This is a genomic window from Bacteroidota bacterium (assembly GCA_016706255.1).
GTDB lineage: Bacteria > Bacteroidota > Bacteroidia > Chitinophagales > BACL12 > UBA7236.
On record JADJJZ010000006.1, the window covers coordinates 1 to 230,686 of the forward strand.

The 230,686-nt window shown below is 35.1% G+C and carries 230 protein-coding genes, 1 tRNA gene and 6 pseudogenes (1 of these 237 cut by a window edge); 47 read left to right on the top strand and 190 right to left on the bottom strand.

What is annotated here, in order from left to right; translation table 11 throughout:
* The first annotated feature begins 161 nt into the window (after nucleotides 1-161).
* From IPI65_08500 to IPI65_08510, 3 genes are read left to right on the top strand one after another with little or no spacing between them, the layout of a single operon-like run.
* Complete coding sequence (locus IPI65_08500; protein MBK7441551.1) at nucleotides 162-1,031, top strand: TraR/DksA family transcriptional regulator; 870 nt, start codon at nucleotides 162-164, stop codon at nucleotides 1,029-1,031.
* A 4-nt stretch (nucleotides 1,032-1,035) separates the two neighbouring features.
* Nucleotides 1,036-1,728: a lipoprotein signal peptidase gene (locus IPI65_08505; GenBank protein ID MBK7441552.1), complete on the top strand. Its 693-nt coding sequence runs from the start codon at nucleotides 1,036-1,038 to the stop codon at nucleotides 1,726-1,728.
* Between the two features lie 56 nt (nucleotides 1,729-1,784).
* Nucleotides 1,785-2,738 carry a DUF3137 domain-containing protein gene (locus IPI65_08510; GenBank protein ID MBK7441553.1) on the top strand — a complete coding sequence of 318 codons (954 nt, stop codon included), beginning with the start codon at nucleotides 1,785-1,787 and terminating at the stop codon, nucleotides 2,736-2,738.
* A gap of 4 nt (nucleotides 2,739-2,742) precedes the next feature.
* On the opposite strand, the gene IPI65_08515 is transcribed toward IPI65_08510, so the two are convergent.
* A complete protein-coding gene (locus IPI65_08515) occupies nucleotides 2,743-3,645 on the bottom strand; it encodes a hypothetical protein (GenBank protein MBK7441554.1) in 903 nt (300 codons plus the stop codon).
* A 16-nt stretch (nucleotides 3,646-3,661) separates the two neighbouring features.
* On the bottom strand, nucleotides 3,662-4,171 hold the full coding sequence (locus IPI65_08520) for a DUF421 domain-containing protein (protein ID MBK7441555.1): 510 nt from the start codon (nucleotides 4,169-4,171) through the stop codon (nucleotides 3,662-3,664).
* Between the two features lie 97 nt (nucleotides 4,172-4,268).
* Here IPI65_08520 and IPI65_08525 point away from each other — a divergent pair, with 97 nt between their 5' ends.
* Nucleotides 4,269-6,296 carry a TraB/GumN family protein gene (locus IPI65_08525; GenBank protein ID MBK7441556.1) on the top strand — a complete coding sequence of 676 codons (2,028 nt, stop codon included), beginning with the start codon at nucleotides 4,269-4,271 and terminating at the stop codon, nucleotides 6,294-6,296.
* Between the two features lie 22 nt (nucleotides 6,297-6,318).
* Here the strand turns inward: IPI65_08525 and IPI65_08530 are convergent, their stop codons facing one another.
* Nucleotides 6,319-7,047 (bottom strand): 2-phosphosulfolactate phosphatase, encoded by a 729-nt coding sequence (locus tag IPI65_08530; protein ID MBK7441557.1) that lies wholly within the window; start codon nucleotides 7,045-7,047, stop codon nucleotides 6,319-6,321.
* 37 nt (nucleotides 7,048-7,084) lie between these two features.
* Nucleotides 7,085-8,176: a glycine cleavage system aminomethyltransferase GcvT gene (gene gcvT, locus IPI65_08535; protein ID MBK7441558.1), complete on the bottom strand. Its 1,092-nt coding sequence runs from the start codon at nucleotides 8,174-8,176 to the stop codon at nucleotides 7,085-7,087.
* A 163-nt stretch (nucleotides 8,177-8,339) separates the two neighbouring features.
* Between gcvT and IPI65_08540 the strand changes: the two genes are divergently transcribed.
* Nucleotides 8,340-9,287: a UDP-3-O-(3-hydroxymyristoyl)glucosamine N-acyltransferase gene (locus IPI65_08540; GenBank protein ID MBK7441559.1), complete on the top strand. Its 948-nt coding sequence runs from the start codon at nucleotides 8,340-8,342 to the stop codon at nucleotides 9,285-9,287.
* Nucleotide 9,288: 1 nt separating this feature from the next.
* The gene (locus IPI65_08545; protein MBK7441560.1) at nucleotides 9,289-9,672 is read left to right on the top strand and encodes a RidA family protein; all 384 of its coding nucleotides are present in this window, start codon (nucleotides 9,289-9,291) and stop codon (nucleotides 9,670-9,672) included.
* Nucleotides 9,673-9,686: 14 nt separating this feature from the next.
* Here IPI65_08545 and IPI65_08550 read toward each other — a convergent pair whose 3' ends face one another.
* From IPI65_08550 to IPI65_08565, 4 genes are read right to left on the bottom strand one after another with little or no spacing between them, the layout of a single operon-like run.
* On the bottom strand, nucleotides 9,687-10,493 hold the full coding sequence (locus IPI65_08550) for a penicillin acylase (GenBank protein MBK7441561.1): 807 nt from the start codon (nucleotides 10,491-10,493) through the stop codon (nucleotides 9,687-9,689).
* A gap of 45 nt (nucleotides 10,494-10,538) precedes the next feature.
* On the bottom strand, nucleotides 10,539-10,949 hold the full coding sequence (locus IPI65_08555) for a VOC family protein (protein ID MBK7441562.1): 411 nt from the start codon (nucleotides 10,947-10,949) through the stop codon (nucleotides 10,539-10,541).
* A 10-nt stretch (nucleotides 10,950-10,959) separates the two neighbouring features.
* On the bottom strand, nucleotides 10,960-11,367 hold the full coding sequence (locus IPI65_08560) for a VOC family protein (GenBank protein ID MBK7441563.1): 408 nt from the start codon (nucleotides 11,365-11,367) through the stop codon (nucleotides 10,960-10,962).
* Between the two features lie 19 nt (nucleotides 11,368-11,386).
* Entirely contained in the window at nucleotides 11,387-11,806 is a 420-nt protein-coding gene (locus tag IPI65_08565) for a transcriptional regulator (GenBank protein MBK7441564.1), read from the bottom strand.
* Between the two features lie 96 nt (nucleotides 11,807-11,902).
* Here IPI65_08565 and IPI65_08570 point away from each other — a divergent pair.
* The 9 genes and pseudogenes from IPI65_08570 (at nucleotide 11,903) to IPI65_08610 (ending at nucleotide 23,134) form a co-directional block, all read left to right on the top strand.
* A pseudogene (locus IPI65_08570) lies at nucleotides 11,903-12,869 on the top strand (helix-turn-helix domain-containing protein).
* A 109-nt stretch (nucleotides 12,870-12,978) separates the two neighbouring features.
* Nucleotides 12,979-13,052 (top strand) — tRNA-Ile (locus tag IPI65_08575).
* 166 nt (nucleotides 13,053-13,218) lie between these two features.
* Nucleotides 13,219-14,343: a dehypoxanthine futalosine cyclase gene (gene mqnC / locus IPI65_08580; GenBank protein ID MBK7441565.1), complete on the top strand. Its 1,125-nt coding sequence runs from the start codon at nucleotides 13,219-13,221 to the stop codon at nucleotides 14,341-14,343.
* A 101-nt stretch (nucleotides 14,344-14,444) separates the two neighbouring features.
* Complete coding sequence (locus IPI65_08585) at nucleotides 14,445-15,095, top strand: hypothetical protein (protein MBK7441566.1); 651 nt, start codon at nucleotides 14,445-14,447, stop codon at nucleotides 15,093-15,095.
* A gap of 92 nt (nucleotides 15,096-15,187) precedes the next feature.
* Nucleotides 15,188-16,363: an amidohydrolase family protein gene (locus IPI65_08590; protein ID MBK7441567.1), complete on the top strand. Its 1,176-nt coding sequence runs from the start codon at nucleotides 15,188-15,190 to the stop codon at nucleotides 16,361-16,363.
* Nucleotides 16,364-16,628: 265 nt separating this feature from the next.
* Complete coding sequence (locus IPI65_08595; GenBank protein MBK7441568.1) at nucleotides 16,629-17,243, top strand: TetR/AcrR family transcriptional regulator; 615 nt, start codon at nucleotides 16,629-16,631, stop codon at nucleotides 17,241-17,243.
* Nucleotides 17,233-18,549, top strand: coding sequence for a TolC family protein (locus IPI65_08600; protein ID MBK7441569.1), 1,317 nt, complete (start codon nucleotides 17,233-17,235; stop codon nucleotides 18,547-18,549). Before IPI65_08595 ends, IPI65_08600 begins: the two co-directional genes overlap by 11 nt.
* A 12-nt stretch (nucleotides 18,550-18,561) precedes the next feature.
* Complete coding sequence (locus IPI65_08605; protein MBK7441570.1) at nucleotides 18,562-19,677, top strand: efflux RND transporter periplasmic adaptor subunit; 1,116 nt, start codon at nucleotides 18,562-18,564, stop codon at nucleotides 19,675-19,677.
* Between the two features lie 61 nt (nucleotides 19,678-19,738).
* Complete coding sequence (locus IPI65_08610) at nucleotides 19,739-23,134, top strand: efflux RND transporter permease subunit (protein MBK7441571.1); 3,396 nt, start codon at nucleotides 19,739-19,741, stop codon at nucleotides 23,132-23,134.
* Between the two features lie 122 nt (nucleotides 23,135-23,256).
* Here IPI65_08610 and IPI65_08615 read toward each other — a convergent pair whose 3' ends face one another.
* Nucleotides 23,257-23,607, bottom strand: coding sequence for a hypothetical protein (locus IPI65_08615; GenBank protein ID MBK7441572.1), 351 nt, complete (start codon nucleotides 23,605-23,607; stop codon nucleotides 23,257-23,259).
* 456 nt (nucleotides 23,608-24,063) lie between these two features.
* On the opposite strand from IPI65_08615, the gene IPI65_08620 reads away from it, so the two are divergent.
* A complete protein-coding gene (locus IPI65_08620) occupies nucleotides 24,064-25,290 on the top strand; it encodes a T9SS type A sorting domain-containing protein (GenBank protein MBK7441573.1) in 1,227 nt (408 codons plus the stop codon).
* Here IPI65_08620 and IPI65_08625 read toward each other — a convergent pair.
* Nucleotides 25,287-25,715, bottom strand: a complete 429-nt coding sequence (locus IPI65_08625; GenBank protein MBK7441574.1) for a hypothetical protein — start codon at nucleotides 25,713-25,715, stop codon at nucleotides 25,287-25,289. The two genes, IPI65_08620 and IPI65_08625, sit on opposite strands and share 4 nt — an antisense overlap.
* Before the next feature lie 108 nt (nucleotides 25,716-25,823).
* On the opposite strand from IPI65_08625, the gene IPI65_08630 reads away from it, so the two are divergent.
* Together IPI65_08630 and IPI65_08635 are read left to right on the top strand one after the other, a co-directional pair.
* Entirely contained in the window at nucleotides 25,824-27,833 is a 2,010-nt protein-coding gene (locus IPI65_08630; protein MBK7441575.1) for a urocanate hydratase, read from the top strand.
* Between the two features lie 220 nt (nucleotides 27,834-28,053).
* On the top strand, nucleotides 28,054-29,649 hold the full coding sequence (locus tag IPI65_08635) for a T9SS type A sorting domain-containing protein (GenBank protein ID MBK7441576.1): 1,596 nt from the start codon (nucleotides 28,054-28,056) through the stop codon (nucleotides 29,647-29,649).
* Nucleotides 29,650-29,703: 54 nt separating this feature from the next.
* Here IPI65_08635 and IPI65_08640 read toward each other — a convergent pair whose 3' ends face one another.
* Nucleotides 29,704-31,188, bottom strand: coding sequence for a hypothetical protein (locus IPI65_08640; GenBank protein MBK7441577.1), 1,485 nt, complete (start codon nucleotides 31,186-31,188; stop codon nucleotides 29,704-29,706).
* A gap of 232 nt (nucleotides 31,189-31,420) precedes the next feature.
* On the opposite strand from IPI65_08640, the gene IPI65_08645 reads away from it, so the two are divergent.
* Nucleotides 31,421-32,050 (top strand): transposase, encoded by a 630-nt coding sequence (locus IPI65_08645; GenBank protein MBK7441578.1) that lies wholly within the window; start codon nucleotides 31,421-31,423, stop codon nucleotides 32,048-32,050.
* A gap of 169 nt (nucleotides 32,051-32,219) precedes the next feature.
* Here IPI65_08645 and IPI65_08650 read toward each other — a convergent pair whose 3' ends face one another.
* From IPI65_08650 to IPI65_08675, 6 genes are all read right to left on the bottom strand, one after another.
* Nucleotides 32,220-32,396: an Arc family DNA-binding protein gene (locus tag IPI65_08650; GenBank protein ID MBK7441579.1), complete on the bottom strand. Its 177-nt coding sequence runs from the start codon at nucleotides 32,394-32,396 to the stop codon at nucleotides 32,220-32,222.
* The gene (locus IPI65_08655) at nucleotides 32,396-32,608 is read right to left on the bottom strand and encodes a hypothetical protein (GenBank protein ID MBK7441580.1); all 213 of its coding nucleotides are present in this window, start codon (nucleotides 32,606-32,608) and stop codon (nucleotides 32,396-32,398) included. Before IPI65_08655 ends, IPI65_08650 begins: the two co-directional genes overlap by 1 nt.
* A gap of 352 nt (nucleotides 32,609-32,960) precedes the next feature.
* Nucleotides 32,961-33,815 carry an SPFH domain-containing protein gene (locus tag IPI65_08660; GenBank protein MBK7441581.1) on the bottom strand — a complete coding sequence of 285 codons (855 nt, stop codon included), beginning with the start codon at nucleotides 33,813-33,815 and terminating at the stop codon, nucleotides 32,961-32,963.
* A 102-nt stretch (nucleotides 33,816-33,917) separates the two neighbouring features.
* Complete coding sequence (locus tag IPI65_08665; protein MBK7441582.1) at nucleotides 33,918-34,715, bottom strand: amidohydrolase; 798 nt, start codon at nucleotides 34,713-34,715, stop codon at nucleotides 33,918-33,920.
* Entirely contained in the window at nucleotides 34,703-35,845 is a 1,143-nt protein-coding gene (locus tag IPI65_08670; protein MBK7441583.1) for a methionine aminotransferase, read from the bottom strand. Before IPI65_08670 ends, IPI65_08665 begins: the two co-directional genes overlap by 13 nt.
* 165 nt (nucleotides 35,846-36,010) lie before the next feature.
* On the bottom strand, nucleotides 36,011-37,090 hold the full coding sequence (locus IPI65_08675; GenBank protein MBK7441584.1) for an NTP transferase domain-containing protein: 1,080 nt from the start codon (nucleotides 37,088-37,090) through the stop codon (nucleotides 36,011-36,013).
* A gap of 164 nt (nucleotides 37,091-37,254) precedes the next feature.
* On the opposite strand from IPI65_08675, the gene recQ reads away from it, so the two are divergent.
* Nucleotides 37,255-39,453, top strand: a complete 2,199-nt coding sequence (gene recQ, locus IPI65_08680; GenBank protein MBK7441585.1) for a DNA helicase RecQ — start codon at nucleotides 37,255-37,257, stop codon at nucleotides 39,451-39,453.
* Nucleotides 39,454-39,490: 37 nt separating this feature from the next.
* The gene (locus IPI65_08685; protein MBK7441586.1) at nucleotides 39,491-40,243 is read left to right on the top strand and encodes a segregation/condensation protein A; all 753 of its coding nucleotides are present in this window, start codon (nucleotides 39,491-39,493) and stop codon (nucleotides 40,241-40,243) included.
* A gap of 64 nt (nucleotides 40,244-40,307) precedes the next feature.
* Here IPI65_08685 and IPI65_08690 read toward each other — a convergent pair whose 3' ends face one another.
* The 7 genes from IPI65_08690 to kbl all read right to left on the bottom strand — a co-directional run bounded on the left by IPI65_08690 (nucleotide 40,308) and on the right by kbl (nucleotide 47,736).
* Entirely contained in the window at nucleotides 40,308-40,739 is a 432-nt protein-coding gene (locus IPI65_08690) for a hypothetical protein (GenBank protein ID MBK7441587.1), read from the bottom strand.
* 1 nt (nucleotide 40,740) lies between these two features.
* On the bottom strand, nucleotides 40,741-41,952 hold the full coding sequence (locus IPI65_08695) for a TonB-dependent receptor (protein ID MBK7441588.1): 1,212 nt from the start codon (nucleotides 41,950-41,952) through the stop codon (nucleotides 40,741-40,743).
* Nucleotides 41,936-42,775, bottom strand: coding sequence for a TonB-dependent receptor plug domain-containing protein (locus tag IPI65_08700; protein MBK7441589.1), 840 nt, complete (start codon nucleotides 42,773-42,775; stop codon nucleotides 41,936-41,938). Before IPI65_08700 ends, IPI65_08695 begins: the two co-directional genes overlap by 17 nt.
* 51 nt (nucleotides 42,776-42,826) lie before the next feature.
* On the bottom strand, nucleotides 42,827-43,348 hold the full coding sequence (locus IPI65_08705) for a hypothetical protein (protein ID MBK7441590.1): 522 nt from the start codon (nucleotides 43,346-43,348) through the stop codon (nucleotides 42,827-42,829).
* Nucleotides 43,349-43,455: 107 nt separating this feature from the next.
* The gene (locus IPI65_08710) at nucleotides 43,456-44,829 is read right to left on the bottom strand and encodes a hypothetical protein (protein ID MBK7441591.1); all 1,374 of its coding nucleotides are present in this window, start codon (nucleotides 44,827-44,829) and stop codon (nucleotides 43,456-43,458) included.
* 46 nt (nucleotides 44,830-44,875) lie between these two features.
* Nucleotides 44,876-46,423 (bottom strand): T9SS type A sorting domain-containing protein, encoded by a 1,548-nt coding sequence (locus IPI65_08715; protein ID MBK7441592.1) that lies wholly within the window; start codon nucleotides 46,421-46,423, stop codon nucleotides 44,876-44,878.
* Between the two features lie 125 nt (nucleotides 46,424-46,548).
* On the bottom strand, nucleotides 46,549-47,736 hold the full coding sequence (gene kbl / locus IPI65_08720) for a glycine C-acetyltransferase (protein ID MBK7441593.1): 1,188 nt from the start codon (nucleotides 47,734-47,736) through the stop codon (nucleotides 46,549-46,551).
* A gap of 101 nt (nucleotides 47,737-47,837) precedes the next feature.
* On the opposite strand from kbl, the gene IPI65_08725 reads away from it, so the two are divergent.
* Entirely contained in the window at nucleotides 47,838-51,008 is a 3,171-nt protein-coding gene (locus IPI65_08725; GenBank protein MBK7441594.1) for a hypothetical protein, read from the top strand.
* A 64-nt stretch (nucleotides 51,009-51,072) separates the two neighbouring features.
* Here IPI65_08725 and IPI65_08730 read toward each other — a convergent pair whose 3' ends face one another.
* The 32 genes from IPI65_08730 to IPI65_08885 all read right to left on the bottom strand — a co-directional run bounded on the left by IPI65_08730 (nucleotide 51,073) and on the right by IPI65_08885 (nucleotide 88,771).
* Nucleotides 51,073-52,722, bottom strand: a complete 1,650-nt coding sequence (locus tag IPI65_08730) for a beta-lactamase family protein (GenBank protein MBK7441595.1) — start codon at nucleotides 52,720-52,722, stop codon at nucleotides 51,073-51,075.
* A 13-nt stretch (nucleotides 52,723-52,735) separates the two neighbouring features.
* On the bottom strand, nucleotides 52,736-54,472 hold the full coding sequence (locus IPI65_08735; protein ID MBK7441596.1) for a beta-lactamase family protein: 1,737 nt from the start codon (nucleotides 54,470-54,472) through the stop codon (nucleotides 52,736-52,738).
* Between the two features lie 185 nt (nucleotides 54,473-54,657).
* Nucleotides 54,658-56,280 carry a transglycosylase SLT domain-containing protein gene (locus IPI65_08740; protein MBK7441597.1) on the bottom strand — a complete coding sequence of 541 codons (1,623 nt, stop codon included), beginning with the start codon at nucleotides 56,278-56,280 and terminating at the stop codon, nucleotides 54,658-54,660.
* Nucleotides 56,281-56,404: 124 nt separating this feature from the next.
* The gene (gene gatA, locus IPI65_08745) at nucleotides 56,405-57,850 is read right to left on the bottom strand and encodes an Asp-tRNA(Asn)/Glu-tRNA(Gln) amidotransferase subunit GatA (protein MBK7441598.1); all 1,446 of its coding nucleotides are present in this window, start codon (nucleotides 57,848-57,850) and stop codon (nucleotides 56,405-56,407) included.
* A gap of 15 nt (nucleotides 57,851-57,865) precedes the next feature.
* Nucleotides 57,866-58,075: a twin-arginine translocase TatA/TatE family subunit gene (locus IPI65_08750; protein ID MBK7441599.1), complete on the bottom strand. Its 210-nt coding sequence runs from the start codon at nucleotides 58,073-58,075 to the stop codon at nucleotides 57,866-57,868.
* A 431-nt stretch (nucleotides 58,076-58,506) separates the two neighbouring features.
* The gene (locus IPI65_08755) at nucleotides 58,507-60,861 is read right to left on the bottom strand and encodes a hypothetical protein (GenBank protein MBK7441600.1); all 2,355 of its coding nucleotides are present in this window, start codon (nucleotides 60,859-60,861) and stop codon (nucleotides 58,507-58,509) included.
* 134 nt (nucleotides 60,862-60,995) lie between these two features.
* The gene (locus IPI65_08760) at nucleotides 60,996-61,379 is read right to left on the bottom strand and encodes a DUF1801 domain-containing protein (GenBank protein ID MBK7441601.1); all 384 of its coding nucleotides are present in this window, start codon (nucleotides 61,377-61,379) and stop codon (nucleotides 60,996-60,998) included.
* Nucleotides 61,380-61,435: 56 nt separating this feature from the next.
* Nucleotides 61,436-63,043: a hypothetical protein gene (locus tag IPI65_08765; protein ID MBK7441602.1), complete on the bottom strand. Its 1,608-nt coding sequence runs from the start codon at nucleotides 63,041-63,043 to the stop codon at nucleotides 61,436-61,438.
* 163 nt (nucleotides 63,044-63,206) lie between these two features.
* Entirely contained in the window at nucleotides 63,207-64,604 is a 1,398-nt protein-coding gene (locus IPI65_08770; GenBank protein ID MBK7441603.1) for a S41 family peptidase, read from the bottom strand.
* A gap of 2 nt (nucleotides 64,605-64,606) precedes the next feature.
* Complete coding sequence (locus tag IPI65_08775) at nucleotides 64,607-65,167, bottom strand: hypothetical protein (GenBank protein ID MBK7441604.1); 561 nt, start codon at nucleotides 65,165-65,167, stop codon at nucleotides 64,607-64,609.
* Nucleotides 65,168-65,192: 25 nt separating this feature from the next.
* Nucleotides 65,193-66,554, bottom strand: a complete 1,362-nt coding sequence (locus IPI65_08780) for a T9SS type A sorting domain-containing protein (protein ID MBK7441605.1) — start codon at nucleotides 66,552-66,554, stop codon at nucleotides 65,193-65,195.
* Nucleotides 66,555-66,589: 35 nt separating this feature from the next.
* Nucleotides 66,590-67,087, bottom strand: coding sequence for a hypothetical protein (locus tag IPI65_08785; GenBank protein ID MBK7441606.1), 498 nt, complete (start codon nucleotides 67,085-67,087; stop codon nucleotides 66,590-66,592).
* Complete coding sequence (locus IPI65_08790; protein MBK7441607.1) at nucleotides 67,088-67,951, bottom strand: T9SS type A sorting domain-containing protein; 864 nt, start codon at nucleotides 67,949-67,951, stop codon at nucleotides 67,088-67,090. It lies immediately after the preceding gene.
* Between the two features lie 54 nt (nucleotides 67,952-68,005).
* Nucleotides 68,006-69,850, bottom strand: coding sequence for a glycoside hydrolase family 127 protein (locus IPI65_08795; GenBank protein ID MBK7441608.1), 1,845 nt, complete (start codon nucleotides 69,848-69,850; stop codon nucleotides 68,006-68,008).
* Between the two features lie 84 nt (nucleotides 69,851-69,934).
* Entirely contained in the window at nucleotides 69,935-70,279 is a 345-nt protein-coding gene (locus IPI65_08800) for a TfoX/Sxy family protein (protein MBK7441609.1), read from the bottom strand.
* A 52-nt stretch (nucleotides 70,280-70,331) separates the two neighbouring features.
* Nucleotides 70,332-70,862, bottom strand: coding sequence for a cupin domain-containing protein (locus IPI65_08805; GenBank protein MBK7441610.1), 531 nt, complete (start codon nucleotides 70,860-70,862; stop codon nucleotides 70,332-70,334).
* Nucleotides 70,863-70,925: 63 nt separating this feature from the next.
* Nucleotides 70,926-71,519, bottom strand: coding sequence for a Crp/Fnr family transcriptional regulator (locus IPI65_08810; GenBank protein ID MBK7441611.1), 594 nt, complete (start codon nucleotides 71,517-71,519; stop codon nucleotides 70,926-70,928).
* A 49-nt stretch (nucleotides 71,520-71,568) separates the two neighbouring features.
* Nucleotides 71,569-72,648, bottom strand: coding sequence for a T9SS type A sorting domain-containing protein (locus tag IPI65_08815; protein MBK7441612.1), 1,080 nt, complete (start codon nucleotides 72,646-72,648; stop codon nucleotides 71,569-71,571).
* A 37-nt stretch (nucleotides 72,649-72,685) separates the two neighbouring features.
* Nucleotides 72,686-72,922, bottom strand: coding sequence for a hypothetical protein (locus IPI65_08820; GenBank protein MBK7441613.1), 237 nt, complete (start codon nucleotides 72,920-72,922; stop codon nucleotides 72,686-72,688).
* 15 nt (nucleotides 72,923-72,937) lie between these two features.
* Entirely contained in the window at nucleotides 72,938-75,586 is a 2,649-nt protein-coding gene (locus tag IPI65_08825) for a tail fiber domain-containing protein (protein ID MBK7441614.1), read from the bottom strand.
* Nucleotides 75,587-75,651: 65 nt separating this feature from the next.
* Entirely contained in the window at nucleotides 75,652-77,175 is a 1,524-nt protein-coding gene (locus IPI65_08830; GenBank protein ID MBK7441615.1) for a tail fiber domain-containing protein, read from the bottom strand.
* Between the two features lie 94 nt (nucleotides 77,176-77,269).
* On the bottom strand, nucleotides 77,270-77,908 hold the full coding sequence (locus IPI65_08835; GenBank protein ID MBK7441616.1) for a response regulator transcription factor: 639 nt from the start codon (nucleotides 77,906-77,908) through the stop codon (nucleotides 77,270-77,272).
* A gap of 41 nt (nucleotides 77,909-77,949) precedes the next feature.
* The gene (locus tag IPI65_08840) at nucleotides 77,950-80,544 is read right to left on the bottom strand and encodes a hypothetical protein (GenBank protein ID MBK7441617.1); all 2,595 of its coding nucleotides are present in this window, start codon (nucleotides 80,542-80,544) and stop codon (nucleotides 77,950-77,952) included.
* A 13-nt stretch (nucleotides 80,545-80,557) separates the two neighbouring features.
* Nucleotides 80,558-81,049 carry a hypothetical protein gene (locus IPI65_08845; protein MBK7441618.1) on the bottom strand — a complete coding sequence of 164 codons (492 nt, stop codon included), beginning with the start codon at nucleotides 81,047-81,049 and terminating at the stop codon, nucleotides 80,558-80,560.
* 91 nt (nucleotides 81,050-81,140) lie between these two features.
* A complete protein-coding gene (locus IPI65_08850; protein ID MBK7441619.1) occupies nucleotides 81,141-82,034 on the bottom strand; it encodes a cytochrome c3 family protein in 894 nt (297 codons plus the stop codon).
* 2 nt (nucleotides 82,035-82,036) lie between these two features.
* A complete protein-coding gene (locus IPI65_08855) occupies nucleotides 82,037-82,603 on the bottom strand; it encodes a hypothetical protein (protein MBK7441620.1) in 567 nt (188 codons plus the stop codon).
* 270 nt (nucleotides 82,604-82,873) lie between these two features.
* On the bottom strand, nucleotides 82,874-83,617 hold the full coding sequence (gene bla, locus IPI65_08860) for a BlaB/IND/MUS family subclass B1 metallo-beta-lactamase (protein ID MBK7441621.1): 744 nt from the start codon (nucleotides 83,615-83,617) through the stop codon (nucleotides 82,874-82,876).
* A gap of 40 nt (nucleotides 83,618-83,657) precedes the next feature.
* On the bottom strand, nucleotides 83,658-83,894 hold the full coding sequence (locus tag IPI65_08865) for a hypothetical protein (protein MBK7441622.1): 237 nt from the start codon (nucleotides 83,892-83,894) through the stop codon (nucleotides 83,658-83,660).
* Nucleotides 83,895-83,935: 41 nt separating this feature from the next.
* The gene (locus tag IPI65_08870) at nucleotides 83,936-85,060 is read right to left on the bottom strand and encodes a T9SS type A sorting domain-containing protein (protein ID MBK7441623.1); all 1,125 of its coding nucleotides are present in this window, start codon (nucleotides 85,058-85,060) and stop codon (nucleotides 83,936-83,938) included.
* Between the two features lie 34 nt (nucleotides 85,061-85,094).
* A complete protein-coding gene (locus tag IPI65_08875) occupies nucleotides 85,095-86,408 on the bottom strand; it encodes a T9SS type A sorting domain-containing protein (protein ID MBK7441624.1) in 1,314 nt (437 codons plus the stop codon).
* An 80-nt stretch (nucleotides 86,409-86,488) separates the two neighbouring features.
* Nucleotides 86,489-87,913 (bottom strand): MBL fold metallo-hydrolase, encoded by a 1,425-nt coding sequence (locus tag IPI65_08880; GenBank protein ID MBK7441625.1) that lies wholly within the window; start codon nucleotides 87,911-87,913, stop codon nucleotides 86,489-86,491.
* Between the two features lie 189 nt (nucleotides 87,914-88,102).
* Nucleotides 88,103-88,771, bottom strand: a complete 669-nt coding sequence (locus IPI65_08885; GenBank protein MBK7441626.1) for an acetyltransferase — start codon at nucleotides 88,769-88,771, stop codon at nucleotides 88,103-88,105.
* A 315-nt stretch (nucleotides 88,772-89,086) separates the two neighbouring features.
* Here IPI65_08885 and IPI65_08890 point away from each other — a divergent pair, with 315 nt between their 5' ends.
* Nucleotides 89,087-91,288: a gliding motility-associated C-terminal domain-containing protein gene (locus IPI65_08890; GenBank protein ID MBK7441627.1), complete on the top strand. Its 2,202-nt coding sequence runs from the start codon at nucleotides 89,087-89,089 to the stop codon at nucleotides 91,286-91,288.
* A 24-nt stretch (nucleotides 91,289-91,312) separates the two neighbouring features.
* Here the strand turns inward: IPI65_08890 and IPI65_08895 are convergent, their stop codons facing one another.
* The 16 genes from IPI65_08895 to IPI65_08970 all read right to left on the bottom strand — a co-directional run bounded on the left by IPI65_08895 (nucleotide 91,313) and on the right by IPI65_08970 (nucleotide 103,580).
* Nucleotides 91,313-91,720 carry an SRPBCC family protein gene (locus IPI65_08895; GenBank protein MBK7441628.1) on the bottom strand — a complete coding sequence of 136 codons (408 nt, stop codon included), beginning with the start codon at nucleotides 91,718-91,720 and terminating at the stop codon, nucleotides 91,313-91,315.
* Nucleotides 91,721-92,460: 740 nt separating this feature from the next.
* Nucleotides 92,461-93,543, bottom strand: coding sequence for a tetratricopeptide repeat protein (locus tag IPI65_08900; protein MBK7441629.1), 1,083 nt, complete (start codon nucleotides 93,541-93,543; stop codon nucleotides 92,461-92,463).
* Nucleotides 93,544-94,380: 837 nt separating this feature from the next.
* On the bottom strand, nucleotides 94,381-94,905 hold the full coding sequence (locus IPI65_08905) for a hypothetical protein (protein ID MBK7441630.1): 525 nt from the start codon (nucleotides 94,903-94,905) through the stop codon (nucleotides 94,381-94,383).
* 9 nt (nucleotides 94,906-94,914) lie between these two features.
* A complete protein-coding gene (locus IPI65_08910; protein MBK7441631.1) occupies nucleotides 94,915-95,370 on the bottom strand; it encodes a hypothetical protein in 456 nt (151 codons plus the stop codon).
* 94 nt (nucleotides 95,371-95,464) lie between these two features.
* Nucleotides 95,465-95,854: an STAS/SEC14 domain-containing protein gene (locus IPI65_08915; GenBank protein MBK7441632.1), complete on the bottom strand. Its 390-nt coding sequence runs from the start codon at nucleotides 95,852-95,854 to the stop codon at nucleotides 95,465-95,467.
* Between the two features lie 2 nt (nucleotides 95,855-95,856).
* Complete coding sequence (locus tag IPI65_08920; GenBank protein MBK7441633.1) at nucleotides 95,857-96,525, bottom strand: hypothetical protein; 669 nt, start codon at nucleotides 96,523-96,525, stop codon at nucleotides 95,857-95,859.
* A gap of 129 nt (nucleotides 96,526-96,654) precedes the next feature.
* Nucleotides 96,655-97,779: a hypothetical protein gene (locus IPI65_08925; protein MBK7441634.1), complete on the bottom strand. Its 1,125-nt coding sequence runs from the start codon at nucleotides 97,777-97,779 to the stop codon at nucleotides 96,655-96,657.
* Between the two features lie 188 nt (nucleotides 97,780-97,967).
* Nucleotides 97,968-98,189, bottom strand: coding sequence for a hypothetical protein (locus IPI65_08930; protein ID MBK7441635.1), 222 nt, complete (start codon nucleotides 98,187-98,189; stop codon nucleotides 97,968-97,970).
* Nucleotides 98,190-98,202: 13 nt separating this feature from the next.
* On the bottom strand, nucleotides 98,203-98,733 hold the full coding sequence (locus IPI65_08935) for an NAD(P)H-dependent oxidoreductase (protein MBK7441636.1): 531 nt from the start codon (nucleotides 98,731-98,733) through the stop codon (nucleotides 98,203-98,205).
* A gap of 5 nt (nucleotides 98,734-98,738) precedes the next feature.
* On the bottom strand, nucleotides 98,739-99,110 hold the full coding sequence (locus IPI65_08940) for a DUF1801 domain-containing protein (GenBank protein ID MBK7441637.1): 372 nt from the start codon (nucleotides 99,108-99,110) through the stop codon (nucleotides 98,739-98,741).
* Between the two features lie 34 nt (nucleotides 99,111-99,144).
* Nucleotides 99,145-99,873 (bottom strand): phosphodiester glycosidase family protein, encoded by a 729-nt coding sequence (locus tag IPI65_08945; protein ID MBK7441638.1) that lies wholly within the window; start codon nucleotides 99,871-99,873, stop codon nucleotides 99,145-99,147.
* Between the two features lie 104 nt (nucleotides 99,874-99,977).
* On the bottom strand, nucleotides 99,978-100,949 hold the full coding sequence (locus IPI65_08950) for an NAD(P)-dependent alcohol dehydrogenase (GenBank protein ID MBK7441639.1): 972 nt from the start codon (nucleotides 100,947-100,949) through the stop codon (nucleotides 99,978-99,980).
* 20 nt (nucleotides 100,950-100,969) lie between these two features.
* Complete coding sequence (locus IPI65_08955; GenBank protein MBK7441640.1) at nucleotides 100,970-101,986, bottom strand: OmpA family protein; 1,017 nt, start codon at nucleotides 101,984-101,986, stop codon at nucleotides 100,970-100,972.
* A 44-nt stretch (nucleotides 101,987-102,030) separates the two neighbouring features.
* Nucleotides 102,031-102,507, bottom strand: coding sequence for a hypothetical protein (locus IPI65_08960; protein ID MBK7441641.1), 477 nt, complete (start codon nucleotides 102,505-102,507; stop codon nucleotides 102,031-102,033).
* A gap of 1 nt (nucleotide 102,508) precedes the next feature.
* Nucleotides 102,509-103,105, bottom strand: a complete 597-nt coding sequence (locus IPI65_08965; protein MBK7441642.1) for a hypothetical protein — start codon at nucleotides 103,103-103,105, stop codon at nucleotides 102,509-102,511.
* Nucleotides 103,098-103,580, bottom strand: a complete 483-nt coding sequence (locus IPI65_08970; GenBank protein ID MBK7441643.1) for an SRPBCC domain-containing protein — start codon at nucleotides 103,578-103,580, stop codon at nucleotides 103,098-103,100. Before IPI65_08970 ends, IPI65_08965 begins: the two co-directional genes overlap by 8 nt.
* 125 nt (nucleotides 103,581-103,705) lie before the next feature.
* Here IPI65_08970 and IPI65_08975 point away from each other — a divergent pair, with 125 nt between their 5' ends.
* The gene (locus tag IPI65_08975) at nucleotides 103,706-105,121 is read left to right on the top strand and encodes a T9SS type A sorting domain-containing protein (GenBank protein ID MBK7441644.1); all 1,416 of its coding nucleotides are present in this window, start codon (nucleotides 103,706-103,708) and stop codon (nucleotides 105,119-105,121) included.
* Between the two features lie 10 nt (nucleotides 105,122-105,131).
* Here the strand turns inward: IPI65_08975 and IPI65_08980 are convergent, their stop codons facing one another.
* From IPI65_08980 to IPI65_09015, 8 genes and pseudogenes are all read right to left on the bottom strand, one after another.
* Complete coding sequence (locus IPI65_08980; protein MBK7441645.1) at nucleotides 105,132-105,599, bottom strand: GNAT family N-acetyltransferase; 468 nt, start codon at nucleotides 105,597-105,599, stop codon at nucleotides 105,132-105,134.
* Between the two features lie 16 nt (nucleotides 105,600-105,615).
* Entirely contained in the window at nucleotides 105,616-106,068 is a 453-nt protein-coding gene (locus IPI65_08985) for a DUF1572 domain-containing protein (protein MBK7441646.1), read from the bottom strand.
* Nucleotides 106,069-106,453: 385 nt separating this feature from the next.
* On the bottom strand, nucleotides 106,454-107,473 hold the full coding sequence (locus IPI65_08990; protein ID MBK7441647.1) for an LLM class flavin-dependent oxidoreductase: 1,020 nt from the start codon (nucleotides 107,471-107,473) through the stop codon (nucleotides 106,454-106,456).
* Between the two features lie 64 nt (nucleotides 107,474-107,537).
* Nucleotides 107,538-108,465, bottom strand: a pseudogene (locus IPI65_08995) (alpha/beta hydrolase).
* Nucleotides 108,466-108,468: 3 nt separating this feature from the next.
* The gene (locus IPI65_09000; protein MBK7441648.1) at nucleotides 108,469-108,999 is read right to left on the bottom strand and encodes a dihydrofolate reductase; all 531 of its coding nucleotides are present in this window, start codon (nucleotides 108,997-108,999) and stop codon (nucleotides 108,469-108,471) included.
* Between the two features lie 78 nt (nucleotides 109,000-109,077).
* Nucleotides 109,078-109,668, bottom strand: coding sequence for a hypothetical protein (locus IPI65_09005; GenBank protein ID MBK7441649.1), 591 nt, complete (start codon nucleotides 109,666-109,668; stop codon nucleotides 109,078-109,080).
* A 229-nt stretch (nucleotides 109,669-109,897) separates the two neighbouring features.
* A complete protein-coding gene (locus tag IPI65_09010) occupies nucleotides 109,898-110,338 on the bottom strand; it encodes an SRPBCC domain-containing protein (protein MBK7441650.1) in 441 nt (146 codons plus the stop codon).
* A gap of 26 nt (nucleotides 110,339-110,364) precedes the next feature.
* Nucleotides 110,365-110,853: an SRPBCC domain-containing protein gene (locus tag IPI65_09015; protein ID MBK7441651.1), complete on the bottom strand. Its 489-nt coding sequence runs from the start codon at nucleotides 110,851-110,853 to the stop codon at nucleotides 110,365-110,367.
* Nucleotides 110,854-110,971: 118 nt separating this feature from the next.
* Between IPI65_09015 and IPI65_09020 the strand changes: the two are divergent.
* Together IPI65_09020 and IPI65_09025 are read left to right on the top strand one after the other, a co-directional pair.
* Nucleotides 110,972-111,975, top strand: a pseudogene (locus tag IPI65_09020) (helix-turn-helix domain-containing protein).
* Between the two features lie 141 nt (nucleotides 111,976-112,116).
* Complete coding sequence (locus IPI65_09025) at nucleotides 112,117-112,485, top strand: cupin domain-containing protein (protein MBK7441652.1); 369 nt, start codon at nucleotides 112,117-112,119, stop codon at nucleotides 112,483-112,485.
* On the opposite strand, the gene IPI65_09030 is transcribed toward IPI65_09025, so the two are convergent.
* From IPI65_09030 to IPI65_09190, 33 genes and pseudogenes are all read right to left on the bottom strand, one after another.
* Nucleotides 112,486-112,875, bottom strand: a complete 390-nt coding sequence (locus IPI65_09030) for a DUF1801 domain-containing protein (GenBank protein MBK7441653.1) — start codon at nucleotides 112,873-112,875, stop codon at nucleotides 112,486-112,488.
* Nucleotides 112,876-112,890: 15 nt separating this feature from the next.
* Nucleotides 112,891-114,213, bottom strand: coding sequence for a T9SS type A sorting domain-containing protein (locus IPI65_09035; GenBank protein MBK7441654.1), 1,323 nt, complete (start codon nucleotides 114,211-114,213; stop codon nucleotides 112,891-112,893).
* A gap of 101 nt (nucleotides 114,214-114,314) precedes the next feature.
* Nucleotides 114,315-114,818, bottom strand: coding sequence for an SRPBCC family protein (locus IPI65_09040; GenBank protein MBK7441655.1), 504 nt, complete (start codon nucleotides 114,816-114,818; stop codon nucleotides 114,315-114,317).
* A 79-nt stretch (nucleotides 114,819-114,897) separates the two neighbouring features.
* Nucleotides 114,898-116,481 (bottom strand): T9SS type A sorting domain-containing protein, encoded by a 1,584-nt coding sequence (locus IPI65_09045; protein MBK7441656.1) that lies wholly within the window; start codon nucleotides 116,479-116,481, stop codon nucleotides 114,898-114,900.
* 42 nt (nucleotides 116,482-116,523) lie between these two features.
* Entirely contained in the window at nucleotides 116,524-117,042 is a 519-nt protein-coding gene (locus tag IPI65_09050) for a hypothetical protein (GenBank protein ID MBK7441657.1), read from the bottom strand.
* A 93-nt stretch (nucleotides 117,043-117,135) separates the two neighbouring features.
* On the bottom strand, nucleotides 117,136-117,693 hold the full coding sequence (locus IPI65_09055) for a DUF4256 domain-containing protein (protein ID MBK7441658.1): 558 nt from the start codon (nucleotides 117,691-117,693) through the stop codon (nucleotides 117,136-117,138).
* Between the two features lie 24 nt (nucleotides 117,694-117,717).
* A pseudogene (locus IPI65_09060) lies at nucleotides 117,718-118,294 on the bottom strand (YdeI/OmpD-associated family protein).
* A gap of 56 nt (nucleotides 118,295-118,350) precedes the next feature.
* Nucleotides 118,351-118,740, bottom strand: a complete 390-nt coding sequence (locus IPI65_09065) for a DoxX family protein (GenBank protein MBK7441659.1) — start codon at nucleotides 118,738-118,740, stop codon at nucleotides 118,351-118,353.
* 4 nt (nucleotides 118,741-118,744) lie between these two features.
* On the bottom strand, nucleotides 118,745-119,206 hold the full coding sequence (locus IPI65_09070; GenBank protein MBK7441660.1) for an SRPBCC domain-containing protein: 462 nt from the start codon (nucleotides 119,204-119,206) through the stop codon (nucleotides 118,745-118,747).
* Nucleotides 119,158-119,535, bottom strand: coding sequence for a winged helix-turn-helix transcriptional regulator (locus IPI65_09075; protein MBK7441661.1), 378 nt, complete (start codon nucleotides 119,533-119,535; stop codon nucleotides 119,158-119,160). Before IPI65_09075 ends, IPI65_09070 begins: the two co-directional genes overlap by 49 nt.
* 234 nt (nucleotides 119,536-119,769) lie before the next feature.
* Nucleotides 119,770-120,246 carry an SRPBCC domain-containing protein gene (locus IPI65_09080; protein ID MBK7441662.1) on the bottom strand — a complete coding sequence of 159 codons (477 nt, stop codon included), beginning with the start codon at nucleotides 120,244-120,246 and terminating at the stop codon, nucleotides 119,770-119,772.
* Between the two features lie 20 nt (nucleotides 120,247-120,266).
* Nucleotides 120,267-120,692 (bottom strand): VOC family protein, encoded by a 426-nt coding sequence (locus tag IPI65_09085; protein ID MBK7441663.1) that lies wholly within the window; start codon nucleotides 120,690-120,692, stop codon nucleotides 120,267-120,269.
* The gene (locus tag IPI65_09090; GenBank protein ID MBK7441664.1) at nucleotides 120,689-121,057 is read right to left on the bottom strand and encodes a winged helix-turn-helix transcriptional regulator; all 369 of its coding nucleotides are present in this window, start codon (nucleotides 121,055-121,057) and stop codon (nucleotides 120,689-120,691) included. The genes IPI65_09085 and IPI65_09090 overlap by 4 nt, the downstream gene beginning before the upstream one ends.
* A 98-nt stretch (nucleotides 121,058-121,155) precedes the next feature.
* A complete protein-coding gene (locus IPI65_09095; protein MBK7441665.1) occupies nucleotides 121,156-121,599 on the bottom strand; it encodes an SRPBCC domain-containing protein in 444 nt (147 codons plus the stop codon).
* A gap of 14 nt (nucleotides 121,600-121,613) precedes the next feature.
* A complete protein-coding gene (locus IPI65_09100) occupies nucleotides 121,614-121,997 on the bottom strand; it encodes a nuclear transport factor 2 family protein (protein MBK7441666.1) in 384 nt (127 codons plus the stop codon).
* A gap of 96 nt (nucleotides 121,998-122,093) precedes the next feature.
* On the bottom strand, nucleotides 122,094-122,519 hold the full coding sequence (locus IPI65_09105; GenBank protein MBK7441667.1) for a DUF1801 domain-containing protein: 426 nt from the start codon (nucleotides 122,517-122,519) through the stop codon (nucleotides 122,094-122,096).
* A 1-nt stretch (nucleotide 122,520) separates the two neighbouring features.
* On the bottom strand, nucleotides 122,521-122,865 hold the full coding sequence (locus IPI65_09110) for a hypothetical protein (GenBank protein ID MBK7441668.1): 345 nt from the start codon (nucleotides 122,863-122,865) through the stop codon (nucleotides 122,521-122,523).
* 84 nt (nucleotides 122,866-122,949) lie between these two features.
* Complete coding sequence (locus IPI65_09115) at nucleotides 122,950-123,369, bottom strand: alpha/beta hydrolase (GenBank protein ID MBK7441669.1); 420 nt, start codon at nucleotides 123,367-123,369, stop codon at nucleotides 122,950-122,952.
* Nucleotides 123,370-123,391: 22 nt separating this feature from the next.
* Complete coding sequence (locus IPI65_09120; GenBank protein ID MBK7441670.1) at nucleotides 123,392-123,973, bottom strand: hypothetical protein; 582 nt, start codon at nucleotides 123,971-123,973, stop codon at nucleotides 123,392-123,394.
* Nucleotides 123,974-124,073: 100 nt separating this feature from the next.
* Nucleotides 124,074-124,502 carry a VOC family protein gene (locus IPI65_09125; protein ID MBK7441671.1) on the bottom strand — a complete coding sequence of 143 codons (429 nt, stop codon included), beginning with the start codon at nucleotides 124,500-124,502 and terminating at the stop codon, nucleotides 124,074-124,076.
* Nucleotides 124,503-124,616: 114 nt separating this feature from the next.
* A complete protein-coding gene (locus IPI65_09130) occupies nucleotides 124,617-124,859 on the bottom strand; it encodes a hypothetical protein (protein ID MBK7441672.1) in 243 nt (80 codons plus the stop codon).
* A pseudogene (locus IPI65_09135) lies at nucleotides 124,856-124,966 on the bottom strand (pentapeptide repeat-containing protein). Before IPI65_09135 ends, IPI65_09130 begins: the two are co-directional and overlap by 4 nt.
* On the bottom strand, nucleotides 124,948-125,472 hold the full coding sequence (locus tag IPI65_09140; GenBank protein ID MBK7441673.1) for a helix-turn-helix domain-containing protein: 525 nt from the start codon (nucleotides 125,470-125,472) through the stop codon (nucleotides 124,948-124,950). The pseudogene IPI65_09135 and the gene IPI65_09140 overlap by 19 nt, the downstream one beginning before the upstream one ends.
* A 212-nt stretch (nucleotides 125,473-125,684) precedes the next feature.
* Nucleotides 125,685-126,050 carry a DUF2200 domain-containing protein gene (locus tag IPI65_09145; protein ID MBK7441674.1) on the bottom strand — a complete coding sequence of 122 codons (366 nt, stop codon included), beginning with the start codon at nucleotides 126,048-126,050 and terminating at the stop codon, nucleotides 125,685-125,687.
* Between the two features lie 42 nt (nucleotides 126,051-126,092).
* A complete protein-coding gene (locus tag IPI65_09150) occupies nucleotides 126,093-126,449 on the bottom strand; it encodes a nuclear transport factor 2 family protein (GenBank protein ID MBK7441675.1) in 357 nt (118 codons plus the stop codon).
* A 5-nt stretch (nucleotides 126,450-126,454) separates the two neighbouring features.
* Complete coding sequence (locus tag IPI65_09155; protein ID MBK7441676.1) at nucleotides 126,455-126,919, bottom strand: GNAT family N-acetyltransferase; 465 nt, start codon at nucleotides 126,917-126,919, stop codon at nucleotides 126,455-126,457.
* Between the two features lie 67 nt (nucleotides 126,920-126,986).
* Nucleotides 126,987-127,655 (bottom strand): hypothetical protein, encoded by a 669-nt coding sequence (locus IPI65_09160; protein MBK7441677.1) that lies wholly within the window; start codon nucleotides 127,653-127,655, stop codon nucleotides 126,987-126,989.
* 117 nt (nucleotides 127,656-127,772) lie between these two features.
* On the bottom strand, nucleotides 127,773-128,141 hold the full coding sequence (locus tag IPI65_09165; GenBank protein MBK7441678.1) for a nuclear transport factor 2 family protein: 369 nt from the start codon (nucleotides 128,139-128,141) through the stop codon (nucleotides 127,773-127,775).
* 95 nt (nucleotides 128,142-128,236) lie between these two features.
* On the bottom strand, nucleotides 128,237-128,761 hold the full coding sequence (locus IPI65_09170; GenBank protein ID MBK7441679.1) for a GNAT family N-acetyltransferase: 525 nt from the start codon (nucleotides 128,759-128,761) through the stop codon (nucleotides 128,237-128,239).
* Nucleotides 128,748-129,681 (bottom strand): annotated as a pseudogene (locus IPI65_09175) (polyketide cyclase). Before IPI65_09175 ends, IPI65_09170 begins: the two are co-directional and overlap by 14 nt.
* Nucleotides 129,682-129,796: 115 nt before the next feature.
* Complete coding sequence (locus tag IPI65_09180) at nucleotides 129,797-130,513, bottom strand: phytanoyl-CoA dioxygenase family protein (protein MBK7441680.1); 717 nt, start codon at nucleotides 130,511-130,513, stop codon at nucleotides 129,797-129,799.
* Between the two features lie 15 nt (nucleotides 130,514-130,528).
* Entirely contained in the window at nucleotides 130,529-131,272 is a 744-nt protein-coding gene (arr, locus tag IPI65_09185; protein ID MBK7441681.1) for an NAD(+)--rifampin ADP-ribosyltransferase, read from the bottom strand.
* A 39-nt stretch (nucleotides 131,273-131,311) separates the two neighbouring features.
* A complete protein-coding gene (locus tag IPI65_09190; protein ID MBK7441682.1) occupies nucleotides 131,312-131,902 on the bottom strand; it encodes a hypothetical protein in 591 nt (196 codons plus the stop codon).
* A 139-nt stretch (nucleotides 131,903-132,041) separates the two neighbouring features.
* Between IPI65_09190 and IPI65_09195 the strand changes: the two genes are divergently transcribed.
* Nucleotides 132,042-132,752 carry a DUF421 domain-containing protein gene (locus IPI65_09195; GenBank protein ID MBK7441683.1) on the top strand — a complete coding sequence of 237 codons (711 nt, stop codon included), beginning with the start codon at nucleotides 132,042-132,044 and terminating at the stop codon, nucleotides 132,750-132,752.
* 3 nt (nucleotides 132,753-132,755) lie between these two features.
* Here IPI65_09195 and IPI65_09200 read toward each other — a convergent pair whose 3' ends face one another.
* The 53 genes from IPI65_09200 to IPI65_09460 form a co-directional block, all read right to left on the bottom strand.
* A complete protein-coding gene (locus tag IPI65_09200) occupies nucleotides 132,756-133,046 on the bottom strand; it encodes a hypothetical protein (GenBank protein ID MBK7441684.1) in 291 nt (96 codons plus the stop codon).
* A gap of 23 nt (nucleotides 133,047-133,069) precedes the next feature.
* Nucleotides 133,070-133,690: a hypothetical protein gene (locus IPI65_09205; protein ID MBK7441685.1), complete on the bottom strand. Its 621-nt coding sequence runs from the start codon at nucleotides 133,688-133,690 to the stop codon at nucleotides 133,070-133,072.
* 331 nt (nucleotides 133,691-134,021) lie between these two features.
* A complete protein-coding gene (locus tag IPI65_09210) occupies nucleotides 134,022-134,594 on the bottom strand; it encodes a hypothetical protein (protein ID MBK7441686.1) in 573 nt (190 codons plus the stop codon).
* A 36-nt stretch (nucleotides 134,595-134,630) separates the two neighbouring features.
* A complete protein-coding gene (locus IPI65_09215; GenBank protein ID MBK7441687.1) occupies nucleotides 134,631-135,113 on the bottom strand; it encodes a YdeI/OmpD-associated family protein in 483 nt (160 codons plus the stop codon).
* A 33-nt stretch (nucleotides 135,114-135,146) separates the two neighbouring features.
* On the bottom strand, nucleotides 135,147-135,752 hold the full coding sequence (locus IPI65_09220; protein ID MBK7441688.1) for a hypothetical protein: 606 nt from the start codon (nucleotides 135,750-135,752) through the stop codon (nucleotides 135,147-135,149).
* 16 nt (nucleotides 135,753-135,768) lie between these two features.
* Complete coding sequence (locus IPI65_09225) at nucleotides 135,769-136,833, bottom strand: nucleotidyltransferase domain-containing protein (GenBank protein MBK7441689.1); 1,065 nt, start codon at nucleotides 136,831-136,833, stop codon at nucleotides 135,769-135,771.
* Entirely contained in the window at nucleotides 136,833-137,594 is a 762-nt protein-coding gene (locus IPI65_09230) for a nucleotidyltransferase domain-containing protein (GenBank protein ID MBK7441690.1), read from the bottom strand. Before IPI65_09230 ends, IPI65_09225 begins: the two co-directional genes overlap by 1 nt.
* Before the next feature lie 73 nt (nucleotides 137,595-137,667).
* Nucleotides 137,668-138,177, bottom strand: coding sequence for a hypothetical protein (locus IPI65_09235; GenBank protein ID MBK7441691.1), 510 nt, complete (start codon nucleotides 138,175-138,177; stop codon nucleotides 137,668-137,670).
* A 596-nt stretch (nucleotides 138,178-138,773) separates the two neighbouring features.
* A complete protein-coding gene (locus IPI65_09240; GenBank protein ID MBK7441692.1) occupies nucleotides 138,774-139,655 on the bottom strand; it encodes a hypothetical protein in 882 nt (293 codons plus the stop codon).
* 132 nt (nucleotides 139,656-139,787) lie between these two features.
* Nucleotides 139,788-140,813, bottom strand: coding sequence for a hypothetical protein (locus IPI65_09245; protein MBK7441693.1), 1,026 nt, complete (start codon nucleotides 140,811-140,813; stop codon nucleotides 139,788-139,790).
* A 145-nt stretch (nucleotides 140,814-140,958) separates the two neighbouring features.
* Complete coding sequence (locus IPI65_09250; protein ID MBK7441694.1) at nucleotides 140,959-141,525, bottom strand: hypothetical protein; 567 nt, start codon at nucleotides 141,523-141,525, stop codon at nucleotides 140,959-140,961.
* 103 nt (nucleotides 141,526-141,628) lie between these two features.
* Nucleotides 141,629-142,393, bottom strand: coding sequence for a hypothetical protein (locus IPI65_09255; protein ID MBK7441695.1), 765 nt, complete (start codon nucleotides 142,391-142,393; stop codon nucleotides 141,629-141,631).
* Nucleotides 142,394-142,450: 57 nt separating this feature from the next.
* On the bottom strand, nucleotides 142,451-143,026 hold the full coding sequence (locus tag IPI65_09260; protein MBK7441696.1) for a dihydrofolate reductase: 576 nt from the start codon (nucleotides 143,024-143,026) through the stop codon (nucleotides 142,451-142,453).
* Nucleotides 143,027-143,085: 59 nt separating this feature from the next.
* On the bottom strand, nucleotides 143,086-143,652 hold the full coding sequence (locus IPI65_09265; protein MBK7441697.1) for a Crp/Fnr family transcriptional regulator: 567 nt from the start codon (nucleotides 143,650-143,652) through the stop codon (nucleotides 143,086-143,088).
* 328 nt (nucleotides 143,653-143,980) lie between these two features.
* Nucleotides 143,981-144,667, bottom strand: coding sequence for a hypothetical protein (locus IPI65_09270; GenBank protein MBK7441698.1), 687 nt, complete (start codon nucleotides 144,665-144,667; stop codon nucleotides 143,981-143,983).
* A 48-nt stretch (nucleotides 144,668-144,715) separates the two neighbouring features.
* Nucleotides 144,716-144,964, bottom strand: coding sequence for a hypothetical protein (locus IPI65_09275; protein ID MBK7441699.1), 249 nt, complete (start codon nucleotides 144,962-144,964; stop codon nucleotides 144,716-144,718).
* Between the two features lie 246 nt (nucleotides 144,965-145,210).
* Nucleotides 145,211-145,654, bottom strand: a complete 444-nt coding sequence (locus IPI65_09280; GenBank protein MBK7441700.1) for a GNAT family N-acetyltransferase — start codon at nucleotides 145,652-145,654, stop codon at nucleotides 145,211-145,213.
* Between the two features lie 41 nt (nucleotides 145,655-145,695).
* Nucleotides 145,696-146,118 carry a DUF1801 domain-containing protein gene (locus IPI65_09285; protein ID MBK7441701.1) on the bottom strand — a complete coding sequence of 141 codons (423 nt, stop codon included), beginning with the start codon at nucleotides 146,116-146,118 and terminating at the stop codon, nucleotides 145,696-145,698.
* Between the two features lie 12 nt (nucleotides 146,119-146,130).
* A complete protein-coding gene (locus IPI65_09290) occupies nucleotides 146,131-146,622 on the bottom strand; it encodes a GNAT family N-acetyltransferase (GenBank protein ID MBK7441702.1) in 492 nt (163 codons plus the stop codon).
* 169 nt (nucleotides 146,623-146,791) lie between these two features.
* The gene (locus IPI65_09295; GenBank protein MBK7441703.1) at nucleotides 146,792-147,331 is read right to left on the bottom strand and encodes a hypothetical protein; all 540 of its coding nucleotides are present in this window, start codon (nucleotides 147,329-147,331) and stop codon (nucleotides 146,792-146,794) included.
* Between the two features lie 45 nt (nucleotides 147,332-147,376).
* Nucleotides 147,377-147,826: a VOC family protein gene (locus IPI65_09300; GenBank protein ID MBK7441704.1), complete on the bottom strand. Its 450-nt coding sequence runs from the start codon at nucleotides 147,824-147,826 to the stop codon at nucleotides 147,377-147,379.
* Between the two features lie 597 nt (nucleotides 147,827-148,423).
* Nucleotides 148,424-149,305 (bottom strand): hypothetical protein, encoded by an 882-nt coding sequence (locus IPI65_09305; GenBank protein MBK7441705.1) that lies wholly within the window; start codon nucleotides 149,303-149,305, stop codon nucleotides 148,424-148,426.
* A 27-nt stretch (nucleotides 149,306-149,332) separates the two neighbouring features.
* A complete protein-coding gene (locus tag IPI65_09310; GenBank protein MBK7441706.1) occupies nucleotides 149,333-150,046 on the bottom strand; it encodes a hypothetical protein in 714 nt (237 codons plus the stop codon).
* 23 nt (nucleotides 150,047-150,069) lie between these two features.
* Nucleotides 150,070-150,582: a DinB family protein gene (locus IPI65_09315; GenBank protein MBK7441707.1), complete on the bottom strand. Its 513-nt coding sequence runs from the start codon at nucleotides 150,580-150,582 to the stop codon at nucleotides 150,070-150,072.
* A gap of 92 nt (nucleotides 150,583-150,674) precedes the next feature.
* Nucleotides 150,675-151,307, bottom strand: a complete 633-nt coding sequence (locus IPI65_09320; protein ID MBK7441708.1) for a DUF4291 domain-containing protein — start codon at nucleotides 151,305-151,307, stop codon at nucleotides 150,675-150,677.
* A 122-nt stretch (nucleotides 151,308-151,429) separates the two neighbouring features.
* A complete protein-coding gene (locus IPI65_09325; protein MBK7441709.1) occupies nucleotides 151,430-152,176 on the bottom strand; it encodes a hypothetical protein in 747 nt (248 codons plus the stop codon).
* A gap of 174 nt (nucleotides 152,177-152,350) precedes the next feature.
* The gene (locus IPI65_09330; GenBank protein MBK7441710.1) at nucleotides 152,351-153,181 is read right to left on the bottom strand and encodes a hypothetical protein; all 831 of its coding nucleotides are present in this window, start codon (nucleotides 153,179-153,181) and stop codon (nucleotides 152,351-152,353) included.
* Nucleotides 153,182-153,247: 66 nt separating this feature from the next.
* Entirely contained in the window at nucleotides 153,248-153,853 is a 606-nt protein-coding gene (locus IPI65_09335; GenBank protein MBK7441711.1) for a hypothetical protein, read from the bottom strand.
* Nucleotides 153,854-153,979: 126 nt separating this feature from the next.
* Complete coding sequence (locus tag IPI65_09340) at nucleotides 153,980-154,372, bottom strand: hypothetical protein (GenBank protein ID MBK7441712.1); 393 nt, start codon at nucleotides 154,370-154,372, stop codon at nucleotides 153,980-153,982.
* Nucleotides 154,373-154,383: 11 nt separating this feature from the next.
* Nucleotides 154,384-155,310, bottom strand: a complete 927-nt coding sequence (locus IPI65_09345) for a hypothetical protein (GenBank protein MBK7441713.1) — start codon at nucleotides 155,308-155,310, stop codon at nucleotides 154,384-154,386.
* A 55-nt stretch (nucleotides 155,311-155,365) separates the two neighbouring features.
* Nucleotides 155,366-155,632: a zinc ribbon domain-containing protein gene (locus IPI65_09350; protein ID MBK7441714.1), complete on the bottom strand. Its 267-nt coding sequence runs from the start codon at nucleotides 155,630-155,632 to the stop codon at nucleotides 155,366-155,368.
* A gap of 77 nt (nucleotides 155,633-155,709) precedes the next feature.
* A complete protein-coding gene (locus IPI65_09355; GenBank protein ID MBK7441715.1) occupies nucleotides 155,710-155,898 on the bottom strand; it encodes a hypothetical protein in 189 nt (62 codons plus the stop codon).
* Between the two features lie 299 nt (nucleotides 155,899-156,197).
* Entirely contained in the window at nucleotides 156,198-156,488 is a 291-nt protein-coding gene (locus tag IPI65_09360; protein MBK7441716.1) for a hypothetical protein, read from the bottom strand.
* A gap of 235 nt (nucleotides 156,489-156,723) precedes the next feature.
* Nucleotides 156,724-157,074, bottom strand: a complete 351-nt coding sequence (locus IPI65_09365) for a hypothetical protein (GenBank protein MBK7441717.1) — start codon at nucleotides 157,072-157,074, stop codon at nucleotides 156,724-156,726.
* Between the two features lie 102 nt (nucleotides 157,075-157,176).
* Nucleotides 157,177-157,602, bottom strand: a complete 426-nt coding sequence (locus tag IPI65_09370) for a VOC family protein (GenBank protein ID MBK7441718.1) — start codon at nucleotides 157,600-157,602, stop codon at nucleotides 157,177-157,179.
* 72 nt (nucleotides 157,603-157,674) lie between these two features.
* Nucleotides 157,675-158,175 (bottom strand): SRPBCC domain-containing protein, encoded by a 501-nt coding sequence (locus tag IPI65_09375; GenBank protein ID MBK7441719.1) that lies wholly within the window; start codon nucleotides 158,173-158,175, stop codon nucleotides 157,675-157,677.
* 35 nt (nucleotides 158,176-158,210) lie between these two features.
* The gene (locus tag IPI65_09380) at nucleotides 158,211-158,540 is read right to left on the bottom strand and encodes a winged helix-turn-helix transcriptional regulator (protein ID MBK7441720.1); all 330 of its coding nucleotides are present in this window, start codon (nucleotides 158,538-158,540) and stop codon (nucleotides 158,211-158,213) included.
* A 106-nt stretch (nucleotides 158,541-158,646) separates the two neighbouring features.
* A complete protein-coding gene (locus IPI65_09385) occupies nucleotides 158,647-159,708 on the bottom strand; it encodes a hypothetical protein (GenBank protein MBK7441721.1) in 1,062 nt (353 codons plus the stop codon).
* Between the two features lie 126 nt (nucleotides 159,709-159,834).
* Nucleotides 159,835-160,344, bottom strand: coding sequence for a hypothetical protein (locus tag IPI65_09390; protein MBK7441722.1), 510 nt, complete (start codon nucleotides 160,342-160,344; stop codon nucleotides 159,835-159,837).
* A 571-nt stretch (nucleotides 160,345-160,915) separates the two neighbouring features.
* Nucleotides 160,916-161,404 (bottom strand): hypothetical protein, encoded by a 489-nt coding sequence (locus IPI65_09395; GenBank protein MBK7441723.1) that lies wholly within the window; start codon nucleotides 161,402-161,404, stop codon nucleotides 160,916-160,918.
* 53 nt (nucleotides 161,405-161,457) lie between these two features.
* Nucleotides 161,458-162,360: an AraC family transcriptional regulator gene (locus tag IPI65_09400; GenBank protein MBK7441724.1), complete on the bottom strand. Its 903-nt coding sequence runs from the start codon at nucleotides 162,358-162,360 to the stop codon at nucleotides 161,458-161,460.
* Between the two features lie 346 nt (nucleotides 162,361-162,706).
* Entirely contained in the window at nucleotides 162,707-163,048 is a 342-nt protein-coding gene (locus IPI65_09405) for a hypothetical protein (protein MBK7441725.1), read from the bottom strand.
* Between the two features lie 102 nt (nucleotides 163,049-163,150).
* The gene (locus IPI65_09410; protein ID MBK7441726.1) at nucleotides 163,151-163,945 is read right to left on the bottom strand and encodes a hypothetical protein; all 795 of its coding nucleotides are present in this window, start codon (nucleotides 163,943-163,945) and stop codon (nucleotides 163,151-163,153) included.
* A gap of 263 nt (nucleotides 163,946-164,208) precedes the next feature.
* Nucleotides 164,209-164,814 carry a hypothetical protein gene (locus tag IPI65_09415; GenBank protein ID MBK7441727.1) on the bottom strand — a complete coding sequence of 202 codons (606 nt, stop codon included), beginning with the start codon at nucleotides 164,812-164,814 and terminating at the stop codon, nucleotides 164,209-164,211.
* Nucleotides 164,815-165,060: 246 nt separating this feature from the next.
* Complete coding sequence (locus tag IPI65_09420) at nucleotides 165,061-165,588, bottom strand: 5'(3')-deoxyribonucleotidase (protein MBK7441728.1); 528 nt, start codon at nucleotides 165,586-165,588, stop codon at nucleotides 165,061-165,063.
* Nucleotides 165,589-165,686: 98 nt separating this feature from the next.
* A complete protein-coding gene (locus tag IPI65_09425) occupies nucleotides 165,687-166,112 on the bottom strand; it encodes a hypothetical protein (GenBank protein MBK7441729.1) in 426 nt (141 codons plus the stop codon).
* Nucleotides 166,113-166,762: 650 nt separating this feature from the next.
* A complete protein-coding gene (locus tag IPI65_09430; protein MBK7441730.1) occupies nucleotides 166,763-168,115 on the bottom strand; it encodes a peptidoglycan DD-metalloendopeptidase family protein in 1,353 nt (450 codons plus the stop codon).
* A gap of 19 nt (nucleotides 168,116-168,134) precedes the next feature.
* Nucleotides 168,135-168,887 carry a DUF4292 domain-containing protein gene (locus tag IPI65_09435; protein ID MBK7441731.1) on the bottom strand — a complete coding sequence of 251 codons (753 nt, stop codon included), beginning with the start codon at nucleotides 168,885-168,887 and terminating at the stop codon, nucleotides 168,135-168,137.
* Nucleotides 168,880-169,809, bottom strand: a complete 930-nt coding sequence (locus IPI65_09440; GenBank protein ID MBK7441732.1) for a tetratricopeptide repeat protein — start codon at nucleotides 169,807-169,809, stop codon at nucleotides 168,880-168,882. Before IPI65_09440 ends, IPI65_09435 begins: the two co-directional genes overlap by 8 nt.
* A complete protein-coding gene (locus IPI65_09445; GenBank protein ID MBK7441733.1) occupies nucleotides 169,791-170,645 on the bottom strand; it encodes a tetratricopeptide repeat protein in 855 nt (284 codons plus the stop codon). Before IPI65_09445 ends, IPI65_09440 begins: the two co-directional genes overlap by 19 nt.
* A complete protein-coding gene (locus IPI65_09450) occupies nucleotides 170,642-171,646 on the bottom strand; it encodes a nucleotidyltransferase (protein MBK7441734.1) in 1,005 nt (334 codons plus the stop codon). The genes IPI65_09445 and IPI65_09450 overlap by 4 nt, the downstream gene beginning before the upstream one ends.
* 441 nt (nucleotides 171,647-172,087) lie before the next feature.
* Nucleotides 172,088-172,516, bottom strand: coding sequence for a dUTP diphosphatase (gene dut, locus IPI65_09455; protein MBK7441735.1), 429 nt, complete (start codon nucleotides 172,514-172,516; stop codon nucleotides 172,088-172,090).
* 89 nt (nucleotides 172,517-172,605) lie between these two features.
* The gene (locus IPI65_09460; GenBank protein MBK7441736.1) at nucleotides 172,606-174,087 is read right to left on the bottom strand and encodes a polysaccharide biosynthesis C-terminal domain-containing protein; all 1,482 of its coding nucleotides are present in this window, start codon (nucleotides 174,085-174,087) and stop codon (nucleotides 172,606-172,608) included.
* A gap of 152 nt (nucleotides 174,088-174,239) precedes the next feature.
* Between IPI65_09460 and IPI65_09465 the strand changes: the two genes are divergently transcribed.
* Together IPI65_09465 and IPI65_09470 are read left to right on the top strand one after the other, a co-directional pair.
* Nucleotides 174,240-177,161, top strand: coding sequence for a gliding motility-associated C-terminal domain-containing protein (locus IPI65_09465; protein ID MBK7441737.1), 2,922 nt, complete (start codon nucleotides 174,240-174,242; stop codon nucleotides 177,159-177,161).
* A gap of 75 nt (nucleotides 177,162-177,236) precedes the next feature.
* A complete protein-coding gene (locus IPI65_09470) occupies nucleotides 177,237-179,708 on the top strand; it encodes a gliding motility-associated C-terminal domain-containing protein (GenBank protein ID MBK7441738.1) in 2,472 nt (823 codons plus the stop codon).
* A 5-nt stretch (nucleotides 179,709-179,713) separates the two neighbouring features.
* Here the strand turns inward: IPI65_09470 and IPI65_09475 are convergent, their stop codons facing one another.
* Both IPI65_09475 and IPI65_09480 read right to left on the bottom strand, forming a co-directional pair.
* A complete protein-coding gene (locus IPI65_09475; GenBank protein MBK7441739.1) occupies nucleotides 179,714-180,463 on the bottom strand; it encodes a response regulator transcription factor in 750 nt (249 codons plus the stop codon).
* Complete coding sequence (locus IPI65_09480; protein ID MBK7441740.1) at nucleotides 180,460-181,548, bottom strand: histidine kinase; 1,089 nt, start codon at nucleotides 181,546-181,548, stop codon at nucleotides 180,460-180,462. Before IPI65_09480 ends, IPI65_09475 begins: the two co-directional genes overlap by 4 nt.
* Before the next feature lie 64 nt (nucleotides 181,549-181,612).
* Between IPI65_09480 and IPI65_09485 the strand changes: the two genes are divergently transcribed.
* The 4 genes from IPI65_09485 to IPI65_09500 are packed head-to-tail and all read left to right on the top strand — an operon-like array spanning nucleotide 181,613 to nucleotide 185,215.
* Nucleotides 181,613-182,014, top strand: coding sequence for a DUF1761 domain-containing protein (locus IPI65_09485; GenBank protein ID MBK7441741.1), 402 nt, complete (start codon nucleotides 181,613-181,615; stop codon nucleotides 182,012-182,014).
* A gap of 9 nt (nucleotides 182,015-182,023) precedes the next feature.
* Nucleotides 182,024-182,404, top strand: a complete 381-nt coding sequence (locus IPI65_09490) for a hypothetical protein (GenBank protein MBK7441742.1) — start codon at nucleotides 182,024-182,026, stop codon at nucleotides 182,402-182,404.
* A complete protein-coding gene (locus IPI65_09495) occupies nucleotides 182,404-184,428 on the top strand; it encodes a PD40 domain-containing protein (GenBank protein ID MBK7441743.1) in 2,025 nt (674 codons plus the stop codon). Before IPI65_09490 ends, IPI65_09495 begins: the two co-directional genes overlap by 1 nt.
* Before the next feature lie 46 nt (nucleotides 184,429-184,474).
* Nucleotides 184,475-185,215, top strand: coding sequence for a nitroreductase family protein (locus tag IPI65_09500; protein ID MBK7441744.1), 741 nt, complete (start codon nucleotides 184,475-184,477; stop codon nucleotides 185,213-185,215).
* A 6-nt stretch (nucleotides 185,216-185,221) separates the two neighbouring features.
* Here the strand turns inward: IPI65_09500 and IPI65_09505 are convergent, their stop codons facing one another.
* The 7 genes from IPI65_09505 to IPI65_09535 form a co-directional block, all read right to left on the bottom strand.
* A complete protein-coding gene (locus IPI65_09505) occupies nucleotides 185,222-186,175 on the bottom strand; it encodes a hypothetical protein (protein MBK7441745.1) in 954 nt (317 codons plus the stop codon).
* Nucleotides 186,156-187,184: a PorP/SprF family type IX secretion system membrane protein gene (locus IPI65_09510; protein ID MBK7441746.1), complete on the bottom strand. Its 1,029-nt coding sequence runs from the start codon at nucleotides 187,182-187,184 to the stop codon at nucleotides 186,156-186,158. The genes IPI65_09505 and IPI65_09510 overlap by 20 nt, the downstream gene beginning before the upstream one ends.
* A 172-nt stretch (nucleotides 187,185-187,356) precedes the next feature.
* A complete protein-coding gene (locus IPI65_09515; GenBank protein MBK7441747.1) occupies nucleotides 187,357-189,879 on the bottom strand; it encodes a sulfatase-like hydrolase/transferase in 2,523 nt (840 codons plus the stop codon).
* A 99-nt stretch (nucleotides 189,880-189,978) separates the two neighbouring features.
* Nucleotides 189,979-192,522 (bottom strand): sulfatase-like hydrolase/transferase, encoded by a 2,544-nt coding sequence (locus tag IPI65_09520; protein ID MBK7441748.1) that lies wholly within the window; start codon nucleotides 192,520-192,522, stop codon nucleotides 189,979-189,981.
* Nucleotides 192,523-192,546: 24 nt separating this feature from the next.
* Nucleotides 192,547-195,084, bottom strand: a complete 2,538-nt coding sequence (locus tag IPI65_09525; GenBank protein MBK7441749.1) for a sulfatase-like hydrolase/transferase — start codon at nucleotides 195,082-195,084, stop codon at nucleotides 192,547-192,549.
* A gap of 1 nt (nucleotide 195,085) precedes the next feature.
* Complete coding sequence (locus tag IPI65_09530) at nucleotides 195,086-197,602, bottom strand: sulfatase-like hydrolase/transferase (GenBank protein ID MBK7441750.1); 2,517 nt, start codon at nucleotides 197,600-197,602, stop codon at nucleotides 195,086-195,088.
* A 6-nt stretch (nucleotides 197,603-197,608) separates the two neighbouring features.
* Complete coding sequence (locus tag IPI65_09535) at nucleotides 197,609-200,110, bottom strand: sulfatase-like hydrolase/transferase (GenBank protein MBK7441751.1); 2,502 nt, start codon at nucleotides 200,108-200,110, stop codon at nucleotides 197,609-197,611.
* A gap of 216 nt (nucleotides 200,111-200,326) precedes the next feature.
* Here IPI65_09535 and xth point away from each other — a divergent pair, with 216 nt between their 5' ends.
* Nucleotides 200,327-201,091 (top strand): exodeoxyribonuclease III, encoded by a 765-nt coding sequence (gene xth, locus IPI65_09540; protein MBK7441752.1) that lies wholly within the window; start codon nucleotides 200,327-200,329, stop codon nucleotides 201,089-201,091.
* A 1-nt stretch (nucleotide 201,092) separates the two neighbouring features.
* On the opposite strand, the gene IPI65_09545 is transcribed toward xth, so the two are convergent.
* Genes IPI65_09545 through IPI65_09565 form a run of 5 tightly spaced genes read right to left on the bottom strand, consistent with a single transcriptional unit; the run spans nucleotide 201,093 to nucleotide 205,493 of the window.
* The gene (locus IPI65_09545; GenBank protein ID MBK7441753.1) at nucleotides 201,093-201,893 is read right to left on the bottom strand and encodes an alpha/beta hydrolase; all 801 of its coding nucleotides are present in this window, start codon (nucleotides 201,891-201,893) and stop codon (nucleotides 201,093-201,095) included.
* Between the two features lie 18 nt (nucleotides 201,894-201,911).
* Nucleotides 201,912-202,391 (bottom strand): gliding motility lipoprotein GldH, encoded by a 480-nt coding sequence (locus IPI65_09550; GenBank protein ID MBK7441754.1) that lies wholly within the window; start codon nucleotides 202,389-202,391, stop codon nucleotides 201,912-201,914.
* Between the two features lie 5 nt (nucleotides 202,392-202,396).
* Complete coding sequence (locus IPI65_09555; GenBank protein MBK7441755.1) at nucleotides 202,397-203,788, bottom strand: hypothetical protein; 1,392 nt, start codon at nucleotides 203,786-203,788, stop codon at nucleotides 202,397-202,399.
* 12 nt (nucleotides 203,789-203,800) lie between these two features.
* Nucleotides 203,801-204,982, bottom strand: coding sequence for a hypothetical protein (locus tag IPI65_09560; GenBank protein MBK7441756.1), 1,182 nt, complete (start codon nucleotides 204,980-204,982; stop codon nucleotides 203,801-203,803).
* Between the two features lie 22 nt (nucleotides 204,983-205,004).
* Nucleotides 205,005-205,493 carry a glutathione peroxidase gene (locus tag IPI65_09565; protein ID MBK7441757.1) on the bottom strand — a complete coding sequence of 163 codons (489 nt, stop codon included), beginning with the start codon at nucleotides 205,491-205,493 and terminating at the stop codon, nucleotides 205,005-205,007.
* A gap of 65 nt (nucleotides 205,494-205,558) precedes the next feature.
* Between IPI65_09565 and IPI65_09570 the strand changes: the two genes are divergently transcribed.
* Nucleotides 205,559-205,966 carry a 6-carboxytetrahydropterin synthase gene (locus IPI65_09570; protein ID MBK7441758.1) on the top strand — a complete coding sequence of 136 codons (408 nt, stop codon included), beginning with the start codon at nucleotides 205,559-205,561 and terminating at the stop codon, nucleotides 205,964-205,966.
* An 8-nt stretch (nucleotides 205,967-205,974) separates the two neighbouring features.
* On the opposite strand, the gene IPI65_09575 is transcribed toward IPI65_09570, so the two are convergent.
* The 4 genes from IPI65_09575 to IPI65_09590 all read right to left on the bottom strand — a co-directional run bounded on the left by IPI65_09575 (nucleotide 205,975) and on the right by IPI65_09590 (nucleotide 208,761).
* On the bottom strand, nucleotides 205,975-206,514 hold the full coding sequence (locus tag IPI65_09575) for an SRPBCC family protein (GenBank protein ID MBK7441759.1): 540 nt from the start codon (nucleotides 206,512-206,514) through the stop codon (nucleotides 205,975-205,977).
* A gap of 211 nt (nucleotides 206,515-206,725) precedes the next feature.
* Nucleotides 206,726-207,100 (bottom strand): group III truncated hemoglobin, encoded by a 375-nt coding sequence (locus tag IPI65_09580; protein MBK7441760.1) that lies wholly within the window; start codon nucleotides 207,098-207,100, stop codon nucleotides 206,726-206,728.
* Between the two features lie 168 nt (nucleotides 207,101-207,268).
* Nucleotides 207,269-208,165, bottom strand: a complete 897-nt coding sequence (locus IPI65_09585) for a T9SS type A sorting domain-containing protein (GenBank protein ID MBK7441761.1) — start codon at nucleotides 208,163-208,165, stop codon at nucleotides 207,269-207,271.
* Nucleotides 208,165-208,761, bottom strand: a complete 597-nt coding sequence (locus IPI65_09590) for a T9SS type A sorting domain-containing protein (GenBank protein ID MBK7441762.1) — start codon at nucleotides 208,759-208,761, stop codon at nucleotides 208,165-208,167. Before IPI65_09590 ends, IPI65_09585 begins: the two co-directional genes overlap by 1 nt.
* Nucleotides 208,762-209,499: 738 nt before the next feature.
* Here IPI65_09590 and IPI65_09595 point away from each other — a divergent pair.
* The 8 genes from IPI65_09595 to IPI65_09630 all read left to right on the top strand — a co-directional run bounded on the left by IPI65_09595 (nucleotide 209,500) and on the right by IPI65_09630 (nucleotide 217,764).
* Nucleotides 209,500-210,501 (top strand): MoxR family ATPase, encoded by a 1,002-nt coding sequence (locus IPI65_09595; GenBank protein ID MBK7441763.1) that lies wholly within the window; start codon nucleotides 209,500-209,502, stop codon nucleotides 210,499-210,501.
* A 70-nt stretch (nucleotides 210,502-210,571) separates the two neighbouring features.
* The gene (locus IPI65_09600) at nucleotides 210,572-211,447 is read left to right on the top strand and encodes a DUF58 domain-containing protein (GenBank protein MBK7441764.1); all 876 of its coding nucleotides are present in this window, start codon (nucleotides 210,572-210,574) and stop codon (nucleotides 211,445-211,447) included.
* Nucleotides 211,448-211,499: 52 nt separating this feature from the next.
* The gene (locus IPI65_09605) at nucleotides 211,500-212,381 is read left to right on the top strand and encodes a hypothetical protein (protein MBK7441765.1); all 882 of its coding nucleotides are present in this window, start codon (nucleotides 211,500-211,502) and stop codon (nucleotides 212,379-212,381) included.
* Nucleotides 212,378-213,388 carry a VWA domain-containing protein gene (locus IPI65_09610; GenBank protein ID MBK7441766.1) on the top strand — a complete coding sequence of 337 codons (1,011 nt, stop codon included), beginning with the start codon at nucleotides 212,378-212,380 and terminating at the stop codon, nucleotides 213,386-213,388. Before IPI65_09605 ends, IPI65_09610 begins: the two co-directional genes overlap by 4 nt.
* A 1-nt stretch (nucleotide 213,389) precedes the next feature.
* A complete protein-coding gene (locus IPI65_09615; protein ID MBK7441767.1) occupies nucleotides 213,390-214,433 on the top strand; it encodes a VWA domain-containing protein in 1,044 nt (347 codons plus the stop codon).
* 1 nt (nucleotide 214,434) lies between these two features.
* On the top strand, nucleotides 214,435-215,139 hold the full coding sequence (locus IPI65_09620; GenBank protein ID MBK7441768.1) for a tetratricopeptide repeat protein: 705 nt from the start codon (nucleotides 214,435-214,437) through the stop codon (nucleotides 215,137-215,139).
* 1 nt (nucleotide 215,140) lies between these two features.
* On the top strand, nucleotides 215,141-216,955 hold the full coding sequence (locus IPI65_09625; protein ID MBK7441769.1) for a protein BatD: 1,815 nt from the start codon (nucleotides 215,141-215,143) through the stop codon (nucleotides 216,953-216,955).
* On the top strand, nucleotides 216,952-217,764 hold the full coding sequence (locus IPI65_09630; GenBank protein ID MBK7441770.1) for a tetratricopeptide repeat protein: 813 nt from the start codon (nucleotides 216,952-216,954) through the stop codon (nucleotides 217,762-217,764). The genes IPI65_09625 and IPI65_09630 overlap by 4 nt, the downstream gene beginning before the upstream one ends.
* Here IPI65_09630 and IPI65_09635 read toward each other — a convergent pair.
* Together IPI65_09635 and rpoN are read right to left on the bottom strand one after the other, a co-directional pair.
* Nucleotides 217,745-218,362 (bottom strand): hypothetical protein, encoded by a 618-nt coding sequence (locus IPI65_09635; protein ID MBK7441771.1) that lies wholly within the window; start codon nucleotides 218,360-218,362, stop codon nucleotides 217,745-217,747. The genes IPI65_09630 and IPI65_09635 overlap by 20 nt on opposite strands.
* Complete coding sequence (gene rpoN / locus IPI65_09640) at nucleotides 218,359-219,846, bottom strand: RNA polymerase factor sigma-54 (protein MBK7441772.1); 1,488 nt, start codon at nucleotides 219,844-219,846, stop codon at nucleotides 218,359-218,361. The genes IPI65_09635 and rpoN overlap by 4 nt, the downstream gene beginning before the upstream one ends.
* A gap of 160 nt (nucleotides 219,847-220,006) precedes the next feature.
* On the opposite strand from rpoN, the gene IPI65_09645 reads away from it, so the two are divergent.
* From IPI65_09645 to IPI65_09655, 3 genes are all read left to right on the top strand, one after another.
* Nucleotides 220,007-221,542, top strand: a complete 1,536-nt coding sequence (locus IPI65_09645) for an asparagine--tRNA ligase (GenBank protein MBK7441773.1) — start codon at nucleotides 220,007-220,009, stop codon at nucleotides 221,540-221,542.
* A gap of 145 nt (nucleotides 221,543-221,687) precedes the next feature.
* Nucleotides 221,688-222,635, top strand: coding sequence for an isopenicillin N synthase family oxygenase (locus IPI65_09650; protein MBK7441774.1), 948 nt, complete (start codon nucleotides 221,688-221,690; stop codon nucleotides 222,633-222,635).
* Nucleotides 222,636-222,761: 126 nt separating this feature from the next.
* Nucleotides 222,762-223,583: a PorT family protein gene (locus IPI65_09655; protein MBK7441775.1), complete on the top strand. Its 822-nt coding sequence runs from the start codon at nucleotides 222,762-222,764 to the stop codon at nucleotides 223,581-223,583.
* Between the two features lie 91 nt (nucleotides 223,584-223,674).
* Here IPI65_09655 and IPI65_09660 read toward each other — a convergent pair whose 3' ends face one another.
* From IPI65_09660 to IPI65_09675, 4 genes are all read right to left on the bottom strand, one after another.
* On the bottom strand, nucleotides 223,675-225,744 hold the full coding sequence (locus IPI65_09660; GenBank protein ID MBK7441776.1) for a T9SS type A sorting domain-containing protein: 2,070 nt from the start codon (nucleotides 225,742-225,744) through the stop codon (nucleotides 223,675-223,677).
* Nucleotides 225,745-225,972: 228 nt separating this feature from the next.
* On the bottom strand, nucleotides 225,973-226,995 hold the full coding sequence (locus tag IPI65_09665; GenBank protein MBK7441777.1) for a 2-oxoacid:ferredoxin oxidoreductase subunit beta: 1,023 nt from the start codon (nucleotides 226,993-226,995) through the stop codon (nucleotides 225,973-225,975).
* A 174-nt stretch (nucleotides 226,996-227,169) separates the two neighbouring features.
* Complete coding sequence (locus IPI65_09670; protein MBK7441778.1) at nucleotides 227,170-228,999, bottom strand: 2-oxoacid:acceptor oxidoreductase subunit alpha; 1,830 nt, start codon at nucleotides 228,997-228,999, stop codon at nucleotides 227,170-227,172.
* A 574-nt stretch (nucleotides 229,000-229,573) separates the two neighbouring features.
* Entirely contained in the window at nucleotides 229,574-230,155 is a 582-nt protein-coding gene (locus tag IPI65_09675) for a TetR/AcrR family transcriptional regulator (protein MBK7441779.1), read from the bottom strand.
* Between the two features lie 175 nt (nucleotides 230,156-230,330).
* Between IPI65_09675 and IPI65_09680 the strand changes: the two genes are divergently transcribed.
* A protein-coding gene (locus IPI65_09680; protein ID MBK7441780.1) for a hypothetical protein crosses the window boundary here: on the top strand, nucleotides 230,331-230,686 show its 5' portion. 148 nt of this gene lie beyond the right edge of the window; 356 of the gene's 504 nt are visible here — the first part of the coding sequence; its start codon is at nucleotides 230,331-230,333; the stop codon falls past the right edge of the window.

A 230,686-nucleotide genomic window follows, 5' to 3' on the forward strand; every position in this document is an offset into this window, starting at 1 on the left:
CGCCAGTATGGAACTTTCGGAGGCCTTGCTTAATTATAAGCAGTATATTTGCGCGGAAATTTTGGCAGACAGTTTGAGTAGTTCAGATGAGCTTGTTCAGGCCGAAGCAATTTCTATAAACGACATACCAATCAAGGTTCTAATTCAAAAAAATTAGCATCATGGCACAAAAACCAACTAAAAAAGCGGCAAAAACCGCAAAACCAAAAGCTAAACCGGTTGTAAAATCGAAGACATCGGCAAAAACCCCTGCAAAAAAGGTGGCTCCGAAACCGGCAAAAAAAGCAGCAGCTAAACCCGTGAAAAAGGCTGCTCCGGCTAAATCTGCTCCTAAAAAGGCAGCAAAAAAAGTTGTTGCTAAAGCAGCAGCTAAACCTGTGAAAAAAGCAGCTCCGGTAAAACCCGTAGCTAAAAAAGTAAAAGCCCCTGTTAAACCGGTTGCCGTAAAAGCAGCGCCGGCAGCAAAAGTGCAAACAACAAAGGCCCCCGTTAAAACCGTTACCAAAAATGAGGTTGTAAAAGAAAAAGAAGTGAAAAAGGCAGTAACAAAAACGGTAGCGCCAAAACCGGAAGTAAAAAAAGAGGCCCCTGTTGTTAAAGCAGTTCCTAAAAGGTTGATAAAACCGGTTGTTAAAATAACACCGGCACCTGTAAATACCGATAACAGAAGCAGATACAGTGATGCTGAATTAGCAGAATTTAAAGAGCTGATTTCAGGCAAGCTGGAAACTTCAAAATCGGAATTAAAATATTTGCAGGAACAAATCAGCCGCAGCAGCGAAATGGGTGATGATTCAGATGCACGTTTTAAAGGTTTGGAAGATGGTACTTCAACTTCGGAGCGCGAATATCTGAGTCAAATGGCTTCGCGCCAGATTCAATATATCGGCCATCTTGAAAAAGCGATGATCAGAATTGAAAATAAAACCTATGGCATATGCCGTGAAACCGGCAAACTGATTTCTAAAGAACGCCTTCGTGCTGTGCCGCATGCTACATTAAGTATCGAAGCAAAACAAGGTAAAGGATAAATCAGTGAAAAAATCCTATCTCGCCATTGGCATCATATTTTTGGTTTTACTCATTGACCAGGTTCTAAAATTCTGGATTAAAACCACATTTACCCTTGGTGAAGAAATAAATATTCTTGGCTTAAGCTGGGCTAAACTCCATTTTGTTGAAAATGAAGGTATGGCATTCGGCATGGAGTTAGGTGGAAATTATGGCAAACTTGCCCTCACCTTATTCCGGTTAATTGCAGTATTTTTTATTGGATATTATTTATACACGCTAATAAAGTCAAAAGCCGGAAACGGATTAATCATCAGCATTGCATTAGTTTTTGCGGGTGCGATGGGGAATATTATCGACAGCGTATTTTACGGTGTTTTATTTTCAGCTTCTGATTACAGTGTTCTTGCGCAGTTTTTACCTGAAGGTGGTGGATATACTACTTTGCTGCACGGTCATGTGGTAGACATGTTTTATTTTCCGATGGCTGATGGTCGTTACCCGGAGTGGATACCGTTTTTGGGAGGAAAATATTATTCGTTTTTCAGACCTGTATTTAACGTTGCCGACAGTGCAATTACTATAGGTGTATTATCGATTTTATTGTTTCAACGCAGCATATTTGCACATACTGAAGAGGAGCAAAAACCAACTGAAATAAATTCAGAGCCCCCTGTAACTCATGAGGAAAGCACTGAACAACATACCATCTCTTAACAGTTTTAAATACCCAACTATTTAAGCTTTTTAACTTAAGTTTGTTGTTGCTAATAATGATGAAAAACATTGAAGATTTACAACAATTTTATCAGCAGGAAATAGTTCCCGGACTTTCAGAACTGGAAATTTTACGCAAAGCACAATTACGCCGATTAAGGTTTATGTGGATTGCCACAGTAGTTTCGCTATTGCTTGGTTTTATTACATTAATGCCACCGCTTATTCTGGTATTTTTATTAATATCATTATTACTGTATTTTTTCTTTTTCGGATTTAAACGCAAGCGCCCCGATTTTAAAGCAGAATATAAAAAAGTTGTTATCGGAAAACTCATTCAGTTTGTTGCACCCGATTTAGTTTTTACACCAAATTTATTTATTCCGCAATCGCAATATAATACCAGCAAGATATTTTTATCCAGCCCCGATATTTATAAAGGTGAAGATTTAGTGGAAGGTAAAATTGATAAAACACAAGTAAAATTTTGTGAATTACACACGCAAGATCGCCAAACCGACAGCAAGGGAAGAACACATTATGTTACCATTTTTAAAGGGTTATTTTTTATTGCAGATTTTAATAAAAACTTTGCCGGACAAACATATGTATTAAGCGACTTTGGCGAACGTTTTTTAGGTGGATTTGGAAAGATGTTACAAAACCTAAGCGTTGGAAGGCCCGATGTTGTTAGGCTTGAGGATGTTGAGTTTGAAAAACAATTTGTGGTTTACAGTACCGATGAAGTTGAGGCAAGATATATTCTTTCACCTTCATTTATGGAACAAATAATGGCATTTAAAAATAAAACAAATGCTAAAATCCAATTTTCGTTTGTAGGCAATAATATTTATATGGCCATGCCAATGAAAGAAAATTTATTTGAGCCATCGTTGCGTAAAACGGTAATGAATTTTGAAGATATTAAATCGTATTATTCGCAATTACAATTCTGCGTTTCAATTGTTGATGCATTAAATTTAAATACCCGCGTTTGGACTAAACAATAATGTTTTATTGTTTATTAATGTGATATATTTTGTAGGTTATTTGCCAGCCTTCTGCACCTAAAGCAGTATTTAGCGCAATTTCCATAACCATATCGCTGTAAATTTCTTCGCTGAAACCTTCATTAAATGTAAGCGGCAACCAGGTAGTAATATCACTACTATATGTTGGACCTGAAAATTTATAAGTATCAGATAATGTAGTGCAACAACTTATTTTTAAATTTTTAATCACATTTACATAATCGTTATACAGTTTTCTGGCTTCAAGAGAATCTGTTCCGAGATACAGAATATTGTAATAAGCAGCCTTTCTTGTGGAGTCGGCAGGAACTACTCCTGCTTCAAGCGAATTTTTAGTCATTAAATTGCTGTACCATCCGGCTTGCCTTTCAATAAGTATTGGTCTTTGGGCAGTTTGCAGGGTTTTGAAATCGGTAGCAAAGTCGGTAATTACTTTATTCACTAACACCCCAAACTCAACGCGGTTCGGTGTTTGTAAAGCCTGCATTTTAGCTTCATTGTCTTTTATAACCCACTTTTCCCAGGTCAGCACGTCAGGAGCGGCAACAATTGCGGCGCTTTTTGCAGTAGTATCGGGCCCCTGAAACAGGTTATCTTCAAAAACACCTGCAATTTGACCACCATCTGCGGTATAAAAAGCTCCTTTGCCATGGAGTCCGTTAAATTTAAACTCTCCCACATAAAAAGCACCATTTGCCCAGTCGTAACGACCATATCCGTGTCTCGCCCCGTTTTCCCAGTTCCCGGTATACATGTCACCATTTTCCAGTTTAAACACACTATATCCATTTTCGCAATTGCCAACAATACATTGAGCCGAGGAGCTTTTGGCAAACAGAATTTGGGATAGCGCAATAATAAAAACCAAGTATGTATTTAATTTCATATGTCAATAAGTCGTTTTACCGGTCTGTTTTAGATTTAGAACGATGTTTAACACTGCGTTCGGTATAATTGTGCGACAACACACTAATATTTCCATTTACTTCAAGCATACACAAATCAACTTGTGTAAAGTCGGACAAGCCATGTTCCCGAACCACTGCCATAAGCTCGTCGGAACTGATGCCAACCCTACGTAAATGCGCATTGTTCACGCTGCCTTTATAGATGAGCAAAACCGGATTTCCCTCCAATAATTTTTTAACAGGGCCATACCGTTCCACCATTTTTAAGACAAAATTGATAACAAACAGGGTAATAGCAGCAACAATTCCGCCAAAAAGTGTTGTGTCGGGTCCGAGCATGGCATTTTGCACGGCATTGCTGATTAATAATACCAATACAAAGTCAATTACACTCAATTGGGCGATCTCACGCTTTCCCATTATGCGCAGGCCTGCAAGCACAATAAAATAGATTACGGTAACCCGCAAAACGATTTGAAGGAGCACATTTGTATCAATTGCCATGTCACATTGTATTTAAGGGTGAAAGGTATAAATAAAAAACTGTTGTTAAAACCCATAACTTTATCTTAAATTTACCCGTTCAACTTACTACAATATCATGCTGAGGAACATTGCGTTATATCTTTTTATTAGCTTAATGGCACATATTGCCAATGCTCAAGAATCATTGTTATGGAAAGTTACCAGCCCTGATGGTAAATTTACCTCTTATATACTTTGTTCCACCGAGTTAAGTGGTGCCGAAAACTATGATGTTGCCACCGGTGCTGCAGAAATAATGGAAAAAGTAAATACTGTTGCTTTTTTTAATGTTCCCGACCCTACAGAAATTCAAAATATTCCGGTATTTATGAAATCGCCGGGTGATAATACTTTAAAAGGTTATTACAAACGTGAAGATCGTATACGTTTCGAATTAATGGTAAACGATAAATTAAAATCCAGCCCTGAAAATTATTATTCATTAAAACCATTATATGTTTTAAGTTTATTAAAAGAAAAGGATCATGCTGCTGCAGTTGATTTTCAACAAACCATTTTACTGGATATTGCATTGCAACAATCGAAGCCTACTTTAAGTATGGTAACCATCCGACAAATTGCCGGAGTAATGGATCAAATGGATTTTAGTACGCAGGCAACTGTATTAAGCAATTATGTAAATAACATTCAATCATATTTAGATGGTGATGCTGAAAAATTTAATGCATATGTTCAGCAGTCATTAACGGATTACATGAAAGTAGTAAATTCATCAGAACAACCGGCGTATATTAATGTAATGCTGAGTGGCATGAATGATTTATTATTGAAAAAAATTGAACCATTAAGTACACAACAATCTGTTTTATATGTATTAGATGCCGAATTAGTTTCAGGCGAATCAGGAATAATAAAAAAATTAAGAAACAAAGGATTTGGTGTAGTAGCAGAGCCTTTTAGTTTAAAATTATATTCCGGAAACAATCCTCAAATTACCGGATCGGCAAATCAAAATACCGCAACTGCATCAACCAGTAATATTCCTGATGATTTTCCGTCATTGACAATAATGCCGGCAATAAACGGATATGTAAATCCCGAAGAAATTAAAGTAATTAATATAAAGGAACAAAGTGCAGATGAACGCGATTATATTGCTTATCGCGATCCGTTTGGCGATTTTTTTGATATGGCTGCTGCAGATACTTTGTTTTTAGAAAGTTGGTATGAATTAAAAGGAACTGATGCCAATTTTAAAGTAAAGGTGCCATTAAAAGGTGAGTGGGAACAATCTGAAACACCATGGAGTAATGGCGGTGTGATTAAAAAATTTGTATATACGAACAACCACGCAAAATCCGATTTATTTTATTCAGTGGGTTACACTGTTTATCCGCCAACCTTTGTTCAGAATAATAAAAATAATTTCTTTGAACAATTTATTCAAAGCACAAAAGACCAAATAAGTGGAGAAATTATTTCTCAGCGCATCGTGTCCAACCCAAACTTTACAGGGCGCGAATTTACTGCTGTTGTAGGTGATTCATTTTTTGTTCGCTCACAATTTTTATTACAGGATAATGTGCTGTATCAATTACTTGTAGGTGGCCCGGGCGATAATCCGTTTAGTGTTTATGCCGAATCGTTTCTCAATTCATTTGAAACAGCATCAAATGTTTTAGTTAACTGGCATTTTTTCCAGCAACCATCATTTAATTGTTATTTACCTACACCTCCATCTAAACAAACAAAATCATACACGCTGCCAACAGGACCATTAACTGTAGTAACATATACTTCAACTGATTATAAAGAATTAATTGATTATAGTGTTATTCAAAGCACTTATCCTCCGGGACATAAATTCGGAAATAAAAATGCATTTTTTGACGATTTAATTGCTGCTGCAGAAAAATCATATATCGGAAAAGCATATAAAGTTGAAAAAGTTGAAAACAACGGTATTGAAGGTCGTTATGTAGAAATGCAATTAATGAACAGTAAAATTTACCGTATTTATTTTTACTTTGATGGAAATACGGTTTATCAGTTTGCTGCAGGTGGCGACGGACAAATATTGGTTTCAAACAATGCAACACGGTTTATTCAATCTATCCACTTCTTAACGTTAGAAGATAAATAATTGAATTGTTGTTCAGCTAATATCAAAGTTTAACAAAACCATTGCCGTCGAAAATCGGCACAACATCAAATTGCGGATTACTCATACAAAATTTGATATCATTTTCAATTCCTAAACGTTGTAGTCGTTTAAAGTGTGTTGCTTGTTTTACAGTGCGCAACATATTTTCACGAACGTGTTTATATAATAATTTTGCACTTAAGGTTGAGTCGTCGATAATTCTGAAATCATCTGCCAATTCGCGCACAACAGCACCGGCAAAAAGTGCATCGTCCATTACGTAGTGGTCTTTCCATCCTGCACAAAACAAAATGGTATTTCTGTTTTCATTTTTTATCCATTCGAAAATGGCATCCTGATTTACAAAACTTCCTGCCACAATATTTCTTGCACCTTTGCTCATTAAAACGCAACGCGTGCCATTTGTAGTAGTATGAATTATTTCTTTACCGCGAACCTCTTCACTCATAAATTCATAAGGAGAGTTCCCAAAATGGAAATGCGGAATTTTAATACCATCGCGTTCGCCGGCAACGAGGTATCCTTTTTTCAGCCATTCATTGGCTTCATCAATAGTTTCAACCGGAATCATTTTTTTCACACCGTGGTGTAAGGCAGATGCAATAGTTGAAGTGGCGCGAATAATATCAATAACCACCACGTTTTTATCTTTCGGATCGTGTTGATTCCAAAGTGCGGGTGTAAGGCACACCTCTAAAATGGGTCGGTTATCTTCTTGTGTGTTGGTCATAATTAGAAAGCAACGGCTAATGAGGTTAAGTATTCTGTTATTTACTCCAGAATGGAATCTTAACTACTTTGGCTTTCACGGGTTTTTGGCGAATATCTATAAAAATTTCGGAATCAACAGCAGTTTTTTCATTTGAAACATAACCAAGGCCTATTGCTTTATTCAAACTAGGGCTTTGAGTTCCGGAAGTTACCTTTCCGATAATGCTGCCATGTTCATCTAAAATAGGGTAATCGTGGCGTGGAATACCGCGGTCAATCATTTCGAATCCCACTAATTTGCGGGTTAAGCCGGCATCTTTACCAGCAATAATTTTATCCTTACCAACAAAATCGTTGTTTGCTGCTTTTAATTTGGTAATCCATCCTAAACCGGCTTCAAGAGGAGATGTAGTATCATCAATATCGTTGCCGTATAAGCAGAATCCCATTTCGAGTCGAAGGGTGTCACGAGCGGCTAAACCAATAGGTTTAATGCCATAAGGGGCACCGGCTTCAAACACTTTGTTCCAGATGGTGAGGGCGTGTTCTTTAGGGAAATAAATTTCGAAACCACCGGCGCCGGTATACCCGGTAGCTGAAATGATTACATTGCCGACTCCGGCAAATTTATGTTTCGTAAAAGTATAGTAAGCAATGCTGCTCAAGTCAACATCAGTAAGGCTTTGAAGCGCTTCCGCAGCTTTTGGACCCTGAATAGCCAATAACGCAGTGTCGTCTGAAATATTTACCATATCAACACCACCGGTATTGTATTTCATGATATGATTCCAGTCTTTTTCAATATTGCCGGCGTTTACTACTAACATATAATTGCCATCTTCAAGATGATAAACCAGTAAATCGTCAACGATACCACCATTTTCGTTTGGAAGGCAGCTATATTGGGCTTTTCCAGGGCTAAGCGTGTAAACATCGTTGGAAGTAACCTTTTGAATAAGCGCTGCAGCTCCATCTCCCTTTAAAATAAACTCACCCATGTGGCTAACATCAAAAACCCCAACGGCATTGCGCACGACATGGTGTTCTTCAACCTGGCCTGAATAAACAATAGGCATTTCATAACCCGCAAATTCAGCCATCTTGGCTCCGAGGTCTTTATGTAATTGAGTGAGCGCTGTTTGTTTCATATTTTACCAATTTGGATATCTAAACTGTAATTTGGTTTAAGCAGGCGCAAAGATAAGCCATTCGGCGCAGAGCTTTAAGAAGAATTTGATTAGGCAGCCGGCGTTGATGCACAAAATGTGGAGGGTATTATATACAAAGTTTTTTACCGATTACCTTTGCAGCATGAAATTGAAAAATCCTATTTCGTTAAAAGAATGTGCTGCTATGCTTAATGCAACTTATGCAGGCAACGGCGATGCGCACATTACGGGAATCAATGAAATTCATAAGGTTACCAGTGGTGATATTACGTTTGTAGATTTTCATAAATATTATGATAAAGCACTGAATTCTGCAGCAACATTTGTGATAATAAACAAAGAAGTGGAATGTCCTGAAGGGAAGGGATTAATTTTTAGTGACGACCCGTTTCGCGATTATGTAAAACTGGTTAAACACTTTGCACCTTTTACACCTTCATTAAAAAATATTGCTGATAATGCAATTGTGGGTGAAGGCACAATTTTATTTCCGGGTGTATATGTTGGCAATAATGTTATCATTGGTAAAAACTGTATTATTCATCCGAATGTTGTTATTTACGATAATGCCATTATTGGTGATCATGTAATTATACATGCAAATTCAGTTTTAGGTGCTGATGCATTTTATTTCAAAAAACGCGCAACACATTTCGATAAAATGGAAAGCTGCGGCCGCGTAATTATTCACGATGGTGTTGAAATTGGTGCTTGTTGTACTATTGATAAAGGTGTGAGTGGTGATACCATTATAGGTGAACAAACAAAATTGGATAACCATATTCATATTGGTCATGGTGTTGAAATTGGTAAAATGTGTTTATTTGCAGGACAGGTTGGTATTGGCGGTAAAACAATTATTGGTAATAATGTAATTGCATGGGGACAAGTTGGTATTTCAAAAACATTACATATAGGAGATAATGTGGTTATTTTAGCACAGAGTGGTGTAGGTAAAGATTTAGAAGCGGGAAAAACCTATTTTGGTTCTCCGGCAAGTGAAGCTCGACAAAAAATGAAACAAATGGCTGCAGCAAATAATATGCTGGAAATATGGGAAACGATGCGCAAAAAAAACACGGATAATTAATATGCGGAAAAATATTTCATCAGGTGCAAAATGGGAAGATATAGTTGGCTATTCGCGAGCAGTTGTTATTAATAATACAATTGAAATTACCGGAACAGTTGCTGTAGATGAAAATAATATTTTAGTTGGTGGCAATTCTGCATACGAACAAACATATTTTATTATTCAGAAGATAGAAAAAGTATTAAATCAAAGTGGTTTTGAATTAAAACATGTTGTGCGCACGCGAATTTTTGTAACAGATATTTCGCGATGGGAGGAATACGGTAGAGCGCATGGGGAATTTTTTAAGGATATAAAACCGTGTACTACGATGGTGGAAGTGAGCAAGCTTATAGCGCCGGAATATTTGGTAGAGATTGAAGCAACGGCTATCAAAGATTAAGTGTTAAAAATTCTTCATTTTAATTTTTTGTTTTTTCCTTTTTCAAAAAATGTATTTAATTGGAGTTGGATTTTTTTTGAGTTGTCGAGCTTATAAACCACTATTAATTCCATATCAGTAATATTTATAAACGTAGAATATAAAGTTCCGCCCTCGCGGCCACTGCTATCGGTTGCCGGAAGTTGAACGGCTTTGGCAATTACATTGCCTACCATTTTTAAATCGTCAGGTTGATTATTTAATTTAAGTTCTGCAACTCCGGTCTCTATTGCGTTAAATCGGTAACATGGAAAATTTCCCTGGGTAGTATCACTTAATAAAAAATTAGTCATAGCCAGATAGTTTTCAGCTATTCGGGTAATTATCCGTTTGCCATTAACCCATTCAACAACAGCCGCGTCACCATTTTTATCTCCAAAAAGAATATGGCCGGATTCGATTGCAATTTTATTTATTTCAAGAAAATCAATTGCTTCAGTAGTTGTTTTACATTGAGCAAGAATTTTATCGCCTAAATTATATTGCGGATCTGAATAGCCTGCCGGTATTAGCTGCGTTGGCGCAACAGCTCCATCAAAAAACAATCCGGCTTCATTAATTCCGCCCTGAGCAAATTTTTTCCAACCATACCATACTCTTGCCAATTCGTCTTTTTTAGCAGGATTAAATTGAAGGTAAGGTTTTACATCATACCAATAGTCTTCATTATTTGCGACATATATTTTACCGGTTTCAGCATCTATATAATATAATACTGAGCAAGCATTAGTTAAATAAAAGGCAGATATGCATACAAAAAAAATAAGCAGCTTTTTATACATAGTATAAAGATAGCTGCTTAAAATTTAATGATAAAGAATTTGTGATTACATCTGGTGAAAATTACAGCGCCATTTAATTCCAAACTTATCGGTTAGTTCACCATAGGTGGCGCCCCAAAATTGATGCGCAAGCGGCAGGGTAATATTCCCACCTTCGGATAATTTAGCAAATGCAGTTTGTAATTCCTCTTCCTCGGTGAAATGTATAAACAATGAAACGGCGTTTCCCGACTGCAGATTTTTGTCTTTTATATCGGAAGCCATAATCATCATCTGCCCGAATTTAAGTTCACCGTGCATAATTTTATCATGCATTTCAGAAGGTAATTGTGGGGCCGCGGGAGAGTCTTTTACAGTTAATAATTTTATCTCTCCACCCAAACAATTTTGATAAAATGATAATGCTTCGCTACAATTTCCATCGAAATTGATATACGGATAAATATTTGATACCATAAAGTTTATTTTAAGATTGAGGGAATGCTGAAAGGTCCATATATGCAACCTCCCATTGGTGGCCATCGAGGTCTTCGAAACTATGTCCGTACATCCAGCCATGATCCATTGGGTCGGCGTAAATTCTGCCACCTGCTGCAACAGCGTTTTTTACCATTGCGTCAACAGCTTCTCTGCTTTCTGCATCTAAACATATCAATACTTCTGTGCTTGTTTTGGCATCGCTAACAGGTTTTTTGGTAAATTCCTGAAAACGCGATTCAATTAATAACATTACATAAATGTTACCACTAATAATCATACAAGTTGCTGATTCGTCGGTGAATTGCGGATTAAAAGTAAATCCAAGATGCGTAAAAAAACTGATTGACTTTTGAAGGTCTTTCACCGGAAGGTTAATAAAAATTTGAGTAGCCATTTTGTTATTTTTTTATGAATTAAATTAGTTTTACTAAAAGTTGAACATCAGTATTATTAATATAAATTTCTAAACAATATCCATCAGGATCCAAATCGGGATGTTTTAGCAATTGCTCAAAAGTATTACCAATTGCCGGAATGTTTTGCATAAAATCAGTTAAAACTGTTCCATAATATTTTCCTTTTCTGATGACATCTGTTTCGCAGTTTAATTTATCGGGCTCATCATAATTCAACATATTAACTGCTGCTTTGTATAAAATTTTCCTATTCACATCAGGGTAAGAAATACCGTAATAGTTTCTACCCGGTTTTTGCGGAATTAATTTGTGTAATTGCTGATGTGCAGCTAATACACCTCCCGGAAATGATTCGGCTCTGATACAACAAACAATGATGTCGCTTTCAATAAAAATTTCATTTCTGATTTCTGTCATAGTTGCAAAAGTATGTCGCAAATGCCTCTGTCAAGGGGTGTAAAAACGACAATGTTTAGGGTTGTTTGCGACATGGTGTTGTAATACCTTTGTACTATGCGTACTATAACCATATTGGTTCCGGAAACCGCTGTACCGGCGGCGGTTGTTGATCCGAGATATATGTTTTCGGCGGTAAATGCGTTTCATCGCGAAGCAGGATTGCCAATTCCATTTAAAATTCAACTAGCGGCAATGAGTAATGAAGTGGTTTTAAATGACGGCAATATTATAGTTAAACCGGATTTGCTACTTAAAGATGTAACTGAAACCGATTTATTAATAATTCCTGCATTGAGTGGAGATATGGAAGCCGCTATAGCAAAAAACAAAGATGCGCTACCATTTATTGTTGCTCATTATAAAAATGGCGCTGAAGTTGCCAGTTTATGTTTGGGTGCATTTTTATTAGCATCAACAGGTTTGTTAAACGGTAAGTCCTGTTCAACACATTGGTTGTATGCTAATGCATTTGAAAATTTATTTCCCGAAGTAACCTTAACTGATGATAAAGTAATTGTTGATCAAAACGGCATTTATAGCAGTGGCGGCGCAATGGCCTATTGGAATTTATTATTATATCTGGTTGAAAAATATACCGGCAAAGAAATGGCCATCATGGCATCCAAGTTTTTTTTATTAAACGCCGGACTAAACAGTCAGTCGTCGTTTACTATGTTTAAGGGACAAAAAGACCATGATGATTGTGAAATTTTGCGGATGCAGGAATACATTGAAAAACATTATGGCGATAAAATTTCTGTGGATGATCTTGCAGAAAAATGTAATATCGGAAGGCGAACGTTTGAAAGAAGATTTAAAAAAGCGACTAAAAATACGGTTGTAGAGTATATCCAGCGTGTAAAAATTGAATCAGCAAAAAAAATGCTGGAAACAGGTCGCAAAACCGTAAACGAAGTAATGTTTGAGGTGGGATATTCCGATGTAAAAGCCTTCAGAGATGTTTTTCAAAAAAGTAGCCGGATTATCGCCGGTGGAGTATAGGAGGAAGTATGAGGGTTGAGAAGTTCTCCAGAATATTGTATTAAGCCCATGATCCGGATTTGTGATTTTTCACTTGAAATCGCTCAAAAAGAGAAAACGTATTATATTTGCAGTCCCTAAAAAACAACGGGCCTATAGCTCATTCGGTTAGAGCAACTGACTCATAATCAGTAGGTGCCTGGTTCGATTCCAGGTGGGCCCACAACTTGCACCTTAGGGTGCATTTATTGTTTATGCCACTTTTTACGTCAACTTATTAAGCACAACCCTCAATAAATTCTAAATTCGTGCTATGAGCTTGACGCTCCGCTTTTACATTTTCAATTTACCGAACCCAATCCATAATTCTTTGTTTTACCTTTGTGAATATGCAACTTGCCCAGCTTTATCAAAAGGCTTTAAACCTTGAATTCCTCACTGTGGAGGAAGGGATGTATCTGTTTGAACATGCGCCAACTGCCGAACTCATGGAAGTGGCCAATACGATAAGAAAACGCAAAAAACCGGGAAATAAAGTCACCTGGATAATTGACCGCAACCTGAATACCACAAATATTTGTGTGGCAAATTGTAAATTTTGCAATTTTTATCGGGTGCCGGGGCATGCAGAAGGGTATATTACCGATAAAGAAACCTATCGCGTAAAAATTGAGGAAACGATAAAATACGGTGGCGAACAATTGTTATTGCAGGGAGGGCATCACCCTGAACTCGGTTTGGAATTTTACGCCAAAACATTTCGTGAAATAAAAGAAATGTTCCCGCAAATTAAATTACACTCTTTAGGCCCACCGGAAATTCATCATATTGCAACTTTAGGGGGACATAGCTATGAATATGTACTCACCGAATTAGTAAAAGCAGGATTAGATTCATTGCCCGGTGCAGGCGCAGAAATTTTAGTGGATCGCGTGCGCAAAATAATTTCAACCGGAAAATGTTCTGCTGATGAGTGGTTAAACGTGATGCGTGTTGCACACAAATTAAATATTACTACAAGTGCTACCATGATGTTCGGGCATATTGAAACAATTGAAGAACGGTTTTTACATCTTGAAAAAATTCGTCAGGTGCAAAGTGAAAAGCCGGAACATGCAAAAGGATTTTTAGCATTTATTCCGTGGACATTCCAGGATGTAGATACCACTTTGAAAAAAATTAGACGCGCAAAAAACGATACCACACCCGACGAATATATTCGTACCATTGCCATTTGTAGAATGTTTTTGCCAAACATTGAAAATATTCAGGCAAGCTGGTTAACAGTCGGCAAAAATGTTGCGCAAATATGCCTGCATGCCGGAGCAAATGATTTTGGCAGTATTATGATTGAAGAAAACGTGGTAAGTGCAGCCGGTGCTCCACACCGATTTACTTATAAAACTATTCAGGATGCAATTCGTGAAGCGGGATTTGAGCCGCAATTACGAACACAGCAATATGAAAACAGGGTGATACCTGAAAATATTGTTGAACAGGTAATTAATTATTAATAATTGTTTCGCGTAGCAATAATTTATTTTGAGATGCTACGTTAAAACATTATTTTTATATGATTTCAATTAAAAATATTTCAGGCATTAAATTCAATTATATGAAAATCAACTTATTAATAATAGCAACATTGTTTTTGTTTACGTCAACATTGTCGGCGCAATCGCAAAATGCAGGAACTTTCTCATTTCAGGTTGGATACGATTTAGGTGTTCATGGGACTAAATACACGTCAAAATTCGGCGGGTTTGTTGTTGATACCGATACTAGTGCAGCACTAACCAAAATGGTGGGTTTAAGTGCGCAATATAATATCGTAAACTGGCTTTCATTTGGCGCAACTTATACATTTGGTGGATATGTTGAAGACACTGCTGATGCTAATGCAAACGGAAACAGGACAGGATATATTACTTTCGACTTACGCGCATATCCGATTAATGGTGAACGATTTAATTTATATGTTGGTCCAGAATTTGGTTATTCCTATCTGGAAATTAATCGCTTACTTCCCGGTAATATTGATGAGATATATAACTATAACGGCGGACATTTTGGTGTAAACCTCGGTTTCAACTGGTATTTTTTAGATTTTGCAGGTGTATTTATGCAATTAGAATATACTAAAAACAATTTTACACTTCAGGATTACTCCTTAGATGGTACTGCAATTGATCTAACTAATTTTGATGTTAGTCTTGATACTTTTAGTGCAGGAGCAAAATTTGGTTTGTGTTTTAAAATAAATTAATCAAAACAGCTTATTTACGATTTTAACGCCGGGTATAACAATATATTTATGAATAATTGTTATACCCGGTTTTCAATTCCTACCTTTATATCATGCGAAAGATTGCTGCGGATATTATTTTTTCTGTTTCTGCCCAACCACAAACAAATGTTGTTTTATTAACTGAAGATAACGGAACTATTATTGGCATTTTTCCGGATACAGAATTTGAACCATCTACCATTCAACGTTTTAACGGCGCTTTAATTCCCGGTTTAGTAAATGCGCATTGTCATCTGGAATTATCGCATCTTAAAAATAAATTTCCGGAAAAAACAGGATTGCCTGAGTTTTTAAATTTGGTTACCGCGCAACGTACATCTACCCAACAAGAAATAAATGAAGCTATGGCGACTGCTGAACAGGAAATGCTGAATAATGGCATTGTTGCAGTCGGTGACATCTCCAACAACAGCGACTCTTATGAAATAAAAGCCGGAGGGAAATTATATTATCACACATTTATTGAGCTTATTGCATTTGACCCGGAACGGGCAGGCTTAGCTATGCAAAAAGGCAATGATTTATTATCTAAAGCAAGAAGTTACGGTTTACATGCATCGTTAGCACCACATGCAACATACAGTGTGAGTGCCAAATTAATTCAGGCAATTAGCAGAAGTTGTTATGAATCGGGAAAACCTACATCCATTCACATGCTTGAAAGTAATGATGAAAATGAATTTTATGTTCAGGCGACAGGATTATACCGAAAATTATATCGCGATTTAAAAATTGATATAAAACATTTTCAACCAACAGGAAAAACAGCATTAGAAAGTGTATTACCTTATTTTATGAAAGAAGTAAATACACTGTTAATTCATAATACAATTGCAACTGCATGGGATGTTGAATGGGCAGAAGAAAATCACAGTAATTTATTTTGGTGTTTTTGCCCCAATGCGAATTTATTTATAGAAGACCGTTTGCCGGATATTCCGATGTTAAAGAACCATGCTCAATACATGGTAATTGGAACCGATAGTCTGGCCTCAAATCACCATTTATGTATTTTGAAAGAAATGCAAACCATTCAACATAAATTCAATGAAATAAATACAACAGATTTGATACGCTGGGGAACCTTGTATGGAGCAAAAGCCTTGGGTATTTCAGACAAATTTGGCAGTTTTGAAAAGGGTAAACAGCCCGGCGTTAACCTGTTAAGCGGTATAACTTCTGCATCTCAACCCCTAAAAGAAGCCAAAATTAGTCGGGTGGTTTAACCAAATATAGTTTCGGGGACTAATAAGTAAAATTGAGTTTTTGGGTAAATTCTTAAAAAAACCGGCTCCACAGCAAATCTTTCCTGTTCATCTACAAAATTCCTGCATTCGTCTAAAACTTAGCTATTTAGGGCAGTTTGGAAGCGAATTTTGCCTCTGAAAGCCCGAAAAATGCCGTTAATGTTAAATAATTAAAAAAACTATGGAAACTTTTGAACAATATTTGGTTTCCTGAGTTTCTTGTTTTTACCTTTGCGGCCAAATTATGAGCGAAGAAGCTAAAATATTAGATCGTTGCGAACGACTATTCATGCGGTACGGTATCAAAAGCGTGACCATGGATGATGTTTCACGCGAGTTGGGGATGAGTAAAAAGACCCTTTATCAGTATTTTGAGAATAAAGAGGAGCTTATTCACAAAGTTACGATGAACCATTTTACGTGTCAGAACCAAATGATCGAAAAGGTAATACATCATTCAAAAACGGCAATTGATGAAATGATCGGTATTTCAAAATGGATGAATTCGATGAGTAAAAATATTAATCCGAGTTTATTATTTGATTTACGCAAATATCACCCACAAAGTTGGCAGGTATTTATCGATCACCGGAACAATGAAGTTTACAATTGTATCAAACACAATTTGGAGCGTGGTATTAAAGAGGGATTGTATCGTGAGGAGTTGAATACAGAAATTTTAACACGCATTTATATTGCAAGGATGGAAATGTTTTTGGATTCAGAAATATTTCCATATGATAAATTTCCTCCTGAAAAAACATTTAATGAGTTTATGGATTATCATATTCGTGGACTTGCAACAACAAAAGGCATTAAATACTTAGAAAAAATAAAATCAGAAAACAATGGCATATAAACTCAAAATGTTTTTAATTGCCCTATTGGTTCCATTTGCTTTGTTTGCCCAATCGCAGCCATTTTCGCTGCAGGAGGCAATGGAATACGGACTTAAAAACAATGCTCAAATTCAATCCGCTGAGCTCGACGTGCAGGATGCGCAAATTACGGTGAACAATCGCATTGCAAGTGGATTACCTCAAGTTGATGCTTCTATCGACTATCAGAATTTTTTCAAATTACCCACATCATTAATTCCCGCTGAGTTTTTCGGTGGCGAACCCGGTCAGTTTATTCCTGTTCAATTTGGTACGGAACAAAATATGACGGCACAAATTTCTGCATCACAATTATTATTTAATGGTGCATGGCTTGTAGGTATCAGCGCAGCTAAAGAATATGCTGCATTGGTTCAAAAACAATCGCGACTTGCCGAAACAGAGGTGAAAAAAAATGTGGAAACGGCTTATTATTCAGTATTAATTGCAAAAGAATTTGAAAAATTGTTGCAAAAAAATATTGATAATTTGAATGCCGTATTGTTTGAAGTTTCAGAAATGCAGAAGCAGGGATTTGTTGAATCAATAGATGTTGACCGTTTAACGATGAGTAAAATTACACTGGCCGGACAGCTCGAAAATGCTACACGCCAATCGCAAATGGCAACCAACTTTTTAAAATATTCAATGGGAATCGATATGGCAACCAATATCGAATTAACCGATACCTTAGGTTCCATAACCGAAGTAAATATGTCGGGCACAAATTATTTGAGTCGCCCGGAATTTAGCATTTTACAAAGTACCGTTACTTTAAATGAACTCAATGTAAAAGTGAATAAAGCGATGTATTTGCCAACCTTAGTTGCTTACGGTTCATATTCACAAAATGCACAACGTAATAGTTTTAATTTTTTAGATGGAGATGAAGAGTGGTTTGAAACCGGGTTGTTTGGATTAACATTATCGATACCGGTTTTCTCGGGAATGGAACGCAGAACCGGCGTGCAGGCTGCTGAAATTGCTTTACAAAAAGCGCAGTTGCAACAACAAAATGCTACACAGGGAATATTATTGGAAGTTGAAAAGGCAAAAACAGATTACTTAAATGCCGAAAATGACTTTAATGTTCAAAAACAAAATATTGAATTGGCACAACGTATTTACAATACAGCATTAATTAAATACCGTGAAGGTGTTGGTTCAAGTCTGGAATTAAATAATGCTGAAAGTACTTTATACCAGGCACAGGGCAATTATATCAGCGCCATGTTTGCGCTGCTGAATGCAAAAACCGCTTTAAACAAATCACTAGGATATTATTAAAACTTACATACTATGAGAAAGACCTTATTATATTTAACCGTAGTCCTTTTTCTCGCATCATGTGGTGCTAAAGAATCAGGCGACAAACAGGCAGAACTGGAAGCATTAAAAAAAGAACGTTCTGCAATAGATGATAAAATAAAAACACTGGAACAAGAACTTGCATTAAATGATACTACTAAATCAGAAAAAGGAGAATTAGTAGTAATTACCGAAATTCAACCGGTTGCATTTACCCATTATATTGAATTACAGGGTAAAATTGATGCAGATGAAAACGTTATCGTAACACCACAAATGCCAGGTGTAATTGATGCCGTTTATGTTACAGTTGGGCAATCAGTTTCAAAAGGACAAGTACTTGCCGAAACAGATAATGATGCAATGACAAAAAATATTGAGACACTTCAATCGCAACTTGCTTTTGCTAAAGATGTATTCAATAAACAAAAAGCATTATGGGATCAAAAAATTGGTAGTGAAATTCAATACCTGAGTGCAAAAAACAATGTTGAAACACTTGAAAAAAGTATTGCTGCTGCAAACGAACAAATAAGTGCTACTAAATTAATTTCACCAATTTCGGGTGTTGTAGATGCAGTTGATTTAAAAGTGGGACAAATTGGTTCTCCTGGATTTCAGGGAATTCGTGTAGTAAATATGCGTACTTTAAAAGCAAAAGGTGAAGTTTCTGAATCGCATGCTGAATTGGTTTCTGCGGGTGATAATGCAAAAATTATTCTTACTGACTTGAATAAAGAAATTGATGCAAAAATTTCGTTTGCTTCAAGTGTAATTAACCCACAAAGCCGTACATTTTCTGTAGAGGCAAAACTGCCATCTGAAAGCAATTTAAAACCAAACATGATTGCGGTAATTAAAATTGCAGACTATGAAGTTGCCAATGCAATGGTAGTTGATTTAAATATGATTCAAAAATCAACAGATGCATCATTTGTATATGTAGCAGCTGAAGAAAACGGTAAACAAATTGCACAACGCCGAATTGTTACGGTTGGTAAAATTTATAACGGCATGGCAGAAATTACTTCAGGACTTCAAAAAGGCGATAAAGTAATTACCAGCGGTTATCAAAATTTAATTGCAGGCCAGGAAATCCAATATTGATTAAAACAAGATTGCATATAATGTTTTAATTAACAGTTTGTGCAATTAAAAATATTAAATAATGAAAGACGTATTCAAGGAATTTAAACCGTCGAGCTGGGCGATTGATAATAAAACTACGGTATTTATTATCACCATTATGCTCACCGTTATGGGTATTTCCACCTATAATGCGCTGCCGAAAGAATTATATCCGGATATTACCATGCCTACCGTTTATGTGGCAACAATATACCCGGGTTCTTCTCCTGCAGATATGGAAAATCTGATTACCAAAGAACTTGAAAAGGAAATCGGTTCTATTAGTGGTATCAATAAAATTATCAGTAATTCAGTTCAGGATTTTTCCAGCATTCAGGTGGAATTTGTTTCGGGAACAGATATTGATGAAGCGAATCAAAAAGTAAAAGACGCGGTAGATAAAGCAAAACCGAATTTACCGGGCGATTTGGATCCGACTTTCGGGCCTAACGTTCAAAAAGTTGAGTTTTCTGACTTCCCGATTTTGCAGGTTAACGTGAGTGGTGACTATGATTTAGCAACAATTAAAAAATACGCTGAAAAAATTCAGGATGAAATTGAAGAATTACCTGAGGTTTCGAAAGTAGATATTATTGGTGCTCCTGAGCGTGAGATACAAATCAATATTGATATGTATAAAATGCAGGCAGCCATGCTTACCATGTATGATGTGTATGCTGCAATCAGCAATGAAAACCGAATTGTATCAGGTGGTACAATTAAGGTTGAAGATATGCGTCGCTCTATTACTGTGAGTGGTGAATTTGATAATGTTGACCAGATTAAAAATTTAACCGTAAACAACGCAAATAGCTATCCGATTTATTTGAAAGATATTGCTGAGGTAAAAGATGATTTTAAAGAACAGGAAAGTTTTGCGCGTTTAGATGGTAAAAATGTAATCACATTAAACGTAATTAAAAAAAGCGGAGAAAACTTAATCGAAGCTTCCGATAATATTAATGCGTTATTGGTTGAATTAGAGAAAAAAGAAATTCCAACCGATGTAGATGTAACCGTAACGGGAGATACTTCAACCTTAACCAGAACACAGGTTGCCGATTTGATTAATACCATCATCATCGGATTTATTTTAGTAACCATCGTGCTCATGTTCTTTATGGGTGCAACCGATGCAATGTTTGTGGGCTTATCAGTTCCGCTTTCAATGTTTATTGCTTTTATCGTGTTGAGTTTACTCGGTATTAGTATGAACCTGATTGTATTATTTGCATTTTTATTGGGACTCGGAATTGTGGTGGATGATGCCATTGTGGTTATCGAAAACACCCACCGTATTTTCGCAAATGGGAAAGTGCCTATTAAAACAGCGGCTAAAAATGCGGCGGGTGAAGTATTCCTTCCTGTATTAGCCGGAACAATGACAACCCTTGCACCATTTTTCCCACTGCTTTTCTGGCCGGGTATGATTGGTTCGTTTATGAAGGGGTTGCCAATTACGTTAATTATTACACTTACTGCTTCATTACTTGTTGCCTATTTAATTAATCCGGTGTTTGCAGCAACATTTATGAAGCCGCATCACGATAATGAAAAACCAAATAGAAGAAGACAAATCATCTGGTCAGGAATTATTGGATTACTTGGTTTATTAATTACATTAGGAGGAAATCCATTATTAGGAAATATTATATTAACCTTTGTTGCAGTATTCTGGTTATATTCTTTATTATTGATCAAAGCAATTAAAGGTTTCCAGAAAAAAGGATGGCCGTCTATTCAAAATCGATATGCCTCAATTTTGAGATGGACGCTTAAGCATCCAATAATTTTATTTTCATCTATTATAGGAACGCTGATATTAGCAATTGTAATGTTAGGTATAACCAAACCGGGTGTTGAACAATTCCCAACCGGAGATCCTAACTTTGTGTATACCTATGTGGTGATGCCTGACGGAACTGATCAGCAAACAACAGACTCGGTTACCAAAATAGTTGAACAACGTATTTATGGTGTATTAGGAGAAAATAACCCGTTGGTAAAATCGGTAATTACTAATATTGCTATTGGCGCGAATGAAGACCCTTTTGACCAAAGTTCTTATTCAAATAAGGGAAAGGTAGGTGTTGCATTTATCGACCCGGCCGATCGTCGCCATCAAAAATCTGAACCTTATCTGGACAAGTTCCGTGAAGCGGTTAAAGATATACCGGGAGCAGAAATAACAGTAGGCGCCGAACAAAATGGTCCTCCTGCAGGTAAACCAATTAATATTGAAATTTCAGGTAACAATTTTGATGAATTAATTAATACCAGCAATGATATTAAACGTTATCTCGAAAGTTTAAATATTGCAGGAATAGAAGAGTTGAAGACAGATTTACAGGCAAATAAACCTGAAATCACCATTGATTTAGATCGTGAGCGAATGAACAGAGAAGGTGTTTCAACTTTAACTGTAGGTGGCGAAATAAGAAATGCTGTTTATGGTTGGGAGGTTTCTAAATTCAAAGAAGGTAATGATGATTTTCCAATCGTAATTCGTTATGATGAAGCGCAACGTAAAAATATCGATCAATTAAAAGATTTGAAAATTACGTATCGTGATATGATGACAGGACAGATTCGTCAGATACCATTAAGTGCTTTTGCTGAAATTAAATATTCAACAACTTATAGTGGTATTAAACGTATCGATCAAAAGCGTGTAGTAACACTTGCTTCAAATTTACTTACAGGCTATGAAAGTCAGCAGCCTGCAATTATGAATGAAATTAAAGCTGCTCTTGAAGATTATGATACGCCTGAAGGTGTTACCATCGGGTATACCGGAGCAAGTCAGGACATGGAGGAAACAATCAGCTTTATGGGTGTGGCTTGGATAATATCGCTTTTCCTCATCATCGTAATTCTTGTTGCGCAATTTAATTCAATATCTAAACCATTGATCATTTTTACAGAAGTTGTATTCAGTATAATTGGTGTGTTACTTGGATATGGAATTTTCGGAATGGACTTTTCTGCAGTTATGACCGGTGTGGGTGTGGTTGCGTTGTTGGGTATTGTTGTTCGTAACGGTATCTTATTGGTTGAGTTCACCGATTTATTAATTGCTGGCGGAATGCCAATCAGGGAAGCCGTTGTTGAAGCTGCACGTATTAGGATGACTCCTGTTGTGTTAACTGCAACCGCAACAATTTTGGGTATGATTCCACTCGCAATCGGATTTAATATCGACTTTATCGGCTTGTTTACGCATGGTAATCCTGATATCTGGTTGGGTGGTGAAAACGTTGTATTTTGGGGACCTTTAGCATGGACTATTGTATTCGGATTAGGTTATGCAACCTTTATCACTTTACTTGTAGTGCCTGTTATGTATTTATATAATGATAAATTTAAAACCTGGGTGTTTAACTTATTTGGTTTTAAAAGAAATCATGATGGTGCTGATGGTACTTTAGATTTATAATTAAACAAAATCATAAAACACAAAAACGGCTGCAAAAATTTTGCAGCCGTTTTTTTTTAAACCAAAACTATTAGAACTTATCCCAAAAACCAGCATACGTTTTTATAAGTTGAGGTTTTACCTTAATCCGCCATTTTTTCTCTAAAATCTTCTTTCATTTCAACATATTTTGTGTACTGCGGACCGGATAAAATAGTTTTTAATTCTTTTTCTTTCGCATCATTTAATGCGGAAACCTTTTGCACTTTTTCCGGCTTTGTTGCATCTGTTGCGGCAATTTCATCCACTTTATTTGCATATCTTAAATTCAGCTCTGCAACTAAACCTTGTTGTGCATCATCAAGATTTAATTTGTTATCCATTAACTCAGTTAATGCTTTAGCGCGTTGTTCTGCAGATGGGTGCGTATTGTCCTGTGCTTTTACTGAAAGCACACCAATACTTAAAATTGTAATTAAAAGTAGTTTCTTCATAACAAGTTTTTTTTAAAGTGAGCCAAAAACCAAGCCATGGGAATAACTGTTTGATACTGACGATTTTAAAAATTCAGAGCAGAAAATGTAAATAAAAACGTATATAAAAATCTCCCCATAACTGTTGAACAATTACCCATTTTATTGCACGCAATTTTTTTTAAACCACTCCTCTAAAATTTTTATCTAAATACACGATATTTTATATCATACTCATTTTCAGCACAATATCTGAATGATATTTTTTTAAGATTTACTATTAATCTCCATTATTTTTTACAAATCCCTGACAAACAAACAAATATGCGATTTGAAGCTTTGGATGCCTGTGATATCGGCTAACGCTTCGGTTGAGTTACGACCCAAAGCAAAGTTTTTATTAAAAGTGAGGTGCACACTGACAAATATCACCAAATGTGCAATATGATACTTCGAAGGGAATTGTAAATTTGCATTATGAAAAATTGTTTCCTTTATTTTTTATTATTCGCAGCCGGAGTTGCTAATGCCCAATCACCATGGACGATTTACAATGATGACAATTCTGATTTACCTACAAATCAGGTGAATAAAATAGTGATTGACGCGGCAAATAATAAATGGATAGGAACAGAAAACGGGTTAGTGGTAATTGATGCAGCTGAAAACTGGACAATATACAATACCGACAATTCAGGAATACCGGGAAATGAGATTAGGAGTATTTATGTTGAAAATGATGGCACTTTTTGGGTGGGCACGTTTTTCGACGGGCTTGGCTATTATAATGGTACCGATTGGGAAATATTTACGCCTGCAAATTCACCATTACCGGATTATCAGGTGAAAGCGATCAATAAAGACGCAAATGATACCATGTGGATTGGAACGCCTAGTGGGTTAATAAAATGGGATGGAGCAGATTTTTGGTTTATTTATACTTCGGCTAATTCATTATTACATTCTCCGCATATAAATGATATTTATATTGATGCAAATAATGATGTTTTTATTGGAACATTAAACGGTGGATTAAGTACTTATATAGATGGATTTATTGATTATTACCGTACCGATAATTCATTAATAAGTGATAATACTGTTTTATCAATTGATGAGGATATTTATCATAATAAATGGATGGCTACTTCATTTGGCGGTCTTAGCGTATTTACTCCCGATGAAACATTTTTGAAATTTACACCACTTACATCTGATATTTCAGATTGGTCGGTAGATGCGGTGAACATAGATGCGGATAATATCGGTTTAATGGCGATGTCGTCAACCGGATTAAATATTTTTAATAATGTCGACTGGACGATATATAATACTACCAACTCATCAATGCCTGATGATTATGTTAATGCAATTGTAACAGATGCAGCAAACAGAATCTGGATGGGAACAGATACGGGTGGTGTGGTAATTTTGGATAGGGCGCTGATTGAAATTACAATTGAAAATAATCCGGTTTCACTGAATCTCTACCCAAACCCCGCAACAGATAATTGTATTGTAACTACAAATTTTAATGAGGGAGAAATTGAGATTTATTCCCTAAGCGGCAATTTATGTTTATCACAAAAAATAAAGTCCAATACATTATTTATAAATGTATCGGACTTACAAAGTGGTAATTATCTTGTTAAAATGATTTGCAGCGAAGGTGTTACTTCGAGTATGTTAAATATTGTGCATTAATTGCGAATCATTGTAGCGCGACAGTTATTTTCATCTATAATTAAACCTTCCTGAACGGTTAAAACGGTATAATCAACAGTTAAAGTATCACCCTCAAGTGATGCACTTCCGCTAAATTCATAAAAAATTTCAGGAAAATCTGATATATAAAAATCCTGCAGTGGAATTACAGCTTTCATGCCGGTAACTATTGCATGAACCTCCATACCTGTTTCATATAAACCCGGCCATCCAAATACGATTTCATCGTAATCGTTTGCTTTAAAAATGGTCAAATCATAACTGTTAAATGACGCATCACAAGCATCGGTAACCTGATAGTCACCTACATATTCATCACGTACATCATAATCAGGAACAACATCTTTTTCACATGCTGTAAATAAAATTGGAGTGATACACAGACCTAGTATAAACTTTTTCATAAGCGTTGTTTGTTTGGGTTAAACCAACATCGTGCCAATCCGTTGTAAGAAGTGGCTGCAAGTGCTAACTTTGCACAAAATCAGTTTATGACCGCAATTGCCAAAGATATGGATATGGAATCATTCAACCGTAATATTTTGCAGGGAATTCCCGCTGAACTTCCGGCACCTAAACCTTTTGATGCCACAATAAGTCATGCTCCCAAACGAAAGGATATCCTAAATGCTGATGAAAAGAAGCTGGCAATAAGAAATGCATTGCGCTATTTCCCTAAACATTTTCATAACACACTTGCGGTTGAATTTGCTGAAGAATTGAAAACTTATGGACGGATTTATATGTATCGTTTTCGTCCTGATTACAGTATTAAAGCAAGAAGCTGGTCTGATTATCCGCATCAAAGCAAACAGGCAGCATGTATTATGCTCATGTTGCAAAACAATTTGGATTATGCCGTTGCTCAACATCCGCATGAATTAATTACGTATGGTGGAAATGGCGCAGTATTTCAAAACTGGGCGCAGTATTTAATTACAATGCAATACCTTGCAACTATGACCGATGAACAAACATTGGTTTTATACAGTGGCCATCCCATGGGATTATTTCCATCTCACAAAAACGCACCACGTGTTGTTGTTACAAATGGGATGATGATTCCTAATTATTCTAAACCTGACGATTGGGAAAAATTTAATGCATTAGGTGTTACACAATACGGGCAAATGACAGCCGGGTCTTTTATGTATATCGGTCCGCAAGGAATTGTTCACGGTACAAATATTACGGTATTAAATGCTGCTCGAAAAATAGATAATAAAGCAATTGATTGTGCAGGAAAAGTTTTTGTAACTGCCGGATTAGGCGGAATGAGTGGCGCGCAACCAAAAGCAGCTGTAATAGCTAAAGGTGTTTGCGTAGTAGCGGAAGTAAATGCGGAGGCTACAAATAAAAGGCATGCGCAAGGTTGGGTTGATGAGGTTTATGAGAATCTCGACACCTTAATTCAACGTATGGAATCTGCAAGGGAAAATAAGGAAGCGGTATCTATTGCTTACCAGGGTAATGTTGTTGACTTATGGGAGAAATTAGCTGCGGAAAATATTGCGATTGAAATTGGCAGTGATCAAACTTCATTACATAATCCATTTGCTGGTGGTTATTATCCTGTTGGATTAAGTTTTGAGGAAAGTAAAAAAATGATGGCAGAAGAACCATTATTATTTAAAGAAAAAGTGTATGAAAGTTTGCGCAGACATGTTGCGGCAATAAATAAATTAACCAAACAGGGCATGTATTTCTTCGATTATGGAAATGCATTTTTATTAGAAGCATCACGCGCAGGTGCAGCAATTCTGGATGATAAAAATGAATTTATTTATAAAAGTTATGTGCAGGATATTTTAGGACCAATGTGTTTTGATTTTGGTTTTGGTCCATTCAGATGGGTTTGTGCGAGTAATGATGAAAACGATTTGCGTAAAACTGACGCAATTGCAGCGAAAGTATTAAAAGAAATATTTTCAACTGCACCGGATGAAATTAAATTGCAATTGTCGGATAATATCAACTGGATTGAATCTGCAATGAATAATAAAATGGTGGTGGGAAGTCAGGCACGAATTTTATATGCTGATGCTGAAGGCCGGACAAAAATTGCAAAAGCGTTTAATGATGCAATACGCTCGGGCGAATTAAGTGGTCCGGTTGTATTAGGTCGCGACCATCATGATGTGAGTGGAACAGATTCACCTTATCGCGAAACAAGTAATATTTACGACGGCAGCAAATTTACCGCCGACATGGCGATACAAAATGTGATTGGAGATAGTTTCCGCGGTGCCACCTGGGTGAGTATACATAATGGTGGTGGTGTTGGATGGGGAGAAGTAATAAACGGCGGGTTTGGAATGGTGTTAGACGGAAGTCCGGCTGCCGAAAATAACCTGACTCAAATGTTGTTTTGGGATGTAAATAACGGAATCAGCAGAAGGGCTTGGGCTAGAAATGAGGAAGCGTTGTTTGCAATTCGTCGCGAAATGGAGCGTACACCGGGATTAAAGGTTACTTTACCTGAAATAGCTGATGACAAGCTGATTGATGGCTTGAACTTCTAAAATCGTTTTTCTACTTATAATTAGCTGAATTACAATCATTTATGAAAATTATTTAGCTTCGAAACCTTAACTCAACCGGTTTTTTTGTTGGTTTCGGGCTGCTCTGCTTATGACCTTTGTGTTGTTCAAGGGAAGGAAATAGCAGTTTATCGGTCACTGTGCAGTGTTTTTACGGTAAACAGATTTCACTTTCTATTTTTTAACAAAAAAACTAAAGGTTATGACACGTAGCATTTTTATTCTATTTTTTATTTTTTCGAGCACACTCATGTTTGCTCAGCCACAATGGTTAAAGGGTTTCGGTGATGAAAACTCAAATTATTTTAGCGGAATGGATGTTGACCAGAGCGGTAACATTTATTTAGCCGGCCTATTTTCTGATAGTATAACCCTGGGTGGAATTACTGCCTATGGAGGAAGTTACGACATGTATATTGCTAAATTTAATGCTGACGGTGAAATCCTTTGGCTTAAGGCAGAAACATCCGATGCTCGTTATGATTTGTATGATCTTAAAATTTCAAATAATGATGGTTTTGTTATTTGTGGAACATTTGATACTGACGATGCTGTTTTTGGAGATATTACATTAGCCCAATCTGATTTTGGTAATACCTACGTTGTAAAGTATGATTATAATGGAACAGCAGTATGGGGTAAAACAGAAATAGGATATGCCTACTATGAACATTTGGCTGTAGATGCAAATGGTGATGTTATAATTACAGGTTCCTTATATGGGGAATTTACTTTTGATGGTTCACTTCAGGAGTCATTTGGCGAATATGATATTTTATACGCAAAATATTCCGTTAACGGTGACGCGCTTTGGATTAAAGTAATGGGTGGAGAAGGATACGAGTTTTCCGGTGAAGTAATAACTGATGCAGAAAATAATATTATTATGACCGGTAGATTTAATATGCCTTTTGAATTTGATGGTAATGTATTTAATCTGGATGCCCTTGGTGATAATTTTGTAATGAAAACAAATGCAGACGGTACATCAATATGGGTGAATTTAATTGCGTCGGAAAATGATGACTCAGAAATTAAAGGTATGGCTATTGGCGCTGATGGTAATTTATACCTTGGCGTTTCGGTAGAAAATAATACACATGTTGATGCCATTACAATAAACACTTTGGGGTTGGTCGATGCGTGTTTAATGCAATTAAATCCTGATAATGGAGCCTTAAATTGGTATAAAACCGGCGGTGGTTATGAGTATGATTATGTATATGCGTTGGAAGTTGGCAGTGAAGGTGTTTTTATTGGAGGGGTTTATTCAGGAATTGCCGAATTTGACGGTTTACAATTACCTGATGCTTATTCCGGAAGCTATATCACTTCGTATGATTATAACGGTGACGCAACACAAGTAGTTTCATTTGTTGGAGAAAGTTTTGTGAGTCTTCAGGAAATAGAAATAGACCAACATGGCAACATGTATGCAGGTGGAAGTTTTTATGATGACATTGTTTTTGATGGGCTTGATCCATTGACAACAAATGGTAGTGTAGATATTTTTCTTTATAAAGAGGCATCTCCGCTGGTTGCAATTAATAATTATGCTGAAACCATTAATGTTTCAATTGCACCAAACCCGGCAACAACAGTAATAAATTTAACTGTAGCAAACGAAACCAATTATAAGTTGGATATAATAAATCAACACGGCGCAATTGTTAAATCAATTGAAAATGCAGTTGGTGAAAATTCCATGTATATAGCAGACCTGGCTGCGGGAATGTATTTTGTTGTTATCACAACTATGGACGGCGTTAAAACAAGCCATCCATTTGTGAAAAATTAATTAGCACTGCACCGCTACAGTCAGACCCCGGTGGAATATATTTCATCGGGGTTTTTACATTTTCCTTAATTTCAGCCATTCGGTCAATGGCATCGTCATAAATGCAATTTTTTCACTTTTATTGTTGTTAAAAATTGCATTTACCTCTTCATCTAATTCATTGATAATGTGTTCTGATTCTGCTTTATCCGGAGCATTAATTAATTTATTAAAAAATTTAATAAAAACCTTTTCAGTTTCAAAATAATTTTCGTTTTGAATTAGATAACGTTTTACTGAACGTGACAGACTTTCCAGAATGAGATTGTTTTTAAGTTCAAAATGCAAAATTAAATACATCATTCTGGTATGCGCCTGAATGTCTTTTCTCAATTCAATATCTTTTGTGTCGATTATTTCATTGGTAAGTTTAAGCGCTTCCTCAAAACGATTTGTTTTAAAATAATTTATGGCGATACCAAAGCGGATAAGCATCCATCTTACACTATTGATATAAGGTGCATATTTTAGTAAATCGGGAAATGTTTCCTGAATAAAATTTCCAAAAGCAATATCATCGCCGGTAATTTTAAATGTTATTTCTTTCCAAAGCCACCAATGTTCAAAATAAATGGCTTCCTGGTTAATTGAATTAAAGCGTGGCGGTTTAAATGTTTCAACGTAATCGATAAATGCCTGATATCTGCTGAATTTAGATAGGGTTCCAAGATAATTATTTACTGCAGCTATATACCGTATTGGTTCAACTTCAATTAGTAACGGGTTGGATTCCCATAATTTGATGTTTTTACTGATGAAAAACAGATTTTGTTCCTCATTATTTGATAGATGGTGATAATTGGAATGCACATAATTGAAATACAATTTACCATAAAAATCTTCGGGCTCGTTTTCGGGTGCGAGGATGGGATTTTTCATAATTTCATCCCATTCCTTTTTATGTTCAGGGTTTCGGAAATCGGGATTGGTTTTAATGTATTTGGTACTTTTGAAATAAATCTTTTGAATTGCTAATGTGGTGGTATATTGGTTTAACAATTTATCTGTGGCATCAAAAGAAGGTAAAACATTTTGATCCCATAAATCAGCGCGTAAGTCAACAAAATATCTCCGTTTCCAGGCTTCTATGTCCAATATAAACGCTTTCTCATCAAAATCAAGCGCCAATTTTTTAGCCCTTTCCCAGGTAAGTAGTGCTTGTTGATATAAACCTTTTTCAAATAATATTTCCCCATTTTCCATTAGGGCATTCAGTCGCATAAATTTAGAGGTGTTAGCGCGATAGGCGCGCTGACTTTTAAGAATTAATTCCCATAAATAATTTTTAGCGACTGAAATTTGAGTAGATAATGATGTATTTCGAAATTTTTTAATAATTGCATCCTCATCATATTCTTTTTGTGCATCCATGGCATCGAACAACTGAAGGTATTGTTGTTCAGCGGTTTTTGAATAAGTCTGCGCAAATTTTTTGAAATACCCTTTCTCAGGTTTTTCAAGCGATTTAATCAGCTTAAACAAGTCGTCGTTTTTCTTCATAATGCCGGAATGTTAACTAAAGGTATATGATTCAAACTGAAATTTTGGCAATAAATATACATTAACAAAATATTTATATACATCGAATAAATTGGTGGTAAGCGGCTTTGCTTTTTGTTTTAAAAACACTACCCGCTTAGGTGCGAATAGCAATTACCATTTTTAATGGGTAATCCACATACCCGATTATTGTATTTGTGTTTTGAAAATATAGAGCTGTTATTTTTGGTAAATGAATTACTTTTTACCCTTAGAAGCGAATGGTGTTTACCATATTTTTAATCATGCAAATGGTTGGGATGATTTTTATTATGACAAAGGTAATTGCGATTACTTTTTAAAAAAGTTAAGATATCATTTATGGCCGGTTATTGAAATATATGCATATAATTTGTTGCCCAACCATTTTCATTTGATAATTCGTGTTAAATCGGAAGCTGAAATAAGGGCAGGAAGCAAAAAATGGTGCCGCTTTCGAAGAATTCCGTATAAATTATTAAACCCAAATCAACAATTCAGCAATTTCTTTAATGGATATACAAAAGCTATGAATAAGGTTTATAATCGAAAAGGAAGCTTATTTAAAAAAAATTATAGAAGAGTAAGGATTGAAGACGAAGACCATTTACGATATGCTATTGCTTATGTTCATACAAATGCAGAGAAACATAACATAGTTAATGACTTTAGAAATTGGGAATTTGGTTCCTATACCAAAATTATAAGTGATAAGCCAACTTACTTATTAAAAAGTGAAGTGATTGACCTATATGGCGGTATTAAAAACTACAAAATCTACCATAAAAATTTTCTTTATGAACGAAATGTTGCAGCTTTTAAGTATGACAATTTTTCAGGTTAGGTTTATTGACGAAAAATTAACCTTTGTTTAGTCGTATAGCAGATTTAATAGGATGCTAAGCGGTTAAAAGCTTAAAACCTTCCAGGTTTAAACCTGGAAGGTTTAGACCTGGAAGGTTTTAGAGACCCTGCCAAAATTTCAGGCGCGGAAAAGTGCGAAAAAACCCCGCTCATTTCTTCCTCCCCGCCTTCTTCAAAGCTTCATTCAATAAAAACTCTATTTGGCCATTCACACTGCGGAAATCATCTGCAGCCCATTGCTCCAGCGACTTCAAAATTTCAGGTGAAATGCGAAGTATAAATGCCTGACGGTCTTTGGTTACTTGTTTTTTTTCTTCCTTTGCCATTATTTAATTTGTTTGTTGGGAAGATATTTTTTCAGCGCCTCTAACATCATTGTTTTGTCCGCTGCTGTAAAGGCAATTTTATGTCCGTTTGATAAACGCAATTCAAATATTTCTTTTCCCTGCAAAATAAATCCTGTTTTCTTTTGGAAAATATCTTTTTGATATCCATATCCACCATAATCAAACATGTTTTTATTCTGCGCTGTTGCCATGAATTTATGGTTTCATATGTTATGGTTTTAGTCCTGGGGACAAACGGAAAATAGCGATAAGTAATGCCGTTTGCATCTATTGTAATTTCTAGTGTTGTTTTGAAAATTAAAAAATAAACCAAAATCATTACAATTATTACAAGTGCAATTATTGGAAACATCATTTTAAGCAGTTCGTCATTTCCTAAAGAAACTCCCTGCCAAAACATAATGCTAATTCCCGCCAATACAACAAGTGCCGAGGCGACTAACACTACGGCAATCAATTTACTGTTTAATTTTTGTTCCTCTTTATACATATCGCAAAAATGTAAATCCGGCAATAATTTAAACTGCCGGATTTATTTTAAAATTAATGATATAAGGTGCCCGCATTTACTACCGGACTTGCAGCCTTGTCTGAACACAACACAACCAATAAATTACTTACCATTGCGGCTTTCTTTTCTTCATCTAATTCAACAATATTTTCGTTAGATAATTTTGCTAAAGCAAGTTGAACCATTCCAACAGCACCTTCAACAATTTTAGTTCTTGCTGCTACCACCGCGCTTGCCTGCTGACGTTGCAACATTGCGCCTGCAATTTCTTCAGAATACGCTAAATGGGTAATCCTAGCTTCTATCACCTGAACACCGGCCAAACTCAACCTGTCTTTTAATTCGCCCATCAACATTTCGTTGATATGATCGCCACCACCTCTTAATGTAATTTCCTGTGATTCATCATCACCAAAATGATCATATGAAAATGTTCCTGCTAAATGACGTACTGCAGTATCAGATTGCAATTTTACATACATCTCATAATTTTCAACCTCAAATTTTGCTTTCGCAGTATCTGTAACCTGCCACACAATTACAGTTCCAATTATTATCGGGTTACCAAGCTTGTCGTTTACTTTAATCTTGTCACCTTCTAAAGTGCGGGCTTTTAATGAAACCTTTGCTTTTGAATAAAATGGATTCGCCCAGTAAAATCCATTGTCACGCACGGTGCCTACATATTTTCCGAACATCACTAATACTTTAGAGTCGTTCGGATTAACAATGAAGAAACCAATTAACACAAAAAATAAAGGGATAAATAATAATGAAAACGCAGGATGCACTTGCACCGTTGCGTATCCAAAGCCAATGCTCAGTATGAAAAATACAAAGAGCATGAAATAACCTGAATTGGGTTTTACGATTTTGTCAGTTATCATAATAATTGTTTTAGTTTTCTGATTGTAAAATGATATCACAAAGATATCATCACAGACGCCAAACAACCATACAATATTTTGTATTTAATAAAAATTTAACATTTATCTGCGCAGTTCAAACTCATCGCGGTCGTCGAGAAAGGGAAGGTTTTCCCGCACGCGGCTTAGGTTTTCGGCTGAAATTGTGTATTGAGTAACGGCTTCTTCACCCACTAATTCCAGCAAACGCTCACCCATTGGGTTAATTATGGCAGAATGCCCCGAGTGTGCAACGCCATTACCATCCTCCCCCACGCGGTTAACGCCGGCTACAAAACACTGGTTTTCAATTGCCCGGGCTATAAGTAGCTGCTGCCAGGCATAAATACGCCGATCAGGCCAGTTGGCCACATATATTAATAAATCGTAAGGGTGAGCTCCCAGTTCGGTGAATGGAGGTGATTGCCGGCTCCAAACAGGAAAACGTAAATCATAACAAATTAAGGGCAATACTTTCCAGTCATTTATTTCCGGAAATATTTTTCTGTTTCCTGATGTGAAATGTTTTTCTTCTCCGGCAAGCGAAAACAAATGACGTTTATCATAATAATTTAATTCACCATCGGGTTGCATCCAGATTAAGCGATTAAAATATTTTCCATCTTCTTCAATAATTAAACTACCGGTTATAACCGCATCTTTTTTTAATGCATGATTGCGCATCCAGTTTACACTTTTTCCTTCCATAAAATCGGCAAATGTTTTCGATTGCATGGTGAAACCGGTGCTAAACATTTCGGGCAAAATAATTAAATCGGTATTCGAAATTTTTTCGAACATCATATCGAAATGTTTAAAATTTAATTCCGGTTGCTCCCAGAATAATTTTGCCTGAATTAATGTTACATTTAAATCTTGCATAAAATTGAAGCTGCTTTTTCGAGTGTTTCATCTTGTTTGGCAAAACAAAAACGCAAAATTTTATCATTTGAACCCTGACGATAAAAAGGTGATAGTGGAATAGCTGCTACCTTATGTTGGATACAAAGCTCCTCAGCAAAATCCATATCCGATTTATCGCTGATGGCGGAATAATCTGCTAATTGAAAATAAGTTCCCGCAGCAGGTTTTATTTTAAATCTTGAACCCTTCATTAAATTATTAAACAAATTTCTTTTTTGTTCATAAAAGGCCTGCACCTTTAAATATTCATTCGGGTCCTGCATAAATTCTGCTAATGCATGTTGAATAGGTGTATTTACAGAAAATACTTCAAACTGATGAACGGCTCTGATTTCCTTTGTAATAAATTCAGGAGCTAAAATATATCCTATTTTCCAACCCGTGTTGTGATAAGTTTTTCCGAAAGAAAAAATTACAATACTGCGTTCACATAAATTCGGATAATATAAAACACTTTCATGTCGCTTATTATCAAAAATGATATGTTCATATACCTCATCACTCAAAATAAAAATATCTTTTCCTGCAACAATTTTTTCTAACTGCGCCATATCATCTTTGCTCAACACGCTGCCTGTTGGGTTATGTGGCGTGTTCAGCATAATCATTCGTGTTCGCTGTGACACACTTTTTTTAACGATCTCCCAGTCAATTTTATAATCCGGTGCATGCAATTCTACAGGAATAGGAACGCCGCCACTTAATCGAATTGCAGGTGCATAACTATCGTATGCCGGTTCAAAAATAATTACTTCTTCACCTTCACGAATAATTGCTGTTATGGTTGTATAAATTGCCTGTGTAGCACCCGCTGTTATAGTAACTTCTGTTTCCGGCGAATAATTTCTACCATAAATTGTTGTTACTTTCTCCGCAATTTTTTCCCGCAAATTTAAAACACCCGGCATTGGTGCATACTGATTATTTCCGCGGCGCATTGCTGCATACACATTTTCAATTAATTTGACAGATGATAAAAAATCAGGAAATCCCTGAGCAAGATTAATTGCACCATGCTGATTTGCCAGGGCAGTCATTTTTGCGAAAATACTAATACCGCTATTCGGTAGCTTTGATTTTATTTGCATGTCGGGATGGTCTGAAACTTTTATAATTCAGAAATAAAGGTAAATAAAATTTGTACATTCAAATGCCGTACAAAAATTCTTTTTCAAAATAAATTGATAAAAAATATATAACTCGCTGAAGCAGATATTGCTATAAAACGTTTTTGTAATTTATTTCTTAGAAAATCACAAAAAATCATCCAGTTCTTTACGTTTAATATCGGCAGTAATATCTTTTATTTCCTGCTCCTTGTCTTTTTTGCAAATTAATAATACATCGTCGCTGTCTACCACAATATAATCATCTAACCCCTGAATAACCACTAATTTATTATCCGGTGTCATAATCATATTATTGGCTGCATCGTAAATCATCACATTATTACCCTTAACTGCATTACCATAATAATCTTTTCCGTAATTATCCCATAAACTTGCCCAGGTACCTAAGTCGCTCCAGCCTAATGCTGCAGGAATTACAAAAACATTATCTGCTTTTTCCATTATGGCATAATCAATGGAAATGCTCGGACAAATACTATATGCTTTCTCCAACATTCTTTTTTCATCTTTGGTATTAAATACTTTACGCGCAGCCCAAAATGCCTGATGAATGTCTTGTTGTAAATGATCAAAAGCTGTCATTATACTTTTTACATTCCATATAAAAATGCCGGAATTCCATAAAAAATCACCGCTTTTAATAAATGTTCGTGCCAACTCATAATCCGGTTTTTCGGTAAACGTTTTAACCTTATGAATATCGCGCTGAACTGTTCCTTCCTCAAATTGAATGTATCCGTATCCGGTGTCGGGGCGACTAGGTTTTATGCCCAGCGTCACCAAAACATCGTTTTTCTGTGTGTATTCCAATGCTTCCAGTACTACATACAAGAACTTTTCAGGGTTCAGCATGATGTGGTCGCTCGGAGCAATCACAATATTGGCATCCGGGTCAATACTGGCTATTTTGTGACAGGCATAAGCAATGCACGGAGCGGTGTTTTTTCGCATCGGTTCTGCCAAAATCCGCGATGCGTCAACTTCCGGTAATTGCTCATTAATTAATGGAATATATTGTTCATTTGTTACAATGAAAATGTTATCTTTGTCAGCTATTTTTAAAAACCTGTTGTAGGTAGTTTGAATCAGCGTTTCGCCGGTGTTGAGAATATCCAAAAACTGTTTCGGTTTTTTTATTCTGCTTTCAGGCCAAAACCTGCTTCCGATACCTCCGGCCATTATAGCCACATAAACTTTACTCATTGAAGCGGATGATAAATTTCTACTAAGAGAAAACTGTTTTATAAAATTTTATTATATTTAGAAGACGATTCTAATGTCGGAAAAGTTTTCGGCAAGCTGGTATATTGCCACCACTTTACGGCGCAAATATACCTTAAAAGACATTGAAAAAAACAAATTGAGCGATGGAAGTATCTAATATGACTGTGAAGGAAGCATTGAAGGAGTTTTTTGGTTTCGACTCATTTAAAGGAAATCAGGAGCAGATAATTGAAAGTTTGTTAAGAGGGCAGGACACTTTTGTAATCATGCCCACCGGAGGAGGCAAATCGCTGTGTTATCAGCTGCCGGCAATGATGCTGGAAGGCACTGCTATCATTGTGTCGCCACTTATAGCACTGATGAAAAATCAGGTGGATTTGGTGCGCGGATACAGCAGTAATAACGATATCGCCCACTTTTTAAATTCTTCCCTAAACAGGCAGCAAATTAAAAAAGTGAAGCAGGATATCACCGAAGGACGGACAAAAATGTTGTACGTTGCTCCGGAAACCTTACGAAAAGAAGAAAATATTGAGTTTTTTAAAGGGATAAAAGTTTCCTTCGTTGGAGTAGATGAAGCGCACTGTATTTCAGAATGGGGACACGATTTCCGACCTGAATACCGTCAGATTCATACGATGATTGAAACAATCAACGACGATATTCCTATTATCGCCCTCACGGCAACCGCTACGCCTAAGGTACAAAGCGATATTAAAAAGAATCTTGGCCTCGAAAACCCTAACGTTTTCATGTCGAGTTTCAATCGCCCCAACCTTTACTACGAAATCCGCCCAAAACGCAGCAGAGAATACGCTATCAAACAGATAGTGAAATATATCAAAGAAAATCCGCGCAAATCGGGTATTGTGTATTGCCTTAACCGGAAATCTACCGAAGATATTGCTAAAGTGCTGAATATCAACGGAATACGCGCAGGTGCTTACCATGCCGGTATGGACGCTCAAACCCGTCCGGAAGTGCAGGATAGGTTTTTGATGGAAGATTATCAGGTGATTGTTGCCACCATTGCCTTCGGAATGGGTATTGATAAGCCGGATGTACGTTTTGTTATCCACTTCGACATCCCTAAATCAATCGAAAACTACTACCAGGAAACAGGTCGTGCCGGTCGCGACGGGCTGGAAGGACGCTGTATTGCGTTTTATAGCTATAAAGACATTGAAAAACTGGAAAAATTCATGCGCGATAAGCCATTAGCAGAACGTGAAATGGGTGCCCAGTTGCTTGCTGAAACTGCTGCTTATGCCGAAGCAAGCGTTTGCCGCCGCCGATTCTTGTTGTTTTATTTTGGGGAAGAATATGATCGCGATAACTGCGGCAGTTGCGATAATTGTTTGAAACCTAAAGAAAAAATTGAAGGAAGAGATTATGTGCAGAATGCTTTGCGCGTTGTCGATTTCGTGAATGAAAATCATCATATTCCTTATTTGGTAGATTTACTTACCGGTAAAAAAACAACCGAAAACCAAAATTATCGTCACGATAAAATTGAATTATTTGGTGTTGGAAAAGAAAAAGATGATCATTTCTGGAACTCAATTTTACGTCAGTGTTTGTTAAATGAATTTGTTTATAAGGATATTGAACAATACGGTATCATTAAACTTACCGAAAAAGGCAGAACATTTATCGAAAAACCGAAATCGGTAATGATTTCGTTGAATCACGATTTTGAAGCAGATACTACCGATGTGGATATGGAAAATAACGCGAGCAAAAGCGTTCTTGATCCAATCCTGATGGATATGCTCACCAAACTGCGTGACAAAATTGCGAAGGACGCAAAAATGCCGCCTTATGTAATTTATTCCGAAAATTCGCTGGAAGAAATGGCAACCATGTATCCTACTACAATGGATGAAATTGTTAAAATTTCAGGCGTTAGCAAAGGAAAGGCAGATAAATACGGAAAACAATTTATCGACCTTATTGCGGAATATGTAGAAGAAAACGAAATTGAAAAACCATCTGAATTTGTAATGAAACAGGTGGTAAATAAATCGGCGCATAAAGTAAAAATTATTCAATTCATCGATAAAAAAATGCCACTGCCTGATATTGCAAAAAATATCGGATTAAATTTCCCGGATTTTATTGATGAAATTGAAACTATTGTAACATCAGGAACTAAACTAAGCTTAAATTATTATCTCGACGATTTAATAGAACAGGATTTACAGGATGAAGTACATGACTATTTCCTTGAAATGTCCAGCCCTGATTTAAAAACTGCTTTCAACGATTTAAAAGATGAAGGATTAAGTTTTGAAGAATTACGCCTGTTGCACATTAAATTTATGTCAGAAATGGCGAATTAATTTGTTATACAGTAAGTTTGTATCATTATTTTAAGCAATGCAGGACCAACAAACATTCGAAATAAAGCTGCCTCAATTTGAGGGGCCATTTGATTTGTTATTATTTTTTATTGAAAGAGATGAACTTGATATTCATGATATTCCGATTTCTATAATAACAAAAGATTTTCTCGACTATATTCATTCAATGACGCAATTAAATATTGAAGTAGCCAGCGATTTCATTCTGGTTGCAGCAACATTAATGCGTATTAAAGCAAAAATGCTCCTGCCTCGCAAAGAGTTGGATGAATTTGGTAACGAAATTGACCCACGTAAAGAACTTGTTGACCGACTGCTTGAATACAAACGGTATAAAGAAGTTATTACCGACCTTTCTTCACTTGAAGATGGCCGTCAGTTGAAAATTCAACGTGGCAATATCACTATGGAACATGAGTTGCTTGCTAAAAAACACAGCAATGAAATGGAACTCAGCAGTATAAATTTATTTGTACTGTTAAAAGTTTTCCAGAAGGTAATGGACCGGTTTAATAACCAGCCTACGGTTAAAGAACACGTTGTGTTTTCTTACAACTACTCTATTGAAGAGGAAAGTTTTGGCGTTTATGCTTATTGTAAAGGCAAAAAAAATGTTCCTTTTGGAGAAGTATTTACCAGTTGTAAAGACCGTTATCAGGCAGTTTTCCGTTTTTTAAGTGTGCTCGATTTAATTGCACAACAAAAACTTACATTACTGGTTGGTGAAGGTCCAAATAATTTCTGGTTGACATCCGACAACGAAAATTAAATTTTTAATAAAATAAAAAAAAGGCCGGACGCTTAATTGCATCCGGCCTTCGTTTTTGTAAAACTTATTGTACTGTAATTGTTAAACTAATTTGTCCGGTTAACCCATCGCGATTGGTAATAGTAAAAGTGTATTTTTCTGTATCACCTACTGTGGCTCCTGCAGTTGTGCTGAAATCATAATCGTAATCATCTTCATTTGCATCCGGCACATCAATATCGTAAACAGAAGTACCTGCGCCACCATTTACAGATTTGGTGATATTAAAATGCGTTAATACATCTTCACTTTCTTCTTCAGAATCTGCTTTTGCAGCTTCAATTCCAATTAAAATTGCACTGCCGGAAGTGGCATTTGCATTTGCCGATGTATAACCTGCACCCGTTTTAAAACTGATAGTTGGTGGTTCCATTTCATCCTCTTTGTTGCAAGATGTAAATGTGATTGCTAATCCACAAATTAGCATAAATGTTAATGCCTGAAATTGTTTTTTCATTTTAGTTACTTTTAATTTGTTTGGAAAAAATTATTTTAATATTTAATACGAGATTTAAGCCAATATTTTTATAACCTAAATCTTTAAAGCGGGATAAATGATCAACATAAACGGTGTTGAGTAAATTGTTTCCTGCAAGGCTGATTTCAACAGGGAAATATGCAATATGTAAAACCAGTCCTGCTCCTGCATTTAGTAATACATATTCAGGTGTAGATGATTCGTAAGCTGCAGTATTATACTGTCCGAAAACAAAATCGCTGTTTACAAAAGCATAAATGTTTTCTGCAGATTTAAATTGCGGGACAGTATATTTCAATTCCGGTGTTAATTTATTTGCCGGAATAAAAGGCAAATTGGAGCCATCTGCTTTAATTCCTTGCATCGCAGAGTATGCAATTCGAGCAGTAGCATTTTTAATTACAGAAGGTGCACAACTTATCTCAACTTCAAAACCGGATAAATTTGCAGTTTGTTGTTTATAACGATAAATCGGAAATCCAAACCACTCTTCACCTGTTGGTTCAATATAAATGTAATCGATAAAATGATTATAAAATACACCTGCATATCCTTGTAAAATATCGCCGTTATAATCAATACTTACTTCGGAATTGATATTTTTTTCATTTTTTAATGTTGGATCACCAATATCATAAGTAAATACACCTTCATGTAAACCGTTAGATGAAAGTTCAGCAAGATTCGGACTGCGAACACCGGTGCTGATATTCGTTTTAAGATTCCATTTTTGCGATGGAAAATAACTCCAACCGGCAAGTCCTGTTACAAACGGACGGTAAATAGTAAATGGGTCAATATCCTTATCGGGTGTGTTAACTCCCGGTGTAAGCAATGTTTTAATATAGCGCAAACCACCACCGCCGCCAATTTCAAACACAGATTTAGTATAATGAAATTTCAAATATCCTGAACCACTGCTTTCCGCCAACCAGGCGTCGGGTACAATTCTTTTTTTACCATAATTCGCATTTTGTTCCACACTTGAAATATTTGCAAATGCGAAATCCAAATGCGGATTAATTGTTTTCAACCACCTGAATGTGTACTCACCTGTTAGCAGATGCATATTTAAACTGATGGCACCACCACCTTCATCTTCCATTCTTAAATTCGATTGTACACCAACATTTAATTTAATAGTTGAGTTAGGTAAATACAATGTATTTTGTGAACTACCAAGATTTAACATAACAACATGATGTGGCCCCGGAAAAATTACGCGCCCAACGAGCATCAGGTTCTTCAAAAAAATCGGTGATATCGCTAAAAATAAATCCATAATGATTAAACGAAAAGTGATAATTATTTTCACTCGTCCAATTTTTTTTATTAAAACCATAAGTGCCTTTTAAATAATAACCGTCGAAGCGACTATTCAAAACACGTGTGCCACTACCATCAGCATAATCGGCATTATTTTCAGCACCAATTCTGATGCGCATCCAGTTATTGCCATAATTTGCTTTGTAACCGAATTGCATCATTCCACCCAGGGTATTTGAATTTATTTTAATTCCATAATCAGTTTGCGCAGTATGTAGTTCTGGTTTTGCTTCTTCTATTATGTTGATCACACCCGCAACAGCTTCTGTTCCATGTAAAATGGAATATGGGCCTTTTATTAATTCAACTCTGTCAATACCTATTTCACTTAATCCCAATCCATGTTCATCTTGCCATTGCTGATTATCAAAACGCAATCCGGAAACCAATACTAAAACCCTGTTGCCATATAATCCTCGTATTACAGGTTTCGAGATGGCAATGCCGGTTGACAGCTGACTAACACCCGGTATTTTAGCAAGTGCATCGCTAAGGTTAAATGCGCCGCTTTGCGATATTTGTTTCAGCGTAATGGGCTGTATTTGAATACTGGTTTGTGTTGCAGATTCATCCTGAAACGAGGTGACAATTACCGGTAATAATTTTACCGTATCAACCTGTGCACGAATAATTCCGGTTAACAATAAACACATACTCAGTATCCAACATTTATTAAATGATGAATACATGAACAAAAATTAATAATTAGAAAAATTGACTGTTGAATTTAAACAACTTGTTTAAGCAGCAATTTTATTAGGTGGCGGGGTAATTACCTCGGTATGTAGTTGACTTATATAATAATCCGATTGTATTACCCGTAATTCCGGCTGAATAATAATACCGGTAATTACTTCATCTTGCATATCCTGAACAAAAGGAAAAAATGGAAATACTTTTGTAGTAAGATGTTGTTTGTTTTTTTCTTCCATTGCATGCACTAAAGCATTTTCTGCTTTATCGTTTATCGCATATAATGTGATATTATCACCATGTTGAACAGTTGCGTAGATATCATAATGTATTCCGTTAATTTTAATTTCGAATACTTGCTTACTGATATAATCTTTAGGTAACTTTTTAAACGACTTGAGTGATAAATTGAGCACCTCAGGGTTTAATTTTCCCATTGCAAATTCATCTTCACGATTGGCGGCTCGAGCGCGCACAAAATGGTGACCAGCAATAAAGGTTAACCCACTGCCTGCAAAAAGCAATACGAATAAAAATAATATCGAAAAAGTCCGCCTGAAAAGCATCAATTAACAAAAGTAAGTCGCTTCCGCCAATAAACTTACACGTTTTGTCACAAAATTGTAAGATTTTTAATTCAAATTATGCTAAAAACTTCGCCGTCAAAGAGTTAACGTTATTGCTGGCACATTTTTTTAACCAGTAACATTTCCTTATCAGCATAATTAATAATTTCCTCTGCCGAATAAGTGATTTCAAAATCAGGCATAACTCCGGTATAAGGATAATCATAAAAAAAATCGTGGCTTAAATGAAAAATCGGGAATTGAATTTGAATAGTGGAATTAGGTAAAATTAATTTACAATAGCTACCGCCGTTGTTTCCGTTTAATCCACCTGCCGTCTCCTCACCAATTAGAACCGCATCTGTATACCGTCGCAGATATGCTGCAGTAATACCGCTTGCAGAAGCTGACTTGCCGTTAACTAAAACATACAAATTTCCTTCATACCTATATTTATGGGGTTTAATTTTATAAGTAAAAGTAGCATATCCATTTTCGTATTTACAGCGATAAAATTCCCCGACATTAAATTTTAACATTTGTAAAAAATATGTTCTTTTATCGACATAAGGTTTAGCGGCTCCTGTTTTTTTTGTCATTTGGTATGTTTGCACACTATCTAAAAAATACCCTAAAAATTCGGTTAGGTTGTTCCGGTTGCCACCTAAATTGTCTCTTAAATCAATAACTAAATTATTTACTTTATTTGATTCAATGTAATTGAATACACTTTTATAAAAAGCGGAATATTTGTGATCCGGAAATCCATTTATATCTAAAACATAAATAGCGGTATCATTATTTAAGCGATAAAATTTACAATCTTCCATTTCGAATAACAGCGTATTTAATTCAACTACTTCCTGAACAGGTTTAGATTGTATAGATGCAATTTTGAAAGTGCGATCGGGATTTTTTACCGTTACAATAAATGAGTCCGGATAATTTAAAAATCCGGCTAAAAAGAAATAACCATAATCTTTTGTATAACTGTTATTTGTAGTAATAAGATTGCCATCACTGCTGCGGTAATGCCACATTTTGTCAATTAAATAAGCAGTTGGAACAGCATTTATGGAAGCTACTTCTAATGGCAAAGTAATATTTGAAATTGTATCACCAAGCTGCTTAATAAGAAATAATTTTCTCCCATCTATAAATACATCAAAAGGAAAATAATTAGGTTTTATTGGGGGCAAATCCATTTTAATTGTTTCAGTGTATGTATGTACACAATTTACCATAGTAGTATAATACCTGATTTCTTTGTAAAAGGAACGAATGCCAATTGAATCAGTAATTTTAGATTGAAGCGTATCTAATAAGCGTATAGCATTATTAATTGCAAATTCATTTCCGGGATGTGCATCGGCAAGCGCTTGTTGCAAAAAAACAATATCACTTTGCGCCTGTTGGGCAGAAATATTTTGTGCGTATGTATTATTTATAAAAAAAAATAAAAATAAAAGGATATAATATTTCATATGAGGTTCAGCGCGCCTTAAAAACAAAATTAAATGTTTAATCTGATTAGTAAACTATTAATTTTTTACTTTCTATGTTGTTTAAGGAATGAATTTCAACAATATAAACACCGTTAGGCAGGTTTGAAATATCAATAGTATGATCAAATTGTTTCCCTGAAGTATTACCTTGAAGTTTAATATTATTATATCTTCTACCGAGTAAATCTGTAATCATTAATTTGTCAGCGGTAAGGTTGATTGAGGAAGTAATTGTTACAGTATTGTCTGCCGGATTTGGATACAAATTAAATGCTGCCGGATCAAATTGATTTTCGATTTCAAGTGGAAAATAAAAGGATGAGTCAATAATAATAAATTCATCACCTTCTTCATAATCGGTATATGCCATAAAGGTCATTAACATTTCATCTTTTGTATAAGCACCTTCATAAACATCAATAGGAGGGTCATTCGGATTGTCAGGATTATCACTCGTATTATTATAAACCGCAATTGCATGAAAACGTGCACCATCCGGTACTTTCATAACTGATGGAAAAGTATAAAAATATTGCCAATGAAAATCCCAAACCGGAATATCAATAACCGGAATAGAATCACCTTCAATAGTTTCATACCAAATTTTATATGACTGCCCAAGCTTGTGCATATGTGGCATTATCGCTACAAAAGATTTATCGCCAATCATGGCTGATGAACGTTGCTTAAAAGTAACAATGCTATCGGCCGGAATATATAATGATCCGCTGATAGGATTATACAATGGTGTGCTTACTTCACATTCTCGCACTGTTGCAATATCATCAACAAATGTAAAATTTATTCTGGTGCTGTCTGTCAAACCTGCATTGTTAGGCGCATAATGTATTTGTACAACAAAATCAGAACCTACAGGAATTTTAATTCCCCAATTTTCAGGTAAAAATAAGGGCCCGCTACCCGGCGACCAACCCCCAATGTAATTCACAACATTTGGCCATCCGGTATCTTCATTAAATCCTGCCAATGGATCTAACTGATCTAATGAATCAGAATATCCGGTTGGATCTAAATACATATCTACGTGATGCACCAGATTCCAATTTCCGGGAATAATTTCCATTATGTTGAAATATTTATCTTCAGTAAAACCGGTATGAATCACAAAATGGCGATATTCATCATAATCATATTGTGTAACATATTCACCTATGGAAAAACTAGTATGCACAGTATCTAAAATGGATGTCCCGAAATTATAATGTGGCATTTCAACTGATGCTGTATCACCGGCTTCAAGGCCGTCAAAAATCCATTTTGAAATGGCGAATTTTTCGTCGGCCGTAAGCACTAATTCACCTGCAAAATGTGTGTAGTTGTCATCTGCCGGCCATGGTGGCATTTCTTCTGTTAACGCGGCTTCTTCAATTTCACCTGCTTTTATTTTGGCTTCACTGTAGGTTAATAATGAAAAAGGTGCAATTCCTTCAGGACGATGGCAGCTTGTGCAGTTTTTATACAAAATCGGTGCAATATCTGCACTCCAGGTAGTTTGTGTATATACCCTAAAACAAAATAAGCATCCTGATAACAATAAAAAATATTTCACCATGTAAATGTACAATCCCTTTATAAAAGAATTATACTTTTAACAACAATTAAATATAAAATATTTAGTTGGTCTACAGCCTGTTTTTAGCTTAATTAGTTGAAAACCAACTCATTCTGTTAAGAAGATTATTGAATCACACCCAATTCTTTCCCAACTTTAGTAAAAGCAGCAATTGCTTTATCCAAATGATGTCTGTCGTGACCCGCTGAAATTTGCACACGAATTCTCGCCTGTCCTTTCGGCACAACCGGAAAATAAAAACCGATTACATAAATGCCTTCATCCAATAATTTAGCTGCCATGGTTTGACTTAATACGGCATCATATAACATAATAGGTACAATTGGATGTTCACCCGGTTTAATATCAAATCCTGCCGCCGTCATTTTTTCACGGAAATAGGTTGTGTTGGTTTCCAGTTTATCGCGTAATTCTGTTGTTTCACTTAATAAATCTAAAACTGCAATTGATGCTCCGGTTATTGATGGTGCTAACGTATTTGAAAATAAATACGGACGTGAACGTTGACGCAACATTTCGATTATTTCTTTTCTGCCTGATGTAAATCCTCCACTTGCACCACCTAATGCTTTTCCCAATGTGCCGGTAATGATATCTATTTTACCCATTACACCACGATGTTCATGTGTGCCTCTTCCTGTTTTTCCTAAAAATCCGGAAGCATGGCACTCATCAATCATGATTAATGCATTATATTTTTCTGCAAGAGCAACAATTAAATCTAATCGTGCAATAGTGCCATCCATACTAAATGCGCCATCAGTAACAATAATTCTGTTGCGTTGTGCCTGTGCTAATTTTAATTGTGCTTCCAAATCATCCATATCATTATGCGCATAACGATAACGAACGGCTTTACATAAACGAACACCATCAATTATGGACGCATGATTTAATGCATCAGAAATAATAGCATCTTCTTCATTAAATAATGGTTCAAACACACCACCATTTGCATCAAATGCTGCTGCATATAAAATAGTATCTTCTGTCCCTAAAAATTCAGATAATTTATTTTCTAAAGTTTTATGAATATCCTGAGTTCCACAAATAAAACGCACAGAGCTCATACCATATCCATGACTGTCAATTGCTTTTTTTGCAGCTTCAATCACTTTTGGATGTGAGCTTAATCCTAAATAATTATTAGCGCAAAAATTAATTACCGAGCGACCATCTTCTAACTTAATATCAGCACCCTGCGGTGAGGTAATTACGCGTTCGTTTTTATATAATCCTGAATCTTTAATTTCCTGAATTTCGGCCTGAAGACGGTTTTGAATGGTATACATATGTAAATTTTGCTGTGAAATTATGCTAACTAAATGGTTCAAGCAACTTCAAATAAAAATGATTTGTATTTTTATTACTGAATCACACCAAACCAATTTATATGCGCAAGTTGTTTACTGTCGTTTGTTTGCTTTTTTCAGCCCTTTTATCTCAATCTCAAACCCCCATTGGCGGCATTATTAATACGTATTCAAAAGTAGATTCAGTAAATACATGTCTAAACACGGCATATGCGGTTACACCCGGAAGTTTTGCAGTTGGCGATAAAGTTTTGCTCATTCAAATGAAGGGGGCAGATGTAAACCTGACTAACACGGCAAGTTTCGGTAATATCAACGCTTATAACAATGCAGGAAATTATGAGTTTGCGATAATCGCATCGATAACCGGAACTGCTATAAAATTTGAAAATGTATTACTCCGGACATACACAAACGGTGCGGCTTTACAATTGGTAAAAGTGCCTGAATATGCCGATGCCAATGTAACAACCACCCTAACTTCCGCCGAATGGAACGGTTCTACAGGTGGAATTTTGGTTTTACAGGCCGATTTATTGACCCTGAATGCCAATTTAGATGTCAGCGGAAAAGGTTTTAGAGGTGGCAATGCCGGAAATTTCCCTTCCAGTTGCCCTACAGGCACAGGAACCTCATTATACTATTCTGATACCCTCAGTGGAAAGGGTGGCGAAAAAGGCGAAGGAATAGCACTTTTAACAAATGCCTACCTCGCTTGTCGCGGAAAAGCTGCCAATGGAGGCGGTGGAGGAAACGATCACAACGCAGGCGCAGGTGGCGGTGGAAACGGTGCTGCAGGCGGAATTGGCGGCGAAAATGACGAACCGGTGTTTTCTTGCCCGGGAAGCGAAGGTTTTGCCGGAATAAGCGTGGACAACACGGCTTTGAGTAATAAAATATTCGCTGGAGCGGGCGGTGGTGCCGGACATGGTAATAACAATAATGCAAGCGACGGCGGCGATGGCGGAGGAATCGTGATTATAGTAGCAAATCAGATAAATGGCAATGGCTATAGCATCATTTCGAACGGATTATCTGTTACTGACCTTGCCTGGGGCGATGGAGCCGGTGGCGGTGGTGCGGGAGGTTCAGTTGCAATAAATGCAAATACCGTTTCATCACTTGCAATAAATGCAAAAGGCGGAAAAGGCGGCGATACAGGTGCCGACCAATGCACAGGTCCGGGTGGTGGCGGCGCAGGTGGTGTGTTAAAGGTCAATTTAGGCGCTGTTTGGCCCGGAGTAACTACTGATTTAACCGGAGGCACATTTGGAACAAACACTACCGTAACCAGCGATTGCTTTGGAGATAACAACGGAGCTGCTGCAGGTGGAAACGGAATTACCGTTACGGGATTTTCACTATCAGAAAGTGTAACCGCTTATAACCCGGATTTTGCCAACGCGGGAGATGATGAGTTAGTGTGCGCCGGAAATACAATAACATTAAATGCATCAGGTGGCGTTGCTTATAGCTGGTCGCCGACAACTTATCTTGACAATCCTTTAATTGCAAATCCTAATTGCGCGCCGGGTGCGGATATTACTTATACCGTTACCGTAACAAATGGCTCCGGATGTACTGATACTGATAATTTAACTGTAACAATTGCTCCTGCTGTAGTAGCAAATGCCGGTGACGATGTAATTGTTTGTGGTGGAGCCGGTGCTGCACTTTCTGCTTCAGGTGGTGTTAATTATAGCTGGTCACCAACTGCATTTTTAGATAATCCGTTAATTGCAAATCCGGTTAGCTCAACACCAATCGATTTAATTTATACAGTTACAGTAACCGATGCAAATGGTTGTGTTGGAACAGATGAAGTTTTTGTGGATATAAGTAATGCTGATTTTTTAACAACAAGCGATGATGCATCTGTTTGCGCCGGAGGCTCTCTCGAATTAAATGTTAGTGGCGGAACAACATATATTTGGTCGCCTTCTACTTATTTAGATAATCCATTTATTGCTAATCCAATTTGCACACCATTAGATGATATTACTTATTATGTTGCTTCATTTAATTTAGATGGTTGTGAAGATATCGATACGGTAATTATTTCTGTAACAACAAGTGACTTTGTATCTGCAGGTGATGATATTGAAATTTGTGCAGGTAACTCCACAACATTAAATGCAACCGGCGGATTAATTTACAACTGGAGTCCGTCAACTTTTTTAGATGATGCAACAATTGCGAATCCGATATGTACGCCGTTAACGGATATGACATATATTGTTACAGCAACGTCAGGTTTTGGTTGTATTGATGCAGATACTATTTCAGTAAATGTATTGCCTTCCGATTTTGCAGATGCTGTTGCAACGGCAAGTGTGTGCGCCGGAACTACAGTTGAATTATCTGCTTCAGGTGGTGTTGAATATAGCTGGTCGCCTGTAACTTATTTAGATGATCCGTTTAGTGCAAATCCAATTTGTACACCGTTAACCGATATTACTTATACGGTAACTGTTACAAATGCTTTTGGTTGTTTAGATGAGGCAACAGTAAATGTTAATGCAATCTCGCCCTTGCCGGTTATTGCCGGTCCTGATACAGTTACTTGTGGCATTGGTCAGATAAAATTATTTGTAAGTGAAGGCGAATCCTATTTATGGACACCTGCAACTTATTTAGACAATGCATTTGTTCAGGAGCCAACAAGTAATCCCGCAACTTCAATTACTTATATTGTTTTTGTTACAGATATAAATGGTTGCATAAATTCAGATACCGTTGATATTATTGTTAATCCAAATCCGGATATAATTGCATCAAATGATATTACCATTTGCAGAGGCGATACCGTTACCTTGTCAGCAAGTGGTGGTGTTGAATATGTGTGGTTCCCTGAACCTATAGAACCATGTGCCGATTGCGAAACTATTATTGCTGCACCAACTGCAACCACAACTTATACCGTTCAAGGTTATGATGCAAATGGCTGTTTTTCAATTGACGAAGTTGTAGTTACGGTTGATGTGTGTGATGCAATTTATAACCAATTGGTTGGGGAGATAAATATTTATCCAAACCCGGCAAATAATTATATTGTTGTTGAAATGCCGGAAATAGTTACTTCTCCTAAATTTATATTATTCAATATTTTAGGTGAACAAATTCCATTGAAAATAAATACAACGAATAATACTTCTACATTAAACTTTGATAAACTACCAACCCAGCAATTGGTTTTACAAATAGTTACAGATTTTGGTGTTATTTATAAAACAATAACAGTCCAAAATTAATTAGAAAAGGCGCGTTACTTTTTGAAACGCGCCTTTTTTATTTGAGATAAAATGAAATTAGCATTTACATTTTATCGTATCGTAAATTAAATATCCAATCATCGCCAATTACAATTGCATCATCCTCTACACGTAAATACATGTCGTAGTCTACCATGTAATAGATATTGCCGCAAATATTTTCCATACGCAGTTTATTGAAAGGGAAGTTGCGTAAATACAATTGGTGTTTATATTTTCTGTAAATTACTTTAACCTTGTTGTTATGGTTTTGCAGATAATATTTTCCCGTAAAATTTTCAACAGGTATATTGGCTGAATCTTCAATTTTATTGTAAAGCCGTTTATTTAAAAAATATTCTCCGCCAATCCAGGAAAATTCTGTTACGGTATCATTTATCATAACAAACTCAACTGCATTTCTCAATGAGTCGGTATAATAAATGGTGTTTCCCATTTTACCGGTATAGGTTAAGGCATGATACCGTGTACTTTTATTTAATGGTAATCTTAAAATAAGTGTATCACCTTTTAATTTTACTTCGCGTATAAAATTATTTTCAGTAATAAAAACACCTTCTAGTAATTTCTGATTAAATCCGGGCAATACATCCGTTTTTGTTTCTGTTGCCGGGTAGTTCATTATTGCATTAGAAACTTTATCTACGGCAACAAAAGGGGAATAATTAACTGCATTATTCCACGCAATTATAGAAATATGTTCATCCGGGAAACGGCGGTATTGCGTTAAATATTCACCCCAGCCTCCGGAGTGTTCATACACAGCTTTACCACGATATGGTTTTTTAATTATCCCGCAACCATAATAAACACTATTGCCATTATTTAATGAAAATGTTTTTTGTAATGTATCTATCAGTGCCTGCTTTTTTGCGCCAAGCTGATTGTGATAAAAATTTTTATCCCACAAATACATATCATACAAAGTGGAATTTACTCCCGTTGCACCAATTGCATCGGCATAGGCAAATGAGCCGTGTGCTTTTCCTTTTTTAGATAAAGGATAATTGCCCGTTCCGTCCTTCAAATATTTTTCCTTTCCTTCAGACACATATGTGTTCTGCATGCCTAAGGGAATAAAAATATTTTGCGTTAAATATGTTGAATAAGTTAATCCACTCGCTTTCTCAATAACCATTGCAAGTAACATATACCCTGCATTACTATAAGCAAACGATTCGCCAACAGGTGCATTTAATTCGGGATATGCCTGCTGATATTGCACCATGCCATCAAATGTAAATAACTGTTTGTTATAGTTATATAGAAAGGATGCAAGTTCAAATTGGTCGCGAATGCCACTGGTATGACTTAATAGTTGATTTATGGTTATTGGTTGACCATAATCAGGAAATTCAGGCACATATTTATGAATATCGTCGTTGCGATTTAATTTTCCTTCTTCTTCTAACAGCAAGATGGCAATGCCGGTAAACATTTTAGTTACAGAACCAATATTGTACTGTGTGTGTAACCCGATAGGCAATTCTTTTTTAACGTTCGCATATCCTGAAGAACTGAAATAAACAATGGAATCATCTTTTATTACTATAACGCCCATGCCCGGACCATTGCTGTCGGGATTTGTGCCATATAAAATACTGTCTAATTGCTGATAAGTAACTCCGGTTTCAAACTGCGCATACGTGAAGAAATATCCAAAACAAAAAAGCAACAGAAAAAAATAGCGCATGTGTTCCTTTTATTTATTTAAACCATCCGAATAAACCTTTTTTCTCTTTTTCAGGTTTTTCCTTTTTCTCTTTTTTCGGTTTTACTTTTTTAATGTATTTAATATTGTAAATCCAGTCATTACCTATAGTTAATTCGTTTTTATTGAAATTTACAATATACGGCTGGTCTTCCACAACATAAATCGACCCGCCTTTAGGTATTAGATTGTATGATATAAACGGAAAAGGGTGAATGGTTAATTCATCTTTTTTCGAAAAATATTGAATGCGTACTTTTTTATCTAAAGCAGCACAATAATATTTACCTGCAAATGAAGTAATTCTTGGTGGTGTCACGGTGTTTTCTTTTGCATAATAGCGATTACACATAAAATATGTACCACCATCCCAATGCAAACCTTCTATTTTATTTCCATTTATTTGGAATACCACACTTGAACCGATCGTATCAACAAATGCATAACCACCATTTGTTGTAGCACCGGTGTAGTTTAATGCGTAAGCTGTAGTATCTTCATCAAAAATTCTTGCAATATATAATTTCCCTTTTTGGCGATATACGTAGCGCACTAAATTATTTTCTGCGGCGTAAACACCTTCCAGTTTTTGTAAGGTTGAATCGGCAAGGCTTTTTTGCACTAACCAATGTTGCTCTTTAAACGATAACATATTATTTGAAATAGCATCACAAATATCAAATGGTGATATTAAATATGAATTCATACAAATAATGATGGATATATCTTCATTTAAAAAACGACGATAGAGGGTTAAATATTCACCCTGTCCGCCACTGTGTTCAGCAATTGGTTTTAAACGATAGCTTTTAATTAATAATCCTGCACCGTAATGTACATCTGTACCATCAGATAAGGCGCCGGATGTTTCCATTTTAGTAATTAATTGGTTTCCGCCTTTTCCAAGTTTGTTATTTAAAAAATTCTTATCCCATTTGGCAAGATCTTCTGTTGAAGAAATAATTCCACTTGCACCTAAAGGGTTTGTATAGGCTTCTGCTTTTTTTGCTTTGCTATTGGTGTTATTTAATTCATAATGTGTTGAACCATCGCGCAGACTACTATTTTTTCCTTCTTCAACATAAGTATTTAACATGTTTAAAGGTGTAAAAATTGTTGTTTGCAGATATTGCGCATAACTCATTCCTGAAACCCGTTCAATAATAACTGCGAGCATCATGTATCCTGTATGCGAATAGGCAAAAGTGGTTCCCGGTGCTGCATTTAATACCGGATATTTTTTCTGCCATTCCAGCATTTCAGCAAAATTGTTCAACTCATCTTTATCTTCAGAAATTAAAGTTGCCAATTCCAAATGATCACGAATTCCTGAAGTATGATGTAATAATTGTTGAATTGTAATCGGATAACCATAATCCGGTAATTCAGGAATATATTTATGTATATCGTCGTTTAAACTTAATTTGCCGGCTTCTTCCAATAATAAAATTGCGGCACCTGTAAATTGTTTTGTAACCGAACCAATATTAAACTGACTGCTTGGAGTAATTTTCATGTTTTCACCAATGGAAGCTTTTCCGCGCTGAGCAGTATAAATTACTTCTCCCTTTTGAACAATACATAATGAGTAACCCGGTAATCTGGTGCTGTGATCAAAAGTTTCCAGTACGGAATCTATTTTTTCTTTGTTGAAAGTAACCTGCGCGTTGCCAACAAAGGCGGTCGCTAAAAATTGTATAAGTAAATAGCAATAAATAAATCGGATGCGCATGGTTAACATCATTAATTCAAAATGGTAATTGAAGTGAATAACTGCCTCAAAATTAAGCAAGTGTATTGAGATTAAACATGGTTGTCACAAATTGGCATTTTACCCTGTCACAAAATGCGCTTTACTGTGGAGTACAAAAAAAAGGCCACCTGTTAAGGCGGCCTGTATAATATTGCGTGTAAAACTTACTTAACCAGCTTTATTTTGGTCCCTGTTTTAAGGGTTTCATTCTTTTCTAAACCATTAAGCTCACGAATTTTTTCTACTGAGTTATCCGGATATTTTTGAGATATACCCCAAAGAGTATCTCCCGGTTTTACGGTGTAATAGATAACCTCTGTTGTAGGCGCTTCTTTTTCTGCAGGAGCTGCACTAATCAGTTGAATATCAGTGAGTTTTTGTTTTTCTGCCAGGGTCATTTTATTAATCATGGCATATTGCTCTTCGTTTTTGGCAGGAACTGTAATTTTCAATTTCTGTCCCGGAACAATTTTGGTTGAGCTCAGCTTATTCCATTTTTTGATATCTGCCACAGTGCAATCGAACCAATCGGATATATAACCCAGGTTGTCACCTTTTTTTACAGTATAACTCACCACAACCGGTGCATCGGGGTCTGCTATTTCTTTACTTGCTGTAGTTGTGCTTGCAGTAGCGTCACCGGTAGTTTTTGCAGTGGTAGTTGTTTTACTTGCATTAACAGCCTCAACATTTTTGGCTAAAGTTGCCAGATTTTGCGATTCTTTTTTATCTAAAGAAGCATATAACGAATCCTTATTTGCATAAAAAGTTGCCACTGATTTCATAGGTAAACGCAGCGGATAAGGATACGGAGAACCCGGAATTGTTTTTGTTTTTAACGCCGGATTATTCAACGCAATTTCATCTGCAGTCAGCCCAACATAAGGTGCTAACTGTTCGATGGTCATTTTGTGGGTAATCATGAGCGTATCCATCATGCTGAAATCGTAATCATATTTCGCCGGACGAATATTGTGTTCTTTATGATATTCAAACACATAGGTAGCGGCAATAAATGCCGGAACATAACCACGTGTTTCTTTTGGAAGGTAATTTTCAATATCCCAGAAAGTTTTATCTCCCCCACCAGCTTTACGCAATGCTTTGTTCACGTTTCCCGGTCCGCAGTTATAAGCTGCAATTGCCAGGAACCAGTCGTTATAAATTCCGTATAAATCTTCTAAATAGGCTACAGCTGCAACGGTTGCCATATAAGGATCTCGGCGCTCATCAACATAAGAATCAATTCTTAAACCCATTAATTTGCCTGTTCCGTTCATAAACTGCCACAAACCGGTTGCTCCTGCTTTAGAAACTGCATGTGTATTTAAAGCAGATTCAATAATAGCAAGATATTTCAGCTCAATAGGCATGTTTTTACGGTCGAGTTCTGCTTCAAACATGGGAAAGTAAGATTGACTTAAGCCTAACATGTTGGAAACCTGCGTGCGGCGGCGCATACAGTATAAATCGATAAAGCCCTGCACTGACTTATTGTAAGTATAAGGTATTGGTGAATTGATTTTGCTTATACGTTCAGCATATACTTCAGGTGTAAAACGCGGCGTATCGGTAGCTGCGTAACCAAGCATATCATAATCTTTCTGGTCAAAAGCCCAGGCCGGATTACTCGAAAAATATGCGTTAAAAATACTGTCTATCGCGTCGATACTTTCGTCGGTACCATTTAAGATAACGTCATTGCCCGGACCGCTAGAATTAGAGACTTGTGCTTTTGCCACACCCCATAGCAAAAGGCATAATACGGTAATTCTGATGTAGTGCATTGGTTAGATTCCCCCCTTGTTTTAAAATTTGGTCGTTGTTGTAAATGCTGTTAGGGTTATAAAACTATAAAATTAGCTAAATATTGTACCCGAGAATACAAATATCATTATCAACAGCCAAATTTTAATAATTTTTAAGAAGATGGTCTGTCACAGAAAGCAGCAGGTCTTCACTATAATAATTCCCCATAAACTGGGCGCCAAATGGCATTCCGTTGGTATGTCTAAATAAAGGGACACTAATGGCAGGTAGTCCTGTTATATTTGCCTGAACGGTAAAAATATCGGCAAGATACATTTCAATCGGGTCAGTTGTTTTTTCGCCCAGTTTAAATGCTGTACTTGGTGTGGTAGGTAATAAAATGAGGTCGTATTCGCTCAGGGTTTTAGTGGTATCATCGCGGATAATGCGGCGTACTTTCTGAGCCTTGGTATAATAAGCATCGTAATAGCCTGAACTTAATACGAAGGTTCCAAGCATGATTCGGCGTTGCACTTCTTTCCCAAAACCTTTTGAACGTGAGCGTTTGATAACACTTTCCATATCACCTGCCTCCTTATCGCGGTAACCGTAGTGAATGCCTGAAAAGCGGCTAAGGTTTGATGATGCTTCAGCGGTTGTAAGCACATAATACGTTGGCACGAGGTAATCCAGGAATTTTAAATCCTGCGCTTCAACGGTATGGCCTTCAGCTTTTAATTTTTCAATAAGTGTATACATCGCTCCACTAATTTCCGGGTCAATCTTAGGATTGTCGAGGGTTTGCGGGTAATAAGCGATTTTTAATTTTTTGTCGAGATGTAATTTTTCGGAATAAGCCGGAACCGGGTGTTGAGATGAGGTTGAATCGTTAGCATCGGCTCCTGCCATTACTTCCATCATCAAAGCCATGTCTTCTACCGTGTTGGTGATTGGTCCGATCTGGTCGAATGAAGATGCAAAAGCAATTAAACCGTATCGTGACAAGCGGCCATAGGTTGGTTTAAATCCGATATTGCCGCAAAAAGAGGCGGGCTGACGAATACTTCCGCCGGTTTCGGAGCCGAGACTAGCCATACACAAATCGGCCTGAACAGCTACGGTTGAGCCTCCTGAGCTACCACCTGAAACCCTTGTATTGTCCATATCGTTTAAAACCGGACCAAAGGCTGAGTTTTCATTTGATGAACCCATTGCGAATTCATCACAATTACATCTACCGATGATTATAGCATCTTCGGCAAGTAATCGATCAATAACGGTGGCATTATATAAAGAATGAAAATCGTCGAGCATTTTAGAAGATGCAGTGAGTTTTTTGCCTTTCATGGCAATTACATCCTTAACACCTATTACCATGCCGAACAGCTTGCCAAGTGGCTTTCCGCTCTTGAGTTTTGCATCAAGTGCATCAGCTTTTTCAAGTGATTCGTTTTCGAAAATTTCTAAAAATGCGTTGAGATGTTGTTTTTCGTGGTTGTTTTGCAGATAGTATTCTACCACTTGCCTGCAGGTAAAATCACCCGCACGCATCCCTTGCTGAACATTTTTCAGTCCAGTACGTACTATTGAACTCAAACCGGAATACATCTAAAAGAGCAAGATTTATTTCTCTTCAGATTTCTTAGGTTCGTCCATTCCCTCACGAATTTCGCGGCTTACGTTGTTTTTAGCATCGTTAAACTCACGAATACCTTTACCAACGCCACGCATTAGTTCCGGTATTTTTTTACCGCCGAATAGTAATAACACAGCAAATAAGATGATTATCCATTCCATTCCGCTTGGCATTGCTAGTAAGAGCACATTATTCATTTCCTGAACTTTTGATTTCAATACAAAGGTATAGGTTTTTTGTATCGGATGGGTAAAAATGTTTTAAAATCGGGGTGGAGGATTTGAGGGAACGCGGAACCCGGCGGGGCGGGTCGCAGATTTTTGCTGATTTAAACTGATTTTTTTGGTTGGATGTGTTTGAAGAGGGAACCTGCCTACCGGCAGGCAGGCGCGGAACCCGGCGGGGCGGGTCGCAGATTTTTGCTGATTTAAACTGATTTTTTTTTGGGGATTTGTGAAGGATGCCCGCAAGCGGGGTACACATTTTTTGGTGGATGTTATTAAGGGTGGATGATGATATTTTTGATGAGAATAATTTTAATTTTTTTCGAAAATGTGGTAAATCTGGTATGTAGGGGCGAATTGAATGCGCCCTTACATACCGGATTTACGTTTGGTTAGGAAGGATTTTATTCGTCGAGGTAGTTGATGTCCATTTGCCAGCCGCAGCTGATGCTTATTACTGAAGGTTCACGGTTGATGGTGTGGAGTAGGTCGATGTAGGATTTATCGTAAAGGGTTGATTTAATTTTGAATTCATAATAATTTCCTGAGCCCATTATTGGGAAGAGTTTTGCATCATATTTATCGGCAATTGTTTTTATAGAATCATATGTAAGGTACGGACTTACAATTATTGTTGCTGTTTTTTCCGGATATGCCATCTTACCGCTGCCATTAAAAAATGCTGCCTGTGATAAACTACCGATGGATGATTCATTAATTAAATTTTTTATTGTTTGTTGCAATTTTTGTGGGTTTGTTTCTAAAAGTGTGATTACAATCTGCTGCGGATAATATTTAAAACTTTGAAATAAAACATTAGGATATTTTGATTGTAAATATTTTACTTCAATTTCAATACTGCCCGGTTTTGTTTTACTATAAAAAAAGACATCCCAATTAATTAAATATTCATTGTTAACCCAGGTAATCGGTATTCGTATGCCGTTTTGTTCAACATAATCTTCATTTTGTTTAATTAAATAATAAGTAAAATAGGCCTCACTACCGTTTGCCCATTGAATAAATTTTGCATCAACATGTGCGCTGTCACAAATAATTTGAATACTGTCTGCATCCATCGGAACAAATAAAATTAAATTGTTTCCACTTTTTTCAAAATCAGCTGTAATCCATTCTGTTTTAGTTTTAATATGAATGGAAATTGTTTTACTTAATCGTTCAGGGTTTCCAATTGTAACAGTTAGTTTTTTATTGTAGTTGGTTGACAGTTGGGGAAAACCATTTTCATCCCAATTACGCCATACACCTGACTTTTGGCCATTTTTTGCATTAATTAATCCGTATGACTTAGGTATACCTGAATCATATACCTCCAATACCATTCGTGTATTTGATAAGGTATCTTTTTTCGACTCATACCGGATAATTTTACCGGTTTGTTGATCCCGAACTTCAGTGCCCGGCGCTGCTACAAAATAGGAAAACCCTTTTATTTCTCCGGATTTATCACCGTAATAGACATAAGTATTTCTTTCTATTAAATAAACTGTTTCCGGAAACGGCGTTAGCCATTCGTTATAGGTTAAATAAACTTTAGATTGCGGCGCAATTTTATCCGGTAAAGAAAATGTTGATTTACTGTAACTGTGCGATAAGGAAAGATTTAGTGTGTCCGGGCAATTGTTAAATAAAGAAAAACTATCGGTATAGGTATAATATTTGTCGTTAGAGGGCAATTGTAAAACCGGTAAAAAACCATTCGACCGTTTAGCCCATGTGATACATTCTTTTTGGTAAGTATATTTAAAAGGTGGTAATAAAAATTCAATTTTTCGCTCCGTAAAAATCCATTCACCATTTTCCAATTTATAATGATCGTAGTATTTTTCCTTGTGGTTTTGACTGATTTCGTACTTAGTTATGAGCGGGTTGTTTTCTTTTAATACAACATTATTGCTATTGCTCAAAACCGAGTCATAAATATATTTTTGCTGATCACTGTCAAAAATATAATAACAGAAATTGGTGGAGCGGATTTGATTTTTTTCATCTGTTACTTTGGCCGTCATAATTCTAAAATCAGAAACGCCTTCAGGGTTGTCGTTATAAAAATCTCCTGTTTCAATGTTTTGTTTAAAATAATTCGCGGGAAAAGGTAAAGTTCCTGTTATAGGTATTTTCTGAATTACAGCCAATGTGTTTTTATCATGCACTCTTACCTGATATACCTGCAATACGGTGTCACCAACGCTTTCATCAAATTTTTTGCTGTAATCAAACTTTAAATAGGTGTTTTTGATGGGATATTGCGGTAGTGGAAGGGGTTTTCTGACCGCTATGTCAATTGTGAAGGGATCAAACAAGGTTCCATCATCAAAACGAATGTCTGTGATTGTTTCACGGTCAAGGTTATTATTACAAATGTCTACCGATTTGGAATAGGGCATGTAAACATAAATGGAATCCCTTGTTTTTTTATTAATGATTAATGCCTGATATAAGAGCTCAGGCTTATCACCTTTTTGTGTTGGTATTTTACAGGTATACCAGTTGTTATTTAATTTGGGATAATAGTTTTGTGTTTCATAAGGATTTTTTTGATTGCGAGCGTTTTGGGGTGTATTTCGTTTAATTTTTCGCGGGGTTAAGTCCTGAGTATTGGAACTGTAAACCGATACATTTTCATACCAGTAAGGCAAACTATCTTCATTAACCAGAAATACATCAAACTTACCGTCATCTATTGATTCACCATTATTTACAATATTGATAATAAATAAATGGCTGTTATATTCCATACAACCACCCTGTCCATATCCATTGTTGGCCAGTAAGCATACAAAAAGGAAGAAAAATAGTTGCTTTAAAAACATATATGCGGTGCTTGCTTTAAGGATGCAACACATCAGTAATTTCCATAAGTAGCGCTGAGTTAAGCTGCTGCCAGGGCAACATATTCATTGATAATGCGCTCTAATTCTTTTTTGCTGGAGTTAATTTCATCAGCATCTTTGAAGTATATAATTCTGCGATCAGGAAAATCACCTTCCAGTAAATCTGATTTTAATTTTGTGCAGGTAACATGATGTAAAATCAATAAAATTGTATTGTCAGATTTTACATTAAACGTGAGTAAATCAACATTGGTAAAGTAACTTGGCGCATTCCATTTAATACGTTCTTTTAAATTGCTATTTGCATTTTTTATAATGCTGCGCAATAATTCTATTTCAGTTTTCAGAGGATGTACCAATTCCAGCATGAATTTTTCAACTTGCTCTTCGTTAGAAAGTTTAGGTGTTTTTGACTTTGGCATGTGGTAAAGATAAATAATTTGGATGAAAAGTAAAAGTGCCAAATCGTCGCAAAACTTTATTCTTGTAAAACAAGTGATTTTGAAATATAATAAGTGTTATCAATTACTAATGTGACAATTAAATTTTGTAAGGTAAATGATTTATCCAATACAACGTTGTAAACAACATCGCCCGGCTGAGTAATTTCAATTTGATTTGATTGTAATAGCGCGCCGGAATTATTTGTTATAAAATACCGTGCAGCTACCTTAGATGTTACATTAAACTTTATTGTAAATGCGGCTGTGGTGGGATTTGGAAAAATTTCCATGGTATAGGGATTCGGAACATGAATGGTTTTTATTGTGTTAGGTGCGGCAGGAAATAATTTAACAATATAAATGTTTTTATCCGCAGCAGTGCGATTTGTTTGATTCATACTAAATGGGTTTTTTGTCGGGCTGCTGATTCCCCCTAAAATATATCCAATTGTGATTGTATCCCCTTCAAAAAGTGTTTCTTTCAATATTTCTGAATGTTTCGACGACAAATTGTAATTGGGTAAAAATTCAGAACTACTTCCTTTGAATCCAGGCATACCCCCAGGGATATAAAATTCAACCAGGTTTCCGGTATTATCGCGTGTTATTCCACTTATTGTATTTACAAACGGAACAAGGTCATCCTGATATAATGCGCCATCAACATAATAGTATTGACTAATTCCACCAAAAAACAACGAAGTCATTTTATTTTCGAGACTATCATAAATATTGGCGTGTGCAGTATGATAATTGTTTAAATACTGGTTAAATGTAGTTCTGGCAACATAATCACTTCCGGATATTTCAACCGGATATAAAAATGGCAAATCAACATATTTTTGGAATACACCCGAGGAAATAACCAAACCTTCATTTCCATCCGGGAAAATATGTGATAAAAGATTGAAGTCGCGGCGATGTAAATGAATTGGGTCTGTTATTTTTTGATAATTCGCAAACGATAATTCCATGCCGTTGTTGTTGATTGTAAATTTTTGAATGGCATCGGTATAGGTTTGAACATAGGTGGGATGTCCCATTGGATTGTATTCGCCATCAAACCGCTGTCCGCCAACTAAATAATATAATTCGTTAAGTTTTGACAGTTCACCGCCGGTAACCGCGAAAATTGGATCCGTAATTTGTTTGAAAAACGGTGTAATATCAGTGTTATTGACAATGGCGTTTATTAAGCCTGATACGTTTATTGTAGTTAAATTTGGAAAGGTTTTATGTGTAGCGGCGCTTTGTGAATAACAGTAACCACCAATTAACACTAGTGTATCGGCATCCTGATAAAAGTTCATGTTGCTTGATTGCAATTGTTCATTAATTGATGTCGGCAAACTATTTAATTCGGCAGACCATACTTGTTGATTTTCAATATCAACGACGTAAATTTCCGTATTGTTTTCAGATTCGGGAAAGGAAGCAAATGGTTGTCTGGGGTGTAAACCATCTGTTCGACCACCGATAATGAGCCATTTTCCTTCATGTTCAGCAAAAGCAAATGAATGTATACCAGGCAATCCGCTTAATTGAATAGAATCAATTTTAACACTGTATTTAAAGGGTTCTTGGGCTTTTGTTTCTATAACTTTTATAAAAAGTGCAAAACAGAATGCTATAAAATATTTCATTGAAAATAATTTCTACAAAAATATTTTTATTTTAATGCGCAGTCTGTTACTTAAGTCACTTATTTATACCTTGCAGCAATAAAAGCAGATGATTTATGTTTTAACTTAAATTTTGATATAAATTATATCAATGCCTACAGCAAATAATTTTTAATACTAGGTATTATTGATTTTTTATTAATGCTAAAGCTTTTTCTAAAATAACATCTCTCCCTTCAACTAAATCCTGAATTGTTGGATGTATGCTATAATCGGGAATTAACCCATGTCCCGTATTTTTATCTTCCTCGTTTATTGAAAACCGTAGTGTAGGGAGTTCAACACGTAATTTAGTTTCAGGTAGGATAATGGTTTTTACCAGGCCGTTTAAGCTGTAAATGCTGCCACCACTTTCTTCCCCAACAAAAATAGCGCGGTTGTGTCTTTTTAAGGTAGAAGCAAATAACCCGGAATTTGAAAAACACCCTCCATTAATCAACACATAAACTTTTCCTGAAAATACCTGTTTCCGAACCTTTTTATTGTATGATTTTTCGCCATTAACTTTTTTGTTTCGAACATCATCAATACTTGAATATGCCTGATCTACTTTATAAAAATTATCTACCATATTAAAAGTGGTATCCAACAAATAGGATAGCACATGAATACTATTTACCATATTACCACCCTGGTTGTCGCGAATGTCGATAATCAGGTTTTGAATATTATTTTTAAAAATAGTGTCAAAACACTTGTCAATTTCTTTAACTAATTTTTGATGATAGGTGTTTTTTAAAATTTTTAAGTCCCAGTCTTTAATTTTTAATATGGCAATTGAGTTTTTTGTGTCCATAGTTAAAGTAACTGCTGTACCTGGTTTCTGACCATATGTACGACTAAACTGGCGATTGGGATAACGGCTTTCGCGATTAGCAAATATTTCTTCCTTCGGTAAGGCCTTAATGGTTGTCACTTCCTGTTTACCGTCAGGGCTGATATATTCAATATTAAACGTTTCAGGATGCCCGAATACATAACTGTAATACTCATTAAACCACCAGTTTAAAATCCAAATCGGATAGGAAGGATTGTTGCCATCACGCATCATTGTAGATAACAACTTGTATAAAATATCGCTACTATTGATTCCGTTTATAGAAACTATTTGTGAACCATTGGGAATCAAATCAGTTGCACTATAATTTAATTCAACAAACATTTTTTCGCCATCATTTAAAATGCGAAAGGGGAAAAAGAGGGAATTTGTATTATGATAATTAATTGTTTCTGTATTAGGAAAAATCATAGTATGACCATCTTTTATCACCGATAGCACCGGTGAAACATAGGCATAAAATTCTAAATCGGTCATAGGACCGGGAATATTATTTTGCAGGCTGTCAAAAACATGAAATATCGTTTTCATATCTGTATAAGTATACAAACCGGCGTGTTTCAGCTCCAGTTGGTGTTGCAGATAATTGATGTCACTTTTTATTTGTTCGGTAGTATAAGTCGGAGATTGTGCCTTAACAAAAGTTGAGCAACAAATAATTATTAATAAAATAAAATATTTCATTATTAAGTTTTAGGCGTATTTTCTTTGTTTGATTTACGCGTTAACAGCAAGGAAATTACATCCGCACCAATTACCAAAGTGCAACCAATAAAAGTTTTTATTACATAGATTATTAGATAAGTTTGCCTATACGGGTTGAACGGAAAATCTGATTGAGCTGCTATTACCTTTTCATTAAGCAACGAAATACAATTAGGAATGGCATTGGCAATTAATACGAAACCAAGTATAATTAAAATAAGTTTGTATGTGGCTTTTTGATCAACAAAGGGTGTTAAAATAATTGTATAATCATCCTCTTTGGTAATTAATTTCAATATTTTACCAGTCTTAAAAAAAAACAAATAAAACAGACTTGTATTTATTATTAAATATATTCCTATAATTATCGCTGTTATTTTAATCGCAGGAAAATAGCTTCCATTAATATCATGAGAATAATCCTCAAACTGAAAAAGCATACTAAGTGTTGTAATCAGATCTTCCAAATGGAATACTCCTGTAAATAGAAATAACAATCCAAAAGTTTTAATTAAAATTTCATAAACATCTACTTTTTTCATGGGTGAGGTTTTTATTAAGTTCAAATTAATGTGACACAACTAATTGCAGCGTTTGTTTTTCACCTTTTGCATTTTCAATAATTACAGTATAAATACCGATCGGTAAAGCAGAAATTGAAATTGAAGCTGTTGAATTATAATTGTTTATTTGAATTAATTCTTGCCCAACCATATTAATAACACTTACTGAAATACCCGTTTGTGTAAGGTTCCCAATCTGAAAAATTGAATTTGCCGGGTTTGGAAATATGGCTGCATTTTGCAAAGTATTTTCCGCAGGAATGGAATTCGGTCCGTTGATATTCCTTACATACCAAGGGTCAATATCAAATTCATCTTCAGGATGCTCAACATTGTGGTATGCTAATACAAATGCGATATCACCATTTATAGCAATAGATGGTTCACCAATTGCAAGTGCATTACCTTTTGAAATCAATAATTGTTCATCTGTCCAACTATCCCAATTGTTTGGAATAGATTGTTTCATACGATAAATATCAAAATCGCGAGAATAATATAAATAGGTTCCACTGCCATCTGTGTGTAATTGAGGATGTTCAAGGTGACCGGTAGCATTTGTAATACTGGTCATTTTAACAGGAGTTTCCCAACTTGTGCCATCGTCATAACTAAAAGCATACATAAAATCTCTTAAACTGGCATCAACATATTTTTCATACACTAATAATAAGGTATCCGAATTATTAATTCTTCTTAAAACGGGATTATCAACTATAAATTCACCACCGGCGGAATTAATTGGTTCCGGTAAAAGCACTGCGGATGCTATATTGTCGGGGTTTGCATTTGTATTGTTTATCATCGAGATATCACCGGGTCCTGTAAATAAAAAATGGTCAACAAGGTTAGGATTATCAACCGATTGTAAAGGAAATGGTCCACCTTCAATTTGTCCGGGTCTTGCCATATCAGATAATACCCAGCTACCAAATTCATCATTAATATTATCGCGATGTGCATATAATATATCGAGATTCATAATTGTATCGCAGCCAAAATAATTAAATGCCATGTCCATGCCATAGGTTTCAGCATAAGGACGGATAAATTGTGTGCTCCCAATTGTTTCACAAACCGGTAAAGCGGCATTTGCTGCTATATAGGTAAACCAGGAAAGTAAATCGGCTGGTGCATACAAGGTGTAAAGGTTTAGTCCATCTGCCGAAATCTGCAAACCGTCTTCCCATCCATAACCTGATAAAGGTTGGCGATAAGGCGTGCCTAATATGTCGGTAAATGCAGGCGCTACAACAGGAACGGTATTTTCTTTAATACTATCCCAAATTTCTTCCGGGTCGGTAAGTTGCGCGTGGATATTATTGGTAAATAAAAGTAAAAGGGGTAAAATCAGCTTAGTCTTCATTTAATAAAGATAAGGAAGTTTGTAATAATTGAATATTATTTTACCTCAAGGTTGTTGTAATCAGTAATATTATCATAAACCGGCAAACCTGTTTCTAAAATAATAGATTTAAGGATATCCAATGATTTGCCCTTTAGGTTTGCCTCAGGATAAATATGCATCTTGTCACAATTAAAACAAATTGACAACGCTGCAATGGGTTTGCCATCTGCATTAAAAAATACGATACCATGGTGCGGAATAAAACAAAATGTTTCTTTGGGATTACTAACTTCCGGTTCTGAATTTATAAAGACAATTACCTGATTTATTTGAGTGGCATTCAAAACTTTTCCTGAATCGGGCATTATCTCAGCCGTTAAGCGTCCATTATTTATTATTAATAAACTATCATAATTTATCGAATCACAATTATACAAATATGCTTTAACAATGGCGTATTCCGGTTTTTTCCACGAAAATGTTTTAGCATTTTGTGCAAATAGATTAACGGGAAATAGTATTACAAAACAAACTTGTAAAAACTTTAGCATTTATAAAATAACCATTTTAGTTGTAATTACGTTTTTATTTTCTGAAACATATTGCACTGAATATATACCTGAACTAAACATTGAATTATTAATTTCAATTGTAGGATTTGTTGAATGTAAAAATTTTATTAACCTCCCGCTTACATCATAGATATTTAATGTAAAATTTTTTTCGTTGCCAACAGTTATTTGTGCAGTGTTTTTCACCGGATTAGGAACAATGGTAATTGTATGTTCATCTTTTTCTAATTCAGATATACCAACAGGATACACAAACACGTAAAATAGGTCGTGCGCTTGACAACCATTTGCATCTGTAAGTAAAAGCGAGTAAACGGTGGTTACATCCGGACTTGCTAATGTGTTTAAATCGGTGGGGTCGGATAACACATAATCCGGTGACCATAAATAAGTGTAAGGAAAAGTGCCACCCAAAAGAGCACTGTATAAAGATGTGGTATCCATTGAACTGATATATGCCTGTTTTACCTCTAAAGTATTAACAAATGGATAAAGCGATATTATAATATCATCTGAACAGGTGGCTCCGGTTGCATCTGTTACTGTAAGTGTAAAGAGTTGTTCACCGTCGATACCGGATATTAATGAAGGATTGATTACTGTTGTATCATTAATAAAATCTGAAGCGGTATAAATATGACCTAAAAATTCGTAGTAACAACTCCATGAATAAGAAAACGGGGCTTCGCCGGTAACAGTAACATTACTACCCAGGGTTAACGTTTCTATTGGATACTGCTCACAAAAAGTGGTATCAGGGCCAGCATCAACAATACATTGGGTTTTAGCGGAATAATACCCTATGGATAGTAGGATAAATCCTATTATTTTGTATTTAATCATGGTGTATACTTTACACCAAATATAACTAACCCGGATTGATTTAACAACAAATATTTATTTGAAAGCGGCCTGACGTAAAATAGTTTTTCCTATTGGCAATAGTGTAACTAATTCAGATAAACCGCTTTCGGGATTTTGAAGGTTAACTTGTATTGTTCCATTTTTATAAACAGGAGCACTTCCCGGAATATATTTATATATTATATTTTTATCAGAAGTATAATAATAATCAGTAAAACCCGTTGCGTATTGTTTTCCGGTTGATTCTTTTCCGGTAAAAGGTAAAGCATAAATTAAGGGACCGTATGTAAAATAAAATTCCTTCTGATTATCTTCCATAACAATAACATCGGCAGAAAATGTAATATTTATTTTAGAAGTGCCGTAAAATACCCTGCTTATCACAATATAATCATCCTGCATTTCATAATAATCATCCGTAATAATGGAATTTACCCAGTCGGGTTTTCGAATTTTTAGAGTAAAAGGTATGGCTTCGCTAACAGTAATTTGATATTGTAACGTATTGGTATATGGATATTCAGTTATTGTTTGAATATGCACATTGGCATTACCAATTTTTGTTTCTACCGTGTTTGGCATTAATAAAGTAGCAACCAAAATTGTTTCACCTTCTTTCATCCAAGCGGCACTTACAAAGTAAGGTGAAATGCGACCTGCATTTGGTGTACAACAAACAGCAACATCCTGATGCACCGGTGAATATTTATAACGGGTTTGATTTCTTCCCGGCTCTGCTTCACCATTTTTTGTGCCATCCATTTGATACGAATTATCTGTCTTCAAATACGCTATACACGATTTTTCAGGATGTCGACTGCCCATTCCTGCATTGTAAAAAATATTTTCAACCGCATTACCATATTCATTTAATCCGGTTTTTTGTAATAAATCGATATAACTTGCCATTAACTCATGTATGGAACAATATTCATAACCAATAACAGCATCAGCCTTTCTTCCACCCACCCATTCATCACCAATTGGTCCGCCGGCAATAGTAGTGGCAGATTTTACACGATTAATATAAAGGTTTAATGCTTCGATTAATTGTTTATCGCCACCGGCATAAGCTGCAACCAATAGCGGACGAATATGTTCATATGTATGCACGCCATGCGATTGCAATCGATATTCCGGATTTAAAATGCTGCTGAGTTGAACATCTTTTTCGGAAGTATAATTTTCACAAAAATCGCGATATAAAAAAAGCGCATAATCACGATATTTTTGATTTAATGTTAAAGCATACATTCTATCTAAAACATCTGTAAATGTTAATCCATGAGCAACACCACCCGAAAAATCTTTTCCGGCATAAAACGGATGTGATTTATTAATTGGGTAATTAGATATCACATTGTCAACTGCTTTCACCAATGCATTCCAAACAACACTATCGTTTGTATATTCGTAATAAGCCAGAATACCACGATACAAAGTAGTTTTCGACCACAATTCGCCATTTTCAGATTTAAAATTGTATCTTAATTTATCGTCATAAATGCCAATATAGCCATCTGCGTCCTGTGTATTTAAAATAGTTGTAATGTAATTTTTCACTTTAATCAATGCAGCAGAATCGTTTAGTAAAATGGCATATCTAATGTATCCATCCCACCAGTTACTTTGTGTTTCACTATTCCACCATTTGTATTGTTCATCGCCGCCGGCATCGCCCGATTTTAAATTTCCAAGATCTGCAGATTTACTGTTTTTGTGGATGCGTCCACTTGAATATATCGGGTCATAAATAAGTGTAGGAACCAAACTGTCCAGATGGCCTACAAAGCCCTGCATGTCTTGCTCCATTTGTGTTTTCAGCCAACCTTCCGGTTTAATTGCACCAAGGGGTAATAATTGAAATTTTTCTTCCACTGACTGTGAATGTGTTTTACCGACAAAACAAAAAAATATTGATATAAATAAAAGAAATGACTTCATAATATTGGTCTAGGACATTTACTTTTTCTTTTTTTTAGAAGCTTTTGCATGTGGATTAAATTCTAATGCAAGGTTAATCCAATATTCAAAATCTTTTTTGCTTTTCATGCCGGTTTCATCAATAATAACATAACCAATCATTGGTCGTGAAGTAAAATCCATTGTTTTGCAACCTTGTTTTTCAACGCAGTCATTATGTATTTTAGGGTCGATACGACACATCAGGTCATCTTTTATTACACCGACACACATTTTGCCATTATACATAAAGGTGAGACCACCCATCATTTCTTTTTCTTCTACAGGGTGAAGTGCTGCAAATCGCTCACGTATGCGATTTGCCAGTTTTTCATTGTAAGCCATGCTCAAACTTACAATTTTTTTAAAAATAAATTGAGTAGAGGTAAGAAAGATTTCAGCTGCTAAGCTTATAAGCCTTAACCAGTTTATTCCATCCCGCTAACCTTCCTACAACTGACAATATGCCATTCATTGTGCGCATCACAAATGGAGATGGGATTAAAGAGAAAGGCTTCAGACCAAGTCGCGGAAACATATAAAAATATTTTACAAAATGGCTTGCCGAGCCCGGATTCGATTGATTTAAAAAGAATAAAATTTTAAACATTTCAACGGTATCAGCAACAGGCGTATAATAAACCTCCATTTTAATATTTGTTGTGCCAATATTTTTAATTCCATGCACAACATTTTTAGCAATAAATAACGTATCTCCGGGTTTCTTAATTAATTTTTTCCCATTAACAGTAAATTCCACTTCGCCTTCTAAAACAGTAAAATGTTCATCCATATGCGGATGAATATGACTTGGAACACCTCCACCGGGTTCGCACCACCACATCATTTTAAAAATATTATTTTCAACTGAAACAGGTAAAAATGTTTCCTTGCCCATTTTTAATTCACGGAATATTGATATTGCCATTATGTGTGCTTTTTAGTAAACACAAATGTAAAATCAAATTTGTAGGTTGGGGTGTGATTTAAATCACAAAATGTTTTGTTCGGCCAGGCGTGCACGCATGCGACTCAGTGTTTCACGCGAGATATCCAGAAATTGGGCTAAATGTGTTACCGATATTCGCTGCACTAATTCCGGTTTATTTATAAGCAGGTATTTATAACGTTCTTCCGGACTGAATTTCATTAATATCGTAACATGTTCACGATGATTATTTAAAAAAGCTGCTGCTATTTTAACACCCACTCGTTCAATAACAGGTGATTTTTCGGCAATCGCTTTTAAATCATCGAGGTAGAAATAAATAATTTCTGAATCTTCAATTGCCTGAATATGATAATCTATAGGTTGATTATTAACATAACTTCCGCAATCATCAAAAAATGCTTCCTCCATAAAAAACTGAATTATTTTTTCATTACCATTATTATCTGTCACATAATGACGCAGTATACCGGATTGTACATATACTGAAATAGGTGGCATATCACCGGCAGTAAAAATAAAATCACCCTTTTTCAGAAATTTGAACCGGGCTAGCGCCTGCATGGCTTCCAGTTCTTTTAATTCAGTATCGGTTAAGGGTTCAAGTTTTTTAATGGTGTTTATCAGATGATTCATTTGGCGGCCTTTGTCCAAATGTAATAAAGTTTATACAAATGAACTTGAATTAATCACCCTTTTCAATTTTGTGATATGTAATTTTTCCGTTTATGGACAATTCTGCCAGATACATGCCTGCTGCAACGGATTGGATATCAACTAAAATCGAATTGGAAATATTTGATTCTGAACGATATACAACCCTTCCACTTAAATCCATAATTTTGAGTGATACATTTGAATAATCTGTGTTACCCGTTTCTATAGTGAATAACCCAAAATTGGGATTTGGATATATGCTAAGATCTGATTTGGAACTACATTGTGTTTGAATCGGTGATGACACTGAAATTGCACCATTAGCATCAATTAACAACAATCTGAAATAATCGTTTTCGCTTGTTTCAATAGTATAGGTGTAGTGCTGTTCAATTGTGCTATATCCCTGAGCAGTTATATTGGTTATATCTTCCCATTGCTGTAAATCATTCAATCGTTGCACAACAAAATGGCTGCTGTTAATTTCACTCAAAGTAATCCAGTTTAAAACTACTCCAGTTAAAGAGCATTGTGCATAAAATTCAGCTAACACTACAGGCAAAGGAGAACCAATGGGATCCGCTAAAGTTTCTCTGAAAAATTCGCCGTAGCCGGAAAGCTTCACATAATTATTTACAACATCTCTGCCCTCCTGACCCAAATTATACCATGTAACACCACCATCTTTTGATAAATACTGGTCAAAATTACTTTCATTTAATCCCCCTGACTCAGCATCAAAATAATACTGAATTAATGTTGCATCTAAGCTGGAATTATTTTCTGGAATAATATCATAATACCGGTAAATACTATAGTTACCGGAAGGGTCTGTTTGTTGAACATGTCCCCGCCTGATTTCCGTATATCCTAAATTTTGTGCAGATGAAATTTCCGCACCTAAATTTCCGGGATTAACGGAAGAAGGCGCATTGAGCGTGGCATTGGCAATTACTTCTCCGCCTGTAATACCCGTAATTCGGCTGGTTTCTGATTCCGATTTCAGCAATCCGGTTGAGCCCAAATCAATAATAAAATTATTTAATTCTACTAACCCACCATCAAATATCAGATAATTATCGATAATACAATTTTGCTGCATTATCATATCATTCGCAGTTTTATTTGTTGTTAAATCATAAAATTTAGTGACAGTAATTTCCACCAATTGCTGAATTTGCAGTTGCGGTATTTCCTGTAATTATTACATTACTTTCATCTGCAATAAAATCACCATTATTATAAAAACTAGTATTATTTAAAACAATAATCGGGCTGCCATTGCAAACAAGGTTAACTCCGGCTTTTAGCTGCAAGCCCTGTTGCGAAAAACCACTTATTGTAAAAAATACAAAAAGTAATATGAAACTCAATTTTTTCATAAGCAGATGTATTAATTAATGTGGATTATTTTGTTGAGCTACAAGTTGTTGAATTAAATTCTGTAAGGCATTAATTTGTTCCTGCAACTTAATTTGTTCACTTTTTAGTTGCTCAATTTCTGCACTTTGGTTGTTTGCCACAGCATTATTATCGCAAGTTGACGCATTCAGTTTATTATTTAATTCCTGTATAGCATTTACCAATACAAAATCCATTGCACCATAATCAACGCCTAAATATTCAACACCCTGATCGGTATCATTTTCACGGTAGGTCCATTTGGTAATCATGTAAGGTGCAATTTTTTGGAGTTCCTGAGCAATAGTTCCCACACCAGTTTCTTTTGGTAATCCGGCTTCGCCATTATATGTGAACCAAATTGGATTTATTTGCATAACCAAATCAAGACCGTCACTAAAATCTTTAATATTTTCTTTTAATCGTTCATCTGATACTACTGTCCATGTTGACGAAGTTGGTTTTGCAGCATCGTTTACACCGAGCTCTAAGATATGTGCAGGTGAGTTTGTGGCGATTCCAACAAAAACATTACTAACAGATCCATTTACACCATTTACACTGCCCAATACCATACTATTACTGGTATTAACTTGTGCACGCGAGCCTATAGCAGTCGCGTTTGCAAGGGCAACACCACCGGTATTTGTATTTTCGCCAATGCATGTTAAGCTACTACCTGTTGTGTTGGTTAATAATGCGCTGTTGCCAATTGCCACGTTGCTACCACCTGTTGTTGTATTAAACAATGTGCTGGTTCCTAAAGCAATATTACCCGTACCGGTTGTATTTGCTCCTAGAGCATTGGTCCCAATCCCGATATTACTTGAAGAAATTGTCAACTGATCGAGTGCACCCATACCAATAGCAATATTTTGTTGTCCGGTTGTGGTTGCGGCCAGTGCATTGTTACCAATTCCAATATTGTTTGATGCGGTGCTACTGGTTAATATATTAAAACCAATTCCAATGTTTAATCCGCCTGTTACATTAGAAGTTAAAACATTATGACCAATACCAATGTTATTTGATGAAAGTGTAAGCGCAGTTAATATATTACTGCCTACGGCAATATTTTGTGAACCACTGGTTAATGCACTTAGGTTTTGATATCCAATTGCTGTGTTTTGTGTAGCAATAGTAGCATTCATGAGCGCATTATATCCAACTGCGGTATTACTATTTCCGGTAGTAGCCGATTGTAAAGCATTAGCACCAACTGCAACACTTCCTGTACTTGAGGTATTTGCCGCCAAAGCATTATAACCTATAGCGGTATTTTCACTACCTGTAATATTAGCAGCTAAACTAGATGAACCTATAGCAGTATTTTTTATACCTGTAGTATTTAATTTTAATGCACCGGAGCCCATTGCAGTATTATTTGAAGCAGTTGTGTTATTTGCTAATGTATTATCACCAACAGCAGTGTTATTAGAGCCGGTTGTATTATCCTCTAATGATAAATAACCAATTGCCGTATTTGTTGTTCCGGTTGTATTATTTTCTAAGGATTCGGTACCAACAGCAGTATTATTACTTGCAGTATTATAATATAATGCTTTACTTCCAACAGCAGTATTGTTATTGCCAACAAGGTTTTGGTTTAAACTTGAAATACCAATAGCAGTATTTTCACTTCCGGTTGAATTTTTATACAATGCAAAACCACCAACAGCACTGTTATTAGCACCGGTTATATTAAAAGATAGTGCCATATACCCCAAAGCAGAATTATTAGATGCTGTAGTGCTTAAAGAAATCGACCCATATCCAAATGCAGTATTTCCATTTCCTGTTGTGTTTGAATTTAATGCATAGGCACCACCTGCAGCATTCCATCCTCCGCTAGTATTATTAGCTAATGCTTCAATTCCAAGGGCAACATTTAAAAATCCGGAGCTGTTATCTTCAAGTGCGGATTTTCCAAAAGCTGTATTATAATATCCGGCATTATTTGACATGAGTGATTGATAACCAACTGCTGTATTGTCACCATAAGTTGCATTTGCCTCCAACGATTTATAACCAATCGCAACATTGCCTGATGTAGTTGTATTATTTTGTAATGCTTCTTCACCAATAACAACATTAAATGATCCGGTGGTATTTAATTCAGATGCAAATTTTCCAATCACTGTATTTTGCTCGCCGGTGGTATTTGCTTTTAATGCATTTCCTCCAACAGCAGTATTATTTGCCCCCGTATTTACAATACCTGAATTTAAGCCTAAAAAAATATTTCCTGATGTTTCAATTGATCCCGCAACGGTATTATTCACTTTTATTTTTAAATCTTTTGCATCAGTAGTTCCAATAAAATTAGTGCCGGGTGTAGTTCCTGTATTACCTGTTGTTGACCATCCTGCTGTACTGTTACCAATAAATACCCATGCACTTCCGTCATAATAATAAAAGCCTTTGGTTAAATCGGTTTGATACACCAATAAGCCTGTTGCCGGTGTGGCGATAGCATTACGTTGCACCTGGTTCATACGCGGAATTAATAATCCTTTTGTAGTGGATTTAATATCCAGCATCGATGAGTTGTCAGGTAATGAGCCATCCGTATTTAATGCAGCATTTTGTGCCTTTAGTTGAGCAGTAAAAATTATTAGGACAATAAAAATAATTAGGTTTTTCATGACAGTAAATTTGGTTTGAAATTCAGGTAAGTAATTACTTCAAGGCAATAATTGTATCGCCCTATTTATCGAACAATTATCATTGTTTTTGAGGCAACAACTTTACCATTAATAACTAACGAATAATTATAATTTCCAGAAGGCAAAGTGTTGGTATCTAATTCAATTTTACCACTACCAGGTTCAATTTGAATTAATTTAACGGTAATACCGTTTGAAGAAGTAATCAATAATTGTGGGGAGATAGCAGAAGGCGGTATTTGATAGGAGATAAAGGTTATTTCTTTAAATGGATTAGGTGAATTTTGTTCTAAATAATAATTATCATTTATTTTAATTATTTGTTCATTATATGGTGCAGATGATAATAATACTTCAACTGCGGCAAGCCGTTTTTCTAATTCGGCATTTGTTGTTTGTAAAACTTTATTTTGCTCGGTTAATGCCTGAATCGCAATTAATGCGACACCACTTGGGTCTATTGTTGAAATGGTAGAGTCATCGCCTACTTCAAATAATTTATAAAAGGCATCAGCCATTGGGCCAATATGTGTAATATTTTGTTCATCAGCTTTATAATGCCATCTTGCAATATCAAGTTGGTTTACCTTGTCTAATATTGCATATTTATCTAATTGTGTTACTTGGTCTTTTAATTTCGGATCGCTGGCATTAGTCCAAACGCCTCCGGTAGTTAGTTTCGCAGTAGTTACCTGAAAATCTAAAACATTACTAGCCGAACAATTTTTTCCAAAGCCATATTTAGTTACTAAGTTATTACCCAAAACAAAAGAATTATTTGCTGAAACAGAAACTCCAAAACCAATAGCCGTAGCATTTGAAATTCCTGCTGCAGTAGTGGCTGAATTAGTACCTATAAAAGTATTATTTGAACCAGTTTTTAGGAAGATACCAGCGTTTGAACCTAAACAAATATTATTTCCGCCGGTTGTTAAACTATTTCCGGCTTGAGCACCTAATAATACATTATCAATACCTGTTGAAACAGAAGACCCACAGAAATCACCCATAAAAGTATTATCAAAACCGGTAGTGCAAACTGCTCCAGCATTAGAACCAAAAAAACAATTTGAATTACCAGTTGTAAGTTGACCGGAATTGGCACCAAAAAAACAATTTCCACTTCCCATTGCACCACCGCCTGCATAAGCGCCAAATACAGAATTATTTACACCAGTTATATTTCCATAACCAGCGCTGTATCCAAAAAATGAATTTAATCCTGCAGCACCCGTATTAAATCCTGAATTATTTCCACAAAACGTATTCCCGGCAACCATAAAGGCTGGAATTGGAACGTTTTTTCCGGCATTAACACCCACAAAGCAATGTGAAACCGGGTTCCTAAAAACAACTGAAGTTGCATTGCGTATTTCACCTGAAATGTAAAAATTGTTCCACTTTAACGCGCTACTTCCTAAATCTATACTAGCATCGGTAGCGGGTATTAACGATGAATTAATTGACGTTGGTGTTAAGTTAGACAAATCAGTATTGGCTTGTCCAAAAATAAATACAGGAATTGATATTAAAATCCATGTTGCAATAAAGTAGATTAGCTTTTTCATAAATTAATTATTTAAAAGCAAAAGTAGACGGTAAGAAAAACAGACGCAATCACATTACAATGTGATTTATATGAGCAATTGGTTTAAAGGAAACTTAGTTCACCAAACGATGTTCCATAGCTATAGCTACAGCCTCCGGTGCAGAGTGCACCTGTAGTTTTTCGTATATATGTTTGATGTGGGTGCGCACCGTGTCGTGTGAAATAAAACACATTTGTGCAATTGTTTTATAGGATTTTCCTTTAACCAGCAAATTTAAAATTTCGATTTCTCTGCCGCTCAAATTAAATTTTTCTTTGCCTTTTGTTTTAAATTGCGGGAATTGAAATAATATTTTTCTGGCGATAACAGCACTCATGGGTGCTCCGCCATTTGCAACATCAACAATAGATTCTGCAATTTTATCGATAGAGCTGTTTTTTAGTAAATATCCTGTTGCACCGGCACAAATGGCATCAAAAACTTTATCATTTTCATCAAAAACCGTAAACATAATTATCTCAACGTCAATGTTTTGCGATTTAATTTGTTTTACAGCTTCTATACCATTAATCCCCGGCATATCGATGTCCATCAAAATCACATCAGGTTTTAGTTCTTTCACATGTTCTTTAGCCTTTATAGCATTGTCGTAGTTGCCGATACATATTACCTCATCACGCTCATTCAGCGCTGCCACGAGGGCTTCACGTAATGCAGTATTATCTTCAAACATCAAAAACGACACTTTCATAAAGGCAAATATGCAGTTATTTTAAATAAAAGCCCATCACATTATGATGTGATTTTACATTCTACTATAATTCCGGTTTTTTTATTGGGTTCAGATATAAATTCCAGTTTGCCACCAATTTGTTCGGCTCTTTTGCGCATATTGTTTAACCCGTTCCCTTTCTTTACGGTATCCGGATTAAAACCAATGCCATCGTCAGTTATGGACATACTAAATACTTTGTTTTTTTCTGAAAAAACAATAGTAGCATTTTTACAAGCGCTGTACTTTGCGATATTATTAACAGCTTCCTTAAAAATAAGGTAAACATTTCTGATGAATTCAGGGTTAATTTTGGTTGAGGCAATATTTTCAGCACCGGTAAAGGAATAATCAATATTTTTTGACTCAAATAATCCTGAAGCAAATTGTTCCATTCTTGCAAGCAGTTCCTGCATGGTATCATTTTCCGGTTTTACTGCCCATACTAAATCTTGTAAACTATCGTTCATGCGGACAGAACTTTCGTTTATTTTATCCAGTAATGGTGCTATTTCTTCCGGCTTTTTATCCAGTTTGTTTTTAACCTGTCCGCTCAAAATCGAAATGCTGCTTAAGGTAGAACCTAAATCGTCATGTAGGTCGCGGGAAATACGAGAGCGTATTTTTTCTACCGCCAATGCCCGCTCTAAACGTAGTTTGTATATCCAATATATGATACCCGCAACTAACAAAGTACACAATAATTTAAACCAAGTAGTTTGCCAAAAGGCTGGTGTTATTTGAATTAAGACTTTGGCCGGATGTTCGCTCCAAATACCATAATTATTTTTTCCCTTCACTAAAAAAGTATACTTACCCGGGCTTAAATTATGATAAGAAGCAAAATTTCGTGTATCAGCGTAAATCCACTTGTCGTCGACACCTTCCAACATGTAGGAAAAAGTGTTTTTAGATGATTCATTAAAACTCAATAACGAAAATGCAAAATCAATATCATTATTGTTATGCGGAAAAACATAAGACGCTAAGTCGTCAATTAATTTATTGCCTATTATACTTTTACCGCGCATCAAGATATCTGAAACAATTGCCTTGGGTTGTGGCAGGTTTAACTGAATATTATTCGCATTAAAAATATTAATTCCGGTAACATCCCAAAAATATAAATTGTTATTTTCATCTTTTGTGCTGGCTTGCATCAACATATCATCAGAAAGTAATGTTGGCTGACCTTTTAAAAGGATGTATTTGTTGGTTGGGATATCATACACAACTATGCCATTTGTTAATGTGCCTAACCACAATCGATTTTTGGCATCTATTTCCATTGACACGTAGGTGTTTTCAGGTAATAACTCGTTGCTATAATACAGTGAGGTTTTACCGCTGCCGGAGTTCAATTGGCAAACACCAAATTTATTTAGTAAATAAACATTTCCTTTAGCATCACAAGTCATGTCCAACACAATACTCGAAGCGAAAGAGATTCCCGAATTGGCGGGATATACAGTTGTTTTACCGTTTGAGTAGTGGTATTTTACCAAACAGCCGGTTTTAACCTTTTTAGGATTGCTTGCATCGTGAACTGAAGCGGTCCAAAAATTACCTTCATTATCAATGTAAACAGCGTAAAATAATTGGCTATATCGTGAAGTGTCAACTGAAAAATTAAATGTTTTAGTTGTTTTATTTGTAAAGTGATGCCATTCAATGTGATTGTTTTTAACAAAATAAATTGAGCTGTCGTTAGCATTAAAGGCATCATATTGATATTTGCCTTTTGATGAATTAAAGAAAGAAGTTTTAAAATCTGCTAAAGCATATTGTTGCTTTTTGGTATTATAATAATAAAAGTAGGATAATTTATTATTTATCAATGATGTTTTATTTAAATTACTTTGAGGTAAGTCATTATTGGCAAAACCGGTGAGATACGCGGTGTCGTTTATTGGATGTATATATACTGCCGGCATATACAGTTTATTAATCAGTTCAGGAAGGTTGTTATTAGCAGTTATGTTATCAGTAGGGAGGTGATGTTCATAAAAAAGCCAATTTCTGTCGATGCTAAAAATTGTACTGTCCTTAACAACAATGTTTTTTGGCATACGTCGCTCCATTGCTTTTTGGCGGCGTGTAAAAGGAATAGTTGTGCTTTGAATTAATTTAGCGGGTACATATTTAACATTATTTGAGCAACCAAAATAAATGTCGCCGGTTGTTGATATTAAAATAGTTTTTGCATAAATGTTATCGCTAATGCCACTCAATTGTAGTTGGTTAACTGTATTGCCTCTGATTATGAAATTGAGTTTATTGAGACTTGATGTAATCCAAAATTCATCTTCACTCACTTCTACAATCGGGTAGGAGCCATAAGGTGATATAAAATCTGAAAGAAAATTAGATTGAATTAATTCAAAACTCTTTTTGTTAAACTGATACAAATATCCCCCCGTATTTAATATTAATATTTTGGTAGGCGTAATAGTAAAGCTCACCATTTCCTCATTTTCCAAAGGTAGCTTTACTAAATGCAACGTATTATTTAATAGTGAATAGACGTATAAATGATAGGAGGTGAGGAAATAAATTTCATTTTTATCGGCATATATATCAATAATGTATTCGCTGTTTTTTAGTTTTCCATCCAACAGTTTAAAGGGTCTAAACTTTTGTATCGGTGTTATAAACCACGATATTTTTTTCATTTGCCAGCCATAATTGATTTTTATTGTCAATCTCGACGTATTTAATTCCGTTAAACCCATTACCTGATAAATTTATGGCGTTTGATTGGTCAAGTATGTTGGTTTTGGTATCTAAAATTGCCAATCCGGAATTGGTAATTATGGCAATTTTATTATTTCCGGCACTTATTATCGCATTTACATCGTTGCTGATTAAACTTGTGCTATCACCAGGATTGTGTGCTATATTACGCATCCTGTTTCCATCCCAAATTAAAACACCTTCTTTGGTAGCAATATATAGATAACCTGCTTCATCCATACATAAATCAGCAACGGGCGTTATGGTGCTATTATTTTTCCATTCAATAGTTTGAAATGGATAGGTTATTACCGGAAGTTCCTGGGCATGTAGTTGCAAGCCCAAAACCCAAATAATACAAATAAATGTTAGCCTAAGACATTTCATGAAGCAGCCTTTGAGTAAAAGATATCAGCCTAATTACTCAAAAATAGCAAATTATTTATAGTTTGAGGTTACCATCAAATTTACATGGAGCTTAGTCATCCTCTTCTTCATGCTCCTCATTATTGCGTTGCTGTTCAGCGTCTTTTGTTGCCTTTTTGAGATAGCCTGGAATCTGAATGTCGTTTTCGTTCCCGCTTTTATGGCAATTAACACAATTGGTAAACTGATAAATACCTTCTTCCTCGTGCTCTTCCCTGATATTATTAATAGTGTGTTCGTGGCAACCATAACAGGTATAGGTTTTCACGTTATTACTTGTGTGACAAGTGTTACAAGTAACGTTGTGATTTTTGTCAAGGATAAAATAATTATTATGGTTAAAATCAGAAGGTTTCCATTTTTGAGTGTTATGACAAGTTGCACACGAAATAGTATAATTGTTATGCAGATTGTCGTTAGGTTGCTGATGGCAACTAATGCAATTGGATTTAATTGATTCATTTAAGGTGCTATGATCAAAGGCTGCCACACTATTCCAGGATTTTGTGTTATGACAACTTACACATTTAGTTCCAACAACTTGGTGCAAATTGTTAGAAGGAATATTGTGACATGTTACACAGTTGTTTAATACAGCTAACTCTAATACACTGTGGTTAAATTGATGTTGTAGTGGAGATGTTATTTTTCCTTTGTGATCAGTATGGCATTCTGAGCATTTTAAATTTTGAACACCGATATGAAAATTAATACTGATTTGCTCCTGCGCCGTTGCGCTAGTGTCTAACCCTATTTCTTCTAATTTGTGACAAGTAATACATTTTTCATTTGGTATGGAATGGAAGGCGGTGTGACAACTGAAACAATTATTTTCAATAAATTGGTGTTCCTCTATCAACTCTCCTGAATTAAACATTAAGTGAGGTGAGACAAATGATAAAATTATCAGAATACCTAAAATACCAAATGCAAAATACTTTTTCATGGTTAAAAAATATAAACTGCTACAATATGTATAATTGAAAGTGTGGCAAACAAGAACGTAATAGGAAGATGTACTTTTCTCCACTGTTTCAGTGCATCAACAGTTAAAATATCAAAATGCAACTGATTGTCAACTTCCAATTTGGATTTACCTTGTTCAAGCAGTGCTTTTTTGTGTTGACCTAAATCCTCTGAGGCCTTTTTTAATAAAAATTTACCTATGAGACCCGATGCTACATTAACAAGCAACATTAATATAGCCAACCACGGTAATAAGGCGTTAAAATGAATACCAGCGTGCACCAATATTAGCACAGAGCCTAACCATGCAATATATTCATGAAAATTAAGATATTGTTTTGCGGGCCCTGTTGATATTATTTTACGTTTGCGAAGGGAATAAATGAATGATAAAATTATCAGAACTGTACCACTAAAACCCAAGTCACGGCCTAAATGTACAATATCAAAGTAGTGTAAAATATAATCAATAATGATGGTGCTGATAATCATCATACCATACCATAAAAAAAATGGAACTACATATTTACCTACTAGCGACTGAGTCATATTTGGCCTCTTTAACAAGAAGAACTTTAAAGGTGTTGAATTTCCCCTTGTTATTGAGTGACTTCAAATATTCATTTGCTTGACTTTAGTCAATTTTTAAGATAAGACTTATATAATTTGTTGTAAAGTGTTGATTTTAACTCAAGACAAAATAAGTGTTGGAATAAATCGTTAAGCGCCTTTTCCAGGTTGGCAACAATGATTTTTTTCATTTTCAGAATTGCCATTATTACCTTTAAAGGTGTTATTGCGACAATGTATGAAGTTTTATTATTTCAACTTATTTGTTCTATTGTATTTACGAATTAATTTTTTGTACCGCAAGCTTTTGGTGCTTTCCCAGCTATAATGACCCGGAATGATATAGGCAGGATGTTTGAAACGATGTTCTACATTTTTGACTGATTTTTTCCATGTTGCCAAATTTGCGTTTCCTACGTAACCAATGGAAGGTGACTCTGTGCTTTTTACAAAACATCCGCCGTACAACACTTTTTGTAATGGAAACCAAACTACAATATTATCTGCTGTATGCCCTTCTCCCGGGTAATAAGTTTGAAAGGTATAATTGCCAACCACAAATGTAGTATCGTTATAAAAATAATGTTGCGCTGTATCTTCATTATTAGCCTTACCCAAAATGTACGTCTTTTTTGATGAATATGTTTTCACCCCTTTGGATGCTAAATAACTCAGACCCTCAGTACGATCATCGTGATAATGCGTGGAAATACTCATAATCACTTTTTTATTATGCCTTGCCATAATCGTATCTAGCAAAGGTTGGGTTTGTGTGCTGTCCCAGGGTGTGTCAAATAACACAACACCTTCATTTGTAACGAGATACATACTGTTTGAAGGAATTAAATCTCCTCCAACAACCTGGTAAGTGGTAAAAATATAAAAGTTAGTTGTTAGGGGTGTAATATGTAAATTCGACTGCGCATTTAATTTGCAGGAAAGAAAAACAATAAATAATAAAAAGAATGATTTCATTTTTTTAAATGTAGCCATAAACGATTTTTTCATTACAATTGGTATACGCCAAATGTATTTATTTTTTCGATGAATATAAATCCAGGAGTGCAAAAAGTATACCTAATCCCATTATTCCAAACCCTAATAAGCTATAGTCGCTTAAAAACAATGCAGTAAAAACCAAAAGTGAGCCGATAACATTTAAAGTTGTTGGTTTATAGGTTTTGCTGTTGCGATATTTTGAAAGCAGAATAATAATTAAAATCAAAACTCCAGCAGCAATAATTAAAATGTATTTTTCGGAATCGGACATTGTAGCTAATTAGGTGTCAAATATACAATATAACGTAATGATTAGTGTTGAATACAAAAAACGAACGGATATATATTTGAATTTGTTTTTAATACCATTTGATAAATTCCATTTTGGAAATTGCTGATATCGTAATATGTTTTATAGGCTTGGTTTAATATTAATTGGCCCGAAATAGAATAAATTAAAACAGATTCGATTGTTTCTGTAGACCTGTTTTGAATTTGTATAACGTGCTGAGCCGGGTTAGGTGTAATCAAAAAATTATTGTTTAGAGGGCTGCTAATAATAGATAACAATGGCATTCTGTTCCGCATATAAATATGAAACAACCCATCTGCACCTTTCTGGTGATAATATAATTTATTGTAATTGTTACTAATTGAAGGCCCTTCCGGTACCATTAAACCGTTAGTATGTATTACATATGGTGTGCTAAAACTTTCATCTACTGCGTTCCTTACCGAAACACATATTTCGGTTTCATAATGGCCTTTCAATAATCTTGTGAAATATAGTTCAAGTCCATTTTCCGATAATTGAGGTGCATATATAAGGTATGCTGTATCATTTACATTATTTAACAGTAAGTCGCTATTATCCAGTTTGTTAAATGTTGAATCATTTTCTTTAGTAGCTATCCCCATTTGTGCAAAACAAGGAATACCGGGGCCACAACTTTCAGTCTCCAAATCAAAATACGCATTACAATAAATTAACTGGTCGCCAGATGGTGTAATTGCAGCATCCATTATTATCCATCCAATGGTGTAAATATTAATATCGCCATACACACGTGAAATATTTGTGATAGATGCGTCAATGTTTAAGCCGGTATGTAAATTTTCAAATTCAATAGGATAGTTGCGTAATGAAACCCAATAAAAATGTCCGTTAATATCTTCAGATGCAACAGCGTCGAGGTGGCCCGGGGTTATATCATAACAACCATCAACAAGACCTTTGTATAAAAAGGTTGTGTCGTTAATTTTTGTGGCATAGTAAAGATTTGTATTCCCGCCTGCATTAAGGGAATTAAAATATAAAACACTATCGTTATTTGTAATAAAAGGCTCCATTGCATCAAATGTTAATCCGCTTATGGTAACCTGTTTTTCAGGGCCAAATGTTGGATAAACCTGCCCATATAAATGGTTGGTAAACATAATTATGAAAAGAAAAAATAACGGCTTTCGCATTTTAAAATTTTACAAAGTTACCTGTTACATTACCACCCTCAAACGATCGAATAAAATATAAGCCGGGAGTTAAACCACTTATATCCACGTTGTCTGTATTTTCAATTTTTTGGGCTATCATTCCATCAATGGATAAAATATAAAATTCAGAAATATTAGTGTTACTGATAATTCGAATTTGTGTTTGTGCAGGGTTAGGGGAAATCTGTAAAAATAATTCGGCAGCATTTATTGTTTTTATTTCATCCAAATATGGTGTTTCAGCATAACCAATATCCCAGAAATAATTTATTAAATCAACAATTTCGTTTTTATCGCGACCCGTATACCACATTTGGAATTTATTTTCATTTGCGTCGTAAATTACTGTTGGATGCGATGCCCAAAAAGCATCCCAGGTGCCGGGTTCACCAATTTTAAGCACAGGATTGGATGTGCTTTTTGTAAAATTTATTGCATCATTAGATACAGCATATCCAACTTGAAAATTTTCTACACCCCACTTATCTAATGCTGAATAAAACAAATGATAAAAATCGCCCACCTTTATTACGCTGGGTTCAGCAGCCACTGCCGAATCCCAATTATCCTGTGCACCTGCTGCTACTATAGGGTATGGATAAATTAACCATTCAATACCATCGCTAGAAACTGCATAACCAATATTTCCATGTCCGTCTGTTTCCTGTCCGTTAAAAACCAAATCGCTTGCAGTAAACCACATTTTATAGGTGAAATCTTCGTATATCACACATGGGCTTGAAATAAATGTATTAAACCATTCTTCAGGTAATCCGGGCGACATAACGGGATTATTTTCATATTTTGTCCAATGTATGCCATCAGGCGAAAAGGCATATCCAAACCGGTGATCGTTTATGGGTGAGCAATTAGATTTCCTTCCTGCATACCACATTTTATAACGTTGACTTGCAGGAGCGGTTTCATCTTTCAAAATGGTTGGTGTTTCAACTCCATCTGAATCAAATTTTGCGGTATCCGGATTAATATCTAAAACCGGGTTGTTTATGTATTCTGTCCAGGTAATTCCATCCAGCGACCAGGCATATCCAATTCGAACATGAGGACAATCATCTGCTGCACTCAGCCAACCACTGGCTGAAAACCACATTTTTAATGTATCATTATCCATCATTACAAAAGGGTCGGCTGTTGCTAAGGCCTTCCAGTCAGGAAAAGTTGCGCTGCGTTGTAAAACCGGATTGGGATATTTCTCCCAAACAGTTTGGGTTATTCCGATTTGGATAAATAGAAATGAGCAAAATAAAAATGTAAACTTTAACTTAAGTTCCATTATCAAATTTAATTCAATTAATAAAATAAAAAAAATCCACGCGCTAAAGTGGATTTTACAATAATGGTTAAATGTACTTCCTATAACATCGTTGAAGGGCAAACATACTCAGTAATTTTAAATTTACCGGAAGCTTTTATTGCGGCAAATCCGCCATCTACATCAATTAAATTGTGGAAACCTCTTGCTTTTAAAATGGATACAAATACCATTGAACGGTATCCTCCTGCGCAATGCACATAATAGGTTTTATTTTTATCTATTACAGCCATGCTGTCGTTAATAAAATCAAGTGGAGCATTTATTGCATTTACAATATGTTCTGAATCGTATTCACTTTTTTTCCTTACATCCAATATTTGTATTGAAGCATCAGCAACTTCGGCAGCAGCAAATTCATCAACAGTAACTGTAGGTAAAATATCTATTTCTTTACCGGCTTGTATCCAGGCATCTATTCCGCCATTTAAATAACCAATAGCGTTGTCGTAACCTACGCGGGCAAGCCTTGTTATTACTTCGTCTTCGCGACCGGGTTCTGTTATTAATAAAATTTCCTGTTTTATATCTTTTACTAAAGTGCCCACCCAAACTGCAAAGCTTCCATTGATGCCAATATTAATTGAATTTGGAATAAATGCTTTTGCAAATTTTTGTGCTGCGCGGGTGTCAATAATTAATGCTTGTGTTTCGTTGGCAATTACTTCAAATTCTGTTACGCTTAAAGCTTTTTTTCCGCGTGCCATTACATCATCAATTGCATCATAACCATTAATATTCATCAACACATTTTTAGGAAAATAACCCGGTGGTGGCATTAATCCGTTCAGTAATTCATTAATAAATACCTCTTTAGTTAAACCTTCGCGCAAAGCATAATTTGTTTTTTTCTGATTGCCAAGTGTATCAGATGTTTCTTTGCTCAAATTTTTGCCACATGCACTACCTGCCCCATGTGCAGGGTAAACAATAATATCATCGCTTAAAGGCATTATTTTATTTTGCAGTGAATCATATAAATGAGCAGCTAATTTTTCCTGAGTCATTTCAGCAATTACGTGTTGAGCTAAATCCGGACGGCCTACATCGCCTATAAACAGGGTGTCTCCGCTAAATAAGGCAGTTTCTTTTCCATTCTCATCACTTAATAAAAAACAACTGCTTTCCATAGTGTGACCGGGCGTATGAATTAGTTTTATTGTTGCATCCCCAATGTTAAATACTTGTCCGTCTTCACCAATTAATGCATCAAATCCGGTTTTCATTTTTGTTGGTCCGTAAACAATTTGTGCGCCTGTTTTTTTAGATAAGTCAACATGGCCTGAAACAAAATCAGCATGAAAATGTGTTTCAAAAATGTATTTTATTTTGCTGCCACGTGCATTTGCCATATCGATATATGGTTGCACTTCGCGTAATGGGTCTATTACTGCGGCTTCTCCATTACTTTCAATGTAATAAGCACCTTGTGCAAGACAGCCGGTATAAATTTGTTCTATTTTCATAAAATGATTTTAATAATTTGAAATGCAAAAGTGAGATACAATTTTTACAAGTTTGGTTACTTAAGTTACACAGCATATTTTTTGCATAACTTACTAGTAACACAATAGTTTGTATTTCACAACACAATATTAAAAGGAATGCTTAGTAAAAAAGCTGATAAAAATCACCGTGCGGAAAAAACAATTTTACTATAAATAAGGTTCCCCGATTGTGCGGGTGCGGACAGCAACAGCAGGCGTTCCATAAGCAACGCAACAGCTATTAACATCCTTCAAAACCAGCGCTCCGGCGCCAATTACGCTATGTTCACCGATGGTTATACCATGCTTAATTATAGCACCAATTGATATGGCTGTATAGTTTCCAACCTGCACTTTGCCGCCAAGGGTTGCTCCGGGAGCCAGGCTTGAGAAGTTGCCCATATTACCATCATGATCGATACTTGCTTTTGTGTTTATAATGCAGCCAATGCCGATTGTAGTATCAGAATTTATAATTGCACCGGCCATAATTGCGGTTCCGGCACCAATATGAACATGTTTTGCAATTTGCGCTGATGGGTGAATGGCTGTGGCCAGCGGTAAATCAGGAAATAACAACTGAATTTTTTCATACACCTGCGCACGCACCCAATTGTCGCCAATAGCAATAAAATAATGTAAATCAGGGTATTGATGTAACAAAGCAGGAATCGAGTTTTCATCTCCCAAAACATAATGATCAGCAACTTCAAAACCGATTGGTTTAAATGTATCTATTAACCCGATTAATTTATACGAGCCACTTTTTTCAAAAATATCAATCACCACTTTTGCGTGTTCTGATGCGCCAATAATGATTAATTCAGGTTTTCCCATTTATTATTTTTTAAATAACAAAAAATGTATGTGTAAAAATAATTATTTGATTTGAGATAGTTTGTGTTTAGATAAAATGTTAAATCGGCACAGGACTTTGATTTTTTAAGATTGAATTTTTTCGTCTCAATTTTTGTTTTAAGCCTGAAACCCTTATAGAATAGGCGTTACACAAAAATTAAATGTTAAAATCATTGAAAAATCGCGGAAAAACCGGTTAAATGTCATTTTATAGCGATTGAGTAGTCAATACCTTTGTAATATAAATTATCATTTAAACGCATTGCACAACAAAAGAGGTTGATCCTCAGCATTATGAAAAGGAATTTAGTTATCCTTATTTTATTAATATGTAGTACTTGCTTGGGACTAAACGCTCAAAATTTAGTGCCTAATTCCAGTTTCGAGTCATATTCCGGATTGCCTGTGAGTTATGGTGAGTGGTTTAGGTGTAACGATTGGGATAATGTGAATGGTTATCCTGCTTTTGCCTGGCCTTATGCGAGTCCCGATTATTTGCACAATTCGGGAGGTGTTGGTGTAAATTTACCAAATACCGTGTTTGCAACAGTTTCGGCGCATGAAGGCGAAGCTGTTTTCGGATTTATAGCTTACCATGGCCCCGAACCTAATTTCAGAGAATATTTATCTGCACCACTTAGCGAGCCTATGGTGCCGGGAGTTACTTATACAATCTCGTTTTGGATTACCAGTGGTGAATCAGCCTGGTACGGTGGCGCCGGATGTAATCATGTGGGTATTCGTTTTTCTGACGGTCCATTAATTCAGGCCGACCATGAACCAATTGGTGGAACCCCGGATTTGGAAATTCCTGATATTTACTGGAATACCGAATGGGAGCTTTTTACATTTAGTTATACTGCTGATGATACTTACGACAGATTAACAATCGGGAATTTTTATAATGATGCTGCTACCGATGCGGATGGTTTTGGTGTTGCCGCAAGTACAACCGCTTATTATTTTATAGATGAAGTTTCTGTGATACCTGCTACAATTACAACAATTATTGATACCACAATTTGTGATGGCACTTTTTATACTTTGCCTGATGGTACAACAACTGCAATTGGTGGAACCTATACACATACTTTAATTGCGGATGATGGCGCGGATTCAATTGTAATAACCAATTTATTTATTGCACCAATTTACAATTTAATTTATGATGCCATAATTTGTGAGGGGGGAGATTACATTTTACCTGATGGTGAAATTGTTACTGCCGCAGGAACTTATGTTACATCATTATTAACCGCGTCAGGTTGCGATTCAATTATTACAACAAATCTTGAAGTACTTCCATTTTATACTACTCTTGTTGATACCGCTATTTGTTCCGGGGAGATGTACATTTTACCGGATGGTATTACCATAACTGCCGCAGGAATTTATAATACAACTTTAATTTCCGCGGCAGGATGTGATTCAATAATTACAACTAATTTATCGCTCATAACTATTCCTGAAACAATTGTTGATGTAACAATTTGTTCCGGAGCGACTTATACATTACCGGATGGTGTTGTTGTGGATGTTGCCGGAACTTATTCAACTATATTAACAGCAGTTTCCGGATGTGATAGTTTAATTACCACACATTTAAATTTAATTGCTGCATTTGAATCATTTGTAACAGCAGATATTTGTGAAGGCGCGTCATACACATTACCTGATGGTAGCACAACAACTAGCAGCGGTAATTTTACAACAAATTTAATTGCTGTGGGTGGATGTGATTCAGTTGTGTACACTACAGTAAATGTTCATCCATTACCAATTCCGGTTTTTGATATACAACCGTTTATTTGTCTGGAAGCAGAACCGATTTTATTAAATGCAACACCAAGTGGTGGAATATTTTCAGGTATTGGTGTAGAAGATAATACCTTTAATCCTGCAACAAGCGGCGTTGGCGGACCATTTGAAATTAATTATTTTGTTTCAGATGTATTTGGCTGCTCGGCAGAAACAATTGCAACAATTGAAGTGTATCAAAACTTTGCAGATGCGGGCACAGATGTTACAATTAACGCAGGAGAATCTACTTTATTAAGCGGTAATTCAGGAGGGGATTATAACTGGTCACCGGAATTATTTGCTGATTGCGCTAATTGTCAAAACACATTAGTTACACCATTTGAAACTACTTCATTTGTTTTATATTCAATGGATGTGAATGGTTGTGTTGCTTTTGATACGGTTGATGTAATTGTAATTGGAGAAATCGATGTAATTATTCCCAATGCCTTTAGTCCTAACCAGGATGGTATAAATGATATTTATCATGTATTACTTTATGGTGCCGAATTAAATAATTTCAGTATCTATGATCGTTGGGGGAAATTAGTTTATGTTAATTCCGGAAATGATGTAAGCTGGGACGGCACTATGCAGGGCAAATTATTAGAAATGGGTGTTTATGTTTATGCAGCAGAATATATTTTACACGATGTAATTATTACAAAAAGTGGAACGATAACACTGTTGCGCTAAAATAATTTATAAGATGAGCATCAATTATAATTGCTCAACGTAATTTTTAAAATTATCCAAAATTGCCTGCCAACCGGCCTCCTGCATTTCAGCACTGTTTTCATTTTCTGTTTCAAATGTTTCCGTTACCACAACATGATTTGCTTCCGGTAAAAACTGTACACTTACTTTTCTGCCATCTGCAATTCTATATTCTATTAGTTTATGTGGTTCAACCAATGTGTAAATACCGTTAAAATCGAATGCAACACTGCCATCACGTGCAGCCATAGTAAAAATAAATTCACCACCTTCACGCAAATCGTTTTCTGCAGCCGGTGCATGCCAGTCGGGTGAAGCGAAGTTCCAGTTAACAATATGCTCCGGTAGTGTCCAGCAATCCCATACTTTTTCTATTGACGCCTGAATTGTTGTTGAAATGGTGATGTTCATTTTTATCGGTTGTTTTTAATTTGCAAGCCGGTATAAAATTACAATTTTAAAAAGAATCCATAAAATATGGATTAACTAATCCAAATCAGTTGCGTATCAATTACTTCCCATTTACCATCAACTTTCTGTAAATAATAACGGGTACAACTTCCGCACAATCTCATAATTATTTGTTGTTAATTATAGATTAATATAATGTGCCAATGTACAGATCTGTCTGCAGCGGCGGATATTAATTGAACAAACAAATTTTGAGTGAAAATATAAAATTTGAAAAGGGTAACCACAGAGCTATGCACTGAGAAACAGCCCGCAAAGGTCACGGAGAATTACGAGTTAAATTTTAATTATATTTTCCTAATTAAATCTTATTCATAAAACTTAACTTAACGAATAATTCCTCTGTGACCTTTGTGTGAATTTTCTCAGCGTTCTCTGTGTTAAAAAAAACATTACTCCATTAAAATATTTAAGTATAAATAATAACTCAAAACGATAAGTCTTATCAAATTTAGTTTTGATAGCAACGATACGGTAATTTCTAGCCCCGATCGAAATGAAAACAAGCTAATGTACCAATGTATTAATGTACCGATGTACCAATGAAACAGCCGGTTTTGAGGTTTATTTAAAATTAGTGGCTTGTTGCAATGAAGAGCGGGCAACGATTTTCATTGGGTGAAAAATGTGGATGCTCCAAATTTTTAAAAATTTAATTTGTTATTAAAAAATGTGCTTGTTTATTCTTTAATACTACTATACCAATTAAATTTTCGCGACCATTCGTAGAATTCGAATACTTCTGATTCGTGGCCTTTCAGCCATTTTTTTACGTAGCCGTCGCCGGTGGAAGAAAATGCGATGTATGAAAAAGTTTCGGTAAATCCTTTTTCTTTCATTTCAATAAAATATGGTGCGTAATAATCCCAATAAAATCCGGAATTAGTTTCTTTACCTGTGCTTAACGACGAACAAAGCATATCCAGTGTAAGTTTAAAAGCTTCAGCTTCGGTATTGTTTTTATGTTCCTTATCCATTGAAACTGCGGAGGTCATCATGAGCATGAATTCTATCATTCCGAAATTATTCGGATTATTAGTTCCATCGGCAGCGGTATCGCCAAGGGTGCTTCCATCTACACTAATTGTAAAGGCATTTTTTCCTGTTTTAGTTACGTTGCCGCCCAATAAAATTTGCATATTTGCAAGGTTGCCTTCAGCGCGTTCACCTTCAGGTTCAATTGCTAAAAACCTGGCATACGCCATAATTGCAGGAATATTATTACCCAGATCATGATTTACGCGTGCAATGGCATTTTGTGAACTTGCGTGTTTGGGATTTACCATTGCACCTTGTTCAAATGCCTCCAGTGAAAGTGTATATTCTTTCATGGTAGTAAGTGAAATACCTTTATTAAAATAAAATTGATATTGTTGTGGGAAAGCTTTAATTCCTTCGTCGTAAACGGCTATGGATTCTTCTGATTTTCCTTGTGCATCGAGACTGTTACCATATGTGATGTAAACAGATTCCAGCGCTTCATCGCCGGGATGTAATTCAATTGTTTTTTTACAAAGCGTTGAGCAATCTTTATATTTTTCTAAAGCGTATAAGGTAAGTGCTTTTTCAGACATTGCAAATGCATTATCCTTATCGGCCGCAAGTGCTTTATCGTATTTTTTTATAGCGCCCTGATAATCGCCGCGATCGTGTAATGCAATGCCTTCTGCAACAAGTGCCTCAGCCGCTGCAGGGTCCTGAGCGTATGTGTTAGCAGTAAATAATGTGCAGGAAATAAACAGGAGGAATAGTGCTTTTTTCATTGGTTTTTTTGCTATTGAATGGCTAAAATAATAAATTTTGGGGTAAAATGGTAGGTGATGGATGAGGAGGAGGTTTGATGTAATAATATTTTTGTAAACTGTTAGCAATCTTTCACTGATACGCAGTTGGGGTTTTTGTTTGGAGTTAAGGTGGAGTGTTGATTGGTGATTTTCGTTTGAAGTGCATTTTTTGTTTCACCCCGCTGGGGTTCTGGAGATTCTAAGGGGCGCATTTTTGTTAAAAATATGTAACCGCTCTGCGGTAGGCTCAGTAATTGGAGTTAATTTGGAGTGTTGATTTATGTTTTTGTTTTGATGTAATTTTTTTTCATTACTGCCTAGCACAATATCTTCAAACAAAAAATGTCAATCGACACAAAAATTAAAAAAGAAAATCGAATGTGCAAATTACACCCAACTCATAATTTCACTTTTAAACATAATGTAAATCATTACAAAGTATTCTAATTAAGTTGTGAAGTAAAAACCTCGTAGAGGTGAAAGATTGGTAACAAAACCCGACCCCCAAAGAATCAGATGAACCCCAGCGGGGTGACACAAAAAATGTCAATTGAAACAAAAAATTATATCATTAAAACCAAGGGCACATACAAAATCCAAATCAAAAATTCAATGTTATTCATAATGAAAATTAGTAAGAAACATTCTAATTAAATGATGAATTAAAAACCTCGTAGAGGTTTCATATTTTAACAAAACCCACCCCCTAGAATCAATTGAACCCCAGCGGGGTGACACAAAAAATGTCAATTGCCACTAAAAATTATATCAAAAAAACCAAATGCACATACAAATTCCCAATTCAAAATTTCATTATTATACAATCAACATCATTTCCGCATAAAATTCATTCTCATCTGAAATTTCCACCCAGTTGGGTTGCTGATCTCTAATTTTGTGGAAACTAATTCGATCGGATATATTGCCGGCGATTTTAAAACCTTCGAAATTTAGATGCTGCTCAAATTGATTTGCCATTTCAACTGTTTGAAAAACATAGGTAAAACAAATGCCGGATAAATTTAATTGCCTGGCCTGCTCGGCGAGTTTGACAATGGTGCAGATGCCATACCTGAACTGCATTTCGGCTGACAGGTTTGGCTCAAATCCGTCGATATGAATATGATTGGAATCATCTTCCACAATTGATTCGTTATTAATTTCTTCAACTAGGGTTAACTGCGAAAGACTATGACCAATTAATCCAATCTCATTAATTATAATGCCTCGATTAATAAACTGTGTAATGGAATCAGGTAAATTACAAGAAATATTTAAATCATGCGGAATATTCCATGTATCACATAACCGGTAAAATGCTGTATTGGCTGATATTTTCAAGAAGAGGTGTTAATTTAATTCGAGTACACCCTTTTTTATTTCAAAACTAAAAAGCAAAACAGAATCCACCGCTTTCCCGTCCAGTTCGCCGGCTGTCCAAGGACCTAAAGCTTTAAATATGGCAACAATCTGCTCGTCTAAAATTTCGCTTTTTGTTTTATTGTCCATTTCACATTGCACCACTTCGCCATTACAATTAATAATTAAACGTATCATGCCTTCGTCTTTATATTTCACATTTTCTTTAAGGAAGGCCACATCGGTATTTAATTTTTGTTCAATTTGGTCTTCGGTGAACTGACTTTTAGCTTCATCCTGACCTTTGAAAGATTCGAATAATGCATACACTTCATTTTTATCACAAATGCCTGAAATTTCTTCATCTACAACCATTTTGGCTACAAATTGAGCAGATAACATTGAAGTGCAAGCACATAAAATAATTAGGAAAAAAATGTTTTTCATGTTGGTAAAATTTAAATTTCGTGAATAATGGTATTCAAATATACGATACTTCTAATAAATATACAATTTCCTTATAACGATAATCAACACTCGCTTATTTCACAAATTGGCGGAGCCATAATAAGGCTTCCTTATCGCTGCTAAACGATTTCATTGGGATAGGGGGCTTTTGAAAAGCAAACACCATGCGCATAACTAACAGTGCCATGCCGGGTTTTGAAACCATAGCCATTGCAGTGTATATTTCAGGAACCATTTGAGATGAAAACTTACGGGTAGCCTTATCCGGAACCGGCGATTTGCTTAAATATATTAATAATGGAACCGGTTTATTGCCGGTAATTTTTTTAATCAAGGTAACATTGTTGCTAATGTTCTCAACCGTTCTTTTCACACTTTTTGATAGGGAATATAAAATGCCATCTTCAAAATAATAATCTGCAATTTCGCCCGCTATCAGAGGAGTTGTAAATGTTACCTGCATAATTAATTGGATTTACGATATGCCTGAACATGCAATTGCGGATAAACAAAATAACTAAATGTAGTATCAGTTAGTGTTAGAATTTCAAAATATGTTTTAGTTTTTAAATTGTCTAAAACAATAAAATAATTTGCCTGTGATGACTTTACAAATTGTGTTAGCGTATCGGTAATGGATATACTATAATTATCATCCTGATAATTTTTTTCACCTTTATATCCAAACGTCCAGATGGAATCATTTATGGAAATGTATGCTGCACTATCTGTCTCATTAACCCATTCACCATGCAATTTATTTAGTATAATAGAATCGTAAGGAGGTTCTTTTGGCTTTAGAATTGGAATTAACTGATAATCGGAATATAAAAAAACAAAACCTGATTCCGGCTTTTCATTAGTGTTTGGGTAATAGGTTTTCGGAACACCTTTGTCAGTGTAAAACTGACCTGTCAATCGAAGTATAAAATTGAAGTGATCTTCTGCATAATAATCGCCGGGTAAAAATAAATCTGTTGCAGCAGGTGTAATGTATAAATGATTTTCTGCATCAACACTATCTATATTGGGAATGTCGAAATTTGTTACCTGAATAAAATTCGGACAATCGCAGGCGTAGTTGACATAATAAACATCAATCGTTTCAATTTTATCTGAAAGATGCTTCGGCACAACGGAACAGCTTAAATTTGAGCATAGGTACAATCCACCCAAAATATAGCTAAGCCAGCGAGCCAAATATCTCATAATGTGTTGATAATCAATAAAATAAAATTCTTAAATTGGTTAAATTATAGATTTTTACTGCTCCGCCATTTTTAAGCCTTGTTCAATTGCTGTAAACACTTGGTGGTTTTTGTCAAACACTTTGAGCAGTAATTCTTTTGCCTTTAAAAAATCTGCTTTTGCGATGGCTTTGTCGAGGTCCAGATAAATAATACCGAGGTAGAAATAAATACTTCCGGCGATGGTATCTTCATTTGCATATTTTACTAATTGCTCATTATAAAAATTAAGTAATTCGTTTAATGCGCCGTAGTTGATATACGCATCGTTTATTGCTCCATAAATTGTTGGATTTCGTGGGTCGAGTTCAAAAAGATTTACGGTATAGGCATGGGCCTCTTTACTTTTAAGTCGCAAGCTGGATTCTAACATGCCGAGATATGTATAATAATTTTTCGCCTCGATACTGTCGCTGATGTGATAATATATTAATGCACTGGAATCATCAGCGAGTTCGGTATAAATTTGGGCCGCCATGCGTGCTGCGTCAGCTTTGTAACTTTTGTCGTTGTATAATGGTATTGCATTTTTAGCATAAACCAAAGCTTTAGCCTGTTCATTGTTATATAAATAAGCATACGCAAGATTATAATGCGCTGATGCATAATCTCCCTTCAACTCAACTGATTTTAAAAAATAAGGAATCGCTTCTTTGAATTTATTGTTGGCAATATTCAAATAACCCATAGCATGATAAGATTCATAATCAGCACAATTACCTGCAATCGCTTTCGTAAAATTCGTTTCGGCCAACATAAATAATTCTTTGTCTGATTTTAACCAGTTACCCGGATATTTCATCTGCACTTCGATATAATAATCGCCCAAACCTTTATACAAGCGGCATTCATCAGGATAAACCTTAATTAAACTATCCAATAATTTAGGGATGTCCAGCATTTTTAAATCAAAATTGCCATCTGTTCCGCGGTAATTTAAAATGTCGTCATTTTTATCAATGTCGGTAAGTGCAAACATTTGATGTGCAATACTGGTTACAAAATAATTCAGTAAAATATTTTCTTTTAACAGAATTACTTCCATGTTTTTGTTATTCGGGTCTGCTTTGTCTAATTCAGCATAGGCAGAATTATATTTTTTATCCTCAATTAAATTGTTCGCTTTTTTTAATTGATTCATTTATATTTTGAGCCTGAATAATTGTCGCGGTGAAAATTAAACCAATTATTAAAATAATTATTTTATGCATAATGACGAGTTGTGGTTTTAACCGATGTTTCTGTTTTATAATTTTGAATTTATAGCAAATTTACAATGTTTTGGATGAAATACGGAAACTTACAAACTGCTTTGCAGCTGGCTAGTCGTTAAAAATAAATGAGCCAAATTAGTATAGCAGTTACTATAATATAAAAACATGAACCGATTAAAACATTATAACGCAGGTTGTAAACTTCATGAAAATAATATTTTTTATAACAAAAAGGCGCACGCACAATAGCTCCTGTTGATTTTAAAATAGGATGAATGATACCACGTATTAACAGCTCACCCAAAATATCAAATATACTTTCGCCTATTTGGCTCATGATTTAATTTGTTTTACAAAAGTGCGTTCAAAGATAATACAACTCGTTTTAACTGCTCTATTAATTCCGTGTTGCTTATTTCTCCGTTTGTCGACATTTTTGATTTAATACTTTTTATTAATAAAATGGTATCGTCGTTTGACCGGGCACCAAGGGTATCTATAATCAATTTGAGCTCCTTATGTGCTAAATCTCCGGATGAAGAAGCTGTTATAAGTGCAGTTGGTTTATCATTTAATAGTGTTGTGGAAACAAACCATTCGAGTGCATTTTTTAAACTGCCGGGTACGCTGAACACATATTCGGGTGTGCAAATAATAATACCATCTGCTTCCTCAACCAGTCTCCGAAATTCCAGAATTTCACCTGGTGGAGAATCGGTGTCCAAATCGGGATTAAAATGTGGAAGTTGATCTAAACCGGTAAAAATGTTGATGTTAAAGTATGGAGCAGCTGTTTTTTGCAAATACTGAAGCAACAATAAGTTTGCTGATTGCGCACGGGTGCTTCCACAAATTGCTAATACTTTAGGATGATTATCCACTTTAATTATTTTGCTTTAGATTTTTCGGCAGCGCGTTTAGAATTTTGCTGTAAATTATGTTTTAATATTTTGCCAATCAAAGGATAAGGCATTGGTTTATTTAAAGGAAATTGAATAGAACCACGTCCTGTTTTATACGGCAAAAAATCATCTTTAAAACCGGGTTCATTAACAGGAGCGGGATAAATACCAATATGATTTTTATAACCGGCGTAATAAATGAGATAACTTCCTTTTAAAATAAATGTCGGCATGCCATAACTCATTGTTTCAGTTGCTTCGGGAACTTGTTTTTGTATGTAGTTCCGAATTTCCTCCAGCACTATGCGGGTTGATTCGGGAAAAGATGTTAGGTAAGTGTCAATACTTTTAATCATGTTAAAAATGATTTATTATATAATTTATGATTTATTATTTTATAACTCCAATCATCACCCCAAATTTGCCATCATTTTGAATCCAGTTTTCTTCAGGGTAATAAACTCTTGAAACAAATCCATCTAAATATAACGCATTTTCGCAACCTTGGTTTTTGAAGTAGGTTGCAAAATCGTATAAATTTACCGGTGTTTTAGACATTACAAAAAGTATTTTCTTATCCGGTAAAATGCCCACGCCATTACGGATATTAACATGTGTTGAGCCGTTTTTAAATTCGGGATGTATTTTGCCGTTAATTAATAACATTGGGCCGGATTGTGTTGCATATTTAACATTAGTAACTGAACTGAATTCACCGGTCTGACAAACACCGGCTTCATTTGAATAGTTTATATAAAATATACCGTTCGGCTTAAGATAAAAATTGCCATCTGCATTTGCATTATTTACAGGAACCAGCGTTTTACCATTTTCTATATATAATCCAAGAGGAGAATAATCTGTTTTATACATTCCGCCATTCATGGCAAAAATTAATTGTTTACCTTGTTTTTCTGTTTGCTGCTTTAAATTCGGGAAAGTATTAATGATTTTACCTGTATCATCTTTCCAAAACAAATGAAGGTTACCCTGTTTTGGGTCAACGGTATATGTTAGGTAATTTGAATCAGAAATTAATGGTGCAGCAAAACCTGCAATACAAAATGTGAGAATTAGTGCAAAAACGGCATATAATAATGTTCGATTGTAAACCTTCATTTTGATCGGAATTGAAATGGTGTTTCAAATTTACCAAAAATTAGAAAGTAAATAATTCCAACTGTCATTTCACCGTCAGTTTTTTTATTAAAACAATCGAATCATTATTCGTTTGGTTTCGCTATTTGAATTACTACGTTACCGGTCTTTTCTCCGGTCTCAACATATTTGGTTGCTGCAACAATATTTTCAAGGGGATATAATTTATCGATTACTGCACGATAATCGCCGGATTCAATTATTGATCTAAAAAATTCAATATCGCTTTTATTATCAGTAGGGATTGGAAACTTTGCTTTTTTGGATGTAATCAACGTTAAAATAGGTAAAAAAACGTTTTGCGCCATATAACCTAATTCAGTGCTATAATAAGTGCCCCCTTTATTTAACAAATGTTTGCATTTAAAGAAACTACTTTTCCCAACAGCATCTAATATCACATCATAATGCCCGGGAATTTTAGTGAAATCCTCTTTAGTGTAATCAATAACTGAGGAAGCACCAAGTGATTTTATTAGTTCAATGTTCTGTGTATTACATACAGCAGTTATTGTTAATCCGTAATACTTAGCCAGTTGAACTGCAGCCGTGCCAATAGAACCGGATGCGCCATTAATTAAAATAGTTTTTGATTTTTTCAGGTCAATTTTTCTGATGTAATTTATTGCCAGCATCAGTCCATCACATACTGCTGCCGCTTCTAAAAAAGAAAAGTTTGTTGGTTTAAGGGCAATTGAGCCTGATGCTTTAACACAAACATATTCGGCATGTGTGCCAAACCGAAAAGTGTTTAATCCAAAAACTGCATCACCTGCTTTAAATAAATGAACATCTTTACCAACCGCTTCGATAACACCTGCAAATTCGGTTCCTAAAACCTTTTTTCTCGGTTTGAAAACACCACTAATCAGCTTTACGAAAAAATATTCCGGATTTCTGAAGCCACAGTCCGTTCTGTTTACTGTTGTTGCAATCACTTTTACTAATACTTCATCCGGTTTCGGTATCGGTGTGTCAATTTCCTGAACGGATAAAACTTCCGGCGGACCGTATATTTTGTTTACACTTGCTTTCATATGGTATTTGAATAAGTAATTTATATTGTGGTGAATTCAACCCTTCTGTTATTTGCCTTGCCTAATTGCGTTGTATTAACATCAATTGGCAAAGATTCGCCATATCCCTTGGCTGTTAGTTGATTTGAATTGACACCAAGTGATATTAATAAATTTAGCACTGCATTTGCTCTTGCTTCAGATAATTTTAAATTGGCAGCGTCATCTCCATCGCTATCTGTATGTCCGCCAATTTCAAATTTTACTGTTGGATTTTGTTTTAAATATGCCACAATGTTGTTAATTGTTCCCATACTTTCGGGTTTTATTTCCGATTTATTGACATCAAATTTAATTGCATGTGTAACAAATTTCCCATTTACCAATGTAATCTCACTTTTAGGAATTCCTGTAGCCACTTTAAAATTGTCCAACAATATTTTCATCTCACCACTTGTATTTCCGGTAACTAATATTCGGTCGGGTGTAATAGCGCAATCATCAATATCAATTTGTTTGTATTGATCAAGATATACTGTAAAGTGTTTTTTATTATAACTCATGGCGATATGCACCCAGCGGTTGTAAAATTTATTTTCTCCAAAATAGGCTTCGGGATTATCTTTGGCAGCACGACCATCATTTGGATAGCTAACAGTTAATTCATGTTTGTTTGGGGTAATTATCATTTCCTGGTCGCCCTGCATTAAATGTATTTCTATTCCGGGATTGCCATCGTAACCATCAGCTAACCAAGTGTCATATTCTATAGTAAAATTATCTGGTAATACCGGTTTTGATAATTTCGGACTTATTTTAGTGTAATAAACATTTACAGAAATACAATTGTTATCGGCTTCTTTAATTACTTTCGCCTCACCGCCTTCTATAGTCCAATTTTCCGGATTTGAACCAACAATGGAATTTGTTAAATCATCATCAAAAAGAATAACATTTCCAGGTACAAAATCATATTGTTTATATTCACTTATTGTTTGTGCAGTGGCATTTATTATTGCAAAACAACTAAGTAACATAGCGTAAAGACAGTTTTTCATAAAGTATTTATTTTTCATGTATTTCTTATATAAATATAACTTAATTACAATTTTTCAAATAAAGGTAAATTTATTTGAGCAGCTATTTTTTGAGCAGATAATTTACCTTCTTCAGAAAAAGCCCATACAAAAAGCGCTTCTATTTTGTGCGTTTGGCTTATATTCATAATAGCGACTGTTGTCAAATCAGTTGTTATTCCCTTTTTCCTAAGTTCAGATAATACCATCGCAGAGCATAAATAAATGCAATCGAATTGTGTGCCCGGATGGGTTAAATAAAATAATTCTTTTTCTGATATCTCACCTGACAAAAATGATTCCATTAGCTTGCGTGTAGTGGGAATTAGCAATATCCAGGCTATAGGTCCGTTTTCATTCGCTTTTTCTGTAACGGAGGCTGGGTGTAATTGTTTTAACCGATTTAGCACGTCTTCGTTTACATCTAACTGCTCAGGATCTGATTTGGTATCAAAAATTTCATCTGCCAGTTGTAACATGCGTTCAAAATTTGTTAACGACATATCAATTGAATTTTAAAGAATGAAATGCATCTAACATAATATCATTAAAATTTTCGGCATTATCTGAGAGAAAAAATAAATAAGCATCTGCAACATTATCTTTATGTATTGCTACTATCATGCAAAATTTATATCCCATGCCGAATTCTTTACCAACCTCGACATATGTTGTTCCACCCCAGTCGGCATTAAATTCTTCTTTTACAGCAGTTTTATCAAATACAACCATTTCCGGTAAATAACCATTGGAAATATTTAAGGTGGTTGCCTTTAACAAGGTAGCATATAAATTATTAGGGTTTAAATTGATGTCACCCGGCTGTTTGTTTTTTTCTTTTTCTGTATATTCCTGAAGTAAAGTGTCTAATGGCCTTATTGCATAACGCACTTCAAAGTTTTTTGTGCGATGTTTAATTGCAAATTCATATTCCATCGCTGAATTCTGAATAACCTGTATGGTATCAAAACCTTCGGGCTGCAGAAATGTGAGTGTGCTGCGTTGTAGCAAATTGTTATATAGCGTTGACTGTGCGTTTGTGCTTGTTGATACAAACAACAGTGCAATTGTAAAACTCAGTAAGATTAGTATTCTATTCATTTAGCAAAAGTAATTCTGATTCAGCGAATTTTTTAATAATGTTTAAAGTTGGTTTCCAGTACATTTCTAGATGTTTATAATCGACATAACTGTTAATTTCAGAAATTTCTAATTCAAGTATTACTCCTGCGTTATTTTCATTTAAAGTAAAACAAATTTTGGTATAATTTTCCGGAACATCGGGTAAGTTACTCAGATTGCTGATATAATTATATTTAAAACATATTAGAGGTGTAAACTGTAAAATAATACCCTTATTGTATAAATATATACCATGCATCATACCACTGAAAATAATTGGACTGCCATTTTTCCAATTTGATTCCACATGGATTTTATCATCTGACAACCACTTTCCCATAAACTGCGGATTAGTAATTAATTGCCAAACAACAGCACTTGGTGATTTTATATATTGCCTAAATGTTATTTTGGTATAACCTTGATTATTATCCTGACTATTTTGAAAATCCATAATTAATTTATATCTTTAACATGTTAAAAAACAAAGGATAATTCCCGGTGTACGCAATATTCTAAATTCTCCACCGTTAAAATTAGTTGTTTCACTTTAAACCCAGGCATTATGAAAAACACAAATTGCTATTTACCATTTCAATATTTACTATTTTACTGACAATCAGCACATTACATGCTCAATCTGTTGATTTTTCCACTACTTTAGGGAAAGATTATTACGACATGGGCCACGATGCCATTGTTGATGCAAATGGTAATGTAATGGTTACAGGAGCCTTGAGTGTGGAAGCCGGTGTGCCTGCTGATGCGTATTTTTCACGACTGAATAAATATGGTGAAATTGAGTGGGAACAAACGTTTGGAACTGTTTTCGAAGATGGCGGGAATGAAATTATCGAAGGTGCAAACAATACTTATTTTATTGCCGGTCACGTGGATGTAACAGGAACAGATGAATGTGATGCCTTGTGTTTTATGATCAATAATGTTGGTGATACCCTGTGGACCAGAACTTACGGTTTTGAAAAAGATGATGCCGCTTATGCCTGTGCTGCTGCTCCAGACGGCGGTTTTGTTGCTGTGGGTAGATGTGAAATCGGAGATAATCCGAATGGGTTTATTTTAAAATATGCTGTAGATGGAACATTGGAATGGTCGAAAATTATGGATGGGGATGGTGAAAATTATATCAGCACAGTAAAAACAGTGGAAGATGGTTTTATGATGGGTGGTGCAATAACTGTTAACGGTGATATGAATTTTTTGTTAATGAAAACAGATTTTTTCGGAAACATCATCTGGCAAAAAAATTATGCACATGCCGGAAAAGATAATGTATATAGTATTCAATTAAGTGATGACGGATTATTAATGGTTGGAAAAAGTCAGAACACTTTTGATGGCAGCAGTGCAATGTTAATGATACGAACTGATATGGATGGAAATTCAATTTGGGAAGTTAATTATGGTGGACAGTATAAAGATTATGCTGCAGGAGTTGACCAAACACCTGATGGCAATTGGGTTGTATGTGGAACATTATACAATGTTTTAAATAATTCTCAGGATGCGGCAGTTTTAATGTTGAGTGATGATGGTGTAATTAATGCTTTACATTTTTATGGAGCGGAAGGAGATGATGCTGTTAGAAGAGTACATCGTGATGCCGCAGGTGGATATATTGTTTGCGGCTCCATTAATCAGACAGATGATAATGCAGATATTTTATTAATGCATGTGGATGAATCCGGTGCAACGTTAAATATACCTGCTGCAAATGATAATGGTTCGTCAATTCGATTATATCCTAATCCTGTAACAGAAACAATTCATATAATGGTTTCAGCAACTGCAATTGATGCGCAATTAGTTGTTTATGATATCAGCGGGAAAAAAGTAATTCATATTGATAATATTTATTCTCAAATGATTGATATTTCTGCAACTGAACTTACTTCAGGGTTGTATTTTTATTCATTTATAAATAAAAATGACGCAACAGCTCCATTAAACGGAACATTTGAAGTGCTGAAATAATTTTAAAAAATCAGCCTAATGCTTTCTCGAAACAAACACTTGTTTTTACATGTATATATTGTCCGTAATTGGGAATAACGTGATAGTTATTTTTATGATATAAGCGAATTGCTTCCGGTTGTTTTTCTCCGGTTTCCAAAATACATTTATGATACTGTAGTGCTGCAGCCCATTCTTCCAATGCTGTTAAAACCCTCGATGCATAACCCTTTCCACGGTATTCCGGTAAAACATACATGCGTTTAATTTCCATAATTTCAGGTGCATATTCTTTAATTGCACCGCAAGCAACGGCTAATCCATCAACATATAAAACAATTACATGCTGAATGGCATCAATTTTATTAAACTGCGCAAAAAAAGCATGATCATCACCATCACGTTGTGCAAGATCAGCATCTAATAAACGAACCAGCCGAATAAAATCTTCATCCGCTGAGTTTGTTTTATTTATTTTTATTGTTTGTAAGATATTCATGCAGTTGCTGAGCGAATCATTTTTTTAATAGCACTATTTGCCCTAAATGATAATGCAGGTGTTCAACCATTCCCATTAAATTTCTGAAATAGTTGCCGTATTTTTCTTCACTAAATATTTCTAATAATTGATTGTCATTTAATTGTTCAATTAAAAGCGCGCAGGTCTCTGCATTTTGCCATGCCTTTTCCAAAACACCCTGCCAGTCCGCCTCCGATTCAATTTTCGGTAAAATAAAACTATAAGCATCTTTGGCATCCAACGGCCCGCCTTGCAACACTTTCGTTACCACATCAATATAATAAGTGGTATGCACGGTTAAGGTGGCAATAGAATTAAAATCCTGCACTTTGTTTAATGCCTCCGCATAGGTTACATCCTGCAATGTGCCTTTCATATTTACATCGGTCCAATTTCCACCGAAGTGTACATCCCGCAAACTTTTTGCGATTTGTTTTGCGATTGTCATAACAAATTAGTTTTGTAAAATAAATTATTACGCCAAAAATATTTTAAAATATTTTCACTCCTAGGGTGTTATGAAATTTTCGTCAAATTAAAAACTGCTTAACAATGTCTAATTGGCCGATAAATAACTTTTTATTTGAAGCATGGCTAAATTAACTCATTAAAATATGCCATCCTTAAATCCACTGCAGTTTTAAGCCTTTCAAAAATCCGCATCTTAGTCAGGTAAGGGGTTTCCGCTTCAGTCCGGTCTAGGATTTACGTAATCGTCTTTAATCGTGAAACTTATACTTAATAATGGTGCCGATGAAATTGAAATTATGAGTATAAAACTGAACCTGTCAAAAATAATAATTATTAAAATACTAATTAAAATTTTTAGCTAACTATTTAATCAACTCTTTTTTTACCAACGGTGCTACTTTTGTTCCGATTAATTCAATTGCTTGTAATAATTGTTGATGCGTTAATCCGGCATCCATTTGGAATGTAAAACGCGAAATTCCACCTAGTGCTTTACTGTGACGAATAATTTTTTCTGCTGCAGCTTCGGGATTATCTACTACAAGTGCACCGGTTAGGCCGTTTTGTGCATCGAATCTTCCTCGTGTAACAGGAGGATAACCACGCTCTTTACCAATTTGCGTAAACATTTCCGCATAACCGGGATAATAAGCATTTATGGCTTCTTCGGTGGTATTGCCAACAAATCCGAGCGAATGTAATCCTACTTTTAAAACATCAGTATGTCCTGCTTCGGCACCCGCTGCTTTATATAAATCGATAAGTGGTTTAAAGCGATGTGTTTCGCCACCAATAATGGCAACCATAAGTGGTAAACCTAATTCACCTGCACGGACAAATGATTCCGGTGTACCGCCAACGCCTAACCAAATGGGTAATTTTTTTTGAAGTGGACGCGGATATATTGCCTGATTATTTAATGCAGGACGATATTTTCCTTTCCACGTAATTATTTCATTGTCGCGAATTTTTAATAATAAATCGAGTTTTTCAATAAACAACTCATCATATTCATTTAAATTATATCCGAATAAGGGAAATGCTTCAATAAATGAACCTCTGCCCGCAACAATTTCTGCTCTGCCATTTGAAATTAAATCTAATGTTGCAAAATTTTGGAAAATACGAACAGGGTCAGCAGCACTTACTACTGTTACCGCACTGGTTAAAATAATGTTTTTAGTTGTTGATGCGGCTGCAGCTAACAACATATGCGAAGCCGAATCCATAAATTCTTTTCGGTGATGTTCACCTAGACCAAAAACATCTAAACCCACTTGATCGGCAACGGTAATACGCTCTAATAATTCGTTAATAGCCTGAGCCTGACTAATGGCAGCATTTCTGGGTGCTGCAGCAAAACTGTCGATTCCTATTTCCATAATTTGTTCATTCATAACCCGTTATGAAAAATATTAGTTCCCCAATAAATAACGGTAAATCTGATTATTGTTGATTAGCATTTAATTTTGAAATGGTATTTCCTATATAATTTATCGCCTTTCCATAGGTTTCGATTCCATGGCCTACTTCCGGGAAAATTTCAATTTCCTTTAATGTGCTGAGTAATTTTTTTGCGTTACTAATCGATTTTTTATAAGGAAATAATAAATCGCGGTCGCCGAGCAATAAATAAGTAGGGACTGTATTTTCTTTTAGCTGATTACCCATAAAATAGGGCTTTTGTGTTTTGTCCTGATATTGTTTTATGGCAAACACTTCATAATCAACTAACATTTTTTCAGCAAAAGGTGAGAGTTGGTGATTAGGTTTTGAAAAAACGGCTTTTTCTAAAAATAATTGCACATTTTTTTCAGTTGGTTTTACTAAGGGTAAAATATTGTAATATAAATTTTTGAAACTTAACGAAAATGGCTGTAAACAACCCGGATTCAATAAAAATGCGGCTTTTATTTTTTCCGGATTTACAATTGCGAGCTTCATACAAATTAAACCACCAAATGACGCGCCTGCGATATAAGCTTTTTCAATGTTTAATCCTGCTAGCACTTCATTTGCCCACATTCCATATTCCAGCGATTTAATATCCGCGAATTCCCGTCACTTAAGTTTGGTAATCCATTTGTTTCAACCAGATAAATTTTTAATTTTGATTAAGTTGATTCAACCCATTGTTGAAGTCCCAAATTAATGCCGTTGTTCTTGCACCCGGAAAAATTACTAATGTTTCTAAATCAGGTTCATCATGATTTAAGGCATAAACCTGTGTTTTGCCAAGGGAGGTATTAACAGAAATAGGCGCATATTTTTTATTATTTGCTGTTTCAAGTTGAGTAACCCAGTTTTCAAAATAAGTTAAATCTGCAGCATTTTTAAAACGGGAAGAATTTAAGATACGAATTTGTTGTGCCATGAATTATAGTTTTCGTTTATAATGTAATTGCACTAATCCTTTTTCAAAATGTTTTACTTCGATGAGCGCTAAATTTAATTCCGTTCTTCCATCTTTAAACAAACGTATACCATCGCCTAATAAAACCGGAATAACGGAAATAATGAGTTCATCAATTAAATCAGCTTGTAATAACAGGTTTACAATTTCTGCACCACCATCACAAAAAATGTTTTTTCCGGATTGTGTTTTGAGTTGCTTTACCAATACAGTAATATCCCCACTATAAAACTGTATGTTACCTTGATTTGCAAGTGGATTGCGGGTTATTACATAAGTATTTAAATGTGCATGCGGAAATTCGGGCACCTGTTTCATTACCCAATCGTAGGTTTTGCGACCTATAAGTACAGTATCAATAGTTTGCATGAATGCCGCATAACCATAATCTTCACCGGGCTGCTCAACCAATCCTAAAAAACTGAGATCGTCGTTGGGTTTGGCGATATATCCATCCACGCTACATGCAATATATAGCACCAGTTGTTTACTCATTTTGTGATAAAATATTAATGCCTGATTATTAGATGCCACAAAGGTAAGGGGAAATCACAAATGAGGAGGCATAAAGGTTTATTTTATATGGACGGGCTCTATAATATCCTGAAGCATTAAACCATCAATAATTTTATAAATTAAATCTGTTAACTGGAGTAATTCTGTGTAAGGAATAAATTTACCGGGTCGGTTATAAGATAATTCAAAATTGTAAGCATCAAGCGGAGCGCCAAATACACCATGATTTTGATGTATGGCAATTTCCCCATTTTTTATGACAGGAAGTAATAAGGGTATATGATTGTTTTCGAAAATGTTATTAAAAAGCACCGCGTTATTTGTTTTAATAAAGTACTTGCTCAATTCCAGCGACTGATTAAAATTTGATTTTGTGAACTGTGAAATAAACTTTTGTAATGAAGATTTTTCTTTTAAAGTAAAAGCAAATTTCTTTTCCATCACAAAATCAACAAATAAGCATTGGCTAAAACCTGAATAAGCATATCGGCCTGAAACTGCGGAATGATAATAATTGTTAAACACAACTTCAAATCCGCGGTAATTAGCTACCACTTTAGGTGAATACCAATCTACAGGGTCATAATATCTACCCTGTATAAGCGGAGCATAATTTGACCAATATTCGGTGTCTTGAGTGGTGTACATGGTGTGTTTACTGTTAAGACGAAATACAATATTAGCATATTTGATGGAATTGAGGCAGGGGGAATTGGCTGTTTTATGAGTAATGAGTTGTTCGCTGAGGCGAACATGAGTAATGAGTGGTGACTGCAAACTATAGTATGAAAACTTCTAAAGTGAAATTTTCTAAAGATGAAAAAAAAGTATTTAATTCAAACTTTTTTCACTCATCGCTCATCATTCATCACTCATATTAAACCGTCGGATTTCCTTTCCCGGTTGTTATTAAATTGAACAAACTATTTTCAATATAATCTTTCCAGGCATTTGAACAATCTTTATAACAGGCGATTGCCGGAATTAAGCCCTGATGTGTAAATTGAATGCTGGTTTTGTCATTTAATTCCGTTAATTCAAAAATGATTTTCGTGTTGGTCCATTCCTGTTTATTTTCAACAAAATTGATCTGACTGCTTATTACTTCCCAAACTATTTTTTTATTTGGAATGAATTCGGTTATTTTTTGTGTAGATATATGTACATCGCCAAAATATACGGTAAATTCATCCAAAAGCCTATGGGAAGCGCCTTTCAGGTTGTGTGTCCACCATTTTGTGACATCATTAATTTGTTGAAATGCGTATACTTCATTGGTAGGAACAATTATGGTTATCGTATAGTCTTGAGTTTGCATTTTGATTTATTTATGTGTTGCGAATATTAATTATTGTTCAAAAACTTTGATTCATCTTCAGTTTGAGGATTTCCTTTGCCGTTTGGATTACCGGTGCCTGTTTCTATTAAATGTTTTAAACTGGTTAATATATACTGTGACCACGCACCTGAACAAATTTCAAAACATTCTAATTGATCAGTTAAGCCTAAATGTGTAAAAATAACTTCAGTATTATATTCGTTTGCAATAATTTCGAAACGAATAGTTGTTCCTGTCCATTCTGTTTTGTCTTTTGTAAATTTGAAATAATTGTTTTTGATGTACCATTCCACCATTTTATTGGGAATGGATGTTATTATTTTTATTTCGCAACGATGAACATCTTCGAAGTTATAGTTGAATTTGTCATTAAGCTGAACAGTTGAGCCGGTAATTTCTTCTGACCACCACCCTCGCACATTGTTGATTGCCTGAAACACCGCTTCGGGTTTGGTAGATACAATTAATTTTATTTGAAGATCTTGATTTGGCATACAATTGATATTTAATTCAAAATTACTGTCTGAAAATACCGCTCAAGGGGTGTAAAACAGACAACCTAACGGGTTGATTTGGACAAATTTTCCCAGTAACTTTGTCTAAAATTTGATTATGAAACAGGTTATCATCGTTGTTCCGGAGGGTAATATTAATTTGAGCAGCATTAGTGGCTCGTTTGAAATTCTTAACCGAGCAAACGGTTATTGGAAAAAGAAAGGCAATCATAGCAAAATGGAAATTCAAATTGGTGGGTTTATTGACACCCTTGAATTAGGTAACGGTTTTTTTGCAATTCATCCTGTTCAACTTGACACTTTAGGCCCTGTTGATTTGATTATTATTCCTTCGCTCACCTATGATTATGCTCATGTATTAAAAAACAATACCGCTTTAATCGAATGGATTGCAGCGCAATACAAAACGGGAGCTGAGATTGCCAGTATCTGCACGGGTGCTTTTCTTTTGGCAGCAACGGGGTTAATAGATGGGAAAAGCTGCTCCACACATTGGAATGCGGCAACTGATTTTAAACGTTTGTTTCCTGAAATTGATTTACAGATTGATAAATTAATTGCTGTGGAAGATGGTATTTATTCAAATGGTGGGGCTTATTCGTTTTTAAATTTAATGTTGTTTTTAGTTGAAAAATATTTCGACAGAGATACCGCCATTTTCTGCTCAAAAGTATTTCAGATTGATATTGACAGACATACGCAATCGCCATTTTTCATTTTCAAAGCACAAAAAAACCATGGAGATGTTGTAGTGCTGAATGCTCAAAAATTTATAGAAGAAAATTTATCTGAAAAATATCATTTGAAGATTTATCAATTCAACTAAATACCAGTAGAAGGAATTTTGACAGGCGATTTATTAAAGCGACAGGAAACACACCTGTTGAATATTTACAACGCGTAAAGATAGAAGCGGCAAAACGATTGCTGGAACTCGGTAGAAAAAATATCAATGAGGTTATGTATGAAGTGGGATATGCTGATGATAAAGCCTTTCGTGAAATTTTCAAACGACTTAACGGCTTGTCGCCAATAGACTATAAGCAAAAATTTAACAGAGAAGTTTTATTGGGATATAGTGATACAAGTGAGAATAATTGATTCGTGCTAATATTTAATTCACTTAAGTAGCTAAGCATTATTTGTGGGAATTCTACAATTGAAATATTTAATTATATAAAGGATTTGAGTTAATTCTGACCAATTTTGTTTATTATATTCATATTTTTAAAATATAGATAAATGGACACAAAAGAATTGGAAGGTTTGCCTAATAAAGATGGCCATCTTGAAAAAGGGTCAGCACATATAATAGTTGAATTAATTGAATATGAACATAATGCCGTGGTAAGTAAAACATTAATGAAAAAAATTACCGGTTCAATAAACGCATTGTCGTTTGATACCGGTGAAGGTTTGAATGAAAAAATTTCTCCGTTTGATACCTATGCTCAGGTTATAGATGGTGATGCGGTAATAGAAATTGACGGAAAAGTTTCTACCTTACATACCGGTGAAGGAATAATTATTCCCGCACATAAGCCTAGTCATATTGAACCGAATGGCAGGTTTAAGTTGTTGTTAACCGTAATAAAAAGCGGTTACGAATAACTATATTATTCTTTCCAAAACGCCTCTTCTTTTAACAATATTTTTGTAGTCCCATTGAATAGTTTTGGATTTACGCAACCATCTTTTTAAATCTTTTTCAATTATTTCATCTACTGAAGTAAAGCGCATTTCTGCAGCTTTAAATTTACCTTCATCTTGTAATAAAGGTTCGTCAAACGATTGTCCGCTCCAAAATAATAAGCGTACACAATTTTTTAGCTTACTGTAACCCACTATCGGATTGCCATCCAGAAACCAAACAGGATGCGCATGCCAGATTTTATTTTCTGCTTTCGGTAAATTTAGATTAATTATTTCGCACAACCTGTTACAGATTTGACTATCCGTTGTTGAGAGGCTGTTGTTATAGGATTGAATATCTGGATGCATTAGCAAATGAATTAATTATTTTGAAATCGAAAAAACCTGACTCGATGAAATGTTTCCGCGTTTACATTCAATTATATAAATACCATTATTAAATTTATCGGTTGTTATACGTAGCAGATTTTGCACTAATTCAGTTTGATATAAAACTTGTCCTAATAAATTATAGATTGTAATTTCTGTTAGTGTATTTTCAGCATTGAGTTCAATGTTTAAATAATTGTTAGCTGGATTAGGAGAAATTGAAAATAAATTATTGGAGTAATTCTGAACAACAATAAATGATTCTGCTGCATAACCTACTTCCCAATAATAATTTAAACTGTTTTCAGGTATTGGATCTAGATTTCTGCCGGTATACCACATTTTATAATTACCATTATCATTAATGACACTTGGAAATGATGCTAAAATCGCGTCCCAGTCGCCGGTTGCGCCTTTTTTTAATACCGGATTAAGGGGTGATTTTACCCAGTTAATGCCATCGGTAGATGTTGCATACCCAACCTGTTGATTATAAGTTACATCATTATCGCCACCACCATACCACATTTGATAAATGCCATCTGCATAAATAACATGTGGGTCCTGTACATAAATACTATCCCAACTATCAGCACCGGTAATTAATACAGGATTATCGCTATATTTTGTCCAATTAATTCCGTCTGATGAAAATGCATAACCAATATTCGCTTTACCATCTGTGCTGTTACCATCAGGTATAGCATCATAACCGCAATACCACATTTTATACGTATCATCAACTTTTACAACGGATGGCCCTTCCAAAAAACCATTATCCCAACTTGCTGCACTTCCAACCGGAATAATCGGTTCATTGTATTTTACCCAGTTTATGCCATCAGATGAATAAGCATAACCAATTTCATATCGAAAGGTATTAAAATATTGCCCTGCATACCACATTTTATATTTTTCTTCAGCAGGAGCAGTGCTATCAATTAATATGGAAGCAGTTTCAACTCCCAGTGAATCCCACATGCCGGAATAAGAAACATCTAAAACAGGATTTTCATCATATTTATCCCATACAATCCCGTCGGTTGAAGTTGCGTAACAAATTCTCGAGCGCAATAAGGTATCTGCAGGGTAATTTAAACCGCCACAGGTATACCACATTTTATATATGGCACCTTCTTTAATTACAAATGGGTCGCTGATTGCAATAAGATCATTTGGTAAATGTGCAATTACAGTATCTCGTTTTAAAACTGGGTTAGACGGATCTTTTATCCAAGAAGTTTGGGAAAACAGTGTTTGTGTAAGACAAATAAATAAAGTGAAGTAAACAACACGGTTATGAATTATATTTTTCATCCTGCCTTTTTAGCGTCAATTTGTAAAGTAAATTTAAATATTTTGGATGAGATTTTAAATTTACCGCAAACTAAATCACTTTTTATAATACCGGAATATATTTATTCGTATTGGTAAGGTTCGTTGTTGTAAGCCATCTTACGAATGTTTTCAACTACCCTTTTCATGTATGTGCGCCAAAAAGTTTTAGTAAATAACCATGTAAAAGGGTAAAAAATGGGCTGATTGGCATGCATGGTATAAGTGTATTCTATCAAAATTTTGTTGGGTTCCAGTTCGGTGGTTTTCCAGGTGCCGACAAATTTGGTGAAGCCCAGCATCCACGATTTAAAATCGCTTACTTCAATAACCCAATATTTATTTTCTACACGCTCTAGTACTTTATCTGTTGATGATTCGCCACCCGCGAAGGTTGGCGATTTAGCTACAAATACCTTTTTGGTACCACCGGGTTTTCCCCAGTTAGTATCCTCAGTGCAATGTGTCACTTTCGGCATTAATCCATAACCTGTATGCACCTTCGAAACATCGCATAACATTGGAGTTTTAAAGGCACGTTCCAGGGAACAATTAAAAATAGTGGTAATTGTAACACTGTTTTTCATATTCAAATAAGTTTAATTGTGCGAAGGTAACTGTAAGGTGTATGAAAAGGGTATAAAACATAAAGTCTATGTATATGAATTATTCTACTAATAATTTTCTTGTTAAATCGTAATGTGTGCCAATGATTTGAATAATATATATTCCTTCAGTTAAATTGAATGGAATTGCATTATTGGTATTTACTAAAATATGACTTAAAACAACTTTCCCGTTTACATCAATTATTTGTAAATATGGACTAAAATGTAAAATTGTTTCAGCAATAGCAATTGTTAAAATTGATTTTGCAGGATTCGGGAATATATTGATAGCACTGAAATCATTTGAAACAATTGCTGTAGTGATATTTATTTTAAAAACACAATAATCGCCATTACTATAAGCCGGATTTACATCACCATCGGTTGAGTTTGTAGTACCGGCTAAAATCAGTTGGTTTGAACCGGGATTTAAAATTGCCCAGCCCGAATCATCACCACTTCCACCAAATGAGCTTTCCGCTAGCAGGTCACCTGTTTGCGACAATTTTGCAAGCCAGAAATCGGAGGTAAATTCATTTCCATGATGACCGGAAACATCAACAGTTAACGAATTAGATACTCCGGTTACCCAATATTCGCCATCTTTTGTTTCCAAAACGTCATGTGCAATATCAATAAATGTTCCGCCTAGTGATTTTTCCCACATTAAATTCCCAATCAAACCAATTTTAAATACCCAATAATCGCCGTCCCCATGTTGAACGGTAACATCGCCATTTGATGACGAAGTATTTCCGGTTATAATAAATCCATCATCTGAAGTTTGTTTAATAGCCCTAGCTTCATCTTTATCTGTGCCTCCAAATGAACGTTGCCAATTAATAGTACCATCTGAATATAATTTAATTATCCAGCAATCTGAAAAAGCAGTTGTTCCTGAATGAAAAGTTACATCACCATCATTTGAATAAGTATTACCTGCAACAATATATTCGCCATCTTCACTTTGTATGATGCTATTTGCTGCATCAAAAGATGAACCACCAAATGATTTTTGCCAAACTAACGTGCCTACGCTTGAAATTTTAATTACCCAGTAATCTGAAAAGCCGTGGTTTCCGGAAACATTTTCATCATTCGACCATGAATATCCTGCAACAATAAAACCATCATCATCTGTTTCCATAATACTTCTTGCTGCATCGATATTAGTACCACCATAAGATTTTTCCCATTCTAAATCTCCGTTTCCATCCAATTTAATTATCCAGTAATCAGGAAAATCAGACAGGCCAATATGATTTGAAACATCCATATCATTTGAATAGGATTCACCCGCAACAATATACCCGCCATCACTTGTAGGTTGAACAGCGTAAGCTGCATCGTTTTTTGTACCACCATATGTTTTTTGCCAAACTATTTCACCATCAACATTAAGTTTTACAATCCAATAATCAGATGTAGCAATTGTTCCGTAATGTAAACTAACATCTCCGTCATTTGAATTTGAGTAACCGGCTAAAATGCTTCCTCCATCGGCTGTTGGTGCTGAGGATAACAATAAATCTATCGCATTTCCACCAAGCGATTTCTGCCATTCGATATTGAATTGAGCTTGTAAATTCTGGTTTAAATTAATAATGAAACAAGAAATAAAGATGATATAATATTTGGTCATGTTATATAATTTGAATGAATCAGAGAGCTGATAAAATTATTATTAAAGGGTCCAATAATATTTTAAATTAATATAATACTGCATATTAAGATCGGCAGTAGGTGTATTAAATATTTGTGTAACCATTATAAATCCGGGATATAACTGCGAATAATAAAAGGTTTGGGTTAATCCGGCTTCAGCAGTTGAAACGCTATCTTTTCTAAAAGCGTTAGCAAAAAGACCATTTGAAAGTGCATCGTAAGTATAGTAGCGGTTGGTTGCGAAAATTACTTCAGTAAAATCACCATATTCATCTTTTCCAATTGAAAAGTTCAACATATCTCTGCTGCTATCCTCATTAGCAATATCACATTGATAAGTCAGCGTTACGCCCACCTCACTAAATTCATCAAAATAGGAGTAGCCAAGCGTTTTTATTTTACTTTCAAACGAAGTAAATGATTTGCACTTTGTTGTATTAATAAAATCTTCACTATAAATACCACATTGTGCTTTTAATGATTTAACACCCGTTATAGTTATCAGGAACATAAACATATACAATGTGTGCCGGCTCATAATTGCAAATTTTATTAAAAGAAGCAATAAAGCTAAAACATTAGGGAGACAATTTTATCGCCGGAAGATAATTACGAGTTATTTTTATAATGACTATACCAAAAACATACCGCGAAACCCACGAGCCCCATAATATGACTCTGCGCCATTGTGATAAACAAATACTTTACCAAAACGGTAATCGCCAAATATTGCGCCACCTAATTCTCTTATTTCAGATGGCGTTTTTAGCCAGCTTGATGTTTTATTGTCAAAGTGACCCACCTCTTGTAAAGCCCTGTATTGTTCTTCATCCAAAACACTTATTCCCATTTCATCAGCCATGTCAATAACATTATGTTTAGGCTTATGTTCTTTGCGTGATTCAAGTGCATCGTAATCGTAACAAATACTGCGGCGACCTTTAGGACTTTCTTCTGAGCAATCAACAAAAATAAATGCGTTCGATTTTTTCTCTATACCGATACAATCGGGTTCGCCTCCGGTTATTTCCATCTGGTTCAACGACCATAATTTTTCAGGGTGTGCGGCGAGTTTTTTTTCAATAGCAGCCCATTCTACACCTTTGTGTCGTTGTTTATTTTTTTCAAACCGATGTTTTAATGTAGCTAATAATGAGGTGCTTTCTTCCGGTGTTAATTTATTTTTCATCGAATTATTTTATGTGTTATGTAATTAATCGTTTAATCCAATTCCGTTTAGTATATCCGGTATACTTTTTTCAATTCTTGCTTCGCGCGTTTTAGTCTGCTTAGGTGAGCCAAAATGTAATAAATAAGCTCGTTGCCTGCCGGGAGTTAACGCATAAAAGGCAGTTTTTAGTTTTTTATTTTTATTGAGCCTGGTTTCAAACTCTTCAGGCATTTTATATTCCGCCACCTTTTTAAGCTCAACTTTAAGACCCGCTTTTTCAACTTCTATGGCTTCAAAAATGTATGCTTTTATTGTTTTTCTAATTTTTTATTTCGGAAATACTCGTAAACCTTATTTGACGGGCACTCTGAACATTTTCTGTTTGTTGAATTAAAATTCCCTTTGGATCTTTTAATAATGCTCCTTTAAAAAACAAATAAGCACAATATTCCTTAAATACATGAATCAGCACAATATTATGGTTGTTATGCGTGTAGCAGGGTGTTCCCCATTTTAAAGCTTCTTCTACCTGACAATCCAGTGCAATTTTCCGCATCAGTTTTATTGCATCCTGCCATTTATGGTCTTTATTAAAATAGAAATCTACTTTTGGATTCATTGTTATTTAATTTATTCAACTAAGTTACCGGTTTTGATAATAGCGCTAAAGTGTTTTTAAAAGTTTTTATTACTTAGTACTAATTTACGATTAGCCGGACGGAAGAAATAGGACAAGCCCAATAGCACTGAAAACAATAAAGCCGGGAAAATTTCTTTAAACGGATCATGAAATGCGATGTGTGAATAGAGGGCGCCAATAAGCAGAAATGTAAATCCTGCGTAAGCCAACTCTTTAACCAATGGATATTTGGGAAGAAGTAATGCGATTACACCAATCAGTTTAAGGGTGCCTAACAGGTAAAGCAGATATTCTGGATAACCCAAATGTGTTACTCTCAATACCTCAGCATCTACTTTTAATAATTGTGATACTGCATTAAATGTCATTCCAAAGGAAAACCAGATGGTAAAAATCCAGTATATAATTTTATTTCGCTTTTCCATGTAATTAAATTTTTGATTGAATTTCCTGAATACGATTGTGGGCCATATTTATTCCTTGAGCAAAAGGTAATTTTAAAATCTGATCGCGTATGGCAACTGATTTATAAATTACATGCATGGTAAGCAAAGATGTATTATCTGTTACAGCTTCAAATTGAAGATATTCCAATTGAACCGGGAAAGGCGTATTGTTCATTTCGAATGTTCTGATAATACTATTATTTTCAATAATTTCATGAATGCAGCCACTGAATAAATGTTTGTTACCCATTGGATCGGTAGTTTCAAACTGATAACCTCCGTGATTTTTATTTTCCAATTTAATTACTTTCGTACCCATCCATTGTTCCACAATTTCAGGATCCGTATAAGCGATGAACAGTAGGTCAACAGGTAAATCGAACGACCTTGTGATGGTTAATTCCTGTTTGCCATCTTCAGCATGAATTTTAGTTTTTTGTTCCATGATATCTTATTTTTTACGTGGATGTTTTTCATAATATCTTCTAATTTGTTAAAACGTTCATCCCACATTTGACGGAATGGTTCAATAAAATCGGCAATGGCTTTCATTTTTATAATATTGGTTTGATAAAAAATTTCTCTGCCATTTTGTTCCTGAGTTAACAGTTCACATTCAGTAAGAATGTGTAGGTGACGGCTTACCGTCGGCCTTGCGGTATCGAAATTGGCGGCTATTGCCCCGGCGCTCATAGCTTGGGAGGCAACCAGTAGTAGTATTGCCCGCCTTGTGGGGTCTGATATCGCTTGGAATACGTCTCTTCGTAGGTTCATTGTGTAGCTATTAGGCTACAAATGTATGTGTAGTTATGTGACTACGCAAATTTTTTAACATATTTTTTTAACAGGGACTCGTTTTATTGAGGAAATTGTGAAAGCAAAACAAATAAAACTGCTTGATACAGGTTTTATCAAAGTTGTTATATGAAAAAAACAGCATTTCATTTGAAACTTCAAACAAAATGCTGTTCAACAAAATAACACTGATTAAATAATCAGTATTGGTATTTAATTAAATATTGCTACAATTTTTTCCATTGTTTGTTCTAATCCTAATTGAGCAAAATTACTAATTGAGCCAAATTCAGCTTGTTCTGTAATTCGCATCTCAGTTTTATTTGAATCAATGATTTTAAAACTAACAATTGTATTAACTGCGAGTGGGAAATCTTCCGGTAAACCAACACTTGCAGGTGGAATTGCTTCACCGTTTTCATTACTAATGCGCTGAATAAATTCAATAGAAATATGCTGAATAATTTCAACATATTCCCAAATTGAAAAATGTTCCTGACCACCAAATTCCTGTGGCGCACGCATACTCACTAATGATTTTCCACCAACGCGAAAATCGATTTTAGCAACCGGTGCTGTAAAATGTTTTGGTCCCCACCAACGTTTAACCAGTTCAGGATCGGTCCACACTTTCCAAACCATTTCAACCGGTGCATTAAATATGCGTGATACTTCAATTTGTTTTGCCATAATGGAATTTTTATACCTGATCAAGCATTTTGTAATGTTTCGATATCAAACTTTTTCATTTTCATAAATGCCTGCATTACTCTTGGTGCACGGGCGGGGTCAGACATTAATTCACCCAAATTGGCGGGAATCACTTGCCATGATAATCCGAATTTATCTCTACACCAACCACATTGACTTTCAGCGCCACCATCTGCAATGAGTTTATACCAGTAGTGGTCAATTTCAGCCTGATCTTTACATGGAATAACAAAAGATATGGCTTCATTAAATTTAAAATTATCACCACCATTTAAGCCCATATAAAAATGGCCATTCAATTCAAAATTTACAACCATTCCTGTGTCGGTCACAATTTTGGAATTAGGAAAAATAGAACAATAAAATTCTGCTGCAGCTCGGGCATTGCCATCGAACCATAAACAAGGATACAATTGATTTGTCATTTCTTTAAATTTTTCTTTTTGTTGAATTTATTTTTAATAACTTTTTTATCTGATTGCATTTCATCCAATAATGTTTCAATTGCATCGAATCTGGTTTCCCATAATTTCTTATAAGGTTCAACCCAAATGGCAATTTCTTTCATTTTTTGGGGATTAAAATGGTAATAAATTTCTCTGCCATACTGTTTTTGATGTAGCAATTCACACTCGTAAAGTATTTGAATGTGTTTGGATATTGTTTGGCGTGACGAATCAAAATTTCCGGCAATAGCACCCGGAGTCATTGCCTGCGTAGCAACCAGGGCTATAATATCCCTCCTGGTAGGGTCGGCTATTGCCTGAAATACGTCTCTTCTGGTTTCCATTTATGCAGCTATTTGACTGCAAATATAATGCAGTTATTTGACTGCGCAAATATTTAAGCAATTTTTTTTGCTTCCAGGCTTTGCTTTAGTATTAGCTGTTAAACGGTTGGATTAAAAAACATTTCCAGCCGGTCAAGATTTTGTTTTTGGCCTTCATCTGCTTTGAATGTTTTTACTACGATGGTAAAATTTTCAATTGTATCGAATAATGAATGCCAGTCTATTAATGTAGCATTGCCCAAGTCGGTAAATTTTATTGTAGCAATAAAATGTGGATTAAAATGTTCCATTACAATTTTTTCGAATGGAATGATTTCACGAAAAACACTTCTGTTCGCATAATTTTGACCATCCGGACCATGCATGGTTAACTTCCATTCACCATCAACTTTGAAATCCATAATATGAATGGTGTTTGTAAAACCGTTTGGACCCCACCACACTGCAATTTGTTCAGGGATCGTCCAGGCTTCCCACATTGTTTTTAGTGGTACATTAAATGTTCTGCTTAGGTGGAGTGAACGTTCTGCGATATTTTCCATCGACATTAAATTATTTAATAAAAAAACTGTTCTGACACGATTTCACCATTTTTAACTTCGTACAACATGATTTGGTTGATTTGAATTCTCCCAAAATCTTCGAGTGTAATATCTACTTCTCTTGCAACTGCAAAATGATTTCCGCTAACTATTGGTGACGATGTATAGACGTGATGTACATCACGGATTTTTTTTCCAAAATTTTCACCTTTTTCCCGAACGGCTTTTTTCCCTTCTGCGTAACCAAAATAAGGTGAATGTTCAGGGTCAATACTTTTTACATTTTCAGAAAATAATTCATCCTGAATTTCGAACCATTTTTCCTGTTTTGCCAACTCATCAAAGCGTGCAGCCACATTTTGAGTAGAATCGGTAGTGTTCTTTATTTCTGTAGTCATAGTATCAAGTTTAAGCACAAAAGTATTGGCTAAATTGGTAAGTAGAGGTGTGTAAAATGGACACTGTTGAGGGTGATTTGGACAAAATTACCAGGCTTATTTTTTACTGAGGGATGTTTTGATAATACCTTGCAGCACGTTTAAATCAACATCTTCCAGCTTATTTATATACAGGCATCCCACACCTGTTTTGTGTTTACCGAGTTTTTTTAATGCTGCGCTATGTTCCTGAATACCAACACTTACATAAAGCGATAGATTTGCTTTACGCGGTGCAAAGCCAATGAGTAACCAGTCAACTTCCCGCCCGGTATTGGGACTTTTATATCTTTTATTGCCAAAACCAACAATTGAGTTGCTCCACAAAACGGGTTCTTCACCGGAGGCTGCTTTCATCATATCAATTAATACAAAACAATCTTTTCTTTTTTGTTCGTCGCTTATTTTATTGATAAAGGCAACCACATTATTATTAGTTGGTTTGGTTTTAATTTCAACCAGTTTTGATTTTTTTTCTGCCATACTATTTTACTTCATCTAATAAAAATTCATTAATCATATTAACAGTCGCGGCAATTAAAACACTATCGTATGCTGTAGTAATTTCACCAATATAATCGCCATGACCACCGGGAATAATTGCCAACCTGGAATTAGATAATAGTTTATGCATTTCTGCAGCATGTTCAGGAGTTGTTACATCTTTATCGCCAATAATAATAAATGCAGGTGATTTAATCGACAACATTTCTTCTACCGAAATATCAGGAAACGATTGCATTCTGGCAACATCACGACTATACATTTGATATAACGCAGCTGAATCCGGATTTACTTTTAAAAACGCATCTTTTAACTGCTGAGGCATGGTTTCAAACGAAGGATTTCCCATCATATCCCAAAACCAGGATGGTGCTCCTGTTTTATTAAAAATGTTGATGCAACAATAATTTTATGTGTTAATTCGGTTTCGGATTGCAAATTGCAAAGTAGTGCTGGCACCATTGCTGAATCCGAATATATCCGCTTTTTCAATGTGGAGTTGTTTAAGCAAACCCGCCACATCATCGGCATCTTGAGTAAAACTCAAAGGTCGATCGATATCAGCGGTGCGGCCATGTGCCTGCAATTCAACTGCAATTACTTTATGTGTTTTAGCAAATTGATGAATTACATTGCCAAATGTACTTTCTAAAGTTGAACCACCACCATGAATAAGGACTAATGGAAAACCGGAACCGTGTATTTCATAATACATTTTCAATCCATTGACATTGGCATAACCGGTTTCAGTATTTGTTGATGTATTACAACATGTTTCAAAATTATAGTAAACTGTTTTAAAAACAAATTTTGAAGATAAAATGAACAATATTTATCTCAATTAAAAAATATTAATCCAGTCCGTTCATTATTTTATGTAATTCGGTTGCTTTGTTGAGATAATCTTCCAGCGATTCCATTCCTAATTCAGCTCTTCTTTTATTTACGCCATTTTTAAATTTGAGTGGTTTGGGAACCGCTATATGTTTTTCATTGTAAGTGAGTTGTGTGCCGTACAATTGTTTTTTACCGGTATTTACTTTAATACGGTCATATAAAAATGCATAATCTGCTCCATTAATTAGCCCCTTTTCTACCTGTTCTTTAATTATTGGTAACATATTAGATTGGAAATTCACATCACTATCGGCATGTTGAATAAGCGGAAAAAAATTGGTAGCACTTTCTTTTCCAACCTTTTCAATAGAAGGGTAACCATACGTTGCAATTATATTTTTAACAATTGGAATATGCCGTTTAAAGGTTTCATTTTTAATATTTTCATAAATCATTATACTATCCATGGTAGCGCCTCTTTGATAAGCAGCAATAAAATCCAATTGAACTTGCTGATCTACCTGATACAGGCTATCAATTTGGGCTTTTAATGATGGCAGTTGAATATTTTCCTGGGCCCGGAGTATGTTTGACACAAAAAGAAGAAGCGGGAGGAGAAGGGTTTTTAGCATAATAAGTATTAGTGATTAGCCTTTAAAATAATTATTTTGGGGGTTTTTACCATTAAAGTGATTCTCACGCTGGCTCCCACAATTCAATTTTATTACCCTCTTCATCCATAATATGAATAAATTTACCGTAATCATAGGTTTCAAGTTCATCTACAATGTTGACGCCATTGTTTCGAAGTTTTTCTATCAGTCCTTCTATATTTTGAACACGGTAATTAATCATAAAATCTTTAGTTGAAGGTGCAAAATAGGCATCACCCTTTTTAAACGGGCACCATTGAATAGAATTTATCCGTTCCGGGTCGTGTAAATCGCGGGATTCGAAACTTGCGGAACCCCAATCATTAATTTCTAAACCTAAGTTTTTAACATACCACTCCCTGGTTTCCATTAAATTTTCGGCAAAAAAGAGGATGGCCCCAATACCAAGCACTTTAGGTGTTTTGTCGTTTTGTGGTTCAGTTTTTTCTGGTTGGTGGTTTAAATCTCCCATGTTTAATTTCAGTTATGTATTAAGGTAAAATATATATAAAAGTATAAAAAATAATTCAACAATTTGAAATTTGCTAATTATTCCATGACAACAACCCCCTTCAAATCAGCAAGGTTATTTTTTAAGAAATGCATAGGTAATTTTATCAACTTTGCAGTTTATAAATTTAACCCGTTTAAACTTTCTGTTATTTTTAAAGAATGTATTTAGCAATGTTGCATTTTCAAATTTTGTTCCATAAAAAGCACAATTATCAAATGTACAATCATTTAATGTTCCGGTAAATGTAATATCTTGTATTTGCATTTCTATGAATGCTGTGGAATTCCATTGAATGTTTTCCAAAGTGTTTTTCATAAAATTGCCTGTTTTAAAACAGTTCCTATAAAATCGGCACCGGAAAAATCACATTTTAAGATATTGGATTTGGTAATTACCGTTTCATTTAATGAACAATTATGAAATTTATTTTTTGCAGGTTTGAGCCTTGGATTTGACTTTTACTGATATCAGAATCGGTAAAATCGCAGCCGTCTACATTATTTTTATTCAATGTTAATCCGGATAGGTTTGAACCAATGAATAAACAACGCTGCATATTTGCAGACGAAAAATTTTGACTCAAGTTTTTTAATCCGGAAAAATCACTATCTGTTAGATTTAACTTCGACATGTCACGGTTGCTGATAACAGTTGATTTGGAGGTTTTCGAATTTTCTGCTTTGCCGGAATCAAGAGTTGAGTTAACCGTTGGTTGTGACTGAAAATTTTCAGAGAAATAATTGAGATCTACCCCTAAAATTTCTGCCAAACGGTTTAATGTTGTTATATCAGGCATCGATTCACCTCGCTCCCATTTACCTACTGCTTGCGGACTAATTGAAATTTTTTGAGCCAAATCGGCTTGTGATAGAAAAATGTTTTTTCTTGCTGCGGCAATTTTATCGCCAATAGTGTTTGAATTTAGCATCTTGTTTAAGTTTTTTGATGCAGCAAAGTTATTTTGATGTCTATATTGTAAACAACATTTGACCGCTACTAATGGTTGTATTACCGCAACTATTGGTTGTTTTGAGGCAACTTTTGGATGTAATTTCGCCTAAAACAAAGAATAGCCACTTTTTAGCTTAAAACTGTTGGCATTTCACCTAAAAACGAAAGCTAAACCTTTTGAAAAATGGATTATGCATCGCGTAAAATTTTTTCCATTTTCCTGCCTTTTGCCAATTCATCCACTAGTTTATCAAGGTAACGGACCTGCTTTGTTAACGGATTCTCAATTTCCTCAATTCTGTATCCGCATATCATTCCTGTAATTTGGTTGGCATTGGGATGAAGTTTAGCCTTTTTGAAAAAGGTTTCAAACGTAACCTTTTCATTTATAAGGGCTTGTATTTTTTTTTCGTCAAACCCTGTTAGCCATGTTATTACCTCGTTCAGTTCATTTTTGGTTCGCCCTTTTTTTTCGATCTTAGTTAGATACAACGGGTAAACGGAAGAAAATGTCATTTCTGCCATTCTTTTGTTATGTAAGTCGGTGGTATTCATTTGTTTTGTTATTAAAATGACTGAATTAATTTTTCAAATCTATTAAATCGTTAAAGGAATATTATGTAATTTATGGAATGAAAGTTTATCCCAATAGCCGCGCTGAAATATTATTTTATCATCTTTAATATTGAAAAAGCCACAACCACGTAGACCTTTTGGGTCTTTCCACTCCAGAATTGCCCATTCGCCATCTTCAAAAATATTTTCCGGAATGCAAACCATTTCAGCCGCACTAAACTCGGTTTCAAACATTTTTTTAATGGCTTCTTTTCCTATAATTGGTACATTTGCAACCTGATGGTTTACAGCATTTTCTGCATAAAGACTAGAAATAGCTTGAGCATCAGTGTTGTTAAAAGCTATGAGCCATTGATTGAGTATTTGTTTTGGTGTCATATATTTTAATCTAGTCTAAATATATATTCCTCAATTTCTTCATTCCGTGCTTTAGCAAAACCTTTATCGGTGCCAATTTTTATAAAACCACAATTTTCAAGCACCTTTTGTGAACCGAAGTTGTCGAATGCTGTTCGGCCATAAATAGGACGGTTTAATTCAATTTTTAAAAAATCGCGTAAAGCATTTGTTGCAATACCCTGCCCCCAAAACTCCTGGTCGATCCAATAGGTTATTTCTGCTTCATTTTCCATTTCGTATTTGGCAATACTTCCAACAATTTTATCTTCAATTTTGATTGTGCACATGTGAATGGTTGGATTACTCAAAAATGGTTCATATTTATGAATATAAGCTTCTTTTGTTAAAGGCTCAGGACCAGTGAATGCAGCCAGGTAGTTGGCTTCCTTATTGAGTTGAAATAGGTATAATGTTTCTAAATCTGCTTTAACAGTTGGTGTTAGTGTCATTTTATTTCGGAGTGTCTAAGTTTTTGTTAAAGTTATTTAATTTCTAACTATTTGTAAATATCTATAATTAATTGGCTTCAGTTATATTGACTTCTCCATCTTCGGAGATCAAAATTTTCCATTTTTTATTTAAACTACATCCATCATCATAACAAGCGCCTTCATAAATTATCAGACCTTCGTATGTGAGGTAAAAATATCGGTAACTAACGTTTTGGTCGCCACCAATTTCATTGTATATATTCAAAACCTTTCCATTTTGTGTTGAATTATCAAGTAAAAGTATATTGCCGTATTTGCCATATTTTAGGGTGCTTTCAGAGTAATAATAATAACATTGATAGTTTCTAACATTTGGCAACATGTATTTTAAACTGTCGATGTTTCGTTGTGCTAAGGTATCAATATAAGTATTATTATTAAATGCACTTCCTATATTAATGTATTGCAAATTATAAATGGTTAAAACCGTATCAAGGGTGGGTTGGTTATTCAATGTTTCAAAACATGTGTAAACTTCATCAAATGTTTTGCCGACAGGTTGCTCAAGGTGACCATAGTTTTTCGGGTCAGCTTCCCAATGCATTTGATAAGTCAAGTTATTTAAACCGGCACAACCAAATGGCAAATTAATGTGATTATAATTATTATTATAACGAATAGTATCAACAGTAATTTGTCGTGTTTGCGGGTTATTTACATGGCCATGTGAATGCTTATTTGAACATGAAGCCACAAATATGCATAAGGTTGTACAAATTATAACTAAAGCCTTGCAGGGATTTGAGTACAAAAGCCTACCGATCATTTTATAATATTTTTTAATCAAATGCGATAATTTATCTACTTTAATTTAAAACATCCCATTTTCATTTATCATATTTTCCGGTACAGCTTGTCCGAAATCCCAAAGTTCAACAATTTTGCCATTTACAAATTTAAAAATATGCATTATAGCCAATTCGGTTCCTCCTATAGCTAGTTGAACACGTGAGTGAACAGCTACCAAATCGCCATCTTCCAATGCTCTTTGAATCTCAAATGTTTTATTTGGATTTATGGTTGCATTTTCTTCCATGGCTAACATTAATGTGTTGCTGTCGCCTTTAAAGAAGGCATTATGATGAATAAACTTATCGCTTACATATAAGTCAAAAGCCTTTCTTGATGCACCGGATGAGGTAAGGTTTAAAAATTGTTCCGCTTTCTCTTTATTTGTCATATATTATTTAGATTTAAATCTGTTCATTAATTAATTTTATCATTGATAACTTATTAAATATAACTTAATTATACATATAAAATATATTTAACAATTTAAAGTTTAAGTTTCATCATAATATCTGTTTGTTCATCATTCCCTAACTTAAAAATATGTTTATCAAATTCTACAAATCCGTTTTTTTTATAAAAATTTATCGCACGAGGGTTTTCCTCCCAAACGCCTAGCCAAACATATTCGGCATTGTGTTCCTGCGCTAAACTAATAGCTTTCTCATACAAAATTTGTCCAACCTGTTTGCCATGAAATGCTTTCAAAACATATATTCTTTCTATCTCAAGTGCTTTATCATCTTTTAATTCAGTTTGCGATTGCCCGTAATTTACTTTTAAATAACCAATTATTTCTTCTTCCAAAATGGCAAAATAAATTTCTGCATTTTTATTAGTTAATTCAGTTTGTAATTTTTCTTCTGAAAACCCCTCTTCTAAATACTTACGCATATTTTCTTCAGTATTGCCTGCAGCAAACGTCTCATAAAAGGTTTGTCGACCGATTAATTGCAACTGAGATATATCACTTGTTTGCACTTTTTTAATAATAATATTACTTTGTTCCATTTTCTAAATCCTTTTCTAAATTTTTAAAAACATAGTCATGTTCCTGTTTAATGCCTAATTTTTCAAGCGGACCCCAATAAAAACGTGGAGTTAATGCTGATGTATAAGTTGTAATACGGGTCATTTTACAGTGGTTATTGCCAACCGGCTCAAAATAATATATCGCTTCTTTAAATCCAAGCCAGTCGCGGCCGACAAGATTATAATCGATGACATCCATTTTCAAAATCTTGCCTCTTTCCAGTTCGGTAATTTTTCTACAATGTAGCCACTTCCAAAATCATTGTTACTTGACTTACCCGCTTCAAAATAGCATGTCCTTATGCCACCCACTTCCTCTTTATCCATTATACATTTAGTAGGTATGGGAGATCAAAATACATGAGATACGGTTTTTCCGCATCGAGTGTATCTACTGATTTAATGGCATCGTAAACCATCTCAGGAGGGAAATTAAAAATTTGTTCCGTTGACACCGCTATTACCGTTTCGTTTTTTTGATTTAAAAAGTGTTCGCCCGGCGCGGCTATTAAAAATGGAATTATAGGGGTCATTAAAATAAACAAATTGTTTGTTCCCTTAATATTTTTATATCGTTTAACTAAGTGCGTAATAACATAGCCGAGAAAAATTAATGGAACTATAATTGGAATTGCCATAACAATGCATAAAAACCCGGACAAGCCCGGAACAGACATTCCTAGAAGCACAAAAACGGTTGTTAAAAAAACGCCGGCTAAAATATATTTTTTATTCGGCATGGCACCAATAGCTATGCCTAACACAACAGGAAGCAGAATAAAAAGGACCCAGCTATAATTTACTAAGCCCATAAAAAGAAATATAATGCCGGTCCCGAGGAATATTAATGTAATGATAATAGATAACTGAAAACTTCTATCTTTTAAAATTGCCTTCATTCAATTTGTATTTGCCTGATAATGCGCTTAGGGCTACGCAGATATAAAAGTACATCAATTTAATAATGTAGGCAACCTCAAATCAATTGAAACCATAGTTATTTAACTTAATAACTTATGGTATTTCCATTTTTTCTGCCCAATTTAGTTCTTCCGGCAATATCACACTTGATAATTCAATATGAATAACACGGCGCCGGTTGATATTTAAGGTTCGGCTGCTGCTGTGTAATAGTAATGGTTTCATTAACATAACACCACCACGTGGTACGGTACAAGTAATTTCTGTTTCATTTTCCCAGTTAATGGTTTCGGGCCGATAAATTTGTTTAATGTGTGATTTTGGTATAATTTTTAAAGCGCCGTTAAGGTCGTTAGTATCGTCGAGGTGAATGCGTATGGTACTTATGTTTTCTAATATATGAATTGGGGGTTGAACTGCGAATTGGTTTTGTTTAACTGTCCATGGTCCATAATTTTGCAAAGGCAATTTTTTATCTACTGAAATAGTTAAATCCTGGTGATAAGAAACATACCAATTGGACGTTACCGGTTTATCGAAATAAATACTTTTTACTATAAAGTAGTTTTCACCCAATACAGTTTTTATTAAAGATTTAAGTTTACTGTTAAATATCAAATTGAGAGCTGTTGGAATTTCTTTCAAAAATTGCCGAATGGCAAATAATTCACTGCTTTTTCTAAATGTATCTTTTTGAGTGTCAGCAGATTCAATTTCGTGTATGATATTTATTATTTCTGTTTCGGTGTAAATATTTTCGCGCACCAAATAGCCATTATTATTAAATATCACTTTTTCAATTTCGCTCATTAGAATTATATCAGGTTAATTAATAATTTCCCCATTGTTGTCAGCTAACTTTTTGCGCCACATTTCAATTTCTTCCGGTGTTTGTCGGTTCCAATCTGTAATTTCACCTATAATTTTTAATGGAAATGTTGTTCGGTAGGAGCGTGTGGGATTTCCGGGAAATTTTTTATCTGTTACATTGGGGTCGTTTTCGAATGGACCGGTTGGAGCAACAATGTATACGCGTTCCTTGCCATTCCCTGACGCTAAAGCTGCTGCTAAGCCGGCACCGTTTGCTAAACCGGTAAAATAAATGTGATTCATGATAAGGTCGGATTTGTAGTTAGAGTTGCGACCGGGTATTAATTCGTCGCCGGGTTGTAAATCTGCTTTTGTGCCATGATAAAAGGGACCTTCATCAAAAACAATGTTGTTAAATGCTGCTGCTAATTTTAAATAAATGTTTTCGTTTTCGTAGTCGTTTAGTTGAGCATAACATGCAGCAATATTTACATATAAAGACGGTATGGTGCTATTAATAGCTATTTCATTTACTTCCTGTGCCAGGGCTAAAGCTTTTTTTAACAAAATTAATTTATCATTTGTATTTTGCTGCACACCTGAAATAAAATGCGTTGCTAAAAATTCTTCATATTTGTTGGAAGCCTCCGTTAATGCTTGTTTATAAATAAACCTAGCTTCGTCAGGTTTGCCTTGCTCTTCCAATTGTTTTCCCTGTAAACAATATTTAATAATTTTATTCGTGGGATTAAATTCCATGATTGAATATCTTTTTAACATATTAAAGGAAAACAAAAATCAACAACTATTCGGATAATCTTTTTGCCAGTTTTTATTATTAATAAAATATTTAAACCGGAGCGTAAAAACATGTTTAAACAGGTTTTCTTCTCCATTCAACAAAAAGGAATAACCATATAAAATATCAATAGCAAACAAACTTAAACCAACCGAAGGGCGCACATAATTACTGTTATTTTCAAAATCATAGAAGTAGTCCAGCCTTACTGTTCCCGGTGGCAGGAAAAAGTTCGAAATTTCTGCGAAAGCGCTTATACTTTGGCTATTATATTCATTGGTATAAAAATAGCTGTATCCAATACCCCACGATTTCATTGATAGGTTGAATCCACCGCCACTTGCGAATGTAGTTCCGTAGGTTCTGCCTATATTGGCGCTATATTCGGTGCAGGCTGATCGATTGTATGCAGCGCCTGCATACCATGAATTCCCTAATAATTTAGTTTTGGGCACATTTTCATGAATAATATAAAATGTATCAGGTGTATTGTGATTATGAACGTGGGTAGTATCTTCCACCTGGCTAAAAACCGGATTGGTTATTAGTGTGAAGCTAAAAACCGAATAGAGGAGAAGTAAAAGTTTCAATTTTTACTGTATTAGTTTGTTAGCAAATATTTTATTATTGATTAAAGATAATATTTATTTCGAGGATTTGGAAATTGAAATGTAATGTAACATTCATAGAATCTTACCGTATATTTAAACAATTAAAAATCAAATATATATGATTGTCTTAAATATTTTATCTGCATTTGATTGGAATTCACTGCTATTGGGAGCTGAAAACTGGCCATTTTTACTTGAAACATTGTTACGGACGTTTATCATGTTTATTGTGATTTTGGCTGGACTTAGATTATTGGGTAAACGGGGAGTAAAACAGTTATCCATTTTTGAACTTGTTGCAATAATAAGTTTAGGCTCTGCAGCAGGTGATCCGATGTTGTACAAAGATGTCGGTATTTTGCCAGCTGTATTGGTTTTTGTAGTGATTATTGTTTTATATAGTTTAGTTACCTATTTAGTTGGCCGTAACAAACAGTTTGAGCGATTGATGGAAGGCAAGCCATTAACGCTGATTAAAGAAGGTGTTTTTTCTATAAATAATTTTTCAAAAGAAGCATTAGGGGCAGATGAATTTTTTGCAGAATTACGTATACAGGGTGTTTCCCATTTGGGGCAAATAGAGGAGGCTATTATTGAAAGTAGTGGCGACATTAGTATTTTTTATTATAAGGATGAGGATGTTAAATATGGACTACCGATTATGCCCGGCACATTAGATAAAGCCCAGAAAGTGATTAACGAAATTGATTATTATGCCTGTGTGTTTTGTGGATTCACCAATAAATTACAACCTATTGCTAAACATATTTGTCCGGAATGTGAAAAAACTGAATGGGTAAAAGCAACTAATAAATTGCGTATTCGATGAAAATTATTTCCGTAGATGCAGTCCAGCCTTCGCTAAAGCATTTTTTAGTTTCGGTATAGTAGAGGGGCCTAAACCATGCAAACTGAGTAATTCATTTTCTGTAAAGTTTGTCATATCAAGCAGTGTTTTAATAGTGGCATTTTCAAGTGCACGCCGCGCCGGTGCGCTCAGCAATGATAAATAGCCATCTACAGGTTTTTTTTCTGCTTCACAAACAGGGCAAACGGGGCAATCACTGCTTTTATAAAATTGATGACCGTTTGAGCAGATTTTTAATTTTCCTTTTTTCGGCATGTAAACAAAATAGTTTAATTAGATTAACTACTTAATATTTTTATTTCTTCCGCTAAATTAATTCTTGCCTGTAATTCATATTTGTTGTAAAAGTAGGCAGTTTTATAAATTTTTTCCATGTTTAAAAAATGTAATAAAACCTTTTTTCTTCCCGGGTTATAAACTAAATCCGGGTAAATATTATACTCCCGCCTTATGTTTTGGTAGTATCCAGTATAAGCCTCGTGGGAATATCCTAATATAGAAAGGTCAGCATCCGTAAATAGATTTGTATCATGATCAGAAGAAAATACATGTGATTGCGTTGCAAGAATTTGTTTTTTGCAATTGCTAATGATATCGACAGGGACAGATAACATCAGCATTTTTTGCTCAGCATAGTCGGCACTTTTTTGCTCGTTGTCCGATTTAAGTGTATTGTAAATGATATCGTGATAAAACAAAGTGAATAATATGGTGTCCCAATTTTGTATTTGCGGTTTAACTGCAGTCAATTCATTTAACAAATTTTCAAGATGTTGTAATGTGTGGTAGTGTCGCTTTTTATTAGAATATTTATTTTCAATATCTTCCCATAATTTATTAAGCAAAGTTGTATCGGATGAATATTTATGAATTAGTGTTATGAAGATTGTTTTGAGCATAAGTTTTTACCTGTTAATTATTTAACTAAGTTAACAAAAAAATTTATCTCATCTACACACTATTCAATTAAAAAAAGTTTAGTAAAATTTGAACCATGTTGGTTAATTATAAGTTGCACCGGCTTATATTGGAAACAAACAAGTTGATGTACTAACGTGTTGATCTGTCCGCCGCTGCGGATGCTGATTAACAGCCGGATCCGGGTATTTAATTGCATGCTAACGTTTTATTTGCAATCAGAGGTTAAATGCAACTTGGAAATATTTAGCTTGGAAGGTTTATTGCTACGAAAACAGGTTGAGGTTTTGTTGATGAAGAGGATTTAATGCACTAATTTTTAAAAATATGGTAAACACCTGCTTTATTTAAGTGGACTTTTTGACTAAAATAGATGTCATACCATATTGTGCGTGTAAAAAGAACTATTGGCGGTTTTGCTGGATTATTATTCCTGATTGAAATTAAAATCGATTTCATTTTATATAACTTTTTCAGCGAACCATTATTTTTTATTGGATATAAACGATTATTTTTAATTACCAATATTTGCGGTGCAAGTGAATCTTTTTGAACACCGGAATAGAATAAAAGCATATTCGCCTCTTCACAGGTTAATCGCTCAGCAATTGTATCTTTTGACAATATAATTTCCAATTTATAATCACAAAATAAGGTATCATTAATTGTAACTGGTGTCAAATAAATTATATCTCCTTTTTGTTGCCAAACGCCGGTTTGCCAAAAGAAAACTACATCAATACCTATAGAAGAAAAAAATGTGGAATCAGACTTTAATTCAAGCTGATAACCGTATGCATCTTTATATGTGCCGCTTACATTTTGTCCATGGGTATTAAGCGTGCACAGAATTAGTAATATAGAAATTAGCTTAATTATTTGCATTTAAATTCATGGGTTCAGTTATAATAATATATTTATTCATGGTTTATCTCTGCCAACAAAACGTTCCTTTCCTAATAAAAAATTTATAGCTTTAGTAATATTTTTGGCAAGTGTAGCAGTTGTTTTCAAATTGGCCAGATAACGCACTATTTCTAACTTCCTGGATGCAGGCAGCTGATTGAAAATAAATTTGGCTTCCGGGTTTTTATTTAGTGCAGCTGTAAATGCAGGGGGTGCATGAACAATGCGTGGTTCGGGATCAAATGTGATGGTGATTTTTAGTTTTTCACCAATTCGTTTCGGTGAATTTTTCAGCATGGAAGTATTTATATATAAACGCCAGGCGCCGCTGTAGCGAATGAGCGTTTGTTTATATGGTTTGTTGTTAATTGTTCCGGTAATTGGAATATGACCTTTATCCTTACCGGCCAGTTTGAACACTTTGATTAAAATATTTTCAGGAACCGACACAAAAGGATTAATACCGATAATTTCTAATATGGCTTCGAATTTATACATTAATTATTCGGGTATCTGAATTTAAAATGAACTTTAATTATATTCTGATTCAGTAATGTAAGGAATCCACTTATCAAAACTTTCAAATCCAAACGCAGGATTATTATTAATCGCTATTGGAATGTTTTCATTAGCAGGTAAAAAATTTTCAAATTGCGCTTGTTTTAAATAAGATTGTTCTGAATCAAATTCAGTTGCTAATTCCGAATTCCAAACATCATATCCGCAAGCCAGACATTCATTTTCTTCGTCTACGGCAACTAATCCGCAAATTGCACATCCTTTTAAACTTGAAAAGTATAGGTTTACAGCGTTGTAGTCAAAACTTTTATATCCTCCCGGAATTTCTCTTAGAAGTGCATGCCAGTTTTCATAGTAAACTTGGGGAATAACAATGGTTTTGCCGTCCGCTAATTGGAAAGTGAGTTGTTCGGGACTGTAGGTACTGTCGATTACTTCGTTCCAAAAAATGGTGCGTTCAACAACATTACTTTTATCTTTTATTTGGAACCCATTCTCTACGATATCGATAAAACGAAATTTCGCCATTATTTCATCAATAAATCGTTTTGTCTGCTTTTGCCCCGGCAACAAAAACATTTTGGCGAAAAAAGACTTGAGGTTTTCTTTAATGGACATAAAATTGTTTTAATATTTACTTTATATTTTCAGAATAGAATTTATCTCTAATTAAAAATGTTAATTTTTCTATTAAAGTTATATCGGGCTTAGCCGGTAAGGGCGAGTTTTCGAAAGCTGTTTCCATTTCTAACTTTTTAAGATCTGCCATTTTTAATAATTCTTCGTATTCAAATTTACCTGACTTTATATTTAAAAGAAAGTCGCGATCATGGCGCTGAACATTTATTTTACCATCACGACCTATTTCGCAAGCCATTTCGAGTAAACGAAATACATGCATCATGTTTTTTGCATCATAACCTTTCCCATGCTCAGCGGTGGTAGCATATCTCTCGTTATTACGGTTATCAACCCATTCCCAGTACTCTTTATAATCTTTACAATATGCAGCATACCCATCCTTGTTGAAATATAAAATTCCTTCCTGTTTTGCACCTTTGGCTATTGAACTAAGCGATACATCATAAGATCCGACGTGTTTTATAATTCCATTATACAATGCATTGGGATTGTAATACAAGCCGTAAAGATCTTTCATATTCGATATATTTATTAATCCGCAGTTTTCCTGAATCCAACTATTGTTTTCGAGAAATTTATTCAAAGGAATTGAACCATTTTCATGATTGACATAGCAAAATGATAAAATGGTTTTTAGTTCTTTGTCTACCGGGTTAATAATTTTCTTTTTTAATCCTTTCGCTTTTTTAATTTGTGAAAGTGCAAATTTACCAAACGTAGATTTGCACAATTTCGATAATACCATTTCGGGTTTAATATCTTCTAAAAAAGGATGCTTATAAATAATACTATGTTTTGGGGTGCTCAACAATTCTAGAATATTGGGATTATTTGTGGCTAAAAGCTCCATAAAACGCCCTAATTCATAAAATGTAATATCGTTTGTTGAATTACTTATTTGAGGTGTATAATGTAACCCATAATAACTTTCCTTGGAAGCAAGAAAAACGCCTTTAATATCTGTATCAGAATTTTCAGTATCGAGGCCATATGCTTTACTGCCACTGATACATTCTAAAATGATTAAATTTTGTTCACGTAAATCTTCAATGGTCATTAGTGTGGCAACATTTTAATGAAAAAACTATTTAATTCATTGATATCACCTTTTGAGGCGGGTAAAGAATTTGCTTCGGCTTCTGCCAGCATAATGGAATCCAAAATAAAACTATTTAATTCAGTTTCCTGAAGATGAAAATAGGATTCATTTTTAGTTAATTTTAGTTCGATTAACTGATAAATTTTCGTTTTTAGATTATTTGATAGTGATAAACCCTCCAGCATATGGTGAAATACAATAGGTGGAGGTGATGATTTTTCTAAAATCCATTTGCATGCAATAGCAGTGCGTAGTGCATAAAAAAGTTTTTTAAGTTTCACTTGCTCAGCACCATTAATTTCTTCAAAAATGCGTTTTGTCATATTTAAATAATGATGCATTGTTGCAATTTTTGAATAGGTATGTAACGAGAGTGACTGCATACCTTTTAAAAATTCGGGATTAGCCATGTATATTATTGGTGACTGCAGTCTTTCTAATAAAGACGCGTTTGATTTCCATAGCAGGTTTAAAGTCTTTTTTAAGTCCCAGCCGGATAAGTCGAATTCATTATTTTCATACATACACTCAATGGTATCCTTCTTTTCGTTAAGAGCAAGATACCAATCTCTAGGATGTCGATAAATAAACCGAACATCAAAATCGCTATCCGGAGAAGGGAAACCCCAGGCACGTGAACCGGTTTCACAAGCTAATAATATTTCAATATTGCGTTCAGCCTGAACTTGATTTAGATAATGTATGATTTTATCGTGCATGCAATAAATTCCTTGATATTAATTTAAATTAGCAAAAAGCAATAATCTATAAAGGTAGTAATTCTTAATTTTCTTATTTAGAAAATGTAATCTCCCTTATTCCAGTATCCTTGAACCGGAGGTAATAAATCATTTTAATCTCATTGTCGGTGGAGCAAAAAAGCAATGTGCTAAAATCAATTGGACCATCTAAGGCAAATGGCTCGTAATTTTTAACCAACAAAAAGCCTTTGCGTTCCTGCAGTTTATAATAACAGCAATTAGCTAATATTCCACGTTTAGGGGAAACAATGATATAATCTTTACTGGAAAATACTCTTTTTTCTTCTGTGTATAGAAACAAAACAAAACTTATGAGCAGTGCACCTAATAATCCACGTATAATAAAACCTGTTACAAGAATTAAGGGGAGGAGTGGATATACTAAAAAATAATAACTTAAATTTTTAAAAGGTTTTCGATATTTAAAAAATAGCCATAAACCACTAAGCCCAAGAAATATTTTAATACCTGAAATGATATTTCCATTTAAACTGTAGTTTGTAAAATGCTTTAACAGATAATTTAAAATAATAATTATCAAGGAAAGAAAGTGAATGTATACTAGTTTTTTATGTAATGAGGTGTTCAAATAAGAATTATTTAATTTATAAAATAAACTGTAAATCATTCCTGCTTTTCTTCATGCTTTATTTTGTAGCGGGTATTAAAAGTTATGACCGAGGCAAATAATATGGGGAGCAAAGCCATATAATTTTTATGATAACAGAAGTAACAAATAGCAACTGCTAAGCAACCCCAAAATATAAAATTAAGTAATTTGCCGATTATAAATAAAAAATTTCTTGTTGGCTCATTTAGTTTAGAATTAATTCGACTTATAATAGTGGTAAATAATAAGCCAATTAAATATACTAATAAAGTTAAACCTATATATATTGCTACAATTATAGCGATAAACCTTTCAGAACCATTTTGTGTAATGCAATTAACTATAAATTGAATACAAAAACACACCACTAAAATAATTATAACGGGTCTAAACAAATAATACCACGTTTTTATTAAAAACTCCTTGCGTTCCATTTTATTAGTGTTGACCTTAAAAGTAAGAAAAATTCTTGAGATTGGTTAGGGCGGTGTGGGTGATATGTTAAAACCACAGATTTAAGGCGAATTTTACTTTGTTACACAATCAAAAACGCAATATTCTTCAAAATTATCGTTTAATATAAAGGTAACAGTACAGGTTTCTTCCTTAAGTATTTCACCGTTAAAGTTATAATAGATTCTATATTCAGAATCCTTGCAAGATTTAACTATTTTCTTTAGCTGTCCATTAGGGTAATAACTTTTAAGAATTACGGTGTCCAATGAATTAAGCATTTCATAACATATAAACCCACTTGGATAATAACTTGCTCTTTCCCATTCAATGTGCATGGTTTTATTTACTAGTCGTATACTTTTTAAAAGACCGGTATTATAAAAGGTATGCATACTATCCTTAAAGTTATTTGTATAAAAACTTTTTTCTACAATTAAACCTGTCGAATCGATTTTGAGTATTATGCCGGAACCTTTGCTACCAATTATGTTACCTGACGAATCGTATGAAGCAATTAATTTAGCGTGATATTCCAATTCACTTTTGTAAATGCCTTCCCATTCAACGTATTCTATAATACTTTCAATATTGCCATTTATATAATATTGATGCCAGAGTCCATATTTTTTCCCCTTCTTAATTTTGCCATAAGATTTGAGTAATCCATTAATATAATATTCCGTCAATTCGCCATTTCCATCAATAATAATTTGATTGCCGTTAACCCATTTATTTAAATAAAATTTGTTGCCATTTATATATTTGTCCTGTTGAATCAAGCTGCCGATTGAATCATATAAGTCCCAGATGCCTTGGTTGTAAACTCCGTCATTATACGAAATTGCCTTAAGATTTCCGTTTGCCCAATAAAGTGTTTCTTGAGCGAGGTTTTTAAATTGTGCGGAAGCCGAATTTAAAATAAGCATAAAATATAGGGATCCCAGAGTTTTCATATGGTTTATACTTGGTAAATACTTGTTTAGGAATTACAATAGACCTGTAAACGAAAATCTATAAATAATATTATGTTGGAAATTAGAATTTCCAATGAGAAATTTAGAATTAACTTAATGCTATGGTTTTTCTTATAAACGAAAAACCTTTTTCATTTTATTTATTCCAAAAATAATACATATTATCCCCATCCATGACAGTAATATAAGTAAAAATATATATGCAGTATTGCTTATCGGATTGTTCTCATAAGTTTTATTATTAAATTTTAATTCCATGTTTTTATTTATAATAGCTTCGTAAACAGTTATTTCCGGCCAAAAAAAATGTTTTTCCTTTAAAGTTGGTTCTTCGGTTCGAATTATTTTTTTATTATAATCATTCAACGTAATCATGAAAATAGCTTGTTGCCCTTTTTGAAACCTTCCAAAAGTATTGAAATAACCAGAGGGATTAACAAAATTATAAATTTTAAATCTTAGTTCAGGGTATTCTGATAATTCAAGTGTTATTGTAGAAGTTTCGCGATTATTTTTACCGTCATCGATGTCTGGCGTTGTGTTTAGGTGGCCTTCTACTAAAAAAAGATCCTCATAATTGACATCCAGTTGTGAGTGATTCTTTATTGAAAGTACCAAGGTAAACATACATAAGCCAGCTACTACTGAAATTATACTTAGAAATTTTATTTCGAAAATTTCAATTTTATTTTTTAGAGGTTCATCTTTGCTTGGAAAACCCCAATTGTTTAATTGTTCAAATAACTGAAAGTTATTTTCAGTCATATTTTCAATAAACAAATAAACCTGTTTTTCGGTTTTTAAATATAAGTAATTAATTTTGTATTTAGTGGTATGTCCAAAGGCCAAGATTTCACTTTTTTCTATTTTTACTGATACTAACCCGAAAACCCATTTGATGATCAAATGTTTTTCGTAGACATCCACGGCTTTATACTCTGCAAATGCTTTCGTTAAAAAATATAATGTACAAACGAATAAGGCGACTGCAAAAATGAATGTATCAATTTGGAAATATTCATATCTGAATAATTTTTGGCAAAAGTTTAAATTTATATAAATAAGTGCCAAAGTAAGTATTACACTTAAAATGCCTAGGCCGGGTAGAAATCTTCCTTTTGATATAATTTGCGACATTAATACTTAATTACCAATTTAAAGTTAAAAAAATATGTTTAATTATGGGAATAATTTCCACTATGGATATTCAAACCCATAACGAAATTTAATCAACTTGTTGTTGAGAAAATAATAATTTGCAAAATATAAATTATCATATTCTTCATAGATCAGAATGGTTAATCCATTTTCTTTTTACTTCAGTTGGCCCGCCGAGATTTGATTGTAATTGTTCTACCGCTTGCCCCAAATACACGCCCCGACCTGTTTTGAATTGCTCGACATTAAGTAAGAATGGCTTTTTATAGAACGTATCCAGTGAAGCTGAATATTCAACCAAATATTGTTGAAAGTCACAATTTACACTGCCATAAATCATAAACATTGTTAACAATTGATCCCCTTTGTTGTTGAATACTTGAATAGATGGTAAATCTTGGTTATCAGGTAATAAATCATATTGGTTGCCAAATAAAGCTTTTACAGTATCGCAATCACCAAAAATTATATTGTTTATTGTAGTGTCTTTAAAACGTGTTATTTCTTTCGCACCATTTGGATGTATTATTTGTTTCGGGCTTAAATGTTCTGCTTCGAGTTGAGTATTGGGATTATTTGAAGTGGGTACAGATTCAGTGTTAAATAAATTATCATTTGAAGATTCGCTAGTGTTTTTCGTTTTGCACGAATAAATCAGAAGTATTATTATAATTGACAATACTTTTTTCATATAGTAATGGCCAGGTTGTCCAAATATATTAATAATTTAGCAATTTTATAAATTTAATGGGATGAAAACATGACACCACGATTCGTTATGGCTTAGAGGTTAGTTATATGGGTTGATGATGTGTTGTGAAATCCTTAAAATCTGATTTATATAAAGAATTTCCAGTGCTGTCAAATTCCTGAATGATTTCATTTGAGTAATCAACTATTCCTTTTAATGCACCATTTCTAAAATATATTTTATGGACTCCTATTGGAGTAGTTGATTTAAAATTACTACTTGACTTAATTTGGCGTTGACAAAAATTGCCCTCATACCAAACTTTACCCATTTCATAAGGAGCAACTATATATACAGTATCAACATAGATATGGAAAGACTTTAATGGAATTAAATATTTTTCATTTGCTGCCGGATAACCTTGCCATGCGATGGTATCATTTATATAATAGGTTACCGCCAAAGCTTTTTGTCTGTAGGTATACCAATAGTAAAAAATGCCCTCGCGTTTACCCAATTTATAATTTCCTTCAATTCCACCACCGGTTTCTAAGGAAATATAATATCCATCCAATAAATCGTCTTTATAGGTGGCTTTTTCTACCATCTTGCCGCTCCGCTCTTTAACCCATATGCCTTGTTTAAATCCATTAACATCAGTATAATTTGTTTGTTCATGCAAATTGTGAACTACCGTATCTACAATAACCGCAGCGCTATTTTCTGATTTTATAATGGCATTCGGATTTTCTGAAGACTTATTATTTGAACATCCAATTTGCAAAAAAATACCAACCACTAGAAGATAAAGCGATGTTTTCCAGTGACTAAATAAACTACATATATTACTATTTAATGGTTTATACAACTTCATTTAATCGGCAAAAACGAAAAAAACTTAATACAAATTATTGATTCGTAAAACTTATTTGAGAATACCAAAATTCTCATAAACCAATAAAAGTATTCCATCCTGTTCAAAATGTCGTGAAGATTTTAATTTCAGTCTGCGGTTTGTAGTGATATTACTAAATATAGGTGTGCCCTGACCTATTATAACAGGGTCGAGCATAATCTGATATTCGTCAATTAAACCGGCATCGGCGAATTGACTAACAATGCTGCCGCTGCCTAAAATGGTCATGTTGTTTCCGGGTGATTGTTTTAACTGCTTTACCTGTTCAAGTATATCGCCGCTTAAAATGTTTGTATTTTGCCATGCGGCTGACTTTAGGGAAGTGGAGAAAACAAATTTTTGTGCTTTATTCATGTTTTCTGCAACTGTAGGGAATGCTGCAGCAGCCTGCGGCGAAGGCCAGAACCCTGCCATCATATCATAAGTTTTTCTTCCAAATAGCAAGGCATTTCCTGAGGACGATGAGTTTGCTGCATAATCGGCTGCTTCTTTACTGTTTAACTGGTGATGCCAGCCGGTGTCTTCGTTTAAACCTTTATAAAATCCATTAAGGGTTAAAAATGTGAATGAAGTTAACTTTCGCATATTTTTTTTAACAAAATTATATTTTGCTGTGATATAAATAATTGATATAAGTCAAAAAATTATTTAGATTTTAAACGACTCAATGTTTCCTGTGCCATATCGAGATACGAGGCTACAATTTTGTTGGATAGTGTTTGAATTATTGCCGGGTTTTCCTGCATTAGCTGCTGATAACGTTGTTTTGCCGATAACGTAACTAAACTTTCAATTTTTTTATTCTGAAAGGTATATGCCATTTCTAAAATTCTTTGATAAAATTGTGCCCACTGCGGCATTGTTAAAACCAAATTTTTAAAATCGGTATAATCTATTGCAAACATAGAACTATCCTCAGGGGCATCAAGAATTTCTGCCGTGGGTTGCTGATTAATAAAAATAGTTAAAGCTGTCCCCATTGATGGTGCTAACATGATGTATCGTGTTTTTTCATAACCTTCTTTTGAAATAAAATAAGTTCTTATACAACCATCTATAACAAAATAGAAATTTTTGCAAATTGCACCTTGTAGTAATAAAACATCGTTTTTTTTAACATAAACTTGTTTAAAATAAGGCAGCAAGGTTTGCAAATTTTGCTCGTCAAAGTCATAAACATAACGCAATAATTGAATTAATTTTTGTTCCATTGGCATGACAATTTTACAGGTGGGTAAATTTCGGTGTTTTTTATGTGCGTTTTTTAAAATTTGATGGTTTTTCGGGGACTTAAGCGGTTAAAAATTTAAAACCTGTTAGGTTTAGACCTTCCAGGTTTAAACCTAACAGGTTTTAGAGACTCTGCCAAAATTGCAGTCATCAAAAATGCCACAAAACACTAGCAATTTCACCATCGAATTTCTCCAAAATTAGTCCTATTGAAATTCAATTTGTTTTTTAGGGATTAAAATTAAGGAATTAAAGTCCCGACGATATTTTAAACTTAAAATGCAGTCTTAAAATTATTATTCGAAAAAGTTAATGTGCTGCACTGCTCCAATCAATTGTTTCTCCTGTTTCAACTTCATCAGACCAATAGGGTTTAGTATTGGTATCACAATAAAATCCTTCCAGGTTTATTGCCTCAACCATTTTATCAATTGTTGATTTATCACCGGATACATAGGTAAACCTTTCATCTACATTGGTTTCAAATAATATTTTATAATCAGGAGTTAATATTCTGGTTTGATACATAGGCCAGTTTATTTCATTATTAATAAGCTCCTCAATTGCATACGAAATTTTGGTTTCATTATGTTCTGAATAAAGGAATATGTTTCTATAACCAATAGAAAATAAATAATTTAAGGTGGGATAAACTAAACAAACAGGATAATTATCTACTTCTGCGTCTAGTAGATTATATAACTCAATAGTTTTTTTATATTTTAACCAAACTGATTTTGGAGCAATACTTCTTGCACAATGCAGAAATGCCAAAATTCTATCCAATTCTTTAATATCTTTTAGTTTCGCAAGATCAACAATTTCACTCCAGTTTAAACGCGTTAGATCTTTTTCATTTTCTATATTAACGGAGTCATTTTTCAGAAATGGATGTAAAATAATAAAAGTAGATTCATAACCGAAATACTTGTCGCGAATGGATTTGTCACCATTATTTTCAATTTCGGGAATTTGAGTAGGAGTTTCTAGAATCATTTTATTCAACAACAAATTTATCGAAAAAATAGCGGTTTATTTAAAATGTTATTCAACCAGTATCCATTCAGGGTTTCGTTCGGGAATTTGGGGTGCTTTTTTAGCAAATAAAAATAAAGGAGTTAAATGTAATACTTCAACTGTTCGTTTATTATAACCCAACGCACCCCTATCCTGAATTTGCAGTTCAATTGTTCTATTATTATTTGTATTTCGAAATAACACATCCCTGGTTTCCCAAACACCTGAAGCGAATAGAATGTTTATGGGTTTAATAACAAAAATAAAAGTTAGCATGAAAATTGAAATTAAAATAAGTGCGATTTTTTTACCCAAATTAATTTTTATAAACGCATTAAAAATTAACATTATCGGGCTGAGTATCATAATTCCCCAATAAACACCCGTTTTCAGAGGTTGGAAGCTTATGTCTACATTCGTAAATACGTCTAGAAGAAATAACAACACAACTAAAATGTATATAATATTTGCATAATTTAACAGCCGTGCAATCATTTCATTGTTGTATTAAATGGTGATGAGTCAGTTTTGTATTTTCAACCAATCCGCATATGTCATTTCAAATTTAATCTCTTTTGTGCCATGTAATCCCACTGCTGTCCAGCCAGCTTTTCTATAAAATGTTTCGGCACGCGTATTAAAGGCTGTCGAAAGCCAGACTGTAGTTTGAGTATTACTGAAATACCAATCGAGCATTGTGTTATGCAATTGTTTGCCAATTCCTTTTTTCTCAAATTCGGGGTGAATAAATAATGCCCAGATATTATTTTCTTTTAAATCTGCAATGGCAAAGCCCACAATATTACCATCAATTTCACAAACCCACCCTTTGCCTCGTAGGGTTATAAATTCTATACAATCAGCATCAGTCACCAGGTTGGGGTTGGATAAAATATTTTCCTTTACAGCATTTCTTATTATTTGAATTTGACTGATATCATCAATTATGGCTTCTCTAATTTGCATAAATAATTTATTACTTACGAGTGTAAATTTATTCAATCATATTATTTTTCATAATTCAAACCAAAATGAATGGCCGCTTTAAGGGTTTCAAGATTTACATCTTCTAATTTTTTAAACTTAATGCAATAACCTGTTACACTGGCTTTACCAAGCGTACTACCAAACGTTTTGACGAGATAGGTTTTATCTTCAATTCCCATAATATAAATGGAAATGCCTGTAGTATTAGCACTCAGTCCAACTTTATAAAACGGACGTGATTTGCCATCTGCGGTCTGCATTATTTGTTCACCATAGCCAATATTGGGATTGGATACTATTTTACCTTCACTGTTTTTTCCGTCAAGAAACCATAATTTACAATTTGGTTCAATTTGCAAAATGGTTTGATGTAATGTCTCCATGTCGCTTTGTTTAGCTTCAGGCTGACTGGCAATATAGGCTTTGATTTGTTTAATTGGCATTTCAGTTAATGTTTAATTATTAGAGATTAAATATTTCATGTCATAAAATACATCTCCTCCATGGTTAGATGCTGATCTTCCTGAATTAATAAAGCCTAATTTTTCATAATAGGGTATAAGATGTTTTTCACAAGTTAATGTAACGCCTTTAAGTTTATTTTGTTTTGATACTTGGATTAAATGGTGTATTAAAATTGAACCATATCCAAGTTTTTGAAATTCAGGTGCTACTGCCAAACCGAAAACCGACTGCCAAGAACCATTACTATCATGTAAATCTACATTTTTAAACATTTCATCTTTCACAGTATCAAAATTTGTAATCATTCCATTAATGAATCCTCTGATTTTACCATTTTCTTCTAAAACCCAAAAATGTAAGGGATATGCATTTAATCGCTCAGACAATGTTTTTGAAGTAGCTGCCTGATTGGGTGGGAAGCATGCAATTTCTATATTGTAAATGGTTTCTAGGTCGTTTAAATTCGCGTTACGAATAATCATAATCGGTGCTTAAGAATTTAATATAATATGGTGATAACCTAATTTAGTTTTTTGGTTGAGTGAATAAAACTAATTAATATAATATTGTCCTCCAAACCAATATTTAAAATCTGCTTTACTTTCTCATTGATTTAACGTAAACAATGTGATAATCAAAGAAATAATGTGGTTAGTTGGTGGCTGTAATATCGAGTATTTGATTTAAAGCGATTAATAACTCTCCGACGGTGTCATAACTTGCTTGTTTCATTTCATTTTTTTCCAAGTCATAATTTATAGTGGCAAGCTGTAATGATTGTTGATCTTCAAAGAATAATATTAATTCAATCAAAAAATACTGCTTTGGCCCTGTTGGTTCCAATTCATCATCTAAATTATTGAACCATTCCCATTTTGGTTTTAAGCCAATCAATTTCCTACCTAACAAGGATTTACCTAGTGGTAAAGAATTGCTATCAATTTGATAAAATTCCAAATCTCCAAAAACTTCATTTATTGATGTATTGGCTGTGTCAAATAGTTCAATATCTACATTCCACGCAATTACTAATTTTGAGCCTTCAAAATCCAATTCAATACCACCATCTATAATTGCCAGGTAGTTGGCATCAAGAAGGGTAATACTTTCATTTACAGTAAAATATTTTATATCCGTTAATGATTTGCCGGAATATTGTGATTCGAAGTTTTCAATATTGATAAATCCCATTCATCTATAATTTATAAAAGGTAAAATACTGACACTTTAGCATATTTATTTCCCAATTTCTTCTGCCAACCCAATTAACAATCCTTCAACCCCTCGAATATAACATAAACGGTAAATATTTTCATAATTTACGATTTCGCCAACCAATACCGCGCCTTTTTGCGATAATCGAGTGACCATTTCATCAATATCTTCCACTGTAAACATTAATCGAAGATACCCAAATGCATTAACAGCTGCATTGCGATGATCGGAAACAATTTCCGGACGTATAAATTTTGATAATTCTATCTTGCTATGCCCATCAGGCGTTACCATCATTGCTACTTCAACGCACTGGTCTTTAACTCCTGTAACTTTACCGGCCCATTCTCCTTCAATAACACCTCTGCCTTCAAGTATTAAACCGATTTCAGAAAAAAAGGCAATAGCATCATCTAGCGATTCAACCACAATGCTCATGTTATCCATTCTGAGGAGTTTGTTAGATTTCATATTTGATAAATTTAGGTAATGAAAGGAATTAAATCTTACTATTAAATTAGTTTTGAAATTAATAAATATAATCTGTGAACAACCTGACACAGGACATTTTAATTCATTTATTCTTAATTTTTCTTAAAAATGCCTTACCAATATTAAATATTAAAATACATTGGGCAGCTAAAAAAGTATATACACATATGGTTATTACTTTTATAAAATATGTTTGATTGTTTTCTGATAGCGCTGATGCCGACCCGCTGAATAGTGTTATTGTAACAACTATTAATGAGATAATAGTAATAATTACATGTGCCCAAATTAGGGGTTTGGATAAAACCAAGCTCTTTGCTATTAGATATACTATCCATAATAAAATTGTAATAATGGCCAATAACCAAAGTATATGCACATGCGAAACTACAAAATATGTATCGTGTAAACGGATGTCTGTTGCATAATTAAATTTGAACACAATTATTGAGAAAACAAAGAGTATTAACGATATAAATAAAAGTAAAATGGGTGGGTTCTTTTTCATAAATAGGATAACTGAAATTAAGTAACTATTAAGCAAATGATTTAACCAGATATAAAAGGAATAATTTCTTATTCAAATTTTACAAGGGGTTTAAGATTATTTATAATATTTGAGTGAGTGGTTATAAAATTTGTAATGACAACTTGTTTACCATTGTTAAGTTTAAAAAGAATATAGCTATATCCTGACCACGGAGCCTTAATTGAAGTGCACTCAACCACCTTACAATATTTTATATCAGTTCTTTTAAATTGAATGTTTTCGTAATTTGATAAATATTTAAGAGTTTTGGTTTCTTTATTAATAGTAACAGTTGCACCTTTGTTTTTGCGCCAAAATGTATATTGAAGGTATGTGCCGGGCAACCAAAATAATGAAATTATTGCATGAACACCCCAGCCCATCTTGAAATTGCTTTTAGCGTCTAAAATAAATATAATAATTGCACCAATTAAATATACTAATGTAAATATATATGGTTTTAAATTTTCCATGCCTTTGTATTGGAAGGAAACAATGGGCGCCGAATTATTATTTTCGTAGGCATCTATTAAAGGCTCAACATCGTATTCATCCTTATCTGCCAGTTTTAACTCCTGTTCTATTGTCCCATTAAAAAATAATTCAATAAATTCCTCAACCAATAATGCATCAGGGTTTTTTTCAATATTGTTTGAAATATAAAAGTTGCTTATTTGTGTTCCATTATCATAAAAAAGTGAAAACCCTTCATCATTCATGGTCCAAATACTAAGCTCTTTACTATCGGAGCTTAAAAATGTTACTGTTGGCGGGCAGCCTAGTTCTTCAAGCTCCTTAGCTTCCTGTAGCTGGGCTTCAAATGGAAATTCTCGAAAAATCAGTATTGCCTGGTCTAAATCTACCGGACCTAATTCTTCAAACTCATCAATAAAAAAATCAACCTTTCTAATGTTACAAGTAAAAATCATTGCTTAAATATATAAAAGTTTTTATAATTACAAATTACTTCTTTTAAGCCGTTTTAGTCTACCGTTTTTATAAGTGTCAATTTGAATTACGGTTCCGGTTTCTGAATAATATATCCAGTCACCGGTTTTTTTATTTTTATAATAGTGTTCAATTAAACTAATTTGACCATTTAAGTGGTAATTCGTTACAATTTTTATCTTACTACTATTTTGTTCATAAAACTTTAAATTTCCATTGTCATAATATGCTGATGTTTTGACATAACTTCCGCTTAATAGAACCAAGTAATCAGAAATTCTTCCTGCATTGTTAAGTGGCAAAATGCTATCACTTTCCCAAATAGCTGCAATAGAATTCGGTTGCCATAAACAAACCGCAAATTTTTCCAAAGTTTCTGAATCAATTACTGTGTCATAGTAAGTTAGAATATTAGATTCATTTAACATTAGAAATTTTGATTTATCGTTAGTATCGGCACCAGTTTTAAATAGATAAAGGGTATCTGCAATTGTATTATAGTTACCCGTTTCTTTATAGGAACCACCGCATCTATCTCCAAATTCATAATAATATGTACTATCAGGCTTTAAATGTATTGACCTGTAGGCGCCATCATTATTAATATAGAGTCCCCAAATATTGTTTTGCGCATGGCAAATATCGGCTGCAATAAAAACAAACGGTAACAGGATATAATACCTCAATTTGAAATTAAGCTTTATAATAAGATTAAATTTCATACCTATTCTTTATTTAATTATTTTCATAAGTATTTTTCTTTAATAATATTACAATGATGAATATTATGCCCCACTGTCATAAATCCTAAGGTTCTTGCGGTAAAGACGGCATTGTTTGCTGAACCTTTAAAATCAAGCATAGCACTTGTCATAGGTTTATATAACGCAATTGTGGAATTTCTCACGGCTTCAAACTCATTGCTTAAATCCGCTAAACTGAATTCAATGGTTTTTGTATTTTCTATATATAAATTTTCATCAAAACCGGCTAACTCTGTATTGTCATGTCTGGAAAACCGGAGAGCCCTGTATGTGTAAATTCGTTCACAATCTATTATATGCCGTAACACTTCCTTTGTGGTCCACTTATTGGGTGCATACCTGTAATTTTCATTATCTTTTGTTATTGAATGTATTAGTTCAAGTGTAAATTCTTTGCTTTGTTTTAATTCACTTAATAAATCATCTGAGGCCACGAGATTAAAAAAAGGATGGCAGTATTCAGGTGCGTCGTTATAATATAATTTGTTAATCATATTGCTCAATGTTTTTGCAACTTTATTCTTTTAAATACTAGACCTTAAATCTAAATGTTTTGGAATTAAATTGGTATTTAAAGATAAAATCTTTAATCATAAATAGAAAACCGTCTTTTTAAATCCTCATTTACTTCAATAACCGTTTCTTCAATTACCAAAAATGGCTTATTGTTATCGATGTTACTTTTTTGTTCCTTAACGAATTCTGTTATATCTGTTATTGATTTTAAATAACTATTATTAAATTTTTGTAAGGCCTCATTTTTAATTCCTATTTGAACAGCTCTTCGTTTTAATTTGCTACCTGTATAATCGTGGTCTGGGTCCCATTGAATTCTGACATTGCTGGAATTTAGTTTATCCCTCCAGTCTTGTATTGTTTCTGTTGAATCAACATAACTAGTTATAACCCCTTCAGAAAGTAATTCTTCAAAACCTGTAAAGCTGATTTCCAAGGCTAAAACCCGATGTTGATTAACATCTTTTTGGCCCCATCCACACCTGTACATCATCCATAAAAAATTGGGTTTTATCCATGTCATTCTGCTAAAACTGTAATCCGGGCCACCAAATTTTTGGTTTTTACATGCGAAATCGGCTATTTTATCATTAAAAGCCTGATATACATGAATATTTTCTCCACTTTTTTGACCGATAATATAATTTCCTTCATTTGGAAGATTTGTTTCATAGTTTTTATGCGGAATTGTGTTTAGTTTCATTGGATATAAATATTGTTTTGATTAAAATTTAAACATTTTAGGAATTAGGTGGCTAAAGGATTCAATATTTTAGAACTTGTTATTTTGCTTTTTAGATGGTTGTTTTTTTATCTAATTGAATTTTATCTTGTTCCAATTAAACTCAGTGTTAAGCCTATTCTTATTCCTGGATTAATTGGATATTTTATATCACTAATCAAATTGTTTTGTGCATCTAGATATTCGATAAACAGGACTTTTTGTTTTAAGTAGATGCCAAAATAAGTATCAATATTTAATTGTTTTTGCTTATAACAGGCTATTTGTTTACTTAATCCATAGAATATACCCAGTGAATAATGAGTTTCATTTGTTATGTGTGACAGATTTACATAACCTTCTTCAAATTTAAAATTTAACAACCCAAATCGAAAAAAGCTGCCAATATAAAAGGTAGTCGCAGATTTTTCCCGAATTTTATTCAGGCCAAAGTAGTATCGATAATTCAGAAAAATAGCTTTATCCCTGTTTGAAACTCTTGGCCCTGAATAATATTGACTTGTTATTGTATCATAGACCTCATCTGTTGCAAAACTATATTGGTTGTAATACAAGTTGATACCTATTGATTGATTTTTGGAGAATCCATATTCAAAACCAAGAGATGGATTTATGCCGCTCCCGCTTGGGGTGCTTATCCACGGTAACACTTTAAATTTAATTACATAATTATTGAAAGGAGCGTTTTTGTTGAATGGAGTTATACAGTTCGGTTCTGCATTTATTAAGGAACTTGTTGAACTGTCGGTTTGTGCTACGACAACATGAGTCAGTAGGATGAACGCTAATAAAATCCGATATTTTACAAGAGGAGTGTTAACCGCAGGCATTTTATACAATTCTAATTTCTGACTTATTCAGTAAAATTATGGAAATTGTTTATTTTGGTGTTCAAAATTAATTCCTTTTGCATCTTAGGCAGCATTTTACAATTCAAAAATAGTTTATGTTGCTTTTTTTAACATTCTAAAGTACCGTTTATGAATTATGGCAATTTCATATTTTCAATAAAATTCATATTCATAAATACAAATGCTTGTGTAATTTAATTTTTCAGAGAAATGAATTTCCTTTATAAGCAAATTACCGGAATAGTAATATTTAGTTACGCTTTCGGGAAATTCTAAAACGTTGTACGCTTTTTCAATTAAATTTGATGACTCGTCGTATTTACAATTGTAATTATATACAGCACCGACTCCGCAAGAAAACCTTCCTTCATAATTATAACTGATGCAATTACCAATACTGTCATACGTAAAATGTTCTTTTTGGTTAAGGCCTAACCCTGTATAATCTATTGTTGTAACATGTGAATTCTTATTATATTCATATTTTATATTTTTATCCAGGATATCTTCAGGTTCAACATACCAATAATCGGTAAAGGGCCGATATGTTTTTTTTGTTATGTTTTTATATTGGTCATATTCATAAAAAATTATAGTTCCGCTGCTATCTGTACTCCTTAAGGAGTCACGAATAATTAAACCTTCACTATCATATATGTGAAAAAAAATAGTTTTCCTATTAGGATTTTCATTGCCATCGCTAAAGTATGACACTGATTTAACTTTATTCATTTGATCATAAGTGTAAAGTGTTTTCGATTTAAAGGTATTATTTACAAGGGTGTTTATAAGATTATCAAAATATATATCTTCAAGTATGTTCCCAGCACTGTCATATTTAATTATTGAATTTATTTTTAGGCTTGTGTCGTTGTCTATGATACTAACTTTATATTCTCTTACTTCTTTAACATGGGTACTCGTATCCTGCCCAAAAGTGTACCCCATTCCTAATAGATAAAAACAAATGAGGGCTGTTTTCATTGTGTTATAACGTTTTATTTGGATTATTATTTAGTTTTTAGAGCTAAAACCAAAAATTAAAGCGATTTATAGTAGCTTTTCATAAACACCTTCATTTTTTAGTTTTTTGATTAGCGTAGCTGCAGTTTCATTTTTGTCTAAGGTGCCAAAGGCGGTTTCTATGTCCTTGATTTTAAAATATATATGATTTTTACATGGAAATGCATTTAACGTTGTTTGGCGTGGGTTTATTTTCTGCATTGTGATAATATATTCACTAATTGCCTCACCACTTGTATCGGTTTCAAAATCCCAATTATAATTCTTATTAACCTCGATTGTATCATATTGTAAATATATTTTGTCTTCCTTGATATTGTAAGTGCCTTTTTGGATTTGCTCATCGGCAACACAATAGAAGATTGCTATAAAATTGGAATCATTTACAAACAATATATGTGAAGAACAACAATCGCATTCGCCTTTAACTGTGCAATTTGCTGTATCTAAATCGGGTGCAAAAAGATATGCTTGGCCTGATAATTCAAGGTTTAATGCTGTTTTAATACCCGGCTTTTCTTTATCAGTAAAGGGCTTGCATGAAATTAAAATGGAGAAGACAACTAATGTAAATATGAGGGAATATTTTGGCATTGAATTCTTTGTATTGATAAAGATTTGTAACCTATACAAAATTAACAAATATAATTACTTGTTAACTTCCTAGTTTGAAATTTCCGTACTAAAAATGCATATCTATTTTCGAAAAGTATGGGGCAAGGGTATTTTTGGATGTGAAAGAAGTCCGTAAGTTGAATTTTATGGAGTCTGTTGAGCATAACCTGTATTAATTATTCCCAATAAATTAAAAACTACGAATACAGCTCCAATTAAGAATCCGGAAGTTCCCGGTATTATGACTAAAATTGAATATTCATTGTTCCAAACCATTGTAATAAAAACAACAACCGACCCAAAAATATAAATGCCACTTGTCATTAACCCTAAAATATTACCCCATTTCGTATTTTTTAGAATACCATAACCGCAAACTAATGAAACAGGACCTGTTAATATGATATCTGCCCATGGAATTAAAACTTTTAACAATTCGGATTGGGCAAAAATACTTCCATCGCCCCACGTGTACAAACCACCGGCTATTGCAAAAAAACCAGTTAGGATAAATAATATGCCAAAAGTCCTATTCAATTATTTAATTTTTATTCAATTTCAAAATGTTTTAGCACGCGTAACATTCTAAGTGTATTCCACCTACTTGGCATTCCTCCTTTTTCCATAATAAAATGTACTTGACCTGAATGAGCGGCCTGCATATTCCATGTCCCATCCTTATTTCGCTTTTTTAGTAAATAGGTTAATGCTTCCTCCATTCTGTTGTCCCATTTAATTCCAGCAAATTGAAAATAATCCATTGCTCTTAGAATGTCATATCGCCATCTGGAGGGATAAGTTAACTTTAGAAAGTTTTTATCAATGATTTCACCGGTATGGTCTGATAAAAATAAGTTGTGCATGAGCAAAAATTCAATTCCTGAACTCACAGCCTGAGATATAGCGCTTTTTCTGTATGCAAAACCTGCTTTTTGAAATTCTGTGAACCCTTCTAAAACAGAAATTGTAGAATGCATGGAACTGTGTTTAGCACCACTTCTTGTTGTTTGGCAATTAAAGCCACCATCCGGCATTATTTCTGATATGCTGTCAACAATCGACCGAAGTTTAATTTCAGGCACTTGAAAATAGGTTGCATAATTTAAAAACATCCCATTAACGCATACATCACTATGTTGCGATGTGCTTGGCCCCAACCGAATTCCACCATCTTCTGATTTTTCATTTTCTACTATTAATTTGAGGGTCGCTTGTACAATTTTGTTTTGTGGGGGTAGATATAAATTACGAAGGTCAAGTAATGTGTAGTGCGTTGAAATCCATTTTGGGTTGTAAAAACTATTGCCCCAATGCCCATTTGCGCGTTGCATTGATAAAAATTTATTTCCCCAGCTTTCAGTAGCAATTTTTTGTTGCAAATTCTTTTTATCTTTCCCTAATAAATCACGCCAAACCTGGTATTGTATTGAAACATCACCCTTCAATAACCAATTGATGATTTGTTGTTTGTTCATTTACCAGCTAAAAAATTTTATACAGCAAATTCTGAATTTTTCATTGAGCTATCTATTATTTTTTCCATCTTTTCAAGGATGGTATTTGTCGGGTTGCCAGCCAAGCGAAGAGCCCGTTTATTCCGTCTTTCTTCATTTCCTGAATACAAAAATTCTGCATTTTTTTTGCTGTGTTAATTTCAGGCGGCGTTAAAAAATTACCGTTTTCATAACACATGGAACAATACATCTTACTTTTTGTGCCATCCTTTTCAGTTCCTCCTCCCTTTTTATCTTTTATTAGAGGAAAGCCACAGCTTTGGCAAAATTTATATTCGTTCATATATTCAGTTTAAGGTCTAAACCTTTTTTCCGGGTTATTTACAGTAATAATTGTAAATAATTTTCAACCGCCTTGGCTTAAACATTTAAAAATTCAAAAAGCTTATACACCAAAAATGCCGGCCAAACTAAAGCTTTTAATATTCCCAAAACACCCATCCAAAAACTTGTTGCATTCGCAATAAAATAAATGAGGGCGCCAATCAGTCCAATACCATAAACAGTTGATGGCTGCTGAACAACCTTTTGCTTAAAATTAATATCCATGATTCATTATTTTATTTTGAAAGATGAAGCATGTTACAAAATTATCTTTATGCGTGGTTTAAAAAACAAACATTTATCAATTCATATACTGATTGAAGTCAGTCTTTAATTAATCAAGAAAAATTTAAACTTTGATTTACAGGTTTACATTTGTAAACCCTTTTTCAGCACCATTAAGTTTTAATGGGCATGCAATTCAAGGCAAATAATAGCTAACGTTTTTAAACATCCTGGGAAGATATAAAATGTAATTTTAGCAGTCTGAATATTGCAAGTAACCGAAGTTCGGTGGGCAATATTTATGAACCAATTTTTTTATCTAAAAATTCAGTATTGCCATTTATTAATGCTTGTAGACAGTCGATAACATCCTGAGTTGTTTGTTCCGTTTTGTCGGTCATATAGTTCTCATTAAATTTTTCTTTTAGCCCAAAAAATGTTTTTAACGTCTTTGGTCTTTTATAAAAAATGTAATATTCGTAAACCTCCGGGTTGCCAACGGCTGAAATACAAAGGCCATGTTTTGTAGCGGTGTTTTCAATTTCTAGGGATGGTGAATAATAAATTTCATTTTCATTTCTAGTATCCATATGTTTTAACATTTCAATCCAAGGTATTTTTTTAAAATTTTCGATTATACTGTCTTGGTCCATGTAGCCAAGGTCAATAATGTCCTTTTGAAATGGGTTACAAAATGAAGCTTTAAATTGCATATTAGCTTGGTTAATCAAATATGTTTAAGGGTATTTTTTGTTTGTGATTACAATAATACATAAATTTGGTTTAAGCACAAAAGCTAAGACACTGTAAATTTGCTATTCTTTTTTATGCTTTATTTTCATCAGGTCGATTTATTTTGGACGTTATTTTACCATCGTCAGAATTATCTATTTCCTTTGTAGACATAATGTTTGACATAAACCACATCGTTCCTTTTCCTTTCCATTGTTTAGTTGCCCAAATTATTCCTATAACAAGCCCTGTGGTGGCTATAATCACACCTATTATAAGTCTAATTGTTGTTGGCTCATAAAAATATAGAACAGAGCCAATTATCAATCCAATTAAAAGTGGTGACAAAACAATTTGCCACCATCCCATTAACTCCGTAATAATTTCGAATATCCGAAACATACCTCGCTGTGGTTGCTGTATTTTTTTATTGTTTTTTGTCATATTCAGAATTTCAACTGAGGTTTATCGAGCAAAATACTAAAGTTTAAGCAGACTTATTTTATATCACGTCTGATTTTCATTTAGTTCAAGTTCGTATTGATATTAATTCTTTTCGGCATACTCCACCATCCACTCAACCCCATATTTATCTCTAAACATGCCAAAATAGCTGCCCCAGGGGCTATCTTCCATTGGCATTTCAACTTGACCGCCAGCTGATAATCCATTAAATATGTTATCAGCTTCTTCCTTACTTGCTGCACTAATTACGATTTTACTTCTATTCTCATTTTCATTAGTTCGTCCCATAATTTCAGGAACATCATTACCCATTAGAAAGGTGTTGCCAATTGGTAAAGCAATATGCATTATTTTATCTGCCTCATTTTCCGGAATGGGAAAATCTGCACTTGCTAAATCTTTGAAACGTTTTACGGTTGAGAATGAGCCGCCAAATACTGATTTGTAAAAGTTGAATGCTTCTTCTGCATTGCCATTGTAATTAATGTGTGGATTGATATTTGCCATAATGATTTAGTTTTTTTGTTAACTATTTTGTTTTATTATAAGATTATTTTGATGAAATTATTTCCCAGATTATTAAGAAAGCTTTAATAATACAAGCAGCGCTTCCAAATTGAGCATTGACGCATTATATCCTTCTGTGAAGCCCATTTCAATCATACGTTCCATACGTTCAAGTGATTCGTTATAAATAGAAATATGCACTGTTGTTTTTCCATTTATTTCGCTAAAAGCATAACTCCATTCAGAGCCGGTTAACTCCGGATTTCCATCTTTATCGGAAAAACAATTATATAATTTAAAAGCGGTTTTTGGTGTAATGGATAAATATTCCTGAATTGCCCAGCGCTCCATTCCATCAGGACTAACCATTGCATATAAACGTTTACCACCAACTTCAAAATGAATATATTTTGTTTTAGATGTCCAGGGTTTAGGTGCAACCCATTGGTCGAGCAATTCTGCTTTTGTAAAGGCATCCCAAACCAGCGAAAGTTCGGCATCAAATTCTCTGGTGATGTATACCGTTTTCGCTGCTTTATCAACGGTAAAATTGAATAACAAATTATTTGGCATTTTTTTATGATTTAATAGTTAAATGTTTATTGAGATTAACACTTTTTCCCGTTTTGGTTTTTTAGGGATAACAACACATTGTCGAGCTGATTAAACTGTGTTTCCCACATTTTCTTTAAATGCGCTACCCAATGATCAAACTCCTGTATTTTTTGGGGGTTGAAATGGTAATAAATTTCTCGTCCCGCTTGTTCCGGTATAATTAATTCGCATTCCTGTAACACCTTTATATGTTTTGATACTGCTTGCCGGCTCATATCAAAATTTTCTGCCATGGCGTTTGGTGTTAGCGCCTGCATAGCGAGCAATGCTAAAATGGCTCTGCGCGTAGGGTCGGCAATGGCGTGAAATAGGTCTTGTTTCATTTTCTGATATAGTATTATGCAACTTCTGGGTTGCAAATATATATGCAACTTTTGAGTTGCGCAAATTTTTTAACAAATTTTTTGAGGAAGGCCTTCAGGAATACGCTTAGTATTCTTTTTTCAAATACCAATAATGCTCATTTGATGTATTTCCGTATTTTGTAATTGAGTATACTTTTCCATCTGTTAATGTTAATAATGGAATTCCAATTGCAAAACCCGCAAGTCCGGCCCCTGCCCAAATAAAATACCTTTCCGAATTAAATCCTCCTTCGCGATATTTTATACTAACTAACGGAGCTACTAATAATGTTGTAATTACTGAATATCCAGAGATGATAGTGCCGATTGTAGCGAGCGTTTCCTTTGCAGGACTTGTGTATGTTACGTATTCGATGTTGTTAATATTGATATCCCTATATTCCCAATTTTCTGTAAAATAGTAATCAGTTTCAGTTTTCTTAGCTGCCCCGTTTTTTAGTTCAAGGTTTATACTTTCTGACCACACAACGAAAGAAACCGAAGTATCAGTCATATTTTCTAAATTACCATTTAAACGTATATTCTGATATTCAATTACGGATGTGTCAAAATCGCTAGCTTTAAGTCCAAGATCAATAGCGGTATTATTTATTAAAACTTGTTTTGTAGAGTCAGCAGCATTCACCAGATACAAATTGTAGTTTGGTTTAAGCATATTATTTGGTAGCTCTGCAGTTGGATTATAATTATCTTCAATTTTTGGCACCTCTGGAATTTTAATATAATTCATGAAGATTAAGTCTTTTCCTTCGTATCCCGAAAGTACTAATGTAGAGTCGGTAATTTCAACAATTTTATTTTCATTATCGCCCATGGTAAGGTTGGCAGGATGAGGTATTTGGTGTCTGTTTAAATACAGAATTTTGTTTTCCGACCGGTCAATTAACCAAATACCTGCTTCCCTGGTTGCAAGGCTGTCGGCAATATATCCCGAAACTATAACTTGATAAACGCTATCAGAATAAAATGATATAATATCAGTATTAGTAACCGGCCAGGACTTTTTTTTCACCTCATAACCCGTCAGCTTCCAAGAACCAAGAAGGGAATTATTTATGGTTGATTGTCCAAGCAGTGCTGTAATTGCAAAGGTTAACAGAATAGTAATTATGGTTGTTTTTCTCATGGTTTTTTACTCTCCGAAATTTAGGTTAACACAGATGCGGGATTCATTGATATTTTAAAGCTAAAATAATTTTTTTATTTAGATTAAAAATGAATTGGTTGAGGATAGTCGAATGGCTAGCCTAAATTAAAAATTAATTTCAAATTTTGCACCAACTGACGCATTAAAAAAACTATTTTTCGGGTCGCTATAAGTATAGAACAGTCTTGGTGTATAACCAAATGCCATATTAAACTCAGGTGCTTTTTTGGGACTGAGTCGAATTCCGGCCCAACTGTTTAAGTTGACAAAGGTGATAGGTCCATAAAAGTAAGTTGTTGGATAAAGACCAAGTTCAAGTGCAATATTTCTTGGGCCTAATAGACAAATTAACCCGGTATGAATCCCAAAAATAGCATTGTCTTCAGGATCCGTATCATCTGAATGTTCATTTAGTCCAATACCTAAATTGGTATTTAATAAAAAATATTTTTTTGTAATTAATGAATATTCGTATTGATATGACACCATCGTTTGACCACCAAATTGCATTCCTACAAAATGTCTGTGTGCTGATGTGTCTGTTTGAGCAAAACAGTCGACTGTAATAAGTAAAGCTACTATAATTAGAATTATTTTTGATAAAATCAACTTCATAATTGATTACTGACTTTTATTATACGATAACAACCTTGCAACATTTATCTCGATATAACTAAGTATACCAATTACCACTATTTCAATAAAAAAATATATTTCCCCAATTACTGTTAATAAATGTTGGTATTTAAAAAACATTCCGATTGTTAATAAACAATAGAGTAGGTTTGCAATACCAATAACGCTGATAAAAGGCCCTCGATTTCTCTTTAATATAATTAAACAAAGCATTGAATAGATGCAAAAACAAATTGCAACTACGGAGAGGAGTGTCAAAACAGTTTTCGGCATTCCAATGTAGGAATTAAATTGTCGCATAATTACAAACAAAAAAAAAGCAGTTAATAGCGCTCCAATACTATCTATTAAGAAAAGTGTTTTTTGTTTTTTGAAAAAATAATTTATTGTACTTTTTAACATATTGTACTTTTCGCAATTTATTAGTCGAACCGGAAATTCAGTGTTTTAAAAGCAACCTGTTTAAGTTATCCAATTATTTTTGAAATATTATTTTTACTCATAGCGTTTCATTTTACAGTAGGTTAAACTTTTAGAGTCTAAAGTTAAGCTATTCTTCGTTTTTGCCTAAAAGATAATTTCTTATTGATTTGCCTGTATCATTCTTCTTGTCATTTATTAATTTGTTAATTGTATAAATTCCGCCTGCAAAACATCCGTTACAAAATCCTACTACATTCTTGCTTTTTTTAAGTTCCCCTAATCTGGTTATTGTCAAACTATCCAGATACTTTGAATCAACAAGTAACAACGATTGAATTGCCAAATATTGCGTTGCCGGAATTTTACTGTCAAGCAATTTTATTAATAAATCAATGCGATTATCCGTAAACAGTGTTTTCGCGTATTTAAGGTTTGTTGATGCTATCCCGGCTATTCCGCAATTGGTTCCAACAAGGTTCTCACTACTATCCATAAGGTATTGATAAATTTGATCGTGGTTGCTGATGTTGCTATCCTGAGCAAATAAAGTAACCAGATAAATTGACAAAATCAATCCAATAAACGCTGACAATATTATTTTTCTTTTAGTTGTCATGATAATTATTAAAAGATATTACTTATTCTCAACTATTATAATTGGTTTTTTATTTATTCAATCGGAATACACAGGTCAACAATACACTTTTTTTCGGGATGCTCATTGTAATTGTTATGATAAATTTCAAATGGAAACCGGTCCGATTTTTTATAACCGTTTTCATTCATCCAAATAAATAAACTATCCCAAGATTTTTCAAACTCTTTTTGATCAATTACAAAATGCCCAACAATGTGTTTTCCATTTTCGATTGTAGTAAGCCCTACATTGTTATCAACGTCTAAATTGTGAACGGATAGAATTCCAATACTCATTCTAACTTTGTCGGCATCGGTAACTTTAAAACTGTCGTGAAATACTCTACACACATGTGTTTGGCTTTTGGCTAATATTCCTTTTGGCGTTGCCCATTTGAGAATTCGAAGAAAAGCATCTTCAATTCCGGTTTTACCAATTTGTGTAACATAGGCCAAATTCATTTTCGGCATTTCGAGAACTTCAATTTTTGCATTCATTTTAATCCAATTTTTAAGATTATTAATGTTGCAAATGTATTCTTCGGTTATAAAATTTACTTTACCAATTTTGCTATCTTCTTTACCAATCTTGCTGAGATTGCCAAGATTTGCCTTGCGAAACTGGGTAGGACTTTGTCCGTATATTTTTTTAAATGTTCTGGAAAATGTGGAGTCGTTTTTAAAACCAAGTTTTATTGCAATTTCAGCTATACTATATTCATTATTGTGAATTAACATCATTGCAGAACGTTCGATTCTTTTTCTTATGATGTATGTATTAAGGGGCTCACTTGTAATGGCTTTAAAAAGTCTGTGGAAATGAAAAGGTGAATAGAATGCAATATTAGATACAGTATCTAATGACAAATCCGTTTCTAAATTTTCATCTATATATATTAAAACTGTATTTATTCTGTTAATATATTCTTGGTGCATTGTAAATTTGAGGCTTATGTATATAAAAAACGAACCTACTGTTGGATTAATTGATAAGGGGATTCTTAGCTTCAAAAATCTCAATCACAAATTTATAAAAGTTATTCAAAGCTTCAAATAAATGAGAAAACCGCATTTTTATCCTATATGATTAAATGAAACACCTTTTTCGCTCCAGCCATACTAATAGCCTTAAAATACTATAATTTATAAGTAAAATAATTAAACCCGATAAAATTGTTAAATACCATTTGTTAAAAGTTACCATAAATTCAATTCCAACTATAGTTGGTATAAGGCAGGTAAGTAGATGTAACATGAAATGCCATTTCTTGTAAAACAAGCCTTATTTAACTTTTAACACACCAAAACTAAAAAACGACAATGATAGTTGAATCAATACAAAGGGCAAATACCAAATAACCGAATTTCCATTGCAATGCCTTTGATGTTGAACAACAAATTTCTGAAAAGCAAGTTCTTCCTTTTTGTGTTCTGCTGATAGATCGTCAACATTTAAGTCCTCCATTCCAATTGGGGAATGAAAGTTTACTTTGAAGGTTGGTCGATATTTTGTAAAAACATGTATCTCATTAAATTCAGCATCTTGATAAACTCCCGTAAAAAGCCAAGTGAGTATAAAAAATACTAAACCAAATAAAACATAAATGTTTGACAATGGTTTCATTGGAGATTTAGTTTGGATTTGTCCATTAGGTTATCTAAAATGCCCAATCGCATTATAGACAATCTATTATAATACTAAGGTAAATATTGTTTTTCTAACTTATTAATACTGCCGCCCGGTTTTGCTGGGATCTTTTAGGTCAATCCAATAAATATGTATAGGTTCGTCCTCTTCCTGTTGGCCATTATTATTAGCATCTAGTTTTGCAAAAACATACATAAAGTCATTATCCGGATCATACTCTGATTTAATAACTGAATAGTTTTCTGGTATTAGCGCCATTTGTTTTTCGCCGTTTATATTAAAAAGGAAAAACCGACGAAGATCTTTTAGATTAATGAATCCGTCTTTATTTGTATCCTCATTGTAAACGGAAACCATTAAATAATTTCTGCTGACAGGATTATTGTTAAGGGTATCTTTTGAAAATGTTGGATAATAAAGCGTTTTCACAAGAACCGGTTTTTCAAATAAGTTTTTTTGTTTATTTTCCTGAATGCTGTAATGTGAAATGTTAACCATGTTGTACCCGTAACAGGCTTCCAGGCCGGGGATTAAATTATTGTTCCAGTTGTTACTGTCATTTTCTTCATCTACCTCATATTCTTCATATAGATAATAAAATCTATTTGACCCAATAAATGAAGTGTTATCCCTTTTATTAACGTTAACCTTATAAATAGTGGTCAGCCTAATGTTTGGAATGCCAGTCAACAACACGCTACTTGGGCGTGTATTAATTTTCAACGAATCAATATTTATTTCGCTTGCCTGATCATTTTCAGCGTTTTCTGAAGTTGGTCCTACCTGAAATCCTTTGTCTTCAAGTTTATCCTTTGAACAACTTGTTATTAATAATAGAAATGTGCATGATAGGATGGTTTGTAAATATTTCATGTTGAGGTGTTGATTTAAATTCTTTTTCTATTTAAAAAAATTCCAGTATCGCTTCATTAAACCCTTATTAAAACTACAAATTATTTATTAATATAAAAAATTTATGTAATTATTGTAACCTGCCTATAGATACAAATAGAAATGGCTGTTAATGTCCTATTAAGGTCTGCAAAATCTATTATAACTACCATTTATAAAAAAAATGAGTTGGCCTAAAAAGTCCACATATTTCACAAATGTTGGCTAATGAATCTTGAAAACTACTACTTTTCATTATTGAGCATTACGTAACTAAGCACCAACGAATTAAACTTTTGAATAAGCTCAATTTGTTTTGTAGAACAATCGACACAATTGCTGATAACTAAATCTCCCCATTTTTTTGTATAATTGACATTGTCATCTTCAAAATATAATTCATTTCCGGCAGCAGAAGCTAATGTTTCGAATTGGTTTGTATTTAAATGTTCGCACCTGGAGAAAAATTCATAAGAATAATGCTCAACATATTGAATTACATAACTTCCGACAACCTCTGCTAATGCGCCATCTGCCTGCTCTAATATTTTCATGAATACCGGAAAAAAATAATCTCTTGTTTCAGCATTCTTATTTAACATGCTATCCATACATTTAAATGTGATATCGTTATCGGTAGGTGTAACTGAATCATTAAGGATTAATTTCGCTACTTGCCGAAGCGGTAAATCTGATAAATAGCTAAAATGTATGGGATCCCGCAACGTGTCTATTTCGATATTTTCAGTTCTAAAATTGGATGCCCCGGATTGAACAGGTGGATCTTGATGTGAATTAACTCTGCAACTGGTTAATAATATTAAACAGAAACAAATACATAAGTTTCTCATTGTAAAATTTCTCAGGTTTATAACCTGTTTTAAATGTTCAATAAAAATACAAATAATTAAATAAATCATAAATTCCTTGCGGTCGGGAGACCGGGGTGGCATCTTGAGTTGAAAACTCCACCACAACCCCTCTATTCGATTCCGGTTTTTCGGTGATATCTTATTACTTCCTTGATTATAAAATTGAAGGGTTAGGAGGTTTGAGAAATATGTGATTTGTTGGTATAAATTTGGCAATTTTAAATATTAAAGTAACATCATCTCAATTTCTTTCCAATTATTAACTCGTATGTGATTACCGGCGTGTTTGTCAATATTATGCGGTTGGGTGAATAGAATTGTTTGCCCTTTAAAAATGTCCAGGTTTGCGAAATGGTCATCAATCATAATGTCGCCATAAACGATGTTTTTGGTTCCGCAGAAGACTATTTGTTTCCAGGAAATAAATGGAAAGTGTTTTGACAACCAATTTATTTTTTCAACTAAACTAAGTGGGAATTGTATTGCAGATGAAACGATATACACTTCATAAACAACATTTAGTTTACGCACCGAAGCGATACTATCCTGAATAGGTGTTGCCGAATAAAAAAAATTTTCAGCGTTAACATACGTATCGTGAAACTTAAATGCTTCGCGTTCAGACTTTCCCTTTAATTCTGTTAATGTTTGAGTTAAACCCAGGTGGGCGGATTCAAATTTGATAAATTGGGCATAAATGTCGGAAAGTACTCCATCCATGTCAATTAAAAGTTTTTTCTTTTTTGTTGTCATATATTATTATGAAATACGATTTAAATCGATTCGGTCGGGAGCCCGGGGTGGCGTCTGGAGTTGGAAACTCCACGACAACAATAGGTAATAGGAATTAGCTATGTTTCGTTTTGATTGTCAAAAAATTGTTTAAGACCACTTATTCTTTCTGTATTATAGTTAATAAAAAATTCTTTTATCAAATCGTAATACCTAAAAAACAATTCGAAATATTCGTTTGTTGTCAAAGTATTCCAAAGATTTACTTCCGCTAATTCCTTATCGTAAAATAGAATGTCATTGTTTAAATATTTGAGGAGAATAATTAAAGAGAATGACTTTATTGGTTCTTTACATGAAGTAAGGTTGCAATCAAAATAACCTCTGTCATAATAAAGCCCAAATATCATTGTGTTATTAGTCCACTCATAGGTTTTATGCATCCCACCATCATGACCTGTTATCTGCACAAAATCATTCAGTGACAAGCTGTTTGCTGTTGTTGATGGTAATTCTGAAAGTGCTTCCATTTGTTGTTGTATCAAAATGCTAATTACTGTTCGCTAATCTGGAAAGGTAATCCTTTTGCTCCTGTTGCTCAATAAAACTACAAATTATTTCGTAATTCCTGGGGTCAATTCGGTCGGGAGACCGGGGTGGCGTCTGGAGTTGCAAACTCCACAACAACATTAAATCAATTACCCAAAAAATTTCCTGTGTTATTAAATTGTCATTTATAGGAAATTATTGATTTATGTAGGGGCGAATTGCATCCGCCCCTACATAAATCAATAATTTCATTTGTTAATATTGAATTTAAATGTTTTATTTTAATTCATCCTAATAATCCGCAACCGCAAACATGTAAGGGCGGATGCAATTCGCCCCTACATGTTTGCGGTTGCTTACATTTTGGAGATTTGATTTATAATGCGTCGATTTAATTAAGCTTTTTTTATTTTTTAATTGTGCTGCTTGCTAATAAATTAAATTTCGAAGACGACGCGTGAGGGATTGCAGCGGAAACCCCCTTTGTCCGCCTCGGCAAAGGGGTTGTAGCGGAAGCCCGACCCTATAGTAGATTAAAAATTTGCGGGGGCAAATTATTAATCACTATAGGGGCACGCCCAAAATATTTTGAGCTAAATATTTATTATTTAAAAATTTGCCTAAAATCTTTGCAGTAAGAAAAACATCATTTACTAATCCACAACGCAGGATCTAAAATCACGGTGTTTTTCCAGATTTCTAAATGTACTTCGGTTTTGCCTTCTTCGGGGTCTTCCCAGGCGGTGCCGATTTTTTGTTTGGTGGTTACTTTATCGCCGGCTTTTACGGTTACATTTTCTAAATTGGTGTATACACTGTAATACTCACCATGTTTTATAATTACACCTTTTTGAAATGCAGGATTAAAAATTACATTTACCACTTCACCTTCAAAAATACAACGCACTGCTGTGCCTTCAGTTGTTGCAATATCGATACCGTTATTTTCAACAATTACATCTTTTAATACGGGATGTGGATGTTTACCAAATCGCTCCGTTATGGTGCCACGTTCTACCGGCCACGGTAATTTGCCTTTGTTGCCGGCAAAGTTTTTTGAAATTAATTGCATTTCAGGGGTTAATCCGAGATTTACTTTTTCGGTTGTAGCCTTTTCTTCAGTTTTTGCTGATGCGGTTTCTGTGGTTTTAGTTGTTGTTCCGGTAGTAGTAGTTTTTTGCTCAGCAGCTTTTTTAGCTTCTGCTTCTTTTATACGTGCTGCTTCTGCTGCTGCTTTTTCTTTTTCCTTTTTTATTTCTTCTGCAATTATACTTTGTATTTTATTTTTTAATGCTGCGGCATCTTTTTTCTTTTTGTCGATTTGTTTCTTTAAATCTTTTTCCTGCGATTGTAATTTTTTTACAGCATCATCTTTTTTAGCTTTTTCCGCATCTAATTGTTTTTTCTCTTTTTCTTCTTTTGTCAGCAACGATTCCTTTTCCTCTTTTTCCTCTTCAATTATATTGAGTTTATGCGTTAAACTTTCACTTATTTCTTCAATGGCAGTAATTTGTTCTTTTCTGAAACTGTGAAACGAACGAATGTATTGCACCCGCTGAAAGGCTTCGTTGATACTATTACTGCTGAAAATAAAATGTAATGGTTTGTAATCCTGGTCGTTTAAGTAAGTATAATAAACCATTTGGGCATATTGTTTTTTTAATTCACTCATATCGCTTTGCATGGCATTTATGGCTGAGGTTGTTTCATTTAACTCCTCATTTACACTATGCATTTGTTGTGCAATATTATTTATTACCTGCTCACGAACGTCAATTTTTCTGTTGAGTAGTTTTAATTCGCTGAGTGAATTTTCTTTTTTCTTTTTAGTGGAGTTTAATAAATCTTCAGTATCCTTAATTTCTGATTGTAATTTGCTGTATTTATTTTGTAAGCTTGCTTTATCGCTGTTTTGTGCATTCAACGACGAACTACCTGCAAAAAGTAATATTCCCAAACATGCTGCAATAAAATAAACCGGGCGATTTGAAACGGGCATTATTAAACTGCCCTCGCCGTTAGTCGACCCGTTTGTATTTTGAGTTGACGTTAAATGTGAAGCCAAAAGGCTGGTCAAATTCCACTTTGCTGAATTCAATATGTGCTGTAAGGTCATCTTGTGCATCGATAAATATGTTGCGTATAAACGCAAATTGCCGCCCTTCTATTTTCTCATAACCTTCGTAATTGAGTGTAAGGGTGCGTTTTGCGATTAAATCTTCGATAAACATACGGAGTATGTCATAATCGGAACTCAGCCATAAGGTGTTTTTATACACATCTTTTTCGGCTAATAGTACATATTTATCGTCACTTTCGCCCGTTGAAAGCACGGCGCTGTCGTAATAAACGGGATTGCCGACAATTAAATCCTGTAAATCGTAAAAATCGGCGTCGATATTAAAACTGGTTTTGATAAATTCAATTGAACGGGGCAGATATTCCTGGTTTAACCTGTCGATAATTTGAATACTGTCGGGGGTAATTTTAACCCTTGCACCCTCCACACCTAAAACACGAAGCGACAAACCTATTACTGAATCTTTTAAAATATCAATCTGCGCCGAAAAACTCTGATTCATATTTGGCGCAACTACATCCACTTTTGCCTTGCCGGTAAATGTTGTAAATGTTATCGCTTTTTCCCTGAGCTTATCATCTAATTCATAAGCAGATGCAGGTTTAACATTACGGTTAAATATGGTTTGCGTGGTTTTACACGACAATAACACTACAGTAGAAAAAAATATCAGTACAGCCGCTTTATTCATACAACATTTTATCATTGATTTTTTTATCAATCAAATCTGATGCCTCACCTGCTTGTTTGGCTTTTTTCCAGTATTCAACTGCTTTTTCTTTATCTCCTAATTGATACAATGCATCGCCATAATGTTCCAATACCACACCACTTTTATCGCCACCGTGTAATAATGCTTTACTCAGCCATTTTTCTGCTTCCGTATATTTTTTCTGCTGATATAAAATCCATCCGTAAGTATCTTCGAACGAACCATTGTCGGGCATTAACTGAATACTTTTTAACGACATTTCTGCAGCGCGTTCTAAATCCTGATTGCGCAGTGATAAATAATAGGCGTAATTATTTAATGTGTAAGCATTATTCGGAACTAATTCCAGGCTTTTTTCATAGGCTTCATCCGATTCAGTATGTTTTTCTGTTTCGTGATAAGCATCACCTAATGCAGTATACATATCGGCACGTAAACTAATGTTGGAAACGGTAAGTGGTAATCCGCGCTTCAACATTTTTATTCCGGCTTCGTAATTTTTAAGTTGATTATTGGCAACAGCATTAAAATAATAACTCAAAGGTTGGTTGGGATATAATTCTATTGCTGTTGTTGTTACTTCCAATAATGAATCATATTTGCGTAAATCGGACCAGATATAAAATAATTTTATCCAAACATCATAAATATCACTTCTAATTTCAACCGAGTGGTTATAACTTTCTGATGCTTTTTGTAATTCACCTGCATAAAATAAAAAATCACCCTGCATCGCATAAGCCTTGGCATCAGCGGGATGTGCTTTTACCAGATAATTTGTCCAGTTGATTACACTGTCTTTCATTACAAACCCGGGTTTATCTATTGAATCAACAAATAAAACCAGATAAAATATTTTTGTATCAATGTTACCTTCTTTATTTAAAAATGCTGTGCGCATGGCATCATAGTAAGCAATATTGTCGCCTGCTTTTTGAAATAAACTTGCTTTTTTAAATTGTAAATCGGTATTATTGGTATCGGTTGCGAGTAAAATATCAAATGTTTTGCAGCTAATTCTGGCTGATTATTTTTTTCATAATATTCGCTGAGGTAACGCAAATACATCATGTTTTCAGGATCCATTTCCATTAATGTTTGCATCCATTTAATGGCATCATCATAATCTCCTTTTAGTGCATATAAACGTTGTAATTCAAATACAACACCTTCATCATTTCCATTCAGCGTGCGTAAATCATTTATCGTTTTAATTGCATCTTCTAATTTCCCCGATTTTTCATAACTGTAAGCTAAACGATAATAAGTTTCATCTGTTGCTTTTCCTGCTTTTACTATTCCACTGTAAACTTCCGCAGCTTTAATATAGTTGGCAGAGTATCCTAAAATATCGGCATATAATAATTGGTATTCAACATTAACAGGGTCTAATCGCACTGCATTTTTAATATATTCCTGCGCATCTGCAACCTGACCAAATTCATAAAATATTTTTCCGAGCTGATACATACTCGGTGCATTATTAGGATCGGCCTGAACAATTTTATTTAATAAATCTACTGCCTTATTGTATTCACCCAGTGCAATATGTTTACATGCATCAATATAATCGCGTTCAATACTAATAGAATCTAACGGACGTTTCGATTTTGCAACCGAAACCGTACTTTTAGTGGGTGTTTGTTTTTGGGCAGATGTACTTCCCGAACAAGCGGTTACTACTAATAATGCAACACCAATTGCAGTAAAAATGAATAATTTGAGCGTTTTTATCATGCCTGAGTACTGTAATCGCTTAAACTCAAATCGTCGGGTTTGCCTTGCAAGATGACAAAACTGCCCACCATTGAATTCGCGATATTTTTATCTGCAATAGTAACTGAATTTTGCAGTATTGAATTTCGTATTAACGAATTTTTAACTGTTGAATTGCTTCCAATAGAAACATGTGGCCCGATTACCGAATTTTCGATGACTACATTTTCGCCAATATAACATGGTTCGATAATCACGGTATTGGTTTTTTTAACAGATGCTGCAATCAGATTTTCTTTACCCGATTTTAACTCCAGCACGCGCTGATTGGTATACACTGTTGCATCTTTATTGCCACAATCGAGCCATTCTTCCACTTTTCCTGGTGTAAAGCGAAACCCTTTGCGTTTCATGCTTTCGAGCGCATTGGTAAGCTGATATTCACCTTTTTCTTTAATATTATTATCGAGCAGATATTGCATTTCACTGCGTAATAAAGCACCATCTTTTACATAGTAAACACCAATAATTGCCAAATCGGAGACGAAATGATCAGGTTTTTCGACAAAATTGGTAATTACACCATCATCATTAAGCTCAACCACACCAAAATTTTTCCAGTTGTCGACACGGTTTACCCAAATAATTCCGTCGGCTGAGGTATCAATTTTCAGGTCGGTTTTGAATAAGGTATCGGCAAAAGCAATAATGGTATGGCCTACCAATGTATCGCCGGCACATAAAATTGCATGTGCAGTGCCGAGTGGTTCATCCTGATAACAAATTTTTCCTTTTGCACCCAGTTGCTCCGCCACACGAATTAGCATATCTTCCACTTCTTTCCCAAATCTGCCGACAATAAAAGCGATTTCCTCAATTTTTTCATCGGTAGTCTGCGCAATATCCTCCACCAAACGCTGCACAATCGGTTTTCCGGCAACAGGTATCAAAGGCTTAGGGACAGTAAGCGTATGCGGCCTCATTCGTTTCCCCATTCCGGCCATTGGGATGATTATATTCATAGAAAGGTGTAAATTTTGACAAAGATAGTTAATGTACCGATGTACCAATGTGCGAATGTACCAATTGGGATGATGTGCCAATTGGAGAATATTTAAATGTTATAGAAGTAGATATATTTGAATGTTTCAATTGGAACAATTGCCAATTGGAACATATGTAAATGGTTCCAAGACAAGGATACATTTACTGCGTGTTTAAATTAATGACATACTTGAGTAGTTGTTTTTTCAACAATTAAACAGTAATTATAAAATCGGCTTTTTAAAATGTGCAATATTACATCATTAGGATTGCCCCCTAATATTAGCTTCGAAACCTAAATATTCACAATTCCGGCTGTTCATGGATGCATCTGCACATTTGGTGCGGCACCCGGCTGTTTAATTAGCACATCATCCGGCTGTTTAATTGGTACATTGGTACATCGGTACATCAGCACATTAACCGGTCGAACCAAACCCCCCATCCTTCCTCACAGTTTCATCAAGCGAATCTGTATTTTCCCAAACAACAACTTCGTGTTTGGCAACTACCATTTGGGCTATTTTGTCGCCGGATTTTATGGTGAAGGGGTTTTTGCCGTGATTTATGGCGATGACTTTTATTTCACCACGGTAGTCGGCGTCGATGGTGCCGGGACTGTTCAGCATGGTGATGCCGCTGTTTATTGCAAGTCCCGAGCGGGGGCGAATTTGTGCTTCATAACCTGCAGGTAATTCTATAAAAATACCCGTAGGCACCAGGGTTCTTTCGCCGGGTAATAGCACCATGTCTTCAGTTAAAAAAGCCCGTAAATCCATACCCGCAGATTGCGATGTGGCATATCCCGGATTCGGATTATTTGAGGTATTGATAATTCGGATATTCATGTCGTAAAGATAAGACCATTGTGTAAACGGTAAATAGGAAGATGGTGTTTATTAAAATAATTGCTTTGGGATTAATAGAATTGCTCCGATTAATTTGCCTTTTTAACAATTAATTTTTTTAAATCGAGCCACCACGCAAAAACAAAAAATACAGCAATAAAAATAATGCGAATGAGCATTGAAACAATAAAATTATCGATATGATTATGCAGCCATAATCCGATTAAACATAAAATTACCGAAATAACAATATAAGCAATTATTTTTCGCAGATTATAAGGCACATGATAATGTTTTTGTCCGATAACATGACTCATAATAACCATACTTAAATAACAAGTAAATGTTGCCCATGCAGCACCTGTATAACCAATTACTGGAATGAGGAAAAAATTCATAATTAAAGTAATTGCTGCACCACAAATCGGAATTATTGTTGCAAATGTTGTTTTGTCGGTAAGTTTATACCAAACACTCTGATTGTAATAAATGCCTAAAAATAAATTCGCCAATAACAGAATGGGTACTATGTGTAAACCTTCGTGATATTCTTTGCCGATTATTATTTTAAATACGTCGGGAAACAATCCCACCCCTAAAAAAATAACGCAACAAACCACAACAAAATATTTCATCACCATGGCATATAAAGCAGGTGCATTTTTATCAGCGGAGCGACTAAAAAAGAATGGCTCCGCACCCATACGAAAGCCTTGTACAGCAAGCGTCATAAAGATGGATAGTTTGTAAACAGCGCTGTAAATACCCACTTGTTTCAGGTTCTCATCCAGCGTACCTGAACCCCAGTATTTCAACAAGACACGGTCGAGTGTTTCGTTAATCATTCCTGCCAATCCGATAATAATTAAAGGTGCACCGTATTGCATTAATTTTTTCCATATGGCTGTGTCAAATTTAATATGCAGCATGGATGGAATGAATATTAAAAATGTAACACCACTTGCAATTAAATTCGCAATAAATACATAAGCAATTCCATATTCCGGCTGATAGGTGAATCCGAATGGCTCAAATAATGTATAATTATTTTTTAATGCCGGCCAAAGGAAAAAGAAGTTTAATAAAATATTAATTAAAATATTTACGAGCTTAATGATAAAATATTTCCAGGGTTTATTTTCTAATCTTAATTGTGCAAACGGAATATTAACCAATGTGTCGAAACCAATTATCAAAGCAAAAAAAACGATGTAATTATTTCTCCCCGGATAACCTAATTCGCTGGCAATGCTGCCTGATGAAAAAATTAAAGCACAAACAATTAAAAAAGTGGAAACAATCAGCGACAATTGTGATGATCCGAACACTTTATTTTTATCTAACCCATTATTATTATTTGAAGCAAAACGAAAGTATGCAGTTTCTAAACCGAACATGCAAATCACATTAATAAAGGTAACATAAGCATACATTTCAGATATAATCCCATAATCGGCCTGATTGGTAAAAACTCTTGTATGTAATGGGGCTAATACATAGTTTAATGTCCGCACCAAAATTGTGCTCAAACCATAAATTGCGGTTACATTAGCTAATCGCCTAAGTGACATGAAGGGTAAAGTTAAATATTATTGAATTAGAGGCAGGTGCCTGTTCCGGGAACGCGTCAAATCTGCTGCTTGCTCTGTATTTTAATGGAGAAACGCGGGTTTTCTTAAAAAATTGCCATTTTTACTTAATTTAGTAGCCATTATCCAAGCCTATGATGAAATTTTACACCACATTACTTTGTATCATGGTTTTGTTTGGCGTAAAAGCCCAAACTTTTCAGTTGTTTACAGAGGATTTTAATTTACCTACTGCAACCTTTACGTTAAACACGGCAGGCCCTGCAGGAGTAGCTTCCGGAACCAATAAATGGATAATAAACAATAGTTATACCGGCGGTTTCGGTTATCCAAATACCACAACGCAGGATTTAACTGTTTCCGGAACCATTGGCGGTGCCCCAACCAGCAATTACCTGCACATTTATGATGAAGAAGGTGCACCGGCAATCACCTGTGCAAGTTATGACCCTACCGACCCATCCGACAACTTTGCAGAAATGTCAGGAGGCTTTTGTACATTGGGTTTGATAGATATTGAATACACTTTTTTCTGGTTATGTGAAGGTGGTGCAGGCGACTACGGACAAGTGTATTACAGCGCCGACGGAGGACCCTGGACACCCGTGGGAATGGCTTTGTATAGCGGACAAACTTTATGGAAATATGAAGTAATCAGCGATCCGGCTTTTGAAGATGTTGCCAATTTGCGTTTTGGTTATCGCTGGGTAAATAACAGCGACGGAGGCTCCAGCACCATGTCGTTTGCGGTAGATGATATTATTGCTGTGGGTACTTATGATGAAGCTATTCATCCTGTTGATATCAATATCGATTTTATTTCGCCGGACCCGGTTTGTAAACTCAGCACTTTAATTGTTGGATGGTCATTATCTGACCCATTGTGCACCGGTATTTATGAAATCGAATTATCAAATGCTGCCGGCGCTTTTGCTGCACCTACAAGTTTAGGTGTATTTACCATTTTAGCTGAAGATACCATTGGTGCTATTGCAGCAACTATTCCGGGTGCTATTCCAGATGGTTCCTGCTATAAAGTGCGCATCAACCGCACCTCGCCATTGCCGGAAATTACGGGTGAAGCAAGTGTATGTTTTACAATAGAAAATTGTCCGAATATTATTACCACCCTGGCACCTGTAGTCACCTTCGACTCGAATGCCGTTTGTGTTAACAGTGTAATTGATGTGCCGTTTTTTTCGACGGGTGTTTATAATCCCGGGAATGTTTATACTGCTCAACTGAGCGATTCGCTCGGAAATTTCGATTCACCTTCTATAATCGGAACATTTACCAGTAATGCAACTTACGATCCTGCTTTGGGTTCACCTCCGGGTACCGTTTCCGGTATTGTGCCAACGGTTCCACCGGGATGTAATTATTATATCCGTGTAGTTTCCAGCAATCCTGCTGCTGTCGGTTCTGCTTATGGAACAGTCTGTATTCAGGAATGTGATATTGAAACAAATAATATTGAAGATGTTTATGCATGTATTACTGAAGATAGTGGTGTAACAATTACCATTAATTATGATGTAAATGTGTTTGATGATATCGAAACGTATTGTGATACCAATACTTTTTGTGTTGAAGTATTAGATGCCATGTTTTTTACACAGGCAAATTTATGCGGATTAGGATTTACAGTTGATACTGAATCGGGGACAATTGATTTAGAAATTCCGGGTTACTTTGATTTACTCGCAATGGGTTTAGATGCAGGAATTTGGTACATGCGCGTAATTGCAAATTGTGGAACACCGCAGGAAAATACGTTAGGAACGCTTGTCCATCTTTCTATTGGTGCACCGGCAGATAATGCTCCGGAATTAATTCCTGCAGATACTTTATTATGTGAAGGCGCAATAGGAAGCGCAACCATTGTTCCATATAATCCGAATTCCGATTATCAATTCCAGTTTGGGCTTGGTACTCCATTTGTGTGGCCGTTTAATCCGATATTTATCGACTTCACCGGGTTGCCTGGTGATTATACATTACGCGTTCGTGAAATAAATTATAATTGTCCCGGACCTTGGAGTGAATATATTACTTTCCATATTATTGATGTGCCGATAGTAACTGTTACAGGACCAATTAAAGCGTGTACCGGCGACACGGTTTATTATTCGGTGCCATATTTTTTAACGACATATTATGACTGGTCGTTAAGTGGTGGTTCAATTGTAGATACATCAAATAACGTTGTGGGTATTGTTTGGGATGAAGCCGGTTCTTATACCTTAAATATTTTTGCATTAAATGAATGTGGCAGCGGCTCGGGTTCAAAAACAATTAATGTTATTGAAACTGTTCCGGTTGAAACAAGTGATGATATTACGGTATGCGTTGGTGATCCTGCAACATTTAGTGTGCTCACCGTTGGTGTTCCTTATTACGAATGGTACGAAGCAGAAACAGGCACATTTATCAGCGACGATTTTGTTATAAATGTTACTCCTGACACAACTAGTTCTTATATATTAGTTGCTGAAGATGAAGAAGGTTGCCCAAGTTATGATACGGTAACGGTATTTGTTGAAAATCCCGAATTTGAAACAGATACTACACAATATTGTATTGGTGGAAGTGTTGTTTTAGATGCCGGTTATCCTGGCTCAACCTATTCATGGAATAATGGTGCTACAACACAAACAATAGAAGTTTCGTTATTTGGTACATATACCGTTTTAATTAATACACCTGATGATGCCTGTGATATTACTAAAACCATTTACGTTAATGAAGTAATTGATAATTGTGATCCGATAATTGATATTCCAAATGCATTTTCACCAAATGGCGATGGCTTTAACGATAATTTAGTTATTGTCGGCGCTGCAATTGTTGGATTTGAAATTAGAATTTATAATCGCTGGGGCGAATTGGTTTACCAAAGCACTGATGTTGGTGTAATTAATAATGCCGGTTTGGGTTGGGATGGAAAATTAAATAATGAAGACCAGGAAATGGGCACCTACGTATATCAATTAAGTGCAACCGGCGGAAGTGGCAAAACCATACAGTTGCAGGGAAATATTACACTGGTGCGTTAAGTTTTTGGGGGATGTTCAAACATCCGCAAAATAGCCTGTTGTATTTCAATTGAATAATACCGCAGGCATGTCAATATGAAAAGAATAGTTCTACTTTTTATCTGCATTTCCTCAATGCAATGGGTATCAGCTCAACAGCAGATGCAGGTAAAAAAGAATGACTATACCTCAATTACTTCCGGTAAAACAACAATTGCTTATCCAGAAATTTCTGAAGAGTTATTAAATAGTACTCCAGAAAATTATTACAGCAACCCCGACTTCGGAATATTACCTATTAATGCACCGGATAGTGTTATTGAATTAATTCAAAAACGTACTACCGATTCACGTTACTACATTAAAAAAAATACCAACGGCAGTAAATTTTATATTCAGAAATCTTATGGTCCGATAAATTATTACGACCCATCAGGTAATTTACGTGCAATCGATTTTTATTTGCACCCAACCATGGTTAATGGTATTTATGAAGCAGCATCGCAACCGGCGCCAACAAAAATTGACCTCGTAAATAATTTTACATCCATTCGAATTAAAGATTTAGATTATCGTTACAACCGCGATCTGCAATTATATTATCAAAACGGAAGTAATACATCTAAACCCCAAAAAGCAAATATGTCAACCTACACCGCCGGTAGAGATGGTGTTTGGATTACCGATGTATTTAAAGGTGTAGATGCGGAAATTGCATTTCGTCAAAATGCCATTAAAACAAATTTTATTATTAAAGATAAAAGTTTAATCGACCCCAATAGCGAATATCTCATTATTGATGACCCTGTTGAATTACCTGATGGCTTTACTATTGTTGAAGAAGATGTTGATGGATATTATTTGAAAAATGGTGATTGGAAAGGAGATATTATTATTAAAAATCAATTCGGATTAAATTATATCCGCATCGAAAAACCGGTGGTGCTCGATCAGAATAAAGAAAAAACGCATGATCAGGAACAAGTAGATGCTGTTGCATATCAAATCATTAAAACAGAAAAAGGATTTATAATTCGCTTGCGTGTAAATACGAAATGGTTACTCAACGCTGAAAGAAAATATCCTGTAGTTGTTGACCCAACATTAATTGGCGAAGCAACTTATGTAGCAGGAGATATTGGTTTTGAATTTGACGGACTCTGCTGGAATGAAGCTGATTATTGTAATTATTTTTTAGATATTACTGTTCCCGGAAAAACAACATTAACTGATGCCTATTTTGATGGCACTTATTATTCACAAAATTTCGGATGTTTTTTTGTTACGGATTGCCTGATGAGTGAAGCTGCATTTCGTATTTTAGGAATATGTGATGACTCGCCTTCACCAGGCGGTTTCTGGACTTGTCTGCCACCAGTTGGCGACAGTGCAGGTACTTGTTATGGTGTCGATTTGCCGATGTTTAATACAATAGCCTGTATTCCACCACAATGCGCCGATTATGAATTCACTTTCGAAATGCGCACTTGGCATTGTTCATGTACGCAACCTCCATGTGGAATTCTTTGCCATTTTATGCCAAGTGGAAGTTGGGTAATTACTATTGAAGGCGAAACCGTTGTTGAAACACAAATTGTTTCTGCTACATATCCCGATTTTGTTATTTGCGAAGGTGATACCATCGATTTATTTGCAGGTGGTTACTGGGGCGTTCCACCATACACATACGAATGGATTCCGGGTGGCGTTGTAGAACCCATTCACGAAGTGTGGCCAACAACTACAAGTACTTATACTTCAGTAATTCACGATGCCTGCGATATGACCGATACCGTAACGCAAGAAGTAACTGTAAATCCATCACCAATAATTGATTTAGGCCCTTTCGAAGCGTGTTATCAAACTACAATTACAGCACCGGCCGGTTATGCAAATTATGTATGGACCGATGCTAATGACAGCGTATTGGCAACAGGTTCCACATTATTTGTTGATTCAACAGGAAATTATTTTTTAACGGTAATTGATGGCAATGGTTGTGAAGGTACATCATCGCCAATTATTGTAAATATTTATGAAGCGCCTGTAATTAATGCGATTCCTGATACACTTTTTGTAAACGATGGTGCACTTGCTTTTTTGGAGGCAGAAATAATTGAGGGTACAGATGTTACTTTTTATTGGTCACCGGAAGATAATGTGAACTGTATTAACTGCCCAAGCACCCTCGCATTTACCGTTGGGGCAGAATCTGTATTTTATGTCACCGGTGAAGAAAATGGTTGTATGTCGGCACCCGATTCTATTATTGTTGTAATGGAAGAAAGTGAATTAATTATTCCAAATGCATTTACACCAAATGAAGATGGATTGAATGATGAATTTCATATTTTAAATCCGATTTTTTATCCGGTATTTTCTTTCAGGATATTTAATCGCTGGGGGCAGGAAGTATTTGCTACAAGTGATGTATTAAAAGGCTGGGACGGCACTTATGTTGATAAAGAACAGGAAATCGGCATGTATGTTTGGATGATTACTTACGAAAAAGCCAATGAACCCGGACAACAGTATATTCTTCGCGGAACGGTAACCTTATTGCGGTAATTTTTTTATCCGTTTATCCATTGTTTAAAATTCGAAGCATTTTCCTGACTCACAATTACTTCGTCTGTCGGCGCCGGAATTAATTCAATTAATATTTTTCCTTTGGTATAGGTTTTAAATTTACTGATAGCAGTAATGTTGGCTATAAATTTTCTGTTTAATCTGAAAAATTGTTTGTTATCCAGTTCAGTTTCCAATTCCTGCAGCGATTTTTCGATAATATATTTATTACCGGCTGCATCAACCAAAAAAGTTATTTTGTGTTCAGAAATAAAATACGCAATATCTTCAACCCTAACCGCCTGATAACTAATTCCCTTTTTAACCACATAACGGCTTTTGGCTAAACTGTTATTCGACTCCTGCTGTATAAACCGGGTTAAATTGCCTGAAAAATGTTTTTGTAACGATTTGTATTTATTTAATGCGGCAAACAATCGCGTTTCACTCACCGGTTTTAACAAATAATCGATACTGTTCATTTCAAATGCTTCCAGCAACCACGCATCATAAGCTGTTATAAAAATTACTGGACATTCAACAGGAACTGATTTAAAAATATCAAATGCATTTCCATCCGACAAAGCGATATCACTAAAAATTAAATCGGGCGTACTGTTTGTTTTTAGGTGAGATATACTTGCCTGTATGCTGCCACATATTGCAACAATTTCTACCGGTTCGTTATAACTTTTCAGTTGGAGTATTAATTTCTCCAATGCCGGTTGTTCATCTTCAATAAGCATCACTTTCATATACCTGAAGATAAAAGAGGAAGTTTAACAATAAAATATTCTGCAGCATCATCTATCACAATCGCTTCGCCGGTCAGCATTTTAAATCGACCCGATAAATTAATTAAACCGGTTTCGGTTCCTTTTTGCTGATATTGTTTTGAGCGTTTTCTGTTGCGACAAACAACCATCTTTCCATCTATAAATACTTCAACCACCATTGGATGCTGGTGATTAAATTCATTGTGTTTAACACAATTTTCCAATAAAAATTGTAGTGAAATTGGAGGCAATAAAAAATTATCTGCATCATCACCTGAAATAGAAAGCGCTAACTGAATACTGTCGCCAAACCGGATATGCAATAATGAAAAATAATTTTCCAAAAACAAAATTTCATCTTTCAAAAAAACCAGGCTGCGACTTTTATTTTGCAGAATGTAGCGATATACATCGGCAAGATTATCATTAAACAATTTTGCTTTTTGTTGATCTTGCGTAATCAGGTGCGAAAGCGTATTTAATGAATTGAAAATAAAATGTGGATCAATCTGCGATTTTAATGCTTCCAATTCGGCTTCTGCCTTAGCTTGTTCAATTTTTGCTGTGCGCACCATTTCATTTTCAGTATGTTTAATTAAAAATACGGTTTCATAAATATGTGCGACAAAAATTACACAGATTACATTCATCAGGCAAACATTCCGCAAAACGGTTTCATCTAATGGTTCATTTAATATACACACATAAAATAACCCTATAAAAAACACCGTAACCGGCAAGGTGTATAAAATTACACCGGCCAGCAAAGTTAATACTTTACGAAACGGACTGTAAAACCAGTTAAACCGGTCGCTTAATTGAAATAATAAATACCGGTTGCCATAGTATACACTCACCGAAATCAACAAAAAGTATAAATAATGAAAAATAATGGTAATAACAGGATAATGATAATGTGCAAGTCCCGTTAAATTAGGAACGGCAATTGCAAAAAGAGGTATTAATACCAAACGTAAACCGCGATCGTTTAGCGCTGCCGGGATTTTATTTTCCGGTTTCGGTATTAATTTTTCCTGCTTGGGTAATAAAACTTCCAACTTCAATTATTTATGTTGTTAAATAATAAGCACTTATTCTATTTTCGAATTTACAACAAATATACTATTTATGGAAAAGTTAAATTTAATGGCAGTTATTGCTGCAGCAGTTTCAATGTTTTTAATTGGCGGCGTTTGGTATTCCAAAGCATTGTTCGCAAATGTATGGATGAAAGAAAATAACCTTACAGAAGAACAGTTAGCAAAATCAAATAAAGCAAAAACATTTGGTTTATTATTTTTATTTTCGCTGATTATGGCATTTAATCTGGCCATGTTTATATCTGATGAAAGCATCGATTTTACCATGGCCATTTTTTATTCTTTATGTGTTGGTTTGGGTTGGATAGCACTCGCATTTGGAATTGTTGCATTATTCGAATTGCGCAGTTGGAGATATATTTTTATTAATGGTGGTTATATGGTAATTTCATTTTTGGTAATGGGAATAATTATCGGCGCCTGGAAATAAAATTAACTTATGCGAAATATCCTCTTTTGTTTTTTGTTTTATTGCAGTTTTAGTGCCTTTGCTCAAGATTCGGTTAAAACGGCTTATATCGGTATTTTGACCTTAACGCCATACTATCAGGCAGACAGCAACTGGGCCGATGCGGATAGTAAAGTAATTGGCGCACATTTTGTGCGATTGCAGGAATTGGCAAAATCCGGTAAAATTGTGCTGGCCGGCAGGGTTGCTTTGCCTTCCGATGATCCTAACATGTTTGGTTTGGTTATTATAAACCCCACATCGCTGGCGGAAGCTGAAAAAATTATGAACGAGGACCCTGCTGTAATGGCTAAAATTATGTTTGCTAAAATTTTACCATTTAATATTGCAGTAGAAAAACCGAGTGACTAATGAGAAAATTTCCTGTTTCCCTTTCCCTGCTTAGCATTTTTATAAGTGTAGTTACTTCCTTAAACGCACAAAATTCAGACAAAAAAGGAAATTCCAATTTCGAAAATTATCTGGCTCACATTGCTGCTGCAAATGCCTCTATGCGCCTCAACGACGGGCAGGAAGCCAATCGCTGGCTCAATAATACACCAACCGAATTCCGGGGTTGGGAATACAATTATCTGAAACATACCATTCAGGGCTATACTGCAACTCATGCATTGTCATACACTGCTTCTGACCTGGATGTAAGTAACAATGGTAAACTTATTGCCGTTGCCGGAGCCGACAGTGCTATACATATATATGATGCCCAAACTTTTACGTCTGCAAAAACTTATAGCGGACATACAAATACTGTGTATGCCGTTGATTTTTTTGCCAATGATGCAAAACTGGTTTCCTGCTCACGCGATTTTACCATTCGCGTTTGGGATACACGAAACGATTTAACCTTATGGCAAACAAAAACTAAAGCGCAGGGCATTTGTGATGTGGCAGGAAGTGCTGATGGTAAATGGGTTGCACTGAGTTCATGGTATCGCAATGCCGGTAAAATTGTGGGACTGGTTCAATTGTATGACGCAATATCAGGTGAATTAAAATGGGAAACTACATTTGGCGAAAAACCCCTTGTGGCAATTAAATTCAGTCACGATGGAAAATATCTCGCTGCTGCAGGATGGAATGCGGCTGTTGGTGTTTGGGATGTAAATACTAAAGAAAAAAAATTCGAATTTAATTTTATTAATGAAGACGATAACTCCGCAATTGATGATTTAATTTTTTCTGCTGATGATGCTTATTTAATGGCAACAAACAGAAATGGAACTCCTCGCGTATGGAATTTATATACCGGAACCTTGCAGTTTGAATTAATTGGTAATAAAAATTCAGTTTATGCCGGAGCATTTACGCCTGATGGTAATTTAATGATAACAGGAAGTGCAGATGGCACATTAATATTCTGGAGCACAGAATCTGGTTTGCCGGTAAATAAATTATTCGGACATGAAGGATTAATTTCCGATTTAATTACATCGCCCGATGGTAAAACTTTGTATTCGCTGGGAAATGATAATACTATTAAAACATGGGATTTAGGCCGCGCAGCTCAATACACCAACCCTGCAGGAAATAATGGTTATGTGTACGGATTTGCTTTATCTAAAAATGATAATTTATTAGTTGAACAAGGCGACAACGGCATTCTTACTGTTTGGAATAATACTGATGGTACTATTACAAAACAATTCCCAACTTTTGATGGTATTATGAATGCGGCAGCAATAAGTCCTGATAATAATTTTATAGTGGGATGCAATTTTGAAGGCAGGATAAAAGTGTGGGATATTACCACCGGAAAAAAAGCTATAGAATTTGCCGGATTAAATGCAGGGGTGGCAGGATGTACTTTTAGTCCTGATGGAAAATATGTTACCACAGCAGCTTACGATAGCACTATAACAATTTGGGATATTGTTACCGGTTCCATGACCAAACAATTAAAGGGTGGGGGATTGATGTATCATGTGGGATATTCGCCAAATGGAAAATATATTATCGGGTCTGCATTAAATGGTGAAATAACTGTCTGGTCAAACGATACTTATCAGAAATTATATTCCGTAAAAACAGGGAATGCTGTTTATCAGTGTGTGTTTTCTCCTGATAATACCACCTTTGCTGCAGTAGGTGAAAAATTAACGGTTGATGTTTATTCAGCTGCTACCGGTAAATTATTATATACATTAAAAGGTCATAACGAAAAAATATATTCCATTGCATTTAGTCCTGATGGCAAACGTATAGCTTCAGGTTCTGCAGATAATACGGTTCGTATTTGGGATACCGAAACAAAACAAACAGTAATTATTCTTGCAGATTTTAATGATGACATTTATCACACCATTTTCAGCAACGATAATAAATCGCTTTATGTAAATTCTCCTGAAGGTGGATTTAAACGGTATCGGGTTGATTAATCAGATTTGAAAACCCTATGTTGCGATTTCGTAAATTTGCAACATTATGAAACCAAGTGCAGCACAATTTGATGAAATAGTAAGGGCGAGAAGAAGCATGCGTGTTTACGATGCAGATGCTCCTTTTGATAGTGAAGCAGTGCATCGCAGTTTACAACGTGCCATGTATGCACCCAATAGCAGTAATATGCAAATGTGGGAATTTTATCACATTACCGATCCTGTAAAAATAAAACAGCTTGCAAAATATGCCATGAATCAAAGTGCAGCCCGAACTGCGCGCGAATTAGTATTATTTGTTGTTCCTAAATCAAAATGGAAACAACGTGCAAAAGCAAATTATGATTTTCATCATGCCCGTTATGAAAATAAACCGGTTGCTGAATTAGGGAAAAGAGAAAAACGAAGATTAAAATATTATTCTACATTAATGCCCATGTATTATTTTCAGGATTGGTTTGGCATCAGCGGTTTAATAAGAAAATTAGTAGTCGCCGTATCATCAATCTGGCGCCCTGTTGTATGGCAGGTTTCGAAAAATGATTTGCGTGTTGTTTGTCATAAATCGGCAGCACTGGCGGCGCAAACATTTATGCTGAGTATGAAAGCAGAAGGTTATGATACCTGCCCAATGGAAGGTTTCGATTCAGTGCGCGTAAAACGTTATTTACATTTTCCGCATAGTTATGAAATAAGTATGATGATTAGTTGCGGGCCGGGAACTTCACAAGGCATTTATCACGACCAGTTCAGGGTTGATGAAAAAGAAATAATTTTTAATTTGTGATGATTATTACCAGCCGGTTTTAAATACCGTTGCAGCAGCTTTCACACTGCATTTCTGATAATTACTGTAAGCGGTAATTGCCTTATTATAAATAACAGCATCTGCTTCCATTTTAGCCCATGCCATTATTGCATCATGCAAAACATACGCTTCGGGAGCCATTAATGTTTTTGTTGTGATAAGCGGATAAGCATTAATATAATTTAATCGCTCCGAAAAGAAATTGTTTGATATACAGGCTAATACAATAGCATCCTTTTTTTTAGCCTTCGGATTTAATAAAATGTCTACCATCACATCCATCAATCCGTTATGACCCGTAAAGGCAACCAGATCAGGTTGATAACAATTAATTACTTCATTATTATCTAATGTTACATTTAATTTTTCGATATCAGCCAGCGATTCAAAAAAATGATTTAAACAAGCCGCCATGTGGTTTCCTGCAAATGCATCGGCAATAATAATAACACGATTGCTGTCAATTATTTTTTCAAAAACAATACGTTCCAGAATGGTGTCGTTTACCTGCAATTGTCCGCCCACACGTTTCCAGCCTTGTTTTATAAAATGTGTTTTTACACCGTACAAAGCACCCCAGTATAAATTTGTTTTTAAATTTTGTCCATCACCTAAAGTCGCACTCACAGGAACAATGCCCTGATTTTTATTATCACAAAGCGGAACAAAAACACGAACAACTAAAGGGTTTTTTTCTGCTGTTTTTAATTTTAACTGCGTAATAATTTCTGCTCTCGAAAAACTATCTATTTCAGGTAAAAGAGCATCTTGATAACCAACAACTTCAGTATTTGTTATAGGCTTAATTTGTTCACCTGTTTCGGAATTAGAATTTGAACAGGCAACAAACAGGACTAACAGTAATAAAAAAAACCTGCCAGAGGTAAATACTTCGGGCAGGTTTTTTATGGCGTAGAAATTAGAATCGCGGACAGTCAATTGGTTTCTGTTTTGGGCTTGTATCTAAACATCCCCAATAAACTAATGATAATTCGATGCCGCCACGATAATTCGTTACAGCAGATAAACCTGAAACGTTTACATCATAACTCAAACCAAAATTAATATTGTTATAATCTAAACCAAGGTTTACAATTAAAGCATCAGCAACATTAAAATCATCGGTTGAACGATAATGTAATCCGGCATATGCCATAGAAACACCTTTTTCAAGTTGGAAACCAACATCCATACCGGTATTCATTTGCACGTTACTGCCTTCAGTTTGTTGCATAAATAAATAAGATGGAATCAATACGGTGTTTTTGCCTAAACCGATTTTAAATGAACCATAACCAATATAGTGGGCATTTAATTTATTATCGTTGTAATTATAAAAAGTTTCTGTTGGTTCGCTCAGGTGAAAATAAGCACCACCAATTTGCATAGCGAATTTATTTGTAAAACGCGCTCTCCAGTTAATACCGGCATTCATATCGAGATAAGAAAAATTATCATCTCCATATTCACCACTTGGTAAAGTTGGATCAACACCGTTGTTTCCAATTTGAGATTCGAAAATCAATTTATTGTAGTCAACACGTTTTTGCACTAAACCAATCTGGCCACCAATAGAAAGAAAATGGTTTTCATTTCCAAGTTTCTGATGGTAAGCAAACGAACCCATTACAGTGAGGTTAGTTAATGAACCATCACCTGAAACATCATTGTAAATCATGGCACCCACACCTACAATATTGCCATCCAGTTTGTTGCGCCATAAACCTGCATCAAACGAACCGGCAAAGGTTTGGTATGAAGCCGGACCAACTGCGCTGGCCCATTGGTTACGGTAATTGAGCACACCCCGGTATGTACATGGCGTAAGCCCGGTTAAAGCCGGATTGAGTGTTAACGGGGACTGAGAATATTGCGAAAAGTGAATATCCTGAGCAGAGGAGCTGATTGCGATAAAACCGCAAATTAGGCTTAAGAGTATTCTATTCATACGTATCATCGTGTATTATCCTATCAAAGTTAATAAAATCTAGTATTCCACACAAAATTAACAAGAGTATTTGTCATAATGAAGTAAAGCTTTTTTGTCACAAAAGGCCATTTTTCCGACAAAAAAACCATCTCAAGCCCCTAAAATAGGCGGTTTCCACCAAAATCCTTACTTATCGGACTACAACAAAAGGTGCTGAATAATTTACATCTGCGGTTTCCAGATTCACCATATAAATGCCTTGTTTGAAGGCTGAAATATCGATACTGCACACAAAAGCATAGTTTCCATTCAGGTAGCGGTTGGTTAAAACAACCTGTCCCGTAATGTCGTAAATTGTAACCGATGCAAAATCTGTGACCAATGGTAGCAAAATATTTAAATGATCGGTGGCAGGGTTGGGAAATAATTTTACCAAATTTTCAGGTAAGGTAGAATTTGTATCTAACGTAATATTCTGATTAAATGCTATCACGCAACTATCGTTACCATATTCTGCATAATTGGTGATCGTATAAGTTCCGGGTTCGGCATAAGTATAAGGTGTTGGTACGATTTCTTCCACAATACTGCCATCACCAAAATCCCACCACGTGTTCGTATAACTTCCGGTAATGGAATAATCAATTATTTGAACTGTTAATCCTGATATATTTAAAACATTAAAATTGGCTGAAGGAATATTTGCTTCATTTAAATAATAATACTGTAAATCGAAGCCAACTATTTTGCTGCCATCGGGTGGTAACATCTCCAAATAAAAAATAATTTTATCGTTAGCAGTATATTCCGCTTCAGTTAATAATGCCAAATCAAAAACAATACTGTTTCCAAATAAAATATCATCCGTAATATTATTTGTCCATTTATAGGTAAATGAATCCGGTGGTGTTACTAAAAATCCGGTTGTATCGTATAATGAAAAACTTAAAAATAAACTGTCATCATGCGTAGCAAAACAATTTGGTGCTGTGGAATACATTTCTGCTTTAAAAGTTTTTTGCATATATAAAACAGAGTCCGGAAACCATTGCGATAAATAATTTATTAACGGACGATAATCATTATTGCTGATTAAATTATTCCATTCATAAGGATCGGTTTCGCGGTCAACACCAATTTCATATAATTCTTCTTCGTAAGAAACATTTGTTGAATCACAATAGTCTGTTGCAAATGCACCATTATTATTTTCGCGATAACTGATATAATGCCATCTGTCATTGCGTATTGAATGATGCGGATAACAGGAACCATTTCCTACATTTTTTTTATACGTTGTTAATGCAGGATATTCATATTTTAATTCGCCGCCATCTAATAATGCAATTAAACTATTGCCATCCAGATACGCTGTTCCATCAGGATTGGTTGGATAATTAACATCTGCAATATCACAAATTGTAGGGAAAATATCAACCAGAGTAACCGTTTGGCGGACTACTCTGTTGCCGGTTTTGGTCGGATCGGCAATTAAAATTGGCACTCTGGTATCCGGTTCCCATAAACTCCATTTTGTCCAATGGCGTTTTTCTCCTAATGAATAACCATTATCACTTAATAAAACAATTACTGTATTTTCTTTTATTTCAGGATGTGCATTTAGTGCTTCCATTACGCGACCAATTTGTGCATCAATATATTGTATGGCAGCAATATAATTCATTTGATAATTCGCTTTCGCAGTTTCTGTAAGAATTGCTTTGCGATCGGCATCTGTTAATAATGCATCAATAACCGGTAACGGTGAAATACCATCCACATAAGTATTTATCTGATCGTAAACACTTCCGTTATCTGCCATTTTACGTGCAATACCTCCGCCGGGTAAATTGTAATAATCATCATACATCGGGTCGGGCTGTGGTGGCATTACAATACCATTGTAAGGAAAAGTATTTAACGGATAATTATAAGGTATATCAAAAGGCTCAGCATAAATGTCGTTCACAAAATATTCGGGATAATATTTTTCAGGAATATATCTTTCAGAATGTGGGCGATATAAACCTAAACCTAAAAAAAATGGTTCGCCGCAGGTATTTGCTGTTCCATCGGCAATAGATTCAATAAATGCGATTGCTGAATCTGCAGCTTTGTAATCTTCCAATATTGGCTCCAGCGAATCGGGAATCATACCCCAATCGAAATAATTGCCAAAAGCATAAGTAGATAATAAATCTAAAGTGCTGTCTTCATCTTCCAAAAAAGTCATTTTATTCCAGGATAATCCCTTGTCGCACATTTCAACACCAACGGTTTTATCAAAATCATTACTATTCGGATTGTGAAATAATTTATTAATTCCATAAGTAAAATAACCGCCTGAATCTTTTAATATTTCCGGTAGTGTATACACTAAGGCATTATTTTTTGCAGCAGTAAAATTATCTCTGAATTTACTTGCGTAGTCTTCGTTGTTAAATACCTGCGTATAAGCTAAATCTTTACCACTAAAAAAACTTGTTCGTGAAGGCGCACATCCGGCAGCATTGGAATAACTGTTTAAAAACAGGGTTCCTGAATCGGCTATGGCTTTAATGTTTGGGGTAAAAACCTGCGGATGGTCGGTATAACCTTCTATATAGTCGTTCAGGTCGTCGATTACAATGAAAATGAAATTGGGCTTATCCTGAGCAGAAACAGTTAATCTGCCAAAAACAAATAAAAGCAAAAATATTGTCGCTAATCTCATGATTTAAAGTGCCGGGTTTACAAAAATACCTGTTTCTAAAGATTCTTTATATGTTTCATTACAATTTTAACCTTATACCAGTTGGTTGAGTCGCCTTTTTTATCTCGCCACAATAAAATTATCCGTAAAAATTGTATCCTGATTTCGCACTACAATGTGATACATACCCATTGGCCAACCCTGAATATTTATTTGTTCGAGCGCATCATTTGACATGCTGACACTGCTATGAATTAAATTTCCAATTGCGTCGTAAATGGAATATGTGTTTCCGCTTATTGGTTTATCGCAATAGATATTAATAAAATTTGTAGCAGGATTTGGGAAAATGTGCAAATTGTTTTGGAGCAAATTTTGCGTATCATTTTCTATAAATAGTTCTTGTGCTGCAATATAACATGAATCAGTATTGCCATAACTTGCAGTGCAGGTGATATTTACACTTGAAATATCATCCAGATAAACGGGACCAGGTATCGAATTATACAAAATGGGGCCAAACCCAAAATCCCAATAATAGCCAACGTAATTGCCGGTAATGGTAAAGTCCTCAATTAAAATGGCATTTGTTCCATATTGTACTGGTGTAAAATGTATTTCAGGAATTGAACCGGAATTAATTTGAATCTTGCTTAAATCAAATGCACAAATAATATTATTAAAGGTATCCACCATCTCCAAATAAATGAATAACTCCTTAGATGTTGAAAACAGGGTGTTATCAATCAAATAGGTAGGGAAATTAATTGAAGTTCCAAATAAAGTATCATCACTTAAGTTATTCGTCCAGCGATAAATATAGGAATCAGGTGGAGCTAATGGTGTTCCGATGGTGTCAAATAAATTAAACTGCAAATTGATATCCTGACCATATTCAATCACACATTCGGAAATCGTATTTTGTATTTGAAGCGTGTACGTTTTTTGTAAATACAAAGGTCCATCCGGCAGCCATTGATTTAAGTATTGAATTACAGGGGCAAATTCGGGTTTGTAAGCCAGATTATTCCATTCATAAGGATCGGTTTCTCTATTTACACCTAGTTCATACAATTCGTATTCTAAAACACTGGTAGCCGAATCGCACACATCAACAATTGCACCATTTGTTCTGTAGGTTATTAAATGAAATCGTTCATCACGTATTGAATAATGGGGAAAACAATCACCAAAATCATACACTAATTCTTTTTTTGTAGAAGACAAAACCGGTCTGTTCCATATGGTGTCGGCATTTTGTAGTAAGGGATATATGGACTTCCCATCTAAATAAGGTGTGCCATCAGGAAAATTCGGCATCGTTCCACCGGTGATATCAACTAAGGTTGGAAATAAATCAAGCAAGCTCACAGTTCGGTTACAAATTTGCGGATTAGGATTTCGCATATCTGCAATTAACATCGGGATACGAACATCGGTGTCCCATAAACCATATTTTGACCAATGCCTTTTTTCTCCAAGACCATACCCGTTATCACCTATAAAAATAATTATAGTGTTATTCATTATTTCAGGATGTGAAAGCAGGGTAGTATAAATTTTACCAAATTGTGCATCAATAAATTGTATTGCTGCAATATAGGATATAATAGCATTTGCCCGTTTCGACCATTGTAATAAATTGATACGATCTTCTTCAGTTAACATCGGTGCAACCTCAGGTAACGTTGGTAGGTTTTCTGGCCATTTAATAAAATTGGTATCAAATTTTTTCACCATTAACGGTGATATGGTATTTATAAATAATGCTTCTAAATCGGCAAAAGGTGTGTCAGGCTGAGGTGGTAAATTTATTCCATTTGGGGGATAACTGTTTGCCGGAAAATTGAATGGCAGATCTAATGGCACCGAATAAAAATCTTTTACATATTCAGGAAGAAAATATTTTTCAGGAATATACTGACTTGCGTGCGGTTTCTTATAACCTAACATAATCATAAACGGCTTATTGCACATGCTGTCAGGTGATACAGCATAAGTATTTATAAAATTAATAACACTGTCAGTTGCAATATAATCCGTCATGTATTTTTCAAGCGTATCATTAATTGGCGCCCAATCATAACCCGGAACACCTTCACCCATCGCTAAACCTGCCGGTTGAATTATACTGGAATCATTATAATTAAAATACTTGTTCCAAGCTCCTGATTTGGCGCACGGGTCAGCAGTTAATTCATCAAATTCAATATAATTATTCTGGCAGTGAAAAACCTTATTTAAATTATAGGTATAATATCCTAACGAATCTTTTAAATACTGTGGTAATGTAAAATATACTTCATTTCCTTCAGCAGCAGTAAAATTGTCGCTGAACTCCATGCATTTATAGTCATTATCCGAGTTTTTATAAACTTGAGTATAGGCTAAATCTTTACCGGATAAAAAAGAAGTTCTTGATGGTGCACAAATGGGTGCCGAAGCATAGGCATTTAAAAATACCGTTCCATTTTCCCTGACTAAATTCAGATTTGGTGTTAAGGTATTAATATTGGCATCATATCCTTCCAAATAATCATTTAAATCATCTGATATCACAAATAAAATATTGGGTTTATCAGTGGTTTGACTATTTAATCTCATCCCCAGGAGGAGAAGCAGGCAAAGGAAAAAATTATTTAATAATGCGAGTGGTGTTTTCATGTAAAGTTTGTTTTAGGAGATAAATTATGGGGTTGTTTTTACATAAATATTTTTTAAATGAATTTTATCTGATTGCACCACAATGATGTAACAGCCTGAAGCATAATGTGCGGTATTTAAAGTTGCAGTGCTGGTATTATACAGGATAGGTATTTTTTCAATCAATTGACCGTTTGTGTTGTAAACAAAAATATTCGCATTATTTACAGGCTCATTAAAACGTATTTGTAAAACACCATTTCCCGGATTTGGAAATAATTGTAATGTATTATTATCATATGGAGTGGTATCGGTTGCTAGCACAGTTTGTTCAAACGACTTTTCACAACTTGCTCCGTTTCCATAATTTGCTTTACAAATAAATGTGTAAGGTCCCGGAATATCGAAGGTTATGGGTCCGGGCACCATATTATAAAACATATCACCATAACCGAAATTCCAATAGTATTCACTGTAATTACCTGTTATGCTAAAATCGGTTACCGTAATGGTATTTGGAGCTATGGTTGTTAAGTTGAAATTAATTTCGGGTTCCACCGATGAACTTAATTGCAGTTGGGTATGATCTAAACCACTTATTAGTTGGTTTGCAGTATCCACCATCTCAACAAAAAACAAAATATTGGTATGGCTCGCAAAATTATCCGGCCCAATTAAATTTATTGGGAAACTGATTGTATTGCCAACCAATGTATCATCGCTTAAATTATTTGTCCAGCGATAAACATAATTATCAGGTGCTGCGATTGGCGCGCCTGTTGTATCATAAACAGTTAAGTTTAGTTCGGCAGTCGCATCAAAATCATAAAAACATTCGGTTGTAGGGTTACTGATTACAATTTTATAAGTGGAATGCAAATACAAAACACTATCGGGCAGCCATTGTTGTAAATAATTTACAACAGGTAAATAATCCGGATTATTAATCAGATTATTCCATTCATTTGGGTCGGTTTTAAATTGATTGCCAACTTCATATAGTTCTGCTTCATGATAAACGGAATCATAATTACACTCAATAATCGTATCCGCATTGTTAGAAGTGTAATAGATGTAATGAAAATCATCGGAGCGCACACTGTATTGCGGATTACAACTGCACTGATGTCCGCCTTGTACTTTATAAGTGCCCAACGATGGTTTTTCGATAGTAATTTCCGGATTATTTAAATAGGGCATTAAACTTTTACCATCGAGATAACGTTCACCGGAATCAAACAACGGTTCGGGAATATCCACCATTTCGCATAAGGTTGGAAATAAATCCAATAAACTCACTGCACTGTTTACATATTGTGATTCCGGATTTCGTAAGTCGGCGATAATAAATGGAACACGTAAATCATCATCCCAAAGTGCACCTTTTTGCCAATGTCGTTTTTCACCTAAACTATATCCGTTATCACTCACAAAAATCAGAATGCTGTTATTATAAATTTCAGGATAATTTGATAGTGAATCCAAAAAACGATTTATCTGGGCATCTAAAAAATGTGTTGCCGCTAGGTATGATAATACATTATTGGAGCGAATCGATTTATCTAAAATTGTATTTACTTGTTCATCTGAATAACCACCGCCAAATTCCGGCTTAGGATCAAAATCAGCAACTTCATCCTCAATAACATTGAACATGCTGTCGTAATCGGCTATAGATTGTGCTAAAGGTCCTAAGTGGTAATAATCATTATATATCGTATCCGGCTGTGGTGGTAATACTACACCATTATAAGGAAAGGTGTTTTCGGGTTCGTTATACGGGATATCAAAAGGGTCTGCATAAAAATTTTCGATATAATCAGCAGCATAATATTTTTCAGGAATATACCATGGCGGGTGAGGTTTTCTGAAACCGATACTCACAAAAATAGGATTGCCACAAGTATTATAGCTGCCATCCTGCACTTCGCGAATAAAATTAATTACCGAATCCACAACACGATAGTCGTACATATATTTTTCCATAGAATCGGGCAGCAGCGAATTTTGCATAAAATCTAAACCCGGATTGTGGACATTGCCATAACTTATAATAACCGAATCATCACCACCTGTGAAATAACTATATTTACTCCATGACATGGATTTAAAACATGGGTCTTCAGTAAGTGAATCAAAATCAGGATAAACATCAAAACAATGATATATTTTGTTTAGGCCATAAGTGAAATATCCATTATCTTTAAAATAACCGGGCAATGTATAAAATGTTTCATTGTTTAATGCCGGAGTAAAATAATCGGTAAGTTGTTTACAGGCAGGGTTGTTAAATACATTGGTATAAAAAACATCTTTACCTGTTATCATACTGGTACGGGAAGGTGCACATTTTGGTGAAGAGGCGTGTGCATTGTTAAATGTTGTACCTAATGCAGCAATAGTTGAAATACCCGGGGTAATTGTTTGCGGATGACCATTCATTTCCATTGAATAATCATTCATATCATCAATATACAATAAAAATATATGGGGTTTCTCTGTTTGGCAAAATGTTATTTTATGCCCAACAGCTAAACTAAGCAGCAATATTATAAAATGATATGTGTAATTACTTTTTATCATGTTAATGCATTACCATAAGTTTAGTAACCAACAATTCTTCTTTTCCTTTAAAGGCAACTAAATACATGCCCTGAGGCAAATTAGTGGTTGAAATAGAAAAAGTAGATTTATAATTATCGTTTAAATTTATTTTATCAGCAATTATACCACTCACAGTATAAATCGTTATTGTTCCGTTTAAAATGGAATTATTCAATACCAACAATGCTTCGTTATCTGCAGGATTCGGAATACATTGTAAATTTATATCAGGTGTAATTACTTCTGAGGCAACAACAGTTTTGGTTAAAGTCGTAATACAATCATTATTACCATATAATCCATAACAGGTTACTACTAAAGTATCGTTGTTTCCAAAACTAATTAAACCGGGTACCGCACTATAATCTACACTATCACCATTAATTTCCCACCACCAGTTTCTGATGTCCGTACTTTTAGTAAAATTATTAACCACAACCTGAGTATAGGATGTTTTTACTAAATCGAAATCAATATCAGGAATAGTGCCATCACCTACGTCAAATTTTTTCAGGTCAAAACCGATAACGGAATTATTGAAGGGATTTAAGATAGAAAAATAAATAAACAAATCGTTGTTACTATCAAAAGCGTTATCCGGCAAAGTATTCAAATTAAAATCTACCGCTAACCCTGTTAAGGTATCATCGGTAATATTGATTGTCCAAATGAATTTCATATCCGGAATATCTTCCACCGAAATTCCTGATGTATCAAAAATGCCTGCATTTAAATTTAATATTGCGTCAGGTTGAACATAACAATCGGTGTTATTATTATTTATATACGCTTTATATGTTTGCTCGAGATACATTTTACCCTCCGGCAGCCATTGTGCTAAATAATTTATAACCGGTTGATAGGCAGAATTATTTATTAAATTATTCCATTCATTAGGATCAGTTGTGCGTAATGTTCCGATTTCATATAACTCTTCTTCTTTACTGATATTCGCACTATCACAAACAGTTGGTCCGCCGCCATTGGAGGTGTACTTAATATAATGAAACCTGTCGTTGCGCACACTGTATTGCGGAAAACAGTATCCTTCTGAATTAATTTCTTTACGCACTGATGATATCTGCGGGCGTTCAATCATTAATTCGGGACTTTGTAGTAATGGCATAATTGATTTTCCATCCAAATATTGATCACCATTTAAAAATGTTGGATAGGGAATTTCTGCCATATCACAAATGGTGGGAAAAATATCCAACAGATTTACCATTGTATTAGAGGTGTTTTGTGACGGATTCCGTAAATCGGCAATTATTAACGGCACACGAACATCAGTTTCCCACATCGCCCGTTTTCCCCAATGTGTTTTTTCCCCTAAACTATAACCATTGTCACCTGCTAAAATAATTATCGTATTATTATAAACATCGGGATATGCCTCAAGGCTATCCAATAAACGACCAATTTGTGTGTCCAGATATTTTATTCCTGCAACATATGCCATAACAAAATTTGCCCGTTTCGACCAGGCTAAAATATCGGTTGTAACAGAATCATTATACTCCGGATTTATTTCAGGTTTATCTGAATAGTTATCAGCCCAGTTATAAAAACTGATATCGGCACCTTTTATCATACTTTGCGCTAATCCGTCAGTTGGTAAGCTATAAAAATCTAAGTTGGGTATTTCCGGTTGTGGCGGCATAATTATGCCATTAGGCGGATAACTGTTTGCCGGGAAATTATAAGGAATGTCAAAAGGTTCTACAGAAAAATCTTCTACATATTCATCAACAAAATATTTTGCCGGAATGTATAAAGGCTTATGTGGTTTTTTAATACCTAAGGCCATAAAAAACGGTTTACCACAGGTGCCGTCTCCTTCAGAAAAATCTTTAATGAATCGAATAGATGAGTCTATCGCAACTACATCCATCATGTATGGTTCTAAAGTATCATTTATTTTCGACCACTCATTGTTTTTTGTTCCTTCTTCCGTTACACAGGTAAATGGCGATAATATTGAGGTGTCAACGTATAATAATAATTTGTTCCACGACAAATTTTTTGCACAAGGGTCTACAGTTATACTATCGTATTCCTGTTGTTCTTCATAACAATGAAATATTTTATTTAAACCATAAGTAAAATATCCCGCACTGTCTTTCAGATATCCGGGCAGTGTATAATATTCTGCATTATTATCCGCAATGGAAAAATTATCACTAAATGTGGTGCAGTGATAATTATCGGCACTGTAAATTTTTGTATAACCGGGATCTTTTCCTGTTAAAAAACTGGTGCGTGAAGGGCAACATAATGGAGCCGGACAAACTGCATTCATAAAAACAGTTCCATTAGCGCTAATTCTGTCAATATTAGGCGTACTTACAATCGGTAACTCCCCTAAATCATCAGTGTAATCGTTTAAATCATCAATCACAATAAAAATTATATTCGGCTGAACACCGGCTTGCGCAAAAATTGGTATTGCCAAACTGCATGCCCAGATAAGTATAATATATTTAATGGTTTTCAAGCGGAACTATAATTTTATAAATGGTGATGTGTGTACAAATAACTCAGTAGATAAAGTGAAATGATAGAGCCCTTTTGACAATCCTGGGATTGGAATTGTTTGAATTAATGCGGTATTGTTTTCAATTTTATAGGTAATTACATCCTGACCCAGGGCATTGGTTATATAAATAAAACCATCTGTAACAATTTCAGAAGTAGCAAAATGTAAATCTGAACCCGCAGGGTTAGGGAATAATAATACACTAATAGTATTGTCAAAAGGAATTGTTTCTACCTGATGCACTTCACGCCAAACACATGTTGATTCGCCACCGTAAGTAATATTACAACTGATGTTAAATTTTCCATAACCCGAATAAGTATGTGGCGGTGGTATTTCTCCATAATAAAAACTACCATCTCCAAAATCCCAATATACCGTGTCTTTATCAACCGGATACAAGATATCTGAAATATAAACGGTATTACTAGCCGTTTCCATCGTTGCCGTAAAATTTATATCCGGAACACTGCTACCATCAAAATGAATATATAAAACATCTAAACCTCGAGTTATATTATTCACGGTATCAGCTATAGTCAGATATATCATCACTTTATCCAAATTTGCCAACACATCTAAATTTGTAAAAATACCGGTGTAGGTATAGCCCTCAACAACCTCATCAGAATAATTATTGCTCCAAACATATTTATAATTGGCAGGCGGACTATTGAGCACACCCGTGGTGTCGTATAGATCAAAATAAAATTCGACACTGTCACCTAAACTTACCGGACATTCTGAATGAATATATTTTATTACCGGTTTGTAGGTTATCTGTTTATACATGGAGTTTCCGTTACACCACTGGCTCAGGTAATTTTTTATGGGCAGATAATCATTATTCTTTGCCAGGTTATTCCATTCATTTGGATCCACATCCCTGTATTTGCCAATTTCGTAAAGTTCTTCTTCCAATACAGAAGCTGTGGCATCACAATCATAAACACCATCCACATTATTTGAATGATATTGCAAATAATGAAAGCGGTCGTTACGCACCGAATATTGTTCGAAACAACCTGCTTGTTTTGATTCCTCTGCTTTATAGGTTGTTAATTTAGGAGATTCAAACAACAGTGTGGTATCTTCAATGATATTTTTTATACTCTTTCCATCAGTGTAATCTGTGCCAAATTCATTTTTCGGAACATCAACGCCAATATAATCACAAACTGTCGGGAAAATATCAAGTAAACTAACAGGCATATATGATGTTTTGGTTTCAGTAGCCCGCATGTCAATCACAAAAAACGGTATACGAATATCTGTCTCCCACAAGGTATTTTTTTTCCAGTGTTTTTTTTCATCTAACGAATAACCATGATCACTTGTAATAATGATTATCGAATTATTTATTATATCAGGATGTGTATTTAAAGTATCCCACAGTCGGCCTAATTGTGCATCACCAAATTTTACTGCAGCAAGATATGCCATAACAGCATTGGCCATTTTCGATTTAAATAATATTTCAGATGTTTCGTTAAAACTTAATGTATCATTAATATTAATTAATGCGGCTAAACTATCACCCCAATCAGTAAATTGGCTATGTATACCCGGAGCAGCTAATTTTTTCCCTACAAACCCCAAACTATCGTAATCGCTATAGGCTTCTGTCGGCTGAGGCGGCATTACCACTCCATTGTAAGGAAATTGGTTTTCCGGGTTATTATAAGGTAATATATAAGGTGTTTCAAAATAATCTGTTGTATAGTACGGCAAAAAAAACTGTTCGGGAATATATAATTGTAAATGTGGTTTGTGAAAACCAACACACATAAATAATGGTTTATTGCAATAAGCTCCAGGATCAGTTGTGTAATTATTTAAAATTGTAGCTGCTTCATTTACAACGGTATAATCCTGCATATCTACCAAAAAAGAATCATCCACCATTGCCCATTCAAATAAATCGATATCCTGATCGGCATCATCACCGGCACCCATTAATCCACCTTGATTTCCGGTAACTACAACTTCATTCCACGATAATTGTCGGCTGCAATTATCTGTTGTGGTCGTATCATAATCCGGAAAATGTTGTTCACTGTGAAAAATTTTATTTAAACCAACAGTATAATATCCGGCACTGTCTTTTAAATACTGGGGCAGTGTGAAAATTAATTTATCAGCAGGAAAATTTGCCCTGAAATCTATTTCGTTATATTCTTCATTATTATAAACACCGGTATAACTTGGATTTTTACCTGTAAGCCAACTAGTGCGCGAAGGTGCACAAACAGGTGCACTCGTAAAAGCATTTTTAAACGTAGTGCCTAAAGCAGCAATGGTATCTAAATTGGGAGTTGATGTTTGCGGATGGCCCTCAAAATTATTCACCCAGTCGTTCAAATCATCATAGATAATCAGAATTACATTCGGCTTGTCGCCTGTTTGCGAAAACAGCGCCACTTGCCCAAACATCAAAACACCTAAAAAAAGTAATTTATTTACCAATTGTGCGAAAATTCATACAAACTTAGTAATTTGTTCATGGGTTCACCGTACCAAATGCGCGAAACCGCTCAATTTCATGGTGAAATAGGGTATGTTTTTAGCGAAGGGGTTTTCTTGTGGTAAGAATTGGTTTTTTTACGGTTTTACCCAATTTAACATCGCCGCCCAAATTTCTGCTTTTAGTTATTTATATATTTGTCGCCTGACAGCAAAAAAATGAAAATTATAACCTACAACCTAAACGGCATTCGTTCAGCAATGAGCAAAGGCTGGCTCGATTGGATTACTGCGAATGGTTTTGATATCATATGTGTGCAAGAGCTCAAAGCTGAGCCGGGACAGTTGGATACCACTCTTTTCGACAATATGGGCTACCACCATTATTGGCATCCGGCTACTAAAAAGGGGTATAGCGGCGTTGCCATTTTTTCGAAAATAAAGCCCGACAATGTCGTTGTTGGATGCGGTAACCCGAATTTTGATGCTGAGGGAAGGGTAATTCGTGCCGATTTTGGCGATAAATCGGTGTTTTCAATCTATTTTCCTTCCGGAACTACAGGTGATATCCGCCAAACAGTGAAATATCAGTTTTTAGATTATATCTATACCTACCTGGTTGACTTGCAAAAGCAGGGCAGAAAACTGATAGTTTGTGGCGATTATAATATTTGTAATAAAGCGATAGATATTCATGACCCCAAAGGCAATAAAGACTCGTCCGGATTTTTACCGGAAGAAAGGGCCTGGATGGATAAATTATTTGAATCGGGATTTGCAGATAGTTTCCGCCATTTTAATCAGGAGCCACATCAATATACCTGGTGGAGTTTCAGAGCCAATGCAAGAAATAATAACAAGGGCTGGCGTATCGATTATATCGCTGTAAGTGAGGCTTTAAAATCTAATCTCACCGGCGCTAAAATAATGCCCGATGCAAAACACAGCGACCACTGCCCGCAAATGCTGGAACTAAACTGGTAAATTATTTACTGCTGAATAACAGTTGAAAGGCATGATACACGGCATTGTGTAAAATAGTGGCGTGATCTTCTTTTTTGAGTTGCTCAAAATGGATTTCCAGATTTTTTTTACCGGAATTTTTCAAAATTTTATGCAGCTTTTTCGCATCCTTTACCATCGTTGGATGCTCTTTTCCTACAGCAAGATAAATTTGCATATCGCCTGCAGGTAAATTTGCCATGGCTGAATCTGCTATGTTTAACAACGATTCATTATCCCACCATAAACTTGGGCTCACAATAATATAGGTATTGAACAGCGCAGGTTTTTTAAATAAAATTTCTGTTGCTACCAATCCACCCAACGACTGTCCGATGATGGTTTTATTTTTATTTACCGGATAATTATTTTCTATAAAAGGTTGTAATTCACTTTCAACAAATTGAATGAATTTTTCGGAACCACCCGTTGTCGGAAAATCTTTTTTATCCTGTTCAATGGTTGTTGGAAAACAAAAATCGCGCTTGCGGTCAACATTGGCAATGCCAACAATAATTGCATCAGGAATAATCTGCATCATATTCATAAACTGCATTACGCCGCTAACGTGCACAAAATCTTCATCTGCAGAACCATCTAATAAATAAATTACCGGATAGGTTAATGTGTCAGAATAATACGCAGGTAAATAAATATTTAAAATTCTTTCTTCCCCTAAAATTTTAGAATAAATGGTTTGGGTTTCACCAATTGTAAAAGGTTGTTGCGCTTTTGTAATACCCACAGCGCCTAAAAAAACCAGAATAAACAATCGAATTTTCATAAACACCGTTACGGTTAATTACATAAATTTTTCCACCTTAATACCAATATCCATTAAATAGGGAATCGGATTTAAACGCATGTCCTGCTCAAGTGTAAATGTATATTTACCTTTTTGTTTTAAAGCGAAATTGTGCTGAATTAAAACAGAATTATAACAAATGCCATCAATACAATTGCCTGTCCATTCGCCGGTTAATTCCGACAATTGTACATTCAGTTTATTTTCCTGCACACTGCCGTCGGGCATGGTGGTAGTGAGTTTCAGCCAAAGGTTATTGTATGGGTATTCATCGGTATGGCGCACATTAATGTATAAATTGTAAGCCATTGTAGTGTCTAAAATTTCTACATCAAACGATTTTGCTTCACCGTAATACCAGCCTTTTTTATCGAGCGACACATTTTTATCAAATACACGCGTTTGTTCGCAACTGCTAAAACTAATTGCCAGTAGTAAGGTGATTAACACACTGTATGTAAAACGAAATTGATGCAAGTGAATCAGGATTTATCGTTTGGATTATTATTTTGGTCGTTCGGATTATTCCTGTTCGGATTGCGGTTCGGATTATTCCGATTTGGATTATTTCGGTTTGGATTGCGATTTTGCTGATTAGGATTTTTGTTTTGCAAATTGCGTTTATCGCCTTCCTGTTTATTTTCGTTTGGATTATTATCGCGCGATTTATTTTGCAGTTTCACCTGCGGATTGCGCGGCTGATTCTGATTCGGATTACGCTGTTGTTGTTGCTGCTGATTTTTATTTCTGTTTTGCTGATTTTGCTGACGTTTTTTCTGACCTGCACGTTCAATTGTTTTTAAACTTACATGCTCAATTACGTTTACAAATTCAACTTCTTTAACAGCAGTTTCCGGTTCATATTTTAATCCTTCCAAATGTTCAGGTTTTTGCCCCTGCTGATTCATTTGTTTTATTTCTCTAACCTTAATTAATGTGAGCGGATATTGTTTGCCACCATCAGAATATTCATACACCATTAATTTTTTAAAGATGTCAGTTTTTATCAAACGCGCATTGCCGAATTCAGTTTGTAACCAGTCGGCATCGCGCGGAAATTCCTGTAAGGCATCCATATAAGTATCCAACTCGTAATTCAAACAACATTTTAAACGACCACACTGACCGGATAATTTTGACTGATTGATACTTAAATTTTGATAACGTGCAGCATTGGTTCCCACCGATTTAAAATCAGTAAGCCAGGTAGAACAACATAATTCTCTGCCACAACTACCCAAGCCGCCAATTTTTCCTGCTTCCTGTCTAGCACCAATTTGGCGCATTTCTATTTTTACTCGAAATTCTTTTGCGTATAATTTTATTAATTCACGAAAATCGACACGGTCGTCAGCGATATAATAAAATGTTGCTTTGCGTTTATCACCCTGATATTCAACTTCACCAATTTTCATATCCAGTTTCAACTCGCGTGCTATAACTCTCGCTTTAAGCATCGTAGCACCTTCCATTGCGCGGCCTTCCATCATACGTTCCAGGTCGTTATCGGTTGCTTTGCGTAAAATTGGCATAAACTGCATGTCCTGACTTACCTTGCGTTTTTTCATCTGCAGTTTTACCAATTCACCACTTAATGAAATGCGGCCAACATCAAAACCACTTTCTGTTTCCACACAAACCATATCGCCTGTCATTACATCTATTTTATTTTTGTTGATGTAAAATCCTTTGCGAATACCATTTTTAAAACTGATTTCGTGAATGGTAAATTTCTGACTTTCAGGAACCGGTAAAAATCGTAACCAGTCGTATGTATTGAGTTTATTACACCCTCCGGTAGCACAATGCCCATTGCTTTTGCACCCCGTAGGGACGCCACTGTTTGAACCAACCGAACAACCTGCACAACTCATAATAATTTATATTTAGCGCGACCAGTTTTCATAAAAAGGCCTCGTGTTAATTGAATTTGATTGAAACTGTTTTAAAAGGGTGACAGAAACGTACGTCATCATAATCTTAGCATTAACGTTTCTTTCTACAAAGTAAATGCATTTATCAAATAATTCTAGAATAAAGGTAATGCGCTCAACCCCAAGCACCTTACCCAATCCTTCCGCAGTTTTAAGCTCAGCGTCCGAAAGTTTGGACAGTTTTCCGGCTCCGGCCTCTAAAAGCAGCACTTCACGGAAAAAATGCAGGCAATACTGGAAGTAGTTTTTTTGCTGCTCACGGCCCATTTTTACAAAACGATCGTTCCAGGCAAATAAACTTTTTACATTCTGACGATAACAGGCTTCCATCCATTCACGAATCATGGTTGTATTCGCATCTTCATGAGTATCAATCAGTTGTATTGCTTCATTAAAATTTCCTTCACTCAGGGCAGCTATTTTTTTAGCTTGTGGTAAGGGGAGTTTAAACCTTTCTACCAATGCCGGAATCACATCATTGTCTGACAAACGCGGAAATTTTACAATCTGCACCCTCGACATAATGGTATTAATGATACGCTCCTGATCGTTGGCAACCAGCAGAAATACAGTGTTTTCAGGCGGTTCTTCCAATATTTTTAATAAACGGTTGCCCTCATTGCCTAGATATTCAGGTAGCCATAAAATGAGCACCTTATATTCTGCTTCATAATTTTTAAGCGAAAGCCGACGCATAATCTCCTGACACTCCTTTGCAGTGATGTTTCCCTGCTTATTTTCCGTATCTATAATCTGGGTAATCCATTCATTATACCCGCCGTACGGGGTGTTCAGCATAAATTGCCGCCACTCTACCATCCAGTCGGCACACAATTCTTTCTGGTCCAATTTTACAAATGGGAAGGTAAAATGAATATCGGGATGAATAAATTTTTGAGCTTTAATGCAGGAAGGACAAGCACCACAGGAATCGCCGTAACTTAAATCGTTTTCGGCAGCAACAGACTGTTTGTTTTCACAATTGATATATTGCGCATAAGCCAGTGCCATGGCCAGATTGCCGCTGCCTTCAGGCCCCAGAAACAACTGTGCATGGCTCACCCTGTTGTCTGCAACACCTTTGGTAAGCTGCACCTTAATACGGGTTTGTCCTATGATATCTTTGAATAACACGCCTTGTTGTTTATCCGTTAGCTCATTTTAAATTGAGCAATGCCAGCAATTCATCATTAATCGGATCGGTGGCGGGAGGAAAAACGGCGATAAGCTGACCTGTTTCGTTCAGTAAAAATTTCTGGAAGTTCCAGACAACAGACTTATTGAGATTATTTGCTAAATCTCTGCTGATAAGCCATTTGAAAATAGGGTTGCTGTTTACGCCAATAACCTCACTCTTGGAGGCCAGCGGAAATGTTACCCCATATTTGTATGAACAAAAGTTTTTAATCTCGCGGTCGGTGCCCGGTTCCTGCTCGCCAAAATCGTTTGAAGGAAAACCCACTATTGCCAGTTTGTCCCCATACAATTCGTGTAATTCCTGCAATTGTTTGTATTGATCGGTATACATACAATCGCTTGCAGTGTTTACCACGAGCAATTTTTTTCCTTTAAATGCTGAAAAGTCAATAACTCCGCCCTCTATTGAAGGGAAATTAAAATCATGAATTGAATCTCCTGCTACCATCGTCACAATAGGGCAAATTTAAAGTATTTTGTCAACCTTTGTACATCATAAATTGTTCAGGTATTATGAGAACTACTGTTTGTCGCCGCGCAACGTTTAACGCTGCCCACCGTTTATTCAACCCCGATTGGGATGATGCTACCAATGACAGGGTTTTCGGACTGTGCAATAATCCGAATTACCATGGACATAATTATACGCTGATTGTAAAAATTACCGGCGATATTCAACCCGATACGGGTTATGTGATGGACCTCAAAATTGTAAATGAGTTAATAAAAGACCTCGTAATTGAACCTTTTGATCACAATAACCTCAATCTTGATGTGCCTGAGTTCAAAATGTTGAATCCAACTGCAGAAAATATTGCGAAGGTTATTTATGATAAGTTTAGGGCGAAATTGAACTCCAACCTCGATGTAAAAATCCAGTTGTACGAAACAGAAAATAATTTTGTGGAATATCCGGGCTGAGGATGGAATTAATTTTCCATTTTGCCTTTAAGATTAGCCAGACCTTTTTCTAAATCGCCACCCAGCATTTTATCCATGTTCATTAACAATAACATGAAATTCATCGGATACTTCATTCCGCTGTCCAATTGCCACGAAACTTTTGTGGTATTAGCATCAATTGGTGCAGTCATAAACTGAGCAACTGCCTCACCCGGAAAAGGTTTTATAAAACGTAAAGCACTCACTACACCTTTACCCGAATCTATACGAATTATTTTCTGCTCACCTTTTCCAACTTTTTTATTTTCACTATCCCAGGCAGAAACAAATCCTACAGTACCGTCTTCACCACGATATTCTTTTTTCATATCCGGATCCATAGTTGCCCATACACTGAAACTATCCTGATTTTTTAAATATTTAATATAGGTAAATATTTTTTCCTGCGGTTGGTTTATGGTTGCTTCTCTTAAAATGGAATATTTTTTTGGAAGAAATAATGTCACAACTAAAATGATGGAAACTATAATTCCAATAACCATTAAAATAATATAGATAATTTGCATGCCTTTGTTTTGTACAAATGTAATGAAAGTATTTTATTTGAATTTATGGTTTAAAGTAACTGTTTTTTGGGGGTAGAAATAATAACGGGTATAATGACCATTTCCGGCTATAAAATGGGCAATTATTAAAAGTTAAATAATTGATAGTCAATTAGTTATATAATTTTAGATGATTTTTCCCGGCTATAATTTTGCGCTTTATTCAAGCAATTTAACCCTTCAGTTTCATCTCCATAATACCGGCAATACTTTTAGCACGCATTTTCATGGTTGCTGCATTTTCACCTTCGTATAACTCATCTACCGTTGTAGTAAATAATAAAATCCAGCGTTCAAAATGGGCGGATGTAAATTTTATTTTTTCCTGTAAAACAAAATGTGGAGTCATGGCATTTCGTGTATAATTTCCGGTGCCAAATACTGTCGATTCCCAAAACGAATACATTACCGGCATATGATGTTCCCAATCAACTTTAGCAATATCATTAAAAATAAATCCGATTACATCATCAGCACGTACTTTTTCATAAAAAGTGTCAATCACGTTTTTTATTTCATTAATTGAAATAATATCTGTTTTTTGCATTATTATTAAAAAAAATTGTTCGAGTAAATAATTGGCTTCATGTTGTTTGCTAAATTGATTAATTCAACTTTTTTATGAAGTTGAAATGTATTAAATTTTAAATTGAAATGTTTTTTTGGAAAGAAAAAAATTACCAAGTTGTTTAAAAATAAGTATAAGTGTTATAACCTACAATGCTATTATTTTTGAAAATTGTTTGTCGTTTGTTTTTAATTGAACAATATAACTTCCAGCGGGATATTGAGTTAAATTAATTACGGCATTTTTTTCAGTTAAAGTAATGTTGTAAACTCGTGTTCCTGTTATGCTAAAAACCTGAATATTTGCAGTTTCCGACGTATTTAAATGAATATAAATATTTTGGTTAAAGGTGTAAATGGTTGCATCTAAATTATTTATTTCACTAATATTAACTGTTGTAGTATCACCAATTGTATCACCCGCGGCAATGGGTGTATTACATTTTAATTCATAAGCAAAATCGTGCACCGTGAGGGTTTCTAAAGAATCTCCTACAGAACAACGTATCCAACCATAATGTTTACAATCATCAGCACCAAGAAACCGAACACCGAGATAGGCTGAGTCAGTTTTAAATTGCCAGGAGCCATTATCATAATGCCATGACCATGGTGTTTCATTAACTTTATAAAATCCAATTCCCATTAGTTGGTAGTGACCATCTTGAAAACTTAACGTATTATTAATTAAATCGCCACCGAGCAAGGCATACGGAAAGTAAGTTGTAGGTCCACCAGCACTATGTGTCACCATTTGTGCAGCTATCTCGTTGTCAGGGTTAAAATTAGGCCCACATTTAAAAATTCTATTAAAACGATAAATGCTGTAGAAGGAGCTAGTAAAATAACTACTCTTTTTTAATAAAAAGAAGTCATTTGTACCATCCAAATCTATATCAATATAAGTAAAGTCACCATCCAAACTTAGCATCACATCGGGGTCAAAGGAAGTGTAAATAGCCTGGGCTTTAGAGTGACTATTTATAAGCAACAATACCCCGGAAAGACCAGAGTATTGTTTTAAACTAAATTTTTTGTGTTGCATTATTCCGTTTTAATGAGTTTTTTTGTTATTAGAAAACATTTCTGTGGATTGCTAATTGTAACAAAATAAATGTTTGCCGGTAAAGTGCTAACATCAATATCAGCATGTTGTGTGGTTTTTGTTTGTAGTAATATTTTACCATTTAAATCAAATATATTAACCTCAAAATCATTAATTAATTCCTCAGGAATTGTACAAGCAATATTAAAACTATTTGCAGTAGGATTTGGATAAATTTCAATTTGGGTGTCCATTAAAATAAGACCTTCACGTGGAGCAATGTAAAAAGGAACCTCAATATAACCAAATGAACTTGGTGGCACCGTAATGCAAATTGAACCCCCGGTTAATCCCGAGCATTCTGGAACATTTGTTGTTGGCCCGGTTATACCTTGGATTTCAAATGGGTGTAAATGATTACTATCGTTATAACATACATTCATTTTATATAAATAGCTATTTCCACTATTTGAGTACAGTTGCGTAGGGTCAATATTATATATAGTGGCTGTGCCATATGCTAAAGCAGTTGAACCAGGGTATAAGGCAAGCAAATAACCCTTTTTTAATACATAACTCTGTGTTTCAGATTTCATATTGGAATAGTAAATGTACAATTTTTTATTTAGTTTCACCGGCGGTGCTTTGAAGTTTTTGAATTACGGTTCTTGAAAATGATTAAAGCCGCATACTAAGCAGCTTTAATATTAAATACCCTTTTGAATTTAAGTAGCTCACATACGGTAAATTAAATATTACCACAATAGTAAGTTTGAATATACCGACATAGTAAATCCTAGCCCGGATCGCAGCGAAAACAACATAATGTGCTGATGTGCTAATGTGTTGATGTGCTAATTAAACAGCCGGTTTTGAGTAAATTATGAATTATCTGGTTGTTGCAGCGAAGAGCCGGAAGGGGAGTTTATTGGGACTGGGATGTTGCTGCTCCAAAAATAAAAAACGCGTATACCAGCGCTGACCAAGCGCAAAAAGTAAATTGGGTAAAGGGTTTTCATTGGAATCCACAAACAACAAGGCCTCAAAATAGTTGTAATAATTTAATCTAATGCCGGAAAGCACTGAAAGTCACATCTAATTGCCCGTAAATAAGCCACATCACCTGATTTTGACCGAACCGAAATTTTATTTTGCATGTTATCGTTTTTAAACTGTCCTAAAGCTACAATAATCAAGGTTTACCTGTTATAAAGCTACGGTTAACAATGTTTATCCTGTCGTTAACCTTAATTAACTTTGCACACTAAATTTAATCAAACAATGTGGAGTTAATTTTACGCATTGTTTTTTGATTCAGACCAAACTTGAATAATATGGATACTGCGGCATCTACCGACATTAAAGAATTAAACGAACGCATCCATCAGGAAAGTGCGTTTATCGACTTACTCAGGCTGGAAACGGCGAAAACGATTGTGGGACAGAAATATATGATCGACAGACTGTTACTCGGTTTGTTATCGCAGGGACATATTCTGCTGGAAGGTGTTCCCGGTCTTGCTAAAACGCTGGCAATTAAAACATTATCGTCGGCTATCAATGCAAAATTTTCGAGAATTCAGTTTACGCCCGACTTATTGCCTGCCGATTTAATTGGTACCATGATTTACAATCAGAAAGACAATCAGTTCAGTGTAAAGAAAGGTCCGATTTTCGCCAATTTTATTTTGGCAGATGAAATTAACCGTGCACCGGCAAAAGTACAAAGTGCTTTATTGGAAGCCATGCAGGAAAAACAGGTTACCATTGGTGAAAACACCTACAAACTTGAAGAACCATTTTTAGTGCTTGCCACACAAAACCCGATTGAACAGGAAGGAACTTATCCATTACCTGAAGCACAGATTGACCGTTTTATGTTGAAGGTGGTAATTGATTATCCGAACAAGGAAGACGAAAAATTAATTATCCGTCAGAATGTGATGGGCGCTGTTTCAAAAATTGCACAGGTAGTAAAAACGGAAGAAATTTTAAAAGCACGCGACCTGGTTCGGGAAGTGTATATGGACGATAAAATTGAAAATTATATTCTCGATATCGTTTTTGCTACACGTAAACCGCAAGATTATAAATTAAATAAAATTAAACACCTTATTGCTTACGGTGGTTCACCTCGTGCAAGCATTAACCTCGCAATGGCAAGTAAAGCGTATGCATTTATTAAACGCAGAGGTTATGTTATTCCTGAAGATGTACGTGCTGTTTGTCAGGATGTACTTCGTCACCGCATCGGCTTAACCTACGAGGCTGAAGCGGAAAATATTACTGCGGAAGATATTATTGCTGAAATATTAAACGTGGTTGAGGTGCCTTAAATAATTAAGGAATAATTAAAGTAACACTGCTTATTAATTAGAAATATTTCTTTCAACAACAGATCATATTTTGGATAAAGCAACGCTTCTTAAAAAGGTCAGACTAATTGAAATAAAAACAAAAGGTATTTCACAGAATATTTTTTCGGGTGAATATCATTCTGCTTTTAAAGGAAGAGGTATGAGTTTTAGTGAAGTGCGTGAATATAGTTTTGGTGATGATATCCGCAATATCGAATGGAATGTTACTGCACGCATGAGTCATCCCTATATAAAAGTGTTTGAAGAAGAACGTGAACTCACAGTAATGTTACTGATCGATATTAGTCAGAGTGCTTTTTTCGGAACACAATTGCAGATGAAAAATGCACTCATTACAGAAATAGCCGCGGTGCTCAGTTTTTCTGCAATAAATAATAATGATAAAGTTGGGGTGATATTATTTTCAGACCGCATCGAAAAATTTATTCCACCCAAAAAAGGTAAGTCACATATTTTAAGAATCATCAGTGATTTGCTGGAATTAACTCCGGAAGGTAAAGGCACCGATATTGCCATGGCTTTACAATATTTCAGTAATGTAGTAAAGAAAAAAAGTATTGCATTTGTTTTCAGCGATTTTATGGATTCGGGATATGATAAACCACTTATGATTGCAGCAAAAAAACATGATGTAATCGGTGTACATATTCACGATAAGCGTGAAGAAGAATTACCGGATGCCGGTATCATCAGAATGTATGATCCCGAAAAAAATGCAACCGTTCTGGTAGATACTTCCAATAAAATGGTGCGTGAACAATACCGCAAAAACTTTATGCGCAACGTGCAGGCTTTTAAAACAACATTTTTAAAGAGCGGCGCTGATACAATTTCTATTCATAGCCAGAAACCTTATATACAGGAATTACACAGTTTTTTCAGAAAAAGAATACGGAAAAAATAACATGCTGAAAAAAATTGTAACATATGGTTTTATATTGCTCTTGTGCCAAAGTTTGCGCGCACAAATCAATATACATGTTGCAACCGATAAATTTGAATATGCCATCGGCGATTATATCCGTGTTGAAATAAGCGTTTCTGCCGATAGCACCATAAAATGTTTATGGCCTGCGGCAGATGAAATTGCGAGCTACGAAATTATATCTACCCAACCAATTGATACCTTACGCGAAAACGGAAAATTAACTTACCGACAGGAAATTATTTACAGTGTGTATGAGGCAGGTAATTATTATTTTCCGCAAGTGCAATTGCCTTACAATAAATTGCGCGACACAACAATTTATTCGGTGATGTCCGATTCGTTGCCGTTTAATGTGCTTACACCTGATGTAGATACTACTGCTGTGATTAAACCCATAAAAGGAATTAAAGATGTTTCGGTTCCACGATTTACCACTTTGCAAATTATAATCGGTGCAGCTGCTTTATTAATTATCGGATTATTAATTTGGTATTTCTTTATTCGCAAAAAAGAAAAACCGATTATACCTGCCAAACCTGTTGTGAAAAAATCGTTGCGGGAAATAATAATGGGTCAATTGAACGAACTCGAAGCAAAAAAATTATGGCAACAGGATCAGCTTAAATTATATTATTCGGAGCTTACTGATATTTTGCGCACTTATCTGGAAAAACGTTTTACCATTAATGCGATGGAAAGCACCAGTGATGAAATAATTGAACAAATTCAGCATATTCCGGAAGCAAAACAATTGGAGCCGGATATTACCTATGTTTTACAACTTGCAGATATGGCAAAGTTTGCAAAATCGCGCCCATTGGCTAATGAGAATGTAAAAGCGATGGAACTAGTTAAACAATTTGTTGAACAAACAACACCGGTAGTTTCAAATACGGAGCAAAACAAATGAAAGATTATTTAAATAATATCCGATTCGAAGATCCCTGGTTGCTGCTGTTGCTCCTGCTGGTGCCGGTTTATATTTATTATATCAGAAAAAAGAGCAAACAAAAATTTGTAACATTTCAAATTTCATCTATTGCCGGATTTAGCGGTAAAGTTCCTGCTAAAATTAAATGGATGCGTTTATTGCCAATTTTGAGAATTAGTGCATTTGTTTTAATTGTAATTGCTATCGCGCGCCCGCAAACCGGTTTCAGTAATAAAAAAATATCATCACAGGGAATAGATATTATGATGGCACTTGACGTTTCGCCAAGTATGTATGCCATCGATTTTAAACCCAACCGCATGGAAGCAGCAAAAGTGGCTGCTAACGAATTTATCGACAGTCGCCCCAACGACCGTATCGGATTAGTGGTGTTTGCAGGAGAAGCATTTACACAATGCCCCGCCACCCTCGATCATGAAATGCTGAAAGCTCAGGTTGAAACTGCCGATAACTGGTACTTAAAAGATGGAACAGCCATTGGCGACGGATTATTTATGGCTGTGAATCGATTGGCAGACACTGTTAATCTGGCTACTAAAGTGATTATTTTATTAACTGACGGTGTGCGTATTGGTGGAAAATATTCGCCGGTTGATGCAGCTAATGCGGCTAAACAATTAAATATTAGGGTTTATACGATTGGCGTGGGAACAGAAGCAAATGCACCAATTCCCGTTATCGATAAAAATGGCCGCCGCATATTTGAACTCGACCCACGCATTTCATTTGATGAGCCGATGTTAAAAGATGTTTCCAATTTAACAGGAGGACAATATTTTAAAGCGGATTCAAAAGAAAAATTATCTGAAATATATCAGCAGATTGACCAGATTGAAAAACAAAAATTTGAAGTAGATATTACCCAGCGTTACGATGAACATTTTTTTTACTTTGCGCTGGCTGGATTAATATTAATTGTTTTAGAAATAATTTTAACTAATACCATATTCCGCTCATTAACTTAATATGCAATTCGAAAATAAAATAGCATTTTACTTTTTAGCCATTATCCCGGTTTTGGTAATGCTGTTTTATGCCTATATCAATTGGCGAAACAAAGCTATAACCCGCATGGGTGACCGCGCTTTGGTGGAGCAATTAATGCACCGCAATTCCGTTAAAAGAAAATGGATAAAATTTATGGTATTAATGGGTGCCTGTTTATTTATTATTCTCGGTCTTGCGAATTTAAGAATGGGTTCAAAAAAACAAAAAGTAAAAGGCGAAAGTGCTGAAATTATGATTTGTTTTGATGTTTCTAACAGTATGCTTGCAGAAGATGTAAAACCAAGCAGACTGGCACAAGCAAAATTATCGGCAGCACAATTAATTGAACGTTTATCATCAAACAGAATTGGTTTAATTGTTTTTGCGGGAGAAAGTTATGTGCAAATGCCACTTACTTCTGACTCACGAGCTGCTTTAATGTATTTAAATAATATTAATACCGGAACCATTACCAATCAGGGTACTGCAATTGGCAGTGCCATTCAAACTGCACTCGATGCATTTGAAAATGGTGGCGATAAAGACAATAAAAAAGGCAAGGCAATTATCATAATTACCGATGGGGAAAGCCATGATAATAATGCTGTGGAAATGGCGCAGGAAGCCGCGGATAGGGATATTAAAATTATTACACTTGGTGTGGGCACTTCAACCGGAGCGCCAATTCCGCTGCGAAAAGGGAATGTTGTGGACGGATTTAAAAAAGACCGGCAGGGAAATGTAATTTTAACTAAACTGAATGAACCAATGTTACAAAACATGGCTACCGATGCCAATGGATTGTATATGAATTTAAGCAGCGGTAAAAAAGTGATTGACGATGTGTACGACGAAATTGATGCGCTGGATAAAACAACCGACGACACCTATGAGTTTACTGAATATGCAAATCATTTTCAGTTATTTCTCGGAATTGGATTATTTTTATTGACGCTTGAGTTTTTTCTGTCGGACAAAAAACCGAAGTGGCTCGAAAAAGTGAATTTATTTGATGATAAATAATATGATGAAAAAGGGACTTACATTATTGCTTTTAGTTTTTGCTGCGGCTGCCGCTTTCGGGCAATCGGCAAATGCAATTATTAAAGAGGGCAACGAAAAATATAATCAGCAGGATTATTCCGGCGCGCAAAAAAGTTATGAGCAAGCCCTCGCGGAAGATCCTGAATCGGATGCCGGAACTTATAATCTGGGTAACACCTATTATGAGCAAAAGCAATACGATGCGGCAATCGAACAATATCAGCGTGCGGCCGATCAGGCTAAAGACCCTGAAACCAGAGCTCAGGCTTTACACAATTTGGGAAATGCTTATCTCCAACAAAAAAAATATGAAGAAAGTATTAATGCATACAAACAATCGTTGCGCAATTTACCGGATGATGCAGATACAAAATATAATCTTGCTTACGCACAAAAAATGTTGAAACAACAGCAACAAAAACAACAACAGAAACAGGATCAGCAAAAGCAGGATCAAAAAAAGCAAGAACAGCAAAAACAAGAGCAACAAAAACAACAGGACCAGAATAAGGAAAATCAGCAGCCGCAAAAAAAAGAACAACAACCCGCACAACCAAAAGAATACACGAAAGAAGAATTGGAAAGAATATTACAATCACTCAACAGCGATGATAAAAATGTGCAGAATAAAGTAAATAAACAAAAAGCACAACCCGCAGGCAGTGATTCAGAAAAGGATTGGTAACATGAAAAAGTGGTTAATTGTATTAAGCAGTATATTTTTTGCGCATCACCTTGTTGCGCAGAATGTTTCTGTTGAAGCAACTGTAAGCAGTAATAAGGTTGGCCTCAGCGACAGGTTTAAATATACCATTACCATTAATAACAGTGCTGATGCAAAAGATTTCAGACCACCAACATTAAGTGATTTTATTGTTTTGGGCGGACCGAATCAAAGTATGAGCTACCAGAATATTAATGGTAAAACATCACAGCAAATTGCTTATTCTTATGTACTTCAACCCAAAAAACTGGGAAAGTTTACAATTAATGCTGCTTATGTAAAAGTGAGCGGACAAACTTATTCTACCAAACCAATAACTATTGAAGTAATTGATAAACCGACTTCAACAGGAAATACACCTGCACAAACCAATCAGAAATCACAAGACCCGCAAAGCAGCAGTAATGGCGATATTGAAAGTTATGTGAAAGAAAATGTTTTTATAAAAACTGAAGTGAGCGACATGGAAGTGTATAAAGGCGAAAATATTGCTGTTACACTTAAAATGTATGTTGCTGATAAAGGTGATATTATTGGTCCACGCGGATTTCAAAATATTATTACGCCTAAATACGATGGGTTTTACGCTGATGAAATTGATTTACCCGATCAGCAATTAAAAACGGAAACAATAAATGGTGTGCGCTATCAGGTTTCCATTATTAAAAAAACAATGCTCACACCACAACGTTCCGGAACCTTAGAGGTTGACCCACTTTCAATTGATGCAATTTTTGCGGTTTTATTACGCAATCAGTCACGCAATTTTAATCCGTTTGCAACAAATGCCAAACAGGTTTTGGTAAATATTAAATCGAATACGGTAAAAATTAAAGTAAATGAACTTCCACCAAATACCCCCTCCGATTTTAATGGCGCCGTTGGAAAGTTCACGATGAAAACGCAAATAAATGCCACAGAAACAAAAACAGATGAACCTTTAACCTATCGCATAGCAATTACGGGTACAGGCAATCTCGAATTATTCAGCGCTCCTGAATTAAACCTGCCTCCGGGATGGGAAACCTATGAACCAAAAATTACTACGGCATCCGGCACAAAAACATTTGAATATTTATTAATTCCCCGCTCACCGGGCGATTTTACCATTCCGTCGTACACATGGTCATACCTTGAACCGGCAACCAATAAATATGTATCACTAGCTTCAGAAGCCTATAATGTGAAAGTGGAAGCTGGCCCCGGCTACAATCCTTCAACAGGAAATTACGCTACAAAAAAAGAGGAACTGGAAGCATTGGCAAATGATATTCGTTTTATTAATAAACACAATCCCACTTACTTTTCCGAACGACCCGATTTTGCGGGTAGTATCGGTTTTTATTGCCTGTTTTTATTGCCCATTATTTCCGGCGCAGGATTATTTGTGTACACATACAATCAGAAACGCAAAAACAGCGATGTGGTGAGTTTGCGTATAAATAACGCAAATGCCAATGCAAAAAAGCGACTCGCAAAAGCAGAAACCTATGCTGCTGCAAATAACAGCCGCGATTTTTTTGATGAAACAATAAAAGCGTTGTGGGGATATTTAAGCGATAAACTGCTAATTAATAAAAGTGAATTGTCGAAAGAAAATGTTGAACAGGTACTAAGTAAAAGAAATGTTTCAGCAACTACATCTGCAACCTTAATTAATTTATTAAACGATTGTGAGATGTCATTATACGCACCTGCTGTTAGTTCAGGCTCTTTGCAACAAATATATACGCAGGCTGTTGATTTAATTACAAAACTGGAAAACGAAATCAAATGAAAAAGGGATTGTGGTTAATCATTTTTGTAATAACATTAAATAGTGTACGCGCTGAAGAAACTGCCGATACCATTTCAGTTGCCACAGCTATTGATACAACAACATTTGTATATGGTAATGTGATGTATGAAAATAACAGTTACGCTACTGCCATTCGTGTATATCAAAATCTGATTGATCAAAACGGACCTTCCGATGAAATATATTATAACCTCGGTAATTGTTATTATAAAACAAATGAAATAGGCAAGGCGGTTTTAAATTATGAGCGGGCTTTGTATTTAAATCCCGGTAATGAAGACGCAGCCTATAATCTGGAATTATCGTACCGCCGTATTCGCGATGAAATTGACCCGATTCCACAATCTATTTTTGCTGTATGGTGGTCCGATTTTACTCATATTTTTACTGCACATACCTGGAGTTTTCTTGCAATAACATTTATTTGGATTGCACTACTCGGTTTTGCATTATATCGGATAAACCGCTTTAAAAAATATCAGCGCCCGGGCTTTTTCGTTTTTGTGTTCGGTTTGTTTTTCGGATTAATCTGTTTAATTGGAGCAGTGGGCAGAAATACTTATGACCGTGATTATCAATTCGCCATTGTAATGTCACCAAGTGCTATTCTCAAAAGTGAACCTTCAGAAAACAGCACGAATTTATTTTTACTACACGAAGGATTAAAATTGAAATTGTTAAGCAGCGACAACGACTGGTCGGAAGTTAAAATTCCAAATGGAGATATTGGCTGGATTAAATCTGAGGAAATTACTGCTGTAGATCCATTTACCCACGGAAAAAAATAGCAGCAATCATAAAGCTCACAAAGCCGGTCATGTAACCAAGATATACTTCGCGTTCAGTATGTGCTTTTAATGCAAGTCGGGCAGCACCTACACATCCGGCACAAACAATTGTGATTAAGAAAAGTGGCAACACATTTACGTATGAATAGGGTAATAATATCATAATAACTGCAATCATACCACCGGCTCCGGTTGCGTGCATACTTACTTTCGTAAATAAGATATTAATCATAAAATCAACAAACACGGCAATTGTTGAACCTAAAAGAATAAATGTTATCTGCGGATTAAATCCTTCTCGCAAAAAAACCACATAAGCCCAAATATAAAAGAAACCGGCAGCGATATAAGGAATAATTCTATCCTGCCTGTCGAACATATTTACCGATTTAATAAATTTTAAAGCTGATAAAAGTCCGATGGTAAAAGCCGGAAAAAAGAACGTTAACAGGGCAATACGAATTACCGTTAACATGTATGAAGGGCTGTCAGGAAAATAAAACGGATTGGTATAAATTACATAAAACGTTCCATAAAGCGGCAACAACAGTGGCAGAAATAAAATCGAAAAAAAATGCCCGAATATTTTTTTTATCATAATTCTCTTCTTAAACGCGCAACGGAGATATCTAATTGCTCACGATATTTTGCAACGGTTCTTCTGGCAATATTATATCCGCGTTTACGAAGGTCTTCCATCAGTTCCTGATCGCTCAGTGGTGATTTTTTATCTTCGTTTTCAATTAATTCGGATAAAATCTTTTTCACTTCACGGGTAGAAACCTCTTCACCGGTATCGGTAGACAACGATTCGCTGAAAAAATATTTTAATGAATAAGTGCCAAATTCGGTTTGAACATATTTACTGTTTGCCACGCGGCTTACGGTAGATATATCCAGATTTGTTTTTTCAGCAATATCTTTTAAAATCATCGGCTTCATGGTAGTTTCGTCGCCGGTAAGGAAAAAATCATATTGATGCAACATGATTTCATACATGGTAGACCACAGCGTTTGCTGACGTTGTTTTATGGCATCAATAAACCATTTTGCCGCATCAATTTTTTGTTTGATGAACATGATGGCTTCTTTCTGTTTTTTATCTTTTGATGAACTGTTTTTATAATCCACCATCATATCTCTGAAATCGCGACTCACACGAAGTTCAGGTGCATTACGCGAATTGAGTTTTAATTCAAGGTCGCCGTTTACATTTACAATTGTAAAATCGGGAATAATGTATTGATATAAATTCGTGCCGTCTTCTTTTGCACTTCCGCCCGGTTTCGGATTTAATTTGGTGATTTCCGCAATTACCGGTTTTAAAACATCATCTTCAACTTTTAAATGACGTGCTAATTTATCGTAATGTTTTTTCGTAAACTCATCAAAATAATTTTCAATAATATTAATGGCGAGTTTAATATGTTTTGTTTGTGTTTTTCTTTCCAGTTGTAATAATAAACATTCACGCAAATCGCGCGCACCAACGCCCGGCGGGTCAAAGCCCTGAATTAAATCCAGCAATTCAATAATTTCTGGTTCTTCCGTCATTACGTTTTGCGAAAATGCCAGGTCGTCAACAATGGCCGAAATTTCTCTGCGTAAATAACCATCATCATCAATGCTGCCAATAATTTGTTCAGCTATTTTATGATAACGTTCATCCAGTTCACACATGCCTAACTGCTTGGTCAGGTTTTCATGAAATGTATCGCTTACGGCGTATGGAACGGTTTTATTATCATCGTCATCATCACCATAATTATCGTCACGAGTTTTGTAATCGGCTACATCATCATCGTTGATATAATCGTCAAGATCCAGTTCATCACTGCTGTTTGACTCTTCACTTTCGCCGCTGTTTTCTTCCTGATTACCTTCTTCTTCTCTAAAAATTTCTTCCGTGCTGGTAAGTTCTTCTTCCCCGGTATCACCCTCTTCCAAAGCCGGATTCGCCTCAAGTTCTTCCTTAATGCGTTGCTCCAACTGGTCGGTTGGCACCTGCAGCAATTTCATGAGCTGAATCTGCTGTGGCGATAGCTTTTGTAATAATTTCTGACTTAAACGCTGGTTTAACATGATTGTCGTACAGTTCCTGCGCCAAATTTAAGCCGAAATTATTTGTGACAGGAATAAATTTACTATTGTGTGGTAAGTTTTTATTTATTAATGAAAACACCAACAGGGGTGGATTTCACGGAAAATTCATTGTAATTTTGCACCCTTAATCTTTTTTAGCATGCGAATTGAAAAATTTCAATACATCAGAGAATTCAGTCAGTATGAAAACCGTGAAGTAACCATCAAAGGGTGGGTGAGTAATAAACGCGACAGCAAAGGACTTGTATTTTTAGTAATGCGCGATGGCAGCGGGTTTACACAATGTGTGGCCGACGCCGCAAAATTGAGCGCCGAACAGTTTGAGGCTGCAAAACGCCTTACCATGGAAAGTTCTGTAACCCTTACAGGAACTGTGGTTAAAGATGAACGCCAGATTGGTGGTTACGAAATGCAAATTTCCAATATCGAAATAATTCAGGTTGCAGATGAATACCCGATTTCAAAAAAAGAACACGGTGTTGAATTTTTAGTAGACAACCGTCACCTCTGGCTGAGAAGTAAAAAACAGTGGGCGATGATGCGCGTCCGTAATCGCGTAATTTTTGCGATTCACAACTTTTTTCAGCAAAACGATTTTCTGCAAATGGATGCGCCGATTTTTACCGGCAACGCCTGCGAAGGCACATCAACTTTGTTTGAAACCGACTTTTATGGCCGTCCCGCTTATTTAAGTCAAAGTGGTCAGTTATATGGTGAAGCACTGGCATTTGCACACGGCAAAATTTATACGTTCGGACCAACATTCCGCGCCGAAAAATCAAAAACCCGTCGTCACTTGTCTGAATTCTGGATGATAGAACCCGAAATGGCGTTTTATAATCTGGACATGAACATGGACCTGATCGAGCAATTTTTAAAATTTGTGGTGGCAGATGTTACTGAGTTTTGTAAAGAAGAACTCACCATTTTAGAGCGCAATACCGATTTTCTGCAAAATGCAATTAAAATGCAGTTTCCAAGAATTCATTACGATGATGCAGTGGCCATTATTCGCGGTGAAAAAGATGTAGATGGAAAAAACAGTATTGTAACGCTGGAAAATGATTTGAAAGAATTAAATGAAAAAATTGCCGGCTTACAAAATGAAATTACCGAACGCGAAAATAAAATTGCTTCCGGTGCTTTAAAAGCAGGTGAAATTAATTTTAATAAAAACAAAATCGATACACTTAAAAACGAAATAAAAGACTTGCAGGAAAAAGCAGATAATATTCCACAATGGTTAAATTCTGCAAGAAATTTTGTGCACGGCAACGACTTTGGTGGTAGCGATGAAACAGTTTTGACACGTTTATTCGCCTGCCCAATCATGGTGTACAACTGGCCTGCAGCCGTTAAGGCATTTTATATGAAGCGCGACCCGAACGATCCGCGTTATGTAAAAGGTGTTGACGTTTTAGCACCTGAAGGTTATGGTGAAATAGTTGGTGGTGCCGAACGTGAAGACAATTATGAAATGTTGCTCGAGCGTATTAAACATGAACAATTACCGGTGGAAGCATTCGACTGGTATTTAGATTTACGCAAATACGGAACCGTTCCGCACGCAGGTTTTGGATTAGGTTTAGAACGTATGGTGTTATGGATCAGCGGCGCAACACATATCCGCGAAGCAATTCCTTTCCCACGTTTTTACGGTCGCCTCGAACCATAATCAAATAAAGGGATTTATCATTGTATAAGCAAGTACGGGCGAATCAACATTCACCCGGCTTAGCATGCCTTTTTTATCGATATATCCTATCGACAAAATCCCATTCCCCAATATTCATTATACTTGCATTGCAAAAACCGCCACAATGAATACCATACCTACCGTAAATCTCGCCGATTTTTTATCGGGCGATGCAGAAAGGAAAAATAATTTCGTACAAAGCCTTGGTAAAGCATACCAGGAAGTGGGCTTTGTTGCCGTGCAAAATCATGGCATCAACCAACAATTGGTCGACGATTTTTATAAGGCAGTGGAACAATTTTTTGCCTTGCCCGATGAAGTGAAACTGCAATATGAAGTACCCGGATTAGCAGGGCAGCGCGGATTTACCTCTTTCGGAAAAGAACACGCAAAAAACAGCAGCGCAGGCGATTTGAAAGAGTTTTGGCAAATTGGGCAAACCATTGAAGATGGTGAAGTGGTTGCAGATAATTATCCTGCAAATGTTAAGGTAAAAGAGATTGCAGCATTTAATGATTTGGGTTACAATTTATATAGAGGATTTGAAAAATCAGGTCGCTCATTATTACAATCGCTTGCGTTGTTTTTGGGGTTAGATGAACATTATTTCGACGAAAAAATACATAACGGAAATTCCATTCTCAGGGCAATTTATTATCCGCCAATTACGCAGGAGCCTGCCTCTGCAATTCGCGCCGAGCAACATGAGGATATTAATTTAATTACCCTGCTGGTAGGCGCTTCTGCCGACGGACTGGAAGTGATGGATACTGCAGGAAACTGGGTTGCCGTTAAAACCGCTCCAACCGAAATTGTTGTGAACGTTGGCGACATGCTGCAAAGGCTTACCAATAACGTTCTGCGCTCAACCACCCACCGTGTTGTAAACCCGCCGCGTGAAAAATGGCATACACCACGTTTTTCAATTCCATTTTTCCTTCATCCGAAATCAGAAATGAGCCTCAATTGCCTGGCCGATTGTGTTACCGAATCCAATCCGCTTGCATACGAACCAATTACTGCCGGCGAATATCTGGATGAACGTTTAAGGGAAATCGGGTTGAAAAAGTAATTTTTAGCCTGTCACATTTTGCCATTTTTTTGTTGCTTTTATATGGAGCAAGTGTTGTACCTATGCAAATCGAAAAAGATTTCTGCTATTTTTGCCTAACCTAAAATATTTTTTAAAACCCGAATTATGAAAAAATTAATAAGCCTACTCAGCTTTGTTGCCTTATTAGGCACTGCAAATGCACAAAAAGGAGTTGTAGATGTTGTTGGATTGCACCTTGGTTTACAAGGCGGATTTAATAGTACCTGGATTCTGAATCAAAACAATTATGGTTTTCAGGAACTGGATTATTCCAGAACCTTTGGTTTTTCAACCGGATTGGCAATTGGATATAATTTTACGAATACCATGGGTATTCAGGTAGACCTCAATTATGCAACCATGGGTCAGGATTATTTTGATATATCTAAAGACTTTTGCAATATCGATGCAAACGGTGATAACAAACCTGAAAAAGTTGAAACTTACCGTTACGTTGGATTAAACTATGTGCAAATTCCAATCATGTTCCGTTACCAAAGTACAAGAACAAAAAAACAAATGATTTCTTTTCACGCAATGGCAGGTCCTTCTTTCGGATTTTTATCTGCAGCAAGTATGAGTTATGAAGCCGATACTGCATTTACCGGAACGATATATACTATTCCTGGTGAAACAATTGACTATATGGTACCTGAATTTTCACTAACTGCAGAAAATGAATCAGCAGATGCATATTTTTCAGGTTTCGATTTAGGATTTACCCTCGACCTCGGTGCAGATATTTTTGTAACTAAACAATTATATATTACACCTGCTGCAAAATTTTATTACGGATTAACAGATATTAATTCTGCACCAACAAGAGAAAGAAGAAAAGATATCGAAACTACCGATTATACCGGCGCTTCAAGAAATGCATTTGGTGGTATATCAGTTGGTATTCATTATTTATTAATCGCCGATTAATTTATTCCTGAAATAAATTTATTGAACTTACTATAATAGAAAAAGCCGCGTCTAACTAAACGCGGCTTTTTCTATTAATAATATTTTCTGATTATTCTACAACTACATTCGAACTTACAACATGTCCGTTGCAGCTAACTTTTACCATATAAACACCTGAACTCTGATTGCTTAAATCTACAGGAACTGCAATTACACCATTTGCATTGCTGATGTTTTTGCTGTAAACCTGCTGACCAGTAATATTTGTTACAATAATATCTACTGCATCAACCGGTGCTGTATTTAATTCTACAGTAAACATTCCTTCGCTCGGATTCGGATAAACTTCAAATGAATTTAATGATGAAATTTCTCCTATTGATGAACAAACTTTTACTTCAACTTCTACACCTGATCTAACGCTCGGGCAAGCAAAAATGCTGTTACCTGTTACGTGCCAGTCGTAGAAATAATACCAGCGTGATTCATCAAAACTACTGTTGGTAATACTTACTAAACCATCAACATTATACGGATAACTTGTTCCTGCAGTACTGCGTTTTAATTTCGGAGAAATATCGCCAAATGTTGCAGTATTAGTAGCATCACTTGTGCCTAAACGATAGTTGCTGCCAACCGGAATATCAAATCCTAAATCAATAACTGTTGTTCCTGATGGAATATTTACGGTTAATGAATTTACAACAGTTCCCGCTGCATTGCGCACTTCAATAGTACGATCGCCCGGATAATCAGTATATACTTTTACACTTTCTAATGTAAAATCTTCTAACACATCAAATACTTCATATCCGTTATAAGGAGAACCTGTGCTGTAATCAGAACCCTCATGGTTTGGCTGACCAACATAAGTGTCAATTGCACTGGTAATTTCAGTTACATTCTCAGCATAAAAAGAAGTATTTTCAAATAATGCTGCTGTAGTTAATGTTGAACCTGTGCCTAATAATGTTCCACCAACCGGAGCATTATACCAGTTAATAACACCATCACCTGTTGCAGTTAATTCAGTTGCAGAACCAATACAAACTACATCAGCAGGATCAATTGATGCCATTGTGCTTTCAATCATTTCTACAACAATAGTATCAGTATAAATATCACCACATTCACGTTCAACAAAACAATAATATGTACCGGGTTCAGTAATCGTAATCGCATTTGTTGTTTCACCACTCGACCAGTTATAAGCTGTTCCAATTGGAGAAACACTTAATTCAACAACTTCGCTTGCACAAATTGTTAAAACACCTGTTTCTAATTCAGAACCACCTGTTGAATTAATATTTAATTCAGTTAAAACTTCAGGTTGTTCAGTTAACGTAATTGGAACTGCAATTACGTTATTGTTATCACTTTCTTCAATATAATTTCCGTTAGGGTCAATTTCAACAACAATATAATAATCGCCGTTACAAACACCTTCTGGTAATACGATTTCCATACCATCAAGGTAGTAATCATAAATATCTAAATAACCAACAGAAATACCCTGATTGGTAATAGCGCAATTATATCCGCCACCACCTAAACCGTAATTTTCAATAGTATTTGTTACAACAGTACCATCATCTTCACGACAATAACCGTAGTTACTTGGAGAAGCACAGTTGGCCAAATCCATTAAACAAAATCCCATTTTAGTACCGTAACCAAGTATCGGCCATTCGGTAGGATCTTCTACACCATCAATTGGTTTACGTAAAGTATAAACACCCCAGTTGTCAGTATGGAAGTGACCGTGGTCAGGGTGGTAAGTCATTGTTCCCGCAGCTTTTTCCCAATTGGTCATTGTTTCACCGCTTTTATGATAAATGCGCTGATTAATAATCTGTTTTGGAGCAGAACCGTCGTCACATAAACTTAATCCGCCCGGACTGTAAATCGTATCGCCACCACATACATAATAGTCGGTTGCTACAACGCGCAACGGGCCGTGGCCGATGTTTGGCGTACCAACACCCAACAAAATCTGACCAGGGTTTTCAACCGTGTTTTCAGGTTCTGCAAGATGGTCGTAAGAAGCTGTCATGTCAGGTAATAAATCGCAATCATTTGTTCCGTCGAGACAGTGACAATCCGTTGCATTGGTTACGGTGCACTGATTGTAAGCTACAAATGGCGCCGCAGCCATAAAAAGGAGTAATAATTTTTTCATATTAATTAGTTGATGAGGTTAATGCCTTTTTGAAAGGTGACGAAAGTTAACAATATTTTAAATATGTCCCAAAAACCTACAGGTTTATGAGATTATTATGGCAATTATTTTATTAAATAAGATGTCACAAAATGGCAATTTATTTGCAAAAAAGCCGGCTCGCCCATCTTCACAAAAAGGCATAAAAAAACCCCGGCAACTTTCGCTGCCGGGGTTGGTTGTAATGTTTTATTTAATTTCCCAGGTTTCTGAACCACGAATCAGTTTATCTAAATCGCCTTCACCTTTTCCTAAGGCAGCGTTTAACTGTTCGTTCATCAAATCCTCATAAGTAGCACGTTTGTCGGTAGCATAAAATACGCCGAACGGACGAGGTAAATGACCGTCAATAGCAGGGTTATCAAAAATTCGCGCTAAAATTTGCGCTTTATAAATATCAGTTTCATCGTGAATCCACAAATCATCTTTCGTATAACCGGCATTCAAATCTACGGCAACAGGTGTAAATCCGTCTAATTTAATACCCCAGTTATCGGTTTCGCCAAATACTAATGGCTGACCGTGACGCACAAATAAATCGTTTGTTTTTTTGTTCGCTTTTTCAGTAAATACCTCAAATGCACCATCATTAAAAATGTTACAGTTTTGGTAGATTTCTAAAAACGATGTGCCTTTATGTGCATTAGCACGAATTAACGATTCCTGTAAATGTGCAGGGTCGCGATCCATACTTCTTGCAACAAATGTTGCATCAGCACCAAGTGCTAAAGCAGCAGGATTAAACGGATGATCAACCGAACCCATTGGTGTTGATTTCGCAACTTTTCCTAATGGTGATGTTGGTGAATATTGTCCTTTTGTTAATCCGTAAATTTCATTGTTGAACAATAAAACGTTCACGTTAAAATTTCTGCGTAATAAGTGAATCATGTGATTACCACCAATTGATAAACCATCACCGTCACCTGTAACAATCCAAACACTTAAATCAGGACGCGCAGCCTTTAATCCGGACGCAACTGCAGTAGCGCGACCGTGAATACTGTGCATTCCAAATGTATTGGTATAATAAGGAAAACGCGAAGAACAACCGATACCCGATACTACAACAATATTCTCACGCGGAATACCCAATTGTGGTAACACAGTATGCACCTGTTTTAAAATAGAATAATCTCCACAACCGGGACACCACCTAACTTCCTGGTCAGTCGCAAAATCTTTCGCCGTTAATTGAATCGTTTCGCTCATAATATTTTTTTATTTTTTTCCATTCACCGAAGTGAATATTTTTAATTTAATTTTTTTTAATCAATTTGCTGTTGTATCAAAATGAACTTTAAAAATTCTCATTCCATCTAACCTCAAAACCGGCTGTTTAATCAGCACATTAGCACATTAGCACATCAGCACATCAGCACATTATCACATTAACTCCATAATCGCCTCAATCAACTCACCACTCGTAATCGGTGTTCCTTTAATTTTATTGTACGGAATAGCAGGTATCATATATTTATCTCTTAATACCTTCACTAATTGTCCGTTGTTAATTTCAGGAACAATTACTTTATCGTAGCTGAATAAAATTTCACCTAAATTTTTAGGGAAAGGTTTTAAATAACGAATATGTGCGTGCGCAACTTCATAACCATCGGCTAATAAATGGTTAACAGCACTTTGAATTGAGCCGTAAGTTGAACCCCATCCAACAACTAAAACTTTTCCTTTTGAAGGACCACTCTCAATTGTTTGTAATGGAATATAATCAGCAATACGTTCAACTTTTTCTTCGCGCAATTTCACCATAAATTCATGGTTATCGGCGTCGTATGAAATGTTACCTGTTTCATTTGCTTTTTCTAAACCACCAATGCGGTGTTCCAAACCTTTGGTGCCCGGAATTGCCCAAGGGCGACTTAGTTTTTCATCGCGTTTGTATGGTAAATATGGCGAACCATCTTCAATCGGTTTAGCAAATTCCACTTTTATTTCAGGAAGGTCTGCCGATTTCGGGAATTTCCAAGGTTCAGCACCATTGGCAATATAACCATCGCTCAACATCATAACCGGAGTCATGTGTTGTAAGGCTATGCGGCACGATTCAAATGCAACATCAAATGCATCACTCGGACGAGCAGCAGCAATAACCGGCATCGGACATTCGCCGTTTCTGCCGTATAATGCCTGTAACAAATCGGCTTGTTCTGTCTTGGTAGGCATACCGGTTGACGGACCTGCGCGCTGAATATTCACAACCACCAACGGCATTTCCAGCATTACTGCAAGACCCATCGCTTCACCTTTAAGGGCAACACCCGGACCTGAAGTAGTAGTTAATGCAAGGTGACCACCAAAAGCGGCGCCTATTGATGAACAAATGGCAGCAATTTCATCTTCTGCCTGAAAAGTGCGCACACCAAAGTTTTTATTCGCAGCAAGGGCATGTAAAATGTCCGATGCCGGCGTAATAGGGTATGAGCCTAAAAACAATGGTAATCCGCATTTTTTACTGGCGGCAACAAAACCCATGGCGGCAGCCTCATTACCCATTATACTGCGGTAAGTGCCCGGATCCAGTTTTGCAGCTTCCACTTTATAACGAGAAGCAAAAACTTCAACGGTATCAGCATAGTTATAACCGGCTTTCAGTGCGCGCACGTTGGCTTCCAGCACATCCGGTTTTTTACTGAATTTCGATGTTAAAAATCGTTCAGTCGATTCAAGTGTGCGGCTATACATATAGTATAAAAAGCCGAGCACAAACATATTTTTACAACGATCCTTCTCCTTCACACCCATCGTGATATCGGAGAGGGCTTCGCGGGTAAGTTTCGTAACGTCAATTTTAATAACCTGATAGCCATCCAGTGTACCATCTTCCAGCGGATTGGTTTCCGCATTGGCGAGGCGCATGTTTCTTGAGTCAAAACCATCTGTATTGGCTATTACAATAGCGCCTTTTTTCAGTGCGTATAAGTTCACCTTTAAAGCGGCTACGTTCATGGCAACCAGCACATCACAGGCATCGCCCGGCGTGTAAATTTTGCGGCTGCCAAAGTGTAACTGAAAACCCGAAACACCCGGCAAAGTACCTATTGGTGCACGAATTTCGGCAGGAAAGTCAGGAAATGTGGCCAAATCGGCCCCTAAAAGTGCAGTGTTAGTTGTAAACTGCCCACCGGTAAGCTGCATACCGTCACCACTATCGCCGGCAAATTTGATGACTACATCTTCAAGCGTTGTAATATTCATATTTAATTTCAATTGTTTCGGTGGCCATATCGCCAACCGCTTCGGGGCGCTAAGTTAAGGAATTGTGGTAACAAAAATGGTGATTAAATAAAAGGAAAAACACAGGCAACTAAAGGCAATTTGGGGGCATGCCGCAGTGCCTTTTTCCTCCGAAGCAAACATCCTGCTGCGGCACCGCGCTTTACGCTCCAAATCCTCTCCCGCAGAAAAAGCGGGATGCGGGTTTTCCGCTGCAATCGCTTGCCCGGGGTTTTGAGGTCTTTTTTTCGTTTTTCGGCGACTGCAAATTTGTCAGAGTCCCTAAAACCTTCCAGGTTTAAACCTGGAAGGTTTTAGGGACTCAAAAAGTAGCATTAATAAATATAGCTTAACCGCTTACACTTTTGTTACAATTATATTTTGGATTTAAAATCGAAAATTTAAAGGGCAAAAGTGCATGAAAAAACCTTCCTGTAAATTTGTCAGATTTGTTTTTTTGATTTTTGCTGAATTACCAGTCAGAAAATATCATTAAAAGCTTCAGTCAATACTTTTAATTGCTGATTAAATTAAAATCAGTTTAAACTTAACTCAATTAAATTTTTAAGTATGGCTTTAAAATTTGCATAATTAAATTACTATGAAATTTGATTGCCTTTTTATCGGGTTCTTTTGTATTAGTGAGCAAAAAAGTTCTCATCCATCCGTCAGAAACTATGAAAATGGTATAGAATGCATATTCCCGGGCCTGTAAATCAAAACCGGAATGAAATAAGTGCATTTCATCAAATGCTTTAAATGCACCATAAATCATTTCCTTTCTTCGTCCCATTAAGTTCCTATATGATTTTAGCAGGTTGGGGTACTGACCAATCGTTTTTGGCGATTCCACAAATAAAAATCGATACTTTACTGCTAACTGAAATATTTGTTCAATATTAAGCATCAGCAAAGCATATATATCCTGTTCAAGTTGCGCCGGGATTTTAGCAGCCTCAATTATTTCATGGTCCAATTGGTCAAATATGGACATCAATAAAATTTCTTTTGTTTTAAAATAATATCGAACATGCCCGTCGCTTATCTGCAAACTTTCCGCAATATCTCGAAAGCTGGTTTTATTGATACCCTGCTCATTAAACAAGGTAACAGCATGTTTTAGAATCTCATTTTTCAACGGGTAAGAAAATTATTTTGCCTGTAAAATTACGGAAAACAGGTTTAATGAATTTGAAATACCTATAGTAAAGCACAGTGCTCAGCCAATTAGCCCGGTATAAATACCTTTTAAAAAAATTAGCTCATTTGAGCTAATTTGTAAAATATTATGTACCTTTGCCTTAAAAAAAGCAATGCAAACGAAAATAAAAATCACCGACACCTTTGACTGTTCACTAGAGCGGGCCTTTAAAACACCTATGCTTTGCGATGTTACAAAAGTTCATACCGGTTTTGGGCTAATGCCAAAAGTTATTCAAACTACAAACGACGAAAATTGGGGCAAGCCGGGCTCAAACAAAAAGGTTTTTGTAGCAAAATCGCTCACACATAAAGGTGGGTTTGGCTCTGTAGACAATGTTATTGAACGCATTGAAAATTCCTATTGGAAAATAGAAATAAACAACTTTCAGGCTTGGATGCTTGGATTTTACAAGTTTGTAGGCGAGTGGAAAACCACTACACTTGAACCGAATAAAATTAAAATCGA

Bases quoted from the DNA above. Each gene is read 5' to 3' on its own strand.
- IPI65_09025 (MBK7441652.1), top strand. From the start codon at position 112,117: ATGGACACAAAAGAATTGGAAGGTTTGCCTAATAAAGATGGCCATCTT.
- IPI65_09565 (MBK7441757.1), bottom strand. From the start codon at position 205,493: ATGGTAGCAGGAGATTCAATTCATGATTTTAATTTCCCTTCAATAGAG.
- IPI65_08730 (MBK7441595.1), bottom strand. From the start codon at position 52,722: ATGCGCTATTTTTTTCTGTTGCTTTTTTGTTTTGGATATTTCTTCACG.
- IPI65_08930 (MBK7441635.1), bottom strand. From the start codon at position 98,189: ATGAGCCAAATAGGCGAAAGTATATTTGATATTTTGGGTGAGCTGTTA.
- IPI65_08895 (MBK7441628.1), bottom strand. From the start codon at position 91,720: ATGAACATCACCATTTCAACAACAATTCAGGCGTCAATAGAAAAAGTA.
- IPI65_09035 (MBK7441654.1), bottom strand. From the start codon at position 114,213: ATGAAAAATATAATTCATAACCGTGTTGTTTACTTCACTTTATTTATT.
- IPI65_09375 (MBK7441719.1), bottom strand. From the start codon at position 158,175: ATGCCAAATAATTTGTTATTCAATTTTACCGTTGATAAAGCAGCGAAA.
- IPI65_08595 (MBK7441568.1), top strand. From the start codon at position 16,629: ATGAGCGAAGAAGCTAAAATATTAGATCGTTGCGAACGACTATTCATG.
- IPI65_09370 (MBK7441718.1), bottom strand. From the start codon at position 157,602: ATGGCAAATATCAATCCACACATTAATTACAATGGCAATGCAGAAGAA.
- IPI65_09520 (MBK7441748.1), bottom strand. From the start codon at position 192,522: ATGAAAACACCACTCGCATTATTAAATAATTTTTTCCTTTGCCTGCTT.
- xth (MBK7441752.1), top strand. From the start codon at position 200,327: ATGAAAATTATAACCTACAACCTAAACGGCATTCGTTCAGCAATGAGC.
- IPI65_09300 (MBK7441704.1), bottom strand. From the start codon at position 147,826: ATGAAATCTAACAAACTCCTCAGAATGGATAACATGAGCATTGTGGTT.
- IPI65_09630 (MBK7441770.1), top strand. From the start codon at position 216,952: ATGAAAAAGGGATTGTGGTTAATCATTTTTGTAATAACATTAAATAGT.
- IPI65_09510 (MBK7441746.1), bottom strand. From the start codon at position 187,184: ATGAATAGAATACTCTTAAGCCTAATTTGCGGTTTTATCGCAATCAGC.
- IPI65_08835 (MBK7441616.1), bottom strand. From the start codon at position 77,908: ATGAAAGTGTCGTTTTTGATGTTTGAAGATAATACTGCATTACGTGAA.
- IPI65_08900 (MBK7441629.1), bottom strand. From the start codon at position 93,543: ATGAAAAAAGCACTATTCCTCCTGTTTATTTCCTGCACATTATTTACT.
- IPI65_08545 (MBK7441560.1), top strand. From the start codon at position 9,289: ATGCGGAAAAATATTTCATCAGGTGCAAAATGGGAAGATATAGTTGGC.
- IPI65_09350 (MBK7441714.1), bottom strand. From the start codon at position 155,632: ATGAACGAATATAAATTTTGCCAAAGCTGTGGCTTTCCTCTAATAAAA.
- IPI65_09580 (MBK7441760.1), bottom strand. From the start codon at position 207,100: ATGCAAAAAACAGATATTATTTCAATTAATGAAATAAAAAACGTGATT.
- IPI65_09345 (MBK7441713.1), bottom strand. From the start codon at position 155,310: ATGAACAAACAACAAATCATCAATTGGTTATTGAAGGGTGATGTTTCA.
- IPI65_09355 (MBK7441715.1), bottom strand. From the start codon at position 155,898: ATGGATATTAATTTTAAGCAAAAGGTTGTTCAGCAGCCATCAACTGTT.
- IPI65_09430 (MBK7441730.1), bottom strand. From the start codon at position 168,115: ATGCCCGTTTCAAATCGCCCGGTTTATTTTATTGCAGCATGTTTGGGA.
- IPI65_08820 (MBK7441613.1), bottom strand. From the start codon at position 72,922: ATGAAAAAATTGAGTTTCATATTACTTTTTGTATTTTTTACAATAAGT.
- IPI65_08740 (MBK7441597.1), bottom strand. From the start codon at position 56,280: ATGCACTACATCAGAATTACCGTATTATGCCTTTTGCTATGGGGTGTG.
- IPI65_09615 (MBK7441767.1), top strand. From the start codon at position 213,390: ATGCAATTCGAAAATAAAATAGCATTTTACTTTTTAGCCATTATCCCG.
- IPI65_08815 (MBK7441612.1), bottom strand. From the start codon at position 72,648: ATGATAATGCAGCAAAATTGTATTATCGATAATTATCTGATATTTGAT.
- IPI65_08540 (MBK7441559.1), top strand. From the start codon at position 8,340: ATGAAATTGAAAAATCCTATTTCGTTAAAAGAATGTGCTGCTATGCTT.
- rpoN (MBK7441772.1), bottom strand. From the start codon at position 219,846: ATGTTAAACCAGCGTTTAAGTCAGAAATTATTACAAAAGCTATCGCCA.
- IPI65_09200 (MBK7441684.1), bottom strand. From the start codon at position 133,046: ATGCCGAAAAAAGGAAAATTAAAAATCTGCTCAAACGGTCATCAATTT.
- IPI65_09645 (MBK7441773.1), top strand. From the start codon at position 220,007: ATGCGAATTGAAAAATTTCAATACATCAGAGAATTCAGTCAGTATGAA.
- IPI65_08655 (MBK7441580.1), bottom strand. From the start codon at position 32,608: ATGGCAACAGCGCAGAATAAAAACATGTTTGATTATGGTGGATATGGA.
- IPI65_09195 (MBK7441683.1), top strand. From the start codon at position 132,042: ATGATTGTCTTAAATATTTTATCTGCATTTGATTGGAATTCACTGCTA.
- IPI65_08805 (MBK7441610.1), bottom strand. From the start codon at position 70,862: ATGGCAATATCAATATTCCGTGAATTAAAAATGGGCAAGGAAACATTT.
- IPI65_09180 (MBK7441680.1), bottom strand. From the start codon at position 130,513: ATGAGCGAAATTGAAAAAGTGATATTTAATAATAATGGCTATTTGGTG.
- IPI65_09445 (MBK7441733.1), bottom strand. From the start codon at position 170,645: ATGATAAAAACGCTCAAATTATTCATTTTTACTGCAATTGGTGTTGCA.
- mqnC (MBK7441565.1), top strand. From the start codon at position 13,219: ATGCAACTTGCCCAGCTTTATCAAAAGGCTTTAAACCTTGAATTCCTC.
- IPI65_09655 (MBK7441775.1), top strand. From the start codon at position 222,762: ATGAAAAAATTAATAAGCCTACTCAGCTTTGTTGCCTTATTAGGCACT.
- IPI65_09460 (MBK7441736.1), bottom strand. From the start codon at position 174,087: ATGTCACTTAGGCGATTAGCTAATGTAACCGCAATTTATGGTTTGAGC.
- IPI65_09075 (MBK7441661.1), bottom strand. From the start codon at position 119,535: ATGAACCTACGAAGAGACGTATTCCAAGCGATATCAGACCCCACAAGG.
- IPI65_09055 (MBK7441658.1), bottom strand. From the start codon at position 117,693: ATGAAAAATAAATTAACACCGGAAGAAAGCACCTCATTATTAGCTACA.
- IPI65_09625 (MBK7441769.1), top strand. From the start codon at position 215,141: ATGAAAAAGTGGTTAATTGTATTAAGCAGTATATTTTTTGCGCATCAC.
- IPI65_09030 (MBK7441653.1), bottom strand. From the start codon at position 112,875: ATGCATCCAGATATTCAATCCTATAACAACAGCCTCTCAACAACGGAT.
- IPI65_09450 (MBK7441734.1), bottom strand. From the start codon at position 171,646: ATGAATATAATCATCCCAATGGCCGGAATGGGGAAACGAATGAGGCCG.
- IPI65_09310 (MBK7441706.1), bottom strand. From the start codon at position 150,046: ATGAAATTTAATCTTATTATAAAGCTTAATTTCAAATTGAGGTATTAT.
- IPI65_09065 (MBK7441659.1), bottom strand. From the start codon at position 118,740: ATGGAAAAGCGAAATAAAATTATATACTGGATTTTTACCATCTGGTTT.
- IPI65_09145 (MBK7441674.1), bottom strand. From the start codon at position 126,050: ATGAATACCACCGACTTACATAACAAAAGAATGGCAGAAATGACATTT.
- IPI65_08640 (MBK7441577.1), bottom strand. From the start codon at position 31,188: ATGAAGAAAAACGACGACTTGTTTAAGCTGATTAAATCGCTTGAAAAA.
- IPI65_08630 (MBK7441575.1), top strand. From the start codon at position 25,824: ATGGATATGGAATCATTCAACCGTAATATTTTGCAGGGAATTCCCGCT.
- IPI65_09150 (MBK7441675.1), bottom strand. From the start codon at position 126,449: ATGACACCAAAACAAATACTCAATCAATGGCTCATAGCTTTTAACAAC.
- IPI65_08800 (MBK7441609.1), bottom strand. From the start codon at position 70,279: ATGGCTTACAATGAAAAACTGGCAAATCGCATACGTGAGCGATTTGCA.
- IPI65_09205 (MBK7441685.1), bottom strand. From the start codon at position 133,690: ATGCTCAAAACAATCTTCATAACACTAATTCATAAATATTCATCCGAT.
- IPI65_08925 (MBK7441634.1), bottom strand. From the start codon at position 97,779: ATGAATCAATTAAAAAAAGCGAACAATTTAATTGAGGATAAAAAATAT.
- IPI65_08590 (MBK7441567.1), top strand. From the start codon at position 15,188: ATGCGAAAGATTGCTGCGGATATTATTTTTTCTGTTTCTGCCCAACCA.
- IPI65_09260 (MBK7441696.1), bottom strand. From the start codon at position 143,026: ATGCGAAAGTTAACTTCATTCACATTTTTAACCCTTAATGGATTTTAT.
- IPI65_09620 (MBK7441768.1), top strand. From the start codon at position 214,435: ATGATGAAAAAGGGACTTACATTATTGCTTTTAGTTTTTGCTGCGGCT.
- IPI65_09010 (MBK7441650.1), bottom strand. From the start codon at position 110,338: ATGCAAACTCAAGACTATACGATAACCATAATTGTTCCTACCAATGAA.
- IPI65_09495 (MBK7441743.1), top strand. From the start codon at position 182,404: ATGAGAAAATTTCCTGTTTCCCTTTCCCTGCTTAGCATTTTTATAAGT.
- IPI65_08770 (MBK7441603.1), bottom strand. From the start codon at position 64,604: ATGAAATATTTTATTTTATTAATAATTATTTGTTGCTCAACTTTTGTT.
- IPI65_09005 (MBK7441649.1), bottom strand. From the start codon at position 109,668: ATGTACACCACTCAAGACACCGAATATTGGTCAAATTATGCTCCGCTT.
- IPI65_09395 (MBK7441723.1), bottom strand. From the start codon at position 161,404: ATGACAACTAAAAGAAAAATAATATTGTCAGCGTTTATTGGATTGATT.
- IPI65_09170 (MBK7441679.1), bottom strand. From the start codon at position 128,761: ATGGAACAAAGTAATATTATTATTAAAAAAGTGCAAACAAGTGATATA.
- IPI65_08695 (MBK7441588.1), bottom strand. From the start codon at position 41,952: ATGTTAAATCTTGGTAGTTCACAAAATACATTGTATTTACCTAACTCA.
- IPI65_08620 (MBK7441573.1), top strand. From the start codon at position 24,064: ATGAAAAATTGTTTCCTTTATTTTTTATTATTCGCAGCCGGAGTTGCT.
- IPI65_08765 (MBK7441602.1), bottom strand. From the start codon at position 63,043: ATGAAATATTTTATAGCATTCTGTTTTGCACTTTTTATAAAAGTTATA.
- IPI65_09385 (MBK7441721.1), bottom strand. From the start codon at position 159,708: ATGAGAAAAACAACCATAATTACTATTCTGTTAACCTTTGCAATTACA.
- IPI65_08890 (MBK7441627.1), top strand. From the start codon at position 89,087: ATGAAAAGGAATTTAGTTATCCTTATTTTATTAATATGTAGTACTTGC.
- IPI65_09635 (MBK7441771.1), bottom strand. From the start codon at position 218,362: ATGATAAAAAAAATATTCGGGCATTTTTTTTCGATTTTATTTCTGCCA.
- IPI65_08780 (MBK7441605.1), bottom strand. From the start codon at position 66,554: ATGAAGACTAAGCTGATTTTACCCCTTTTACTTTTATTTACCAATAAT.
- IPI65_09570 (MBK7441758.1), top strand. From the start codon at position 205,559: ATGAGAACTACTGTTTGTCGCCGCGCAACGTTTAACGCTGCCCACCGT.
- IPI65_09415 (MBK7441727.1), bottom strand. From the start codon at position 164,814: ATGAGAAACTTATGTATTTGTTTCTGTTTAATATTATTAACCAGTTGC.
- IPI65_08845 (MBK7441618.1), bottom strand. From the start codon at position 81,049: ATGAAATGTCTTAGGCTAACATTTATTTGTATTATTTGGGTTTTGGGC.
- IPI65_08785 (MBK7441606.1), bottom strand. From the start codon at position 67,087: ATGCTAAAGTTTTTACAAGTTTGTTTTGTAATACTATTTCCCGTTAAT.
- IPI65_09360 (MBK7441716.1), bottom strand. From the start codon at position 156,488: ATGGATACTAGAAATGAAAATGAAATTTATTATTCACCATCCCTAGAA.
- bla (MBK7441621.1), bottom strand. From the start codon at position 83,617: ATGGCTACATTTAAAAAAATGAAATCATTCTTTTTATTATTTATTGTT.
- IPI65_09095 (MBK7441665.1), bottom strand. From the start codon at position 121,599: ATGGAAAATATCGCAGAACGTTCACTCCACCTAAGCAGAACATTTAAT.
- IPI65_09110 (MBK7441668.1), bottom strand. From the start codon at position 122,865: ATGCCTCAGCAGTTAAAAGATGCGTTTTTAAAAGTAAATCCGGATTCA.
- IPI65_09665 (MBK7441777.1), bottom strand. From the start codon at position 226,995: ATGAGCGAAACGATTCAATTAACGGCGAAAGATTTTGCGACTGACCAG.
- IPI65_08790 (MBK7441607.1), bottom strand. From the start codon at position 67,951: ATGATTAAATACAAAATAATAGGATTTATCCTACTATCCATAGGGTAT.
- IPI65_09435 (MBK7441731.1), bottom strand. From the start codon at position 168,887: ATGAATAAAGCGGCTGTACTGATATTTTTTTCTACTGTAGTGTTATTG.
- IPI65_08910 (MBK7441631.1), bottom strand. From the start codon at position 95,370: ATGAAAAACATTTTTTTCCTAATTATTTTATGTGCTTGCACTTCAATG.
- IPI65_09140 (MBK7441673.1), bottom strand. From the start codon at position 125,472: ATGCTAAATTCAAACACTATTGGCGATAAAATTGCCGCAGCAAGAAAA.
- IPI65_09105 (MBK7441667.1), bottom strand. From the start codon at position 122,519: ATGGCAGAAAAAAAATCAAAACTGGTTGAAATTAAAACCAAACCAACT.
- IPI65_09590 (MBK7441762.1), bottom strand. From the start codon at position 208,761: ATGAAATCTGAAACACAGAGTTATGTATTAAAAAAGGGTTATTTGCTT.
- IPI65_08605 (MBK7441570.1), top strand. From the start codon at position 18,562: ATGAGAAAGACCTTATTATATTTAACCGTAGTCCTTTTTCTCGCATCA.
- IPI65_09325 (MBK7441709.1), bottom strand. From the start codon at position 152,176: ATGCCTGCGGTTAACACTCCTCTTGTAAAATATCGGATTTTATTAGCG.
- IPI65_09575 (MBK7441759.1), bottom strand. From the start codon at position 206,514: ATGCAAATTATCTATATTATTTTAATGGTTATTGGAATTATAGTTTCC.
- IPI65_08675 (MBK7441584.1), bottom strand. From the start codon at position 37,090: ATGAGTAAAGTTTATGTGGCTATAATGGCCGGAGGTATCGGAAGCAGG.
- IPI65_08985 (MBK7441646.1), bottom strand. From the start codon at position 106,068: ATGACAATCGCAAAACAAATCGCAAAAAGTTTGCGGGATGTACACTTC.
- IPI65_09040 (MBK7441655.1), bottom strand. From the start codon at position 114,818: ATGAAAAACAGTGTTACAATTACCACTATTTTTAATTGTTCCCTGGAA.
- IPI65_08625 (MBK7441574.1), bottom strand. From the start codon at position 25,715: ATGAAAAAGTTTATACTAGGTCTGTGTATCACTCCAATTTTATTTACA.
- IPI65_08965 (MBK7441642.1), bottom strand. From the start codon at position 103,105: ATGAATAGAATACTAATCTTACTGAGTTTTACAATTGCACTGTTGTTT.
- IPI65_08735 (MBK7441596.1), bottom strand. From the start codon at position 54,472: ATGCGCATCCGATTTATTTATTGCTATTTACTTATACAATTTTTAGCG.
- IPI65_08760 (MBK7441601.1), bottom strand. From the start codon at position 61,379: ATGCCAAAGTCAAAAACACCTAAACTTTCTAACGAAGAGCAAGTTGAA.
- IPI65_09470 (MBK7441738.1), top strand. From the start codon at position 177,237: ATGAAAAGAATAGTTCTACTTTTTATCTGCATTTCCTCAATGCAATGG.
- IPI65_09285 (MBK7441701.1), bottom strand. From the start codon at position 146,118: ATGCCAATTAAACAAATCAAAGCCTATATTGCCAGTCAGCCTGAAGCT.
- IPI65_08555 (MBK7441562.1), bottom strand. From the start codon at position 10,949: ATGGTATCAAATATTTATCCGTATATCAATTTCGATGGAAATTGTAGC.
- IPI65_08945 (MBK7441638.1), bottom strand. From the start codon at position 99,873: ATGAAGGTTTACAATCGAACATTATTATATGCCGTTTTTGCACTAATT.
- IPI65_09155 (MBK7441676.1), bottom strand. From the start codon at position 126,919: ATGACACTAACACCAACTGTTAAAGCAGATTTAGAAACATTATACCTA.
- IPI65_09610 (MBK7441766.1), top strand. From the start codon at position 212,378: ATGAAAGATTATTTAAATAATATCCGATTCGAAGATCCCTGGTTGCTG.
- IPI65_09240 (MBK7441692.1), bottom strand. From the start codon at position 139,655: ATGAAAACTCTGGGATCCCTATATTTTATGCTTATTTTAAATTCGGCT.
- IPI65_09230 (MBK7441690.1), bottom strand. From the start codon at position 137,594: ATGCACGATAAAATCATACATTATCTAAATCAAGTTCAGGCTGAACGC.
- IPI65_09515 (MBK7441747.1), bottom strand. From the start codon at position 189,879: ATGAGATTAGCGACAATATTTTTGCTTTTATTTGTTTTTGGCAGATTA.
- IPI65_09365 (MBK7441717.1), bottom strand. From the start codon at position 157,074: ATGACAAAAAACAATAAAAAAATACAGCAACCACAGCGAGGTATGTTT.
- IPI65_08520 (MBK7441555.1), bottom strand. From the start codon at position 4,171: ATGGCAATTGATACAAATGTGCTCCTTCAAATCGTTTTGCGGGTTACC.
- IPI65_08560 (MBK7441563.1), bottom strand. From the start codon at position 11,367: ATGGCTACTCAAATTTTTATTAACCTTCCGGTGAAAGACCTTCAAAAG.
- kbl (MBK7441593.1), bottom strand. From the start codon at position 47,736: ATGTATACCATTCAAAACCGTCTTCAGGCCGAAATTCAGGAAATTAAA.
- IPI65_08865 (MBK7441622.1), bottom strand. From the start codon at position 83,894: ATGTCCGATTCCGAAAAATACATTTTAATTATTGCTGCTGGAGTTTTG.
- IPI65_09330 (MBK7441710.1), bottom strand. From the start codon at position 153,181: ATGAAAACAGCCCTCATTTGTTTTTATCTATTAGGAATGGGGTACACT.
- IPI65_08685 (MBK7441586.1), top strand. From the start codon at position 39,491: ATGCAGGACCAACAAACATTCGAAATAAAGCTGCCTCAATTTGAGGGG.
- IPI65_09315 (MBK7441707.1), bottom strand. From the start codon at position 150,582: ATGATTAACAAATTATATTATAACGACGCACCTGAATACTGCCATCCT.
- IPI65_09250 (MBK7441694.1), bottom strand. From the start codon at position 141,525: ATGAAAAAAGTATTGTCAATTATAATAATACTTCTGATTTATTCGTGC.
- IPI65_08940 (MBK7441637.1), bottom strand. From the start codon at position 99,110: ATGATTAAAAGTATTGACACTTACCTAACATCTTTTCCCGAATCAACC.
- IPI65_08515 (MBK7441554.1), bottom strand. From the start codon at position 3,645: ATGAAATTAAATACATACTTGGTTTTTATTATTGCGCTATCCCAAATT.
- IPI65_09045 (MBK7441656.1), bottom strand. From the start codon at position 116,481: ATGACCAAATATTATATCATCTTTATTTCTTGTTTCATTATTAATTTA.
- gcvT (MBK7441558.1), bottom strand. From the start codon at position 8,176: ATGAAACAAACAGCGCTCACTCAATTACATAAAGACCTCGGAGCCAAG.
- IPI65_09390 (MBK7441722.1), bottom strand. From the start codon at position 160,344: ATGAAGTTGATTTTATCAAAAATAATTCTAATTATAGTAGCTTTACTT.
- IPI65_08825 (MBK7441614.1), bottom strand. From the start codon at position 75,586: ATGAAAAACCTAATTATTTTTATTGTCCTAATAATTTTTACTGCTCAA.
- IPI65_08565 (MBK7441564.1), bottom strand. From the start codon at position 11,806: ATGACAGAAATCAGAAATGAAATTTTTATTGAAAGCGACATCATTGTT.
- IPI65_08980 (MBK7441645.1), bottom strand. From the start codon at position 105,599: ATGAATATCTTACAAACAATAAAAATAAATAAAACAAACTCAGCGGAT.
- IPI65_08725 (MBK7441594.1), top strand. From the start codon at position 47,838: ATGCGCAAGTTGTTTACTGTCGTTTGTTTGCTTTTTTCAGCCCTTTTA.
- IPI65_08645 (MBK7441578.1), top strand. From the start codon at position 31,421: ATGAATTACTTTTTACCCTTAGAAGCGAATGGTGTTTACCATATTTTT.
- IPI65_09405 (MBK7441725.1), bottom strand. From the start codon at position 163,048: ATGAAACCATTGTCAAACATTTATGTTTTATTTGGTTTAGTATTTTTT.
- IPI65_09090 (MBK7441664.1), bottom strand. From the start codon at position 121,057: ATGGAAACCAGAAGAGACGTATTTCAGGCAATAGCCGACCCTACCAGG.
- IPI65_08950 (MBK7441639.1), bottom strand. From the start codon at position 100,949: ATGAAAGCAAGTGTAAACAAAATATACGGTCCGCCGGAAGTTTTATCC.
- IPI65_09290 (MBK7441702.1), bottom strand. From the start codon at position 146,622: ATGATTATTCGTAACGCGAATTTAAACGACCTAGAAACCATTTACAAT.
- IPI65_09500 (MBK7441744.1), top strand. From the start codon at position 184,475: ATGAAACCAAGTGCAGCACAATTTGATGAAATAGTAAGGGCGAGAAGA.
- IPI65_09215 (MBK7441687.1), bottom strand. From the start codon at position 135,113: ATGTATAAATTCGAAGCCATATTAGAAATTATCGGTATTAATCCTTTT.
- IPI65_09210 (MBK7441686.1), bottom strand. From the start codon at position 134,594: ATGCAAATAATTAAGCTAATTTCTATATTACTAATTCTGTGCACGCTT.
- recQ (MBK7441585.1), top strand. From the start codon at position 37,255: ATGGAAGTATCTAATATGACTGTGAAGGAAGCATTGAAGGAGTTTTTT.
- IPI65_08585 (MBK7441566.1), top strand. From the start codon at position 14,445: ATGAAAATCAACTTATTAATAATAGCAACATTGTTTTTGTTTACGTCA.
- IPI65_08635 (MBK7441576.1), top strand. From the start codon at position 28,054: ATGACACGTAGCATTTTTATTCTATTTTTTATTTTTTCGAGCACACTC.
- IPI65_09225 (MBK7441689.1), bottom strand. From the start codon at position 136,833: ATGACCATTGAAGATTTACGTGAACAAAATTTAATCATTTTAGAATGT.
- IPI65_08990 (MBK7441647.1), bottom strand. From the start codon at position 107,473: ATGGAAATAGGAATCGACAGTTTTGCTGCAGCACCCAGAAATGCTGCC.
- IPI65_08530 (MBK7441557.1), bottom strand. From the start codon at position 7,047: ATGACCAACACACAAGAAGATAACCGACCCATTTTAGAGGTGTGCCTT.
- IPI65_08885 (MBK7441626.1), bottom strand. From the start codon at position 88,771: ATGGGAAAACCTGAATTAATCATTATTGGCGCATCAGAACACGCAAAA.
- IPI65_08715 (MBK7441592.1), bottom strand. From the start codon at position 46,423: ATGGTGAAATATTTTTTATTGTTATCAGGATGCTTATTTTGTTTTAGG.
- IPI65_08855 (MBK7441620.1), bottom strand. From the start codon at position 82,603: ATGACTCAGTCGCTAGTAGGTAAATATGTAGTTCCATTTTTTTTATGG.
- IPI65_08750 (MBK7441599.1), bottom strand. From the start codon at position 58,075: ATGAATAATGTGCTCTTACTAGCAATGCCAAGCGGAATGGAATGGATA.
- IPI65_08525 (MBK7441556.1), top strand. From the start codon at position 4,269: ATGCTGAGGAACATTGCGTTATATCTTTTTATTAGCTTAATGGCACAT.
- IPI65_08660 (MBK7441581.1), bottom strand. From the start codon at position 33,815: ATGATAACTGACAAAATCGTAAAACCCAATTCAGGTTATTTCATGCTC.
- IPI65_09125 (MBK7441671.1), bottom strand. From the start codon at position 124,502: ATGGGAGATTTAAACCACCAACCAGAAAAAACTGAACCACAAAACGAC.
- IPI65_08510 (MBK7441553.1), top strand. From the start codon at position 1,785: ATGATGAAAAACATTGAAGATTTACAACAATTTTATCAGCAGGAAATA.
- IPI65_08600 (MBK7441569.1), top strand. From the start codon at position 17,233: ATGGCATATAAACTCAAAATGTTTTTAATTGCCCTATTGGTTCCATTT.
- IPI65_08875 (MBK7441624.1), bottom strand. From the start codon at position 86,408: ATGGAACTTAAGTTAAAGTTTACATTTTTATTTTGCTCATTTCTATTT.
- IPI65_09485 (MBK7441741.1), top strand. From the start codon at position 181,613: ATGGAAAAGTTAAATTTAATGGCAGTTATTGCTGCAGCAGTTTCAATG.
- IPI65_08850 (MBK7441619.1), bottom strand. From the start codon at position 82,034: ATGAAAAAGTATTTTGCATTTGGTATTTTAGGTATTCTGATAATTTTA.
- IPI65_09100 (MBK7441666.1), bottom strand. From the start codon at position 121,997: ATGACTACAGAAATAAAGAACACTACCGATTCTACTCAAAATGTGGCT.
- gatA (MBK7441598.1), bottom strand. From the start codon at position 57,850: ATGTATTCCGGTTTGAGTTCAATAGTACGTACTGGACTGAAAAATGTT.
- IPI65_09420 (MBK7441728.1), bottom strand. From the start codon at position 165,588: ATGACAACAAAAAAGAAAAAACTTTTAATTGACATGGATGGAGTACTT.
- IPI65_09295 (MBK7441703.1), bottom strand. From the start codon at position 147,331: ATGGGATTTATCAATATTGAAAACTTCGAATCACAATATTCCGGCAAA.
- IPI65_08915 (MBK7441632.1), bottom strand. From the start codon at position 95,854: ATGCAGGTAACATTTACAACTCCTCTGATAGCGGGCGAAATTGCAGAT.
- IPI65_08870 (MBK7441623.1), bottom strand. From the start codon at position 85,060: ATGTTTACCAACCATTTATATGGGCAGGTTTATCCAACATTTGGCCCT.
- IPI65_09410 (MBK7441726.1), bottom strand. From the start codon at position 163,945: ATGAAATATTTACAAACCATCCTATCATGCACATTTCTATTATTAATA.
- IPI65_09585 (MBK7441761.1), bottom strand. From the start codon at position 208,165: ATGCAACACAAAAAATTTAGTTTAAAACAATACTCTGGTCTTTCCGGG.
- IPI65_09650 (MBK7441774.1), top strand. From the start codon at position 221,688: ATGAATACCATACCTACCGTAAATCTCGCCGATTTTTTATCGGGCGAT.
- IPI65_09380 (MBK7441720.1), bottom strand. From the start codon at position 158,540: ATGAAACAAGACCTATTTCACGCCATTGCCGACCCTACGCGCAGAGCC.
- IPI65_09130 (MBK7441672.1), bottom strand. From the start codon at position 124,859: ATGAAAAACACTTTGGAAAACATTCAATGGAATTCCACAGCATTCATA.
- IPI65_08775 (MBK7441604.1), bottom strand. From the start codon at position 65,167: ATGAAAAAAGTAGATGTTTATGAAATTTTAATTAAAACTTTTGGATTG.
- IPI65_08550 (MBK7441561.1), bottom strand. From the start codon at position 10,493: ATGTATAAAAAGCTGCTTATTTTTTTTGTATGCATATCTGCCTTTTAT.
- IPI65_09220 (MBK7441688.1), bottom strand. From the start codon at position 135,752: ATGTCCATTAAAGAAAACCTCAAGTCTTTTTTCGCCAAAATGTTTTTG.
- IPI65_08880 (MBK7441625.1), bottom strand. From the start codon at position 87,913: ATGAAAATAGAACAAATTTATACCGGCTGTCTTGCACAAGGTGCTTAT.
- IPI65_09440 (MBK7441732.1), bottom strand. From the start codon at position 169,809: ATGCGCACAGCATTTTTAAATAAAGAAGGTAACATTGATACAAAAATA.
- IPI65_08830 (MBK7441615.1), bottom strand. From the start codon at position 77,175: ATGAAAAAGCTAATCTACTTTATTGCAACATGGATTTTAATATCAATT.
- IPI65_08970 (MBK7441643.1), bottom strand. From the start codon at position 103,580: ATGGATTTTCAAAATAGTCAGGATAATAATCAAGGTTATACCAAAATA.
- IPI65_09015 (MBK7441651.1), bottom strand. From the start codon at position 110,853: ATGCCAAATCAAGATCTTCAAATAAAATTAATTGTATCTACCAAACCC.
- IPI65_08700 (MBK7441589.1), bottom strand. From the start codon at position 42,775: ATGTATTCATCATTTAATAAATGTTGGATACTGAGTATGTGTTTATTG.
- IPI65_09165 (MBK7441678.1), bottom strand. From the start codon at position 128,141: ATGACAAATAAAGAGAAAGCGGAACAATTTTTAAACCTTACCTCATCC.
- IPI65_09275 (MBK7441699.1), bottom strand. From the start codon at position 144,964: ATGCTAACTTTTATTTTTGTTATTAAACCCATAAACATTCTATTCGCT.
- IPI65_08710 (MBK7441591.1), bottom strand. From the start codon at position 44,829: ATGAAATATTATATCCTTTTATTTTTATTTTTTTTTATAAATAATACA.
- IPI65_09555 (MBK7441755.1), bottom strand. From the start codon at position 203,788: ATGAGTTGTGCAGGTTGTTCGGTTGGTTCAAACAGTGGCGTCCCTACG.
- IPI65_08690 (MBK7441587.1), bottom strand. From the start codon at position 40,739: ATGAAAAAACAATTTCAGGCATTAACATTTATGCTAATTTGTGGATTA.
- IPI65_09490 (MBK7441742.1), top strand. From the start codon at position 182,024: ATGCGAAATATCCTCTTTTGTTTTTTGTTTTATTGCAGTTTTAGTGCC.
- IPI65_08810 (MBK7441611.1), bottom strand. From the start codon at position 71,519: ATGAATCATCTGATAAACACCATTAAAAAACTTGAACCCTTAACCGAT.
- IPI65_09270 (MBK7441698.1), bottom strand. From the start codon at position 144,667: ATGATTCTAGAAACTCCTACTCAAATTCCCGAAATTGAAAATAATGGT.
- arr (MBK7441681.1), bottom strand. From the start codon at position 131,272: ATGGAATTTAATCCCACGAATAAAATTATTAAATATTGTTTACAGGGA.
- IPI65_09545 (MBK7441753.1), bottom strand. From the start codon at position 201,893: ATGAAAATTCGATTGTTTATTCTGGTTTTTTTAGGCGCTGTGGGTATT.
- IPI65_09400 (MBK7441724.1), bottom strand. From the start codon at position 162,360: ATGCACCAAGAATATATTAACAGAATAAATACAGTTTTAATATATATA.
- IPI65_09320 (MBK7441708.1), bottom strand. From the start codon at position 151,307: ATGAAACTAAACACAATTCCGCATAAAAACTATGAAACAAATCTTCCA.
- IPI65_08500 (MBK7441551.1), top strand. From the start codon at position 162: ATGGCACAAAAACCAACTAAAAAAGCGGCAAAAACCGCAAAACCAAAA.
- IPI65_08670 (MBK7441583.1), bottom strand. From the start codon at position 35,845: ATGCAAATAAAATCAAAGCTACCGAATAGCGGTATTAGTATTTTCGCA.
- IPI65_09525 (MBK7441749.1), bottom strand. From the start codon at position 195,084: ATGATAAAAAGTAATTACACATATCATTTTATAATATTGCTGCTTAGT.
- IPI65_09080 (MBK7441662.1), bottom strand. From the start codon at position 120,246: ATGGCAAAACAAATTGAAGTATCACGCATATTTAATGCACCGGTTGAA.
- IPI65_09050 (MBK7441657.1), bottom strand. From the start codon at position 117,042: ATGAGCCGGCACACATTGTATATGTTTATGTTCCTGATAACTATAACG.
- IPI65_09670 (MBK7441778.1), bottom strand. From the start codon at position 228,999: ATGAATATTACAACGCTTGAAGATGTAGTCATCAAATTTGCCGGCGAT.
- IPI65_09085 (MBK7441663.1), bottom strand. From the start codon at position 120,692: ATGACAAATCAATTGTATCCTTGTTTATGGTTCGATGGCAATGCCCGA.
- IPI65_08650 (MBK7441579.1), bottom strand. From the start codon at position 32,396: ATGGCAAAGGAAGAAAAAAAACAAGTAACCAAAGACCGTCAGGCATTT.
- IPI65_08610 (MBK7441571.1), top strand. From the start codon at position 19,739: ATGAAAGACGTATTCAAGGAATTTAAACCGTCGAGCTGGGCGATTGAT.
- IPI65_09280 (MBK7441700.1), bottom strand. From the start codon at position 145,654: ATGCAAATTAGAGAAGCCATAATTGATGATATCAGTCAAATTCAAATA.
- IPI65_09245 (MBK7441693.1), bottom strand. From the start codon at position 140,813: ATGTCGCAAATTATATCAAAAGGAAGATTTCTACCCGGCCTAGGCATT.
- IPI65_09305 (MBK7441705.1), bottom strand. From the start codon at position 149,305: ATGATTTTTACTTGTAACATTAGAAAGGTTGATTTTTTTATTGATGAG.
- IPI65_08960 (MBK7441641.1), bottom strand. From the start codon at position 102,507: ATGTCGTTAACAAATTTTGAACGCATGTTACAACTGGCAGATGAAATT.
- IPI65_08665 (MBK7441582.1), bottom strand. From the start codon at position 34,715: ATGCAAGATTTAAATGTAACATTAATTCAGGCAAAATTATTCTGGGAG.
- IPI65_09595 (MBK7441763.1), top strand. From the start codon at position 209,500: ATGGATACTGCGGCATCTACCGACATTAAAGAATTAAACGAACGCATC.
- dut (MBK7441735.1), bottom strand. From the start codon at position 172,516: ATGAATATCCGAATTATCAATACCTCAAATAATCCGAATCCGGGATAT.
- IPI65_09660 (MBK7441776.1), bottom strand. From the start codon at position 225,744: ATGAAAAAATTATTACTCCTTTTTATGGCTGCGGCGCCATTTGTAGCT.
- IPI65_08615 (MBK7441572.1), bottom strand. From the start codon at position 23,607: ATGAAGAAACTACTTTTAATTACAATTTTAAGTATTGGTGTGCTTTCA.
- IPI65_08755 (MBK7441600.1), bottom strand. From the start codon at position 60,861: ATGGAATATAACAGCCATTTATTTATTATCAATATTGTAAATAATGGT.
- IPI65_09465 (MBK7441737.1), top strand. From the start codon at position 174,240: ATGATGAAATTTTACACCACATTACTTTGTATCATGGTTTTGTTTGGC.
- IPI65_09265 (MBK7441697.1), bottom strand. From the start codon at position 143,652: ATGGAACAAAAATTAATTCAATTATTGCGTTATGTTTATGACTTTGAC.
- IPI65_09070 (MBK7441660.1), bottom strand. From the start codon at position 119,206: ATGGAACAAAAAACTAAAATTCATGCTGAAGATGGCAAACAGGAATTA.
- IPI65_09475 (MBK7441739.1), bottom strand. From the start codon at position 180,463: ATGAAAGTGATGCTTATTGAAGATGAACAACCGGCATTGGAGAAATTA.
- IPI65_09000 (MBK7441648.1), bottom strand. From the start codon at position 108,999: ATGAGTAAACAACTGGTGCTATATATTGCATGTAGCGTGGATGGATAT.
- IPI65_08955 (MBK7441640.1), bottom strand. From the start codon at position 101,986: ATGAAAAACTGTCTTTACGCTATGTTACTTAGTTGTTTTGCAATAATA.